The sequence below is a fragment of the Oxalobacteraceae sp. CFBP 8761 genome, from assembly GCA_014841595.1.
Lineage (GTDB): Bacteria > Pseudomonadota > Gammaproteobacteria > Burkholderiales > Burkholderiaceae_D > Telluria.
This window is the reverse complement of the sequence record JACYUE010000002.1, coordinates 344,373-575,058: the sequence shown is the minus strand read 5'-3', so window position 1 is coordinate 575,058 and position 230,686 is coordinate 344,373. Positions and strand designations below refer to the sequence as shown.

Here is a 230,686-nt window from a genome sequence, read left to right as displayed (position 1 = left end):
CCGCTCATTATAACAACAATTCCTGGTAGTACAAGACCGACCTGACAACGGTCGGGCGAGGCCCTTCCCCCCAACCACCCACGAATGGTATCGTTCCCGGCTGGCCTGCCCATCCGGCACGCTACCCGCAACGGATACGTCGTGAAACGCACATCACTATATCTCATCATCTTTGCCGTGGCCGCTGCTGGCGCCGGCGCCGGCTCCTGGCTCGTGAACCGCACTCCCACCGAGGCGCCAGAAACAAAGCCTACCCCCGCAACCGCCACCAGCACGCAAGACGCCAGCGCCATCGCAACCGAGCTGCGCGCCATGCTCGACGCCTACCGCAAGATCATCGTGCTCACCCACGACGAGGCCACCCTGCCCGCCGCCGAGCGTGCCCAGGCGAACCGCATCGGCCAGCAGCTGTTCCACGAAAACCAGGAACGCATCGGTCGCGTCGAGACGGCGCTGGCCACCCTGATCGCGTCGAACAACCCGCGCCGCTTCGACGCCATCAGCACCCTGCTCGACTACATCGAGTCGGGCAACGGCCTGTACGACGCCGACCGCCTGGCGTTTCGCGAAACCCTGCGCAGCCTGCAGGCGCAGATCGCCAGCGATTCGTCGCTCGCCGCGATCAAGCTGCACAAGCGGATCTCGGAAGACCTCGACGCGCTGGCCGAGATCGAGCGTAATTACGAGAAGGAGATCCGCGCGATCTTCGGGCGCTACGATACCCGCGCGATCGAGCTGAAACGCGAGAAGTGGGACAGCTACATCGCCTACCTGAAAAAGCTCTACACGCGCGAACGCATCCTGAAGGAATACGGCGTCGTGCTGCCCTACCCCGCTGCGCCCGAGCCGGAACCGGCTGCCCCCGAGCCGGCCGCGCCAGCGCAGGCCGGGCGCGAAGGCGCTGAAATCTTCGGCAAGTCGCTTCCGAAAAAGACCGTACTGCTGACCTTCGACGATGGCCCGCACCGCCGCTACAGCGAAGAAATCGCCGCGATCCTCAAGCAGTACAACGCGCCGGCGATCTTCTTCAACGTCGGGCGTAACCTGGGCGCGCTCGATGCGCAGGGTGCGGCCAAGCTGAGCGCCAATGCCCAGGTGAGCCGCAAGCTCAAGGACGCCGGTTACGTGCTGGCCAATCACAGCCTCACGCATGCGCAGCTATCGAAGCAGACGGGCGCGAAACTAAAATCCGAAATCCTCGATACCGACACACTGCTCAAGGCGGTCGATCCGCAACGCTCGTCGCTGTTTCGCTTTCCGTACGGCGCGCGCAATCGCGAAGGCATGCAATTGCTAGCCGATGCGCAGCTCACATCGATGATGTGGAATATCGATTCGCTCGACTGGGCTGATCCGGTCCCGTCGTCGATCGCCGACCGCGTGCTGCGCAGCGTCGAGAAGGAAGGCCGCGGCATCATCCTGTTCCACGATATCCACGAGCGCACCGTCAAAGCGCTGCCGATGATTCTCGAACGCCTGGCCGCCGAGGGGTATCAATTTGCCGGCTGGGATGGCGCGACGCTGAAGGTCGACAACAAGGCAGCGCCGGCGCCGGCGCCGCGCGCGGCGGCCACTGGCTACGCCAATTCGTGGGCAATCCTGGTGGGCATCGATAATTATCCGAAGTGGCCGCGCCTGGAATATGCGGTGCGCGATGCCGAGGGCGTCGAGCGGCTGCTGGTGCAAAAAATCGGCTTTGCGCAGGAGCGCGTGATCACGCTAAAGAATGAACAGGCCACGCGCCAGGGCATCCTGGCCGCGTTCCACGATCGCCTGGCCCACGGCGGCTTGCAGCCGAACGACCGCGTGTTCGTGTTCTTTGCCGGGCACGGCGCCACGCGCAAGCTCAGTTCGGGGCGCGATCTCGGCTACATCGTGCCGTTCGACGCCGACCCGAACAACCTGGCCACCGATGCGATCCCGATGACCGAAATCCAGAACATCGCCGAGAGCCTGCCGGCCAAGCACGCGCTGTTCGTGATGGACGCCTGCTACAGCGGCCTTGGCCTGACACGCGGCGCGGCCAATGCGTCGTTCTTGCGCGACAACGCGCGTCGCATGGGCCGGCAGATGCTGACGGCCGGCGGCACCGACCAGCTGGTGGCCGATGGCGGGCCAAATGGCCACTCGGTCTTTACCTGGACCCTGATGCAGGGGCTGGGCGGCAAGGGTGACCTGAATGGCGACGGCCTCATCACGGCCACCGAGCTGGCGGCATATGTGGCGCCAGCGGTGTCGAGCGTGTCGCAGCAGACGCCCGCCTTTGGCAGCTTGCCGGGGTCGGAAGGCGGCGACTTCGTGTTCGAGCTGCCCGAAGAAACGGAGTTCCTCACCGCTGGCACGGCGCAGCTGTCAAATGATGCGATCGCGCTCAACACGCGGCTCGATGCGCAGGCGTCGAAGGCAACGGGCACCGTGGTGGTCAAGGACCTGCAAGGCGGCGAAACGCGGCTCAAGGCGCCGGCGGCGGTGCCGGTGTCAAGCCGTCAGCAGGCGCAGCGGGCCAACGATCTGGGGCTGCAGCTGTATCGGGAGAAGCAGTATGCGCAGGCCGAGGCGCAGTTTACCGAGGCGCTCAAGCTGCGGCCGGATTTTGCGCTGGCGGCGAACAATCTGGGCTTCGTGTTTTACAAGCAGGATCGTTTTGCCGAGGCCGCGCGCTGGTTTGAAAATACCGTCAAGATCGATCCGTCGCGGGCAATTGCGTATCGCAATTTAGGTGATGCGTATGTGAGGTCGAAGCAGCCGCAGAAAGCAAAGGCGGCGTTCACCACGTATCTCGAATTGGCGCCGACCGGTGCGGGTGCGACGTATGCGAAAGAGCAGTTGCAGCGATTGTGATGGGGCGGCGGACCAGTGGCCCGCGCCCTAAAAAAAACGTCATTCCCGCGGAGGCGGGAATCCAAGCATGCTTGCGTGGCCACCTGATTTTGCTGATATAGCTGCGCAGAGAAACTTGGGTTCCCGCCTTCGCGGGAACGACGGGGTGCGGTTTACGCCGATTCTTTCAACTGCTCCAGAATCGCTGGATTCTCGAGCGTCGACACATCCTGCGTGATGTTCTCGCCCTTGGCCAGCACGCGCAGCAGGCGGCGCATGATCTTGCCGGAGCGGGTTTTCGGCAGGTTGTCACCAAAGCGGATTTCCTTTGGCTTGGCGATCGGACCGATCTCCTTGCCCACCCACGCACGCAGTTCATTGGCGATTTTCTTCGCTTCCTCGCCCGTTGGCCGCGCACCCTTGAGCACGACAAAGGCGCAGATCGATTCGCCCGTCGTGTCGTCCGGCCGGCCTACCACCGCCGCTTCGGCCACCAGCGAATTGGCCACCAGCGCCGATTCGATTTCCATCGTGCCCATGCGGTGACCCGACACGTTCAGCACGTCGTCGATGCGGCCCGTGATCGTGAAGTTGCCCGTGTCCTTGTTGCGGATCGCGCCGTCGCCCGCCAGATAGTATTTGCCACCCAGCTCGTCCGGGAAGTAACTGGTGCGGAACCGGTCCGGGTTGTTCCAGATGGTACGGATCATCGACGGCCATGGGCGCTTGACGACCAGGATGCCGCCCTGCCCGTTCGGCACGTCGGCGCCGGCTTCATCGACGATCGCAGCCATGATGCCCGGCAGCGGCAGCGTGCACGAACCCGGCACCATCGGCGTCGCGCCCGGCAGCGGCGTGATCATGTGACCGCCCGTTTCGGTCTGCCAGAAGGTGTCGACAATCGGGCAGCGCTCGCCGCCGACGTTCTTGTAGTACCACATCCAGGCTTCCGGATTGATCGGCTCGCCGACCGAACCCAGCAGGCGCAGGCTCGACAGGTCGGAATTCTTCGGATGGACTTTCTCGTCCACGTCCGACGCCTTGATCAGCGAACGGATCGCCGTTGGCGCCGTGTAGAAGATGCTAACCTTGTGCTTTTCGATCGTCTTCCAGAAGCGGCCGGCGTTCGGGAAGGTAGGCACGCCTTCGAACACGACCTGCGTGCCGCCGACGGCCAGCGGGCCATAAGCGATGTAGGTGTGGCCGGTGATCCAGCCGATGTCGGCCGTGCACCAGAAGACATCGTCGGGCTTCAGGTCGAACGTCCACTTCATGGTCAGCGCGGCCCACAGCAGGTAGCCGCCGGTCGAGTGCTGCACGCCTTTCGGGGTGCCGGTCGAGCCGGACGTGTAGAGGATGAACAGCGGGTGCTCGGCGTCGACCCATTCCGGCTCGCAGTCGGCCGACTGGCCTTCGACCAGCTCGTGCAGCCACAGGTCGCGGCCTTCCTGGAAGGCAACGTCGCCGCCGGTGCGCTTGTAGACGATGACGTCCTTGACCGTGTTGCAGCCGCCCATGCCCAGGGCTTCGTCGACGATGGCTTTGAGTGGCAGCGATTTGCCGCCGCGCTGCTGCTCGTCGGCCGTGATGACCGCGACCGCGCCGGCGTCGATGATGCGCTCCTGCAGCGATTTGGCGGAAAAACCACCAAACACCACCGAGTGGGTCGCGCCGATACGGGCGCAGGCCTGCATCGCGCTGATGCCTTCGACCGACATCGACATGTAGATGATGACGCGGTCGCCCTTCTTGATGCCGCGCGACTTGAGCGCGTTGGCGAATTTGCAGACACGCTCGTGCAGTTCGCGGTAGGTCACGCGGTTGACGGCGCCATCGTCGGCTTCGAAGATGATCGCGGTCTTGTCGGCGTTGCCGTTTTCAAGGTTGCGGTCGAGGCAGTTGTACGACGCATTGAGCTGGCCGTCGCCGAACCATTTGTAGAACGGTGCGTCGGACTCGTCGAGCGTGCTGGTAAATGGCTTGTGCCAGTCGAGGTTCTCGCGCGCCAGACGGGCCCAGAACCCTTCGTAGTCGCTGGCGGCTTCAGCGCACAGCTTGTCGTACGCGGCCATGCCGCTGACCGTTGCGTTGGCGGCAAATTCGTGCGGCGGCTGGAACACGCGGTGCTCTTGCAGGCCCTGGGATTGCTCCTGCGTCGTCTCGTTGTCGGACATATCAGTCTCCATTCTAGTTAGTGGGTTATGCCGATACCATAGGGGCGCTCGCTTACTGAGCCCTTACACATCGCCCCTCGGCGACTGGCTGGCGCCGCCCGATTCATTCTAACGCCGTCCGTTGCAAAGCGGGCAAGTGCTCTGCCGACGCCACCGGAACGCTGGCGCCGGTGTAAAATGCCGTGCTGAATTTTCTCGCACTTCCTGGAGTTCCATCCCGATGTCGTCTCTGCCGCCGAACCAGCCTTTTCGCAAGCTGTCGCCCCTCAATTCGCTGATTTTCTCGAGCCGCTGGCTGCAACTGCCGCTCTACCTGGGCCTGATCCTGGCCCAGTGCGTCTACGTCTTTCACTTCTGGGTCGAACTCGTCGACCTGATCGGCGCCGCCATGGGCAACGCCGATTCGCTCAAACACATCATCGATGCCGTCAGCGTTCCGGGCGCTACTCGCCCTACCCGGCTCAATGAAACCATCATCATGCTGGTCGTGCTCGGCCTGATCGATGTGGTGATGATCTCGAACCTGCTGATCATGGTGATCATCGGGGGTTATGAGACGTTCGTGTCGCGCATGCATCTGGATGGTCACCCGGACCAGCCAGAATGGTTGTCGCACGTGAACGCGTCGGTCCTGAAGACCAAGCTGGCGATGGCGATCATCGGCATTTCGTCGATTCATCTGCTCAAGACCTTCATCAACGCGTCGTCATACGATGTGAAGACGCTGTTCTTCCAGACCCTGATCCACTTCGCGTTCCTGCTCTCGGCCATGGCGATTGCCTACACCGACCGCATCGTGATGAGCACGCACAACGACAAGCACGCTTAAAACAAACATTCCTGGTACTCCTGAAAGAGCGAACATGGCAACCGTGATTACCCAAGACGACCTGATCGAATCGGTCGCGGCAGCACTGCAGTACATCAGCTACTACCACCCTGCGGATTACATCCAGCACCTGGCGCGCGCCTACGAGGCCGAGCAGAGCCCGGCCGCCAAGGATGCGATCGCCCAGATCCTGACCAATTCGCGCATGTGCGCCGAAGGCAAGCGCCCGATCTGCCAGGACACCGGCATCGTCAACGTGTTCCTGAAAATCGGCATGGGCGTGCGCTTCGAGGGATTCACGGGCACCGTCACGGACGCCGTCAACGAAGGCGTGCGCCGCGCCTACAACTTCGCCGACAACAAGCTGCGCGCTTCGATCGTCGCGGACCCGCATTTCGAGCGCAAGAACACCAAGGACAACACCCCGGCCGTGGTCCACATGGAGCTGGTCGAGGGCGAGACCGTCGACGTGAAAGTCGCGGCCAAGGGTGGCGGCTCGGAAAATAAAACCAAGTTCGTCATGCTCAACCCGTCCGACTCGCTGGTCGACTGGGTGCTGAAAACCGTGCCGCTGATGGGCGCGGGCTGGTGCCCGCCGGGCATGCTCGGCATCGGCATCGGCGGCACCGCCGAGAAGGCGATGCTGATGGCCAAAGAGTCGCTGATGGAAGACATCGACATGTACGAGCTGCGTCAGCGCGGCCCGAACAACAAACTCGAAGAGCTGCGCATCGAGCTGTGCGACAAGATCAACGCGCTGGGCATCGGCGCGCAGGGCCTGGGCGGCCTGACGACCGTCCTGGACGTGAAGATCAATATGTACCCGACCCACGCGGCCTCCAAGCCCGTGGCGATGATCCCGAACTGCGCCGCCACGCGCCACGCGCACTTCGTGCTGGACGGCTCGGGGCCGGTCTACATCGAACCGCCTGCGCTGTCGAGCTGGCCTGATGTGAACTGGACGCCGGACACGCAGAAATCCAAGCGCGTCGACCTTAACACGCTGACCAAAGAAGAAGTCGCTTCGTGGCAGCCGGGCCAGACGCTGCTGCTCAACGGCAAAATGCTGACGGGCCGCGACGCCGCGCACAAGCGCATCCAGGACATGCTGGCCAAGGGCGAATCGCTGCCAGTGGACTTCACCAACCGCGTGATCTATTACGTCGGCCCGGTCGACCCGGTCGGCGACGAAGTGGTCGGCCCGGCTGGCCCGACGACCGCCACGCGCATGGACAAGTTCACCGACATGATGCTCGAGCAGACCGGTCTGATCTCGATGATCGGCAAGGCCGAGCGCGGCCCGGCCGCAATCGAGTCGATCAAGAAGCACCAGTCGGCGTACCTGATGGCGGTCGGCGGCTCGGCGTATCTGGTCTCGAAAGCGATCAAGTCGGCCACCGTCGTCGGCTTTGCGGACCTGGGCATGGAAGCGATCTACGAGTTCGACGTGACCGACATGCCAGTGACCGTCGCCGTCGATTCGACCGGCACGTCGGTCCACACGACCGGCCCGAAGGAATGGTCGGCCAAGATCGAATCGCTGCGCGGCGTGCCGATCAACGTCGCATAACACCTCTCCCCTTCAGCATGGTTTCCACCACGCTTTGCCACGACGCCCCGGTCGGTATGTTCGACTCGGGCGTCGGCGGTCTCTCGGTGCTGCGCCACATCCAGGCGCAGCTGCCGCATGAACACCTGCTGTATGTCGCCGATTCCGGCTATGCACCGTATGGCGACAAGCCGGAAGCGCTGGTCATTGCGCGCGTGCTGGCGATTGCTGATTTTCTGATTGCGCAAGGTGCGAAGGCTCTGGTGGTGGCGTGTAATACGGCCACCGTGGCGGCCGTGCGCGTGCTGCGTGAGACGCATCCGGGGATGCCGGTCGTTGGGGTGGAACCGGGGTTGAAGCCGGCTGCTGCCTTGACCCGCAATGGCAAGGTGGGCGTGCTGGCCACCGAGCGCACGCTGCGCGGCGCCAAGTTCCTGCAACTGCGTGAACAGATCCATCGCGATACGGGCGTCGACTTCCTGCTGCAGCCGTGCGTGGGCCTGGCCGACCAGATCGAATTCGGCGAGATTGAATCGAGCGTCACGACGGCCATGCTGGAGCGCTTCATTGCGCCGCTGCTGGCGCAGGATGCCGATACGCTGGTGCTGGGCTGCACGCACTATCCGCTGGTGCGTGGAGCGATTGAGCGGCTGCTGGTGGATGCGGGGCGTGGTGATGTCGCGCTGGTGGATACAGGGGACGCTGTGGCGCGGCAACTGGCGCGTTTGCTGGTGGCTGGTGGGCTGGCGCGGGATGTTGGTTCGGATGCCCTGCCAGCTGGCCTGACGGGCTATACGACGGCCAGTGCGGCGGCGCTGACGGCGGCGTTTCGCAGCCTGCTGGGGATCGATCCGCCTGTGTACGCGGTCGACATTGCCGAGCCGCAAGCACCCTCTGCTTCGACATGCAATTAAATTTGCAAGCACGGGCTAAAGTTTATATAATCTTGTTCTGTCGCGGAAACAACGAGACAGATGTAGTAGTTCAGTGGTGGCTGTAGCTCAGTTGGTAGAGTCCAGGATTGTGATTCCTGTTGTCGTGGGTTCGAGCCCCATCAGCCACCCCACAGAATGCAAGTAAAAAGCCCAGTCTTCGGACTGGGCTTTTTGCGTTCTGAGCCGAACAAAAGCCGGGGTCAGGTCTGACATTCGGACACGACCTCAACATTGAGACTGTAGTCCTTCCTTCAAGACATCGAATTTCTTTGCTCAGCAAATTTCCTGGGCTATTGCTGCTATGTTAAGCGAGATCCCGTGTCCGAATTTGATACCTGACCCCGGCTTCCCTGGCTTCACACGGCAACGCGAGAACGTCGATCGAGTCGGCGCTGCGCTCCTGGATGGCAGTCACGTCGTCTTCGGTGAGTGCGGGTGCTCCCCCGTCCGGACAAGCGCCGCGCCATAAACAAGCAAGTGTTTGCTGAGTTATCTCTGATCCGGGTAAGTTAACCCCACATCTCAAGCCCGCTGACCTACGCCAAAATCTGGTAGCGACTATAAATAGAAAATATCCCTATTTCAATTGGGAGGGGTTATGGCCTATTTCATATATTCTGGGGACGTGGAAAAACTAAACGGTCGCGCACCATTTTCAGACGGCGAGTGTGTAGCACTTGTGCAGGCAACGACAAGTGTTGGGCATACGAGCCGATGGAGGCCAGGACCTCGCGTAGTCGACCTGAGCTATTTGAATCCGGGAACTGTGATCGCAAACTTCGTATTCGACAAGCAGGGTAATGGACGCTTCCCGAATCAGCATGGATACCATGCAGCGCTGTTCGTGGATTTTTGCGGGAGGGGCGTGTCGAGCACCACAGCAAAAAACATACGGGTCATGGACCAGTGGCGCACGCGCATCCCAAATACCGTCAGGCAGCGGGAAATCGTCGCGCGGGGCAAAAGTAAGGCCCAAGGAAATGCCTATTCCGACTCAGATAACGCAGACCAGTTCTACGTGGTGGTTTCCAAATGAAGGCAGCACTGCTCGCAATTATCTTGGCTTCTGGCGCCGTGCAAGCAGAGGTAATCGACTGTCCTGCGAAGAATTCTGGAGCGCGACTCATCGGGGCCGGCATGTTTGAAGGTGATGGAAAACAGTACGAATTGATGGGTGAGCCGAAAATGGTGCGCGGCGGCCACGATGTCAGATTCGGCTTCAGTGGTGGCGAGGTGAGGTGGATAGCCTGCTGGTACGAGCCCACTACCGCTCGCTGGTATCGCGTTAGCGCTTCCGCGAGACATTGCATACTCAAACAGCGAACAGTGGAGTCGCGCCAAGTGACAGCATCCGTCCAGTGCAAATGATTTTGCGCCCCTACTTCGGCCAGGCCCAAAAAAGTAGCGTCAGGTCAGAAAGATGGGGGCGGGTCCGACATTCAGACACGTGCCCTAGATTCATCCTGTTGTTCTTCCAATGCGGCAAACAATGTCTTTGCTAAGCCAAACTTTTCAGTCTTCGACGTTATGGTAAGCCTGAGCTCGTGTCCGAATGTCAGACCTGACCCCGGCTTTGGTTTAAGTCAGCGGCTCGCAATCATCACCTGCTCAACCCCATTCCACACCAGTTGCGTATTCAAATCCCGCGACGCCGACAGCTTGCCGTTGACATACAAATTGGTCCTCAGCGCATAGCGTCCCTGCGACGCATCCTTCGGCAGCGTGATTTCAAACGAGTTCTCGAAGCGACCGCCCGAATTGTTGGTCAACGCCTTCGAGCCGGATTTGAACTGCTTGCCATCCTGATCGAACACCACCAGCTCTTCGCGCACTTGCATGACCGGTGTCGTCGCACCGTTGACCAGTTCGACGGTTGAGTTGACCACCACCGGCTTGCCACGCTGTACCGTGCTGGCGTTCAGGCGCGGTTGATACGACACTACTTGCGGCTCGGCTGGCAGGCGGCCGCGGGTGCGGATGAAGTCGTTGTCGACCTGGGCGGCGGTGCGGGTCTGGCGTGATTGCGAGTTGATCGCCACGCAGCCAAGTGCGGCCACGATGCCGCCGGCAGCGGCGCCGCGCGCTGCGCCGCGTTTGCCGTCCATCAGCGCGCCCAGCAGTGCGCCGGCTGCGGCGCCCATCAGTGCCGATGAGCCGACGGCACACGGGTCCTGCTCGGCGGCGACGCCGCCTTGCGGGTACTGCGTTTGCGACATGCCGCTCTGGCCCGTGGTGGCGCAGCCTGATACCAGGCTCGTCAGCAACGTCAGGACAACGATCTTTTTCATTGGCGTTTTCATGGTTTTCCCTGATGAGACTGCATTATCTGATGGTGGTTTCTTCTTGCAGCATCTGGCGTTCGCGATCGCGGATCTGCTGCATCATGCTGTCGAGCTGCGGATTGTTCGGGTCGGCCCGGCGCGCGCTTTCTACGTAGGTTTTTGCGGCATCAAATTTTCGCTGCAACAGCGCCTGCTCGGCGTCACGCAGGAACATCGTTGCCATCGACGTGCGCTGCGCTGCGCCGGCGTCTTGTGTACCTGAACCACTTGGCGCAGTCGGCGCACGCGGCGCCACCGGCTCCTGCACCTGACTTGGTGCACGCTGGACCGGTGCAGCGCCCGGCATGAAGACCTCGGCAGGCGGCGCCGGTTGGGCTGCAGCGGCAGCGGCGGCATCCAGCGCGTCGACCTCCCATTTGAGCTGGTTCAGGCTGGGTTCATCGCGGTTCAGGCCCGTCAGTTTGGCCAGTGCGGCCCTGGCTTGCGCCTGGTCACGTGCATCGAGCGCACTGCGCACGTCAGCCAGCGCTGCCTTGATGGATTCCTGGGTCGCTTCCAGCCTGGTGCGCAAGGCTTCGGCCTCCGGCTTGTTTGAACACGCCGCTGTCAATTCGTTCAGTCCCGCGCGCGCACGACCAGGCCGGCTGTCCTGCAGCAAGCCGTCGATTGCGCGGAAATTGCGCTGGCAGGCATTGTCGGTCTTTTCCGCTGCCGCAATCGCACGTTGCAAGGTGTTGACCTTGGGGCGCTCCTTGTCGCCGCATTCGGCGCTGGCCCGCAGCGCCTGGGTGCGCGCGGCGGCAAGGTCGCCCGAAGTAACCGCCTGGGTGCCCAGGTCGAAGGCCGATTCGCAGGCGTTTTCCTCGATCACCGGCTTGTCATTGGAGCCCACGTTGTAGAGCACAACCAGCAGCAGTGCGATCCCGCCGGCGATCCACTTGCCCTTCCCGCCTTTGCGCGTTGCGGGCGGTATTGGCGCGCGATCGGCCGCAGGGCGGGAAGGCGTTGCGGGCGCAGATGGCGGTGGCACGGCAGCAGCCGGCGGGACGCTTGCCGTCGGCGCGGCAGCAGATTGCGGCGTTACGACAGGCGCGGCAGGAGTGTGAGGCGCAGGCACGCTCGGCGGCGCTGGTACCGCAGCAACCGGAGCAGCAACCGCAGCAGCAGCCGGCACAACCTTGCGCACCGCCCCATCCACCCCTTCACCACAGAATGGACAGAACGCCACCTCACCCTGCAGTGTCGCACTGCAGCCAGAACACTGTTTCAAAGTCTCGCCCTCACAGCATCGGTGGCAACGGCGGCGGCGATGCCGGCGCTGCGAACAGCATCGTCAATTCCGGCAACTGCCCCAGCTCACCCCAGGCTGCAAGACCGGCGCGCCACACCTTCGTACCGGCAACCACCACCTGCCCAGTCTGCACCATCTGCACGATCTGCTGCGCGGTATAAGGCCCGAACTGCTGCCCACCAATGCCCAGATGATATTGATGCTCGACGAGCGGTGGCGGCATGCCCAGTGGCGGTGGCGTCGCGCCCAGCGGCGGTGGCATGCCAGGCATGCCCGGCGCGCCGGCCGGGAACGTGGCAACAGACGCAGTAGCCTGCGGCGCCAGCAACGCGTCTAACTTGCCGGCATTGAACGCGTCCGGCTTGATGACGTATTTCAGGCGCAGATGACCATCCTCGCCTGGCTCGCGCACTTCCCAGTCGTACGCGTCTTCATCGGAATCCGGCACGACGCTCGCCCACTCCGTCAGCACCTCGAGCAATTGCTCGTCAGCGCGGTCGATGTCGCGCTGGCTCATGCCCTTGCGGCGGGCCTTCTCGGCCAGCTCGCGCTTGGCTTCGCCGGCAATCGCGCTGGCAAAGCCCTTGCGATCGTCCTGCGCGCCGGTGGCGTCTTCCACCAGTTTCGGCGTGTAGACGGCTGTCTCGTAGTAGCTGGCCAGCGCCGCCAGGGCGACGGTCTGGCTCGCGTCGAGTTCAGCCAGGCGCTCCTGCACCCGTTCGACAATGGCGTCGCGGTAGGTGGCCGGCAAGCCGTTCTGGCGAATCGCCCGTTCGTTGCCGATGCGGCGCACGTCGCCGCGCGCGACGGCAAACTGGTACTGCCCGCGCGGGATCACGCGCTGGGTCGAACGGGTCAGAATGCCCAGCATGATCGCCTGCAGGTACTGCTTGAAGTCTTCGGCCAGGCGATTGATCTCGTCGGTCGTCGGCGCCATCGGATGGCTGAACTGGGTCGAGTCGATGTGCGTGTGGGTCGGGTTCTTTTCGGCTTCCTTGCGGTAGCTGGTGCGCCACCCTTCCATGCCGCGCAGCACCGTCATCGGGATGCCGGACAGTTCGCAGTAGCAGACGGCGCGGCCCGGCACGCCGGTCTCGACGATGGACAGTTGCGCGGCCGTGATATTGGCCTGGGTCGGCACGCAGGTATTGAGTTCGGCGCCGAACAGGCGTTTGAAACGGTCGGCATTGGCCACACCCACGAAGCACTTGAACTGGTCAGCCTTGACCGTGAAGTCGCCCGACAGGTTCGCGTCGATCCACGGCATCGCGCAGGCCAGCAGTTTGCGGAAGCGGTCCATCCGTTCGGCCGGATTCATCTGTTCCAGCGCTTCGATCAAGGGATCGTGGTCGACCGTCTCGGCATCGCCCGCACCGGCCAGCGTCAACTGCCGCTCGGCCATGCGTTTGACTTTGTTGATGATCTCGCTGCGCTGGGCAGCGTCGCCCAGCATCGGGAACAGCACCTTCGAGCCGCCCAGGTCCTTGAACGCTTCGTCGGCCCATTCGCGCAGTTGCAGCGCGTTTGGCATCGGCACGTTGCGCTCGGCCACCGGCACCGTGATCAAGGTGGCGTGGTCCTTGTTCAGGTCTTGCTGGATGATGGCATTGGCGTGCTGCAGCTGGCCCAGCATGGCCAGCACGGCTTCGCGGCCGGCTTGCAATTCGCCGACCAGGCCGTTCCAGATGGCGCGGCCCTGGGCGTCGACGCCGTTCTTCTTGCCCAGCCAGGCGGACAGGTCGGCCATCAGGATCGCCGCTTCGTCGGCCGCCTTGGCGCGCAGGTGGAACTTGAGCGCGTTGGCGATTTCGGTGCGCAGGTGGTCCAGCACCGTGACCGCCTGCTTTTCGTTATTGCTGCTGAAGAAGCCGCCCTTGGTCTGCTCGAGGTTGGCCAGCAGGCGTTCGTATTCGCGGGTGCGCACCGCTTCCTTGATTTCGCGGTAACGCTCGCTGTTGAGCTTGAGTGCGCTGATCAGGCCCGTGCCCGGTGCTTCAAGCCGGTCCTTGATCTGCTCGACCAGCGACAGCACGTATTCGAGGCCGCCGAAATCCTTGTTATCGAGGTAGGCATAGAGCTGATCACGGATCGCGTGCTTGATGCGCTCCAGCACTTCGCGCCGGCGTTTCACGACGCGGTCTTCGGTCGTGTCGGCGGTGGAATCCTGGTCGCGCACCGAGTCGCGCTCGAGCTGCTGAACGGTGTCGCGCACCTGCGTCGGCCACTCTGCGCGGTCGAAGCCGGTACGGATGCTGTCGATGCGTGCATTGACGCGCTGCTCGACGCCGGCCAGCAGCAGGCCGTGCTTGTCCTGCAGCAGGTCGTCGACGAGGGCGTAGTCGAAGAACTCGCCGCTCGAGCGTTTCAGCTCGACGTTGCGGTCGGAGAAGGTCGGAAAATCGCTGAACGGCGCGGCCCGCAGCGCCATCTGGGCCGCCATGAATTCGTCGCGCTGCTTGTCGGTGGCGCGATTCACGCCGGTGTCGGCGCCGCCCACGCCAAAGAAGGCCTTGAGCATCGCGCCGGCCCAGCGGTGCGCGCGCTCTTCGCGCCGCGCTTCCTGGCGCGTGTCGAGCACGGCCTGGCCAAACGACGAGAAGCGTTTCGAGTACGACAGGCGCATGTCGGCAAAGCGGTTCTTCGGCACCAGCGCATCGTGCAGGAAGTTCTTGTGCTGCGCCTGGTTCACGGCCACCGAGCGCTTGCGGCGCGCGAAGTCGCCCGAGGCGAAATCTTCGAACAGCGTGTCGGCCACCATGTGGTAGACATCCTTGACGTCGTTCGTGTGCTGCTGCGCCAGGTTGCCCGAGTCGATCAGATAGACTTCGCTGTACGGCTCGCGCGGCAATTCCGGCTGGTCGTAGGCGTCCCAGCGGCCCACGTAGCCTTTGTTGCCGAGCATGGCCGATTCGAGTTCCATCAGCGCGGCGTAGCCGTTCGCTTCGGTGCGCTCCTTGTTGGCGCCCGCGTAGCCGGTCGGCAAAAACAGCATCAGTTCGACATCGGCATTGCCCACTTCGGATTTGGCCAGCCAGCGCGCCAGCAGACCCATGTCGAGGAAGGCGCCGGAACCGGTACCGCCGGCTACCGAGCCCACGATGACGATGCGGAATTTCTCCGTTTCCATGCGCAGGCCGAGGCGCGCCAGTTGCTGCTCGTGCGACAGGCCGGCCTTGAGCGTCTTGAGCTTCAGGCGGATCTTGTCGCGGATCTTGGTGTACTTGTCGAACAGGTACAGGCGCGAGACGGCGCGGATCTGGCCCGCACCCTTCGATGGATCGATGCCCAGTTCGCGGATTTTCTTCGGCGTCAGCGACAGCCATTCCTTGATGTGCGGGTATTTCTCGAGCGCGTCGTCGTCACGACTGTACTTGTCCATGTCGAACGCTTCGACGATTTTCTCTTCGTCGGTGAACTTGACCTGGTCAAATTGCAGGTCTTCGGCCTGGGCGCGGCCGCTGTCGATGACGGCGCCCGTGTCGAGGTCGAACTGGATGAACTGCGCGACCGGAAATTCGGCCAGGCTGTCGACGCGGGTGCGCGCGCCGTTGCCGCCCCACAGCGTATTGAGGATGCGGCGGCGTACGCGCATCAGCACTTCCATGCCGGTGCCGCCAATGCCGATGAACAGCGTCGGGCGCAGGTCGATGCTCTGCTCCTGCTTGCGCTCGCCCGTGCCGGCGCCGATCGTTTGGTTCAGATTATCTGCCATGTCGCGTTGTTCCTGGTCTGGGTACTTATTTGCGGGAAGACAGCAGCATCAGCACCAGCGCAATCAGGCCGATCAGCGTCAGCGGTCCGATGATCAGGGGCGCCATGAACTTCGGTGCATTGATCGCTGCCAGCACGACGCCGGTCGACAGGCTGGCCAAAAAGATGAACAGCCACCAGCCGGCCGCATTCGCCTTGCCCGGTTGAATACGTTTTGCCACCAGCGTGTTGGCGTAGGCATTTTTGGCAAAGAAGAACGCAATGAACAGCACCAGCAGGACGCCGCCGCCGATCAGCGCATCGCGCGATGACGTGTCGACGTCGGTGGTCACCGGCAGCGATTCGACCGTCTCGGGCGTTCCCGTGGCGGGGGTCGCGGGGGTCGCCGCCGCTGCTGGCGCCTGTTGGCCTTCGACCGGTGCCGGCAGGGCAAAGCCTGCGTTATCTTTTGCTTGCTGCGTCATGCCACGTTCTCCTGAATGGGATAAAGACTACTTGAATGGATTACGACGCGATCGTCAACGTCTGGCCCGGCTCGACCTGGACCACGCTCGGGCGACCGAGCCCGCGCCGGATTTCGCCGACCGCGGCGCCGTCGTCGGCCTTGATCGCCAGCGACTTGAACGGCTTGAGCAGCACGTTGCGGCGCACGCCATTGACCATGATCGGATAGCGCGTGGTTTTCATCGCCAGAAACGCGAGCGCAGCCAGCGCCAGCAGCAACGCCAGCACGCCGCCGACGATCACGAGCACGGGCGTCAGCGGATATTGCACGCGCACGATCAATGGCACCTGGGCCGTGGACGATTTCACGCTGTCGGGCGGCACGAACATGTCTGACAGCGGGTCGCCCGGGAACAGTTCCTGCATCTCGGTCTTGAACGATGCCGGCAAGGCCAGCCGCTGATTGCGCAGGCCCAGGCTCACCGACATCGGCATGATCACTTGCTTGCCCATCGCCGCAATGGCCTGGCGCGACCAGGCCGACGGCACTTCTTCGAGCGGCAGCTTGAAGCTCACCTCGATCGACTGGCTGGCGCCCGGCGCAAGATTGTTCACGGCGGTCGGTGTCACCATGAGCGGTGTCGTACCGGCGCGCGTGCGCAACTGGCCATCGACGGTGGCCTGCGCAATCAGGTAGGGATAGAACAGGTTTTGCAACGACGCTTTCAGGCGCACTTGCGGGACCAGCTTGTCGGCGTCCACGTCGAGCACGACGGTGCGCTTGTCGGTGCCCATCGAGGCCGTCATGTTCGGGGTATTCAGTACCGCCTGCGGCACGATGCGCACGCCGTCCTGGTCCACCGGTTTCAGGCGCGCCGGCGGTTTCGTCAGGATGCTGGCGAGCCGGCCTTCTGCCACCATGCGGCCCAGCTCGTCGCCCGCTTCCTTGCCGTAGGCCAGCCCGTAGACCATCAAGCCCTTGGCGGCAAAGAACTTGCCCTGCACCGGCATACGCAGCGGGAACACCACGGTGCGCGTAATCGACGGCTCCAGGTGCAATAGCCGATAGAACTCCAGGTTGCGCGCCGCCGTGGCGGGATCATTGCCGGGGCTGTTCTTGTTGTTGGTGAAAATCCAGATGATGCCGGGGCGCGACTTGAACGTCTCACCGATCGTCTTGGTCACCGCTTCGCGAAAATCGGTGTCGGCCAGTGCGCTGGCGCTCTTGCGCGCAGGCGTGAGCGGCGCCAGCCAGCCGGCGACCTGGGTAGCGCCATCGCTCTGCCCCAGCAATTGCGGCGACACATTGCTGCCGCTGGACTGGCTGAACGCCAGCACCATGACCTTGTCGCCCGGACGCGCGGCGGCATTGGCCACGGCGGCGATCAGCGGCTTGAACTGCGATTGGGGATCGGCATAGAACGGCTCCATCCAGCCGGAGTTCTGCACCAAAAATGCTTGCTGAATGGCCTGCGCCGGCACAGCGCACAGACCCAGGACGACGCTCGCGAGCGCCGCACACCACGCGCGCGGCATCATTGCTGAACGTCCCAGCCGAGGATGCGCTGCATGCCGGGATGGTAGGCCCACAGGTACCCGTCGTGCAGGAAAAGGCGCAGTTCCCATGGTTTGCTGACCGCGATGGTGTGAAACACGATGTCGTTGTTCTCATCATCGTAGACCAGTTGCGCGCGCATCCGTTCAGCCGAATTGAGCAAGGTGCCCAGGCCGGCCGTGCTGTCGATGCGCAGGGCCAGTACGGCGCTGCGCTCGCCCAGCTCCAGCAGCGGCACCACGACCGTGTTGGCCGCGCCATCGTCGCCATGTTCCGGCTCGACCCACGGATCGGTTTTCAGCTTGGTGGCAAAGCGGTAGTTGATGGTACCCGAGCCGATGCGCGGATTGAGCGCGGCGACCTGTTCGTGCTCGTTCACGCCAAGGCGCACGTACACATAACTGTCGAGGCGGCTATCGAAGCACAACTGCCACAGCGAACCCGAGCGCGCCATGTGCGCGCTGCCGAACTCGAAGTGCGGTGTGATGCCGTTAGGCCAGGCCAGGAACGTGGCCGCCACACTGCCGTCGGTCATTTTCTGCAGGCGCAACTGCCCTTCCGCGCAGGGCCAGACCGCAAGCCGGCCATAGGCGCACGGCGCCCCCATCTCGCCCAAAGTCCAGCTGCCATCGACGCGCAGTGGCGGACCGGCCACGCCATGGGCGTCGGCAAACACGAACTGGACCACGCCGTTTTCATGACGAATCGGCGCCCAGACCTGGTGATCGAAGGCTACCGGTGCCCCCACGACCGGGGCGTTGCCGACGTAATCGATCCGGAATTGCAGTGCTGCGAAATCGGGCACCAGCATCGCCAGGCCATGTTCGGTGGGGATATACAGGCGGCTGTTGAACGCGGCGGCCATCTCGGCGCGCCAGGCATGAACCGGTAAATTGGATTCGGACAGCAGGCGCGTGCCGGTGCCGAGCAACGGCTGCCATTTTTTCGACGCCGGCAGCCAGCCGAACAGCGTGCCCTTGCCCGTATCGAGCGCCAACAACACGGCGCCGACGGTGCCGAACGTGCCCGAGAAGAATTCGTACTCGCCGGGCGGTGGCAGCGGCAATTCCATGTCGGCCATGCTGTCGGCGTCATGCCGGCGCAGGCGATCGACCGGGACGCTGTGGCGCGTGCGCTTCAGGCCAACGGCTTCCGGCATCCCGGCGTCGGTGATGGCCGATGCGCCGCTTGGCGCGATCCAGCTGGCACCGCTCGGGGGATTGGACGCCAGTTGCGCGCCGTCGATGGGCGAGAAATTGAAATCGGGGGGATACAGCGTTGACGCACCGTGCGCACGGCGCATGTTCATGATGGCGGCAATATCTGCAGAACCCAATGAGGCGGCGACGGGATTACCCATCACCGTGCGATTCAGGCGAATCTCGCCATCGTTGGCTGCCATCGTCCAGCTGCCGGAAGCGAGATCCCAATCAGCCGTTTTCTTATGATCCATCTTGTATTCCGAATTTCTCAAACACGATTACCCTTCAACTATTTTCAATATGCTTAACCAAGAATAAGGGCTTATCAAAAACATAAAGGGAGCAACACTATCTTACCTTCTTTTTTGTCCAAGTGGAAACGCAGCTGGTGCCTTGCTCATCATGCGAACAACACCCGCGCCGCCTGTCAAAACGCCTTCAATTCCTGGTGGAATCTTGTACGGATTGGGCAGGGGCGAATTCAGGTAGACTGCCGCAGTCATTATGTCGCTGGCGATGTGCTGGCTCCCTGACGTGATATTGCGTGCCATCAGCGCAATCCGGGAACTTGAAGAACGGTTCCCTTCTTTGGCATCCGCTTTTCCAACATAAATCAATGCATACATTTACCCAATTTCCCGGCCGTGACGCGATCGATGCGGCACTTGCCAGCGGCAACGTCACTTTTCTCGATTGCATGCTCGATGCTGCCGATCTGTCGCGGCTCGACCTGCGCGGCAGCAGTTTCATCAATTGCAGCATTGCCGAAACCTCGTTTTACGCCGCCAAACTGGCGCAGACCACCTGGCAGCGCTGCCGCGGCCGACAAGCCGATTTCGAAGCCGCCGACCTGACCGACGCGCAGTTCCAGAGCTGCGACCTGAATAACAGCAGCTGGCGTCGCGCGCGCCTTGCCTCACTCACCTTCAAGGGCTGCAAACTGACCGGTGCAAATTTCGAAGAAGCGGCGCACCTGGGTCTGACCTTCGAAGAATGCCTGCTGATCGGCGCCGACCTGCGCCGCATGTCGTTTCGCAAATCGACGTTGAAGGAACTCGACTTTTCCGATGCCGACCTGGCCGCCTGCGACTTTCGGGACACCGTGTTCGAGGGCGGGAGCCTGCGCAACGCCAGCCTGAAACAGGCGCGCTTCGACAATGCCGACCTGCGCGAAGCGGATCTGTCGGGCTTGACACTGGCCGACGTGAAGCTGTTCCAGGGCGCCTGGATCACACCGCGCCAGGCGGCCGAATTGATCAGCGAGCTGGGCCTGCGTGTGGCCTGAGCTATGCAGCAGTTGTAACAGGGCGGCGACAATCCGGGTGCAGCGGCAGCGCTGTGCGACAATCTGTTGGTTTTCTACAAGTAATCAGAGTCCCTATTGCTGACGACCTCGGGCGTTTGCACCAGTGGCGGCTCGCCATTCCCCCCCGATGCCAGACACCAGTGCCGTTCCCGAAATCTCCCGCCTGACCGCTGAAAAGCGCCCCGCCGTGCGCAATGCCGTGCTGTTCGTCGTGGCACTTTGCCTGCTGCTGCTGGTGATCCAGATTTCCGACAGTTGGCGTGCGCGTCAGGAACGTCTGGCCGAAGTGGCCGTGGCCACGGCCAACATGTCGCACGCGCTGGCGGCGCAGGGAGAAAGCGCCGTGCGCGTTGTCGATACCGTGCTCTCCGGCGTGGTCGAGCGCGTGGAAACCGATGGCACAGAGCGCGGCGCGGCGCGCGCCCGGTTGCAGCTGCATCTGAAGAATATGGCCTCGCAGGTCGATGAGCTGCATGCGCTGTTTGTGTTCGGCGCCGACGGGCGCTGGCTGATGACGTCGCAAGACCGCACGCCGCAGTACAACAATGCCGACCGTGAATACTTTCAATATCACGCTCAACACCGGGATCGCGGCGTGCATGTGGGCAAGCCAGTGCGCAGCCGGTCGAGCGGCGAATGGGTGTTGCCGGTATCGCGCCGGCTCGATCATCCCGACGGCACGTTCGCCGGCGTGGCACTGGGCACCATCCGCATCGCGTATTTTTCGACCCTGTACGAAAGCTTCGACGTCGGCCGCGCCGGCGTGGTCATGCTCACGCTCGACGATGGCACGATGGTCTACCGCCTGCCGCACAGCGAATCGCTGATCGGTACCAATGTCAGCAACGGCCCGATCCAGCAGATGTACCTGAGCCAGGGGCCGGTGGGCTCCGGCATGCGGCGCTCGAAGATCGACGGCATCGAGCGGCTCTACAGTTACCGCCACCTCGACACCTATCCATTGATTGTCGCGACCGCGCAATCGAGGGAGGAAATCCTTGAAAAATGGCTGCAGTCGGTGCTGACACAAGCCACGATCACGTTTGTCGCCATCGTGCTGCTGCTGGCTTTTGGCTGGCGGCTGGTGCGCCAGATCATGATTCGCGACCATCTGCAAAACGAACTGGTGGGGGCGCGCGAGCAACTGCAGGAACATAACCGCGCATTGACCGTGCTGGCCGACCACGATGGCTTGACCGGCATCGCCAACCGGCGCCGTTTCGAAGCGGCGATGACGCTGGAAAATGCGCGCGCGGCGCGTAGCGGGCTGCCGCTGTCGATCGTGCTGATCGACGTCGACTACTTCAAGCGCTTCAACGATACCTATGGCCACGTGGCGGGCGATGCCTGCCTGCGCCAGGTAGCGGCGGCGCTGCGGAACAGCCTGGTGCGCCCGGCCGATCTGGCGGCGCGTTATGGGGGTGAGGAATTCGTGGCGCTGCTGCCGGATACCGACCCGGCCGGGGCCAGGATGGTCGCCGAGCGCATCCGCTGCGCCGTGATGGCACTGCAGATCGCGCATGCAGGCAATGACGCCGGGGTCGTGACGATCAGCGCCGGCGTGTACACGTCGACGGTGGCCAGCACGACCGGGGAAGGCGTGGCGATTGCCGCCAGTACCCTGGTAGAACGTGCTGACGCCCTGCTCTACCAGGCCAAACTGTCAGGCCGTAACCAGGTCTGCGGCGGCGACGGCACGGTCGCTTGAATCGTGCCCTGCGGCGCCGCTGCCTGACCCATTAATAGCGGTTTGGATTGCTCGGACGGTCGTCGTGGCGGTTCGGGACGCCGTCGCGATCGCGGTCGCCGCGTGGACCGTTGTCACGGCCGCGCACTTCCTGGCGCCAGCCACCGCGGTCAAGGTGCCAGCCATTACGGTCCTGGCGCCACTGTGCACGCTGATAGGCATAGCCCGGACGCACTTTTTCCCAATGGCCGCCCACCCAATCGTGGCGGCGACCGTTCCAGTTCCAGTAACCCGGCACCCAGTCGAAACCACGGCGTGCATTCGGCACGGCTTCGCGGCGCAGCGCTGGCGGCGCCTTCTTGATGATGATGACATCGGCGCGCTGGTGATGCGGCTGGGCTTGCACCGGTGCGAAAGCCGAGGTGCCGATCAGGAGCGCGGCAGCAGCAGTGGTAGCGGTCGAGAGGAAGGTTTTCATGGTGTGCTCCGTTTCGGTTTCTGTTTGTATGAACCTACTATAGCGGGCACATGCGGTAAAAAACGGGATTGAACCAAGTCATTACAGTAGTAACATATGGCAACAATCTTGTAACAACCAAGATTGTTTGGTGCGGAGAGGATAAGGCGCGCAAGACAGTGCTGCAGGGGCTGAAACGACGCAGCCGGCACATGGGCCGGCTGCGTGAAAGGAAACGTAAAGGGAGCGTGGATCAGTCCAGCTTGAAAGCGTAGTCGATCTTGGTCCAGGTCTGTGCTGGTGCGCCGTCCTTGGTGCCCGGCTTGAACTTGCACGAGGTCAGGCCCTTGACCAGCGCGCGGTCCAGGTTCTTGAAGCCGCTCGACTTGTCGATCTTCGATTCCGTCACGGTGCCGTCCGCGGTGACCAGGAACGACGCGGTGGTCGTGCCCTGCTCTTCATTCATCAGCGACGCCTTCGGGTACTCGATGCTGCATTTCTTTGGATCGAACTGGGCCGAGGTCTCAGCGGCGAAGCTCGCGCCGGCAGCGGCGGTCAGGGTCAGTGCAACGAACAGTTTGGCGGACAGGTTTTTCATGGTTTCCCCACTTAAGGTTTTTGAATTGAACGGCAATGGTCTGGGTGTGCGCCGCACGGCTGGCCGGCGCTGGTCGACTACATAAAAATCAGAACTCTTCCCACTCGTCGGCGCTGGCGGTGGCGCTGACGGCGGCTTTCTTCGGCTTCGGCGCTGCAACTGCTTCACCCGCTTTTTTCGGTGCAGCCGATGCTGCAGCCGGCTTCTTCAGTGCCGGTGGCGCCGGGCGCTTGACGACCGGACGCGCCACCACCGCCGTCGAGGTCACGACTGGCGCCGCTGCCGGGGCCTTGGCGTGGGCTGGAACGTGGTGCTCTTCGCCCTCTTCCAGCTTGAAGATGCTGACCACACGGGCCAGCTCGCCTGCCTGATCCTGCAGACTCTGTGCGGCTGCGGCGGCTTGTTCGACCAGCGCAGCGTTTTGTTGCGTCATGCTGTCCATCTCGATGATCGACGTGTTGACCTGGGCGATGCCGGCACTTTGTTCGGCGCTGGCGTTGGCGATTTCGCTCATGATGTCGGTCACGCGCTTGACGCTCGAGACCACTTCGTCCATCGTCACGCCGGCCTGGCCAACCAGCTTGCTGCCGCGCTCGACCTTCTCGACCGAGTCGCCGATCAGCGTCTTGATTTCTTTGGCTGCCGCTGCCGAACGCTGCGCCAGGTTGCGCACTTCGGATGCCACGACCGCAAAGCCACGGCCCTGTTCACCGGCACGGGCCGCTTCGACTGCTGCGTTGAGCGCCAGGATGTTGGTCTGGAAGGCGATGCCATCGATGACGCCGATGATGTCCGAGATCTTGTTGGCCGACGTATTGATCTCGCCCATCGTGCCGACCACTTGCGACACCACATCGCCGCCCTTGCGGGCCACGTCCGACGCGGTTGCCGCCAGCGCATTGGCTTCGCGGGCACTGTCGGCATTCTGTTTCACGGTCGCGGTCAGCTGCTCCATCGCCGAGGCGGTCTTTTCCAGCGAGCTCGCCTGCAGTTCGGTCCGCGACGAGAGGTCGATATTGCCGGCGGCGATTTCACGCGAGGCGGTACCGATGGTTTCCGTACCACGACGCACTTGCTCGACGATACCAACCAGGCTGTTGCGCATTTCCTTCATTTCGACCAGCAGGCTGCCGCGGTCCGATTCTTTCGTGTCGATGGCGATCGACAGGTCGCCATGGGCGATGCTGCCGGCGATCTTGGCCGTGTAGGCTGGCTCGCCACCAAGCTGCTTGAGCAGGCTGCGGGTGATGGCCACGGCAGCGACGATCCCCATGACGACAGCCAGGACAAGCAGGATCAGCATGAAGTTACGGGCATTGGCGAACGCTGTTTCGGCATCGGCCTTGCTTTGGGCATTCTGTTTGTCTTCGAGGGCCGACAACGCGTTCAGGGCGTCGGTCCATTTACGCTGCACGGGACGCACTTCGCGAATCATCACGCGGGTAGCGTCCATCGCATTTGCAGCCAGGTACAGTTCGGTCGCGCGGGCGATGGCGGGCATCGCGGTGGCCTCGTGTTCCTTGATCTGCGTCAGCAGCGTCTTTTCCTGGGCATTGGCGTACTGTGCGAACAGCGCCGCCAGCTTGGCCTGGGCCGCATCGTACTTGGCGGTTTGTTCCTTGAATTTGACGATTTCCGGTTCCATGTCGGCCGGGTCAGTCATCAGGGTCAGCACGCGCAGCGAAGCGAGGCGATCGCTGACATTGTTGCGCATCTCGACCACGAGACCGGTCGATACGTTGCTGACGCTTACCACGTGATCGAGGCGATCCTGGATCTGCGCCATGCGCAGGATACCGACCACCGCGACTGCGACCAGCAGTACCAGAACCAGTGCAAAACCGAGGGCCAGACGGGTGCCGACCTTCATGTTATTCAAATTCATTCGTGTTTTCCCTGTAACTTATTGATCGAAACTCGCCCGGTTGAGATCGCGTCACGCGATACACCGTACGATGCGCAAGTGAAATCTATGTTTCTTATAGTTTTCAGCTATTTCCTAAAGGATAAATCAAGATTTCCTCAACCAGCGAGAAAATCTCTTTCTCGAATGAATTGTTTCACCGCAACAACAGCGCTGATAGAGTTCAAGAATTGGAACAGGGAAACATTATGGAACTGAGGTTGCTCTTCGGCAAGCAAATTTGAAACTTCAAGATAGTTTCGACAAGGAAATGTCTCGCTTTGTCGACAGGCGAAAAAAAAGCGTGCCAAGGCACGCTTTTTGTCGGTGAGGTGTGCTTATGCGGTCGCTGGCATCCGGGCGGCAGCGGCAAGCAGCAGGCGTGCATCGCCCAGCGCCAGCTGCTTCGAGTCCGACAGCGTCTGGCGGAAAGCGCGTGCGCCCGGCAAGCCCTGCATCAGGCCCAGCATATGACGCGTGATGCTGTTCAGTTTCAAGCCCAGCGGGCCGTACTGGCGCAGTTGCGCTTCGATGTACGGGATCATCGCTTCGAGCACGTCAATCCGCGTGCGTGCCGCGCCAGGGGCATCGTAGAAACGGGCGTCCCAGTCGGCCATCGTCCATGGGTTGTGATAGGCCTCGCGCCCGAGCATGACGCCGTCGACGTGCTGCAGGTGCAGCGCGATCTCGTCATCACTCTTGATGCCGCCGTTGATGATGATTTCGAGGTCAGGAAACTCGCGCTTTAGCTCATATGCCACGGCGTAGCGCAGCGGCGGGATCTCGCGGTTTTCCTTCGGCGACAGGCCCTTCAGGATCGCATTGCGGGCGTGCACGATGAACGTCTTGCAGCCGGCATCGGCGACCGTACCGATGAAGTCGCGCACGAAGCCGTATTCTTCATTGTGATCGATGCCGATGCGGTGCTTGACGGTGACGTCGATCGAGACGGCGTCGCGCATCGCCTTGACGCAGTCGGCCACCAGTTGCGGCTCGTTCATCAGGCAGGCGCCAAACGAACCCTTCTGGACGCGCTCGGAGGGGCAGCCGCAGTTCAGGTTGATCTCATCGTAGCCCCACTGCTCGCCGAGCTTCGCGCTCTTGGCTAAGTCACCCGGGTCGCTGCCGCCCAGTTGAAGGGCGACGGGATGCTCGATGTCGTCGAAGCGCAGGTGACGCTCGGCGTCGCCATAGACCAGGGCGCCCGTGTTGACCATCTCCGTGTAAAGCCAGGTGTAGCGGGTGATCTGCCGATGGAAGACGCGGCAGTGGCGGTCGGTCCAGTCCATCATGGGGGCAACCGACAGGCGGCGGGATGGCGGCACAATGGCAGTAGTAGCGGGGATGGTGGAAGTAGTGCTCATGCTGGAGGGTCTGGTCGCCTGGGCGCAGGCGATGAATACTGTCGAAAACGCGCCATCATAAGCCAAAGCTGTTCACGGTGCATGCATGCAGCCGGATCGGTTGTGGCAAGCGCCACGGTGCACGACCGCTAGACTTGAGAAAATATACCGTCGAGTTGGTTTCCGATTTCAGGTCGCATGCCAAGGCTTGAACAGTGCCGTGCAAGTGCTGGTGTCTGACAATGTTAGGTTGAGGTCGTGTCCAAATGTCAGACCTGACACCGGAGTAAATATCAGACGTGACACCAGAGTATGACTAGCGCCGTGCTAGGCCATGGCTGAACTGGAATTTGTACAGCCTAATATCTTCGGGCGCTCGACAGAACAGGTAATTGTCTAACGCTACGCAGGTCACTTTAGACAGCATAGCTTCGGTCTTAAGTTTTGCAGATGCAAATTCCCTTTGGTAGGCCGGCTCATTGACCCATTCTAGGACAGCAGTGACTCCGTACATCGCGCTCCACATGTCACTCAAGCTCGGCAGTTTTTCATGGAGGTCGCGTGCAACCTGCTGCAACTGCGATCCTTCAAGCTGCTCAACTGTCGCGCGCTGAAAAGAGTAATGAAGGACATCTCGTATCGTCTGATTTCCTTGAATCGGCTGTTTTAAAACCTCAGCGAGTCGCACTAGGTAAAACTCAACATCGGCCTTTGTGTCCCGCAAATACGACTCATCGAACGTGTGTTTGTGCGTCTTCTGCTGAATGCGAAGCTGGTAGAAAAGCAACAGCACCGTGAGGATTGTTAGGAGGGGACCGTAGATACCAGACATGGCGGACCCCATCTCGGCCCACAGACTATGGTCTTTACTGATCTCTTTTCCGAAGATGTTCACATAGACAACAACAGGCATGATTAGCATTATTACGGCGACGCTCCACAGACCTAGCTGAACTATTTTCCAAACTCGTTTCATTTTATTCCTGCACGTTGGCAATGATGTTAGTTCGGCAACGATACAGCATCATGAGTACTCTGCACAGCAATGTAGGTCAAATAAGGTGGTAGTCGTCTGGACAGTCAGAAGGTCCTCATTTTGCCTTATCCATAACTCCGTGCACCTCTTGTGAAAAGGTGAGGTTGAGGTCGTGTCCAAATGTCAGACCTGACACCGGAGTTACAGGAACGTCGGACTTGAGAAAAGATACCTTCAGGGTTGGTTTCCGATTTCAGGTCGCATGCCAAGGCTTGGACAGTGCCGTGCAAGTGCTGGTGTCTGACAATGTTAGGTGAGGTCGTGTCCAAATGTCAGACCTGACACCGGAGTTGCTAGAGCGCCAATGCCACCATCAACCAGACCACTTGCTCGGTCGACAAACGTCGATGACAAATGCTCGTCGCCTCAGTCTTCTGCACAGCTTGCTGGACCCGCTCAAGCGGCAAATGCTCGCCCAGTCGATGCCAGTCAGGCGCTTCAAGGTGATTGGCCAGGAAGTGGAGCGTGTCGTCGAGCATCGCAACGCAAGGCAACACAAGCCAATAGCAGACATTCGCGTTTGCAAGTTCCAAATGAAAATGCCGTCCAGTCTTAACTGAACGGCATTAACCCAATAGGTGGCCTTTTATCGTCGGCGTGTTACGCAGCTACCTGCTCGCGCTCCTCGGTGATATCGTTCAGCTTAGTCCTGAACACAAGTGGCGCGGAGATATTTGGAATCGGTGCTTGTGGACCGCCAGCACCAGACACCACTACACTCCCAAAGTTCAGTATTCGCCCCATAACCGATTGGTTGACCTGCACACTCTCGACCTTGGTGTTCTTGAGTTCAACTGTCTTCCGACTAATCAGACCAAACTTCGCGATCACACGCTTGTTGGTAATGACAAGCTCGGTCGTCAAAACATTGATGACAGCAATTGCAACGAACAGCAATCCTAGCCCCATAAAACTGACCGTGAGTATTCCAAGCAAGAAGAGAAACCACTGCGAAGCCCAAGAAACTCGAGCTTCGTACATGACCTGCTCATCTCCCGCCAAGTTGCGATTGACATACGATCCCATTCAAATCCCCTGATAATTTCAATTGGGAAATCATACTTGATTATGTACAAGCAACATAAGGAATCTATATAGTCATGCGATTCGCATAGCACCGAAACAACGTTGTGCAAAACTGCAAGTTGCCTTGATCGGGATTTGGAAGAAGCAAGAAGTTCATATGCCTAAAAAGTACGGCAACAATTGAACCGTGCGTTCCAGCCCAAATGGACATCAGAGTGACTGATGACCTGCAGCCCCGAAACTGGACGGCATGTCGTAATGCCGCCGCTCGTCAGCGAGTTTGCCGAGGACCCTACATCATCAACTGCAGAAACGCTCCACTGAAATCCACCGCCTTCTCCAGCACCAGATCGGCACAATACGCGCCGTCAAACTTGACCTGTTTCTGGACGATGGCTGACATCGCGCCGTCACCGGCATGGCTGGAAGCCGATAATACGCAGTCCCACTGCTCTCCAGCTTTTTTCACTGTGGTGATCGCAAGGGAACGATCGCTGATTTCAAAGGTTATAAGTTTCATCACATGTTCGCAAAATATGTGAAGAACTATACCCTAGAGCAACAGAATACACGCCATTCAGTTACCGTAAAACAACACCTGAAACGAATTTTTGTTCCGAATCTCGTACTTCATACCGGCGCTGCAAAAAAACGCAAGACCTGCCTGCAGTCCCCATGCAGGCAGGTCCCAGCTGACATCGCAGTATGACTTAGAAATCAACCTGCGCCGACACCAGCACCGTGCGTGGCGCTGCCGCCGTGCCGACGGTCGCCAGCGTGCTGCTCGACAGCCAGTAGCGCTTGTTGGCAGCGTTCTCGACACTGGCGCGCAGCACCACTGGCTTGCCCATCAGCTCGGTGCGATAGCGCGCGCCGAGATCAAAACGCGTCCACGACGAGATGTACACAGTATTGGTGACATTCTGCGCCAGCTCGGCCGTGTGAATCGCACGGGCATTGAGGCTCAGGCCGCTAATCCATGGCAAGTCCCAGTCGACGCCAGCGTTGAATGCATTTTTCGGCACCCCCGTGGCTTTCTTGCCTTCGTTGATGCCGCCGGCGGTGCGTTGCTGCTTTGCGTTGTAGAACGTGGCGCTCGTCATCAGGCGCAGGCCCGGTGCGGCTTCGCCGACTGCCGACAGTTCCAGGCCGCGATTGCGCTGCGTGCCGTCCAGGCTGTAGACCGTCGTCAGCGGATCGGTGATCGCGTTCGGGCGGTCGATCTGGAACACGGCGGCGCCGAGCAGGACGCGGCCGGTATCGACTTTCGTGCCCACTTCGTATTGCTTGGACTTGAATGGCGCGAAGACTTCACCGGCGTTCGCGGCCGTGGCCGGGGCGGTGCTGCCGCGGGTCAGGCCCGACGTGAAGTTGGCATACAGCGACACGTTCTCCATCGGCATGACAACCAGTCCAGCCAGCGGCGACACGGCGCTTTCGCTGTATGAGCTTGTCACCGCGCCGCTTGGCGCCACGTTATCGGCCGATACCTTCTGCTTGCGCAAGCCGCCGGTGAACAGCACGCGGCCATCGAGGAACGTCAGCGTATCGGTCAGCGAGACGCTTGCCAGCTCGGTTTCCGACGTCTTGGTGGGCGCCAGACGGTTGCCCGTCATCGGCGTGATCGCGACCGGGTTGTAGATGTTCGACAGCTGCGACGAGCTGGCCGGGGCTGTCAGATAGAAGCTGCCCGCTTCACTGTCCAGGCGCGAGACCGAGGCGGTGATGAAGTGCTTGATGCCGCCCGTGTCCAGGCTCAGGCGCGCGCCGACTTCGCCGGTCTTGCTGCGTCCATAGGCGTCGTACCAAGCGTTGGTCAGGCGGAAGTTGCCGGCAGCGTCGACCGCATTCAGTGCGCGCGCCGTCGGGAAATCCTGCTCGCTGGCGCCGTAGTGGTAGCCGGCCGTCGCGTAGACCATCAACTGCTTCGACACGTCGTATTCGAGGCGCGAGGCGATTGTCGCGTCGCGGAACTCAAGGTCGGCGCCGCGGTACACGGCGCGGTGGCCCGACGGTGGCGCCGGGATCGACGCGATGTCGGGCCGGAAGCTGTTCTGCGCGCGGAAGTTGTCGGTCTTTTCTTGCTGGCCGTAGCTGTCCAGGGTCCAGCGCAGTTTCGGCGAGCGGTAGTCGAGCGCAATTGCGGCCAGCCCGAAGTCCTGCTTGCCGTCGTCGATATTGGTGTCGCCGCCGCGGATCACGCCATTGACGCGCACGCCCCAGGCGCCGTTGTCGCCAAAGCGGCGGCCGACGTCGACGTGGGTGCCAAACAGCGCCTGGCTTTCATAGGTGGCGGTCACGCGCGTCAGTGGCTGGTCGCCGGCGCGCTTGGTCACGATATTGATATTGCCGCCAACGCTGCCGTTCGGGCTGATGCCATACATCAGCGTGCCAGGGCCCTTGAGCACTTCAACGCGCTCCATGATGGCGGCCGGCATGCGGTTCGACGACGACAGGCCGTACAGGCCGTTCAGGCCGACGTCGCCGCTGGTGACATTGAAGCCCCGGATCTGGAAGTCTTCGCTGAAACCGCCGGTCGACGTCATCACGCGCACCGACGCTTCGTTGACGACGACGTCGGCCAGCGTGCGCACCTGCTGGTCTTCGAGGATCTGCGACGTATAGTTGGTAGTGGAGAACGGCGTCTTCATGATGTCCGCCTCGCCCAGAATGCCCAGGCCGCCGCTGCGCCCGATCTGGCCGCCAGCGTAGGCCGGATCGGCCTGAACTTTCGCACCGGTGATGATCACCTTCTCTACCGCAGGCCCTGCCTCCTGCGCATTGGCGGCAAACGGCAGCACCAGCATCGGCGCCGAGGCGACAGCGCCAACAAGCGCGCTCCTGATCAGGCGCGACAGGATCGATTCGACGGGTGGGCGCAGAGGAGCATTGGCGTGTTGGGTCATGGTTTGGCGATCGTAAGGTGCGAAAAACCGGAATTCTAACAGAGATGAGAATCATTATCATCCTCATTCGCATTCTCGAACGCTTGCTATTGCTGCGACGTCCGACAAGGTGAGGCGGTCAGCGCAGGCCTGATTACCCGCTGAAAAATTTATTTCAACAAATTGGATAAAGAATTTAATGCCGTACGGAAATGTGTCGCCTTGTACTCATGAGAGCGAGTGACGCACTCGACATACAGAATTCTTCCCCTACATTTTCGGAGTCCATCATGCTGAGCCTGCACACCAACAACGCTGCCCTGTCCGCACAAAACGCCATCTCGAAGACCCAGAGCAATCTGTCGACCTCGATGACCCGTCTGTCGACCGGCTACCGCATCAACTCGGCAATGGATGACGCTGCCGGCCTGCAAATCGCTTCGCGCCTGAAAGCCCAGACCTCGGGTATGGCCGTTGCCATGCGTAACACCCAGAACTCGACCGCCATGCTGCAAACTGCGGAAGGCGCGCTGGATGAAGTGTCGAACATGCTGATCCGCATGAAGGATCTGGCAACCCAGGCTGCCGATACGTCGTCGAGCATCGCTGACAAGGAGTCGATGCAATCGGAATACGACGCACTGGGTACCGAACTCGGCAACGTGCTGAAGAACACCAAGTTCGGTGGCGAAACGCTGATCGTCGGCGGTACCATCGGCGCTGCCATGAAATTCCAGATCGGCGCTGATGCAAACGAAGTGATGAACATCACGATGGCCACGGACGTGACTGCCATTGCTACCGACGTGGGCGCTGCCACCGCGTCGTACGCTGCCGGCGCCGCAGGCACGGAAATCAGCACCGCCGCTGATGCCACCACTGCGATCACCGACCTGACCACCGCACTGGCATCGGTCAACAAAGTCCGTTCGAGCCTGGGCGCCGCCGCCAACCGCCTGGAACACGTCAACAACAACCTGTCGAACATCAGCACCAACACCAAGCAAGCTACCGGCCTGATCATGGACGTCGACTTCGCCACCGAAAGCGCCAACATGACGTCGAGCCAGATGCTGCTGCAAGCCGGCACCGCCATGCTCAAGCAGTCGAACAGCATGTCGTCGATGGTCATGTCGCTGCTGCAATAATGGCCGCATACCCGGGCCTCACCCCGGGTAGAGTTCAAAGGCCAGCCACGCGGTTGGCCTTTTTTCGTTTTTGACAGGCATTCCAATGGCCCAGATGTTCCCCGTTGCCGCGCTGCCCCCGCCAACCCTCGCGCCGTTGCAGGTCGGCGCTGTGGTGGCCCCGTCCGCCGTCCTGGCCGGTGGCGCAGATGCGCTGCCGCTGCCGTTCCCGGCCCCACTGGCGCCGGAAACCCAGGCCACGGGTCAGCCGGGCCCGGCCTCCGACGGCGATGGCGCCGCCATGCGGCCGGACCAGGTGCTGATGGCGCGCCAGCTGGCCTATCAGCAGCAGGACGGCGCCGGCCTGGCGCGCGCCTGGCGCAGCCAGGTGCGTAACCATGGCAGCCAGTTGACCAGCCGCGCGCTGGCCGACATGGGCGGGCATTTGTCGCCGGCCATGCTCGCTGCCGGACAACAGGGCCAGGTCGTACACCAGCCCCAGCTGCTCGCCACGCACCAGGATGCCTGGCGCTTCACGGTCCATGGCGCCGGCGACAAGCCGCAGCACCTGGCCGTGCTGGCCGACGAGGCCGACAAGCCTCCCGGCCGCCGGCGCCGTGCGCGCGCTGCGCTACGGCTCGAACTCGAACTGGCCGACGGCAGCGCCGTCGTGATTCAGGTCGAACCGACGCCGCAGGGCCTGGTCATCGAGGTCTGCGCGCCCGACGCGAGCGCGCTCACGCGCCTGCGCTGGCTGCAGCCCGAACTCGAAACCCTGTTAAAGCGCGCTGGCCTGACAGTGCTGCGCTGGGGCTTTCGCGACGCCCTGCCCCCCGGGCGCAGCCACGCGATGATCGCCAACGCCGAAGAGGCGGCGCAGGCGCTGACGCCGGCCGTGTTTCGCGCCGTGGCCGAACTGGCGCTGCTGCTGCCCGCGCAGCGCGGGCGCGGCTGACTGATCGAGCCGGCTGAGCAGCGCGCCGCCCCCGGGGCTGCGCCGACTACAATGGCGCTTGTCTTCACGCATTCGCCCTATCAATGACACGCTGCAGATGCACGCGGCCAGCTGCGCCGCTGCCGGTGAGCTCACCGGCATGACCAAATCCCAGACCCCTGCCCCGGCGCCTTCGGCCAACGACGCCGCGCCGCCGCCGTCGGCGTTCGGGCCGATGCGCGCGCCCGTGTTCCGCATGCTGTGGCTGACCTGGCTGATCGCCAACACCTGCATGTGGATGAACGATGTGGCCGCCGCCTGGATGATGACGTCGCTGACGACCGCGCCGATCTGGGTCGCTCTGGTGCAGACCGCATCGATGCTGCCCGTGTTTTTGCTCGGGCTGCCCAGCGGCGCACTGGCCGACATCCTCGACCGGCGGCGCTATTTCATCATCACGCAATTCTGGGTCGCCGTCGTGGCCACGATCCTGTGCGCGGTGATCCTGGCCGACGCCATCACGCCACCCGTGCTGCTGGCGCTCACGTTCGCCAACGGCATTGGCCTGGCCATGCGCTGGCCCGTGTTCTCGGCGATCGTGCCCGAACTGGTGCCGCGCGCGCAGTTGCCGGCGGCGCTGGCATTGAATGGCGTGGCGATGAACGCGTCGCGCATTGCCGGACCGCTGGCTGCCGGCGCCATCATCGCGAGCCTGGGCAGCGCCTACGTGTTCGTGCTCAATGCGGTGCTGTCGGTGATTTCGGGCTTCGTGATCATGCGCTGGCGCCGCACGCACGTGCCAAGTCCGCTGGGGCGCGAGCGGATCGGCGGCGCAATGCGCGTCGGCCTGCAGTTTGCGCGCCATTCCAACCGCGTGAAAGCGGTGCTGGCGCGGGTGGCGGCGTCGTTCTTCCACTCCACCGCTCTGATGGCGCTGCTGCCGCTGGTCGCGCGCGCGCAGGGCGGCGGCGGCGCCGGCGTGTTTACGCTGCTGCTGGCCTGCATGGGCGGCGGCGCGATCAGCGCCGTGTTCTTCCTGCCGCGCATGCGCCAGGCGTTCAGCCGCGATACGCTCGTCATGGCCAGCACCGTGCTGTCGGCGGCGATGATCGCGGTGGCGGCGGTCAGCACGAACGTGGTGCTGACCTCTAGCGCGATGTGGCTGTCGGGGATGGCCTTCATCGTATCCGCCAATTCGCTGAGCGTGTCGATGCAGATGGCCCTGCCCGACTGGGTGCGGGCGCGCGGGATGTCGATCTACCAGATGGCCCTGATGGGCGCGAGCGCGACGGGCGCCGCAGCCTGGGGCCAGGTCGCGACGCTCGACAGCGTGCAGCACAGCCTGTTGTATGCGGCTGGCAGCAGCGTGGTCGTCATGGCGCTCGTGCTGCGTTTGATTCAGGACCGCGAGCTGCTCGAAGACATGACGCCATCGTCGGCGCTCAAGGCGCTGGCGCCGTCTCTCTCGCCGCTGCAGGATGGCGGGCGCCTCGTGCTGACAGTGGAATACCGGATCGACCCGGAGCGCACCGAAGCCTTCATGGCGCTGATGGAACTGAGCCGGCGCGCGCGGCTGCGCCAGGGCGCGCTCAGCTGGACGTTGCTGCGCGACGTCAGCGATCCGGGCCTGTTCACCGAGCAGATCATCGATCCATCCTGGACCGAGCACCTGCGCCGCTTCGACCGCGCCACGGCGGGTGACGCCGCGCTGCGCGAGCGCAAGCTGGCGTTTCACCTGGGGCCAGATGGCCCGGTGATCACACGGCGCCTCGTGGCCAAGGGCTGATCAGCCCACCGTCCCGACGATCGACACGTCGCGGTTTTCGGGGATCTCGTTGTACGACAGCACGTGCAGGCCCGGCGCGAACAGCCGCGCATAGCGCGCCAGCAGCGGCCGTACCTGCGGCAGCACGAGCAAGAGCGGCGGTGTGTGCTGCCCCTTCATCTGCTCGCGCGCGACCGGCATATTGATCTGCAGTTGCGCCAGCAGTTGCGGATCGATCGGATAATTGTCCAGCGCGACCTTGCCGCCGCCATTCTGGCGCGCCTGGTTCAGCGAGCCAAGCAGCATGTTTTCCAGTTCGGCCGACAGGTTAAAGGCCGGCATGTCTTTCTTTTTGCCGAACAGCGTCGAGACAATCTGGCGCCGCAGCGCGCAGCGTACTTCGGCCGCCAGCAGGATCGGGTCCTTGGTCGTCTCCGAGCTGTCGAGCAGCGTGGTGGCGATCACCACGATGTCCTTCAGTGACACACCTTCGGTGAGCAGCACGCGGAACACGCGCAGCAGCTGGGTGTGCGTGAGCGCCTTGTCGAGCGCCGCGGCCAGCTTGGGCGACAGCGCCGTCAGGCGTTCCAGGATCGCCGGCACGTCTTCGTGGCGGAACAATTCGTGCAGGTATTCGCGCACCACTTTCGACACGTGGGTGGCGATCGCGCTCGGCACTTCGACCACCTGGTAGCCCAGGCCCAGCGCATGCGCCTTCTGCTCGGGCAGGATCCACGTGATCGCCATCCCGTACGCCGGCTCGATGCCGGGGATGCCATCGAGTTCGCCGTACACGTTCGGCGACGGGATCGCCAGCAGATGGTCGGGCATGACTTCGGCCTCGGCCACGACGGTGCCCGACAGGCTGATCGCGTATTGCGTCGGGCGTAGCGCCAGGTCGTCGCGCACCGAAATCGCCGGCAGCAGCATGCCCATCTGCTCCGACAGGCTCTGGCGCACGCCTTTGATGCGTTTGGCCAGCGGCTCGGCCTGGGCGCGGTCGATCATGCCCACCAGCTTGTAGCCCACCGCCACCGTGACCGCCTGCACGACCGGCAGCGCCTGCCAATCGAGTTCGGGTACGCGGTCGTCGCGCAAGGCCGCCTCGATCTTTGCCACGCCCGCCACGTCCGGCGCGCCGATACGTTTGGCCATCGTCCAGCCGACCCACGCCAGAACGCCGGCGGCCACCGTGAAGAACCACCACGGCATGCCCGGCACGATCGCCAGGATCATCATCACGCCGGCCGCCGAGTACAGCACGCCCGGCTGCGCCAGCAGCTGATGGCCGACCTGCTGTTCGAGGTCACCCGACTCGCCGATGCGCGTGACCAGGATCGCGGCGGCCGCCGACAGCAGCAGCGCCGGGATCTGGCCAACCAGGCCATCGCCGATCGTGAGCAGCGCGTACACGCGGAATGCGTCGCCCAGCGGCAGGTCGTGCATCAGCGCACCGATGGCGACGCCGCCGATCAGGTTGATGATCAGGATCAGGATCGAGGCGATGGCGTCGCCGCGCACGAATTTGGAGGCGCCGTCCATCGCGCCATAGAAGTCGGCTTCGGCCGCGACGTCCTTGCGCCGCGTGGTCGCCTGCTCCTGGTTGACGAGGCCGGCATTCAGGTCGGCGTCGATCGCCATCTGCTTGCCCGGCAGCGCATCGAGCGTGAAGCGGGCCGAGACTTCCGAGATGCGCTCGGCACCCTTGGTCACGACGATGAAGTTGATGATCATCAGGATCACGAACACCACCAGGCCAACGACGAAATTGCCGCCAATGACCACGTTGCCGAACGATTCGATGACCTGGCCGGCCGCGTGCGTGCCTTCATGACCATGCAGCAGGACGACGCGGGTCGACGCCACGTTCAGCGCCAGGCGCATCAGGGTGGTGCCCAGGATCACGGTCGGGAATACCGAGAAGTCGAGCGGGCGCCGCGCCGTCACGGCCACCAGGATCACGATCAGCGCCAGCACGATGTTGAACGTGAACAGCACGTCGAGCAGGATCGGCGGCAGCGGCAGGATGATCATGCCCAGCAGCGCGATCAGGAACACGGGCGCGGCGAACTTGTGGCGACGCAGCTCTCCCACGAATGCGTTGAAGGTATTCGTCACGGTCATGCTTGAGCCTCACTCAGGTGCGGTGGTACGACCACCTCGTTGGGGAACCGGGGCGGCGCCTGGCGCCTGCCTGCACGGAACGCATTCAGTTGTAAAACATAATTCAGCACTTGCGACACGGCCTGGTACAGCGGCGCGGGAATCTGCTGCTGCACCTGGCTCGTGTGATAGATCGCGCGCGCCAGCGGCGGCAGCTCCACCACCTCGAGCCCGTGCTCGGCAGCCACGCGGCGGATGAACAGTGCCATCTCGTCGACGCCCTTGGCCACCACGAACGGGGCCTCGGCGCGGTTGACGTCGTACTTGAGCGCCACCGCGTAATGTTCGGGATTGACGATCACAACGTCAGCCGTCGGCACCGACTTGCGCACGCTGCGCTGGGCCAGCTGGTTTTGCAGCTGGCGGATGCGCTGTTTGATTTCCGGGCGGCCTTCGCTGCTCTTGTGCTCTTCCTTAAGGTCCTGCTTGCTCATGCGCTGGTTGCGCATGAAGAGAAAACTCTGTACCGGCACGTCGATCAGCGCGAACAGGATGAACACCGCCACCAGCGCCATCAGCGCGTCGAACACCAGCGTGCCGCCGGCGCCGATGGCGTCGTCCAGCGGCATGCGCTGCAACTCGATATAGCCCTTGATGCTGCCGTTCGAGACGTGCCACAGCACGATGCCGAGCACGATCGCCTTGGCCGCCGATGTCAGGAAGCCCACCCAGTGCTTCTGCTTGAACAGGTTGCCCAGATTGGTCAGCGGATTGAGGCGGCTGAACTTCGGCGCCAGATTCTTGCCGCTGGCGACGATGCCACCCGGGATCGCGCCGGCAATGACGATGGCCAGCGGCACGGCCAGCAACGGCAGCACCATGTGCACGAGCAGCAGCAGCGCGGACGAAAACACGGTCGACATCGCGTTCTCCAGGTCGCCCGCCTCGCCCAGCGGCACGAACACGAGACGAAACAGGTGGCGCATGTCGTCCAGGTAACCGGGCAGCATCAGCATGAAGACCTTCAGGCTGATCAGGATGCCAACAGCCGTCGCCAGGTCGCGCGAGCGCGCTACCTGCCCTTCGTCGCGCGCTTTCTTGAGTTTTTGCGCCGAGGGTTTTTCGGTCTTGTCGCCGCTGCTGCTATCGGCCATGGGCCAGCCTCATTTGTTCGGTCAGCATTTCCAGCAACTGGTTGGTCATCGCGATGTAGTGCTCCGGGATGAAGCGCACCAGCTGGATCAGCATCAGCAAGCCAAAAATCGTCACCAGCGAAAAACCCAGTGAAAACAGGTTCAGGCTGGGCGCGACGCGGTTCAGAAAACCAAAGCCGATCTGCACCACCACGGTGGAAAACACGAGCGGCAGCGCCAGCAGGATCGCGGCGGCGAACACCCAGCTCAGGTTCAGCGCCACGGCTTCGAGCAGCATCGGCTGCAAGCCGCCGCCCACCGGCCAGGCCAGAAAACTCTGGCCCAGTACTGCCACCAGCACCAGATGCGCGTCGATGGCAAAGAACACCAGCATCGCCACCAGCGCCATCAGGCTCGAAATCACATCCGACGCCTGGCCATTGACCGGGTCGTTCATGGTCGCCATCGAAAAGCCGATCTGGCTCGAGGCCAGGAAACCCAGCATGCTGATGGCCGCCATCGCGAACTGCAGCGCCAGGCCGATGACGGCGCCGATCACGGCCTGCTCGAACATCGCCAGCACGCCGGCCAGCGAAAACGCATCGGGCATCGCACCCTTGCTCGTGAGTGGCAGCATCAAAAACGACAGCACCACCGCCAGCAGCGCGCGCACGGGGATGGGGATCGTCCCGTCGCCCAGTACGGGCGCGGTGATCATCATCGCCATGATGCGGCAGAACGGCCACCACAAGGCGCCGATCAGCGGCATCAGGAAGCCGTACAGTTCCATCGGCGCGCGCCCTGCCCTAGCCGACGAGCGTTGCCGCGCGCTGAAACACCGAGACGCAGTAATCCATCAGCGTCGACGTCATCCAGTGGCCGGCCAGGATCACGGCCAGCAGCGTCACCAGCAGGCGCGGCAAAAAACTCAGCGTCTGTTCGTTGATCTGGGTGGCCGCCTGCACCAGCGCCACCAGCAAGCCAACCAGCAGGCCCGGGATCACCAGTACCATCACCATCAGCATGACGATCTGCAGGGCCTCGACCACGAGGTCGACGGCGATATCGGGACTCATCGCGATTCTCCCGTGGCCAGGCCAGGTTTGATACTAGTAAGCATGGATGCTGCCAACCAGTGTGCTCACCGTGAGCGTCCAGCCATCGACCAGCACGAACAGCAGCAGCTTGAACGGCAGGGAAATGACAAGGGGCGAGAGCATCATCATGCCCATCGCCATCAGCACCGACGAGACCACCAGGTCAATGATCAAAAACGGGATGAACAGCATCGCGCCGATCTGGAACGCGGTCTTCAGTTCGGACAGCACGAACGCGGCCAGCTTGACGGGGAAGCTGTGCTGCTGCGGCGGCTGGGCCGTCGATTCACCGGCCAGGCGGGCGACCTGCGCCAGCGACGCCTTGCTGGTCTGGGCCAGCATGAAGCGCGAGACAGGTTGCTCGGCGATGCGCAGCGCAGTCTCGAGGCCGATCTTGTCCTGGTCGTACGGCAGGAAGGCCTGGGTCCAGACCTGCTCGCCCACGGGGCGCATCACGAGGATGGTCAGGATCAGGGCGATGCCGGTGATGATCCGGGTGGGCAGGCCCTGCTGCAGGCCGAGCGCCTGGCGCAGCAGCGACAGCACGATCACGAAGCGCGTGAAGCAGGTCATCATCATGACCATCACGGGCAGCAGCCCGAGCAGCGTCATGAGCACCAGGATCTGCGACTTGACGCTCATGCCGGCACTGGTGGACGTGGCGCCGGGCAGCACGCCGGCCAGCAGGTCCTGGTTCTGGGCTGCGGCCGGGACCGCGATCAGCAGACCCACCAGCAGCGCCGACAGAAGCGCAGGGGCACGGGCCCTTACGCCCCCGGTAAAGCACATCATGGCGCGAGAATGTCCAGGTTCAGGCCTTCGAGATCGATCACCTTCAGGCCGTACTGCTCGCCCGCGACCACGACTTCGGCGCGGCCGATCGGGGTGCCGTTGACCTTGATGACCAGCGGCTCGCCGGCGAGCGAATCGAGGGGCAGTACCGACGATGGCCCGATGTCCATCAGTTCCTGCAGCGAGATCCGCACCGAACCGACTTCGAGGGTCAGCGTGACGGGGATGCGCCGCATCATCTGCGGCAGCTGGCGCGCACCGGTGCGCCCGGCGGCGGCTTGCAACGCATCTTCGCCGTCCAGGTCGTCAATGATGACGTCGCCACCCAGTTGCTCGTTGAGATTCATGTCCATTATTCGGCATCTTCAAATGAGGTTAAACACAGCTTGCCCTTGTGCTCTGCTACTGCGGCGGTGAACAGGCGCGAGTTATCCAGCACGACATCGGCGCGACCGAGCGCCACGGGAATCACATCGCCGACCTGCAGGCCGAACAGTGTGGCGAGCGTGATCTCCTTGCTCACCAGGCAGCCGTCGAGCTTGACTTCAAGGCGCGTGGCCAGCGGCTCGCCCGGCATGCGCGCGCCGCCCGCCGCGCGCACGGCGCCGCGATCGGCCTTGATGCCCTGCAGTACGCAGGCCATCAGGGCGTGGTCGAGCCCGATCCAGATCTGCCCTTCCGGCGCAGCCTGGGTCGGCTCATCGGTATCGCGCCGGCCGTACTGCGCGCGCAGCACGGCGCGCAGCACCCATCCGGTCTTGCCGGGTGCGCCCGCCGGCACGATCGCGGCGCCGGCGCCGGTCTTGACGGGTGCGGGCGCGCTGTCCAGCCGGGCCAGGCCATCGGCCACACGTGCATCGAGCTGGCCGGCCAGTTGCTGGGCAAGTGTGACAGCGAGACGCTCTTCGGTCGCCGTGACCCGCTCCAGCTCCGGGCTCTGCTGCACCGCAGCAGAATTCGCTGGTTGACGGCGTGCGTAACGCCCTTCCAGCAGCCCCAGAAGCAGGGTTCGTTCAAAGGCGACAGCCGCCACGCCATAGGGTCCGCTGACCCCGAGCCAGCGCAGTCCGGGCTGCTCGGGCGCCCGTTCGAACGCGAGGTGTTCGAGACGGTAAGCACCCCAGTGCCGGCGCCCGCCGGGCGATGCCATCTCGGCGCCGATCGCCTCGGCCAGCCCGGCAGCAAAGGCCGGAAGCAGATGCACCGGCCGTCCCAGCAGGCACGGATCGAGCACCTGGTGGTCGCGTCGTCGGTCAAGTTGATTGATTGGCATCTGTCTTAATCGGAAGTAAATGTCACATTGATTTGATTCCCAACAGCAATAATTATACAGCGACTTTTACCGTCGGAACTTTGACATATCGCTTTGATTTATCATTTGCCCTACGGTAATATTGAGTCATTGCACCGCATCATTCTCCACTTCTCATAGGAGATTTTGAACACGGACGCTACTGGTACCGCATTGTGTCTTGATGATATTTGGCGCGCCACACTCCGCAGTATTTAACAATTTCCGACCGGAAATCACTGAAAAACGCCATGCTTTTTGTGGTCGATTAGCAACATTAAATTTTCAAGGAAACGATGATGGCAACCGAACTTGCTGGCCTGATCCAGGCTGATCTGTCGCAATTGACCAACGACGCAAATCGTCTGGCAATTGCACCGGCTGCTGCCTCGTTTGCCGAACTCGGCGCACCGACGGGTAGCGCCGGGGCGTTTTCATTTACCCAGGCGATGCAGAGCGCCATCGCCGGCGTCGATGCCCAGGATCAGGCCGCGAGCGCCCGCGTGACAGCGGTTGAAACCGGCAAGAGCGATGACCTGGTCGGTGCCATGCTGGCCAGCCAGGAAGCCAGTCTCTCGTTCTCGATGCTGATGCAAGTACGCAACAAGGTCATGGGCGCAGTCGACGAACTGCTCAAGCTCCCGATCTGATCTACCTGACAAGCGACGCTCACGTGCTCTCCTCCCTCAAGTCCCCCTTCAGCGGCAAGCTCGCGCTGCCCGCGCTGCCACCACTGCTGCGCAACAATCTGCCGCTGATGCTGGGCCTGGCAGTGGCCGTCACCGCTGCCGTCATGATGTTCATGTGGCAGGATCAATCGAGCTACAAGCCGGTCTTCGGCGCGCGCGAGAAAGTCGTTGCCGCCGACATGATGACGGTGCTCGAAGCGGAACAGATTCCCTACCGCGTCCATCCGGACAGCGGCCAGGTGCTGGTGCCGTCGTCGCAGCTGGGCAAGGTGCGCATGCTGCTCGCGGCCAAGGGCGTCACCGCCCAGCTGCCGGCCGGCCTCGAACTGATGGACCGCAACGACCCGCTGGGCGTGTCGCAGTTCGTACAGGACGTGCGTTTCCGGCGCGGCCTCGAAGGCGAGCTGGCGCAAAGCATCCTGACGATGGATTCGATCGCCAGTGCCCGCGTGCACCTGGCCATCGCGAAGACCAGCTCGTTCGTGACCGGCAATACCGACGGCAACTCGGCGTCGGTCGTGGTCGCCGTCAAGCCGGGCCGCAGCCTGGGCAACGAACAGATCGCCGCGATCGTCAACATGGTCTCGGGCAGCGTGGCGGGCCTGTCGCCGCAGCGCGTCTCGCTGGTCGACCAGGCCGGCAACTACCTGTCTTCGCGCATCGACCTGGCCGACGGCTTCGATGGCGCCGCGCAGGGCGACACGGCCGCAAAACGCCACGCCGACGAGGTGCGCGCCAACGTCAACGACCTGCTCGCGCCGATCCTTGGCGTGGCCAACTACAAGGTCAGCGTGACGGCCGCCGTGGACAACGACCGCATCGAAGAAACCCAGGAAAAATACGGCGAAGCCCCGAAAGTCACGAGCGAAGCCATGCGCGAAGAAATGGAAAAAAGCCGCATGGCGATGGGCGTGCCGGGCACGCTGTCGAACCGGCCGCCGGCGCCGGCCGTCACGGACGCGGCGGGCGCCCCGCCTGCCGAAAAAACCGACGATGGCAGCGCGCGCAAGAACGCCACCACCCGCCAGTACGCCTACGACCGCGCGATCACGCAGATCAAGCGCGAGCGGGGCCGCCTGAAAAAACTGTCGGTGGCCGTGGTGCTCAACGCGAGCAGCGCCGCCGACGGCAAGGCCTGGACGCCGGCTGAACTGACGAATATCGAGAAAATCCTGGCCGGTGGCCTGGGCATCGACGCTGCACGGGGCGATGTGCTGGCCGTGTCGGCCATGAAGTTCCCGGCCGCCCCGGTGGAACAGGCCTGGTGGCAGCAACGCGACAACATCGTCGACATGGCGAGCTGGGCCTTGTGGGCCGTCGGCGCGCTGCTGGCCTACTTCCTGCTAGCCCGGCCGCTGCTGCGCGCCGCCACCACGCGCCTGGCGCCATCGCCAGCCACGCCGGCCATCCCGGCCACACCGGCATTGCCGAGCGCCACTGCCGCGGCGCCGCTCACCGCGCTGCCTGGCAGCGTGGCGGCGCTCGAAGCGCCCGCGCAGGGCAGCCCGGGCGCCGTCATTCCCCTGCTCGAGAACTACGACTTGCCGCCATCCGGCTCGCCGGTCGACGTCATGGTCGATCACCTGAGAGTGCTGGCGGCCAAGGAGCCGGAGCGCGTTGCTGAAGTCGTCAAACAATGGGTACAGAAAAAACATGGCCGAACTGAATAACATCGAAGACAGCGACCTCGAGGCCGGCTTGACCCCGGTCGAGCAGGCGGCCATCGTGCTGCTGTCGATCGGCGAAGAACAGGCTGCGGCCGTGCTGCGTTGTCTCGAGCGCGACGAACTGATGGAACTGACCCAGGTCATGTCGCGCATGAGCGGCATCAAGGTCGACACCGTCAAATCGGCGCTGCAGACGTTCTTCGACGATTACCGCCAGCAAAGCGGCCTGCATGGCGCCTCGCGCAGCTACCTGAAGCGCTCGCTGGACCTGGCGCTGGGCAGCGACATCGCCAACAGCGTGCTCAATTCGATCTATGGCGATGCGATCCGCCCGAAAATGGCGCGCCTGCAGTACGCGTCGCCGAAGTGGCTGGCCGAATTCGTCTCGAGCGAGCATGTGCAGATGCAGGCCGTGTTCCTGGCCTTTTTGCCGCCTGCGCTGGCCTCGCAGATCCTCGAAGCGCTGCCGGTGGAAGGCCGTGAACTGGTACTGCTGAACATGGCGCGCCTGGACGAGATCAACCGCGACGTGCTGCACGAGCTCGAAGAGCTGGTGGGTCGCTGCCTGGCCGCGCTCGATACGCAAAGCGCCAGCGTCGAAGGCGTGCGTCAGGTCGCCGACATCCTCAACCGCCTGCAGGACAACCGCGCCGGCATGGTCGAACTGCTGCGCGCCCACGATCCCGAAGTCGTCTCGCAGATCGAGATGTCGATGTACGACTTCTTCATCCTGTCGCGCCAGACCGAACCGGTCATCTCGCGCCTGCTCGACGACGTGCCGCTGGAGCAGTGGGCGATCGCGCTGAAAGGCGCCGAAGCGCCGCTGCGCGACACCATCCTGGCCGCGATGCCGCGCCGCCAGGCACAAAGCTTCGAAGACCTGATGCGCCGCTCGGGCCCGGTGCCGATGTCGCGCATCGAGCAGACCCGCCGCGAAATCATGACCACGGTCAAGGAGCTGGCCGACGCTGGCGAGATCGACATCCAGCTGTTTGCCGAAGCGACCGCCGAATGAAACCGTTTCGCACTTACCACTTTCCGCCGCTGCACCAGTTCAGCGCGGCGCGCCCTGCCGGCGCGTCCGCCGGGGCGGCCGGTGGCAATGCCGCCGACGAGTGGCAAAGCGCGCTGGCCGACGGTTATCGCCAGGGCCAGCGTGACGGCTACGAGGCGGGGCTGGACCAGGGTCGCGCCGACGGCATTGCCGCAGGCAAGATCGAAGGCCTCGAACGGGGCATCGACGAAGGCCGCGCGATGGCGCTCGAGAGCTTCGAACAGCTGGCCAAACCGGTCGATGCGATGCTCAAGAGCCTCAAGAAACTCAAGACCGACCTGCGCACCGCGCAGCGCACCGAAGTGGTCGAGCTGGTAGGCAAGATCGCGCGCCAGGTGATCCGCGCCGAGCTGGCGCTGCAACCGGTGCAGCTGCTCTCGCTGGTCGAGGAAGCGCTGACCGTGATGCCGCCGTCGCGCGACCAGGTCGAAGTGTTCATGAATCCGGAAGAACTGCGCCGCGTGCTGGAGCTCGATCCGAAGCGCGCCAAGAAATGGACGATCCTGCCCGACCCGGCGCTCGAAGCCGGCGAATGCCGCGTGCGTTCGGGCGACCATGAAGTCGATGCCGGTTGCCAGGGGCGCCTCGCGGCCGTGATGGAACAGGTCCAGAACCAGTTGCTCGGTGAAGGGGAACGGGCATGACGGGGTTGGCGCACTCACTGGCCCATTCGCTGGCCGACTCGCTGCGCGCCGTCGAACTCGGCGCGGTGCCGGTGGCCACGCCCACCGGGCGCCTGGTCGGCGCCCAGGGACTGCTGCTGGAAGCGAGCGGCTGCCGCCTGCACACGGGCCAGCGCTGCCGCATCGAAACGGTCGATGGCGAGTGGCTCGATGCGCAGGTGGTCGGCTTTCGCGACAAGGTCTCGTACCTGATGCCGTTCAAGAAGGCGACCGGCCTGGCCACCGGCGCGCGCGTGCTGCCGGCGGCGGACAAGGCCGAGCTGATGATCGGCCCGAGCTGGATGGGCCGCATGGTCAACGGCCTGGGCGAGCCGATCGATGGCCTGGGCCGCCTGGGTGGCGACCAGCCGCTCGCCCCTGCCCCGCCGCGCGTGAATCCGCTGAAGAAAACCCCGGTGGACGAGCCGCTCGACGTCGGCGTGCGCGCCATCAACGCCATGCTCACCATCGGCAAGGGCCAGCGCGTTGGCCTGATGGCCGGTTCCGGCGTCGGCAAATCGGTGCTGCTGGGATTGATTACGCGCCAGACCGTGGCCGATGTGATCGTGGTCGGCCTGATCGGCGAGCGCAATCGCGAGGTGCGCGAATTCGTCGAGCGCTCGCTCGGGCCAGAAGGCCTGAAACGCGCCGTTCTCGTGGTCGCGCCGGCCGACGACAGCCCGTTGATGCGGGTCATGGCGACCGAGCTGTGCCATGCGGTGGCGGCGCATTTTCGCGACCGCGGCCAGAACGTGCTGCTGCTGTGCGATTCGCTGACGCGCTACGCGATGGCGCTGCGCGAAGTGGCGCTGTCGCTGGGCGAGCCGCCGGCCACGCGCGGCTATCCGCCATCGGTGTTTTCGAACATGCCGCAACTGGTCGAATCGGCCGGCAATGGCGAAAACCCGCAAGGCAGCATGAGCGCCATCTACACCGTGCTGGCCGAGGGCGACGACCAGCAGGATCCGGTGGTCGACTCGGCGCGCGCGATCCTCGATGGTCACATCGTGCTCACGCGCGAACTGGCCGAGCGCGGCCACTACCCGGCGATCGACATTGCGCAATCGATCTCGCGCTGCATGGCGCAGGTGGTCACGCCGGAGCACACGCTGGCCGCCCGCAAGCTCAAGGCGGCCCTGGCGCGCCATGCGCGCGTGCGCGACCTGATTCCGCTGGGCGCGTACGTGCCGGGCGCCGACCCGGAGACCGACCGCGCCGTAGCGCTGCAACCGCATATCGAGACGTTCCTGTGCCAGGGCACGCGCGAAGGCGCGCCCATCGACCATTGCATCGACGCCCTGAAAGCGATCATGGCATGACACGTTCGACGACCATCCGCAGCCTGGGCACCCTGGTGCAACTGCGTTCGACCCAGGTCGAACGGCTGGAAGCCGATCTGGCGAGCCAGGAAGCCACCCGGGTGCGCTACCAGAACAATCTGCAACGCCTGACGGCGCTGACACACGGCAGCGGCGCATCGGGCGCGGCGCTGCAGATCAATCCTGCGATGGCGCTGAACTGCGGCGCCTACAAGCAGGGCGTGATGGCGCTGGCCGACAGCCACCGGGTCGACCTGTCGCTGCACCAGGCGAACATGGCGGTGTCGCAGGACCGGCTCAGGGATGCCTGGGTCGGACGCGAACTGCTGGGCAAGGTACTGGCGCGCGAACAGAGTGCGCAGGCCGCCGGGCAGGAGCGCGCCACCCGCAAGCGCGAAGACGATATCGCCACCCAATCCTGGCTGGCCGGGCGGGCCTGAGCCCAACCCGAACGCACACGCAACCACAAGGAACCCATCCCATGGCAACGGCAATCACCTCACCGGTCTACGATCCCGTCCCGACCGCGACGAATCTGGCGGACAAGTACGTCGCGCCGCGCCAGCAGATCCTGACGACGCAGCTGGCCGCCGCCACGGCCGCCGAGCGCGGTCTGACCGAGATGAATTCGGCGTTGCTGGCGTTTCAGACCAGCCTGGCGGCGCTCACGGGCGCAAACAAGAAGGTGTTCGCCCAGTCCGCCGTGTTTGGCGACACCACGATCGGCAGCGCCACGGCCAGCAGCAAGGCCGCCGCCGGCACGTATGCGTTCTTCGTCAAGCAGATCGCCACGGCCAGCCAGGTCTCGCTCACGGGCCTGACCGACAGCACCGGCGTGGCGGGCACGCTCAAACTGAACATGGGCGGGGCCCTCGCCTTCGACGTCGACATGGCCGCGGCCAACACCGACGGCGGCGCGCTGAGCACGCGCGAACTGGCCGCCGCCATCAATGGCGCAGCCGGCAACGGGGGCAAGGTCACGGCCTCGATCGTCACCACCGGCGGTACGGCGGAGCTGGTGCTCACCGCCCGGGATACCGGCCTGAACTCGGCCATCACGCTCGATACGAGCGGCATCACCGGTACGTCCAGCCTGGTTGACGCCAATGCCGATCCGGCGCGGCGCCGGGTGCTGGTCGAGGCCCAGGATGCCGAAATCCGCGTCGGCGCCGAGAACGGCACCGCGATCACGCAGGCCAGCAACACGTTCACCGCCGTCGATGGCGTCAGCATGACGTTCACCCGAGCCCAGACGACCGGCGCGGCGCCCGTCACGCTGACCGTGTCGGCCGACACCAAGACCACCACGGCCAACGTGCAGGCGTTCGTCGACGCCTACAACAAGCTCAAGACCACGCTGAGCAAGCTGACCGCCAGCGGCGATGCTGCCAAGGGCGTGGCCGGGGGCGCGTTCGCGCATGACAGTGGCGTGCGCGCGCTGGGCGACCGGCTCGGGTCGCTGCTGCGGCCCGCCAGTGGCGATTCGCTCGCGGCCTACGGCATCATTTCCACCCGCAGCGGCACGCTCGAACTGGATGCGGCGCGCCTGACCAGCCAGCTGGCCGTCAATCCGACCGGCCTGGACGCGCTGATCGGCGCGCCAAGTTCATCGGCCCCGACCGGCATCGCCGGTGCGCTCGACACCTACCTGAAAACCTGGAGCAGCAGCGTCGACGGCCAGATCAGGCAGCGCCGTGAACAGACCACCACCCAGCAATCGCGCCTGAGCGACCGCCAGGCTTCGCTCGACGGGCAGCATGAAGCCGCCTACCAGCGCTACCTGCGCCAATTCACGCAGCTGCAGACGATGCAGTCCGTGATGAACAACAACGTATCCCTGTTCGATGCCCTGTTCAGCAACGACAAATAACCACAGCTGGATTCCCACCATGTCCTATCAAGAAGCCTACGGCAGTTACCACGCAGTGAACCTCGACGCGCAGACCACGCGCGCCTCGCCGGTCGACCTGGTGCTGCTGCTCACCGACGGCCTGCTCGACGAACTGGCGCGCGCCCGCGCGCACATCGTCGCCCGCCGCTACGAACAGAAGGCAAACAGCATCAACAAGTGCGTCGAGATCATCAATGGCCTGGCCAGCTCGCTCGACTTCGACGGCGGCGGCGACACGGTCGCCAACCTGGCACGCATCTACGATTTCTGCGCGGGCCGCCTGCACACGGCCGGCATCAAGCTCGACCCGGACATGGTCGATGAAGTCACCCGCATCCTGTCGACCATTCGCCAGGGCTGGAAAGGCGTCCAGGAACGCAATGGATAGGTCACTCGTCATCGGCCGCCTGGGCGCAGAGCTCGACGCCGCCGTCAGCGGCGCCGACTGGGATGGCCTCGAGCGGGCCGTGGGCGACCTGGCGCGCCAGTTGCAGGCACTGGCCGTCAAGGGCCCGTGGAGCGCCGCCGAGCGTGCGGCCCTGCGGCAACTGCAGGCAGCGCACGAGCGCGCCGCCCATGCGGGCGCCGCTGCTGCTGCCGGCCTGCAGGCGCGCATGGACGAGATGCGCGACAACAAGGAAGGCTGGATGGCCTATGCCCTCGCGGGCGCAACCGAACCTGGTGAGATTGTGCAATGAACCTTGCGATGAACAGCGCCATGAATACTGCGACGCGCGCGGCCGGCAGCGTGGCCGGCAATCCCGCGCCGGCAACGGCGCCCGATACGCTGGCGCCGCCTGCCGGCGCAGCCGGGGCTGACACGCCGGCCCAGGCGCCTGCGACGCCGCCAGCGGCGGCCATGCCCTTCGGTCACTGGATCGCACGGGAGCAAGCGTTGCCCGAGACCGCCGCTGCGCCGCAGGGCGATACCGTGACAGCGCCGGACGCCGACGCCGGCGACGCCAAGGCAGCGCCCGAAGAAGAGCACGCGCCTGACGTCCTGCTGGCCGCGATGGCGCCGCTGGTGGCGCCGGCCGCACTGCCAGCGATGATGCTGGCGATGCAGGGTGCGAAGCCCGGCGTTGCCGGTGATGGCGCTGCTGCGCCCTCCGATGATGGCGTGGGCCAGGCGGGCGGTGCACGCGCCACACTGGCAGCGGCCAATGTGCTGACCGCCGCAGCGCCGCCGATCCTGCCATCTGCCGTGCAGGCCGCGGGCATGCCGGCAGCAGCAACCGGGCCTGGCCCGGGCGACGCCCAGCCGGTGACGGCGCAGTCGAACGCCATGCCTGCCGCCGCGCCGGTGTCGGGTGAGGCCGCGGCCGAGGCCAGCGCCGAGGTCGCCAGCGTCACGACGGCGCCGGGCGTGAGCGCCGCCACGCCGCCGGCGGGCGCGCGCGGCGCCGACAGCATCGTGCTGGCCGGCCCGCCGACCGCATGGCGCCAGAACCTGCACGAAGCGCTGGGCGAGCGCCTGCAGCTCCAGCTTGGCCGCAACATCGACCAGGCCACGATCCGCCTCGAGCCGCCGATGCTCGGCCGCATCAACATCGCCATTCGCCACAGCGGTGGCAACCTGGAGATCCATATCGCCGCCTCCAACAGCGACGTCTTGCGCCAGCTGAACGCCGTCAGCGACAGCCTGCGCAGCGACCTCGCGGGGCGCCAGTACAACAGTGTCTCGGTCAACGTCAGCGACGTGCCGCGCATGCAGGCCAGCGCCCAGACCGGCGGCCAGACGCCGGGCCAGGGCCAGGCCGATGCCCAGGGTCGTTCGCGCCAGGAACAGGAACAGGCGCGCACCCCTGGCCGCGCGCTGCACGACGAAACCGCTGCCGGCGCCACGCTTTTCTCGATGAACTGACACGACCCCCATGAAATCAAAACTGATCATCGCCATTGCCGCAGTCGCCGTCCTGGCGGCCGCCGCCGCCGGTGGCGCCATGTGGTACACGAGCACGACCGCAGGCGCCGCCGTGGCCGCCAAGCCGGCGCCCGAGACCAAGCTGACCAAGTACGTCACGCTGGACAAGGTCATCGTCATGCTGCGCCGCGCGCCGGCCGAGCAGGCCACCCATTACCTGTCGGTCGACCTGGTGCTGGCCACCACGGCAGCGGACGAAAAGGCCACCAAGGAACAGTTGCCGCTGCTGCGCAGCATCGTGGTGTCCGCCCTGTCGGCCCGCACGATGACCGAAGCGTCCGCCATGACGGTGGACCAGTACGCGGCCGAGCTGAACAAGGTCTTCAACGCCAACTATGCGAAGGAAAACCACATCAAGCCGTTTTCCGAAGTCATGGTCGGCAAGCTGATCATCGAGTGATACGCAGCCTGATCCCGGAGACGCCGTGGCCTACATGACCGATTACGTCGATGCCGCCGCCAGCGAATATGGCGACGTGGTGGCCAGCGCGGGCTTGTCGCCGCAGGACGAGTCGCGTCACCTGGTGGCGTATGCGCCGCTGGTCAAGCGCATCGTGCGCCAGCTCGGCAGCCAGGTCTCGGGCGCGCTGGGGCGCGAGGACATGGAACAGATCGGCCTGATGGGCCTGCTGGAAGCGCTGCGTCGCTATGGCACGCCGGACACCGGGTTTTCAAGCTACGCCGCGCTGCGCGTGCGCGGTGCAATCCTGGACGAATTGCGGCGCCAGGACTGGCGCCCGCGCGCCGTGCGCCAGGACAGCCACCGTCAGCGCGACGCCCTGCGCGCACTCACCCGCAGCCTGGGCCGCGAGCCGACCGAACAGGAAGCGGCAGGCGCACTGGGCCTGAGTCCGGATGAATATCAACAGTATCTGCTGGCCGAAAGCGCCGAAGAAATGCTCAGCTTCGACGAGATCCTGCAGGAAGCGGTCGGCGCCGCGCAGCACACGCCCGGCCCGGAAGACGCCTACATGGTGCGGCGCGGCCTGGAACAGGCGCTGGCCAGGCTGAACGACAAGGAACAGCACGTGATCCAGATGATCTACGAGTTCGAACTGAGTTACAAGGAAATCGCCGCCGTGCTCGACCTGTCCGACGCGCGCGTCTGCCAGCTCAACAAGAGCGCGCTGGCAAAAATGAAGACCGCGCTCCGGCGCGACTGAACCGACACCACAGAAACCGCCAGAAAGGCACCACGTCATGCAGCAATTACTCGGTATCGCCATCGTGCTTGGCGCCGTCTTCGGGGGCTTTACCCTGATGGGCGGCACCTTTACCTCGATCTTCCACCCGATCGAGCTGTTGATCATCGGCGGCGCCGCGCTGGGCGCGCTGGTGCTCGGCAACCCGAGGCACGTCCTGGCCGAACTGGGCCACCAGCTCAAGAAGGTGGCGGCGCGCAAGAAGCACGACTCGGAATTCCAGCGCCAGCTGCTGCTCCTGATGTACGAGCTGCTGCAGACTGCCGCCGGTGGCCTGAAGGCACTCGACGCGCACGTCGAGGCGCCCGCCGAAAGTCCGCTGTTCCAGCGCTATCCGGCGATCCTGGACGAAACCAAGCTGCTGGCATTCATCGTCGATAACTTCCGCCTGATGGCAATGGGCAAGATCAACGCGCACGAGCTCGAAGGCGTGCTCGAACAGGAACTCGAAGCCATCCACGAAGAGCTGACGCAACCGGCCAAGTCGCTGCAGAAGATCGCCGAGGCGATGCCGGGCTTCGGCATCCTGGCGGCCGTGCTGGGCATCGTGATGGCGATGTACTCGGTCTCGGGCGGCGCCGATTCGGGCGAGATCGCCGAAAAGATCGGCGCGGCCATGGTCGGTACGTTCATCGGCATCTTCGCCTGCTACGGCGTGCTCGAGCCGCTGGCCAACCTGATGAAACAGCGGGTCAACTCGGACGCCTCGACGATGGAAACCGTCAAGGTCGTGCTGTGCACCCACGTGGCCGGCAAGCCTGCCCTGCTGGCGATCGACGCCGGGCGTCGCCTGATCCAGCTGAATACCAAGCCCAGCTTTGCCCAGCTCGAACAGTGGATCAATGCGATGGGCGGCGAAGACGAATCGCAGAACAAGCGCCGGCGCGCCGCCGACCGCATGACGGGGTAACACGTGTCGAAAACGAACGACAAGCACGAATCGACCATCGTCAAGCGCGGTGGCGGCAAGCACCAGCATGACGAGCATGGCGGCGCCTGGAAAGTCGCGTTCGCCGACTTCTGCCTGGCGCTGATGGCCCTGTTCCTGGTGCTGTGGCTGATCGCGTCGCGCGAGCAGCAGAATCTGAAAGCCATCATCAGCGAAGCAACCGAGAGCGGCATGCTCGAAGGCCAGGGCCAGAAGCCGGCCATCGCCAGCGAACCCAGCGGCAGCCTGATCGAACGCTTCCCGGTACCGCACACCGGCAATGGCGGCCCCGGCAATCCTGGCAGCGGGGGCGATGCGAACGCACCGAAGGTCGGCTATGAAACGCAGGCCGACCTGTCCGCGCTGTCCAAAGCACTCACCGAGCTGTCGGCCGAAGCAGGCCTGGCGCCGAACCTGGCCACCGTGGTCACGCCCTACGGCTTGCGCGTGATGCTGCACGATACCGACAAGCAGGGCATGTTCATGCGCGGCAGCGCGCTGCCGACCGGGCGCTTTGCGCGCCTGTTGCAAAAAATGGGGCCGCTGTTCGCGCAGATGCGCAACCAGATGCTGATCGTCGGCCATACCGACGCCAGCCGCTACGCCGGCATGGACCGCGGCGCCTATTCGAACTGGGCGCTGTCGACCGACCGCGCGCTGTCGGCGCGGGCCCAGCTGCTCACCGGCGGCATGCGCACCGACACCGTGCTGCAGGTGGTGGGCATGGCCGACCGCGGCCCGCTGCATCCCGAACAGCCGCTCGACGGCAAGAACCGCCGCATCGAACTCTTGATTTTGACGGGCGCGCAGTCGCGCGCGGTGGCCGGCATGTTCGGCGCACCGGCCACCGGCGCACCCGCAGCCAGGACACTGGTCGGCAACGCCGGTACGGGCGCGACCGTCAGCCTGCCCGACGCGGTGGCACTGGACACACTGCGCGGCCAGCTGCCGACATCGCCATGACCATCAACACCAAATCACGAGGTAATCGCATGAAAATCTCCGGCACATCGTCGTCCGCCATCACCACCGTGACGCCTGGCGCCGGTGCGGTCTCGGTACCGGTCCAGACCGAAGCACCGGCAGCACCGGCCGCCGCCTTGCAGTCGGCAGTGCTGCAGCCGGCCGCCGATGCGCTCAGCGCCATGCCGGACTTCGACGCCGTGCGCGTGGCCGAGCTGCGCGAAGCGCTCGCACGCGGCGAGCTGCCGTTCGATGCGGGGCGCCTGGCCGGCCTGATTCAAAAATTTCACACGGGACGCTGAGCATGGCCACCCTCACCCGCACCCAGGCCAACACGCTGCTTGCCGATGGCGTCACGCAGGATGTCAAGGAAGCAGCCAACATCCTGATGCTGCTCGAACGCCAGTTCGACGCCGCCGTGCGCCACCGCAGCGCCGAACTGAGCGCGCTGGCCGATGAACTCACCCCGCTGCTCGACGCCATGGAAGCGCGCCGCCAGCAGCGCGTGAATCTCGTGCGCGCACTGCTGGGTCCGCAGGGAACGATGGCGCAGTACAGCGCGACGCTGGCGCCCGCGCCGCGCGCCGCCTTCGAGGCGGCCTGGCAGGCGCTGGAGCAGACGGTGCGCGCCTGCAAGGAGGCGACGCTGCGCAACGGCCAGTTGCTGGCCGAACAGCACGGCATCATGCAGCGCGTGCTGCACGGCGAGGAGCAGTTGTATGCGCCACGTTGACATGTCGACCCGCGCGACCGCGCCAACCGCCGCAACGAGCGCAGCGAACGCAACGCGCCCGACCGCCGCACCCGGCGGCAGCGCGAGGTTTGGCAGCCTGCTGAACGATGTCGCCAGTGAAGTGGCCGCCTACATCCAGCATGGCGACCCGGCTGGCGGCGCTGCCAGCGCACTGAGCGCCGAAGGTGCGCTGCTGCGCGCGCGCGCCACCGGCCTGATCATGGATGGCACCGAGGGCGCTGACGGCGCTGATGGCGTCCCCGCGCCAAACGCCGTCGCCAGGCCGCCCCAGCAGCAGGCATTCCTGGACAGCATCGCGCCTTGGGCACGCCAGGCGGCACAGCAGCTCGGCGTGGCGCCGGAACTGGTGCAGGCCCACGCAGCCCTTGAATCGGGCTGGGGCCAGCGGCCGCTGCGCGCCCCCGGCGGCGCGAGCAGCCACAACCTATTCGGCATCAAGGCCGGGCCGCGCTGGAATGGCGCAACGGGCGACTCGACCACCACCGAATACGTGAACGGCGCGGCGCTGACGACCCGTGAGCGCTTTCGCGCCTATCCGGATGCGGCCAGTGCATTCCAGGATTACGCACGCGTGTTGCTGGACAACCCGCGCTACCGCGGCGCGCTCAATACGGGCAACGATGCGCAGGCGTTTGCGCAGGGACTGGCGCGTGGCGGTTACGCTACCGACCCCGACTACGCGTCGAAGCTGGCGCGCATCGCCGGCAAGCTGCAGGGGACGGCTGAATGATGCCCGGCTTGACCCGTCATTCGCCCCACGGCAAGTCAGGCGGCTGGACCGCGCCGGCGCCGACCACGCGCATGCGCACGACCTGGCCGCTGGCGCTGTTCTTGACCCGGACCACGGCGCCGCGCGCGCCGGCGTCGAGCGCCTCGCCGGCCATGCTCACTTCGATGCCATCCTGGCGCGCCACCATCACGACACCGTCGCCGCGCTTGACCACGACCGGTGCGGCCAGGCTGCCCGCGCGCAGCACATCGCCTGCGCGCAGGCTGCGCCGGCTCGACTGGCCGACGACATTGGCCAGCACGCCGACCGGATCGGCAATATTGGTGATGTCGCGCCGCTCGAGTGCGACATCGGACCCGCCCAGCACCGTATTGGCTGACAACGGCGCGCTGGCCACGGCCACCATGGCCGACACCCGCGCCCGCACGATGAATTCATGGCGCCAGCCGCTGCCATCCGGGCAACGCGCGACAAAGCGCATGCGCGCCGGCTGGCGCGTGTCGACGGCCTCGATGGCGGGCGCCACGCTGCACGCTGGTGCCGGCCGGCTGCTAACCACGGTCAGGTCGAACTCGGGTTCGGACAAGCCGCTGGCGGCCGCCACTTTTTCGAGCTCATCACGTGCAATTTTTTGTATCTGCACAGAAATAGTTTGCGCTGACCATGCTGTGGTGCACAACACACACGCTACAATTATCAGTATTGCCTTAGGGAAACTCATAGGTGGACAATATTGGTCAGGCGGAAACAGTCATTTTAACCAATCCCACTGCACTTCACGGAGAATCGCCATGTCGATCAATTTCAAGCAGGCGCTGGGCGTGCACGCCGACGCGCTGCAGCTGCGCGCTGAACGCACCCGCGTTCTGGCCGCCAACATCGCCAACGAAAGCACGCCGGGCTACACCGCCCGCGACATCGATTTCGCCAGTGCATTGCAGGACCAGCGCGATGCCGACGACGGCATGCCGACCCTGTCGGCCGACGGCCCGCTGTACCGCGTCCCGTACCAGGCCAGCGCCGACGGCAACACCGTCGAAATCGGCGTCGAGCAGGCAGCGTTTTCACAGAACGCGTCCGACTTCCAGACCAGCCTTACCTTCATCAACATGAAGCTGCGCGGTCTGAACAAAGTCATTTCCGGTCAATAAGACCAACCAGGAGCATCCCATGGGATTCAAGGATATTTCACAGATTGCCGGCTCGGCCATGGCGGCACAGACCGTGCGCATGAACACGATCGCCAGCAACCTGGCCAACGCAAACGCAGTCGCGGGCACCGAAGCCGATGCCTACCGCGCGCGCAAGCCCGTGTTCGCCGCGATGGTGGGCGACGCCGGTACTGCCAGCGTGCAAGTGCTCGACGTGGTCGAGTCGAGCGCGCCGCTGCGCCGCATGCACGAACCGGACAATCCGCTGGCCGACGCCGACGGCATGGTGTTCTACGCGAACGTCAACGAAGTGGCCGAAATGGCCGACATGATGGCCGCCTCGCGCGCCTTCGAGACCAATGTCGAGGTCATGGGCCGCATCAAGTCGATGCAGCAGTCGCTGATCCGCATGGGAGAGAGCTGATCATGGTCACCACCACGTCGAATGCCTTCGGCCTGAATGGCAACACGAACGGCAACGCGAACAGCAACGCCGTCGCCCCGGCGGCCAGCCCCGTCAGCGCCAACAAGGACATGTTCACCAAGCTGCTGGTCGCGCAGATCCGCAACCAGGATCCGCTGGCGCCATCGGATCCGGCCGCGTTCGTCAACCAGCTGTCGCAGCTGTCGCAGACCGAAGCGCTGGAAAACATGACCCAGACCACCGCTGCCAGCGCCACCATGCTGCAAAGCCTGCAGGTGCTGGCGATGGGCGGCCAGGTCGGCAACCAGGTCTCGGTCGAGACGGGCCGCGTGCAGCTGGGCGAAACCCCGCTGCAGGGCAGCGTCCAGCTGGGCGGGGCCAGCAGCCTGACCCACCTGGTGCTCACCGGCGCCACCGGGACACAGACACGGATCGAGTTGCCGCCGCATGCCGCGGGCGCGCAGCATTTCACGATCGACCCGGCCAAACTCGGCCTGCCAGCCGGCAAATACAGCATCGCCGCCGAAGCGGCCGACGGCACCCAGCCAGCAGTGGAAATCGACGGCCGCCTGAACAGCGTGCGGCTGTCGTCGACCGGCGGCATCGTCATGCAGGTGGCCGGCATTGGCGACGTCGAGCCGGGCTGGATCACGGGTTTCAACGGCAAGACCACCGGCGCCGATGCGCCCGTCACGTTCAATTAAAAGGATCAGCCATGAGCTTCAATATCGCCCTGTCGGGCATCCAGGCCATCAACGAACAGCTCACGACGCTGTCGAACAATATCGCCAACGCCGGTACCTACGGCTTCAAGAGCAGCCGCGCCAACTTCGCCTCGGTGTATGCCGGCGACCAGGCCAATGGCGTGCAGGTGCAGTCGCTGACCCAGAACATCAGCCAGAACGGCAGCCTGTCGAGCACCGGGCGCGGCATGGACGCCGCGATCCAGGGCCGCGGCTTCTTCACCAGCCGCGATGCTCAGGGCGTCGTGTCGTATTCGCGTGTGGGCATCTTCTCGACCAACGCCGATGGCTTGCTGGTCGATTCGACTGGCAAGAAGGTCCAGGGCTACGGCCCGAGCGTGGGCGGCGTGCTTGGCACGATGGGCGACATCGCCATCCCGACCGGCCAGATCCCGGCCGTGGCCACCACCAAGGTCAGCTACGCCGGCAATATGTCGGGCGACTGGAAAGTCCCGGCCACCGCCTTCAGCCCAACCGACGCCAATACCTACAATATGGTCAAGCAGTCGGTGGTCTACGACTCGCTCGGCACCCAGCACACCGTATCGCAGTACTTCGTCAAGACCGATGCCGACACCGTGACCGTGCACTACAGCCTCGATGGCGCGGCACCGGCCGGCGCCGGCTTTGCCATGAACTTCGGCACCAATGGCCAGATCCTGCCGGCGACGACGAGCGGCACGGCCCTGACCATCCCCGGCGCCGCAACGGGCGCGGCCGACATGACGTTCAGCTTCGACTATACGGGCACGTCCAGGTTTGCCGGCGAAGCAACCAACACCACCAACCGCGCCGACGGCTATGCCTCGGGCACCTTTGTCGGCGTCGAGCTGGCCGAGAACGGTTCGATCGTGGCCAAGTACAGCAACGAGCAGCAGCAGGTGGTCGGCACGATCGCCATTGCCACCTTCCCCGACGAAGGCAGCCTGGTGTCGGTCAGCGATACCGCCTGGATCGCGAATGCCAATTCAGGCGCGCCGCTGTACACGACGCCGGGCGTGGGCCTGGGCGGCAAGCTGTCCAAGGGCGTGCTGGAAGGCTCGAACGTCGACATCACGTCGGAACTGGTCGGCCTGATGACGTCGCAGCGCAATTATCAGGCGAACTCGAAGGTCATCACCGCCGAGAACCAGATGATGCAGTCGCTGATGCAGGCCCTGTAAGTGCCACGCCATGGATAAGCTCATCTTTACCGCCGTCAGCGGCGCCGAACGCACGCTGCGCGCGCAGCAGGTACGGGCCAACAACCTGGCCAATGCCGACACGCCGGGCTTTCGCGCCAATATCGAACTGGCGTCGGTGCAGTCGCTGGGGGGCTACGGCTACGACAGCGTGCACCAGTCGCGCTCGGAAGCCGACACGATTTCCACCCGCACCGGCACCGTGCGCGAGACCGGCCGTCCACTGGACGTGGCCGTCGCCGGCAACGGCTACCTGGCGGTCGAATGGGCTGGCGGCGAAGCCTATACCCGCAGCGGCGCCATTGCCATCGACGCCAATGGCGCGCTGTCGGTCGCCGGCCGCCCGTTGCTGGGCGAAGGCGGCGCGATCGTGCTGCCGCCGCACACGGCGGTCGACATCGCCAACGACGGCACGATCTCGGTGATGCCCGAAGGCGGCACCGTCACCCAGGTCGTCGACCGGCTGCGGCTGGTGAGCGCCGAAGGCGCCGAACTGACCAAGAACGAAGCCGGCCTGATCGTGCCGCGTGGCGGCGAGCCGCTCGCGGCCGACCAGAACGTCAGCGTGCGCAGCCGCGTGCTCGAAGGCAGCAACGTCTCGGCGGTGGAAGAAATGGTCGCCGTGATGGCCCTGAACCGCAGCTTCGAGATGCAGATGAAGATGTTCAAGGCCAGCGACAGCATGAACGAATCGGGCAACCGACTGCTCGGCGCCTGACGCCGGCACAACCTAACAGGGAGCAACCATGAATCCAGCAATGTGGATCAGCAAGACCGGTGTACAGGCGCAAGACGCCAAGCTGCAGGCCATCGCCAACAACCTGGCCAACGTCAACACCGTCGGCTTCAAGCGCGATCGCGTCGTGTTCGAAGACCTGTTCTACCAGGTCGATGCGCAACCGGGCGCCCAGAATGCCGACAACACCGTCAGCAATGGCGTGCAGCTCGGTAACGGCGTGCGCGTGGTCGGCACCCAGAAAGCCTTCACCAACGGCAGTCTGCAGCAGACCAGCCAGCCGCTTGACGTCGCGATCTCCGGCGCCGGCTTCCTGCAGGTGCGCCGCCCGAACGGCGAACCGGCCTACACCCGCGCCGGCCAGTTGCAGGTCGACGCCAACGGCACGCTGACCAATGCCCAGGGCTTGCCGATCGTGCCGCAGATCACGATTCCACAGAACGCCGCCGGCGTGACCATCGGCGAGAACGGCGTCGTCTCGGTGACGATCGCCGGCCAGCCGGCGCCGCAGGAAATCGGCCAGCTGAACCTGACCGCCTTCATCAATCCGACGGGCCTCCTGGCACTGGGCGACAACCTGTTCCAGGAAACCGCCGCCAGCGGCGCGGCCAATGAAGGCCGCCCGGGCGACGCCGCATTCGGCAAGCTCAAGCAAGGCTCGCTGGAAGGCTCGAACGTGCAGGTCGTCGAAGAGATGGTCGACATGATCGCGGCCCAGCGCACCTATGAGATGAACACCAAGGTGCTGTCGGCAGCCGACAATATGCTGCAGACCCTGGCAGCGGCGGCACGCTGATGCGCGCAATTGTCACCGCCCTTGCCGGCGCCCTGTGCGGGCTGGTGCTGGCCGGCTGCTCGTCGCCGATGCCGGCCCTGGCCGACGACGACGCCATGCCGCTGCAGCGTCCGGTGCGCGCCGGCCTCTCGGGCGGCGTGTTCACCGCCGATACGGTCTCGCTCACATCCGACAGCCGCGCCTACCGCGTGGGCGACGCCGTCACCGTGATCCTCCAAGAGACCACGCAGGCCAGCAAGCGCGCCGGCACCAGCATCTCGAAGGGGTCGTCGGTCGGCATCGCGCCGCTGGCTGCGCTCGGCAAGGTCTACGGCAAGACCGGGATCGACATCTCGGCCGACCGCGATTTCGAGGGTGACGCCACCAGCACCCAGCAAAATGCGCTGTCCGGCGCGCTGACCGTGATCGTGCAGGAAGTGCTGCCCAATGGCCTGCTGCGCGTGGCCGGCGAAAAAAACCTGATGCTGAACCAGGGCGAAGAATTCGTGCGCCTGAAAGGCTTTGTGCGCGCCGCCGACATCGATACCGACAACCGCGTCTCGTCGCTGCGCGTGGCCAATGCCCGCATCGCCTATTCCGCCCGCGGCGCGCTGGCCGAGGCCAACACGCCGGGCTGGCTGACGCGCTTTTTCAACAGCCCCCTGATGCCGTTCTGAGGATCTCCATGATTTCGCGCCGTTTTGCGCCATTGCTGTTTGCCGCGTTCTGCGCGAGCGCCCTGCTGCCCATCCACCCCGCCCACGCCGCCCAGGCCCTGCGCAATCTCGTCAGTGTCGAAGGCGTGCGCGACAATCCGCTGGTCGGCTATGGCCTCGTCGTGGGCCTGAACGGCAGCGGCGACTCGACCCAGGTGAAATACGCGAGCCAGTCGGTCGTCAACATGCTCAAGCAGTTCGGCGTGCGCCTGCCCGAGGGCGAAGACGCCAAGAACAAGAACGTCGCGGCCGTGATGGTCTCGGCCACCTTCCCGCCCGGCTACCGCCGTGGCCAGACGATCGACGTAACCGTTTCGTCGCTGGGCGACTCAAAAAGCCTGCGCGGCGGCACGCTGCTGCTGACGCAACTGCGCGCGGCCGACAACGAAGTCTATGCACTGGCCCAGGGCAATGTCGTGGTCGGCGGCCTGAACGCCACCGGCCGCAGCGGTTCGTCGGTCACCGTGAATACCCCGACCGCCGGCCGCGTGCCCAACGGCGCCCAGATCGAGCGTGAGATCGCCAGCGACTTCGCCACCCGGCCGCAAATCACGCTGCGCCTGCGCCAGCCGCATTTCGAGACGGCGACCAATGTCGTCGATGCGATCAACAAGCGCTACGGTCCGGTGGCCACCACGCAGGACGGCACCAGCGTGGACGTCATCGCGCCAAGCAACCCGACCGAGCGCGTGGCGTTCATGGCGCGCCTGACGGCATTGACCGTCGAATCGGGCGTCGAGGTGCCACGCGTCGTGTTCAATTCGCGCACCGGCACCGTCGTCATCGCCGACGGCCTGCGCGTGAAAGCCGCCGCCGTCACGCACGGCTCGCTCAAGGTGATCATTTCGGAGAGTTCGCGTGTCAGCCAGCCGGGCCCGCTCAGCAACGGCCAGACCGCCGTGACGCCCGAATCGAAGCTGTCGGTCGATCAGGGTTCGGGCCAGATGTTCCGCTGGCCGCCAGGCGCGCGCCTGCAGACGATCATCGACACCGTCAACAGCCTGGGCGCCTCGCCCGACGACATCATGGCGATCCTGCAGGCCCTCGACCAGGCCGGCGCGATCGAAGGCGAACTGGTGGTGATCTGATGCGCATCGACGAACTTCGCAATACGAGCCTGGCGACCAACACCGAGAATGCGGTCGCTCCCGCTGCCGAGCCGCAGGCCGATCCGGCCTACGTCGCCAAGGCCACCAAGGCTGCGGTGGAATTCGAGCGCTTCTTCATCGGCCACATGCTGCGCACGATGCGCGCCTCGACCCGCGAGATGGCCAGCGAGGACAGCGTGTTCAACAACCGCGTCAACCAAGACATGCAGGACATGGCCGACGATCTGCTGGCAGGCAATATGGCCGGCCAGCGCGCGTTCGGCATTGCCGATGCGATCCTGCGCCAGCTGGTGCCGGGCGCTGGCGGCGGCAAGACCTGACCGTCTGCACCGGCAACGCCAATCTGCAGTAAAGCTTAACAAGCGGCAAGGATTGGTCGCCTTATCAGGTTAACCCCTGTCCCGAAACGAGTTCCACCATGACGATCATCAACAATGCCCTGTCCGGCGCCCTCGCCGCCCAGATCGCGCTGTCGGCCAGCAGCCAGAACATCGCGAATCTGCAAACCAAGGGATACACCCGGCAATCGGCGCTGTTCACGTCGGTCGGCCCGGATGCCAGCGGGCGGTCGGCCGGCAATGGCGTCGAGGTCAGTTCGCTGATGCGCTTCTCGGACAACTACAAGAGCCAGGCGATGTGGCGCGCCGCGTCGGAACAAGGCGCCTACGCCCAGTCACAGCCCTACCTGACCCAGCTCGAAAGCGTGATGGGTGACGCCTCGGCCAGCCTGTCGGCCGGCATCGACGATTTCTTCAAGGCGATCAACGCCGTGGCTGGCGACCCCGGTTCGACCCCGCTGCGCCAGCAGGTGCTGACGTCCGCCAGCCTGATGGGCGAGCGCATCAACGGCATGAACAATGTCTTTAACGCGCAGATCACGTCGGTGCGCCAGCAGCGCAGCGCGCTGGTCGATGCGGCCAACAGCGACATCGGCACGATCGCGAGCCTGAACCGGCAGATCATGCAAACCCAGGCGGGCGGCGTCTCGGCCTCTGGCCTGATCGATGCGCGCGACAACGCCATCGACGCACTGGCGTCGAAGATGGCGCTGGAAGTATCGACCAACGCCGATGGCAGCCGCGATGTCGCGCTCAAGAGTGGCCAGGCACTGGTGATCGGCAGCATGCACGGCACGCTGCAGGCCGCCGCGACGACGAGTGCGCCGCAGGCGTTTTCGATCACGTTTGCGAATGCCACCTTCACGCTGGACGCCACGAAAATGGGGGGTCAGATCGGTGGCCTGAGCCTGTACGAAATCACGACCCTCAAGCCGCTGCAGGACGATATCGACACGCTGGGCCGCACCATTGCCGAGCGCGTCAATGCCCAGCTGGCGCTCGGGTTCAGCACGCCTGCCAGCGGCCCCGCCGTGGCCGGCACACCGCTGTTCGTCTACACCCCGGGCGGCGGCGCGAATGCACTGAAGGTCGTTGCCGGCTTCAAGGCCGAAGACCTGGCCTTCTCGGGCGACGGCTTGCCAGGCGATACCGCCAATCTGCAACAACTTGCCGCGCTGAAGGGCCAGCCGGTCACGCTGCCCGGGATCGGGACTGTCCTGCTGAGCGACGCCGATACCCAGCTGCTGGGCAAACTGGCCATCGACAGCAAACTCAACAGAGCATCCCTGAAGACCACCGACACCGTGCGCACGCAAGCGGTCGACGACTGGCAATCGACCAGCGGCGTCAACGAAGACGAAGAAGCGGTCAAGCTGGTGGAACTGCAGCGGATGTACGAAGCGAACATGCGCGTGATCTCGATTGCCAACTCGATGTTCGACGCCACGCTCGCGATGATGGGCTAAAGGAATAATCATGCGTATCGCCACTTCCCAGTACCAATCGACGATGAACGCCTCGCTCCAGGTCAACCAGGAACGGGTCAGCCAGATCATGCAGCAGATCGCCAGCAACAAGCGCATCCTGCTGCCGTCGGACGACCCGGTCGACAGCGTGCGCCTGTCGCGCCTGGAGCGCGAGGAATCGTCGGTCCAGCAATACCGCGACAATATCGGCGCGCTGCAGCTGCGCCTGTCCAAATCGGAAGGCTACCTGAGCAATATGGTGGGCGAGATGAACGAGGGCCGCGACCTGCTGGTATGGGCCTCCGACGGCAGCAATGCCCCGGCCGACCTGAAAGCGATGCTGGCGCCGCTGCAGGCGCTGAAGGACAGCCTGTTCTTTAGCGCCAATACGGTCGACCACGAAGGCAACCATCTGTTCTCCGGCACGCTGACGCGGACGGCGCCGGTGGCCTACGATCCGGCCGCCGTACCGGGTGCGCGTTACACGTATGCGGGCAACACCAACAGCCAGAACGTCACGGTCGGCAGTGGCCTGACCCAGCCCGCCAACGAAGACCTGGCGGGCCTCGAATCGCTGCTGAATCAGCTCGACGAGACCATCCGCGTGCTGTCGGCCCCTGGCGCGAGCGCCAATGACCCTGCCGTACGTGCGGTGCTGACAGCCAACCTGAAGGGCTTCGACACGACCCAGGGGCTGGTCTCAAGCAAGATCGCCACGATGGGCGGGCGCCAGAACGTCATCCGGACCCTTGAGGCCAACCACGCCAACATCAGCCTGTCGAACCAGATGGCCATCCTCGACATCGGCCAGCTCGACGTCGGCGTCGCTGCGACTGAGCTCAGCGGCTACTCATCGGCCCTGCAGGCGACCTACAAGGCCTACGCCAAGATCGGCAACCTGTCGCTGTTCGATGCGCTGTGATGCCCATGGACGCCCTGACCCGCACCATTACCCCGCCGGCCGTTCCGGGTAGCAACACGCCGGGCGGCCTTGTCCGCGCTGGCGCCATGGCAGCCCGGGCTGTTGCCGCGCAGCCGTCCGCGGCCGAACCGGCGACGCAGTCCCCTGCGGCGGCGCGCGCGCGCGCGTCGCGCCGCGGCGCTGCGCACGGCCACGATCTGCAAACGGGCGTGGCGCAGGCCCAGCAGGCACTCGACTATCTGGCGCGCATCGCCGCCCAGCTCGAAGCGCTCAAGGCCGATCTGAGCACGCGCCTGGCCGGGCGCGGCGCCGCCTCGCGCCAGCTCGAAGCGCGGGCGCGCCAACTGGGCGACACGCTCGACACCCGCCGCAGCGAAGGCGGCGCCGGGCTCGATGCCGAGCTGGGCTTCGACGGCGACCGGGTCGCACAACAGCGTTTTCGTATCGACGGCCTGGACATCGCCAGCCTGCAGGCGGCCGGCAACCAGACCCTGGGCTTTTCGGTCGGCAGCATCGGCGGCCCGCAACTGGCGGCCACGTTCGAACCGGGCATGACGGAGGAAGAGATCGCCCGGCGCCTGGACCGCACACTGGCGCCAGTCGGCATTCGCGCCGGGCTCGACACGGAGCGCGCGCTCGTCTTCACGACGCCCGAGGCCACATTCGACGGCGTCAAGGACGCCATTGCCGTGACGGGCCGTGGCCGCGTCGACACGACCGCGCTGCCAGCCTCGCTGGCGCCACGGGAATGGCAACTGGGGAATCCGGACGCCCTGCGCCAGGGGTTGCGCGAGGTGGTGCAGGCGCTGGCGCGCGTGCGCCGCTCGCAGGATGCCGCCGCCCTTGCCCTGAGTCAGGCCACGGCGCGCACGGCGCAATCCGAGCTGCCGCAAGCCGAACTGGCGCTGCTGGCCGCGGATTTTTCCGGCACCGCCACCAGCCACGATTACCAGTCGCTGCTGGCCATCACGTCGGCGCTGGTCGGTGTCAGCCGCGAGCGGGTGCAGGCGCTGCTCGGATTGCGCTGACACTTGCCACCCATTGGACGTCTGACATCGCGCTGCTTCAACGCATCGCGTTGATGAATAAAAAAAAAACCCCGCTGCATGCAGCGGGGTTTTTTCATTCACCGGCAATCTCGATTGCCGGTGAGGGGAAGGCATTAACCTTCGCGGTTGGCCTTCTTGCGCTCGTGCTCTTTCAGGTAGCGCTTGCGCAGACGAATGCTCTTCGGGGTGATCTCGACCAGTTCGTCGTCCTCGATGAATTCGACCGCGTATTCCAGCGACATCTGAATTGGCGGCACCAGGCGCACCGCTTCGTCAGTACCCGACGAACGCACGTTGGTCAGCTGCTTGCCCTTGATCGGGTTCACGACCAGGTCGTTGTCACGCGAGTGGATGCCGATGACCATGCCTTCGTACACCGGATCGTTGTGCGACACGAACATGCGGCCGCGATCCTGCAGTTTCCAGATCGCGTAGGCAACGGCAGCGCCGTCATCCTGCGAGATCAGCACGCCGTTACGACGGCCGGCCATTTCGCCCTTGCTGTTGTCGACTGGTGCGTACTCGTGGAACACGTGGCTCATCAGGCCGGTACCGCGGGTCAGGGTCATGAATTCACCCTGGAAGCCGATCAGGCCACGCGCCGGGATCAGGTACTCGAGACGCACGCGGCCCTTGCCATCCGATTCCATGTTCTGCAGATCGCCACGACGACGACCCAGTTCTTCCATCACGCCGCCCTGGTTGGCTTCTTCGACGTCGACCGACAGGCTCTCGAACGGCTCATGGCGCACGCCATCGACCATCTTGAACACAACGCGTGGACGCGACACTGCCAGCTCGAAGCCTTCGCGACGCATGTTTTCCAGCAGAATCGTCAGGTGCAGCTCGCCGCGGCCCGAGACTTCGAAGATCGTGTCGTCGTCGGTTGGCGAAACGCGCAGTGCGACGTTGGCTTTCAGTTCGCGGTCGAGGCGTTCGCGCAGCTGACGGCTGGTGACGAACTTGCCTTCGCGGCCGGCCAGTGGCGAGTTGTTGACCATGAAGTTCATGGTCAGCGTTGGCTCGTCGACGGTCAGCATTTCGAGTGCGTCCGGGGTGTCCGGTGCGCAGATGGTCGAACCGATGCCGATTTCTTCGATACCGTTGATCAGGACGATGTCGCCAGCGACGGCTTCATCGACCAGCACGCGCTCCAGACCCTTGAAGTTCAGGACCTGGTTGATGCGGCCCTTGATTGGGGTTGCGCCTGGGCCGTTCACGACGACGACGTCCTGGCCAGCCTTGATGCGGCCGCGCGAGATACGGCCAATGCCGATCTTGCCGACGTACGACGAGTAGTCGAGCGACGTGACTTGCATCTGCAGCGGACCGTCCGGATTGTCGTCACGGACTGGCACGTGTTGCAGGATCGCTTCGAACAGCGGCTTCATGTCGCCTTCGCGGACATCTTCGGTCAGGCCGGCATAGCCGTTCAGACCCGATGCGTAGACGATCGGGAAGTCCAGCTGTTCATCGGTCGCGCCGAGCTTGTCGAACAGTTCGAACGTCTGGTTGATGGCCCATTCGGCGCGCGCGCCTGGACGGTCGACCTTGTTGACGACGACGATTGGCTTCAGGCCCAGGGCCAGTGCCTTGCGGGTCACGAAGCGGGTCTGTGGCATCGGGCCTTCTTGCGCATCGACCAGCAGCAGCACGGAGTCAACCATCGACAGCACGCGCTCGACTTCACCGCCGAAGTCGGCGTGGCCTGGGGTGTCGACGATATTGATGTGGGTACCTTCGTACTCGACAGCGCAGTTCTTCGACAGAATGGTGATGCCGCGTTCTTTTTCGAGGTCGTTCGAGTCCATCACGCGGGTTTCCACCTGCTGATTTTCACGGAACGTACCGGATTGACGCAGCAGCATGTCCACCAGGGTGGTTTTGCCGTGGTCAACGTGGGCGATGATTGCGATATTACGAATCGCGCGTTTGGTGTTTGACATGGTCTCTGAGAAGTTGCGTTGTACGGAAGTGTACGATCTGCCGAGTATCTGCTGCGCTGTACCGCGATGCTGCCGAGGTACTGCGACGATGTTGCCGCGATGGTGCCGCGAAGTTGCCGCGCACTTGCTGATTTCGGAAACCGACTAGTATAGCAGGTAAAGTACCGCTCTAACCGGGGTGGTTGGAAATAGCGAGGTATTTCAAGAGCTTGCCCGGTCACTGGACAGACGGGGCGCTGCCTGCAAGGGTAGCGCCCGTTTATGACTGCCGCGTGACATCAACCCTGGGGTGCGGTCGAGATCAGGCGTTCGGGGGCCAGGATCGCATACTCCCCGAGAATACCGGTGCCCAGCAGGCTGCCAGCATGATAGATGCGCACCCTGCCCTGCTGTTCGGGAACGACGATGTCTTCCTTGCCAAGCGCCAGGCGCTGCCCTTGCAGGAAACGGCGCGCCAGCTCGGGCGTCAGTTCAAGGGCCGGAAAACTCGACAGCAAGGCGTCGACCGGCTGCAGCAGCGACAACGGGTCGGGGTGCGCCAGCAGATCGTCCAGCGTGATCATGCCCTCGATCGTCAACGGCCCGACTTCAGTGCGGCGCAGTGCGTTCAGGTGCGCGCCGCAACCGAGCGCAGCACCGATGTCCTCCCCCAGCACGCGCACATACGTGCCCTTGCTGCAGGTCACGGCGATCTTCAGGAACGGCGCGTCGTACGCAACCAGCGTCAGCGAGTGGATCGTCACCGGGCGCGCTTCGCGCTCGAGCACGATGCCTTCACGTGCGTATTCGTACAGTGCCTTGCCGTCGCGCTTGAGCGCCGAGTACATGGGCGGCGTTTGCAGGATCGGGCCGCGGTAGCGGGCCAGCGCGGCTTCGATCTGGTCCAGCGTCACATCGACCGGTTTGGTCTCGACGGCCTCGCCTTCGGTGTCGCCGGTGGTCGTCGTGATGCCCAGGTGGACCGTGGCCAGATAGGTCTTGTCCGACTCCAGCAAGTCCTGCGAGAACTTGGTCGCTTCGCCAAAGCACAGTGGCAAGAGGCCAGTGGCAAACGGGTCGAGCGTGCCGGTGTGGCCGGCCTTCTTCGCGTTGAGCACGCGCTTGGCCTTGATCAGCGCGTCATTGGACGAGAAGCCCACCGGCTTGTCGAGCAACAGCACGCCATTGACCAGGTCGCGCGGTTTTTTGGCGGGCCGACCGTTCACGCTTTGTTCGCCTTATCGGCCTCGTCACCAGCATCGCTGTCCTGATCCTGATCCTGATCCTGGTCCTGCTCCTGCGACTGGTCCAGGTCGACATCCACCTCAGGCGCCGGATTCGATTCCGGGTCATCCTTCGAGCGCGTCGCGTTAGCCTGGTCGATCAGGGCCGACATCTGCAGGCCGCGCACGGTCGACGTGTCATGCACGAAGTGCAGCGCCGGCAGCGTGTGGATGTGCAGGCGCTTGCCCAGCATATTGCGCAGGTAGCCGGACGCCTTGTTCAGGCCTTCCTGCGTCTGCTTGACTTCTTCCACGCCATCCTTGAGCAGGGTGAAATACACCTTGGCGTGGGCGTAGTCAGGGGTCAGTTGCACTTCGCTGATCGTGACCATGCCGACGCGAGGGTCCTTCAGTTCGAAGGCGATGAGTTCCGACAGATCCTTCTGGATCTGGTCGGCCACGCGCAGGCCGCGCTTGGGAATGCTTTTGCTGTGTTTAGCCATGATGTTGCTGCATCTTTTTCTGGAAAATCAGAGAGCCAAAATAAAAGGGCCAGGCCCTTCGCGACGTTGCCGCGAAGCGTCCTGGCCCCCATGTTACGCCAACGTGTCGCTTACAGCGTACGTGCCACTTCGGTGACTTCGAACACTTCCAGGACGTCGCCGACCTGGATTTCGTTCTGGCCCTTGAGCGACAGGCCGCACTCGAGACCAGCGCGCACTTCTTTTGCGTCGTCCTTGAAGCGCTTGAGCGAATCGATCTCGCCAGTCCACAGCACGATGTTGTTGCGCAGCAGACGGACCGACGACGAACGCTTGACGACACCGTCGGTGACCAGGCAACCGGCAATCGCGCCGACTTTCGAGACCAGGATGACCTGGCGAATCTCGACCTGACCGGTGATGGTCTCGCGCTTTTCTGGCGCCAGCATGCCCGACAGCGCGGTACGGACTTCGTCGATTGCATCGTAAATGATGCTGTAGTAACGAATGTCCACGCCGTTCGACTCGGCCAGCTTGCGCGCCTGGGCGTCGGCACGGGCGTTGAAGCCGATGATGACTGCCTTCGACGCGGTTGCCAGGTTGACGTCCGACTCGGTGATGCCGCCGACCGCTGCGTGCACGATCTGGACCCGCACTTCCGAGGTCGACAGCTTCTGCAGCGAACCGACCAGTGCCTCTTGCGAACCCTGCACATCGGTCTTGACGATGAGCGGCAGGTTCTTGATTTCGCCTTCGGCCATCTGCTCGAACATGTTCTCGAGCTTCGCGGCTTGCTGCTTGGCCAGCTTCACGTCACGGAACTTACCTTGACGGAACAGGGCGATTTCACGCGCCTTGCGCTCGTCGGCCATGACCATGACTTCTTCGCCGGCGGTCGGCACTTCGGTCAGGCCCTGGATTTCGACCGGAATCGACGGGCCAGCCGAGGTGACTGCCTTGCCGTTTTCGTCCAGCATCGCACGAACACGACCGAACGACGAACCCGCCAGCACGACGTCGCCGCGCTTCAGGGTACCCGACTGCACCAGGATCGTTGCCACCGGGCCGCGGCCCTTGTCCAGACGGGCTTCGACCACCAGGCCACGGGCCGGCGCTTCGGTCGGCGCTTTCAGTTCCAGCACTTCGGCCTGCAGCAGCACTTGCTCCAGCAGATCGTCGATACCGGTACCGATTTTTGCCGACACCGGCACGAATGGCGATTCGCCACCGTATTCTTCAGGCACGACGCCTTCAGCGACCAGCTCTTGCGTGACGCGGTCGGTGTTGGCACCCGGCTTGTCGATCTTGTTGATCGCCACGACCAGCGGGACACCAGCGGCTTTTGCGTGAGCAATTGCCTCTTTGGTTTGCGGCATCACGCCGTCGTCCGCCGCCACCACCAGGATGACGATGTCGGTCGCCTTGGCACCACGGGCACGCATGGCGGTGAACGCCTCGTGACCCGGGGTGTCAAGGAAGGTGATCATGCCGCGTGGGGTATCCACGTGGTATGCACCGATGTGCTGGGTAATACCACCGGCTTCGCCCGAGGCCACTTTGGCGCGACGGATGTAATCCAGCAGCGACGTCTTACCATGGTCGACGTGACCCATGACGGTGACGACCGGTGCGCGCGAGGTCGATTCGAATTCGGCGTGCTCGCCGTTGTCGGCCAGCAGTGCTTCTGGATCATCCTCGGCGGCAGCGAAGGCCTTGTGGCCCATCTCTTCCACCAGGATCATCGCGGTCTCCTGATCGAGCACCTGGTTCATCGTGCACATCTGGCCCAGCTTCATCAGTTGCTTGATGACTTCCGATGCCTTGATCGCCATCTTGTGGGCCAGTTCGGCCACGGTGATGGTTTCCGGCACGTGCACATCGCGTACGATCGCTTCGGTTGGCGCCTGGAAGTTGGTCTCGCGGTCATCATGACCACGACGACCGCCACGGCCGCCACCAGCACGCCAGCCATCACGGCCACCGGTGCTGCTGCCTGCGCCGCCGCGCGTTTTCACGCTAGGGCCGCCACGCTTTTTGGCGTCGTCCGACCAGGTCGACGACACATTGGCCGACTTGATCGACTTCTTGTCGCCAGGCTTCTTGGCGTCGTCTTTCTTGACTTCGCCAGGCTTCTTGTCGGCAGGCTTGTGCAGCGTACCGGCCGGGGCCGCTGGTGCGACGACCGGCTTCGGTGCTGGCTCAGGTGCCTTGATGACACGGCGCGGCTGACTCATCATCAGCTTGATCTGCGCGACTTCGTCAGCCACGGCCTTGCGGGCGCGCTCGGTAGCGGCAACGCGTTCGGCCGCTTCCTTGCTTGCCGCTTCATTGCGGGCCTTGACTTCTTCAGCGGCGCGCTTGGCCGACTCGTCAGCAGCAGCACCGGCAGCGGCTTCTTTCGCGCCGGCAGCAGCTTCCTTGGCAGCACCGGCAGCCACGGCAGCAGCAGCCGATTTCTCGGCGGCGTCGCGCTTGGCTTGTTCAGCCGCATCGCGCTTGGCCTGCTCTTGCGCTGCCTGGGCTTGCGCCTTTTCTTCGGCTTCGAGTTTGATCAGGCGCTCTTGCTTCTCGCGCAGATCAGCCTCTTGGCGGGCGATCGCTTCGTTCTGGCGCGCTGCTTCCTCTTCGCGACGTGCTTGTTCAGCAACGTCGACGACCGGCTCTTCAGGTGCTTTGGTCGTGACCAGGTCGTCGCGCTGCACGAAGGTGCGCTTCTTGCGGACTTCGACCTGGATGGTGCGCGATTTGCCCGACGAATCAGCTTGCTTGATTTCGCTGGTTTCCTTGCGCGTTACCGTGATCTTTTTCTTTTCACCGGTGTCGCTTGCGCCGTGGGTACGACGCAGATGGTTCAGCAGCTTGTCCTTATCATCTTTCGACAACGGATCTGACGTCGAACTTTTTTCGACGCCGGCCGAGCGCAGCTGCGTCAGCAGCAGGTCTGCAGGCATCTTCAGCTCGGTGGCAAATTGGGCTACGTTGTTACTCGCCATTCAGTCCTCTTTTCTATGTGTCGCGACAGATGATAAAGATTTGCTCAAGCTTTGGCCGTTTCAGCCAGGCTCCAGGCTTTCGCCTGCAGTGCTTTCGCCCGGTCGTCGTACTTGCCATCGACCAGCTTCATCTCGTCGTCGGTCACATCATTAAATTCACTCTTGATCAGGTCGCGGGCACGTTCCGACGGCAGCGCCAGGATGGCGCCAAACTCGTCATAGGCCAGTGCCGCGAATGCGTCGACCGTCTTGATACCAGCCAGGCCAAGCTTGCCGGCAACGGTACGGTCCATGCCTTCCAGATTGACCAGAGCTTCTTCCATGCCTTCGAGGCCTTCTTCGGAAGCAATCGCCTCGGTGACCAGCGCATCGCGTGCACGGGTACGGAGTTCGTTGACAGTGTCTTCGTCGAACGATTCAATTTCCAGCATTTCGGAAATTGGCACATACGCGATTTCTTCCAGGCTCGAGAAGCCTTCTTCCACCAGGATGTCGGCCACTTCCTGGTCGACGTCCAGTTTTTGCATGAACAGCGCGCGGATGGCCGCTGACTCTTGCTCCACCTTGTTGGCCGATTCCTCGGCCGTCATGATGTTGATCTTCCAGCCGGTCAGCTCGGACGCCAGGCGCACGTTCTGGCCCGAACGGCCGATCGCGATGGCCAGGTTTTCTTCGTCCACGACGACATCCATCGCGTGCTTTTCTTCGTCGACCACGATCGACGAGACATTCGCCGGCGCCAGGGCGCCAATGACGAACTGCGCCGGGTCATCGGACCACAGCACGATGTCGACACGCTCGCCACCCAGTTCACCGGTCACGGCCTGGACGCGCGAACCGCGCATCCCGACGCAGGTACCGATCGGGTCGATGCGCTTGTCAGCCGTGAACACGGCGATCTTGGCGCGCACGCCGGCATCGCGGGCTGCGGACTTAATCTGCAGCAGGCCCTGCTCGATCTCCGGGACTTCGAGTTCGAACAGCTTCATGATGAAATCAGGCGCAGTACGCGACAGGATCACCTGCGGGCCACGCATATTGCGGTCCACACGCAGGATGAAAGCGCGCACACGGTCGCCGATACGCAGATTCTCTTTCGGGATCATCTGGTCACGCGGCAGGCGTGCTTCGATCTTGCCCGATTCGACAATCGCGTCGCCGCGTTCCATGCGCTTGATGGTGCCGGTGACGAGCGAGTCGCCACGTTCCAGGAAGTCTTGCAGGATCTGCTCGCGTTCGGCATCGCGCACGCGCTGCAGCACGACCTGCTTGGTGTCCTGGGCAAAGCGACGACCGAAGTCGACTGATTCAATCGGCTCTTCGATGTATTCGTCGACTTCGATGTCCGAAATCTGCTCTTTGGCTTCAAAGTGCAGGATCTCCTGATCAGGCAGTTGCAGGCCGGCTTCGTCTGGAACGACGTGCCAGCGGCGGAAAGTCTCGAATTCGCCGGTGTCACGGTCGATTGACACGCGAATGTCGACTTCGCCTTCATAACGCTTCTTCGTGGCCTGTGCCAGCGCGAACTCGAGCGCTCCGAAAACGACTTCCTTGTCGACGTTCTTTTCGCGCGCAAGCGCATCCACCAGTAACAAAATTTCGCGACTCATGCTTTGCGACTCCTAAAATCCACCTGCGGCACTAAACGTGCCTTATCCAATTCGGCCAGCGTAAATTCCATCAACGCCGGGCCATCTTTACTGTCAAATTCCAAGCCGACCTTGTCGTTCTCGACGCCGCGCAGGATACCGGTGAACGTCTTGCGGTTATCACTGCCCGGCACCGCGACGCGCAGCTTGACCGTGCACTCAAGGCCGGCAAAGCGCGCGAAATCGGCGAGGGTTCGTACCGGGCGATCGAGGCCCGGCGACGAAATTTCGAGTCGTTCGTAATCGACGTTTTCCACGGTGAAGACATGCGACAGCTGGTGACTCACCTTGGCGCAATCCTCGACCGTGATCGGGCCCTTTTCGTCCGCGTCGGCAGCCGGAAAATCGATATACACACGCAGGATCCCGCGGTCGCCTCGTTCCACGTCGACGAGTTCATAACCGAGACCACTGACTGTCGTGGCGATTAAATCAAACTGCTGCACGGCACTTCTCCAGGGCTTCTAAAACGATTTACCAAAAAAAAAATGGGCATCTGCCCATCTTTTTGTCATTACACCCCAATCAAAATATGACGCTTACACCGGATGCACGCTGAACAACACGTCGGGAAGGTCTTCGATTAGGCTGCAAATTATACTGCTTTTCGGCGTGCCTCGCAATCCGCACGCCAAAATGAGCAGCTATACAACAGTTAGCAGACTGCCATCGGCAGCCTGCACTGAATGAGGCTTAGCCGCGACGGCCGCGGCGCGGTGCCGCATGCTCGGCGCCGCCACGCGGACCCTGGCCGCCACCCGCACCGCCGCGGCGTGCGCCGCCACCGGTGTTGGCAAAACCGAACGTGGTCTGCAACGGATCGGGCTGGCGTGGACGGCTGCTGGCGCCAGCGCCACCCGTCTTGCCGCCCTGCCCGCCGCCGAAACCGGCACCGCGGCCCTTGCCACCACCCTGACCACCGGGACGGCCACCGACTGGCTTGTTGCCAGGCACCGGACCATTCAGGATACCCTGGCCGCGGGTGCTGCCCACGCGCGTTGCTTGCGGACCGAACGGATCGACATTGCGGTTGGCGTCGGCGCGGTCGATGCGGTTGCCATCGCTGCGGTCGTTGCCACGCTCATCGTCGCCGCCAGCGCTGCGCACGTTGCCGCGCTCAGGACCGCGGCTGTTGCCACGCTCGTTACCACGTTCGTTGCCGCGCTCGCTGTCGCGCGCACCATTCGGACGCGGACCCTTGCCCGGCTTGCCGCCCGACTTGGCGTTTTTCTCCGGCGCCGCTTTTTTCTCGACACCGAAGGCCGTCATCAGCGAACGGACATCGTTTTCTTCGAATTCTTCCCAACGACCGCGCTTCAGGCCACTTGGCAGCGTCATCGCGCCGTAACGGGTACGGATCAGGCGCGAGACGGTCAGGCCGACCGCCTCGAACATGCGGCGCACTTCGCGGTTACGGCCTTCGCCGATGACCACGCGGTACCAGCGGTTGATGCCTTCGCCGCCGCCGTTCTGGATTTTGGAGAACGCCGCCTTGCCGTCGTCGAGGTCGACGCCGGCCAGCAGTTTCTGGCGCATGCCTTCTTCGAGCTCGCCCAGCGTGCGCACCGCGTATTCACGGTCGATATTATAACGCGGGTGCATCAGGCGGTTGGCCAGGTCACCCGACGTGGTAAACAGCAGCAAGCCTTCGGTGTTGAAGTCGAGGCGGCCAACGGCCAGCCACTTGCCTGCTTTCATCGACGGCAGGCGATCGAACACCGATGGACGGCCTTCCGGATCGTCATGGCTGACGATTTCGCCGGCCGGTTTGTGGTACACCAGCACGCGCGGTGGCTTGCTGCTCACGCGGCGCTGGATCAGCTTGCCATTGATGCGCACCGCATCGGTCGGCAGGATGCGCTGGCCGATGTGGGCCGGCTCGCCATTGACCGACACGCGGCCGGCAACGATCAGGTCTTCCATGTCGCGGCGCGAACCCAGGCCCGCTTCGGCCAGCACCTTGTGCAGCTTCGGCGCGTCGTCGTCAGCGGTCAGGTCGCGGCGCACGGCCTTGACCGGCGCATTGCGGCGGGCACCGTCGTTGGCGTCGAAATCATCCGACGTGACGAACGAGAACACGTTGTCGGCCTCGTCCATTGGCTGCGGCTTGCCGCCGGGCTTGCCTGGCTTGCCATTGCGGCCGATCTGCTTGACCGGCTGGCCCTGGCGACCGGCGCCCTGCACCGGACGGTTGCTCTGCTGGTTGCGCATGCCCGGCTTTTGCTGGCCACGGCCGCGGCCTTGTGGCGCGCCGTCGACGGCAGCAGCGGCCTCGGCGCCAGCACCTTCAGCCGGCGCATCGCCTTCTGGCGCAGCATCGGCAGCAGCAACGGCAGGCGCCGCCAGCTGCTCGAGTGCCTCGCGTTCGGCGCGCTTTTCGCGCATCTGACGGGGACCGCGCGGCTTCGGTGCAGGGGCAGGTGCAGCCTCGGCGCCGTCGGCGGCCGGCGCTGCGGCCAGCTCTTCCTTGGCGGCCTGGACTTCTTTGGCGGCCTTCATGGCACGTGGCTTGCGCACTTTCGCGGCTGGTGCGTCGGCAGCTGGTGCATCACCAGCCAACTCGGCAGCGACTGGCGCGGCGGCGCCGGATTCACTGGCGACGGCGACCTTGCGCGTGCGCTTCGGCTTGGCCGGCGCTTCGGCGGCGGCGTCGACGGGCGCGGATGCAGCAGCCTCGGCGGCGATCATGGCCTTGGTGCGGCGCTTTGGCTTGGCGACGGCGGTCTCGGCTGCGTCGACAGGCTTGTTTTCGGTTGGTTCAGTTGGGTTCATCATTCGTATCTTTATTGTGCTGACCCGCCTCGGCAATTCCGTCGTCTGTCAGGTCTGGTATCGACACTTCAATCGGTGAAGTGTCCGGATGTAAGACGGGCGCGCCGGCGTCCGCCTTCTCAAAATTGTCGTTCAGTGCTGCTTCCAGTGCTTCCAGGCTGCGTGCATCCGGCCCCTCGGCCAGCGCCTGCAGCGGCGGCAATTGGGACAGCGACGCCAGGCCCAGGTCGTCCAGGAACTGGCGTGTCGTGCCCAGCAGCGCCGGGCGCCCTACCACTTCACGGTGGCCGAGCACGTCGATCCAGCCGCGGTCTTCGAGCATCTTGATCGTCTGCGAATTGACCGCCACGCCGCGAATTTCTTCGATATCGCCGCGCGTGACCGGCTGGCGATAGGCAATGATGGCCAGCGTTTCCAGCGTCGCCCGCGAATACTTCGGCGGCTTCTCGGGTGACAGCCGGTCGAGGTACGGCTTCATTTCGGGACGGCTCTGGAAACGCCAGCCCGAGGCCAGGCTGACGATCTCGATGCCGCGGCCGTCCCAGTCCTGGCGGAGTTCTTCCAGCAATATCTTGATCGTATCGGCACCAACGCCGGCGCCCTGGCTGCGACCGCTCCCGTCGACGTCGGCGAACAGCTTTTTCATGCCGTGGATCGACATCGGCTCGCGGGCGCACAGCAAGGCGGTTTCGAGGACGCGCTTGGCCTCGTCAGTATTCATAGTGCGATGTCGTCAATCCACAAACAGTAGCGGTAGCAGAAACAGAATCCGCGCAACAGAATCAGGGCACACACAGTTAGCGTCCGGCGACCACGCAACGAGCGGCGCCGGCGCATGGGCGGCTAGCCTGCTGTTTGCGATCTGCTGCCTGATACTGGAATCCGTGGGTCCGGGGCTGATGCGCCGGACAGTCTATTACACGAAGGGCAAGGAACCCGTCGCGGGCAACCTGCCTCTGAGTGTTGATGCTCGTTGGGAAACGCGGCGCATCGGCGCACTCGCCATGTTCGGGAGGCGCCGGGGAGCGGCCTGTGCGGCACGCGGAGGGACGACGACGTTTCTTGCAACTGGCGGCCATTGTACCCGATAAAACCGCGTAGTGGACAAGCGACCATCCACGCGGCGGGTAGCTAGTAGCGTCAGTCTGACAGTTTTTCCGACAAAATCGCAGACACACCAACAAAAGCCGGGTATTCGGCGGTGATGACGTAGGTCGGCACGGCCGTCAGGTAATGGACGAAGCGCCCTTTTTGCTCGAAGCGGCGGCGGAACGACGAGCGGTCGAAGCGCGCGCCCAGGCGTGGAACGATGCCGCCACCAATATAGATACCACCCTGCGCGCCGAGCGTCACGGCCAGGTTGCCGGCCACGGTGCCGAGCATGCCGCAGAATGCTTCGAGCACGTCGTCGCACAATGGGCATTCGCCCGACAGCGCGCGGCGCGAGATCTCGGCGGCGCTGAGGCGCTCGTCGGGACTGCCGGCGCGATCGGCCAGCGCGCGGTAGATCAGTTCGACGCCGGCGCCGGACAGGAAGCGCTCGAACGAAACGTGGTCATATTCGCGCCAGGCAAATTGCAGGATCGCGATTTCGTCATCGTTGATGGGCGCGAAGCTCACGTGCCCGCCTTCGCTGCGCAATGCGGTCCATGAGCTGGCGCATGGGATCAGGCCTGACACGCCCAGGCCAGTGCCAGCGCCGATCAGGCCCAGCGCCGTATCCGGCTGCGGCACGCCGCCACCGACCTGGCGCTTGTGCTCGCCCAGATGCGGCAGCGAACGGGCCAGCGCCGAAAAGTCATTGACCACCATCAGGATCTCGAAGCCGCATTCGACCCGCAATGCCTCGGTCGAAAATTCCCAGTGGTGGTTGGTCATGCGCACATAGTCACCCGTAACCGGGTTGGCGATCGCCAGCGCCGCATGCCGGATCGGGCTGGAAGTCAGCGCCCGGACAGTCGGACCGGCCAGATAGGTGCGCATTGCGTCGCCCAGCGTTGCATAGGCAGCGCATGGCAGGATCTCGATGCCCTCGAGCTGCCCGGGACCACGCTCGATCGCGAAACGACAATTGGTGCCGCCGATATCGGCCAGCAGGCGGGGACCGCCAGCATGCAGGTGGGAAATCTCGTTCATGGACATGGATGCAGTCATTGCGGGCACAGTGGAGACGAAGCCGCAAGCTTACTAAATATTTTGCCTCCAAGACAAGAACTATCTGTAGTTTTGCTACAGACAATGGCATGTGTCAGGGCTTACTTACGTAAAAATCGGCTTGATCACCGTAATTGCACTACGCCACCGACCATGCTGCCTGCAGGGCCGATCAGCAGGGCGCCGGGTCCAGCGAGGACGGGGTGTCACCGCGCCCATTCCAGGCATCGAGTCCGCCCTTGAGCGCGCGCACGCGGCGAAAGCCATTGGCAGCGAACTGGTGTGCGACCTGGGCGGCCGTCACATCGTCGGGACAACTGCAGTAGACCACAATCTCGCGCTTGCGGTCGAGCGATGCCATTAATGCACCCGGCTCGCATGCGCGGAAAATGAGCGCGCCGGGAATGGCCGCTTCGAGGTCCTGCGCGGTCAGGCTGCGCGCATCGATGAGCACCGGCTGTGCGCCGCTGTCGATCAGCGCCAGCAATTCGGCCATCTCGATGCGCTCGGCGCCGCTGCGCGAACGGTGCCGGCGCCGCTCGGCATACTTGAACGCGATGAACAGACCCAGCACGCTGGCGACAACGACCAGCGCCGTGCTGCCCATCGTCGACAGGATGGCGAGCACGTCGTCGACGCTGTCGTGGAACCAGGCGCCCAGCAGGATGCCGACGCCGCTCCACAGCGCCGCGCCCGTGACGGCGTACAGCAGGAAGGGCTTCGGGGCCACACCCATCGCGCCCGACAATGGCGCAGCGATGGTGTTAAAGCCCGGGACGAACTTGGACACCAGCAGCGACTTGACGCCGAACCGGCTGAAGCGGTCTTCGGTCTGGTTGACGCACGAATCGGGGGACAGGGAAATCTTGCACAGCAGCCGCAGGATGCGCTTGCCATAGAAGCGCCCGGCGCGGAACCAGAACACATCACAGATCAGGCAGGCGGTGATGGCGGCCAGCCACACGAGCTGCCAGCTGACGTCGGCCTCGACCGACAGCGCGCCGGCCACGATCAGGATCGGGTAGGCGGGAATAGGCAAGCCGAACTGCTCGACGAGAACGATGCCGAACACGATCAGCACGCCATAGACTTGAATGAGTTCGACTAACTGGGGCATCCTCACAGTGTACGTGAATTGCAGTCGCGGCACAGGAATGCGACCTGTTTCGGCAGCCGGTTTAGCATATTCGCAACGGTCTTTTGCGGCATCGGCAACGACCTGTAGTTACACCCCGCGCGGAATCGCCGCCAGCAGCGACTTCGTGTACGGATGCTGTGGGTTGCGGTACAGCACATCGGCATCGGCGACTTCGACCACGCCGCCGTTCTGCATCACCATCACCTGGTCGGAGATGTACTTCACCACCGACAGGTCATGCGAGATGAAGATATAGCTCAGGCCAAATTCGTCCTGCAAATCCTGCAGCAGGTTCAGCACCTGGGCCTGGACCGACACGTCCAGCGCCGAGACGGATTCGTCGCAGACAAGAATCTCGGGCTGCATCGTCAGGCAGCGCGCAATCGCAATCCGCTGACGTTGCCCGCCCGAGAATTCATGGGGATAGCGCCCGTAGGCCGCGTCCGGCAAGCCGACGCGCCCCAGCAAGGTGCGCGCCAGCGCAGCGCGCTCGGCCTCGTGCGCGCCGATCCCGTGGATGCGCATCGGTTCGAGCAGGATCTGGCCGACCGTGAAACGCGGATTGAGCGAGGCATACGGATTCTGGAAAATAATCTGAATGCGCCGCTTGTAGGGCTGAAATTCACGGTCGGACATGGCCACCAGATCGCGCCCTTCGAACAGCGCCGAACCGCCCGTCGCGCGGTGCAGCCGCAACAGCGTCAGGCCAACCGTCGTCTTGCCCGAGCCCGATTCACCGACCACGCCCAGCGTCTTGCCGCGTGCCAGCGTGAACGACACATCCTTCACCCCCTTGAATTCGCGTTTGCCGAACAGGCCCTCGCGCGTCCAGAAGCTTTTGGCCAGATTCCTGACCACCAGCAGCGGCGCATCGTCGGGGTTCGTGCCGCGCACACGCTGCGGCAGTTGCGCACCAGCGAGCACGTGCCCCGCCAGGTAATCGTCGATCACCGGCAGGCGCAGCGGACGCGCATCGAGGGATGGCCGGCAATGCAGCAGGGCCCGGGTATAAGCGTCCCGGGGCGCACCGAACACCTGCGCGGCGGCGCCCTCCTCGCGCACCTCGCCGTGGCGCATCACGATCACGCGATCGGCGATCTCGCCCACCAGGCCCAGGTCGTGCGTGATGAACAGCACGGCCATGCGCCGCTCGCGCTGCAGACGCGCGATCAGGTCCATGATCTGTTTCTGGATCGTCACGTCGAGCGCCGTGGTCGGCTCGTCGGCGATCAGCAATCGGGGCTCGCAGGCAATGGCCATCGCGATCATCACGCGCTGCTGCTGGCCGCCCGACAGGTGGCCCGGGTAAGCATCGATCTTGCGCGCCGGATCGGGAATGCCCACTTCAGCCAGCAACTCGAGCGTGCGGGCACGCGCCGCGCGCTTGTCCATGCCCATGTGCTGGCGCAGCACTTCACCGATCTGGAACCCCACCGTGAACACCGGATTGAGCGAGGACATCGGCTCCTGGAAAATCATCGCGATGTCCTTGCCGCACAAGGCGCGCCGCGCGGCCAGCGGCAGGCCGAGCAGCTCGCGCCCGGCAAACGCGATGCGCGAGGCCGGATCGACGATCGTCGTCTCGTGCGGCAGCAGCCCCATCACGGCCAGCGAACTGACCGACTTGCCGCTGCCCGATTCGCCCACCAGCGCCACCGTGCTGTTGTCCGGCACGTCGAACGAGACGCCTTTCAGCGCGGCGCTGGTGCGGTGCCTGTCGACCCGGAACGCAATGCGCAGGTCGCGCACGCTCAGCAAAGGCATGGTTTCGTCGGTCATTTGATCCTGGGGTCGAGCGCGTCGCGCAAGGCGTCGGCAAACAGCGAAAAACTGGTGACCAGCACCGCCATGGCGCCGGCAGCGGCCGCCAGTTGCCACCACTTGCCGAGGATGAGTTCATTCTGCGCTTCGTTGAGCATGCTGCCCCACGATACCGTGCCTACCGGCACGCCGAAGCCCAGGAACGACAGGATTACTTCGGCCTTGATGAAGCCGACCACGAGGATCGACATCTGCACCAGCGCCACGTGCGACACGTTCGGCAGGATATGCCCGAACATGCGCTGCCAGTTCGACGCGCCGATGGCATTGGCCGCCATCACGTATTCGCGCGCACTGTGCTTGATGTACTCGGCGCGCATCAGGCGAAACGGTCCCGTCCAGCCGGTCAGGCCCAGGATCAGCACGATGGTCGTCACGCCCTTTTGCTGCAGCACGGCGGCCACGGTCAGGATCATCAGGATCGATGGAATCGACGTGAAGATGCTGTAGAACCAGTTGAACAGGTCGTCGACCCAGCCACCGAAGAACCCGGCGACAGCGCCGAACAGCGTGCCCAGCGTGACGGCCAGCAGCGCCGCAACCAGGCCCACGACGATCGACGTTTCGCCGCCCTTGATCGTTTTCCTGACGATGTCGTGGCCCCATTTGTCGGCGCCAAACAGCAGCGTCGTGCGCTTGGCCACCGGCGGATGCGTTGCCGCCACCTGGGCCTGCAACGCTGCCAGTTCGGCCGCGAGCGGATCGAACGCATTCGGCGGCGTGGCGCGTGGCAGTTGCGCCTGCGCCAGTGCGCGCGCCGTCGCATCGGCGCCGACAAAGCTCGGCGGCGCGTAATTGACGGCCACTTCCTCTTCCCAGTCGGCGGCCACCAGGCCGGTGCTCGACAGCAGCACCAGGAGCAGGAAGCCGGTCACGACGGCGAGCGCTGCCATCGCCACGCGGTCCGCCCGCAGGCGGCGCCAGGCCAGCGTCCACAGGCCGGCTGAATCGTCGGACGTCTGCATCGTCATCATCGGAATTGCACGCGCGGATCGACGGCGCGGTACAGCAGGTCGGCCAGCAGGTTGAACACCATCGTCGCCGCGGCCACGTAGACCGTGATCGCCTTGATCACCGGGAAGTCGCTGCGTTCAACGGCAAGAATGACTTCGCGCCCGATGCCGGGGATGCCGAAGAAACGTTCGAGAAGAAACGCCCCGATCAGCAGCGCCGGCAGGTTCGCCATCACGTGCGTGATGATGGGAATGGCTGCATTGCGCAGCACGTGGACCCAGACGATGCGGCGCTCGCTCAAGCCCTTGGCGCGCGCCGTGCGCACGTAGTCCTGCCCCACTTCGTCGAGCACGAAGCTGCGGTACAGCCGCAGCGTTGGCGCGATCGAAACCGCCAGGCCGATGATGATCGGCAGCAGCGCGTAGTGCAGCAGGTTCTCGCCAAGGCTGCTGCCCCAGCCCTGTACCGGAAACAGGCCCAGCTGGTAAGCAAACACGTACTGGAACACCGAGATATACACGAGGATCGAGATCGACATGCCCACCGTGCAAGCAATCATCACGGCGCGGTCGGTCAGCGAGCCGCGCACGAAGGCGATGCCCAGCGCCAGCGCAATGCCGAAGAACACTTCGAGGACGGTGAGCGGAATCAGGACAGTGAGCGATGGCCCCAGGCGGCTGGTGATGATCTGCGCCACCGGTTCGCCCGTGCTCCAGGCGTTACCGAAGTCAAACGTCACGATTTGCTGCACGAAGATCCACAGCTGCACCGGGTACGGCTGGTCAGTGCCCAGCTGACGCCGGATGTTCTCGATGGCGTTCGCATCGGCCATCTTGCCGGCCAGCAGATAGGCCGGATCGCCGCCGACCCAGTTGAACAGCACAAACACCAGCAGCACGACGCCCGCCATGGTCGGCAACATTTGCCACAGGCGCCGGACGATATAAGCAAGCATGACACTCCCGAACCGGGACCAGGCAAAGGTGCCATTTCCCGCGAAATTCACCAACCCGATACAGGCGTTGCGAACCCGACACGATAGCGCATATCGGCGTGGGCTGACAGAGGCAGGATGTCATGAGGGGATAGACTTTGGTTATCCTGTGTATGTACATTTGTGACATTGATAAGGTAGCGATAACATGTCATCAATGATTCGCATACATACATCCTTACAGCACTATCTGCCAATTACATTACCAATTACCGCATTAAATACCGGTCAAACTATATTTTCCTAAGGATATTCCACATATTATTTTTCATTGCAGAATCATGACTAGCACCAAAATGCATGGTTGTACAGACTAGTTGGTGCACAGTTGTATTTTTGATTCGTAAAGACTTTATACGTTGACACTGCGTTACTGGAAATGTTTTTATTGCCAGGTAGTAAAAATTCGACGCTGCTATTCGCGGTGGCAATCCAATGACATTACTGCAGGCGACATCCGCTCTGCAGGTCTTACCTGGGAAAATCGACATGATGGTTGAAACAGTGTTATCTCGATCGGTTCGACTGATCTGTGCAGGCGGCATGGTCGTCGCGTTCTCGGCGGCCCACGCCCAGGACACGGCGCCTGCCACAGGCGAACCTCAGCGCGTGGAAGTGACCGGTTCACGCATCGCCACGGCCAACCTGGAAAGCATCAGTCCAGTTACCGTCGTTAACGCCAAGGACATCAAGCTCGAAGGTGTGCGTTCGGTCGAGAGCCTGCTGAACAACCTGCCTCAGGTCTTCGCCGACCAGGGTGGCTCGGTCTCGAACGGCTCGACCGGCACCGCGACTGTCAACCTGCGTAACTTCGGCGCCGATCGCACCCTGGTGCTGGTCAATGGCCGCCGCCTGCCAGCAGGCAGCCCGCGCAATCCGGCCGCCGACTTGAACCAGATCCCGGTGGGCCTGGTCAAGCGCGTCGAAGTGCTGACCGGCGGCGCCGGCGCCATCTACGGCTCCGACGCCGTGGCCGGCGTGGTCAACTTCATCATGGACGACAACTTCCAGGGCGTCCAGATCGACAGCAACTACCAGTTCTACAACCACCAGCAAAACGGCGGGCCGGCAGCCGATGCCGCCACGCGCCGCAACTTCCAGCTGCCGGGCGACAAGAGCGCCGACGCCAAGGTCAAGGACATCAGCCTGACGATGGGCGGCAACTTCGCCGACGGCCGCGGCAATGCCGTGGTGTTCCTGGGCTACAAGAAGGAAGACCCGCTGCTGCAATCGGAGCGTGACTTCACGGCGTGCTCGCTGGGCGGCTCCACCACGGGCGACACGTTCAACTGCGGCGGCTCCGGCACCAGCTTCCCGGGTCGCTTCCTGGTCGGCACGCGCAGCTTCACCGTGGCCGATGCGAATGGCGGCGTGCGTCCGTATATCGGCGCAAACGATGCCTACAACTTCGGCCCGCTGAACTATTTCCGCCGTCCGTCCGAGCGCTATACGTTCAGCTCGTTCACGCACTACGACATCAACGACAAGACCCGCGTCTACGGCGAAGCCAGCTTCCACGATGACAGCACTGTCGCCCAGATCGCGCCGTCCGGCCTGTTCGGCCTCGACGCTTCCGGCGCCAATGCAATCACCTTCGAGAACCCGCTGCTGTCGAATGCCTGGCGCCAGACGCTGGGCCTGAACGCGCCGGGCGATACGGCCGACCTGGTCATCTTCCGCCGCAACGTCGAAGGCGGTGGCCGCCGCGACGACCTGAACCACACGTCCTACCGCGGCGTGGTCGGCGTCAAGGGCGATGTCGGCAACTGGAAGTACGACGTCTTCGCGCAGGTCGGCAAGGTCCGCTACGCCGAAACCTACTTCAACGACTTCTCGGTGGCGCGCAGCGCGCGGGCACTGGATGTCGTCCCTGGCGCCAACGGCGCACCGGTCTGCCGCAGCACCCTGAACGGCATCGATCCGAACTGCGTGCCCTACAATATCTGGAGCCTCGGCGGCATCACCAAGGAAGCACTGACCTACCTGCAAACCCCGGGCTTCCAGCGCGGCAGCACGTCGCAAACCGTGCAAGGCGTCAACCTGTCGACCGACCTGGGTGAATACGGCCTGAAGCTCCCGACCAGCACCGAAGGCATCGGCCTGGCGCTCGGCTGGGAACACCGCACCGAAAAACTGTCGCTGGACAACGATGCAGCCTTCGAATCGGGCGATCTGGCTGGCCAGGGCGGCCCGACCAAGAACGTGAGCGGCCAGTTCAGCGTGCGTGACTATTACGCCGAAACCCGTATCCCGATCCTGCAGAAGCAACCATTCGCCGACCAGCTTAACGTCACCGCCAGCTATCGCAAATCGGATTATTCGACCGGCCAGAAAACCAGCTCGTATGGTGCAGGCATCGAATGGGCACCGATCAAGGAAGCGAAGTTCCGCTTCAGCTATCAGCGCGCCGCACGCGCCGCCAACGTGGTCGAACTGTACACGCCGGCCGGCCTGGGCCTGTACGACATGTCGTCCGACCCATGCGCGGGCGAGACCCCGACCGCGACCCTGGCCCAGTGCGCACGCACCGGCGTCACGGCGGCCCAGTACGGCAACATCGTCGATTCGCCAGCCCAGCAGTACAACCAGATCACGGGCGGCAATACGAACCTGGCGCCGGAGGAATCCGACTCGTACACGCTGGGCCTGGTGCTGACCCCGACGCGCAACACGTCGGTCACCATCGACGCTTTCGACATGAAGGTCAATGGCATCATCGGCGGCTTGCCGGCAACGACCAGCCTCGAGAGCTGCCTGGCAACGGGCGACCCGACATTCTGCTCGCTGATCACGCGTGACCGTCTGGGCACCCTGTGGGCACTGGAAACCGCGCAGATCGTCGCCACCAACCAGAACCTGGGCATGGCCTCGACCAAGGGTGTTGACCTGGGCGCGAACTGGAACACCAAGCTGGGCGCCTGGGGCAGCCTGAACCTGTCGCTGATGGGCACCTACCTGAAAGAGTTCAAGCAGCAGGACTTGCCAGGCGGCGATACGCGTGACTGCGCCGGCCTGCACGGTCCTACCTGCGGCGTGCCGCTGCCAAAATGGCGTCACAAGGTGCGCGCGGTCTGGGGCACCCCGTGGAATGGCGTGGAACTGGGCGCGACCTGGCGCTATGTGCGCGGTGTGGACCTCGACACCGAATCGGAACCAGCTGATGCAAGCCTTGGCGCACGCAACTACCTGGATCTGGTCGGCAGCTGGCAGATCAACCGTAACTTCACCCTGCGCGCCGGCATGAACAACGCGCTGGACAAGGATCCACCGCTGTCGGGCGTGGTCGCTGCCGTCTACGGCAACGGCAATACCTACCCACAGGTGTATGACGCGATGGGCCGTCATATCTTCCTGAACCTGACCGCCAAGTTCTGATCCCGGCGAGCAGTTAGAACAACGGCGCACCTCGGTGCGCCGTTTTTTTATGCCTGCTTGATTATTCCTGGCGCAAACGGCGCTGGCGCACCGCCGCTGCCAGACCGTCCAGTACCTGCAGGCTGCTGTCCCAGTCGATGCAACCATCGGTTACCGACTGGCCATAGGTCAGCTCCTTGCCCGGCACCAGATCCTGACGCCCACCCACCAGGTTCGATTCGATCATCACGCCCACGATGCGATCGTCGCCGGCCGCGATCTGCGTGGCGATGTCGGCGCACACGGGCACCTGGTTCTCGGGCTTTTTCGAACTGTTGGCATGCGACGCGTCGATCATCAGGCGGCTGGCCAGGCCCAGTGCGGCGATCTGGCGGCAGGCTTCCTCGACGCTGGCGGCGTCGTAGTTCGGCGCCTTGCCGCCACGCAGGATGATGTGGCAATCCTCGTTGCCCGAGGTCGACACGATGGCCGAGTGGCCGCCCTTGGTCACCGACAGGAAATGGTGCGGCTGCGACGCGGCCTTGATCGCCTCGGTCGCGATCTTGATATTGCCGTCGGTGCCGTTCTTGAAACCGACCGGGCACGACAGGCCGGACGCCAGCTCGCGGTGCACCTGCGACTCGGTCGTGCGCGCGCCGATGGCGCCCCAGCTGATCAGGTCAGCGATGTACTGCGGGCTGATCACGTCGAGGAATTCGGTGCCGGCCGGCAGGCCCATCTCGTTGATGTCGCGCAGCAGCTCGCGCGCCATGCGCAGGCCATCATTGATGCGGAAGCTGTTGTCCATATACGGGTCGTTGATCAGGCCTTTCCAGCCCACCGTCGTGCGGGGCTTTTCAAAGTAGACCCGCATCACGATCTCGAGTTCACCGGCAAAGCGGCGGCGCTGTTCGACCAGCCGGCGCGCGTACTCGATCGCGGCCTTCGGGTCGTGGATCGAGCATGGCCCGATCACCACCATCAGGCGGTCGTCCTGGCCATGCAGGATGCGGTGCAGGTCGACACGCGCGCCGGCCGCGGTCTGCTCGGCCGCCGGGGTGACGGGGTACTCGCGGATCAGGTGCGAGGGTGGCGTCAGTTCCTTCATTTCACGGATGCGTAGGTCGTCGGTGCGGGGCATGCTGGACTCTCTTTCGTGCTCGGTTGAGTTTGGTTTTATACCGTCTGAAAATAAAAAAACCGCCATTGCTGGCGGTTTGTCTGGATGCTGCCGGGACTTTTACTGCGCGTACCCGCTGCTGTTCCACCGCCTGAGGCTGGAATGGCTAAAGTAAAAAAAGCGGGTAAAGAAAGCGTGGCGCATGATGTCGTCCGTGTTTGGTCAACTGACTATAACAACAACCCGCAAAACTTGGCAAGCCCTTTATCCGTCGATGACGGCTTGTACAGACAGCTTGTTACCGCATACCACAGCACTACAGGCTCAAGCCGTGCCGCCGACCGTCACGCCATCGATGCGCAGGGTCGGCTGGCCCACGCCCACCGGCACGCTCTGGCCTTCCTTGCCGCACACGCCCACGCCCGAATCCAGACGCATGTCGTTGCCGATCATCGAGATGCGGTTCATCACTTCGGGGCCATTGCCGATCAGCGTTGCACCCTTGACCGGATACGTGACCTTGCCGTCTTCGATCATGTAGGCCTCGCTGGCCGAAAACACGAACTTGCCGTTCGTGATGTCGACCTGGCCGCCGCCAAAGTTCACCGCATACAGGCCGTTCTTGACCGAGGCCAGGATTTCCTGCGGGTCCTTGTCGCCGGCGAGCATATAAGTATTGGTCATGCGCGGCATCGGCAGGTGCGCGAACGATTCGCGGCGCGCGTTGCCGGTGACGGGCATCTTCATCAGGCGCGCGTTCATCGTGTCCTGGATGTAGCCTTTCAGGATGCCGTCCTCGATCAGCGTCGTGCACTGGGTCGGATTGCCTTCGTCATCGACATTGAGCGAGCCGCGGCGGTCCTGCAGCGTGCCGTCGTCGACGATGGTGACGCCCTTGGCGGCGACGCGCTCGCCGATCATGCCGGCATATGACGACGAGCCTTTGCGGTTGAAGTCGCCCTCGAGGCCGTGGCCGACGGCTTCGTGCAGCAGCACGCCGGGCCAGCCCGGGCCCAGCACGATCGTCATCGGGCCGGCCGGCGCCGGCCGCGCTTCCAGGTTCACGCAAGCTGCCTTGACGGCATCGGTCGCATAGCGGTCGAGCACCTCGTCGGTAAAGTAACCATAGTCGAAGCGCCCGCCGCCGCCGGACGAACCCACTTCACGTCGCCCGTTCTGCTCGGCGATGACGGTCACCGACACGCGCACCAGCGGCCGGATATCGGCCGCCAATACGCCGTCGCTGCGCAGCACCAGCACGACATCGTATTCACCGGCCAGGCCCGCCATCACCTGCACCACACGCGGGTCTTTCGCGCGCGCCATCTTTTCGACGCGCTCGAGCAGCGTCACCTTGGCCGTCGCATCAAGCGAGGCCAGCGGATCGTTGGGCAGGTACAGCGAACGCCCGCCGCTGTGCTGGGTGCTGCGCGCGATCTTGATGCGCCCGGCGCCCTGGCGCCCGATCGTGCGCGTGGCGGCGGCAGCGTCCAGCAGCGCCTGTTCGGAAATCTCATCGGAATACGCGAACGCCGTCTTTTCACCCGACACGGCGCGTACGCCAACGCCCTGGTCGATCGAAAAGCTGCCGCTCTTGACGATGCCTTCTTCGAGACTCCAGCCTTCGCTCTTGGTGAACTGGAAGTACAGGTCGGCATAGTCGACCTTGTGCGTGAACATCGTCCCCAGCGCGCGCAGCAGCTTGTCTTCGTCCAGGCCGAATGGCGTCAGGAGGACGTCGCGGGCAACAGCGATGGAGGACAGGTTCGGTTCGAATGGCGTCATTGTGGGTCGATTCATGCGTTCGGTTGGAACGGGCATTGTGCCATATCCCGTTTATTCGCATCGCTGCGCCCGGTACAGGCGACGCCGGTTTTACATCTTCCGGTGCCGCAACGCCGGCAGGCTGTCGCGTACACCGCGCAGGAACGCCGGATCGAGTTCGCCCGCAATCACGCCCTCGCCTTCCGGCAGCACCGCCTTGACCTCGCCCCACGGGTCGACCAGCATGCTGTGGCCCCAAGTGCGGCGGCCATTCACGTGCATGCCGCCCTGGGCCGCAGCCAGCACATAGCACTGGTTCTCGATGGCGCGCGCCCGCAGCAGCACTTCCCAGTGCGCGCGGCCGGTGGTGTAGGTAAAGGCGGCGGGCACGATGATCAGTGCGCATTCGCCCATCGCGCGGTACAGCTCGGGAAAGCGCAGGTCGTAGCACACCGACAATCCGACGCGGCCGAACGGCGCATCGAACACGCCCACCGTATCGCCCGGCACGATGGTACGGGCCTCGTCGTACGATTCCGCACCCTTGTTGAAGCCGAACAGGTGGATCTTGTCGTAGCGGCTCATCGACACGCCCTGCGGGTCATACACGAGCGTGGTGTTGAGCACCTTGCCCGCGCTCGGCGAGACGATCGGCAGCGTGCCGCCGACCAGCCAGATGCCGTGCTCGCGCGCCAGTTCGGCCATGCATGCCTGGATCGGGCCGGCGCCCGGGTCTTCGGCCAGCGCCACCTTGTCGACATCGGTCATGCCCATGATCGGCCAGTACTCGGGCAAGGCCACGAGCGTGGCGCCCTTCCCGGCGGCCTCGGCCACGAGGCGGCGTACGGTGACCAGGTTGTCTTCAAGATCAGGAGTGGAAACCATCTGGATCGCGGCTACGGTCGTCATGTCATTCCTTGCTGGCGGTGGGGGCGGCTGGCGTGCTGACAGGGATATTGTCAGGTCCGTTGGGGATTTTGGTAATGGTCGGCGATTTCCACGGTCCTGTCACCTGCATCTGGTAGGTCAGCGCCTTCATCACCGGTGCGCGCAGGAACAGCTGGGCCAGATAGCCGCCCAGGCCCAGCACCGGATTGACGGCCAGGCCGTACACGAGCGGGCCGGTGCCCAGATTGAATTCCGGGATCACGACCACGCGCAGATTGGTCGACTCGTTGGCGATATCGGCCGTACCGTTCATCAGGACGGTCGCTGCCACGCCATGCATCCTGAGGTTATCGGTGCGCGCCACGCCGCGCGTGATCAGCGCGTTGGCCGTGATGCCGTCGAATGCCAGGCCATCGGAAAACACGTCATGAAAGTCGAGCTTGAGCAGGCGCGGCAGCGCTTGCAGACTGAGCACGCCCAGCAGCTTGGCCGCGCCCGGGTCCTGCTTGAGGAACTGGCCCGACTCCACGTTCATCTCGATCTGGCCCGACAGGCTCGGGATGTCCATCGCATACGGCAGGCCGGCCCATGAGATGTCACCGCGCAGGTAGCCGTTGCCGCGCCCGATCGTGTCCGGGAAGCCCACGCGGTCGAGCAGGCGCCCCGCATTGTCCATGTCGAGCGCGAAGTTCAGGCTGGTATTGCTCTTGCCATCCTTGGTCAGCCAGCGGCCCGACGCATTCAGCTTGCCATCGGGATTGCTCAGCGCCAGCCGGTCGATGCGCCACTCGCGCCCGGCCAGCGCCCGCACATTGCTGGCGTTCAGTTCCAGGCGCCCCAGGTTCTTGTTGAACAGCTCGAAGCGCTCGGCCACGATGTCGAGCGACGGAATGCTGGCCGTGGCGCCCTTGTTCGACTCGAGCAGGTCCTTGACCTCGGCTTCGGCCGATTCGGGGATCACGAGCGACGCCAGGCGCGCCGTGACCTTGCCCAGGCCGCTGGGCGTCTCGGCCCAGGTCAGATAGCCACTGGCCTGGCGCGAATGCAGGTTGGCGCGCCACGTGTCGCCCACATGGGTGGCGCCAATGACCACGTCGGCCATGCGCCGCTCGCCGACCGTCAGTTCGCTGACCCGGCCGGCTACCACCGCCGGCAGCACGTACTGGGTGACATCGGCGCCGCTGGCGGGGGTCGCATCCGCTGCCGGGGCAGCCGACTTGACGTCCATGCCGGCAATGGCGCGGCCCGCCGCCAGCCAGTGGTCGACGTTCAGTGCCTTCATGTCCAGGTGCACCATCAGGCCCTGATCCGGGCGCGGCGCCGGCACGTTGACGCCAATGCCGCCATGGGTCACGCGCCAGGCGCCCTTGCCCTGCTTTTCGCGTTCGTACCGCGCGGCCAGGCCCTGCCCCACGCCGACGCGGATGACATCGCGCGCCAGGCCCTCGACGGTCGGCTCGCCCTCGAGCACGAAGTGCAGGGGCAAGTTCGCGTCCTGCACCTTGTTCAGGGGCGCCGGCAGTTCGATGCCCAGTCCGGCCAGCGCCGAATCGATCGTGATCGTGCGATGCCCGGCCTTGACGACAATCTCGCCCCGATACGGCGTGCTGCCCGACAGGCGTTCGGCCAGGCGGCCCAGTGCCGGCACCGGTGCGGTGCGGCGCATGCCCTCGGCCGACAGCGTGCCGGCCAGCGTCACGCGCGTGCTGCCCTCGGGCGTCGTGCCACCGCCCACTGCCAGCGGCGCGCCCAGGAAATCGGCGCCGACGCCTTCCAGGCCAAAGCCGTGGTCGTGGAACGCGATCTTGCCATGGGCATTCTGCAGCGCCGGCAACTCGGGGAACAGCACCACGTCGTTGCCCTGCAACTGCAGACTGCCCTGCACTTTTGCTTCGTTCATGTGCGACAGCGGCAGGCGCAGCTTCAGGTCGAGCTTTGCGTTGCCGGTGCCCTGCGTGTCCTCGGTGAAGTGGCCGATCCAGCCCAGCACCGGCGTGGCGGCCACGTAGCGCAGGAATTCCTGCAGCGGCCCGGCGCCGGCGCCATCGATTTCCAGCATCATCTTGTCATGCGCGCCCAGGTCGGGGATCACGGCCTTGACGTTCGACAGCGCCACGCCCAGCGTGCGCAGGGTCTTGCCGTTGATTTCCATGCGCGCGCGGTCGAACACGATGCGCCCGTCGATCGCTTCGGCCAGCGGCCACAGCGGCGTGCCGTCCGGATGGCGGTGGCCAGGGGCATATTCGAGCCGCGCGCCGGCCAGGCGGCCGGCGACGCGGAATTCGCCGGTGTCGGCAGCCTTGAATGGAAACTGCGCGAGGTCGCCGCGCAGGCGCAGCGTGGTGTCGTGCAGCTGGCCGCCCTGCAGCGCGCCCACCAGCCAGTCGTGCAGGCCGTGTGGCGTGGCCAGCGGCAGGAAGGCGCCGATCCTGTTGATCGGGAACCCGTCGAGGCTGCCGGTGAAGTCGGCCGTCCCTGGCCCGTGGCCGGGCGTGAGCGGCATGGTGTGGCGGCCCGAGACCGAGCCCTTGAACGCGCCTTGCGCGAAGTCCAGGTCGTCGATATCGACCTGCAACTGCCGGCCCGCGTCAAACTGCCAGCGCGCATCCAGCACCAGGCGGTCGAACGGCATGCGCGGTTCGGCGAACCAGGCCGGCATATTCAAGGCAAATTGCTGCGAATCGAGCTTGACGCTGCCGGCGCGCTCGTTGGCGTCGATGCGGCCGCTCAGGTTTTCGAAGCCGGGCGTGGCGGGGCGCCCCGGGCGCGCAGCCTGGGCTTTGAGCGCCAGCCCGGCCACATCGCCGCGAATGCGCCAGCCCGTCACGCCGGGATAGCGCCCATCCCATTCGACGCGGACATCCTGCAACTGGCCGCGCGGCGCGTAATCGGCCAGCAGGCCGCGCTGCACGGGCGAGATCGGCAGGTACTGGGCCAGCGCCGCCAGCGCGCCGATATCGAGGCCCTGCGCGCGCAGCGTGCCTTGCTCGGGCTTGCCATCGGCGGCGGGCCGCCAGGTTTGTTCGAGCGTGGCCGGCGGCAAGGCGCGGCCATCGCGCGCCACCACCGTGAAATTGTCGAGCCGCAGCGCGTGGCCGTTCGCGCCGAAGGTGGGCTTGCCATCGCCTTTGCCGGTCAACAGTGTTTCACGCGCGCTCAGGCGGCCCGACACGCGCGCCAGTTGCAGCGGCGCGATGTCCGGGCCCAGGCGCGCATTCACGCCGGCCAGCGCCAGGTCGGCGGTGAAACCCGCCAGGCGGGCCTGGTCGACGTTGATCCAGGTGCGCAGCGAGCCACGGCCCCGTTCGAGCTGGATCGGATAATCGACGAAGCGCTTCCAGGCGCCCAGATCGACGTCGCGCAGGTCGGCGTACAGCTCGCCCTTCCAGCGCGTGACATCGGACGGCTGCTGGCCGAAGCGGTGCCGGAAGCGCGCGCGGATGTCGACCGGGCCGCCCAGCCGCGCCGGCGGCGTGGCCGTCAGCGCCAGGTGGTGCGCACCCCAGCGGTTGAGCAGCGCCAGCGTGACGCCCTGCAGCGCCAGCGGCGGCGTGCCGCGCAATTCGTCGAGCCAGTCGACGCGGCCATTGCGGATGACGATGTCGCGCTGGCGCAGCAGCCAGTCGGCGCCGGTGCCATTGCCCTGCTGCTGCTCGAGCCGCACGCCGGCCACGACCAGCACGCCGTCGCGGCCGCGCCGCACGGCCAGGCGCGGGCCGATGATTTCGAGCGACGCAAACCGGGGTTCGAGCGCGGCGATGCTCCACCAGCCGACCGTGGCGTTGACTTGCGGCAAGGCCAGTACTTGGCGGCCCCGGCGGTCGTGCAGGCGCACGTCGCGCAGCGACAACGCCGGGCGCATGCCATGCCAGGACGCCGCCAGCTGCGAGATCGTGACGCGGCTGCCGAGCGCATTGCCGGCCACGCGCTCGATGTCGCTCTTGTACAGGTCGATGTTGGGAAGGATGGCGTAGCGCAGCACCAGGAACAGCACGGCCAGCGCGAAATACACGATCAGCAGCAGCTTGACCGCAAAGCCCAGCACATGGTGCGAGGTCAGGTTCGCGAAGCGATAGCACGCGCGCAGCCGGCGCCAGCGTACGGCCAGCGGCCGGGACGCGGACGTCGCCTGCGGATCCGGGTTGTGCATCAAGGTGCTAATAACAAAGGCTCGCCGAAAAATGTACAGCTCAAAAAAACAGGTCGCTTGCGTGCGTTGCGGCGTCTACCTTACCATCGGTGCTGACCCGGGCAGCAGCGACGGCCTGTTAGCGGGCCATTTTAACGCATCGACTGCCTGCCGGCCCCGACTAATGGCCTATTGAAACGGCCATCCATCGCGTTTCCCAGGATCAACGATGACCGAAGTTTCCGCTGCACCACAGCCTGTCCCATCCACCGTTCCTGTCACCGCGTCGCGTTTCGTCGCGCGCTGGCTGGGCGCCGCGCCCGAGCGCGCAGAACAGCTCGCCAGCCTGTCCGCCGCATCGCTGGCCGACGCCGATTTCCGCGCGTTGCTGGAGGGCGAACTGGCCAAAGGATTGCCACTCGAGCGCGCGATGCGCCGGGTGCGCAACCTGTTGATCTCGACCATCGTTGCGCGCGATCTCGGCGGCCAGGCCGACCTCGATGAAGTCGTCACCGCGATGACGGACTTTGCTGACTTCGCGATCCAGACCCATGTGGCCAGCCTGATGGCCGAACTGGTCGCGGCGCACGGAATGCCGGTGGGCGAGGATTCGGGCCGCCCGCAGCACCTGATCGTGCTGGCCATGGGCAAGCAGGGTGGCGGCGAACTCAATGTATCGTCGGATATCGACCTGATCTTCGTGTACCCGGAAGACGGCGACACGGCCGCCGAGGCCGGCCAGCGCCAGCTGTCGAACCACGAATTCTTCATCCGTCTCGGGCGCCGCCTGAGCGCGGCCTTGTCCGAAGTGATCGAGGACGGCTTCGTGTTTCGGGTCGACATGGCGCTGCGCCCCAACGGCAAGTCGGGCCCGCTGGCAGCCAGCTTCGGCATGGTCGAGGAATACCTGATCGTCCAGGGCCGCGAATGGGAGCGCTATGCGTGGGTCAAGGCACGCGCCGTCACGGGCGAGCCGGACGACATCGCGGCGCTGGACGCGATCGTGCAGCCGTTCATCTTCCGGCGCTACCTGGACTTCGGCGTGATCGACGCGATCCGCACGATGCACGCGCAGATCCGCGCCGAGGTGAAACGCCAGGAGCGCCTGCATCCCGAGCGCAGCCACAACGTCAAGCTGGGCCGTGGCGGCATCCGCGAGATCGAGTTTCTGGCGCAAGTCTTCCAGCTGATCCGCGGCGGGCGCGATCCGGCGCTGCGCGAGCGCTCCACGCGCAAGACGCTGCTGCTGCTGGCCGAGCGTGAGCTATTGACGGTCGACACCGTCGAACGCCTGCTGGCGGCCTACACCTTCCTGCGCAACCTCGAACACCGCCTGCAATACCTCGAAGACGCCCAGACCCACACGCTGCCGGCGAGCGAAGACGACCGCCTGACCGTGGCGCAGATGATGGGTTGCCCCGATGAAGCCACGCTTCTGGCGCTGCTGGAAGAGCAGCGCACCTATGTCGCGCAGCAGTTCGACGCCATCTTTGCCGACAAGGAAGCGCCCGACCAGGATCCCGACGCGCCGGCGCTGGTCGACGACCTGGACAACCTCGACGCGCTGACTGAGCGCCTGGCCGGGCTGGGCTTCAACGACACGCGCGCCGCCGCCGGCCGCCTGACCACCACGCTGCAGGGCGCGCGCCTGACCAGCCTGCCCGACTTCAGCCGCGTGCGCCTGCTGGCGCTGGTCGAGGCCGCCCTGCCCCTGATCGCCACCGTCGTGAAGGATGCCGGCATGGGCAGCCACGCCGCCACGCTGGGGCGCCTGCTCGACCTGTTCGAGGCCATCGCGCGCCGCTCGGCCTATCTGGCGCTGCTGACCGAATATCCGCACACGCTCGAGCGCGTGATCCGCATGATCAATGCCAGCGGCTGGGCTGCCACGTTCCTGACCCAGCACCCGATCCTGCTCGACGAGTTGCTGGACGACCGCAACGCCGGCGCCGAAGCGCTGCCGCAACTGGCGGCCACCCTGGATACGCAGCTGACCGACGCTGCCGGCGACACCGAGCGCCAGCTCGACATCCTGCGCGAGACGCACCATGCGCAACTGTTTCGCCTGCTGGCGCTGGACCTGGCCGGCGAACTGTCGGTCGAGCACCTGGCCGACCACCTGTCGGCGCTGGCCGACACCATCGTCGGCGCGGTGGTCACGCACGCCTGGCGCGCGGTCAATGGCCGCCACCGCGAGGTGCCGCGCTTTGCCGTTATCGCCTACGGCAAGCTGGGCGGCAAGGAGCTGGGCTATGTGTCCGACCTGGATGTGATCTTCCTGTACGAGGACGACGACGGCGACGCGCCGCCCCTGTACGCCCGGCTGGCCCAGCGCTTCATCACCTGGATGACGGCGCCCACGCCGGCCGGCATCCTGTTCGACATCGACATCGCCCTGCGTCCGGACGGCGCCAGCGGCATGCTGGTGTCGTCCATCGCTGCCTTCGAGCGCTACCAGAGCGAGGCGGCCTGGGTCTGGGAGCACCAGGCGCTGACGCGGGCGCGCTTTTGCGCCGGCGACGCCGCCATCGGCGCGCGCTTTGAAGCGATCCGCGAACAGGTGCTGCGCAAGGACCGCTCTGACCAGGCAGCGGTGCTGAAGAACGAGGTCGTGCAGATGCGCGCACGCATGCATGACGCGAACCTGAACCGCAGCACCCAGTTCGACCTCAAGCAGGATGCGGGCGGCATGATCGACATCGAGTTCATCGTGCAATACCTGGTGCTGCGCCACGCACACACCTACCCGCAGCTGACCGCCAACGTCGGCAACATCGCCCTGCTGCACCTGTGCGGCGAACTGGGCCTGATCGACGCGGCCCTGGCCAGCCAGGTTGCTGCTGCGTATCGCGCGATGCGCAAGCTGCAGCACAGCGTGCGGCTGCAGGGGCACGACAAGACCCGGGTCGATCCGGCCCAGGTGGGCGCCCATCCCGACAGCGTACTGCGCCTGTGGCACGCCTGTTTTACCGATTGATTCCATGCGCACCACCCTGGTGCGCATGGTTTTTCTCTGCACTACCTCCATCCAGAAGCAGTATTGATTGCACCCCAAAAGCACATGAAAACTGCTGACTTTTTAGTCAATTAATTTCTTTTTGTTAACTGTTGTATTTGCAACAGAAATGCCCTCCTGACATATTGACACCCGTTAATACCGAATGGTTTGATACCTGAGGGGTATGCACGTCCAACAAAAAGTATTGGCATTTGTTGAACACGCCTCAGTTTGCCGATCAATCATAAGACTGCCCCGCAGCACGGGGCTCAGGATGGAGAGCACATGCAACAACGTACCAAGATCGCACTCGCCGTGACGCTGGCGCTGACGTCGATGACCGCCATCGCACAAGAGACCTTGCAACGCGTCGAGGTGACCGGTTCCCGCATTCGCCAGGTCGACCTGGAAACGGCGCAGCCGGTCCAGGTGATGAGCCAGGAACAGATCCAGAAGAGTGGCCTGGTGACCGTGGGTGACATCATCAACAGCATGTCGTCGGCCGGTGTACCGGCCTTCTCGCGCGGTTCGTCGCTGGGCGCGAGCCGCGAACAGGGCGGCCAGTTCCTCGACATGCGCAACCTGGGCGCGCAGCGCCTCCTGGTGCTGGTCGATGGCAAGCGCTGGACCCAGTCGGTCAGCGGCTACACCGACATGTCGACGATCCCGTCGGCACTGATCGAGCGCGTCGAAATCCTGAAGGATGGCGCCTCGTCGATCTACGGTTCGGATGCGATCTCGGGTGTGGTCAACATCATCCTGAAGAAAACCATGCAGGGCGGCCAGGTCAGCGTCTACCACGGCCAGAACGAAGAAAACGACGGCAAGACCAAGGATTACTCGGTTACCTACGGCGCCGGCGACGACAAGGCGTCGCTGCTGTTCGGCCTGACCCATACCGACCAGGGAGGCGTCTGGGCGCGCACGCGCGACATCACCGCCTCGACGAATGGCCCGACGCGGCCGAATTCGGCGCTGGGCAGCGGCCCGTGGGGCCGTATCCGCCAGGTCAGCCCGACCGGCGCCGTGACCGGCTTTGACCGCGTGCTGAACCATACCGGCGGTCCGCTGGGTGATGGCGTGGGCCAGGACGCGCGCAATCCGGCCAACTACCATCCCTTCACCAATGCGCCGGCCGACCTGTTCAACTCGACCAGCCAGATGCACTTCCTGACGCCCACCAAGCTGACCTCGATCTTCGTCAAGGGCGAAGTCGAACTGCCGGCCAATATGCGCTTCAAGACCACCGCGATGTACGCCGATCGCACATCGTCACGTCAGGTTGCCGGCTATCCGCTGAGCTCGACCTCGCAGTCCCGCTTCCCGGTGTATGTCGACAAGGACAGCTACTACAACCCATACGGCAACTCGGTGGCCGGCGCAGGCAACGGTCAGGACCTGTTCTTCTACCGCCGCACGATCGAAGTGCCGCGCGTGACCGACAACAGCAACCGCAGCCTGCACATCGATGCCGCGCTCGAAGGCGAATTTACGCTGCGCACGCTGCCGTGGAACTGGAGCATCGGCTACAACCACAACACGGTCGATGGCCTGGTCAGCGGCTACGGCGACCTGAACCTCATCAACCTCAAGCGCGCCCTCGGCCCGTCGTTCCGCAATGCGGCCGGCGTGGTCCAGTGCGGCACCGCCGCCGCGCCGATCGGCCTGGGCGAATGCACCCCGTGGAACATCCTGGGCGGCCCGTCGGCCTCGACCCCGGAAGCGCTCGACTACGTGATGTCGACCGCCCAGGCGACCTACAGCTCGGTCGTCAACAGCGCCACGGCCGACATCAGCGGCGAACTGTTCACGCTGCCAGCCGGCGCGGTCGGCATCGCCGGCGGCATCGAGCACCGCGAAGTGCGTGGCGACGACGTACCGGGCCAGTTCGAACGCTCGGGCTACTCGTCGAGCCTGGCCGGCAATCCGACCTATGGCCGCTACACGGTGCGCGAAGCCTACCTGGAAGCAAACATCCCGCTGCTCAAGGACGTGCCGTTTGCCCAGCTGCTGAGCGTCAACCTGGCGTCGCGCTACTCGGACTACTCGAACTTCGGCTCGACCACCAACAGCAAGGCCAGCTTCATGTGGAAGCCGGTGCGTGACCTGCTCACGCGCGGCACCTACGCCGAAGGCTTCCGCGCCCCGACGCTGGGCGACACGTTCGGCGGCGGCTCGCAGACCTTCGCCAGCTACCTCGACGCCTGCGACAGCGTCGTCGGCGAAGCGGCCGTCAACCCGGCCGTGGCCCAGCGCTGCGCGGCGCGCGGCGTGCCTGCCGGCTTCCGCCAGAAGAACCAGACGGGCGCGAACGTGCCTGCCACAGGCGGCCAGACCCCGTTCCCGTTTACGACCGGCGCCGGCAACAGCTTCCTGCTGCCGGAAACGGCCAAGACCCGCACGCTGGGCCTGGTCCTGAGTCCGTCGAGCGTGCCGGGCCTGTCGGTCTCGGTCGACTGGTTCAACATCAAGATCGACAACCTGATCACGGGCGTGTCGGCCACCGACACGATTGAGGAATGCTTCCTGTACAACGTGGAAAACTTCTGCTCGCTGATCACGCGTGACGCCAGCGGCCAGGTCGTCGATCTGCAGATCGGCAACACCAACCGCGGCAAGGTCGAGACCGAAGGCGTCGACGTGGCGATCAGCTACCGCCTGCCGCGCACGGCCTGGGGCCAGTTCGGCATCCGCAGCGAAACGACCTACACGGACACGTACAAGCAGCAATCGACCCCGGATTCGGAATGGGTCGAATACGCCGGCGAATACGACACGTTCCGCGTCAAGTCGAACACGTCGCTCGACTGGAGCATGGGCAACTGGAGCGCGACCTTCACGGCCCGCTTCTTCAGCAGCCAGAAGAACCGTTGCTTCTCGCTGACCCTGCCGGGCGAATGCTCGGACCCGACCGCCAAGACCAGCTGGGGCACGGGCTATACCCGCGCCAAGGAGATGTGGTACGGCGACCTGTCGATCGGCTATGCACTGCCATGGAACGCCAAGCTGCTGCTCGGCGCGAACAATATCTTCGACAAGAAACCGGTCATCAACTACAGCGCAGGCTCGGCGACCGGCGGCAACTCGTCGTCGTCGTCGGTCAGCCCGGAATTGCCGATCGATCGCTTCGTCTACGTGCGCTACAACCAGGCGTTCTAAGTACTAACCACACAAACCGCAATTTAATTGCGCGAAAAGCCCGACCGGCGCAAGCCGGGCGGGCTTTTTTGCATTCAGCCAAACTTAGATCAGCAAGTAACCACGCAGTCAATTACATGTGGCATTGAAAATCCGTAAATACACATTTCTGCAACAAAACTGTCACATTCTTCCCCTTCTGGTGCGTATGCATTGACAGTGAAGCGCCCCGAATGGTTTTATTGCTGACTTGAAAAGTCGTTTAACCAAATTAGTTGGCGTTTTTCAGCGAGTCGCCCCGCGACATTTTTCGGTGGCAGGTCCTTACCCAGGTCCCGCCGCGCATACACCCCTAGGAGTTCTGCAACATGATGGAAACACTCTTGTCCCGTTCGGTCCGCGCTATCTGCCTCGGCGGTATGACCCTTGGCATGACCGCTGCGATCGCGCAGGAAGTCGCTGCGCCACAGCGCGTTGAAGTGACCGGTTCGCGTATTCGCCAGGTTGACCTGGAAACGGCTCAGCCGATCCAGATCCTGAACCAGGAACAGATCCAGAAGACCGGTCTGGTGACCGTCGGTGACGTCCTGAACAACCTGTCGTCGGCAGGCGCACCGGACTTCTCGCGTTCGGGCTCGCTGACGTCGAACACCGAAGCTGGCGGCCAGTACGTCAGCCTGCGTAACCTGGGCGCGAACCGCCTGCTGGTGCTGGTTGACGGCAAGCGCTGGACCCAGACCGTTGCCGGCTACACCGACTTGTCGACCATCCCGTCGGCAATGATCGAGCGCATGGAAATCCTGAAGGATGGCGCATCGTCGATCTACGGTTCGGACGCAATCGCAGGCGTGATCAACATCATCCTGAAAAAGAACATGCAGGGCGGCCAGCTGTCGATCTACAACGGTCAGAACGAAAAGAATGACGGCAAGAACAAAGACTACTCGCTGACCTACGGCGCAGGCGACGACAAGGCATCGCTGATGTTTGGCCTGTCGCACACCGAACAAGGTCGTGTCGGCACCCAGACCCGTGACATCACCCGTTTCCAGAACGGTCCGGCACACCCGTTTGACGGCCTGGGCGCAGGTCCATGGGGTCGTATCGCTCCGGTCAATCCAGCCAACGGCGGCGCACTCACCAGCGCTGCTGCTGGCGGCTTCAACCGCTACCTGAACCACACCGGTTCGTTCGACGGTTCCGGCGTGGGCGCAGATTCGCGCAACCCGGCCAACTATCACACGAACTCGTCGGCAATCCAGGAAGACAAGTACAACAGCACCCAGGACATGGACCTGCTGTCGCCGAACAAGCTCGATACGCTGTTCGTCAAAGGCGAGATCGCTCTGCCAAAAGACATGCGCCTGAAGACCACTGCGATGTACTCGCAGCGTCAGTCGCTGCGTCAGATCGCCGGCTATCCGCTGCAGTCGACGTCGCAGAACAACTACAAGGTCTATGTCGACAAGGACAGCTACTACAACCCGTACGGCAACCAGGTTGCCGGCGCCGGTCTTGGCCAGGATCTGTTCTTCCAGCGTCGTACCATCGAGCTGCCACGCGTCACCGACAATGAAAACCGCACCCTGCACATCGATGCCGCCCTCGAAGGCGACTTCACGGTCCGGGATCTGGCGTGGAACTGGAGCGTTGGTTACAACCACAACAAGGTTTCGGGTACCGCAACCGACACCGGCAACATCAACCTGCTGAACCTGAAGCAAGCCCTCGGCCCATCCTTCATGAACGCTTCGGGCGTCGTCCAGTGCGGCACCGCGGCAAACCCGATCGGCCTGGCATCGTGCACCCCGTTCAACATCCTGGGTGGCCCATCGGCATCGACCCCGGAAGCGCTGGCATTCGTCAACACGACCGGCACCAAGACCTACGGCTCGACCATCAACAGCGCAGTTGCTGACCTGGCCGGCGAACTGTTCCAGCTGCCAGCAGGCGCAGTCGGCCTGGCAGTCGGCCTGGAACACCGCGAAGTCAAGGGTTCGGACGTTCCTGACCAGTTCTCGCAGTCGGGCTACTCGACCAACCTGTCGGGTCAGGCAACCTACGGCCGCTACACCGTGCGTGAAGCGTATGCCGAGCTGAACATCCCAGTCCTGAAGGCACAGCCATTCGCAGAACTGCTGAGCTTCAACCTGGCGACCCGTCACTCGGACTACAGCAACTTCGGCGTGACCAACAACAGCAAGGCCAGCTTCATGTACAAGCCGGTCAAGGACGTGCTGTTCCGCGGTACCTGGGCTGAAGGCTTCCGCGCCCCAACCCTGGACGATATCGCCGGCGGCGGTTCGCAGTCGTTCGACACCTTCACCGACCCATGCGACACCCGCTTCGGTGAAGCTGCTCGCAACCCTGCAGTGCAGGCACGTTGCGCCACCGGCTTCGGCGGCGTCACCGGCACCCCGGTCAACTACCGTCAGCTGCAGCAGGCTGGTGGCGCGATCACCAGCGCCAGCGGCACCCAATCGCTGGTCGCTTTCAACAGCGGCGCTGGTAACGAGTTCCTGACCCCGGAAACCGCAGTCACCAAGACCATCGGCTTCGTCTACAGCCCATCGTTCGTGCCTGGCCTGTCGGTTGGTCTGGACTGGTACAACATCAAGATCGACAACCGCATCACCGCAATCGGTGCTGAATACGTCGTCGACGAGTGCTACATCCAGGGCAATGCGAACTTCTGTAACTCGCTGCGTCGCGATCCTGCCAACGGTAACCTGACGGCCCTGTCGCGCGGCAACGCCAACCTGGGCGAGATGGAAACCGAAGGTCTGGACCTGGCAATTTCGTACCGCCTGCCACGTACTGCCTACGGCCAGTTCGGCTTCCGCAACGAAACGTCGTACACCGACAAGTTCCGTACCCGCAGCGGTGCTGATCAGGACTGGGCAGAGTACGTCGGTGACTACTTCTACAACCGCGTCAAGTCGAACACGTCGATCGACTGGTCGCTGGGTAACTGGAACGCAACCTGGGGCTTCCGTTACTACAGCCCGGTCAAGGACCAGTGCTGGGATGTTGAAGCGCTCATCGAGTGCAACATGCCAAACGTTGAGACCGCTTCGTTCGGTACCGGCGCCAACAAGCTGGGTTCGGTCACGATTCACGACCTGAGCGTTGGTTACAAGACCTCGTGGGATGGCCGCTTCCTGTTCGGTATCAACAACGTCTTCGACAAGTCGCCACGTATCGTCTACAGCAGCCAGGCATCGGCTTCGAAGATCGACGCAGACCAGCTGCTCGACCGCTTCTTCTACGTCCGCTACACCCAGAACTTCTAATGGACCGGGGTCGCAAGACCCTGTCCTGAAGTCCTGACCAATGCCCGCCCGGCCCAGCCTGGCGGGCATTTTTACATCCCTGCCCTGCCCGTCCGGCGCCGACGCGGTATCATGGCGGTTTGCCTGCGGCGCTGCCGCTTGACTCCCTCCCCGTATGACCATCAAACTCAAGAACGACAAAGACATCGCCAAGATGCGTGTGGCCGGCCGCATGGCTGCCGAAGTGCTGGACATGATCAAGGAATTCGTCGTGCCCGGCGTCTCCACCGAAGAACTCGACCGCCGCTGCCACGACTATATCCGCAAGGTGCAGAAGGCCACGCCGGCCAATATCGGTTACCACGGCTTCCCGAAAACCCTGTGCACGTCGATCAATGGCGTGGTCTGCCACGGCATCCCGAGCGAGAAGGACATCCTCAAGGACGGCGACATCGTCAATATCGACGTGACCGTGATCAAGGATGGCTGGCACGGTGACACGAGCCGGATGTACTTTGCCGGCACGCCGTCACCCGAAGCGAAGAAGCTGGTGGAGGTCACCTATGACGCCATGATGGCGGGCATTCGCGCCGTCGGCCCGGGCGCGCGCCTGGGCGACGTCGGCCATGCGATCCAGACGCTGGCCGAAGGCGCCGGCTTCTCGGTCGTGCGTGACTACTGCGGCCACGGCATCGGCCGCGTCTACCACGAAGAACCGCAGGTGCTGCACTACGGCCGCAAGAACACGGGCCTGTTGCTGAAGGAAGGCATGACCTTCACGGTCGAGCCGATGATCAATATGGGTGAAGATGACGTGATCCAGCTCGACGACGGCTGGACCGTGATGACGCGCGACGGTTCGCTGTCGGCGCAGTGGGAACACATGCTGGTGGTGACCAAGAATGGCGCCGAGATCCTGACGCCCTGGCCGGACAAACGCTGACCGGCAGCCGCTGAGGCCACAACGGACAAGGGCCGGAACCGCATGCGGTTCCGGCCCTTTTTCTTACCCGCCAGGCCAGGCCGGGTAAGGATCGTCGTGGATGCCTAGAAGCTGTAACGGGCCGACGCGGTAAAGTAGCGGCCGTACGGATTGTGCAATCCTTCGTTGTAGCCGGCCAGTGGCGCACCGGCCGTGGCGCCATAGCGCGGATCGAACGGCGCCGCCTTGTCGAACAGGTTCTGGACGTTGAACGTCAGCGACAGGTTCTGGATGCCAGTGTAGGTGTAGCCTACGCCGAACCGCACCCATTCCTTGACCTTGCAGTCCGGGAACTCAGCAAGATAACCCGGTACGGTGATGCTGGCACTGGGCGCACCTGGGCTGGTGGCTGGCTGGTAGTGGCAGAACGCCGTCTCGTAAGTGGTCTGGTTGTCGTACTTGCGCAGCAGCGAAACCGGACCGGTGTAATTGACGTTGGCACTGAAGGCATGCGCACCCCGGGTCAGCGAGGCAGACAGACTCGTTTTCCAGCGCGGCAAGTCAATGCCACTACTCAGGTTCCAGTCAACCAGACCGGCATTGTAGCCAACCAGATTGTGTTCCGGGTCGCCCGGCTCTTGCTGCAGCGTGTACGAGTGCAGGTAAGCCGACGTGAGCTTGGCGCTGAAATTGCCCCAGTCGCCCAGATTCTTGCGGAAGGCAACGTCAATATCAATGCCCTGCACTTCCACCGAACCCTTGTTCAGCCACGGCTGGCGCACCGTCAGCAGCGGGCCGGTGCCCGGAATCGGGTTGCCGGCAGCATCGGTGATGAAGTTGGCCGGCGTCTGATCGCGCACGATCAGGTCGGGATTGGTGTCTTCGTCGCGCAGCGCATCGAACGCCGTACCGAGCGCCACTTCGCCTTCCTTGCGGATCTTGAAGAAGTCCAGGCCGATATCGAAGTTCGGGGTCGGCGAGAACAGGATGCCGAAGGTATAGCTCTTCGATTCTTCCGGCTTGAGGTTCGGGTTGGCGCCACCGGTGCCGGAGGCCGATTTGCGGCAATCGACTTCGGTGGCGTTCGGCTTCGGCGTCACTTCGTCGCTTTCGCAGCGGCGTGGGTCATACAGGTTGCTGAGGAAGAATTGCGCGCCACCTGGCGTCACCTGCGACAAGGCCGGGGCCCGGAAGCCTTCGGAGTAGCTGCCGCGGAAGGCAAGGCTGTTGGTCGCGGTCCATTTGGCGCCCACCTTCGGCACAAAGTTGGTCTTGATGCCCGGGTACTTGTCCCAGCGACCGGCAAAGTCCATCTCGAAATTCTTGAAGAACGGGGTGCGCACTTCGACGAAGGCCGACTTGACGTCACGCTCGCCATCGATGATGGTGTTGGCCAGGCCATAGATTTGACCGGTTGCCAGCAACTCGCCAGGATCCATCTGCAATTTTTCACGGCGCGCTTCGGCGCCCACCGCGACGCCGATCGCGCCGCCGCCCAGCTGGCCGAACTGGGTATTGGCCTTGACATCGAAATGCGTGATCGACGATTTGTCGTCGCTCTGGGTCCTGCGGAACAGATCCGGGTTGGCCGAGAGCTGCGCCAGCGTGGCGCCGGCGTTCAACTGGCGCAGCACCGGCAGGTACAGGCGGCCCTCGTAGCTGTCCTTGCGGCGTGCTTCGTTGTAGAGCAGGCCCACTTCCCAGTCCCAGTTGAAATGCGAACCTTGCAGGCCCGTGAGCAGGCGTCCCTGTTCATTGATCGTCTCGGTGCCGCGCGGGGCGTTCTCGAAGCGGTAAGCCACCGAGGCGCGCGCATTCGGGAACGGGTTGTCGGGGTGGCCGGCCGGCAGGATCGTCTGGTAGCTCGGTGCCACGCCGGTCGCCGTGAAGTTGGTCACCGGCGTGGTATTGATCGTGATCGGATTGGCCGTGTACAGGCGCTCGGTGCGGGCGTAGGCGCCCTCGACGAAGGCGCGCACGTTCGGGCCCAGCTTGATCGTGCCGCGGCTCAAGAGACTGGCATCCTTGCCCTCGCCCGTGCCCTCCAGGTTCTGGTTGGTGTTGTAGTTACAGAACGTGCGGTCCACGAAGACGCTGGTCGCGGCCAGGCCCATGGCCGTCGAGCCGGTCAACTGGCGCGCCGGATCGCAGTTCGTGCTCAGGCGCAGACGGTCGGCGGCGTTGGCGCGGGTCGCAGTGAACTGGCCAGAGCCTGGCGCGGTTTCGCGGTAGAACGCGGGCGCGCCTGAAATCGTGCTGCCATAGGGCGTGGCGTAGCGCTTCGACAGGCGGCGGTACTGATCGAATTCGATGTCCTTGACGTTTTCGCGCAGCACGCGGTCACGGTCGGACAGGTCGGCCGTGAAGAACACGTTGTAGCCTTCGGTGTCCAGGTCGCCCGTGCCGGCAACCACGTTGACGCCCTTGCGCTTGAATTCGTTGTCATCGTTGGCGCTGACGCGCGCCGAGAGTTCGGCGCCCTTGTAGTTCGAGCGGGTAATGAAGTTGATCACGCCGCCAATCGCATCCGACCCGTACACGGCCGAGGCGCCATCGCGCAGGATCTCGACGCGTTCGAGCGCGGCCAGCGGAATCGCATTGAGATCGTACAGGGTCGAGTTGCCATCGTTCGGATCGGCATAGGCGACCGGCGTCATGCGACGGCCGTTCAGCAGGATCAGCGTGGAACTGGACGACAGCCCGCGCAGGGAAGCGGTCGACACGCCACGGGAAAACCCGCCGTCATTGGTGTCGAGATTCACGTCCGAACCCATCGACGGCACCAGACGGATCAGCTCGGTGACCGTGGCGGCGCCGGTTTCGCGAATATCCTTCGCCGTGATGACCTGGATAGGCTGGGTGCCCTCCTTCTCGGTGCGCTTCAGGTTCGACCCCGTGACGTACACGGTCTGGGCACCCTCGCTGCCGGCGTTTTGCGCCGACGCGTAAGGGGACGTCGCAATGGCCATGGCGACCAAAATGACGCTGTGTTTCAGGACAGGCGGCTTCATCGATTCCCTCTCTCTGCGTTTATATTTATTAGAGATACTCGTGCATGACACGTACATACACGCAATAAGTTTCGCAGATGGAATCAAGAAAGAAAATGATTAATATAAATAAAATTCATTTTGCTAACGATGTGTTGCTTTTTTCAAACACCGATTTTTATTCGAATAAATCGATGAAATAGGTAATATCTATATTACCTATTTCATTTTTAGCCAAATTATCAGGATCGGTCGTCACGCTGGACACGATTCCCCGGTCACACCAAAAAGGCGCAATTTCGACCATTAATTGTGCAGACAGGTGCGGTCCATGCAGCATGGTTCATGACACGCCGCTTCTGTTATCCGTAGTGGCCAAACGGCACCAAACGAGTGCATTGCCGAACGGGGGCAGCATGCGCACAACCGTACGGCGCATCGCGCACAAATTCGGCACCCTTGGGCTGTGACAGGCGTAAAAAAACCCGGTTGCTGGCAGCAACCGGGTTTTCAGTGAAGCGCCAGCAGATTACTTGGCGTTCATCAGCGCGACGGTGGTGTCGAGCATGCGGTTCGAGAAGCCCCACTCGTTGTCGTACCACGACGTCACTTTCACCAGGCGGCCCGACACTTTGGTCAGGGTCGCGTCGAAGTTCGACGACGCCGGGTTGTGGTTGAAGTCGACCGACACCAGTGGCTCGGTCTGGTACGTCAGGATGCCGTTCAGCGCGCCATCGGCCGCCGTCTTCATGATCTCGTTGATTTCATCGACGGTGGTGTCACGCTTGGCGATGAAGGTCAGGTCGACGATCGACACGTTGATGGTCGGCACGCGGATCGCGAAGCCGTCCAGCTTGCCGTTCAGCTCTGGCAGCACCAGGCCGACTGCAGCGGCAGCGCCGGTCTTGGTCGGGATCATCGACTGCGTGGCCGAGCGGGCGCGGCGCAGGTCTTCGTGCATCACGTCGGTCAGCACCTGGTCGTTGGTGTACGAGTGCACGGTGGTCATCAGGCCGGTTTCCAGGCCGATGGCGTCATGCAGTGGCTTGACCAGCGGGGCCAGGCAGTTGGTGGTGCACGATGCGTTCGAAATCACGGTGTCCGAGCTTTTCAGCACGTCCTGGTTCACGCCGAACACGATCGTCGCGTCGACATCCTTGCCACCAGGTGCCGAGATGATGACTTTCTTGGCGCCACCCTTGATGTGGGCCGAAGCCTTTTCTTTGGTGGTGAAGAAGCCGGTGCACTCGAGCACGACATCAACGCCCAGCTCGCCCCATGGGATTTCCGCAGGATTGCGCTGCGCGAACACGCGGATTGGATCGCCGTTCACGATCATGTTGTCGCCTTCCACCGTGACGGTGCCAGGGAACTTGCCGTGGGCCGTGTCGTAGCGGGTCAGGTGGGCGTTCGACTCGGCATTGCCGAGGTCATTGATCGCCACGATCTGGATGTCCTGTTTCTTGCCGCCTTCGTAGAATGCGCGCAGGATATTGCGGCCGATACGGCCATAACCATTGATTGCAACTTTGATCGTCATGCTTGGCTCCTAGTAGAAAAAAAACTTTTTCGTAACGAACATAGTAAAACGGACCATCCCACTGGGACAGTCCGTTTTCTGGCGAATGCTTACGCTGCGATAACTTGTTTGGCCTTGGCAACCACGTTCTCGACGGTGAAGCCGAAGTGCTTGAACAGCACCGGCGCTGGCGCCGATTCGCCGAAGGTGTCGATACCGACCACGGCGCCTTCCAGGCCCACGTACTTGTACCAGAAGGCGGTGATGCCGGCTTCGATGGCCACGCGCGGCGTGCCGCGGGTCAGCACGCTGGCTTTATAGGCGGCGTCCTGGCGGTCGAACACGTCGGTCGACGGCATCGAGACGACGCGCGCGGCGATGCCTTCAGCAGCCAGTGCGTCGAAGGCTTTCACGGCCAGTTCGACTTCCGAGCCGGTGGCGATGAGGATGACCTTGGCGTCAGGCGTGTCGCGCAGCACGTAGCCACCTTTGGCGACGTCGGCGACCTGCTGGGTATCGCGGGCCATGAACGGCAGGTTCTGGCGCGAGAAGATCAGCGTCGTCGGACCATCCTTGCGCTGGACTGCTGCGCCCCATGCCACGGCCGATTCGACCGTATCGCATGGACGCCAGTTGTCCAGGCCCGGGATCAGGCGCAGCGACGAGACGTGCTCGACCGACTGGTGGGTTGGACCGTCTTCGCCCAGGCCGATCGAATCGTGCGTGAACACCGAGATCGAACGGAGTTTCATCAGCGAGGCCATGCGCAGCGCATTGCGGCTGTAGTCCGAGAACGTCAGGAACGTTGCGCCGAACGGGATGAAGCCGCCATGCAGCGCCACGCCGTTCTGGATCGCGGCCATGCCGAATTCGCGCACGCCGTAATTGATGTGGTTGCCAGGGATGCCCGAACGCACGGCGACCGATTCTTTCCAGTTGGTCAGGTTCGAACCGGTCAGGTCGGCCGAGCCGCCCAAAAATTCTGGCAGGCTCGCGGCCAGCGCCTGGATCGCATTTTGCGAGGCCTTGCGGGTGGCGATGGTTTCCTGCTTCTCGATGCAGCTCGCGATCGCGGCGTCCAGTGCCTTGGTGAATTCACCCGACAGCTCGCCCTTCATGCGGCGCTCGAATTCGCTCGCCAGCTCGGGGTGCGCGCCGCGGTAGGCCGCGAACATCGTGTTCCATTCGCCTTCAGCTTGGGCGCCGCGCTCTTTCGCGTCCCATGCTTCGTACAGTTCGCCAGGAATATCGAACGGGATCGGATCCCAGACCAGGTGCTGGCGCACGGCCGCGATTTCCTTGTCGCCCAGCGGCGCGCCGTGGACCTTGTCGCCACCTTCCAGGTTCGGGGCGCCCTTGCCGATGATCGTCTTGCAGCAGATCAGCGTTGGACGATCCGACGTCTTGGCTTGCTCGATCGCTGCATCGACGGCCGCGACGCTGTGGCCGTCGACTTTCGGGATCACGTTCCAGCCATAGGCTTCAAAGCGCTTTTGCGTGTCATCGGTGAACCAGCCTTCGACCTTGCCGTCGATGGAGATGCCGTTGTCGTCGTACAGCCAGATCAGCTTGTTGAGCTTGAGGGTGCCGGCCAGCGACGCCACTTCGTGCGAGATGCCTTCCATCAGGCAGCCATCGCCCAGGAACGCGTAGGTGTAGTGATCCACCACGTCGTAGCCCGGACGGTTGAATTCGTAGCCCAGCAGCCATTCGGCCAGCGCCATGCCGACCGAGTTGGCGATGCCCTGGCCCAGCGGGCCGGTGGTGGTTTCCACGCCCGGGGTGATGCCCACTTCCGGGTGACCCGGCGTCTTGGAGTGCATCTGGCGGAAAGCGCGCAGGTCGTCCATCGTCAGGTCATACCCTGCCAGATGCAGCAGCGCGTAATGCAGCATCGAGCCATGGCCGTTCGACAGCAGGAAGCGGTCGCGGTTCATCCAGCCCGGATTGGCCGGATTATGACGGTAATGCTTGTCCCACAGCGCAACGGCGATCTCGGCCATGCCCATTGGCATGCCCGGGTGGCCCGAGTTGGCTTGCTGAACAGCGTCCATCGCCAGCGCGCGGATCGCGTTGGCCATCAGGGTGGTGGTTTGCGTAGATTTCATGGAGATCGGGGATCAGGGATTGGAAAGCTGGTGGCCTGCGGCTGGCCGTAGCCCGTTATTTTACCAGACCGATGTGGCCAGGATTTAAAATGCAACCCTGTCCACCGCGATTTCAGGAGTGTCATGCCGCGTTTTTATTGTCCTCAGCCACTTGTTAGCGGCAACACGATCGAGCTGCCGGAAGCGGTCGCGCATCACCTGCATGTCGTGCGCCTGCAGCCCGGAGCCACGCTGACACTATTCAATGGTGAAGGCGGTCAATACCGCGCCACGCTGGTCGAGACCGGCAAGCGGCGCGCCACCGCCGTCATCGACGCGCACGAGGCGATCGAGGCCGAAGCGCCCTACTCCGTGACGCTGGCCCAGGGCTTGCCGGAAGGCTCGAAAATGGACTGGATCATTGAAAAGGCCGTCGAACTGGGCGTGGCCGCGATCCAGCCGCTGGCGGCGGCGCGCAGCGTCGTGCGCCTCTCCGGCGAGCGGCTCGAGAAGCGCCAGGCACACTGGCATGGCGTGATCGTCGCGGCCTCCGAGCAATGCGGGCGCAACCGGCTGGCGCAGCTCCTGCCGATGATGGACGTGCAACCGTGGCTGGCGGCGAGCGTAGGCACGACCCGTATCCTGCTCAGTCCGCGCGCGACCGAATCGCTGGCCGGTTGGGCGCGTGCGAATGGGCCACAAGCGGTCACGCTCCTGATCGGTCCGGAAGGCGGGCTCACGCCGCACGAAGAAGACGCGGCCGTTGCCGCCGGCGCCCTGTCGCTGTCGATGGGGCCGCGCGTGCTGCGTACCGAGACGGCCGGGCTGGCCGCGCTTGCCGTGCTGGCAGGCGCATGGGACGCCATCTGAGTAGATAGAGAGCGCATGAAAAAACCCCGCCGGCATCGCTGCCGGCGGGGTTTTTTTATACAGCGACAGGCTTAGAACGTGTAGTTCGCGCCCAGGCTGAAGAAGCGGCCCACTGCGCCTGGCTGGTGCAGCGAAGCGTTGTACGACGTTTGTGCACCGGCGTTGCCGTAGGTGGCGACGTCGTATGGTGCTTCCTTGTCGAACAGGTTCAGGATCGCGCCGCGGATCGTCAGGTTATCCGTGACCTTGTACGACAGGTTCAGGTTGGTGACGGTGAACGACGACACGTTGCAGTAGCCGATCGGCTGGACCAGACCCTGGAAGTAGGTACGGCCACCAACGTCGGCTGCAGTCGATGCGCAGTCGGTCGCGCCCAGTGCCGGGTCGAAGGTCGAGAAGCCGCTCGTGTAGTTCACGGTGGCGGTCACGTCCAGCGGGCCACGGTTGTAGCCGAGGGTGAACTGCGCACGGTCTTTCGGGTTACCCGTTGCGCCGCCAACCGACGATGGACCTTGCGTGCCGGCCAGCTGGTACGAATCGCTGCCCAGTTCGGTGACATAACCAAAGACGTGGGCTGCGCTCAGGTTCGCGCTGACAGTGCCCAGGTCGTTGGCGAGGCGCCAGCGGTAACGGATGTCCGCTTCGATGCCGTGGGTTTCGGTGCTGCCGGCGTTGATGTAAGGCGACAGGCCGTACAGGATCGGACCGGCGACCGGGATGCCAGGCACCGTGTTGTTGCCCACACCGGTGGCGATGTCGATCGTGTTGGCAGGACCGCGGACCCAGGTTGGCGTGAAGCTTGGATCGTTACCTGCTTGCGTGACGACCAGGTTCTTGATCTGGATCTTGTAGTAGTCCAGGGTCATGTTCAGGCCGCGCATTGGCTCGACGATGATACCGGCCGTGAACGACTTCGACTTCTCTGGCTGCAGATCAGGATTGGTGGTCTGGACGTACGGTGGGCTGAACGAGCAAGCCGATGGCACGTTGCCGGCCGTGGTCTGGCTGCCATTCGCGCACAGGATTGGATCGCGGATCGCGTTGAACGTGAAGAACGAACCGGCATTGCCGACTTCAGCCGGGTTCGGCGCGCGGAAACCGCGTGCGAACGTACCGCGCAGACCGAACTGCTGGATCGGCGCCCACTTGAAGTTGGCCGACGGCGTGAACGAATTGCCGTAGGTGTCGTAGTGGTCATAACGGCCGGACAGGCCGATTTCCAGGTTCTTGATCGGCGTGGCCTGCAGCTCGGCGAACACCGCGCTGTTGGTCTCGTCACCAATCGTGAACGCTGCCGTATTGGCGACCGCGCCGTTGAGCGTCAGGCTCGACGGAGGCGCATTCTGCTTGCGCTCATGCCAGTGAACACCGGCTGCGAAGGCCAGAGGGCCGGCGCCGAAATTCGACAGCAGTTCACGCGAGCCGATCAGGTCGGCGTAGTTCAGCGTCGATTCGATCTCGTTGCTGAAACGCGGCGAGACGGCATCCACGACGCCCGGCACATTGTTGCCCAGCACATTGAACGTGCCATTGCGCAGCAGGGTGTACAGGTTGGTACGGTTGACGTAGCCGCTGTAGTTCAGGTCGCTCTTGACGCGGGTGCCACCGATGGCAGCGTTCACGTCCCAGCCATAGGCGCTACCGACGAGGTCAGCTGCGAAGCGGGTCGCGGTGGTCTTGTTGTTGGTGGTCAGGGCAGCGCCGACATCCGGGATGTAGCCGTACAGGCGGGCCGGTGCGCCCAGCTGATTGGTGATATTCGCGCCGACCGGTGCGCCAGCAGCAAAGGTCGTGTTCGGGATGGCGCCCACGCGCGAAGTCAGCACGCCATTGACCAGGGTCGTGGTGCCGTTGAAGCTGGTCGGGCTGAATGCTGCCGGGGCCGCATTGCGGTTGTTGGTGCTTTCGCGCTGGAACATCGAGCCGTTGAAGCGCACTTCCCAGTCTTCGCTCAGCTTTTTCGTCATGCCGATCATCAGGTTGACGTTTTCGGTCTCTGGCTGGATGTTCGACTGTTCATCGCGCACCGAGCAGCCGCCGGCGCGGTATTTGGTGAAGTTGCAGTTCGTCGGGTCGAGGAACTGGTAGTTCGCCGGGTTATTGACGTTGGTGACGCCAGCAGGGTTGTTCGGGTTCGACGCGTTGTACAGGAACGGGCTGCTGGCCGGGGTCAGGAAGTTGTTGATGTTGGTCGGCACGCCCAGGGTCAGGTCGTTACCACCACGTGCGCGCCAGTCGCGGTTCGCGTAGCCATACTGTTCGCGGTCGACGACCTTGATCGCGTTCTGCTTGCGGTATTCGGCCGTGATGAAGGCGTTGTAGCCGTCGTTGTCGAGGTCACCGATGCCGGTGCTGATCGAGGCGCGCTTGGTCTTGCCGCCGCCGTGCTGCGTGTCGCCGACTTCGGCCGACATGCGGGTGCCGTTCAGGTTTTTCTTGAGCTTGATGTTGATGACGCCGGCGATGGCGTCCGAGCCGTACAGCGACGACGCGCCGCTCTTCAGGATCTCGATGCTTTCAATGGCATCGAACGGGATCGACGACACGTCGACGAACGAACGCTGGGAGTCGTCCGACAGCGGATACGGTGCCATGCGGTGGCCGTCGATCAGGACCAGGGTCGCGCCCACGGTCAGGCCGCGCAGCGAGATGCCCGATGCGCCATTGGCGAATGCGCCGGCAAAGCCGGTGCCCAGGGTACCGGCGCCGTTGGCGGCCAGGTCGGTCAGCAGCTCGGCAACCGAGGTCTTGCCGCTCTTCTGGATGTCGGCTGCGGTCAGCACCTGGACCGGGGTCGGCGTTTCGGTGTTGGTGCGGCTGATCAGCGAACCCGTCACGACCACGCGCTGCGCGGCTGGTTCGGTGCTGCCCTGCTGGGCCTGGGCAAACGCCGGCGCTGCGCAGGTCAAGGCGCCACTGGCAATTGCGCAGGCAATCGCGAAGGGCATCGACTTCAGTTTCAACATCATGGGTGATTCTCCTCGTACTTTCTTATCGGTGATTGCTCACCAGAATGCTCAGTGCCTATTCTGCAGGCTTGTGCCTGCCGGTCGCCTGGGCCGGCAAGCATCGGAATCGTGTTATCGAGCCGGAATAGGTAGACCGTTTATCGCATTCTGGACGGCAGTATTTTTCATGCATACGTCTGACTGGGGACGATCAGCCTAAATAAGTGCTTGGATGAAACCAAACGTTATTCAAGTGGAGCTATAAAAACATGGCGTCAAGAATAGTGTCAACCGAGCACCAATAATGCGGAGTGTGAAATACAACACTTTATTTTTTTGAAAGTCGGGGAAGTGCAATGGTGGTGCGGCGCAATATCAAACTGGTGCATCCCGCGGAACTGTGATTCGAATGCTAAAGGTGTGCAACATCTTGTATTTACGATCTTTTTATCATCAAAATTTTTTGACGATGATGCGCATTGCGGTGAATTTGACCTGTGGCAATCGCCGTTTTTATTTCGATGCACCATTATTGGGCGTGAACGCAAAAGTTGGATAAATACAACACAATGTATTTAAGCAACCCAATAAAAAACCGCCCCGGGGGGCGGTTTGGCGTTTGTCCTGACAACGACTGGATCAGAACTTGCGATCGTACATCACCGAGAAACGGGCATAACGCGGTGCAGTCAGCGACAGCGGCGTCTGGTACAGGCTGCTGACATTGACGCCGTTGTTGTACGCCTCGGTGACGCTGGCCACCGACTGGCTGTTGAACACATTGAACACATCGACGCGCAGTTGCAGTCCCTTGATGAAGTTAGGCTTGTAGGCCACGTTCATGTCCCAACGGTGGGTCCAGGGCAGGCTGCCAACCGAGCCGCGTGGGGTCAGGACGTTTTGCGAACGCTGCAGGCCACCGCAATAGAACGTCTGGTTCGGATAGTTCGGCGAATTGCCCGGGCTGGCGGCGCTGCCGATGCAGCTGCGCGGACGGCCCGACGCGATCAGCGCATTGCCACCGACGGTGATCTCATCGTTGAACTGATAAAAGCCGAACGCCTTGACCTGGTGCTTGCGGTGATTCGGCAGGTAGCCGTAGGCGCCTTCCATCAGCTCGGGGTAATCCCACGACGACGTCACGGCAACGTCCGCCTGGCCATTATCCGAACGCACCTGGCCTTCGGTATTGCCCTTGTTGCGCGACCATACATAGCTCACCTTGCCGTACCAGCCGCTGCGGAACGGGTGTTCCAAGAAGGCTTCGACCGACGAGTAGGTCCGCTTCGGCTTGTCGAAGCCCATGTCCGCCGCAGTCAGACTGACGGGCGTGAGGTTCGATGTGTCGCCGGAGAAGTCGACCAGGAAGTCGTTGTCTTCACCTGGATTGAAGGTCTGGCAGCTGTTGCCGAACAGCGGGTTGGTGATCGCGATGCCGTTGGCTGCGGCGAAACGCTGGAACGGACGCACGTCGCAGAAGTCATCGATGGTCGACTGCAGCTTGCGGTGGATTGCCTTGGCGCCGAAGTTCAGCGATGGCGACCAGGCTTTTTCGAAGCCGAACGTAATTTCGTCCTGGTAGGTCGGCTCCATATTGCGCGCTGCCAGGGTCTCGACAACTTTGTCCTGACCATATTCGTTGTTGTTCGACAGCGGCTCGCTCAGCTGCGTCAGGCCGGTCGGCGCACCGTTGGCGTCGACGCCGGTGTAGCCGTAGTATTGCGCGGTATAGGTCGAGCGGCCAGCGCCACGCACCGAGATGTGGGTCGGGATCGGCACCGAGTAGCGGCCCATGGTCGCGTACACCTTGAAGCTGGCGTCGCCATTGACGTCCCAGACTGCAGCCAGGCGCGGCTGGTACTGGTTCTTCATTTCCAGGAAGGTGGTCTTCGAATCGTTCTGGTTCTTGAACGACTCATTACGCACGCCAAAGGTCAGCAGCAGGTTATCGGTCGCCTGATAGCGGTCTTCCAGGTACCACGCGCTTTGTTCGCCGAACGAATTCGTGACTGTCGAGAACAGATCGCGGGTCACGTAGTAGCCCTGGTTGCCCAGCGCGGTACCGGTGCTCGCTGGTGACGGGATCAGCACACCGTTCGGTCCTTCGATCTGCGCCGACGGCGTGCCGGCGCGGAAGTAGGTCCACAGGCCGCCACCGGCGCGGAATTCGCCGGCAGCAACCGACTCGACCTTGGTCTGGTCGAAGCCGCCGCGCAGGGTGTGCGCGCCGAGGCGCCATTCAACGTCAAAACGACCCGAGTCGACGATGTCTTCCGAGCCAGGTGCCAGAATGTTGCCGCTGATGTTTTGCGGGTTGGGGTAGCTGAGGCCAGGGGCACGTGCGTCGAGCGACGCCGAAGTCTGGTACAGGTCCGGGTTGTAGCCGGTGAAGTAGTTTTCGTGCGGCGACTTCGAACGGCCATACAGGGCGGTCACGGTCAGGTCGTCGGTCAGGTTGCCGACATAGCGCAGGGTGTTGATCTTGGCACCGTTGCTGTCGACGTTAATGCGGCGCGAGCTCGAGTTGACAACGCCGCTGCGGGTGCGGGTTGCGTAATTGAAGCCGCTGTCCGAACTGTTCACTTCCGGCGTGTCGCCCAGCGTGGTGAATTCAAGGCGGTGGTTGTCGGTGATGTTCCAGTCGAGCTTGGCCATATAGCGTTCGATCTTGGTGTCACGCTCGCGCCAGCCCACGTTGCCGCTGTTGGTGGCGATGCGGAAGGTGTTGACCACACCTTCCTCGACATCGGTTTGTTCGGCCGAAGCAAAGAAGAACAGCTTGTCCTTGATGATCGGGCCGCCGACGTAGGCGCCATACACCTTGCGATCCAGCGTGTTTTCGGCGCGCGCCAGGCGCAGCGTGCCGTCGGTGCCCGTGTTGTTCGGGGTGCCCGTGTTGGCGTAGTAGATATCGTGCGGTTTGGCGCGCAGCGATTTCGGTTCCCAGGTCGCGATGCCGCCGGCTTCCCAGGTATTGGTGCCGCTCTTGGTGACGATATTGACCACGCCGCCGATCGAACGGCCGAACTCGGAGCCAAAGCCGCCGGTCAGCACTTGCGCTTCACCGATCGCGCCGAATGGCAGCTGGGCAGCGCCCAGGCCGGTCAGCGGGTTGGTCACAGGGAAACCGTTGATGTAGTACGAGTTCTCGGAGGCTGCGCCGCCACCGAACGACGCGCCACCTGCGAAGCGCGAGTCGGCGGTGGTGGTGTTGGGCGCAAGCTGGATGATGGCTTCGACGCTGCGGGCGATCGGCAGCGCGGCGAGCTGGCGCGCGCTGAAGGTCGCGCTGCTGCCGGAGCTGCTGGTGTCGATGGTGGCGCGGGTACCGGTCACCTGGACGACCTGGGCGCCGCCGACCGGTGCGGCGGCGGCGAAGATGGCTTCGCCGTTGCGGCCAATGCCGGTCTCGACGTTGACCGAGCCGATGACGGCGCCGTCACGCAACTGGGACACGCGGTACGTGCCGCTCGGCAGCGAGCTGGCGACGAAACGGCCCTGTGCATCCGGGGTCAGGGTGCGGCGGATACCGATGTCGGTATTCTCGATGAGAACCTGCACGTTGCTGCCTGGAACGACGGTACCGAAGACACTACCCGATGCATTCGACTGTGCCATTGCCGGCGACATGGCAGCCATGCCAATCACTGCGCCACCAAAGGCCAGGCTCAATGCGTGAACTAATACAGTTTTCTTCAACATGTGATTTGCTTTCTCTTTTTTGCCGGACCGCTCATGGCAGTCCTGTTGTTGGTCGCACCAGCACCGATCGCGGTAGCGCCCCTCCCTGTACACCCACATTACCCTGTAAGTACGTTCATGCCATTTTTCCTTCATAAAGAAAATGAACGTTCATCTACGTTCATGCATAGGACGTTGTGGCGTCAACAACTTTTTATGCATATACGTGTGCATTTCGTTATTTTCGTTCGCACAATGTTGTGGGTACGAGACAGCGTGCGCGCGTGGTGCGTTCATTCACCAAAACAGCTCAGAAAACTCCCTGGTGCAGTGCACTTCTCGACGTGCGCGCGGCAGGATTTTTTTATGGATTTCTGCGGCTCGACGTTGCGATAGTTCCACAAAAGTCGTTGTAAAACGGCACGAATGGAGACCACCACCACGCTTTGGCTGTGACAATCTTCAAAGATCACACATACTTTGTATTTACGATTTAAAGACTATTCGTTTTTTTAGGTGACATACCGTCAGGCACCGATGGGGCGGGGTAAAATAACGGCCTTTGCCGTCCTACTTTTGTTGCCTCACTAGCAACCACTCCCATGCTGCGTATTAACGAACTCAAACTCCCCCTGAACCATCCGGACGCCGCCCTGCGCGACGCCATCCTGGCCCGCCTTGGCATCGCTGACGCCGAACTGCTCGACTTTGCCGTCTACAAGCGCAGCTATGACGCGCGCAAGAAATCCGCCATCGTTCTGATCTACTCGATCGACGCGACCGTTGCCGACGACAAGGCCGTGCTGGCAAAGCTGCGCGACCCGCACGTGATGCCCGCCCCCGACGTCGAGTACAAGTTCGTCAATGCCGCCAAACCAGCCCCCGGCACCCCGCGCCCGGTCGTCGTCGGCACCGGTCCGTGCGGGCTGTTCGTTGCGCTGATCCTGGCGCAGATGGGACTGAACCCGATCGTGCTCGAGCGCGGCAAGGTCGTGCGCGAGCGCACTGTCGACACCTTCGGTTTCTGGCGCAAGCGCAAGCTCGATACCGAGTCGAACGTGCAGTTCGGTGAAGGCGGCGCCGGCACCTTCTCGGACGGCAAGCTCTACAGCCAGATCAAGGACAGCAACCACCACGGCCGCAAGGTGCTCACCGAGTTCGTCAAGTTCGGCGCGCCCGAAGAGATCATGTACGTCAGCAAGCCGCACATCGGCACCTTCCGCCTGGTCAAGATGGTCGAGCAGATGCGCGCCGAGATCATCAACCTGGGCGGCGAAATGCGCTTCGACACGCGCATGCAGGATGTCCTGATCGAAGAAACCGGCGGCGTGCGCCAGGTGGTCGGCGTGCGCCTGGCCAGCGGCGAAGAAATCCCCACCCGCCACCTGACGATCGCCATCGGCCACAGCGCGCGCGACACCTTCGAGATGCTGTACGAACGCGGCGTGTACATCGAAGCCAAGCCATTCTCGATCGGCTTCCGGGTCGAGCACCCGCAGTCGCTGATCGACGTCTGCCGCTTCGGTCCGAACGCCGGCAACAAGCTGCTGGGCGCAGCCGACTACAAGATCGTGCACCACGCATCCAACGGCCGTTCGGTCTACAGCTTCTGCATGTGCCCGGGCGGCACCGTGGTGGCCGCGTCGAGCGAAGAAGGCCGCGTCGTCACCAACGGCATGAGCCAGTATTCGCGCAACGAGCGCAATGCCAACAGCGCCATCGTGGTCGGCATCACGCCCGAGGATTTCCCGGGCCACCCGCTGGCCGGCATCGCCTTCCAGCGCGAGCTCGAATCGCGCGCATTCGTGCTGGGCGGCTCGACATACGACGCACCGGGCCAGCTGATGGGCGACTTCGTGGCAGGCCGGCCATCCACGTCGCTCGGTTCGGTCACGCCATCGTTCCTGCCGGCCGTGCACCTGACCGACCTGGCCACGTCGCTGCCCGACTACGCCATCGTCGCGATGCGCGAAGCCTTTGTCGCCTTCGACAAGCAGATCAAGGGCTACTACAAGGAAGACGCGGTGCTGACGGGTGTGGAGACGCGCACCTCGTCGCCGATCCGCATCCGCCGCAACAACGACGACCTGCAAAGCCTGAACACGCGCGGCCTGTTCCCGGCCGGTGAAGGCGCCGGCTATGCAGGCGGCATCATGTCGGCGGCCGTCGACGGCATCCGCGTGGCCGAGGCGGTGGCATTGGCCATGGCGCCACGTTGAACGCGGCGGGCCGGCATGCGGCATGGGGCCCGGGTCTGGCGATCCTGGCCTCGATGGTGTCGGTCAATGCGGGCGCGGCCTGGGCCAAGGGGCTGTTTCCGGCCGTCGGCAGCGAAGGCGTCACTGCCCTGCGCGTGGGCCTGGCGGCGCTGATCCTGCTGGCCATCGTGCGGCCATGGCGCTTTGGACGCCCGGCGCGCGCCGATGTGGGTAATCTGCTCGTGTACGGCCTGATGCTGGGCGCGATGAACCTGTGCATCTACCGCGCGTTCGAGCGCATCCCGCTCGGGATTGCAGTGGCGATCGAGGTCACGGGGCCGCTGGCGGTCGTCGTGCTGTCGTCGCGCCATGCGCGCGATTTTATCTGGGTGGTGTGCGCTGGCGTCGGCCTGTGGCTGCTGCTGCCGGTGGCTGGTGCAACGCAGCTCGACCCGGCCGGCATCGCGTATGCGCTGGCGGCCGCATTTTGCTGGGCGATGTACATCGTGTTCGGCAAGCGCGTCTCGACCCTGAACGGTGGCCAGGCCGTGGCCTGGGGCTTGCTGGCGGCGAGCGTGTTCGCAGTGCCGTTCGGCGTGGCGCATGCGGGCATGGCGCTGTTCACGCCGGCCATGCTGGCGGGCGGCGTGGCGGTGGCGCTGCTGTCGTCCGCCCTGCCCTATTCGCTCGAGATGATGGCGCTGCGGCGCCTGCCGCAGCGGGTGTTCGGCATCCTGGTCAGCAGCGGACCGGCCATCGCGGCACTGGCCGGCTTCATCTGGCTCGGAGAGCGCCTGACCAGCCTGCAGTGGCTGGCGATCGTACTGGTGATCGTGGCGTCTGGCGGCGCGGCCGCCACGGCTGGCAAGCGCCAGCCCCTATAACCACCCCACCCGCTTGAACTTGCGATACAGGTAGCCGCACACGCACACCATCGTAAAGATCGCGAACGGGTAACCATACTTCCATTTCAGCTCCGGCATGAATTCGAAGTTCATGCCCCACACGCCGGCGAACGCGGTAAACACCGCGAAGATCGCCGCATATGACGCCAGCTTCTTGCTCACTTCGTTTTCTTCGATCGCCACCATCGACAGCGTTACCTGGATCGCGGTGTTGATCGTGTCGCGCACGGCGTCCAGGCGGCCGGCGATGCGGTGCAGGTGGTCGTGCACGTCGCGGAAGTATTCCTGGGTCTCGTCCACCACGCCCGGCACGCGCCCGCCGTACAGGCGCCCGAGCGCATCCATCAGCGGCATCACGGCGTGGCGCAGCGTCTGGGCCTTGCGTTTCAGGTCATACAGGCGCTCGACATTGTCGCGCTGCTTGCCCTGCATGGAAAAGATGTGGTCTTCGATCGATTCGAGCTCGGATTCGAGCGTGTCGACCACGGGGAAGTAGCGGTCGACCACGGCGTCGACCAGCGCGTACAGCACGAAGCCCGCGCCTTTCCTGAGCTGGTGCGGTTCGCGCTCGGCGCGCGCCCGCACGCCGAGAAAACCCTGGTTGGCGTCACGCCGCACCGACAGCACGTAATTGGGGCCGGCGAAGACGGACAACTGGCCGACGGACATCTCGTCACCCACCAGTTCGACGATCTGCACGACGACGAACAGCGAGTCGCCGTACTCTTCGAGCTTGGGCCGCTGGTGACCGCGCAGCGCGTCTTCCACCGCCAGTTCGTGCAGGCCGAATTCTTCCTGCATCAGCGCGATGTCGGCAGGGTCCGGGTCGCGCAATGCGACCCAGACAAAGGTGTCATCCAGCTTGATGTATTCGCTGATATCCTCGACCGGGATATCGGACAGCTTCTTGCCTTCCTGGTAGGCGACGCAATTGATCAGCATTGAGTAGAAAATGAAACGGGCGCAGCGCGCCGATGCAGGACTTTACACCAACACCCTGCCATCTGACAGCCTACTCTTCGCGCGCGCCGTCGATCCCCAGTTCCACGATCTTGCGCGTGATGGTATTGCGCCCGATACCGAGACGCATGGCCGCGTCGTTCTTGCGCCCGTGCGTGTGCTTGAGCGCCGTACGGATCAGGGCCGATTCGAACTGGCGGCCCAGGATATCCATCACGTCCATCTGCCCTGCGCTCAGCATGCCGGCCGCCTGCAGTTCAAGCAGCCCCAGCCAGCCTTCGGGCGACTGCGCACCGGCTGTCTGCAGCACGACGCCACCGCCGGATGCCACCGGCAGCGCGCCGGCGCCGACGATGCCGTCGGACAGCGGCACCACGTTCGGCACGCTGCTCCCTGTCAGCGGCGCCGAACCCTGGGTCAGGTCGCGCGGCAGGTCCTTGACCTCCACGGTCTGCCCCGGGGCCATCACGGTGATCCAGTTGCACAGGTTTTCCAGCTGGCGCACATTGCCCGGCAGCTCCAGGCCCGACAGGAAGCGCATCGCCTGCTCGCTCATGCGCTTGGGTTCCACCCCCAATTGGTGCGCACTTTGCACCAAGAAGTGGCGCGTAAGAACAGGAATGTCTTCGTTGCGTTCGCGCAGCGACGGCAGGCGCAGGCGGATCACGTTCAGGCGGTGGTACAAGTCTTCGCGAAACAAGCCATCGCGCACGCGCTGCTCGAGGTTCTGGTGGGTGGCGGCAATCACGCGCACATTGGCCTTGACCGGCTGGTGGCCGCCCACGCGGTAGAAGTGACCATCGGACAGCACGCGCAGCAGGCGCGTCTGTAGGTCGAACGGCATGTCGCCGATTTCGTCGAGGAACAGCGTGCCATCTTCGGCCTGCTCGAAGCGGCCGCGCCGCATCGCCTGCGCGCCGGTGAACGCGCCGCGCTCGTGGCCGAACAGCTCGGATTCGAGCAGGTCTTTCGGAATGGCCGCCGTGTTCAGTGCGATGAACGGTTGCTGCGCGCGCGGGCTGTGCTTGTGCAGCGCGCGCGCCACGAGCTCCTTGCCGGTGCCCGATTCGCCCGTGATCAGCACCGTGACATTCGACTGCGACAGGCGACCGATGGCGCGAAACACTTCCTGCATCGCCGGTGCGTGGCCGAGGATCTCGGGGGTTTCAGCGGGCGGCGCTTCGACGCTCGCTTCGCGCAAACTCTCCTCTAACGCACGCCGGATCAGCGAGACGGCCTTGTCGATGTCGAATGGCTTGGCCAGATAGTCAAAGGCGCCGCCCTGGAACGAGGACACCGCCGAATCGAGGTCCGAGAACGCCGTGATGATGATGACTGGCAGGCCCGGATGGCGTTCCTTGACGGCTTGCAGCAGGTCGATGCCGGATTCGCCCGGCATGCGGATATCCGACACCAGCACTTGCGGCGTGTCGGTTTCAAAGGCAGTCATGGCTTCGCGCGCATTGGCGAAACTGCGGGTCTCCAGACTTTCGCGCGCCAGGGCCTTTTCAAGGACCCAGCGAATCGATGCATCGTCGTCGACAATCCAGATTGGTTTCATGGTTTCGTGCTTCCCGCAACATGGATTCAATAAAGGACTGGCCGGTGCGGTCCGCTCTCTCCTGCTTATGGCAGGGGCAGCAGGATCCGGAAATCCGTCAGTCCAGGCCGGCTTTCGCACTCGATCACACCCAGGTGTTGCTGCACAAACGTTTGCGCCAGCGTCAGCCCGAGGCCACTCCCGCCGTCACGCCCGGATACGAGCGGATAGAAAATGCGGTCGCGGATATCGGGCGCGATGCCCGGTCCATTGTCGATGATATGCAAGTCTAATGCCAGCCCGTAGCGGACCTTGGCCAGCGTGACCTGGCGCGCCACGCGGGTGCGCAAAACGATCTCGGCGTCGCCCTGCGCAATGCGCCCGGCGACGGCCTGCGCGGCGTTGTGGGCGATGTTCAGCACCACTTGGATCAGCTGCTCCATATCGCCGCGAAACTCGGGAATCGACGCATCGTAATCGCGCCGGATCGACAGCCCCTGCGGGAATTCGGCCAGGATCAGGCTGCGCACGCGCTCGCACACTTCGTGGATATTGACGTCGCCGACGATGTGCGGCTTGCGGTGCGGCGCCAGCAGGCGGTCGACCAGCGTCTGCAGGCGGTCGGCTTCCTTGATGATCACCTGCGTGTATTCCTGCAGCTCCAGCAGGTGGTGCGGCGGCAGCTCGAGTTCGAGCAGTTGCGCGGCGCCGCGGATGCCGCCCAGCGGATTCTTGATCTCGTGCGCCAGGTTGCGGATCAGCTCCTTGTTGGCCTGGCTCTGGTCCATCAGGCGCTCTTCGCGGTCGAGTTTTAGCTGCTGGACGTTCTCGCGCAGCTCGATCAGCGCCGTGCCGTCGCCCAGGGCGCTGACGATGCTGTTCACGTGCAGCGGTTCGCGCCCGCTCCTCTGCAGCGTCAGGTCCTGGCGCAGGTCGGCGTACTGGTGCACCAGCGCCTGCGTGATCAGCACGCCAATCTCGGCGCCATTGGTAAACAGTTCGGGCAGGCGATGGCGCTGCAGCGACTTGAACGACAGCTCCATCAGGTTTTCGGCGGCGGCGTTGGCATACACCACTTCGCCATCGGGCCCGGTCATCATCACGGCCGAGGCCAGCAAGTCGAGGCCGGCATAACGGGCCGGGTTGCCCGGGTCGTACACGGGTGGCGCCATCGGAGGCAGGGTCATCTGATATTACCGATCTCGCGCCTGAGCGCTTCGATATTGCGTTCGCTGCGATTGATTTCGTCGCGCATGGAGGCCACGCGCTCCTGGTATTTGGCGTAGTTGCGCTCGTTGCCCTGACGCTCCGGCTCACCGTTGTTGAAGACGCGCTTGAGGTCGGTGAGCTTGCGTTCTTCCAGGCGCAGCTCATCGCCCAGGATCTCGCGCCGCTCGTCGTCGCGGGCGCGCTGCAGCACATTGTCCACGCGCGGGAAGTTCGACTGGGCCGCGCTTGGCGCCGCCGCCGGGGCGGAATTCGACGCGGATGAACCGCCCCCACCGCCCGCCGAGCGCGGTGCAGGAATCGGGGCCGAGGCTGCCGGCGGCGCGCTGTAGCCGGTGTCGATCAGCTGGCACTTGCCGACCTTGGTGTCGGTGTACAGCGGCCGGCCATTGGCATCGGTACAACGGTAGATTTGCGCCTGCGCACTGGCGCACAGCAGCACTGAGGCAAACACGGCGGTAAAAACGGCCACACTGGCCTGAAACACACTATTTGTCATTCCCATCCCGGTTGGTCGCAAGGGCACGCTATTGTAGATGCGCCCGACTATACCCCAAGGAATATAAACCCCAAGCAACAAAAAACGCGGGGAAAGCATGGCTTTCCCCGCGTTTGTTCTACCCGCCAGGCCGGCGCGATGCACATCCGTGCCAGCCTGGATGGACCGATTACGACGAGTAGTACATGTCGAATTCGGCTGGGTGCGGGGTCATGCGCATGCGCTGGACTTCCTGCATCTTCAGGTCGATGTAGGCATCGATCATGCTGTCGCTGAACACGCCGCCACGGGTCAGGAACTCGCGGTCTTCGTTCAGTGCGTCCAGTGCTTCTTCCAGCGATGCGCACACCGTCGGGATCAGCTTGTCTTCTTCAGGCGGCAGATGGTACAGGTCTTTCGTTGCCGCTTCGCCCGGGTGGATCTTGTTCTGGATACCATCCAGGCCGGCCATCATCAGGGCTGCGAAGCACAGGTAGACGTTCGCCAGTGGATCCGGGAAACGCGTCTCGATGCGGCGGCCTTTCGGGTTCGCCACGTGCGGGATGCGGATCGAGGCCGAACGGTTACGAGCCGAATAAGCCAGCTTGACCGGGGCTTCGAAGCCTGGCACCAGGCGCTTGTACGAGTTGGTGCCTGGATTGGTGATCGCGTTCAGGGCGCGGGCGTGCTTGATGATGCCGCCGATGTAGAACAGGGCCGTGTCCGACAGACCTGCATAGCCGTCGCCTGCGAACAGGTTCTTGCCGTCTTTCCAGATCGACTGGTGCACGTGCATGCCCGAACCGTTGTCGCCAGCCATTGGCTTTGGCATGAAGGTCGCGGTCTTGCCGTAGCTGTGGGCCACGTTCCAGATCACGTATTTCATGTTCTGGGTCCAGTCGGCGCGCTCGATCAGCGTCGAGAACTTGGTGCCGATTTCATTCTGGCCGGCGCCGGCGACTTCGTGGTGGTGCACTTCGACCGGGATGCCCATCGACTCGAGGATCAGGCACATTTCGGAGCGCATGTCCTGGAACGAATCGACTGGTGGCACTGGGAAATAGCCGCCCTTCACGCCTGGACGGTGACCGCTGTTGCCGCCTTCGAATTCCTTGTCGGTCGACCACGATGCCTCTTCGGAATCGATCTTGACGAAGCAACCCGACATGTCCAGCTTCCAGCGCACGGCGTCGAAGATGAAGAATTCCGGCTCTGGGCCGAAGTAGGCGGTATCGCCGATGCCCGACGATTTCAGGTAGGCTTCAGCGCGCTTGGCGATCGAGCGCGGATCGCGGTCGTAGCCCTTGCCGTCCGATGGCTCGACGACGTCGCACTGCATGAACAGTGTGGTCTCTTCCATGAACGGGTCGATATTGGCGGTGTTTGCATCCGGGATCAGGAGCATGTCCGACGCTTCAATACCTTTCCAGCCGGCGATCGACGAACCGTCGAAGGCGTGGCCGGATTCGAATTTGTCCAGGTCGAAGTGCGACACCGGGACCGTGACGTGTTGTTCCTTGCCGCGGGTATCGGCGAAGCGTAAATCAACGAATTTGACTTCGTTGTCTTTGACCATTTGCATTACATCTGCGGCGGACTTTGCCATTCGGAATCTCCTAATTGAAAAAGGGATGTCAGTCTATGCGAACCGACAACTTGCATCATGATGAAGCACGAAATGTGCCAACTGGGTGTCAACGACGATGCCAACTTCAGTGCATGAGGCTATGCGCAAATCGTTCTTGGGCAATGGGTTAGTTTACCCATAAAATCGCCTCGACCGGGGGCGTATGGCAAGATTTACCTGTACGCCGATTTGCACCACTAACGAGCAATTCTACGTGCTTGCACCAATTGAGCGCACCCGACTGCGCTCCAGGATGGTGCATTGACGATGACAAACGACGAATGGACCAACCCGACATGATCAAAGAACAGATTCTCACGGCGGCGCGCCAGCGTGGCGCTGACCAGCCCTACGCTGGTGCAGTCACGCCTCAGGAAGCGTTCGACCTGCTCCAGAGCAGCCCGAACGTCAAGCTGGTCGACGTGCGCACCAACGCCGAACGCGACTGGGTGGGCCGTGTCGCGATCGGCCAGGCGCAGCACCTGGCAGTGCAGTGGGCCACCTATCCGGGCGGCGCCCCCAATCCGGACTTTGGCGCACAGCTCGAACAGGTAGCCGGCAAGGACGACGTGCTGCTGTTCCTGTGCCGCTCGGGCGTGCGCTCGCGCCACGGCGCGCGCGTGGCGACCGAGCTGGGCTATGCAAACGCCTTCGACATTCTGGAAGGGTTCGAAGGCGATCGCGACGGCGACGGGCACCGCAAGACGATCGGCGGCTGGTGCACGGCCGGCCTGCCGTGGATCGGCGCCTGACCTAGTTGGCGCTACCCGGGTTCGGCAGCACCATCAGTTCCAGCCCGGACGCCGTTCCTGGCGCGTGATACACGCGCTGGGTCGCTTTCCTGAAGTCGCCGGGCTTCGCATCAAGAATGCGCATGAACGTTTGCGGATTCAGGTCGATCAGCGGGAACCACGAGCTCTGCACCTGCACCATGATCCGGTGACCGCGCCGGAAGGTGTGGTTCACCTGGCCCAGTTCATACTTGATGGGTTCGACCTTGCCCGGCACGAACGGTTCGGGCTTTTCATAGCTGTTGCGGAACTTGCCGCGCAGCGGATTGCCACGCACCAGTTGCTGGAAGCCACCCAGACTCACCGCGGGCGGACCGACATCGCCGCCCCGCTCGGCTGCCGGGGTCGGGAAACTGGCCGGGTAGACATCGATCAGCTTGACGACCCAGTCGGCGTCGGTGCCACTCGTGGACACGAACAGCTTGGGCGTGACCGGCCCGGCGACCGTCACATCTTCTTCCAGCACGGCGCTCTGGTACACCAGCACATCAGGCCGCGTGGCGGCGAAGCGCTGGTCCGACACCATGTATTCGCGCGGCACGCCCAGCGCCGGGTAGCCGATGTACGGCACCGGGCGCGCCGGGTCGGCCACGTATTCATCGAAACCTGCGCCCGTGGTCGTGCTCATCGTCGCGGTCGGCTGCTGCCAGCGCAGTGCGCCATTCGCGCCAAAGTACAGCGTGCGCGCCTTCGCCGGTTTCGGCGGCCAGGCGTCGTACTGGCGCCAGACATTCGTGCCCGTCTCGAACACGGTCACCGGCGCCAGCGTGGTGTTCGGCTTGACGCCCTTCAGGTGCTGCTCGAAGAACGGGAACTGGACCTTGCGCCGGAACCATTCGCTTGTTTTTGCGTCGAACTTGACGTGGCCAAGCCGGGCGCCGTCTCCGCGCGCCCAGCCGCCGTGCACCCATGGGCCCACCACGAGGGCATGGTTGCCGCCCTTGTTCTGCGCTTCCAGCGCGCGGTGCACGATGAACGGGCCGGCGGCGTCTTCCGCATCGAACCAGCCGCCCACCGTCAGCACGGCGGCCTTGACGTTGTTTAGGTGCGGGCCAATGGCGCGCTCTTTCCAGAAGCTGTCATAGGTGTCGTGCTCGATGTTCGGCATGAACAGCTCGCGCTGCGTGTCGGTCATGGTCGCGGCGATATTCGCCAGCGTGCGGTGCTTCAGAAAATAATCGTAGCCGTCGGCCACGCCGTAATCGAATTCGCTGCCGGTCTTTGGCAGCGGCGTCGGGTTCGGCGCGGCCGTGAAAGCGGCATAAAAGTCGAAGTTGGCGGCCAGCTTGAAGGCGCCGCCGTGGTACGAATCGTCGCCCATGTACAGGTCGGCAATCGGCGCCTGGGGCGAGGCGGCCTTGATCGCCGGGTGCGAATCGATGACGCTGGCGGCGGCGTAGAAGCCCGGGTAGCTGATGCCCCAGATGCCGACCTTGCCGTTGTTGTTCGGGATGTTCTTCAGCAGCCAGGCGACCGTATCGTACATGTCGTCGCTCTCGCGGCCCTCGCCTTTTGCCAGCTTGCCCTTGCCGTGCGGCGTCATTTCCTGCCACGTCCCTTCGGACATGTAACGGCCGCGCACGTCCTGACTCACGAAGATGTAGCCGGCTTCCTCGAATTCGCGGGATGGCCCCAGCGACTCGGGCAGCCAGTCCACGCCATAGCGCAGTTCGCCTTCGGCACGTACGCCAGCGCTGTACGGGGTGCGCTGCATCAGGAACGGGTAGCTGCGCGAGCTGTCCTTCGGCACGTAGACGACCGTGAACAACTGCACACCGTCACGCATCGGGATCCGGTACTCGTACTTAGTATAGGCTTCGCGCGTCGGGCGCTTGCTGTCCTTGACACTGTCCGCGGCAATCGCGGCAGACGGGCTGGCCAGGCCAGCGGCAAGGCACAAGCCGAAAACAAGGGCGGGAAGCGTACGGCGGATCATGACGGCCTTCGAAGAGATGACTGGGGACGCCAGTGTAATGGGATTCCCGGTCAATTCCAAAAAGACATGCTCAAGCCACCGGCTGCGCTGACTGGTCCTCGTGCACGCCGCGCACCCGCTCGCGCACCAGGTGGATGTGACTGCGCAGGCGGTACAGCTCGTCCGCGTAGGCCAGCGGCACCGAGATATGGTTGACGCGGTCTTCCAGCCCATCGAGCCGGCCCAGCAACTCCTTGCGCACCGCCTCGGTGGCGTCGGCCCCGCTCTCCTCCAGCGACTGTTCGATGGCGCGCAGCTCACCGTACCAGCGATACACGCGCGAACGCACGCGCCAGACGTAAATCGGCGGCACGATCTTGGACAGCGGAATCAACAGCGCCGTCAGCGCCACCACCACGACCCACAGCCGCTCGGCCAGGTTGGCCAGCCAGAACCGCATGTAGCGCTGCATGAACGGCGGGCCATCGCGGTAGTAGCGCGCCGCTTCGGGCGCGACCGGGATTTCCGTGTACTTCGGCGACGGGAACTGGCCCTGCTGCTGGAACCAGCCGGCGCCGCCGTGGATCTCGGTCGCCGCCTTGACCAGCAGGCCCACCAGCGCCGGATGGATTTCCTCGCGCGCGACGAGCGTGGCGGTTGGCGCGATCAGGTGGTAATCCTGGTTCGGGATATTGCGGCCCAGGTCGACGATCCCGCGCGGCAGCACCACGTGCGTCAGGAATGGCAGGCGCCGCGTATAGGCTTCGGCCTGCGAAAAATCGAACAGACGGATGCCCGGCGTTTGCAGCAGCATCTGGATCAGCGGCGCTTCCGGCGCCGAGCTGAACACCAGGCCATCGATGCGCCCGGCCAGTAATTCGACCGTCGCCGGCGTGTTGGCCAGGTCGCTGATCGTCAATGCGCCCGGCACGATATTGTTGGCGTCGAGCAGCTGGCGCACCAGGCGCGGCACGCCGGTGCCTTCCGGCCCCAGGTTGATGCGCTTGCCGCGCAGATCGGGCAGCCGCGTGACATTCGCTTCGTCGCGCACAAACAGCCACACGGGTTCGGTAAACAAGCTGCCCAGCGAGACCAGGCCGCGCCGCTCGACGCTGTCGGCGTTGCCAACCTTGTCGTCGGTCGAGCCGCTTTGCACGAACGCGACATCGGCCTGCCCGGCCAGCAACTGCTGCAGATTGTCCTGCGAGCCGAGCGTGCCCTGCAGCGTGACCTTGATATCGTCGCGCGCCAGCACGCTGGCATATTGCTTGCCGAATTGCTCGTAGGCGGAGTTTTCCTGGCCCGTGGCCAGCCGCAGCGTGCGCGGCGGCGCCGGGTCGACCCACCAGTAGGCGAGCACCACGGCCGCCGCGACCAGCAGGATCGTCGGGCCGGTGGCCACGACCAGATCGCGCAGCGAAACGATGCTGAAGTTCTGCAGGCGGGCGCGCAGCCCCTTGACTGGCGCGCCCGGAAGATCCTGCCCTGGCCTCAACGCACGCACTGCCGCGGCGCGGCGGCGACGGCCTGGCCGGGCACGGGTGCTGGCGCGGCCGGCGGTTCGATCATCGGCATCAGGCTCGGCGCCAGCGTGACGAGCAGTTGCACCGGCAACGCACTGGTGAAGTCATAGTTTTCGGACTGCGGCCCGTGCACGTACGCGGTCATGCTGCCGTAGAAGCGTTCGCCGATGTTGAACACGAACGTCGCCGAGCGATTCACGTAGCGCGACTCGACCAGGCGGCCGCCACGGGCATACACGTCGAAACGCTGGTCACCGGTACCGGTCTTGCCGGCCACGGCGATGATGCTGCCGTCCGATTGCACGAAGGCGGTCTTGACACGCTTGGCGGTGCCGTCCGAGACGACGCCCTGGATGGCGTCGGCCACGGCGCGCGCGACTTCGGGCGCCAGCACTTGTTCCTTGCCGCCGCCCTTGTTGCGGCGCACGAGCGTTTCATACGGCGTGGACTTGGCAAAGTGCAGCGAATCGATGCGCTCGATCGGTTTGCGCACGCCGCCATTGACGATGATGCCCATCATCTCGGCCAGCGCGGCCGGCCGGTCGGCCGAGGCGCCCAGCGTGGTCGCGTACGACGGCACGAGCGAATCAAACGGGTAGCCCATTTTCTTCCACTGCGCGTGGATCTTCAGGAACGCCTCGACTTCGAGCAGGCCGGCGATGCGGTTGTCCTGCGCGTGCTTGCGGTGCGTCTTGAACAGCCATTGGTAGACTTCCTGGCGCTCCTTGACGCTGGCGGCCGTCACTTCGGACCAGGTCGCTTTTGGATGCGTGCGCAGATAGCTCACCAGCCACAGTTCGAGCGGATGCACCGATGACACGTAGCCGCGGTCGGCCAGCGACATATTCCGTGGGTCATAGGTCTCGTACAGTTTCGGAATACGGTCGGGATCGATCTCGTTGCTGGCCGGGACCGATGCATCGATGAACGCGCCAAACTGCGCCAGCGTGGCGTTCGGTACCACGGTGCGGTGGGCCGCCGCGAGCTTCGAGGCCAGCGGACGCACGCCGGAGAACAGCAGCGTTTCTACTTCCTGCGGCGTCTTGCCCTTGTACTTGTTCCAGAACTTGGCCATGAAGACCTTGCCTTCGTTGTCGGCAAAGCGCGCCAGATAGGCAGCGCGGCGCGGATCGTCGGCGTCGGCCAGCAGTTGCGCGGACGAGCCCGGCAACTGGAACATGTAGTAACGCACGACGTCGCGCATCATGCGCACGAACACGAGGTTGGTCGAGCTGCGCAGCGCCTGGTTCACATCCATGATGCGGCTGTCGTCGAGCTTGCTGAAGTTGCCGAACGTGTGCAGGCCGCCACCGGTAAAGAAGCGCTCGCCTGGATTGGCCGAGTACTTGCGCGCCATGGCGGCGTCGAGCATGGGCTTGAGGCTGCGGTCGGCGCCGTCGGGCAATGTGCGGAAGTAGTCGAGGCCCCACTGCGACATGCGGTCTTTCGCATCGACTTCGACGCCCATCAGGCCAATCTTGTCCATCGCGCCAAAGCGCTTGTGCAGCTGGTCGACGATGTCGAGGTAGGTCACCAGCGTGCGCAGCTTGGCCGTCGAACCCAGATCGAGCTTGGCGCCTTCGTTGATGTCCAGTGGCTGGTCGTAGTTGTCGGTCTGCACGCGCAGGTAGTTGACGTGCTCGCCCCGCTCCATCAGCGTGAAGCTGTAGACCACTTGCGCCGGGTCGCCATTACCCAGCATGCCCTTGCCCGTCAGGCCGGCTTCTTTCGCGTGTTCGGCGTCGGACAGCTTGCGCAGCGCAGTCGTGACGGCTTGCTGGGCATTGCCGTCGAGGGTCGAGACCACCGACAGATCGAGGCGGTCGACGTTGTACAGGCGCGAGTCGCCGATCAGGTAACCCACATGGTTGCGCACTGCATTGGCCGCCTTGCGCGAGACGAACGCATCCGCCGGTGGCGGCGCCACGCCCGTGTGCAGCGCCGGTTTCAGATTGGCGCTCAGGGCAGCGTCGCGCAGTTGCGGCGAAATCACGCCCTGCTGCGTCAGCACGCGCAGGTGGCTGTTGGTCAGGGTTTCCAGGTCGCTTTCGCCGGCGCCCAGGTAATACGCCGGGCGGCGCTGGGCGATCATCAGCGACAGCGCCTCTTTGTAGGCCATGACGGCGTCCGGGCTCGTCATCGGGCCCTTGAGCATCGCATTGACCTTGGCGAAATCGCGGCCGTACCAGACCCACATGCCGTCGCCGATACCGTTGACTTCGCCGTAACCCGGCTTGGCCGACAGCGGCACCGTGTTCAGGTAGTCGAGCACGACCTGGCGGCGCGACCCCGTGGTGTCTTCGCCGTCCTGGTAAGCGCGCAGCGTGGCCGAGGCCATCTGGATGATCTTGTCGGTCAGCGAGCCGGTGCGGCCCTCGGCCGAGTGCCGGTATTTTTCGATCTGCGTGGCCAGCGTGCTGCCGCCGGCCACGCGGCCGTCGCCGCCCAGGCCGACACTGGCCAGCGTCTTGTCGAACACGGCTTTCGAGAAGCGGTCCCATTCGACGGCCGGATTGCGGCGCGGGTGGCTCGCGTCGAGCAGTTCGCGGTTTTCGATGAACAGCAGGCTTTGTACCAGCAGCGACGGTGCGGCGTCGAATTTGTCGTAGAAGCGCTCGGGGAAGCGCGACGTGAACAGGGGCTGGGCGCGGCAATCGAGGATCTCGAGGCCGACCTTGGTTTTCTCGTGGTAGGTGGCGTACAGGCCGAGATCGGCCATCTTGACCATCTGCGGCGAGATGCGCGCCTGCGACGCGATCGCGTAATCGCGCGTCTGCAGGCGTTCGAGGTATTTCGGCAGGCCGGCATAGCCGAGTCGGGTGTCGTACGGGCTGGCGGCCGGGAAGCGGATCGAATCGCTTGGGCCATTGGCCATGCGGAACGTGAGTTCGCTGGCCATGTCGGCGAAGATTTTCGCCTGCAGGCGCGAGGTGCGGGTTTCCGTCACGGCCCAAGCCGCCGCGGCAGCGATCAGCAGCAAGCCGATCAGCGCCAGCCAGAGCTTCCAGCGGCGCTTGCGCGGCGCTGGCGGCGACCCATCCGGCCCACCGGACGGGTCGCCCGGCCCGCCGCCGCTGCCATGGCCGTTGTCAGCCAGGTGCGGGAAGGCATCGTGCAGGGGAACGTCACCCGCCGAATCCGGGGCGGACGGGGACGCAGACGCCCCCGACGCTGCAGCGCCCGCTGCGGCGACGACTGGCGCGGCAACTGCGCCGTCCATGGTCGGCTCGCTCCGCGAGGTGGCGGCGCGCTTGCCGAATACATTGTTTGGTCGCACGAGGCGACGAATACTTTCCATGATGGCTTAACCGGTCCGAATCAAAACGCTTGCAACCCCCGCCAACCTGCTCGCCATCTATTGCTGCTGGTCCGTTCGAGTGATTGTGGTGTCTGTTAGTTCACAAATTTCAGCAGTGCAATCCCACTCCAGATTGCCCCGTCCATAGGTAATATTCCACCACATCAATAAGATACACGCGAGATACCGTTTAACAAATCGGCCTATACCGGAATATTTTCGCAAAAAAACAACGGGTTGGTTAAATGGCATGACCGCAAGCGATGCCCGTGCGTCACGACTGTTGGCAGCAACGCATCAAGCGTCGTATGCACGGTTGACGCTGGCAGTTAACGCGCCCGACATCGTGCCGGTGCACAGCGCACCACTGATTTAAATGGAAGCGCCGGCGCCGGGATGTGCTGGAAGGTGCTGCGCGCGCAGCTCCACCAGTGCCTGCAGGCAGTAATACTGGAACCAGAGCCCGGCAAACAAAAAGAGCATGATGTACAGCCACAGCGACACCAGCGCCAGCACCGGGAACAGCACGACCGAGATCACCGCCCCACCCATCCACGCGATGCCGGGCAGCGCGCCGGCCAGGCCCGAGACCAGGCCGATCGTCAGCAGCGCCGGACGGCAGGTGCGCATCAGCACCTGGCGCTCGGCCCCGCTGGCGTGCGCGGCCAGTGCGTCGTAGCTCATCACGCGCGACGTGACCCAGGCCCACAGGCCGGCCTGCACCAGCCAGGCCAGCGGCGGTATGGCATACAGCGGCAGCGTGAACAGCCACAACAGCGCGAACACGGCCGTACTACCGACGTTGATGGCCAGGCTGCCGACGAACGAGCCGCCCTCTTTCCTGTCGAGCGCGGGGAAGTGACGGCCACTCACGTGACGCTCGATGGCCGGCATCGCGACGATGCCCATGAACAGCAGGCTCGATGCAATCATCAGGGGCAGCAGCAAGGCAATCGCCAGCAGCGGCACGACCATCACCTTGAGCATGCCCAGCCCGAGCATGCCCAGCATGCTGTTGCTCGCATCGAAGCCGCCGTAGTCGGTAAACAGCCCGTGCAGCCAGTCGAGCAGCGGCTGCAGGCCCAGCCACATCGCGACGCCCCACAGCGTGAGCGACAGCAGCAGCGGGACCAGCGAGAGCAGCAGCATGCGGCCGCTGAACTGCGAGCGCAGCGCGCGCCGCCAGGCAAGCAGGACGCCCTTCATCGGGGCGGTCCTCGGAATCACGGTCGCGCTGTCGGCATGCGGCATGGCTACTCCAGTTGGGAAGGTCGAGAGCGCATTCTACGGGAGCGCGCCGGGCTGCAACGGGGCGCACGGCTGGCCCGGACAATGGCGGTTTCCCGACCCATGCACTACAATCGTCGTTCAATCTGAACAACAAGGAAGACCATGTCCACCATCACTACCGATTCTGGCCTGCAATACGAAGAACTCGTCACCGGCACCGGCGACGAAGCCAAGGCTGGCCAGCACGTCACCGTGCACTACACCGGCTGGCTGCGCAACGACGACGGCAGCCTCGGCGCCAAGTTCGATTCGAGCAAAGACCGTGGCGATCCGTTCGAGTTCGCACTCGGCGCCGGCCAGGTCATCCGCGGCTGGGACGAAGGCGTGCAAGGCATGAAAATCGGCGGCTCGCGTCGCCTGACCATTCCTGCAGCCCTGGGCTATGGCGCACGCGGCGCCGGCGGTGTCATTCCGCCAAACGCCACCCTGATCTTCGACGTCGACCTGCTGGCTGTCTAAGCCGCAGCATCGCTTTACTGCCATGCCCCGCCTCTCTTGCGGCGCATGGCAGGTACTGCACGCATTTGAAGTTCCCCTCTAAAGTACGCCCAATTCCCCGGGTCGCCGCCGCCTCCTGCGCTAAGATGCCTGCCGCCTTGTCCAAGCGACAAGACTGCAACCCACCATCACAGGAGTTTCCATGAGCGTCCAAGAACAATTCACCCAGGCCCAGCTCGATTCGAAGAATCTGTCGGAGCGTCCGGACAATATGACCTTGCTGAAGATCTATGCGCTGTACAAGCAGGGTTCGAGCGGCGACGCGACCGGCGAGCGTCCGGGCATGACCGATTTCGTAGCACGCGCCAAGTTCGACGCCTGGGCCGGTCTGGCCGGCACGTCGCAAGAAGAAGCCCAGCAGCAATACATCGATCTGATCGAAGAGCTGAAAGGCTGATTCAGGGAATCGCTGTCGTAGTGGACTAGGCGGCGAAGGTCTTGCGCATCTTCTCCGCCACCTTGGCCTCGATGGCCGGCGCGAAGGCGCCCATCAGGAATCCCAGGTTGATCCGCATCGCCGCCTGCTGGTCTTCCAGCGTCAATGCCCCCTCCACGCCACTGCGCTCGAAGCGCAGCACGTCGCCATCCCACTGGCATGCCAGTCCATATTCGGTCGCAATACGCTGCGCCACTTGCTCGGCCGCCGTGCGCGCCGCAGCCGGGCTCAGGGTGTGTTGCTGGACGATGCTGATTTCCGCCATCGGGACATTCCTTCCTAAATATTGCGAACAATCCGCCATGATGCCAGTTGACGCGGTCGTATGCCAGAGTTCGCTAGAACTGATGCATTCGTCACGCCGCAATTGACGCGTCTCAAAGCGTGCCCGTCATGGCGGGCTACCATGAAAGCGAACGCCGTCATTACGCGAGGAGCCGTCATGGAAATGCACCCCCAGCAACCGCACGAGGCGCCGCACGGTGCACGGTCCCGTCAACCTGTCCGCATGGCGCGCCTGGTCGACGGCGCTGCCGCCACCGCCGGGCCCGACCCCGACCCGCCTGTCGATGCCGAGCCGCTGCCGCAAGCCTTCGGTGCCCGCGTGCTGATGTGGAAGCAAGACCCGTCGGTCGGCGCCATCGGCACCCGCACGGCGTATCTGCCCGGCGCCGTGCTGGCCGGCCCGCGCGACGCCCGCATCGCGCCCGGCGTGCCCGGCATCGACCAGGTCGAACCGAACCCCTCTGGCGACTTCGTCACCCAGGCCGACACGCCCCAGTTCGACGCCGTGCACACCTATGCCGTCGTGCGCCAGACCCTGACCATGTACCAGCGCGTGCTGGCAGCGGCCAGCGTCGCCATGCCGCTGCCATGGCAATGGAACAGCAGCATCGACACCAGTCCGCTGCGCGTCTTCCCGCACGGCTTGCCCGACATCATGAACGCGTTCTACAGCCGCACCCAGGGCTGCCTGAAGTTCGGCGACTTCGTCCCCGCTGGCGGCGCCGGGCGCGTATTTACCTGCCGCTCGTTCGATATCGTCTCGCACGAGACCGCCCACGCGATCCTCGACGGCATCAAGCCACGCTGGCTGCAGGCCGACGCCCCGCCCCAGACGGGCGGCCTGCACGAATCGTTCGGCGACCTCACTGCCGTTTTTCTGGCCTTGTCGCAGTTCGACCAGTGCGAAGCCATCGTCGCCCAGACCAAGGCCAATCTGCACGACAAATCCTTCCTGGCCGACGTCGCCGAGCAGTTCGGGCTGGCGCTGGGCAACCGCAACGGCTTGCGCAATGCCGACAACGACCTGCGCCTGAGCCAGGTGGGCACCCAGGTGCATGCCATTTCCCAGGTGTTTACGGGCGCCGTGTACGACGTGCTGGCCGATCTGTTCGCCCATGAACGCAACCCCGAGCGCGAAGACGACGCTGCCGTGCTGCACCGGGTGGCGGCCTACCTGGGCGGCGTGCTGCTGCGCGCCCTGATCGGCGCGCCCGATACCGCCGCCACGTTCGCCGACGTGGTCAACGGCATGCTGCTGGTGGTCGCGGCCGACGGCAAGCCCGCAGCGTATGGCGGCTTCATCCGCAACCAGTTCAGCCGGCGCGAAGTGGTCGAGACCGGCAAATCGCCAGCTGGCGCAACCGAAGACGTGTACCTGCCCGGCGCGCCGCTGGCGGCCTGCGTGTGCGATGCCCCTGGCGCCAGGCAAGACCGGTACGCCTGCTGCGGCACCATGCAATTGCCCGAATACAAAGATGCTACCTGCGTCGTCGCCCGTTGGCATACCCAACCCGGCAACGCCGGTCCGCTCGGCCTCAACCTGCCCACACTGCCCATACTGCCCACATCCCCAGCCGACCTGGAAGCCGACGCGTCACTGCGCGCGTGAGCATGAGCGTGAGCATCAGCACACGCACCGCCATCGGCGGCAGCGAATGGCACAATCTGCTGGTACAGTTGCGCCAGGCTGCCTGACGCCCGCACCCGTGCGCGAACCGCACGCCCGTGCGGTACCGCTCGTCATTTGCTTATGTCCATTGTGTATATAAGCGAGTTTGTGAGAAAACCCGAATTGCCCTAAAATACAGTGCTTTGTCTTGTCCGGCCGGCCCTCGTGCGCCCGGCAATGCGACACCCCACCAACTGATAGGACTGTTATGACCCACGTTGTCACCGAATCGTGCATCAGCTGTCGTTACACCGACTGCGTCGATGTATGCCCGGTAGATTGTTTCCGGGAAGGCCCGAATTTCCTCGCCATCGATCCCGACGAGTGCATCGACTGCGCCGTGTGCGTCGCCGAGTGCCCCGTGAATGCAATCTTTGCCGAAGAAGACGTGCCCGGCGATCAACAGCAGTTCATCAAGATCAATGCCGATCTGTCGCGCTTCTGGCCGTCGATTACCAAGACGAAAGCCGCCCTGCCAGAGGCCGACAAGTGGAAAGACGTCACGGACAAGCTCGACCAACTGGTTCGCTGATCGGGCGGTCAGGTCGCCGTTGCGCCGGCCCTTGTGCGCCGGCGCCGGTCCCGGGGGCGTTACGCGTGGCGGCTGCGGCCGCTCTCGCCTCACCATTCAAACATCACAGGATTTAAGCGCATGACTATCAGTGCCACCCACGAAGCGGGCAGCATCGCTCCCAACAGTTCGTTCGCCGGCGCCATCGAGACCGATGCCGTCATCATCGGCGCCGGTCCGGTCGGCCTGTTCCAGGTCTTCGAACTGGGCCTGCTTGAAATCAAGGCCCACGTCATCGATTCGCTGCCAGCTGTCGGCGGCCAGTGCGTGGAACTGTACCCGGACAAGCCGATCTATGACATTCCGGCCGTGCCGGTCTGCACCGGCCAGGAACTGACCGACAACCTGCTCAAGCAGATCGAGCCGTTCGAGCCAACGTTCCACCTGGGCCAGGAAGTCACCGGCGTGCAGCGCCGTGAAGACAACCGGTTCAATGTCGAGACGTCGACCGGTACCCAGTTCATTACCAAGACCATCTTCATCGCTGCCGGCGTCGGTTCGTTCCAGGCGCGCACGATCAAGGTCGACGCGATCGACAAGTTCGAAAACGAACAGCTGTTCTACCGAGTCAAGGATCCGGCACGTTTCGACGGCAAGAACATCGTCATCTGCGGCGGCGGCGACTCGGCGCTCGACTGGGCACTGAACTTCGTCGGCAAAGCAGAGTCCGTGGTGCTGGTGCACCGCCGTGACGACTTCCGCGCGGCGCCAAGCTCGGTCGCCAAGATGAAGGCGCTGTGCGACGAATACGAGATGCAGCTGATCACCGGCCAGGTCACCGGCTTCGATGAAAAAGACGGCAAGCTGACCGAAGTGAAGGTCACTGGCGCCGACGGCGTCACCCGCCGCGTTCCGCTGGACATGCTGCTGGTGTTCTTCGGCCTGTCGCCAAAGCTGGGTCCGATCGCCGAATGGGGCCTGGACATCGAACGCAAGCAGCTGAAAGTGGTCGACACCGAAAAGTTCGAGACGAATGTCCCGGGCATCTTCGCGGTCGGCGACATCAACACCTATCCGGGCAAGAAAAAGCTGATCCTGTCGGGCTTCCACGAAGCGGCACTGGCTGCGTTCGGTGCTGCACCCTACATCTTCCCGGACAAGAAGATCCACATGCAGTACACGACCACGTCACCAAAGCTGCACAAGATCCTGGGCGTCGAGACGCCAGTCTTCGACTAAACAGCCGGTCACAGTCGTTCAGTAACATCGCAACGACAACGTCCCGTTAAAACGCCCCGCATCGCGGGGCGTTTTGTTTTATGTGGGATGCCCAACGAAGCGCGCACGGGTAAATATGCTACAAGTGCAGCATGCTTCAGCGTCAGGTCCGCTCAGGTTTCCACAAGCCAAAAGCAAATCCCCTATAATCGTTGAAGCTTCAACGCAAATCTTTTGCGGCGCGCGCAGTTAATAGAAGGATTTATTTATGCTTTACCAATTGCACGAAATGCAACGCTCCTTCCTGATCCCACTCATGCAGTGGGCTGAGGCGTCGTCGAAGATGTTTTCCAATCCCGTCTCGCCATTTGCACACACCCCGTTTTCGCAGCGGATCGCTGCCGGATACGAGCTGATGTATCGCTTGGGCAAGGAATACCAGAAGCCGGCCTTCGGCTTGAAGACCACCACGATCAAGGGCGAAGAAGTCGGCATCGTCGAAGAGATCGTGCTCGAAAAGCCGTTCTGCAGCCTGCTGCACTTCAAGAAGGACCTGCCCGACGCCGGGATCGCTGCTCTCGCCCAGCCGACCGTGCTGCTCGTCGCGCCGCTGTCCGGCCACCATGCCACGCTGCTGCGCGACACGGTCAAGGCGCTGCTGGTCGACCATGACGTGTTCATCACCGACTGGACCGACGCGCGCATGGTGCCGCTGTCCGATGGCCCGTTCCACCTCGACAATTACATCTTCTACGTCCAGGACTTCATCCGTCATCTGGGCCCGGACGTCCACGTGATCTCCGTGTGCCAGCCGACCGTGCCGGTGCTGGCCGCGATTGCGCTGATGGCAAGCGAGAAGGATGCCAAGCTGCCGAAGACGATGACGATGATGGGCGGTCCGATCGATCCGCGCAAATCGCCCACCGCCGTCAATGACCTGGCGGTCGAAAAGCCGTTCTCGTGGTTCGAGAACACCGTGATCTATTCCGTGCCGGGCAACTACCCGGGTTTTGGCCGCAAGGTCTACCCGGGCTTCCTGCAGCACGCCGGCTTCATCGCGATGAACCCGGGCCGCCACGCCCAGAGCCACCGCGAGTTCTACCAGCACCTGGTGCAGGGCGACGACGATTCGGCCGAATCGCACCGCCAGTTCTACGACGAATACAACGCCGTGCTCGACATGCCGGCCGAGTACTACCTCGACACGATCAAGACCGTGTTCCAGGACTTCAGTCTGCCAAAAGGTACGTGGAACGTCGGCGGCAATCTGGTGCGCCCGCAGGACATCAAAACGGTGGCATTGCTCACCGTCGAAGGCGAGCTGGACGACATTTCGGGCATCGGCCAGACCAGCGCTGCGCATGATCTGTGCAGTGGTGTGCCGGCAGAGATGAAACACGCGTTTGTGGTCGAGAAAGCCGGCCACTATGGCATCTTCTCGGGCCGTCGCTGGCGCGAGATTGTATGTCCGAAGATCACGGAATTCATCCGCGACAACAAATAAACGACCGCTGAATAAACAATGCCATGGCAAGCGCCATGGCATTTTTTTTGTGCTCTAGATGCGCTCAGCGCCCCAGCACCACCTGCTCGACCCGGCCGGTCGCGATGGCCACGAGCGCGAAGCTGCGATCGGCCTGCACCCACTGATGCCCGCGCGGTGGCTTGGTCAGGCGCAGCTTGCGCCAGTCCTCGACCACGTACTGGGCGGCCTGATAGCGTGCAGGCAAGCGCTCGCCACGGCGCAATTCGCCGCTGGATTCGACGCTGCGGTACAGAGATGGCAGCGCCAGCACCTCGGTCTGCTCGGGCGGCGCCGTGGCATGGCTGTCCTTGGTGTTGCGCGTGTGCAGGTTGTCGCCTGCAGAAAAAATGGCAGCAAACAGCAACGGGGCGATCAATTCGTTCATGTCAGTCCTCGTCGGTGGATCGGTTTATAGTACAGCAGGTTACGGCCCACGCCTCTGTTCGATTGACCACGCACGTGAGGCTCCCGTTTCCACGCCATGCCGGCGCGCCGGGTTTCACCGCAGCGCCCGGCATTTTGGCGGATAATGTCGGCTTTACCAGATCCGCCACACCGTGACCAAACCCCTCGCCGACCAGCTCGAAGACCTGCTGCCGCAGACCCAGTGCACCAAGTGCGGCTATCCCGCATGCCGTCCGTATGCGGAAGCGATCGCCAGCGGCGAAGCCGACATCAACCAGTGCCCGCCCGGCGGCATGGAAGGCGTGCGCCGCCTGGCCGCCGCCACGGGCCGCGCTGTCATCCCGATCAACCCGGCCAATGGCATTGAGCGTCCGCGCCCTGTGGCCTTCATCGACGAAGCGCTGTGCATTGGCTGCACGCTGTGCATCCAGGCGTGTCCGGTCGATGCGATCCTGGGCGCGGCCAAACAGATGCACACGATCCTGCCGAGCCTGTGCACCGGCTGCGACCTGTGCGTGGCGCCCTGCCCGGTCGACTGCATCGCAATGGTGCCGGTCACGGGTGAGCGCACCGGCTGGGATGCCTGGAGCCAGCCGGCCGCCGATGCGGCGCGCAGCCGCCACGACTTCCGCGAAGCGCGCCTGCGCCGCGAACGCGACGAGAATGACGCGCGACTGGCCGCCAAGGCCGTCCAGAAAATGCGTGAAGTCACGGCCGAAGCGACCAATACTCCCGAAGAGCTGGCAGAAAAAGAGCGCAAGCGCGCGATCATCGCCGCCGCCATGGAACGCGCGCGCCTGAAGGCCGCCGGCAATACCGACCCGACCTGACCTGCATGAATTCCGCCAAACGTTACGAGATTTTCACGCGCTTTCGCGCCGCCAACCCGACGCCCACCACCGAGCTCGAATTTTCGACGCCGTTCGAATTACTGATCGCGGTCCTGCTGTCGGCCCAGTCGACCGATGTCGGCGTGAACAAGGCCATGCGCCGCTTGTTCCCGGTAGCGAACACACCGCAGGCGATCCTCGACCTGGGCATCGATGAGCTCAAGACCTATATCGCGACCATTGGCCTGTACAACACGAAGGCCAAGAACGTGATCGCCACCTGCCAGATCTTGGTCGAACAGCATGGCGGCGAGGTGCCGCCCGTGCGCGAAGCGCTCGAGGCGCTGCCGGGCGTGGGCCGCAAGACGGCAAACGTCGTGCTCAATACGGCCTTTGGCGAACCGACGATGGCGGTCGACACGCACATCTTCCGCGTCTCGAACCGCACCAAGATCGCTCCGGGCAAGAACGTCGACATCGTCGAGCAAAAGCTGCTGAAGTTCGTGCCAAAGGAATTCCTGCACGACGCCCACCACTGGCTGATCCTGCACGGGCGCTACACCTGCGTGGCGCGCAAGCCCAAATGCTGGAATTGCCTGATTGCCGACCTGTGCGAGTTCAAGGACAAGACGCCGGCACCGGCGGGTCTTCTCGAGCCGGCTGCTGTTGCTGCGGCCACGGCAGCTGAGGCCGCGATACCTGCGGCAAGTTAGATCCGGGTCTCGCCGGTCGCGAACGAGGCGCGCACGATGCGCCCGTCCACCGCCTCGTAGACGCACAACATCTCGACCGTGCCCTGACCTTCTGGAAAGTTGCGGGTCACGATCTCGAGGTCGGTGACGAAGTTGCCCAATACCGTGCGCGACAGCAGCCGCGCGTGCAGGTCAGGCTCGAGAAAACGCTGTTCGTAACGCGGCCGGATCTGGTCGTGGCCGCGCGCCAGCAGGTCGCCATGCAGCGCGAATTGCGCTGCCTCCGGCGCATAGGTGGCCATCAGTGCATCGAGGTCTTTGGCGTTGTAGGCGTCGAGCTGCGCCTGGACCACGGCGGAAGGTGAAAGTGGCGTCATCGGATGGTGGCTCACAAGGTGCGCCACCGGTTGCCGGGCCCATCCCGGCACTACGGGCGCGCGGGCATCTTACCGCGCACCCGGTCCGTGTCAAGCAGCCAGTGCCAGTTTGGTACGGGGCGGTGCTACGACACCGGTCGGCTCTTCGACCTTGAACACGCTGACCACTTCCGTCAGCGCCACCGTCTGCTCGCGCAGCGATTGCGCTGCGGCAGCGGCCTGCTCGACCAGCGCCGCATTCTGCTGGGTCGTGACATCCATCTCGGTAACGGCCTGGTTGACCTGCGAAATACCCTGGCTCTGCTCGCTGCTGGCGGCGCTGATCTCGGTGATGATGTGCATCACGCCGCGCACGCTGGCCAGGATCTCACCCATCGTCACGCCCGCTTCGCCGGCGAGCCGGTCGCCCGTTTCCACGCAGGCCACCGATTCGCCGATCAGGTCCTTGATTTCTTTCGCCGCTGTTGCCGAACGCTGCGCGAGGGTGCGCACTTCGCCGGCCACGACGGCAAAGCCACGGCCCTGCTCGCCGGCGCGCGCCGCTTCGACCGCCGCGTTGAGCGCCAGGATATTGGTCTGGAACGCGATGCTGTCGATGACGCCGATGATGTCGGTGATCTTGCGCGACGACGCGCTGATCGACGCCATCGTGCCCACCACCTGCTCGACCACCTTGCCGCCCTTGACCGCCACATCACAGGCCGACACGGCCAGCACGCTGGCCTGGCGCGCATTGTCGGCATTCTGGATGACGGTCGAGGTCAGTTCTTCCATCGATGACGCCGTCTCTTCCAGCGCGCCGGCCTGGCGCTCGGTGCGGGCCGACAGGTCGAGGTTGCCCTGCGCGATTTCGCCGGATGCCACCGCGATGGTCTCGGCCCCGCCCCGCACTTCGAGCACGATGCGCTGCAGGCTGGCCGACATCTCCTTCAGCGCCATCAGCAGCTGGCCCGTTTCATCGTTGCTGCGCACCGTGATCGCAGTGCGCAGATCGCCCGCCGCGACGCTGCGCGCGGCCTCGACCGCTTCGTCGAGCGGCCGCGTGATCGAACGCGACACCAGGATACCGGCGATGACGGCCACGACGGCGCCCACCAGCATCAGGCTATAGCTGAGCAGCGTGGCCTGTTTGCCGACCGCATCGGCCTGGGCCGCGCTGGACAGGCTGAGGGCCGACATCTTTTCCTGGGCCTGCACCAGCAACTCGGCTGGAGCACGGTCCTTGCCCTTGACGGCGATATCGCCGGCGCCGGCATCGAAACCGGCCGCTTCGAAATCCTGGTAGCCGCGCCGGAAATCCGCACCCATGGTCGCGTGCGCCGCGCCGAACTGCGTCACCAGCGTTCGCACTTCGCCTTCGGGCATGGCGTCCAGCAAGGCCTTGACCTGTTGCGCGACTTCCGTCTCGTTCTTCTGGAACGCGTTCCAGTACTTGACCCGTTCGCTTTCCTGTTTGCCACGCAACAGCGTGTTCTTCCATTCCTGGACCTGCTTGCGGAAATGGGACAGCAACGCTTGCACTTGCTGTGCCTGGCCTTCGGTGACCACCGCCTGGCGATAGGTGTCGACCGAGCTGTTCAGCTGCGCCATGCCGAAGAAGCCTGCGCAGGCGACGAGCAAGGTGACGGCGGCAAAACCCAGTGGTAATTTGCGACTTAGTTTCATGGCAGGTCCTGAATATATACGCGCGAAGCGCTTAAGCGCAGTGTATCCCCAAGCGTAACGCTTGAATCTATACGGCAATATTTTTGGACGATTTTGGATACAAACCTGCCGTTGCGTCAGATTGGCGCAACAGCCGGTTGGTTAGTGCTCGCTGTCTACAGCAAGACCATATTGTCGCGATGGATGAGCTCAGGCCCTTCGACGAAGCCCAGGATGCGTTCGATTTCGGTCGAGGAATGACGCATGATGCGCCGCACTTCGCTGCTCGCATAATTGGTCAATCCGCGCGCCAGCGGCTTGCCCGCTTCGTCCACGCAGGTAACCACTTGGCCGCGGCCGAACTCGCCCTTGACGGCGATGACGCCGATCGGCAGGAGCGACTTGCCTTCGCGCGTGAGCTTGGCTGCGGCGCCGGCGTCGATGACGACTTCGCCGCTCGTGTGCAGATGGTCGACCATCCACTGGCGGCGCGCCGTCAGGCGGCCGGTCGGGGCCAGCAACTGCGTGCCGATCGCTTCGCCACCCGCCAGACGCGTGAGGACATCCGGCTCGCGCCCCCAGGCGATCACGGTATGCGCGCCGGAGCGCGCAGCGCGCTTGGCCGCCAGCACCTTGGTCAGCATGCCGCCACTGCCGATGCTGCTGCCGGCCCCGCCCGCCATGCTTTCCAGTGCCACGTCGCCGGCCTGGGCGTGCGCGATCAACCGCGCATCCGGGTTCTTGCGCGGGTCGGCCGAGTACAAGCCGGGCTGGTCCGTCAGGATGACAAGTGCATCGGCTTCGATCAGGTTGGCCACCAGCGCACCCAGGGTGTCGTTGTCGCCAAACTTGATCTCGTCGGTGACGACGGTATCGTTCTCGTTGATGATCGGCACCACCTTCAGGCGCAGCAAGGTGGTCAGCGTCGAGCGCGCGTTCAGGTAGCGTTCGCGGTCGGCCAGGTCGGCATGCGTGAGCAGCACCTGGGCCGTTTGCACGCCGTGCGCGCGAAAGCTGGTTTCATAGATTTGCGCCAGGCCCATCTGGCCACAGGCGGCACACGCCTGCAGTTCGTGGATATCGGTGGGGCGCTTCGTGAAGCCCAGGCGCAGCATGCCTTCGGCAATGGCGCCCGAGCTGACCAGGACCACGTCCTTGCCAAGAGCGCGCAACGCGGCAATCTGGGATGCCCAGCGGGCAATGGCATGATGGTCCAGCCCCCTGCCCTCGTCGGTGACGAGGGAGGAGCCGACCTTGACAATGATGCGGGAAGCTTGTTGGAGAGCGGAGTTCATGGCGACAGGAATTTTCCCCGCGGTCGCAATGCGAGCAGGGAAAGTCCTGCCAGCAGTTCAACCGCGCAGACAGCGAATAAGACCCCCGTGGGCAAGCCGATTGCGAAGGCCGCCGCAAGGCGGCCGGCCGGCTGGGCCAGGAGGAACAAGGCAGTCAAGTCGCCCAGGATCGGCAGATCGCCGTGCCTGGCCGCCAACAGCGCCAACCCCGCGGTAGCGAGGCGCACGCCCACATAGATGGCGTAGAACTGGCTGTAGCCATTCACGCCAACCAAAAACAGGCCCATTGCCGACGCAATACGGTCGGGATCGAGCAATGCCGCCAGCGAGGCCAGCGAGCTGACGGTTGCGACCAGCTGAAGCAACTGGCCACGCAGCCAGGCGCGCGACCAGATCAGGGTCTGAGGAGCGCCGCCGGCCAAGGGTCAGTCTTCGAGGATCTTGAAGCGTGGATCGTCCGGATCGATCGACGAAATCCCGCGCGCTTCTTCGGTCATCGCGGTTTCTTCGGCGCGGTGCTCGGCATGACGCTTTTCTTCCAGGTGCAGGTAGATCGCGTTGATCAGTTCCTGGCAACCTTCGCGGTTCAGCGCCGAAATCTCGAACACCGGGCCCTTCCAGGCCAGGCGCTTGATCATGTCCTTGACGCGCTTCTTGCGCTCGGCCTCGTCCAGCACGTCGAGCTTGTTGAGCACGAGCCAGCGTGGCTTGTTCAGCAGCTCTTCGTCGTACTTTTCGAGTTCCTTGATCAGGGCCTTGGCTTCCTTGACCGGATCGATGTTCGCTTCGAACGACGACAGGTCGACAATGTGCAGCAGCAAGCCGGTACGCGCCAGGTGACGCAGGAACTGGTGACCCAGGCCCGCGCCTTCGGCGGCGCCTTCGATCAGGCCCGGAATGTCGGCCACGACGAAGCTCTTTTCGTGCGACACGCGCACCACGCCCAGATTCGGGTGCAAGGTGGTGAACGGGTAATCGGCGATCTTCGGGCGCGCGTTCGAGACGGCGGTAATGAAGGTCGATTTACCGGCGTTCGGCATGCCCAGCAGGCCCACGTCCGCCAGAACTTTCAGTTCCAGGCGCAACGTGCGACGCTCGCCTTCCTTGCCTTCGGTCTTTTGACGCGGGGCGCGGTTGGTCGAACTTTTAAAGTGGATATTGCCCCAGCCGCCCTCGCCGCCTTTGGCGAGCAGTTCGGTCTGGCCGTGTTCGGTCAGGTCGGCAATGATTTCGCCATTGACATCATCGATGATGAGCGTGCCGACCGGCATGCGCATATAGATGTCTTCGGCGCCCTTGCCATAGCAATCCGAGCCGCGGCCCGGTTCGCCATGCTTGCCGGTGTGGACTTTCGAATAGCGAAAGTCGACCAGCGTGTTGACGTTGCGGTCGGCAACCACAAAGATCGAGCTGCCCGTGCCGCCATCGCCGCCGTCGGGACCGCCAAATGGGCGGAACTTTTCGCGCCGGAACGAGGCGCATCCGTTGCCGCCGTCGCCTCCGATGACTTCAATTTTTGCTTCGTCGATAAACTTCATGATTGTGACCGCTTAAAAACTAAAAAAGGCCCTACCGTGGGCAGAGCCTTTCGATGGAAGGCTTGCGCCTTGCAAAGAAGCGCCGCTCGGAAGCGGCGCGAGTGCGTTATTACGCTGCGACTGCTTCCGCTGCTTCGTTAGCAACGACGGTCACGAACTGCTTCGAGCCGACGCCTTGCTTGACGAACTTGACGGTGCCAGTGACCAGCGCGAACAGGGTGTGATCCTTGCCCGTACCGACATTGGTGCCGGCGCGCACTGGGGTGCCGCGCTGACGAATGATGATGCCGCCGGCATTGACTGCCTGGCCGCCGTAGATCTTCACGCCGAGGCGCTTGCTTTCTGAGTCACGGCCGTTGCGGGTAGTACCGCCGCCTTTTTTGTGTGCCATTTATTTACTCCTGGATGACGTTGCTGGGGACCGGAAACGGGGATTAGCCGTTGATCGAAACGATCTGGATTTCGGTGAAGTTTTGGCGATGGCCCATACGCTTCTGGTAGTGCTTACGACGACGCATCTTGAAGATACGCACTTTGTCGTGGCGACCCTGCGAAACCACTTTCACCAGCACCGTTGCACCTTCGACCAGCGGAGCACCAAACTTGATGCTTTCGCCTTCGCCAAGGGCGAGGACCTGATCGATCGTGAGTTCGGAACCAATGTCTGCCGGTATCTGTTCTACTTTAAGTTTTTCACCAGCGACAACTTTGTATTGCTTGCCACCGGTTTTTATGACCGCGTACATGATTTGAAACCTCATCAAATGTTAAAAGAACCCCTCGGCGCGTCGACCTGCGCTTGACACGCAGGACTAATCTTAAGCCGGGGAACAGAGGATTATACATAAGTCGGTGCAGTGCGTCAAAACCATTCGGCGATCGCTTCACGGCATCGGGCAGCATCCATGGCTGCATCGCCCGCTCTCTCGCAAGCGCACCCCTCTCAGCCCGACGGTTCGCCCTCCCATGACGTATAATCGCCTCACTCTTATAGTTAACCCAACGCTCACGCAGGTCAGCCTTGTCAGCCGCTACCCAACACGCCCAACAGAACACCATCGTCCAGTCGATCGCGCCCGATATGGAGGCCGTCAACACGGTGATCCGCCAGCGGCTGCATTCCGAAGTCACGCTGGTCAACCAGATCGCCGAGTACATCATCAGTGCCGGCGGCAAGCGCATCCGTCCAGTACTGGTGCTGCTGCTGGCCAATGCCTATGGCTACCGGGGCACCGCGCACCACGAGCTGGCCGCCGTCGTCGAATTCATCCACACCGCCACGCTGCTGCATGACGACGTCGTCGACGAATCGTCAATGCGCCGCGGCCGCCAGACCGCCAACGCGCTGTTCGGCAACGCCGCCTCGGTGCTGGTCGGCGACTTCCTCTACTCGCGCGCGTTCCAGATGATGGTTGGCCTGGATAGCATGCGCATCATGCAGATCCTGTCCGACGCCACCAACGTGATCGCCGAAGGCGAAGTGCTGCAACTGCTGAACATGCACGACCCGGACGTGACCGAAGCGAGCTACCTGCTCGTGATCCGCTCCAAGACCGCCAAGCTGTTCGAAGCCGCTGCCGAACTGGGCGCGCTGATCGCCGGCGCGAATGACGCCCAGATCGCCGCCGCCGGCGAATACGGCCGCTCGCTGGGCACCGCATTCCAGCTGATCGACGACGTGCTCGACTACGCTGGCGACGCCGCCGAGATCGGCAAGAACCTGGGGGACGATCTGCGCGAAGGCAAACCGACCCTGCCCCTGATCTGGCTGATGGAACACGGCACGCCAGAGCAGCGCGAACTGGTGCGCAGCTGCATCGAGCAAGGCGACGAAGCACAATTCGACGCCGTGCTGGCCGCCGTGACGTCGAGCGGTGCGCTTGATTACACGCGGGCACAGGCCGAACAAGCGGCGCGCCGGGCATCGGAAGCGATTGCCGGCTTGCCCGACAGCCTGTTCAAGAACAGCCTGCTGCAACTGAGCAGCTTTGCCGTTGACAGGAACCACTAAGCGATTTTATATTACGACCATCCCGGGGTGGTTGTACGTACATCCCGAATCGTCGGGGTGTAGCTTAGCCCGGTAGAGCGCTACGTTCGGGACGTAGAGGCCGGAGGTTCGAATCCTCTCACCCCGACCAGACAACAAAAAGCCAGACGACGCGTCAGCCGGTCTGGCTTTTCATTTGTCCATGCCTGGATCAGTGGTCGTCTTGCGCGATACCGCGCCGCGTCACGTTGCGATTGTCGTCATGCTGCGATTGCAGCGTTCACAGCATCAGAACCCGTTTCCTTCCGCAGCAATACACGCCATGGTAGTACTGCGAATTTTTACCGCAAATGACACACCCGAATTCCGGCACGCCCGGCGGCTTGGCTTTATACGCCTTGACCTCGACGCCATTGGCGTCCCAGCTCGTTCCCATCAATTCAAAGCCTGCGGCACTGGCCTCAGATGCCGACGCCGCTTCATATGCCAGAAACAACACGGTGTCACGCTTGTTGGTGGCGCTGTATTCCGCAGCCCGTGCCTGCCATGAGGCAAAACTGTTCATCGTGTGCTGTCCTGGTCTGAAAGATGGTCTGATGCGGTCGATCAACCACAAGTTGCCAGTCTACATCAGTGCCGTGCCGCCGACGTTCAGGCGCCAGCTTACAGCCCAGCACGCCCTGAAGAGAACGCCGAAACGTTTTTGAGTTTTCAACAATACTTTGATTTATAAAAATTTAGCCCGGCCCAGGACACGAATACAAAATCAGAGGTTCCGTTCGGGACGTAGAGGCCGGAGGTTCGAATCCTCTCACCCCGACCAGACAATCAAAAGCCAGACCGGCAAACCGGCCTGGCTTTTTTATTACCCGCCTTTCGGCATCAGGCCGCGATGCTGCATATGCGGCTTACGGCGCAACGCCAACCGTATGCTGCAGATTGTTGAACCCGGTCGACGCTTCCCACGTATTGCTGTTGGCCAGCTGGATCGCATACTCGGGACGATCGCGCAGCGACGTCTGTGGATCCGGCAAGTTCAGCAGCACCGAGTACGAACCCGCCGCCATATTGGCCGGCAGCGCCACGGTCTGGTTGATCGTCACGGTCTGGTTCGACAGCCAATGGCGCGGGTCGGTTGCCAGCTTGACGCGATGGGTTGCCCCGCTCGCCGTGTTACGGAACACCAGTTCCACGTCGCGGCTGTTGAATGGCGCCGACCAGCCCTCGTTCTGCAGCTGCAGGTTGACGACGAAGCCGCCACCCGGTTTCGCCGTGCGCGAGAACGCACCGCTCTTGAGCACGAAGCGGTAGCCCAGCTTTTGCTTGACCTGGGTGAAGCAACCCTGCGTTTTCCAGTTGTTCAGCACCGTCGTGTTGTAGTCCAGGTTCAGGTACGACCAGTGGAAGCGACCCATTTCGGCAAGGGCAGTCGGGCAATCGCTGCGTGGCGGCGCATAGTTGCAGGTCTCGCCGCCCGATGCGACGTAGTTCGTTTCCGCCGCCAGGTACGGGAACTCCACCGATGGATTGATGTAGGTGCCGTAGTCCGACGCGTTGGACAGGAAGCAATCGTTGTGGTGGCCCAGGCGCGCCTTGGCCGAACCGTTGTAGGCCTCGCTCGCGCTCAAGGCGGTCGGGGTGTACAGCTTGGTCTTGAACAGCGGCATGCGCAACTGCACCATGCGTTCAGCAGGCACCACTTGCAGCAGCTTGTCGACCACAGATTTGCGGTCAGCAATGTTTTTGGCGGTCATGTTGTAGCTGTCGCCATAGTTGTTGGTGTTGCCCCACTCGCCCCACGCACCGATCAGGCCGGCCTGCACGACGGCGATGATGTCCTTGTTGGCCGTCAGGTACGGTGCCAGCTGCGTCAGGTGGGTGTTGACCATCGCCGGGGTCGCATCCACCGGTGAGTTGTTGTCGTTGTAGGCGAAGCGGACGATGGCTTTCAGGCCAGCCTTGCGCACCGTGTCCATCTGTTGCTGGAACAGATTGAGCGTGGACTGGCTGATCGGTGCGTTGACGAAGCTGCGCAGATAGAACACGCACAGCATCAACGATTCACCACCCGACGTGCGGAAGCTCGTCAGTTGCGATTGGCTCAGCGGCGTCTCGCAGCCAACGTGGCGATAAAAGCCGCGCTCCGGGTTGGTGATGACGGCCGTGCTGGCGGTGTAGTTCACTGGCACCGTGGTGCCCGGGGTTGGCGTTGGGGTCGGCGTTGGCGTTGGCGTCGGCGTCGGCGTCGGCGTGGGCGTCGGCGTTGGTGTTGGCGTCGGCGTTGGCGTCGGTGTTGGCGTTGGCGTCGGTGTCGGTGTCGGCGTCGTCTTGGTGATCGACAGGCGCAGGATCGGCGAGAGTTGCGCTGGTGGATCGGTCTGGGTGATGAGGCTGATGTTGTCCGCGCCGCCGAGCTCGGCACGAGTCACCGTCATCGTTGCCAGGTTATTGGCCGATGCGTACGGCACGGTTTTGACGAAGGTCCAGGCCCAGGAGCCGTTGCTGCCGCTGTAGCGGTACAGGCGGCCATTCTCGATCATGTAACCGGCGCCGACGCCGTTGAATGCATAGCCGGTCGTGGTCACGGCATCGTTATCGATGTACACGCGCACCCAGGCCGGCGTGCCGGCGTAACGAATGCGGATGCTAAGATTGGTGCCGTCGCTGCTGGCTGTCGTCGGGCCCGCCGTGACCGAGGCCAGCGCCACAGGCGCAGCGACGGCAGCCGACATCAGCGCCGGGCTGGAAAGAAGCCCGGCGCACAGCAGTGCGAGCCCGATTGGGCGACGTACGGAAGGAATGGAATTGATGTGAATAGGTGACATTTGATAATCGCTTTATATAAAAATCCAACAACCGGCGCGTGACGATCCAGTCGCCGCTTGCAGCGCAAGTGGCGGGAAGCATCCGCAGACGAAGAGCGTGACGATCCCGCTGCCGCTCGCATCGGAGTGGCAGGGATATCCGCAGGACCTGCTGAAATGGACTAGCTGTATCGACTGGCGATCAGCTAGCGGCGGGGAGCGCGGCAAAACGCTATGGTGGATAACTGGCGACGAGAAGACGGATTGGTCTTCCCATGACATGACGCGAGAAAGCGCACACAGACATCCCCTGCTGGGCGTGCTGTGGCTACAACGATGTGCTATCGATCATGGCATCTCCTCATTCCTAAAATCATGAAACCGTTTGAGTTTCCTCAAAGCGATTGGTTCCAAGAAATAAAAAATAATTTCTTTGAGAAAAAGTCACCGCTTTCGGTTCCTGCCAGCCCAAATGGATGTAGTGGGCTAGCAGAAATTCAGCGCCAACGTCTGATGTGTGTCAGAAAAATGCTTCTTAAAAATTCAAACACTGGCGTTGGAGATGCTTCGGCTCAATTAGTTCCCAAAATATTTTTCTTTGGGAAAACTGAAACGTTGCAACATTGTTCTAATCAATTGCAAATTGGGAATTTTTTAAATGCGTGACGCAGCCGGAGCGTGCTTGAGGCTGGTAGAGAAACGATGAGGTTGGTAAAACAACAGGCGGGGGGATTACTGCTTGTGGGTTGTGATGACACTACGTGGTTCACTCAGCAACAACGTCAGCCTTGACGTCATGCGTGCAGGTTGACGGCATGAAGACGGTTTCCCACATGCGCGATATTTTCTCCATCGAGAACCGCTCTCGCGCATCGACGGCGCGCTGCGCGAATCTGGCCCGCGCACGGCTGTCACGCATCAGGGTATCGAGCGCCGACGCCATGCCGTCGACGTCACCGGGCGCCACCAGCACGCCATCGATCCCGTGGCGGATGATGTCCCGCGGACCGGTATCGCAATCGAAGCTCACCGCCGGCAAGCCGTACGCCATGGCTTCGACCAGCGTGTTGGGGAAGCCCTCGAAATGCGAACTCATGGCGTAGAGACTGGCCTGCGCGTACCAGTCGCCCACATTGCCGACACTGCCGGGCAAGAACACGCGCTGCCCCAGTCCGCCGGCCTGCACCTGCGCAGCCAGTGCAGGACGCTGCGCACCCTCGCCCAGGATGACGAGGTCCCAGTCCAGGTGCGCGGTTGCCAGCCGGGCAAAGATGGCAATCAGGGTCGTGAAGTTTTTCTCGTCGCTGAGCCGGCCAACCCCCAGCAGGATCTGGCGGCCGGGCGCGCACGAGGTCGCGGGACTCACATGCGGCGCATGCTGCGCCAACGGCCACACGACAGGGTTCGGGATCACGGGAATGCGCCGGGCACGGGAATGGCGCTCCAGCCAGTGCGCGCATTCGTGCGTCAGCGCGACGACAGCGTGCAAGTGGCCGTAGGCATGACGCCGCAACGTTTCCCAAATCACGCCCATCGGCGCCTTGGGCGGGAAGTTATGTTCGGAGCCGACCGTGCGCATGCCAGGCAGCCCGCGCGCCGCCAGTGCCAGCACGACATTGGCCGTGTGCATGGCGGACAAGGCCACAGCGGGCTGCACCTCGCGCAATACCCGGCGCAGCGCACGCGCGCGCCGGGCCGTGCGCACGAACCCGGCCAGCAAGCCACCGCCCTGTCCAGCCAGATCAAGGCAGCGGCGACCGACGCCGGCATCGAGCACGTAAAAATCACGCGCCTGCGGGGCCACGGTCACCACCGTGACGGCCCAGCCGAGCGACGCCCAGTGGTTGGCCAGATTGGCGACCACCCGCTCGGCGCCGCCATTTTCCAGCGAGTGAATGTAGATCAGTAATCGCATCGTCGACCGTTGCCTCCAGGTTTCATTGCACCACCAACGGCATATGCCCGGAATGCGCGTACTGCGCCAGGTGACGGTCCAGGCAGACCGTGCCGGGCGTGATGCTGGCCGATGGATTGGCGACGACGCGGCCGTCGAAGTCACCGGCAATCGTGCCGTGCAGCACGATACGGTCCCATACCCGGGACGTGGTCGCCTTGACGAAACGGGCTTCGTGGTCGAACAGAAACAGTGTCGTGGCGGGAGCAGCATTGGCGACATGGACCGTGACGTCGATGTTGCGGATCGCGCCGTCCGGTTCAGCGCCCTGGTGATAAAGGTGAACATGGCTGCCGTAGTTGCCCTCGCCCGAGGCCTCGAGCGCGATCCGTACGTTTTTTACATTGCCCACGCTCGCGCCGCCGCAAATCAGTGCGATGAGCCCATTGCTACCAGGCCACTGGGCGGTACTGGACACCATTACCCGGATGTCGGCATTGCGCAGCGCCGACGCGATGACGGCCCGCCGCACGTCGTGACATACCAGATCGATATCGGCGTTCTCCCTGATGAAACTGGCGTTGACGCCGTAATACGCGTAGCGCACTTCGCCGTGTACACGAATGTTGGAAAGCAAGCGCCGCGTGGCAGCGTTGTTATGCGACGAGAGCAGACTCACGACCCGTTCGGCGTAGCAGTCGACCAGCGTGAAGCCGTGGCTCGGCCGGTCCGCCTGGATGCCCACACACACCATGCCGCGCCAGTCGGGCCGCGGGTCGAATCCTGTATCGGCGAAGCTGGCGCCGGCAATCGTGATGTTCTGAAAATTGAAAAAGTAAAACAGGTTGGGCATGACGTTGGCGTCTGTCGTGACCGTAAACAGGGCGCCGTACGCCGAGATGGCAATGTCGCGCGCATTGCGGCACAGGACGAACGTGGCGGCGTCGGTGCAGCGTCCAAAATCATAAACGCCGCGCGGCACCAGCAGCGTACCGCCGCCCTGCACTGCCAGATCATCGAGTGCCTGGCGAAATGCCCCGACCAGCGCTGCCGTGCGCGCCCCGGGCAAACCGCCGTAGTCGGCCAGGCTGACGATGGCTGGCGGTACCATGGCGGCCTTGATGCCGCTCACCTGAGTACGCCTGGGCTGGCCTCCCGTTGCATCGCCAACCGGTGCTGGCAACAATGCCGCCGCCGCGCCCAGGGCGGCGCCACGCAGCAGCAAGTTGCGCCGCCTTGTTGACAGGCTCTTCATCTGGTCACCATGCTGGCAAAGCATCACTTGCGGCGCTGTAACAGGTAAAACGCCTTGAACACGAGTCGCGCCCAGGTCGCCCGCTTGTGCTGGTGCAGCCGTTGCTTGGTCGACCGCATGGCCGCAGCGATTGTGGCGCCGATCGCATGATCGATGTTGCGCAGCAGTTTTATGGGCGAACGATAGAGATGCACTTCATCCATGTAAAACGGCACGCCCAGCAAGCGTTCCTTGAAAGCGAACACGCCGCCGCCCAGATAGAACCGGGTTCCGCCGCGCACGATGCTTTCGCAGATCGTCAGGAAGACGCACAACTTGCCAAGCCCGAATTTTTCATACTGGGGGTCGTACCCCATCGCGTCGCCAAAGAAGCTGGCGCCAACCCGGTAATTGACGGAGCCGGCGCAGATGCGGCCGTCGATCAGGATCACGTGCACGAATCCGCACAGCCTGGCCAACCGGGCAAGACGCGCCACGTCGTAAAAAAACACGGCGTCGCCGGCATTGATCTTTTGTTCGCTCAACGCAACGATCGCCCGGATATGGTCTTCGTCGATATCATCGTTGACGAAAAAGCGCGACTCGAACGACGGAAAGTGGCGCCGGATGCCATTCAGGCCCTGGTTGATGCTGGCGCGCGTGGACTTGCCGATGCCCGCCTTGTAGGCATCGGGCGTGGCGGGCAGCGTGACGACATAGCTGCCCTTGGCCGGGTACTGTTGCACCGGAAATCCGAGCTCGCCGGCCGCAGTCTTGATGGCCTTGAAACTGATGACGTCAATCTGCGGGAAATGCGCGAAAACATACGCCACGAAGCGCGCCATCTCGGCCTGGGGGACCTCGATCATTTCGTTGATGACGTCGATCCGGCGACCGTTGAACGTAAACAGCAAGACCGTGCTGGGCCCGCCGGCGCTGTGGGCCAGATAGCAACTGGCATTCTCGATCGACCGGAACACCTTGAAAAACGCCAGTGACGAATGCAGCGACGCATAGGTCGTCACCAGGGCTTCTTCGACGTCGGCGGGCAGTTGCCCGACGTGACACGTGACGCTGTCGGGCGGGGGAGTCAATGCGCTTGCATGCATGCCGGTTGCTCCTGTTGCAGGTTGGCCGGGCTGAAACCACAGCGCGCCAGATTGTTGTCCAGTTCAGCGCTCAGGCTGCCCTGGTAGTGAATCGCCGATTGGGGATCGCGGCGGCGGATGTCCTGCACGACGCCTGCGATGAATGCCTCGACCAGATCGGGCTGCATGCATTGCCGATGCACGTACAAGCCGGACAGGACCATGCCTTCGCCCCCCGCCCTCCCTTTCGCCCAGCAAAACAGGCCCAGCCGGTTGCTCTGGACGAGGCTATAGAAATGGTCGGTTCGTTCCATCCGCTTCATGACGGTGTTCAAGAATGCGCAGTAACCCGATGCCGCATCGTTGGCGTCAAATTGCAGCACATCGGGCAAGCTGTCGCGGGATGGCAGCAGCGCCCCTGCGGCCCCGCGGAGAGACGCGGATCGAAGGGTGCGAGAGACGACTGCAGGGCGTGCGCGACGCCGCAGCCACCCGGCGGCGAGACTTGCCCAGCGCTGCGGCCGGATGCCATGCACGATGGCGAGTACGTCATGGTGACGCCAGCCGGCCCGGCTCGCCAGTGCCCTGGCGGCATCGATCAGACGCTGGCGCGCCGCCGTCAGCAAGAAGCTGCGCAGATCGCGGTGGATCGTCAGTGTCGAGACGTGATCGTGCGCCGTCGCAAAATGCTCCTTGTACCCATCGCCGCCCGGCGTCAGGTCGAGCAGCGGCATCTGCTGCGCCGCGAGATGCACGCCCAGCATGGCCAGGAGCAAATTGCCTGGGGAGTGGGCAGATGTGGCCGGGTGATAGGTATTGATCCCGAGATGCACGGCCCGGCCCGCGCTCAAGAGGCCGATGTGGGATGCAGCAATGGCGCCGTCCACCGTCAGGATCGTGACGTGCAGCAGTCCTTGCCGGTGCAGCGCGATGTAAAAACGCTTTTTTGCTGCGTCGAGCATGAACGGCCTTGCGCGATACAGCGCCGCCTGCCTGAAATCATACTGGTCGCAAATGGCGTCGATGACGCGCAAGAAATGGGCATGCTCGACGACCTGCTCGAACCGCACTGCGCCCAGCCGGCCCAGGCGATTGCTATTTTGCCGGTGATTTTTCTTGTTGCGCTGCCGGTGCATCGCGACCGGGTCGATCTGCATCAGTGGCCGGCGCACGGACCGCAGCGTCACCCACCGTCGTGCATCGGATGCATCGTTGCGCCACGCATCGAGCCAGGACAGCGGCGTGCCGGCCGGCAGGTAACGCAACGCGAGATCGGCGCGCGGAAGGTGTTCGCGAATGGCCTGCAGCGCCCCGGTAATGAACGATGTGCCGGCATCCGGAGGCTGCAGCCAGCCCTGGTATTCGGCATGGCATTCACCGGCACCGGTGAGGCGCTGGCCCTTGTCGTCCAGAGCCAGCGGCAACAGGCCGACCAGCGCGCCGTCGTCGGTTTCCTGCAGGACGACAACGGGCACGAACAGCCCCGCGTACAAGCCGTACCACGGCAACACGAAATCGGGATGCTGGCAGGCAGTGGCCCAAGGGCAGGCAGCATGCAGTGCCCGCCACGCCGTGACGAATGTCTGCGCGCCGATATGGGCCAGTGCGGCGTCGCCGGTCAGTAAGCGCAGCGCCATATCAGACTTGCGCCGTTGTTTCGAGGCCCTGCACGGCATGTGCGTGCCCATTGGCTTCGATCTGCCGCAGCGCGCTCAGGTAGCGCGCAATCACGACGTTTTCATCGAATTGCGCGACGACCTTGGTCCTGCCCGCCTGGCCCATGGCCAGGCGCTGCGCCTGCGTCAGGCCGACCATCCGGATCATCTTGTCGGCCAGGTCGGCCGCATCTTTTACATTGCATAGCAAGCCATTGGCCTGATGCTCCACGATATCCTTGCAGCCGGCCACATTCGTGGCAATGATCGGACGTGCCATCGCCGCCGCCTCGAGCAACGTATGCGGCACGCCCTCGCGGTACGACGGCAACACGACGCAATCGGCACGCGCCAGGTAGGGCCTGACGTCGTCGGTCTCTTTCATGTACTCGATCAGACCGCTGGTTTTCCAGCCCGCGATCCGCTCAACCGGGATCGAGTTCGGATTGTGCGCATCGATCGGCCCCAGCAGCTGGAACCGCACCCCTGGCAACTGCTGACGCACGATGCGCGCTGCGGCGGCGTATTCCTCAATACCTTTGTCGCGAAGCATCCTGGCCACCAGCAAGAAACAAAACGCCTCCGCTGCGGGTAGCTGCACCGGATCCGGCTGGAATTGCTGCAAGTCGATCCCGGAGCCGGGCAGGACTTCGACCACGTCGGGCCGCGCCAGGCCCGCGTCGACGAACAGCTTGCAATCATCGGCATTCTGGAAGAACACCCGGTTCGAATGCCTGAGCGAGCAGCGGTACAGCTGCTTGACGAGGTACGTTAATGGAGAGTTGTTGATGAAGGTCGCGCCGAGACCCGCGATATTGTTGATGACCGGAATACCGAGCCGGTGCGCGGCAATCGATCCATAGATGTTCGGCTTGATCGTGTAGCCCAGATAGGCCAGCGGACGCACCGATTGCAAGACACGCCAATACTTGACCAGCAGCGACAAGTCGCGACTGGGGCTGGTGCCGTTATTGTCCATTGAAACGGTCTTGAAACGACAGCCGAGCGATGCCAGCCGGTGCGCATAGGCATCGGCGGGCGCCATGACCATGACGTCATAGCCTTGCGCAATCAGGGCCTTGACCAGGCCGGAGCGAAAATTGTGGATATTCCAGGCGGTATTAACCGAAATAACGATTTTCTTGTTCATGGTGTTCATCCTCAGGAAGATCGGACGCGATGCACGAGGGTCATGTCGCCAGTGGGCATGGGGCCGCGACAGCCGGCGGCGCCGGGCAGTGCAGCGCGGCGTCATCCGCTTCACGGTGCGGCCCGGCCTGCTGTTCGAGCCACGACTGGAACATCAGGACATCCCACAAGTGGTATTGCCAGTTGCGGCGGCCATCCAGGTGCTCGCGCCAGCGGGTGCGCAACAGCGCAGGCTCGAAGAAGCCTTCGCTGCGCAGCCGCGACTCGGCCAGCAGGGTTTCGGCCCAGTCGCGCAGCGGGCCCCGCAGCCAGTCGCCAATGGGCACGCCAAAGCCCATTTTGGGCCGCTCGATGAGTGCTTGCGGCACGTAGCGATACAACACCTGCCGCAGCGCCCACTTGCCCACGCCATCGCGCAGTTTCAGCGCCAGCGGCAACCGTGCGGCGAATTCAATCACGCGGTGATCCAGAAACGGCACCCGCGTTTCCAGCGACACGCTCATGGCTGCCCGGTCAACCTTGACCAGGATGTCGTCAGGCAGGTAGGTCAGCGTGTCGAGCGCCATCATGCGTTCGACACCACCGAGCCCGGCCAGCACCGGCGCGGCGCCGCGCAGCAAGGTGGGCGGCTCATGGCCACCGATCACGAGTGCGGCCGGATCGTCCCAGTGCGACACGAGGCCGAGGTACACCGCGTCGAGCGACGCGCTGGCCATGATGTGCGCGCCTTTGTGCAGCTTGTCGCCCGTGTTGGCAAAGCGCATGGCGCGCGGCAGACACGGCCTCAGCGTGCGCGCCAGCCGGTTCCACGAAGCCACCGGCATCCGCGTGATGCCCCGTGCAGCGAGCCGGCGTACGGGCAACGGCGCCGCGCTGATCGACTTCCACAGGTGCGCGGCGAAACCATAGCGGGTGTAGCCGCAAAACAGTTCGTCACCGGCGTCGCCCGACAGCGACACCGTGACGTGCCGACGCGCCAGCTGGGATACCAGGAACGTGGGAATCTGGGACGAGTCGGAGAACGGCTCGTCGTACATCGACGGCAGCCGTGGAATCACGGACTGGGCCTGCGCGGCTGTCACGTACAGCTCGGTGTGATCGGTGCCGAGATGACGGGCCACGGCTTTTGCATGGGGCGCCTCGTCGAAGCCCTGCTCGTGAAACCCGATCGAAAATGTCTGCACCGGCCGTGTTGAACAAGCCTGCATCAGCGCGACGATCGTCGACGAGTCGACGCCGCCGGACAGAAACGCACCCAGCGGGACGTCAGCCATCATCTGCGCGCCGACGGCGGCCCTGAGCAAGGTGTCGAGCGCCTCGACGGCTTGCGCTGGCGTGCCCGCAAACGGCGTGGCCGCGCCCGCCGTGCACTGCTGTGCTGCCGACCAATACGTGTGCAGCACCGGTTCCGGGCGCCCCGCCGAGACGGTGAGCAGGCAGCCCGGCGGCAGCTTGGCGATGCCGCGATAGATCGAATGCGGCGCCGGCACATAACTGTGCCGCAGTTGCAGGCACAGCGCCGCGCGATCGATATCGGCAGCACAGGCCGGATGTGCGCGCAGTGCCTTGAGTTCGGAACCGAACAGGAACACCGCATCGTCTCCCCTGCCCTGCCAGCCGTAATACAGGGGCTTTTCGCCGACGCGGTCGCGCCCCAGCGTCAGCACGCCCGTCTGCCGGTCCCAGACGGCAAAGGCGAACATGCCGATGGCGCGTTCGACCGTGGCCGCAATGCCCCACGCATCGAAACCGGCAAGCAACGTTTCGGTATCGGAACGACCGCGCCACCCGCACACACCGGCACTCGCCTCGAGCTCGTTGCGCATGGCCAGGTGGTTATAGATTTCGCCGTTGAAGACAAGCACGAAGCGGTTCGAGCACGAGCGCATCGGTTGCTGACCGGCCGGGGACAGGTCGATGATCGCCAGGCGCCGGTGGCCCAGGGCGATGCCATGCTCGCCGTCGGACCAGTAGCCGGCGTCGTCGGGGCCACGATGGTAGATCGCATCGGTCATGCGCCTGAGCCAGCCGACCTGATCAGTTGCCGGTAAAGGCGCCGCAGCCAGAAATCCAGTGAATCCGCACATCAGAGTTCCCCTCTCGCAATGACGCCTTCATAAATGCGCTCGAAGCGCGCCCGCACGCACCCCATCGTGAACCGGGCGCCGATCCGCGCCCTGGCCTGCTGCCCCATTTGCCTGCGATGCGCGGGGTCCAGCGCTACCAGTCCCGCCACGCCCTGCGCGAGCGCGTCGGCGTTGGCCCGGGGCACCAGCACGCCCGTGTCCGCCATCAGGACGGCGACGTCGCCAACATCGGTTGCCACGCACGGCAACCCCATCGCCATCGCCTCGCCCACCACATTGGGAAAAGCCTCGGTGCGCGAGGAGAGGCAGAAAATGTCCATGGCGGACAGGCAGATGGCAATGTCGGTGCGTTCGCCCAGCAAGACGAAGCGCTCCGTGTAACCCGTGGCAGCGATCCAGCGCAACAGTTCGGCGTTGTCTGCATCCAGGTTCTTGCCAATCATCAGGAAGCGCAGCTGCGGGTAACGGCTGGCAAGCTGGCCGGCGGCGTTGACGAAGTTGGCATAGTCCTTGTCGAGGTTGAAACGCCCCAGCGTACCGAGCACGATGTCGTCAGCCGCAAAGCCGCAGCGTGCCCGCAGCGCTGCGCGCTCGTCATGGCCGGGCGTGAATGCCGACAGATCGAAGCCATTGCCCACGACCACCATCCGGTTGGCATCGTAGCCAAGCAGGGAATGGGAGCGGCGCGCCGCCTCGGCCACGCACACAATGGTGTGCGGCACCCAGCGCGACAACGAGGCGCACAGATAGCGCACAAACGCGGTGCTGCGCGCACAGCCGCCGTCGACATCGGTCGTGCGAACGCCCCAGATGACATTGCGGTTGCCGGCGAGCCGGGCTGCCAGGCCGCCGAGAAAATCGGCGTGATAGAGCCAGGTCTGGACGATATCGGGACGCATCGTGCGCATCAGGCGGATCAGGCGCACGAGGTCGCTGACGGGCGCGCGCCGCACATCGAGCACGATCAGCGTGATGCCGGACGCGACAAACCGCGAATACATGCCGCCGCCTGGGCTGAGGGCAATGACCGTGTGGCGGTACTGGCTATCGCGAAACGCGAGGATGAGCCGGTACAGCGCCATCTCGGCGCCCCCCACTGCCAGGCCGGTGATGACATGCAGTACGTGGCGCATCATGACGGATCCCGTGCGCCCGGCACGGCGGGCGAAGTAAAGGCAGTTGCGGAGGCAGAAGCGGAGGGGGAAGCCGATGCTGAGGCAAAGTCGGCCATGCATTGGCTTTGCATGCCATGGGTGTCGGCCAGGCGCTGGTAGTGGCGCAGCAACACTTCGAGCTGTGCCAGATTCTCATCCAGGTTCACGCCAAAATTGTGCGGATGCCACCACAGATGAAATGTACTACCCTCACGCGCTGCCAGCGCCATCCCCTGCTTCAGGCGACGCAGGCGCAGGGGCAACAACGCACGGTGCCGCCGCGACCACGGGTAGAGAAACTGGCTCCCCGGCACATTCACCAGTGCGCCATGCGACTGCGGGCGTACGGTGCGCTTGCCGCTCAGCGGCAGGCAGGCATCGGCAAAGCGTGCTGCGCGACCGGCAATGCCGCCGACCACGGCGTCGCCATGGCGGTACAACGGGTGCCGCGCATTGCCGCGATAAACCTGAATCGCCGCCTGGGACAGAATGGGGAGGAAAGCCGCGACAATCTGATTGCGTGGCAGTACCGCGCTACGCAAGCTGGCACCCATGCCGGCAGCCACCGATTGCGCGCATGCGAGGTCCGCCGCAAATTGCGCCGGTGATGCGCCCGCTTCATTGCAATAGAAATGACCATAGGTGTGCGTCCCCAGTTCTTGCCCCTGCGCTGCCAGGATTTGCTCGACCAGTGGCCGAGCGAAGAACAGCCGCGGATAGCTGCGTACGAACTGGTCCATGCCATACGGTGACAGCGAACGGCGTGCATAGCCTGGCAAGAGCGCCGGCCGGGTGGCGCGCCAGTCATCGTAGTTGCGGCACATGATCATCCCGACCGTTGCCCAGGTCACGCGCACACCGTAGCGCGCGAACAAGGCCAGCATACGGGGCACGGCCTGCCATTCGCCCAGCACATTGCGCCCGTAGCCAGCAATCGTCTGCGTATCGGCGACGCCCCAGAACAGCTCGAAGTCGAGCGAAATGACAAATTTTGCGAAAGCCATGGTTGAGTACGAAGAGCGCGTCGTCGATACCGTTTGTGCGTGCAAGCACGCGTGATGTGATGCAGGCCGGGCCGGTCGGGTCATGACATGCTGGACGGCGTTTTTTCGGCGCTAGCGCGCCATGCGTTGCCTGGGCCAGGGCCAAGGCGTCAGTGAGCCGGCCGGTGCACTGCCCGGCATGGCGCATAACAGCGCGAACGTGGCCAGCCAGTACGAGGCGGCATCGAGCATCTGATGGGTGAACATCGACATGAACGCGAACAGGAATGCCATCGCATACCGCAACCCCGGATCGCTGAAAAACCTGCTTTTACAGAGCATGATGAGCATCCATCCCCATAATAAAATCCCCATGACGCCATATTCGGCCGCTAAAAGAAGAAGCTGGTTATGCGTGCTTCCCCGGTGTCGCCAAAAATGCGTGGCGCCAGCACCTGAACCAAATAAAGGGTTTTGAAGAAATAAATCCCAACCAGCCCGAATCACACCTGCCCGCTCTTCCGAGCTATCATCATCGAAGGTAAAGCTGGAGAAGAAGTTGAGCCTCGACAGAATATTGGTGGCTGCGTCTTCAAATTCTTCTCTGGAAGATATATAACTTTCGAAGCTGCCGATAAAGACGAGAAGAATACCGATCGCAATTGTCAGTGATATCACAGCGGATTTCGGTAATGTTCGTTTGTAAATAAAGAGCCCCAGCAATACCATCCACGCAATGATTGCGGCACGGGAAAATGTGGTCAGGATGGCGATCCCGGCCAATAAAAACAGGGGCATCCGATAGCGGCGATCAAGCACGGCAAAGCCGAGTACCACGATGTGCAGGATGGCTTCTCCAGCCAGGTTCGGATTGATGAACATGGCTGCCGCCCGCCCAAGCACTGCACCGGTCAGATCAACCGGATACAACAATCCTGGATTGGCAAAATCGACGATGACGGCGCATGGCACGACGGCCATAAGGACGAACATGATCCGCAAATACATTCTCGCGGGGGAGATATAGGCAACGAATCCCAGGAACAGGGCGAACAGAATATATTGTTCGCGTGTCGTGATCATGGAGCGCCTGGCTTCGGCATGCATATCCATGAACGCAGCCCCTCCAACGTCCGCGCTGGCAGGAAAACCAGCCAAGTGGATCATATTCAAAGAAAATAATAATAATGCCCACAACGCGAATGGCGACACCAGGTAATCGCCAAGTGCCTGCCACCGTATGGCCATCAGCGGCGCAATGAATGCAAAGATGCCGAAATAAATAAACTTCGGTAATAATCGCGTATCGAGGACATATAAATAAACCGGCAGATTGGCGTACATGGCGCCAAGCGCAACCGCCATCAACAGCGTGTGGTATCTGACGAAAAACCGGTGGTCAGTGCGTGGCGGTGTTCGTGACCCATGCCAGTTGGGCAGCCTCGCTTCGTTGCCGGCGGCGAGGTCATGGTTCATGGGCAGGGTCTTCCGTTGCAACCAACCGGCTGTCTGCATGGCTGACTTCGTGGTTGCCTGCATGGCTGACTTTTTGCGTGCCTGCATGGCTGAGTTTGTGGCCACCTGCATGAGCCAGTGCCTGACTGCCGCACAGCGACAAAAACAATGTTTCCCACATCTGCCCGATCTTCTCGACCGAGAAGCGCTCCCTCGCCTGCGTCGCATTGATCGCCAACTGCCCGCGCAATGCCGCGTCTCCCATCAGGCGTGACAATGCCTCGCTCAGGGCGGCGATATCATCTGGCGGGACCAGCAGACCGTCGATACCGTGCCGGATGATGTCCCGCGGCCCTGTATTGCAATCGACGCTGACCGCAGGCACGCCATGAGCCATCGCTTCGGACAGGACGTTGGGAAAGCCTTCGGAAAACGAGGTCAGCGCAAAGAGATCGGCCTGGCCATACCAGTACGCGACATTGCCGGCCATCCCTGGCATGGCCACGCGCTGCACCAGTCCCATGCCCCCGATCGTCGCTGCCAGCCGGGCACGCTCGGGCCCCTCCCCAAGAATGACCAGATCCCACTCCGGAAAGGCACCCGCCAGGCGCGCGAACGCGACGATCAGTGCATCGAAGTTTTTCACGGGGTCGAGGCGCCCGACGGCGAGCAGGCGCTTGCGCTGCGGCTGGCACAGTCTGGGAAGACTGCGCCGCGGCGGATTGTCCGGCAGTGGCCAGGCGATGGCATTGGGAATGACGACCACCCGTGACGCCGATGTTCGCGTTTCGATCCAGTGCGCGCACTCGCCCGTCAACGCCACCATGGCCGACAGCCTGCCGTACAGCGTGCGGCGCAGAACGTGCCACAGGCGGCCGAGCGGTGCGTGCGGCGGATAGCAACGCTCGGAACCGATCGTCTGCAACGCTGGCAACCACAGGCTGGCAAGGGCCAGCAGCACATTTGGCGTGCTCATCATTGCGAGCGCGATGTCTGGCCGAAGACTGCGCAACAGGCGCCGCAACGCCATCACCCGCCTTGTGTTCTGCCACAGGCCATGGAGCGCATGGCGACTGGCCCCGGCCAGATCGAGCGAAATGCGCCCTACCCTGCGATCGAGCGGATAAAAATCGGCGCTGACCGGCGCCAGCGTGACGATGGTCACCTCGCTCCCCTTGCGCGCCCAGAAGTTGGCCAGTGTGCACGCGGCGCGCTCTGCGCCGCCGGCGGACAAGCTATGCATCAGCAACAGGATCTTCACTGGATGCGCTCCATCGTTCAGAGACACGGCGCAGGGCGCCGTGGTGGCGACCGGCGCCGCAGCGCCAGCCAGAAGAACAGCGCGTTGAGACCGTACACCGCCATCGTCGCCAGCGCGATGCCATTGACGCCAAGACGTGGCACCAACAAGATGTTGCCAAGTACCTTACCGCCACAGCCGATGACGCCGGACCAGGCAATCAAGCCGTAGCGGCGCTGGCTGAGGGCGTAGCTCACCAGCACCATCGACGCAAAATAGAAGGGCAACTGCGGCAAGCCGTAGCGCAATACCGTGGCGACCTGCGCCGTATCGGTGGCACCGAACTGCCCCCGCTCGAACAGGAGCCGTATCACCCACGGCGCGGCGAGATAGCTCAACAGCATGACGGCGACCCCACCGGCGAACATCAGGCGCGCCCACGACACGGCGACACGGTAGACCTGCCCTTCAGCATCGGCGCTGACCTGCGAGAACACCGGCAGCGTGGCGCGCGAAACGGCGATGGCTGCCAGGCCGAGAATCAGCGACAACACCCGATTCGCGTAGCCCAGCGTGGCGAGCGCCCCGGTCCCGAGGCCAACCGCGTAAAACTGATCGATAATCACGGTAAAGCTCAACAAGGCCTGACCAGCGAGCATGATGCCGAAGCCTTGCCAGAACCATTGCCACTGGGCAGAGTCTCTGGTGAAGACAGGCGCTTCGAGTTCGCGGCGCCTCGACATCGGCGCCAGGAGCGCCAGCAGGTGGCAGGCGCAGCCGGCAATCGTGCCCCAGACAAGGGGGTTGATACCGCCGCCAGCAAATAGCAGGACTGCGGCTGTAATGAACAGCGTTGGCACGCATTCGAGCAAGGTGTTGACGTGGCGCTGCGCCGCAAGCAACCACGTCGATAGCAGCGCGACCAGCAGGCCCAGGGGCAGCATGAGGATCAGGCCGGGAAGCGCCATCGCGGCGAGCTGCGCCGAGTGCGCCGGCAAGCCGCTGCGGTCGAACCGCAACAAGGCGCCGATGCCCAGCCACCCGAGCAGCGCCAGCGTCATGCCCAGCACTAGCGTAAAACCGGCCAGTTCGGCGCGAAAACGCGGGATCGCCTGCGGAATGGACTCGCGCATGCGCGCCACCAGCGGCACGAGCACTGCAGTCAGCACGCTGGCCCAGATGCCGAGTGGCCAGGACACCAGGTTGTACACGAACTGGTAAGCATCCACCTCGGCGGCAAGGCCGTAGCGGTAGGCGACGGCCATTTCTTTCATCGCGCTCATCAGCTTGCCGAGCAGAGTGAACAGCGCCACAGTCAGCAGCCCGCGGAAAATCGCGAGATGCTGCGGATCGGCGATGCGGCACCGTGCGCCGAGCGTATCGAGCAGACTCACTTGCCCTCCGCGTCACAGCTGGGCGACATCGTCAGCGCCTGCGGCAGATGCTTGGCCGGCGTGGGCATGGTTTACACCACGCCTGCCGTGGCTTTATCACTGGCGCCGATGCTGGCGCCAGTGCTGGCAACAGTGCTGGTAACGTGGTCCGCAACAGCGCCGGCGACTTCGTCCGCAACCGTGCTGACAAACTCGTCCCCAACCGTGCCGGCAAATTCGCTGGCAACAGCGCCCGCACCCGGCGTGGGATTGCCAAGGTGCTTGCGATACCAAGGCACAGCCGCCTTGAGGCCGGCATCGATGCGGTAAGCCGGCGCATACCCGAGTTCACGCATGGCCTTGCTCACATCCGCCCGCGAATGGCGCACATCGCCGGCGCGAAACGCGGTGTGACACGGTTCCATGATTGCCGTTACACCCTGCGTGGTGAGAATAGTTTTTAGGGAGGCGAACAACTGGTTCAGCGACGTTGCTTCGTTCACGGCCACGTTATAGACCGCACTGCCTGCCTCGACCGGCGTCATCGCCGCCAGCAGATTCGCCTGCACGGCATTCTCGACATAGCAAAAGTCGCGACTCGTGTTGCCGTCGCCATGAATCTGCACCTGGCGACCTGCCATCATCGCTGCGATCCATGTCGGGATCACGGCAGCATAGGCGCCGTTTGGATCTTGGCGCTTGCCGAACACGTTGAAGTAACGCAGCCCCACGGTGCGCAGTCCGTAGCAACGGAAAAATACGTCGGCATACAGCTCATTGACGTACTTCGTCAGCGCATAGGGTGACAGCGGCTTGCCGATGCGCTCTTCTACCTTGGGCAGATCGGGGTGGTCGCCATAGGTCGAACTGGACGCCGCATACACGAACGACGTCACCTGCGCATCGCGCGCCGCCACCAGCATGTGAAGAAAGCCGTTGATATTGGCGTCGTTGGTAGCGAGCGGGTCCGCAATCGAGCGTGGCACCGAACCCAGCGCGGCCTGGTGCAGCACCTTGTCGACGTTGGCGACGGCCAGCCGGCACATGTGCGGATCGCGGATATCTCCATGCAGGAAAGTGAAGCGCTGCCATTGGCTGGCGGTGACAAGACTGCGCACTTCATCCAGGTTGCGCTGAAAGCCGGTCGACAGATTGTCCAGGCCAACGACGGTCTGGTCGAGCTTTAACAGCGTTTCAAGCAGATTGGAACCGATGAAGCCCGCGCAGCCGGTGATCAGCCACCGCTGGGGATGCGCGCGCAGCGCCTTCTGGATATTGTCGAAGTTGGACATGGACCGGTTCCTGTCAGGGGTGGCAAATGGGATGGATGTGCTGGGTGTGGGCGAGGCCGCATCGGTCAGACCGCCCTGCTTCTGGGCTGGGGCCGCAGACCGAGAATGACGGCGGGGCGGCGGCAGCGCCCCCAATGGCCTCGCACGAGGCGCATGTAGACCGCCACGTAGATCACCATCTGCGCCAGGACCAGCGCCACCGCAGCGGGCACGGTATCGCCGAGCAGCACGGCGGCAATCGTCGCGGCGCTGAGCCAGGCGGTGACGAAGCAGGCCACGCCCGCATTGCGGCGCCATGTGTAGCGGACGACGCGGATCTTGTTGCAGGCAACGCGGCGGTAAAACAGCGAGTGCAGATGCAGGCGGTCAGGCGCACCGACCAGGGCGCTGTGCAGGAACTTTCGGCGATACATGCTGAACAGGACCTCGATCACCGGGTACGCGTAGATGGCGAGAATCTGCCAAGCGTTGATGCCGGGATTGCGCACAATCGTCAGAACTGCCACTTCTGCCGCCCAGAAGCCGATGAAATACGCGCCACCGTCGCCCATGAACAGGCGGCCGGTCGGGTAATTGAGCAGCAGGAAGCCGATGGTGGCACCTATCCCGGCAAGGGCCAGCAGGGTGACGATGGGATCCCCGGCCTGCCATGCCAGAAACCCAGCGCCGGCAAGAATGACGACGATCGTGCCAACGGCGACGCCGTTGAAACCGTCGACGATATTGATGGCATTGGAGACACCGGCCACTGCAAACGCGGTCACGGCAAACGATACGGGAAGCCAGTGCAGGACGCCGTCGAGCGCCCAGATATCCAGGCGCGGCAGATGCGCTTCCACCAGCCAGGCGGCGAGCACGGCGCTGGTCAGAATGGCGCACAGCCGGAGACGGACCGATACTCGCTTGGTCAGGTCTTCGACGATGCCGGCCAAAAAAGCTGGCAGTGCTGCCAGCAACAGCAGCAAAATGAGCGCGTTTGTTTCGGTTTGCAGCGCTAGCGGATAGCCCACCAGAGCACCATACGCCGGGACGGCCAGTACGCCCGCCACCATGGCCACGCCACCAGTGCGTGAAACCATGTTCTTGTGAACTTTCTGGATACCATTGACATCGATATCAAATGAAAACCTGCCATGCCAACGCTCGGTGAGGATATTGAGCATGCAAATGAACAAGCTGACCAGCAATGCCAATAAAAACGTTTCGAGAAGCGGGAGCATTACTTCAGGCGGCAACACGGATTCAACATCATTAAAATTTTTTATCGCCATTACGCCCTCCGTTTTGATCTGAAAAACGTTCGACAGGCACATGCACGGCTCAGAATGACGATGTTATCGATACGCACGATATTCGTTTAGGCCGTCTTTAAACTGGTGTTTACTTTAGCAAATTGGCGAGTAAAAAAACGTTGAAAATATCGATGCATTGACCGTCTCACCTCCGTCATCAGATGCATTTTTATGATTGGTTTCTTTAGCGATCAATCCATTAGAAAATATCGAACGACATACGTCCACGATGGCGGGCTGGGGTAGGACGCAGGAGTAGAAACGTGCACGCCGGGATGCCGTGGGCGCGGCGACAGCGCGGTTCAGAGGGCGCAAGCATTTGCAGGCAAGCTCACTACCGCACGGTCGTCGTCGGTGCCCCGCCCCTTGCGGCGTCGACTGACCCTTCACCGTGTCCTGGAGCCGCTGGCGCCTCACGTCTGGCGGCGTTGACGGCGCCCTCGCCTTGCTCAGCAATGGGCGGCGCAGCGTCTTGCGGGCCAATATTGCCGTCGTCCAGCGGCGCCTGCGTACCGATCGCGAGCCGCCGCACGGCCCAGGTCGCCCCGCCCCGGTGCTTGCGCCGCACGAGTGCATTTTTCAATACCGAGGCGCCGACACCGCCTGCCAGGCCCAGCAGACAAGCCAGTACGAGCATGACCGGCAAGCCGAGCGTGACCGACTGCAACGGTATCTGGGCCCGGTCGACAACGCGCACGTTGACGTGATTGGACAGCATCAATGCATCGAGCTTGTGGCGTGTATTGAGCAGCTCAAAACTCATCTGGCTGTGCGCCAGCTTGTCACGATTAACCGCCAGTATTTCTTGCTGGGCTGCGCCAAAGCCCTTGCGCCTGGCCTCGATATCGGCCAGGTCACCGCGGATCGAGGCAATGTGCCGCGTCACGACCAGCATATCGGGATGCCGATCCCCAACGCGGCCCGACAATGCGATTTTCTGCTGCTCCTTCGCCGTGAGTTCGGCCTGCAGCACCAGCGATTGCTGGGCCAGGATACGTGCGTCCTCGCTCAGGTCGGACGCACCGTGCTGTTGCAGGAGTTCGTCAAGCCTGGCATCGAGTTCATGAATGCGGCGTTGCGCTTGCGCGACTTGCTGGTCGTAGAACACCAGCTGGTTCTTCACCTCGTCGTTTTTTTGGGTAGTCTGCTGCTGGATATACTGGTCGCCGATTTCATTGAGGATCCGGCTGACCAGCTCGGGCCTGGCGCCCTGCAGCGACACGCCGATCACATTCGACAGCCGGCCCTTCTCGGCGATCGCCAATGACCGTTGCAGCCTGTCCACCGCCTGCCCCTGGCGACTTCGATACAGTGTGAACGCCGCGCCCGGTCTGGCGTGAATTTGGGCGACCAGGATGTCCAGCGGCCCCGCAAGCAACCTGGCGTGCAGCCGCTGGCCAACCTTGCCGTGCAGCCGGATGCCCGCCTCTTGCTGGCTGAGCGTATAGCTATCCGGGCCGCTGACGACCAGATGGAAGGGCTGGTCCAGCAGCGCATCAGGCACATTGAAGGTGTCCACCCGCACCTGCTCGTTTCCCCATACATAGCCGCCGACGCCGAACAGGCCGGGCTCCGACAACCCTGGATTCCTGCGCGCGATGAAGGCGCCCACGACGGGAAACAGGGTCGGCTCGACGGCGATATCGAGGTGCAGGGCATTCACGACCCGCGCCAGGATCGAGCGCGAACGCAGGATCTCGATTTCGGTAATGGCCGGGGTTTCTGTCTGCACGTCGGCCGACGGCGGCGCGTTGCGCGTGATCTGGATCAGGATGTTCGATTCATAGACCGGCTTCACACTGAGTGCAACGGCAATGGCGAAGATCGCGATCGCGCACCCCACGGCTGCGATCAGCCAGCCGTTGCGCAGCACGTGCCGGACCCTGAGCAGCGCCGAGGACTCCGTGCCCTCTCTGCTGCGCCGCGACAGCGGCGTGGCCATTGGCTGCAGAGCGCGTTTCATGCCTGGCCCGTATCTGCCTGGCGGCAGCGCGCGCTGCAAGCATGCAGCGCATCGGCAAATTGCCTGGCCACCGACCCCGCCGCCACCGACTGTGCGCACATCAGGTACAAGCGTGAGCCGTGATGGCGCGCGCCCGCCAGCGGCAAGGCGCGCAGGTGCCGGGCGTCGAGCGCCTGTTGTACCTGGAACCTGGGCAACCACGCATAGCCCACGCCCTGCCGCAGGATACCGATGGCCCGCTCAGGATTGCACACACGCCAGGAACCGGGATGAGGCAGCACCGCCTCGCCCATGCCGGCGCCGCCACCCTGTTGCGCCGGGGCGATGACGATTTGAGAATGCGTGTTGAGCTCATCATGCGTGATGTCGCGCTTGCCCAAAAACAGCGGATGGGCGGGATGCGCCACGGCGATATGCTCGACCTCGAACAGAAAACTGGCGGCAAAGCCCGGCACCGGCTGCGCGCCGATGACGATGTCGGCCTCGCCCGCATGCAGCACGCGCCGCGCGCCGTCGGGCGTGACTTCGCTGACGCTCAGGCGCAGATCGTGCAGCGACGGCGAGCACTGCCGCACGGCCTGGATCAGCAGGTCGGATGGAAAGCCGGGGTCCATCGCCACGCGGATGTCCGGACCGCAGCCATGGCGCAGCGTGTCGGCCAGCACCTCGAGCGCGTTGGCCTGCCTGACCAATTCGCGCGACCTTTCCAGTAAACATTGGCCAGCGGCGGTGATCTGCGCTTTGCGCCCTTTCAGTTCCAGTAGCGCGACGCCCAGTTGCTCTTGCAGCTTGGCAACGGCATGGCTGACGGTCGACTGGGTCACGTGCAATTGATCGGCGGCGCCATCGAAACCATCGAACTCAATTACCGCGTGAAACATGTTCCATTGCTTGAGACTGATACGCGGTGTCCTGGTTTTACAAGACTGAACAGCGCCAGATGGCGATCTGGCGTCATGATCGATTACATGCGCGATATCCGGCAGAATATCCAATGGTTCAAACAGTTTCATGGCGTATCCCACTTACATTATCCGTGCAGATATTTAATTGAGAAAAGCTTCAAAACATCCCGCGCGTATGCGCAATACCATTGGATGATATGCAGGACCTCCCGATTGGATTCTGCGTGCCGTCAATGCATCGGAATAGCGAAAAAAAATCAGGATAACTGAATCCGACAGCAGGCATTGCACCTGCCGAATATACAAAAAGAAATTCCCTATTAAATATAGTATTTAAACTATTTTAATAGGGAATCAGTATTACCAGCAGCGACCGACGACAGCCCCCTGCCATCGGCGAACCGCCATCAAGCGCCAGCCAGCACCGACAGATCCACCACGGCCAGGCCGCCCAGATCCTGCTCGGTATTGCCGGCGAACGCCGCGCGGCTCGCCGTGCCGTTCTTCAGATACTTCTGCACCACCGCCTTGACCTGCGCCTGCGTACAGCCGAGCACACCCTGACGGAAACGCTCGCGCGTGGCCATGTCGGTGCCACGCCGGTACATGCGCCAGCCCAGGCGCACCGCATCCCATGGGGCTTCCGGCTTGTCGAGCTTCTTGATGACGCCGATGATGGCTTCTTCAACCTGCTCGTCGCTGTAGTCGGACGCCAGGATGGTGTCGACTGCCGCGTCGAAATCGCGGTAGGTGGCCGCCAGGCGCGGGTCGCGGAACGAGGCCATCGAGAACACACCCGAATCACCTGCATACGAGGCGCTGCCGCCATACGCGCCACCCGCTTCGCGCAGCGCCGTGTGCAGCACCTGGTTGGTGAACAGCTCGGCAGCCACGCTCAGGGCGCCGGCGTCATCGTCGTGCGACATCGGCACTGCCCATGCGATATTGCAGTGATTGACCTGGCCTGCCGCGTGCAGCGCGACATTCGCCGGGGCTTGTGGCGCGGCTTCTGCAGCCTCGCCAGGTGCCACAGCTGCACCCGTGGTGGCGCCGGACGTGGGCCAGGCCGCCGCCAGCAGGCGCGCCAGGTCATGGCCATCGTCGCCACTACCGGCGCACAAGATGCTCGGGCGCTGCGCCACGATGGCAGCGTGGATGCGCGCCAGTTCAGCCGCGACCTGCGCCACGCCTTCCGGCGTTGCGGCCAGGGTTTTCAGGCGCGCGTTGAATGCCAGCGCCGTCGGTCCGGCAATGGCGTCCTGGAAGCGCCGCACCTGCGCCAGCGGCGCGCTCACGGCCATGGACGCATAGTGGCTGCCGGCCTGCGCCAGATCGTCCAGCGTGTTTTCTACCTTGCGCTCGAGCAGATAACGCAGGCGCACGGCCTCGTCGAAACGTGGTCGGGCCATGTAGGCGTCGAGCACCGCGACGATGTTGGCATGCTCCTCGCGCAGGGCGTTGGCCGATACCGTCAGGTCAATGCGCAGCGCGCCGTCCGGCATCTGGAACGGCTGCAGGTCGAAGCCAAATGACGGCACCATGCGCTGGCGCCAGGCGCCGGCATCGGCGTAGTCCTGTCCCTCCAGGCCGAGATCGTCGCGCAGCTGCGTGTACAGCGCCAGCCATGGCCAGTCGGCGGCCGGGATGGCCGACACGTCATACACGATGCTGGCCGACGAAATGCCGTTCGAACCGATGCTGAACGCGTGGATGTCGTCGGCGGTCGGTGCAAACGCGGGCAAGGCGCGCGGCTGCGTGCTCACGTCGCCGGGCCGGATGCGCGGCAGCACCTGCGAATCGAACGCTGTTTTCTGGTGCGCTTCGAGGGCCACGGTATCGGCCGCGATGCGCGCGCGGTCGGCGTCGGTCAGCTGGGCCGAGGCCTGCGCCAGGCGCGCGCTTTCCACGGCGTCACGGTCAGAAAAATAGGCGGCGTCCGGCACGATGGTCGAGACCAGGCGGCCAGGCGACGTCAACAGGTTACGCACGAGCGATTTGAAGTAGGCGGGATCGGCGATATCGCTTTCCATCGCCTGCAGGATCGCATCGCTGTCGAAGGCAGTCACGACGTCGCCGTCGCGCATCGCGACCGGCAGCGCGATCAAGAGGCGCTCGAGCACATTCGGCATGCTGCCACTGCGGGTGTTGCGCTGCTGGTATTTCAGGTCGCGCAGCGCAGCCTGCAGCGTGGCGTGCTCCACGCCCTGCTCGGCCACCTGCTCCAGCGTGGCCCAGATCAGCGCTTCGGCCATGGGTGCCTGGGCTTCGGTGAGGCCTTCCATGCCGACATGGAACAGCATCTGGCGGGCGCTATCGTCATGGCCATTGAAGCCCGACGGCCGGCCGTAACCCGCCGTCTCCATCGCCTTCATCAACGGTGCGGCGGCGTCGCCCAGCAGGCCGGCCGACAGCAGGCTCGCTTCAAACGCCACTTTCGGGATCGCCGACTCGCCCATCAGCCACGTCATTTGCAGCCCGAATTCGTTGTCGCGGCCCTGCTGCGACGGAATGCGCACGGTATTGCGCTGCGGCGCCGCGAAGGCGCTGGCCAGTTGCGGGACGCGCCGCGCCGAGACATCGATCTGACGCGCCAGCACGCGCTCGGCGATGCGGGCCTGGACCGCAGCAGCAGGCAATGGCCCGGCCGTCATGAAGACCGCCTGCGACGGATGGTAATGGCTGGCGTGGAAGTCCTTGAGCATCTGGTGCGTGAGCTCGGGAATGGCCAGCGGATCGCCGCCCGAATCGACCTCGTAGGTGGTGCCGGTCAGGATCGTCGAGGTCAGGCCCTTGTACAGCGCGTGGCCCGGGTCGGCGAACGCACCCTTCATTTCATTGAAGACCACGCCCTGGTAACCCAGCACGCCATCGGTGAGCGTGTAGCGCCAGCCCTCTTGCAGGAAGTTCAGGTAGTCGAGCTTCGGGAAGAAGGCGGCGTCGAGGTACACGTCGAGCAGGTTGTAGAAATCGTTTTCGTCGGTGCTGACGAACGGATACACGGTGCGGTCGGCATAGGTGAACGCATTCATGAAGGTCGCGGTGGAGCGGCGCAGCATGGCAAAGAACGGATCGCGCACCGGATAGCGCTGCGAGCCGCACAGCGCCAGGTGTTCGAGGATGTGCGCGCGGCCATCGCTGGCGTCGGGCACGGTGGGGAAGCCCACCAGGAACGCCATGTCGGCGCCGCTGGTGGTCAGGTGGATGTGGCGCGCGCCGGACGCCGGCGCGACATACTCTTCCATCGTGGCCTGGAGTGCAGGAATGGCGTGACTGCGGAGGTGCTCGAAATGACTCATGTACGGTTCTTTCAGAATATGGCAATGGTCGTGGTGGGCCATGAAGACGTTCGACGACGGCATGACGACCACAATGCCCTGAAATTCTACCCCGTGCCGGGCACACGCGTCGGCGCCGCCCAAACCAGGGTGACAGACTCATCAATATACAAAAATATATTTTGTTTTTCGATATAGTGTGATTCAATGGAGTCTGACGAAAGCGATACCATGAACCATTCAGAACCACTGAACCTGCTTGAGATGCAAGCCGCCGCCGTGCGCGCCTGCGCGTTGCTGAAGACGCTGGCCAACCCGGACCGGCTACTGCTGCTGTGCCAACTGACCCAGGCCGAATACTGCGTCAGCGAGCTGGCAGCGGCGTCGGGCATTGCCCAGCCCACCCTCTCGCAACAACTGGGCGTGCTGCGCGAAGAGCGCCTGGTCACGACCCGGCGCGACGGCAAGCAGATCTATTACAGCCTGGCCAGCGACGCGGCCAGCGCCGTGCTGCAGGTCCTGTACCAGCAGTTCTGTGCACAACCGGGAGGCAGCGATGACCGTAAACTGGACTGACTTCACACCCTGGACCGCGCTGGGCGGCGGCCTGCTGATCGGCCTGGCGGCCGCCATGTTCGTGCTGTTCAATGGCCGCATTGCCGGGATCAGCGGCATCCTCGGCGGACTGCTGCGGCCAACCCCGGGCGAGCTTGGCTGGCGCATCGCGTTTCTGCTCGGCCTGATCGCCGCGCCGCTCGTGTACATGCTGGCCGCCCCGTTGCCCGCCATGCGCATCGATGCCGGCATGGGCACCCTGATCGCCGCCGGCCTGCTGGTCGGCATCGGCACCCGCTACGGCGCCGGCTGCACCAGCGGCCATGGCGTATGCGGCCTGGCACGCGGTTCGGCCCGTTCGCTGGCGGCGACGCTGGCGTTCATGGGCGCGGGCTTCGCGACCGTGTTCATCGTGCGCCATCTACTGACTTGAGGAGAACAGCATGCGCATCCTGATGGCATTGATTACCGGTCTCGTGTTTGGCATCGGCCTGATCGTGGCTGGCATGACCAACCCGGCCAAGGTACTGGGTTTTCTCGACCTGGCCGGCCGCTGGGACCCGTCACTGGCGCTGGTCATGGCCGGTGCGATCCTGGTGGCATTGCCCGCGTTCCGGGTCGATGCCAGGCGCCGGCAATCGCTGCTGGGCGAGCCCATGCAGCTGCCGACCGCCACCCGGATCGACCGCCGGCTGGTGCTGGGCAGCCTCGCCTTCGGCGCCGGCTGGGGGCTGGCCGGTTTCTGTCCTGGTCCGGCGCTGGCTTCGCTCGCGACGGGCGCAGTACAGCCGCTCATTTTCTGCGCCGCCATGCTGGCTGGCATGGGCATCTTTGAACTCATCGAACGGCGCAGGTCCTGATCCACCGTTCACCGGAGGTACCATGATTTTCAAGCAACTTTTCGAGCCGCTGTCGAGCACCTATACCTATCTGCTGGGTGATCCGCAGACCGGCCAGGCCATCCTGATCGACCCGGTGATCGTCAGCATGGAGCGCGACCTTGGCGTCCTGCACGATCTGGGGCTGACACTGGCCTTCACGCTCGACACCCATATTCATGCCGACCACATCACCGCAGCGCTGGCATTGCGCAACGCCACCGGCAGCAAGATCGCCGCGCCCGCGTTCGACAACCTGCCCTGCGCCGATGTCGCAATCGAGGAAGGCCGTCCGTTCGAGGTCGGCGGCATATCCCTGCAGCCGCTGCATACGCCCGGCCATACCGATGGCCATTTTTCCTATCTGCTGGGCGAGCGGGTATTTACCGGCGATGCCCTGCTGATCGATGGCTGCGGTCGCACCGATTTCCAGAACGGGGATGCCGATGCGCTGTATCGCAGCGTGACCGAAAAACTGTTTGCGCTGCCGGATGAGACGCTGGTCTATCCCGCCCACGATTACCAGCAGCGCCATGTTTCCTCAATTGCCCAGGAAAAACAGCGCAACCTGCGACTCGGCGCCGGCAAGACGCTGCAGGAGTTTCGCTCGATCATGGCCGAGCTCGCCCTGCCCTACCCGACCTTCATCGACTATGCCGTGCCGGGCAACCGGGCATGCGGCGTGTGTCCGGCGGATCTGCCCGAACGCCTCGCTCACTATTGCCGGCAAATGGGCGTCAGTCTCCAGGGCTGAAGTCTGCACTGCAATCGTGCTGGTGGCAGCATCGGTCCCATTCGTCTTATCATATGTCTCGCTACGGCCGCCCACGCAAGCCGGCCGGCACACTCCCCGTCAACCTAAAGGAATTCCATGTCCGAAACACTCACCGTCACCACCGCTGAACGCGGCTTCGATTGCTACGTGGCCCGTCCCGACGTCGTCGGCACCTACCCGGTCATCATCGTGCTGCAGGAAATCTTTGGCGTGAACGCCGGCATCCGCAGCATCGCCGACAACTACGCTGCCAAGGGCTATATCGCCGTTGCTCCCGACCTGTTCTGGCGCGAAGAGCCGGGCGTGGATTTGTCGGAAGCAAATGAAGCCGACGTTGCACGCGCGTTCGCACTGTACAAGAGCTACGATTTCGACCATGGCGTGCAGGACATTGCCGCCACCATCAGCGCAGCGCGCACGATGGAAGGCAGCACCGGCAAGGTCGGCGTCACCGGCTACTGCCTGGGCGGCCTGATGACCTACCTGAGCGCGGCGCGCACCGATGGCGACGCGTTCGCGGCCTACTACGGCGGCGGCACCGACAACTACCTGTCCGAAGCAAAGAACATCGGCGCGCCGTTCCTGTACCACCTGGCCGGCGCCGATGAATACATTGGCCCTGAGGCGCAGGAGAAGATCAAGGAAGCGTTCGCCGACAGCACCGACGCCGAGATCCATGTCTACCCGGGTTGCGACCACGCGTTTGCCCGGCCGGGCGGCGGTCACTACGACCATGACGCGGCCACGCTGGCCAACAGCCGCACCGACGAGTTCTTCGCACGCACGCTGCGCTGATCCGGCGCCTGGCGCCATGATCGTCTGCCGGATCAGGCGCTAAATGAAAAACCGGGAGCTGCTGACAACAGCTTTTCTCACAATCTTCTTTACACGTGGCACGACCAACTGAGGAAGAAAAGCTGGGGTCAGGTCTGACATTTGGACACGGCCTCAGCCTTGCACGAGTCGCGTCCACAGTCTGGGCTTAGATTAGACACTTTGCCCTATCTCCATTTCTCAGGCGACCGCGTTTGAACGAGCCGAGCCTCTTAACTTGATGCAGAGTTGTTTGTTCAAGGACATGATTTCTCACCACCTGAGACCATGCAGTTCGAATATTTGACGGAATGCGCCATTCGCACAAAAGACATCTCGGCCGACGAGGTCATTAAGCACGCGCGGGGCATCTGGAGAAATCAGGACTCTCACCTGTGCAGCCGTCGGTTTGGTATAGATATTTGTGGACGCCGCCAGCCATTTTTGCAGCTCGCGGATCAGATGCGCCTTGTGCAGTGAATCGATCTGGCTATTTGCCATGTTGAGGATGGTTGTAAGCCACGTCCAGGGCTCCCGTCGTGCCAGTGAAAGAGCAAGTGTGTGGTCAGATTTTTCTTCTGCCAGGGCCACCGCTTCGTCCAGAGGGATGTACGCGCCGAAGTCTTCGATTAACACAAGAGCCAGTTGCCGAACCCTGGCAAATTGGCTGGCCAGCACAAATCGCAAGATGTCGTCACGTGCATCGGGCGCCAGACGGGCCCATGACATGACAGCAGCAACCTGCGTCCGGGCGTGCGGCATGACGGTGAACCGTTTGATGATCGCCACATGGTCGCGCGTGCCGCAGGCAGCCAGTGAGGCCAGGCAAATACGCGTTTTGCGCATCGTCAGAACGTCATGCGCAAGGCGGTCGGCATAAAACTGCGCAACCGGATAGCCTCTTTCTTTCAAGTGCCACATCGCTACTTCGCGCACCGAACTTTGCGGATCCAATAGGGCCTGCTCGGCTAAAGCGTCGGCCTGTTCGCCACCAGAATTCAAGGTCTCGCGCAGGGCGGCCGTGCGAACCGCGCCGAAGGGACTTGCCAACCCGATGTTTGCCAGGGTTCTCAGCTCGTTTACTTTCAGTCCCGCTACCAAACGCCAAGCCGCAAGCGACGTGACGAAGTCGGCCCCATTCTCGAGCACGCGCTGCGCCAGCTGGCTCGCATCAAGCAGGGAATGTGTGCTGACAATATTGAAGCACGAGCGCGCCACTTCGCCAGTCCCCGTTACGGCCTCGGCAACCAGGGCATCGGCTCCCACGACATCGACAACGATGGCGTAGTACTGTTCAATCCAGGCGACATGATTCTCGCGCTTTGCGAGTCGCAACCGATCAATGACAGGCAGCGTTTTCAGGATTGCGGCTGGCGGGAGAACCGGCACCAGCGCCAGGAGCGCCGTACGCGCCGCTTGACGCACTTGTGGAACCCAGTCGTTCAATCGCTCCAGGATCGCCTCAAGCAGCGCCGGCGAGCGAAGCTCGGCCGCACGAACCAGCACGTCCTCCCGCATGAATCCGTGATAGTCACGCGACAAATCAACCAATTGAGGAATGGATGCTGTTTTCAACTCATTGCGCATCCCTGCTACCGTTGGCGGACGCGAACCGAAAAGGAAGCGTAATAGTTTGCTCATATTGCTCGCGTAGAATTTGGGACGTTGAATTTTTACGAGGTCAGGCCGGTAGATTTTACGTCGTCCGCGCGTTACGTTGCTCTCCCCAACCAATCGTGACGCAGCGGTAGAGTACCTTACAGGTAACACAAACGAGCTTATTTTACGATCAAGTCCTCCTTCCGCCACCGTCACCACAAGCGCGCGTCAAGAGCCCCCATGCGTGCGGCATGCCCATGAAATTCATGCTGTAATGACAGCGCGTGCCAGTCAGCACGCGCGCCCAGCGTCCATTGCCACTCCACGGAGTCAACATGCTCGAATCGGTCGGCACACCTACTCTTTATCTCTTCTTCACCGCGTTCGTCGTCGTCATGCTGGCCATCGATTTCTTTGGCCTGAAAACGTCGGGCGATCACAAGGTCAGCACGAAAGAAGCGGCCATCTGGTCGCTGATCTGGATCTCGGTGGCACTGGCCTTTGGCGCCTGGTTCTACTGGTATCTCGAAGGCATTGCCGGCCCGGCCGTGGCCAAGGCCAAATCCCTTGAATACCTCACCGGCTACCTGATCGAAAAATCGCTGGCGGTCGACAACGTGTTCGTCTGGATCACCCTCTTCAGCTTCTTCGGCGTGCCGCCCCAATACCAGAAGCGCGTGCTGCTGTATGGGGTGCTGGGCGCCATCGTGCTGCGCGCGATCCTGATTTATCTGGGCGCGCTCCTGCTGGCCCAGTTCCACTGGATCCTCTACATCTTCGGACTGTTCCTGCTTTACACCGGTATCCAGATGCTGATCTCGGCCGACAGCGAACCCGACCTGGCCGACAACAAGGTGCTGAAATGGCTGCGTGGCCACATGCGGATCACCGACGAATACCATGGCGAAAAGTTCTTCATCATGCGCGACGGCCTGCGCTTTGCCACGCCGATGTTCGTGGTGCTGATCATGGTCGAGATCACGGACGTGATCTTCGCGGTCGATTCGATTCCGGCGATCTTCGCCGTCACGAGCGACCCGTTCATCGTGTTCACGTCGAACGTCTTCGCCATTCTCGGCCTGCGCGCGATGTACTTCCTGCTGGCCGACATGGCGGACCGCTTCCACCTGCTCAAATATGGCCTGGCGGGGATCCTGATCTTCATCGGCATCAAGATGCTGCTGCTCGATATCTACAAGATCCCGACCGGCATCGCGCTGGGCGTGGTCGGGGTGATTCTGGCAGGGTCGGCGGTGGCCAGCCTGCTCACCTCCAAACCCGTCCCGAAAACGCCGCCGGGCTGATCACGCGGCGGCGGCAGCGGCGAAGCGCACCTCGTGCAGCAGCGACTTGATCTCGGGGATGCACGAGCCGCAGTTGCCGCCCGCCTTCAGGCAGGCCGTTACCTGCCCGGGCGTCTGCAAGTCCCCGGCCCGGATTGCGGCGCAGATCGTGTTGCGGCCAACGCCGAAACACGAGCAGACCGTCGGCCCGGGATCGGGCCCGGCTTGCACGGCGCGGCCGGCCAGCAGCGTGGCCCGCTCGCGCGGCCCCAGTTCGGGTGCGGCGAACAGCCCACCCAGCCACGCGCGCGCCGGCAGATCGGGCACGCGCGCCACGAACAGGCAGGCTTCCAGGCGCCCGTCGACCAGCAGCGCCGCGCGCAGCATGCCTGCCGACTGGTCCTGGTACTCGATCCAGTCAGCGTCGGCGTCAGCACCCAGCAACGCGCGCGCCATGTCGGGCGTGACCGGTGCGCGCCCGGCCAGCTCATAGCGAATGAAACCGCTGCCGCGCACCCGCGTCCAGTGCGCGACCACCTCAAGGCTCAGATCGTGCCGGCTCATGATGAAGCCATACCAGGCCACGCCGAACGGCTCGATCCGCACCGGCGTGTGCTTGAATTCGGGCTCGCCCGAGACCGGGTCGACGGCCGCATTGACCAGCGCCCCCACCCGCGCATCGGACGCGGTCTGCCCATTCCAGTGAATTGGCACGAAAGCGGCGCCGCGCGCGATACCGCCGCCGTGCGCCACGCGCGCGACCATCGCGCCCCAGCGTGAGCTGATGCGGGCCAGCTCGCCCTCGCGCACACCGGCCAGCAACGCATCGTGCGGGTGCAGGTCGACGAAGGGCTCGGCCGCGTGGCCGGCCAGGCGCGGCGACTTGCCGGTGCGCGTCATCGTGTGCCATTGGTCGCGCAGGCGGCCCGTGTTGAGCACCAGCGGAAATTCACTGCAAGGCACATTGGCCGGTGCGCGCACGCCTGTCGCGATGAAGCGCGCCTTGCCGTCCGGGTAAGAAAAGCCGCCGCTGCCAAACAGACGCGCGGTGCCCTCTCCCGCTGGGTTCAGCGGCCACTGCACCGGTTGCAGTTCGTCATACGCGGCGCGGCGCATGCCCACCAGCGGATCGAGCCTGAAGGCACGGCGGTGGCCATCGTCGTCATTCTTCCAGGCCGACAGGCGCGCGTGTTCGTCGAAGATCGCATGCGCGCTGTCGAAGTCGAACCCGGCGTAGCCCATGCGCTGCGCGACCTCGCATAGCGCGCGCCAGTCGGCACGCGCCTCACCCGGCGCCGGCAAAAAGGCGCGCTGGCGCGAGATGCACCGTTCGGAATTGGTGACCGTACCATCCTTCTCGCCCCAGGCCAGCGCCGGCAGCGCCACATGCGCGTACGGCGCCAGGTCGGTGCTGGCCATGACGTCCGACACCACCACCAGCTCGCAGGCCGCCAGGGCGCGCCGTACCTGGTCGGCGTCCGGCATGCTCACGACCGGATTGGTCGCCATGATCCACACTGCTTTCACGCTGCCCGCTTCGATCGCGCGGAACAGGTCCACGGCCTTGAGGCCCGGCTTGTCGGCGATGCGCGGCGCATCCCAGAACGTGCGCACCGCATCGCGGTGCCCGGCGTTGTCCAGGTCCAGGTGCGCCGCCAGCATATTGGCCAGGCCACCCACTTCGCGCCCGCCCATCGCATTGGGCTGGCCGGTCAGCGAGAACGGCCCCATGCCGGGGCGGCCGATGCGGCCGGTGGCCAGGTGGCAGTTGATGATCGCGTTGACCTTGTCGGTGCCGCTGCTGGACTGGTTCACGCCCATCGAGAATGCGGTGACGACTTTATCGGTGCGGGCAAACAGGTCGTAGAACGCGTGCAGATCGTTCGGATCGAGGCCGCAGACACGCGCCACGTCGTCGCCTGCGTTGGCGACATCGAGCGCCGCCTCCAGGCCGGTCGTGTGCGCTGCGACGTAATCAGCATCGAACGCATCGCTGCGTGCCAGGTGCGCGAGTAAGCCGTTGAACAGCGCCACATCGCTGCCGGGTTTTAAGGCCAGGTGCAGGTCCGCCAGTTCGCAGGTGGCCGTGCGGCGCGGGTCGAGCACGACGATCTGCATGGCGGGCCGCGCTTCCTTGGCGCGCACGATGCGCTGGAACAGCGTCGGATGGCACCAGGCCGCGTTCGAGCCGACCAGCACGATCAGGTCGGCCAATTCAAAATCCTCGTAGCAGCCCGGCACCACGTCTTCGCCGAAGGCGCGCTTGTGGCCGGCCACGGCGGACGACATGCACAGGCGCGAGTTGGTGTCGATGTTGGCGCTGCCGACGTAGCCCTTCATGAACTTGTTGGCGACATAGTAATCCTCGGTCAGGATCTGGCCCGACACGTACAGCGCCACCGCGTCCGGCCCGTGCTCGGCGATGATGCGCGCGAAACCGTCTGCCACGGTATCCAGCGCCTCGTCCCAGCTGGCGCGCGCCAGCACCCCGTTCTGCCGCACGGCCGGATGCAGCAGGCGGCCGTCCAGATCGAGCGTTTCGCCCAGCGCCGACCCTTTCACGCACAGGCGGCCGCGGTTGGCGGCGTGCTCAGGGTCACCTTCGATCGTCGCGCCGCCACCGGGCAGCGCGGTCGCCTTCACGCCGCAGCCGACGCCGCAATAAGGACAGGTAGTACGCACAGCGTGAATCGGAATGGTCATGGGTGCTCTTTCTAGGCGGCCTGCGCGTCGCACAACGCAGGGCCGAACAACAGGCGGTCGCGCAGCGCCGAGATGTCGACGCCGCGCCCGATCAGGTCGAAATACCAGGGGCCGTCGGCCACGTCGCCATACAGCACGGCGCCCGTGAGGCGATTACCATCGAGGACCAGGCGCTTGTACATGCCGGAGCGGCGGTCGCGCAGCACCAGGTCCTGCGTGCCCGGCCCGCCGACGATGTCGCCGGCCGAGTACAGATCGATCCCGGTGACCTTGAGTTTGGTGGCCACGGCCTGCTGCACGTAGCGGCGGTGCCCGAAGCCGGCCAGGTGCGCCGCGCAGACGCGCGCCTGTTCCCAGATCGGCGCGACCAGGCCGAAGGTCGCGCGGCGGTGCTGGACGCACTCGCCCACCGCATACACGCGCGGGTCGTAGCTTTGCAGCGTGTCGTCGACAACGATCGCGCGCTCGACATGCAGGCCGGCCGCGCGCGCCAGCGCCACGTTGGGGCGCACACCGGCCGCCATCACCACCAGATCGGCCGGCAGCGTGACGCCATCGGACAGGCGCACCGATGCCACCTTGCCATCACCCAGAATGGCCTCGGTCTGCACGCCCAGCAGGATGCGCAAGCCGCGCCGCTCGAGTGCGCCCTTGAGCAGCAGCGACGCGTCGCCATCGAGCTGCTGGTTCAGCAGGCTGCCGGTCAGGTGCACGACCGTCACGTCCATCCCACGCCGCAACAGGCCGTTGGCCGCTTCCAGCCCGAGCAGGCCACCGCCGATCACCACCGCGTGCCGGCCGTCGCGCGCCGCCTGCAGCATCGTGTCGACATCATCCAGGTCGCGAAAGCCCACCACGCCCGGCAGATCCGCGCCCGGTACCGGAACGATGAATGGCTGCGAACCGGTGGCCAGCAGCAGGCGGTCATATGCCACTTCCACACCCGATTGCGAGCGCACGATGCGGCGGCGGCGATCGATGGCCACGACCGGGTCGCCCGTGTGCAGCGTGATGCCATGCTCGGCGTACCACGCGCGCGGATGCAGCACGATGTCGTCCTGCGTCTTGTCGCCCGCCAGCACGGGCGAGAGCATGATGCGGTTGTAGTTCACGTGCGGCTCGGCGCCGAACACGGTGATGTCGTACATGCCAGGGGCCAGCGCGAGCAGTTCCTCGACCGTGCGCATCCCGGCCATGCCGTTGCCGACCACCACCAGCGCGGGCCTGTGCGTGGTATTCATGCGGCGACCCAGACGACGGCGCCATCGATCCGGGCCGGGTAGCTCGCCACCGACTGCGCCGGCGCTTCCAGGCACTCGCCGCTGGCCAGGTCGAAGTGCTGCTTGTAGATGGGCGAGGCCACGACGATGCGCTCGCCGATGCTGCCCACCAGCCCGCGCGAGAGCACGGCGGCCTGCGAATTCGGATCGTAGTTATCGATGGCGAACACGCGTGGCTCAAGGTCGCCGATGCGGAACACGGCCACCTGGCGGCCATTCAGCAGCGCGCACACGCCGGTGTCGGGGACGATCTCGTCGAGCCGGCACACAGCCGTCCAGTTGGCAAGTTGGGTGTCACGATGCATGGTCATTCTCCTCAAGCCACGGCGATGGGAATCGTGCGGCGGCGTTCATCGAACGTGGCCGGGCGCACCTGGCCGCGCTCGGGCACGAACACCACGTTGCTGTCCGGTTCCGCGCTGTTGACGAAGTGGCGGAAGCGGCTGCGCACGGCCGGATTGGTGATCGCTTCCTTCCATTCGCACGCGTAGGTGTCGACCACGTGCTGCATCTGCGCTTCGAGTTCGTCGCCGATGCCCAGGCTGTCCTCGACCACCACCTGGCGCAGATACTCCAGGCCCCCTTCGAGGTTTTCGCGCCAGGTCGACGTGCGCTGCAAGCGTTCGGCCGTGCGTACGTAGAACATCAGGAAGCGGTCGGTCAGGCGCACGACCTCGGCCTCGGTCAGGTTCGATGCGATCAGCTCCGCGTGACGCGGCTTCATGCCGCCGTTGCCGCACACGTACAGGTTCCAGCCCTTGTCGGTGGCGATCAGGCCCACGTCCTTGCCCTGCGCCTCGGCGCATTCGCGGGTGCAGCCCGACACGCCAAACTTGATCTTGTGCGGTGCGCGCAAACCCTTGTAGCGGTTTTCCAGTTCGATGGCAAAGCCCACGCTGTCGCCCACGCCATAGCGGCACCAGGTCGAGCCGACGCACGATTTCACCGTGCGCAGCGACTTGCCGTAGGCGTGGCCCGACTCGAAGCCGGCGTCGATCAGCTCTTCCCAGATCGCCGGCAGCTGGTCCACGCGCGCGCCGAACAGGTCGACCCGCTGTCCGCCCGTGATCTTGGTGTACAGGCCGTACTTCTTGGCGACCATGCCCACCGCGATCAAGCCGTCGGCGGTCACTTCGCCGCCCGCCATGCGCGGTATGACCGAGTAGGTGCCGTCCTTCTGGATGTTGCCGAGGAAGTAGTCGTTCGAATCCTGCAGGCTGGCGTGCTTCGGTTTGAGCACGAAATCGTTCCACACCGAGGCCAGGATATTCGCGGCGGTCGGCTTGCAGACGTCGCAGCCAAGGCCCTTGCCGTGGCGCGCCAGCAGTTCGCCGAACTCCTTGATGCCTTCCACGCGCACCAGGTGGTACAGCTCCTGGCGCGAGTAAGCAAAGTGTTCGCACAGGTGGTTGTTGACGGCCACGCCCAGTTTTTTCAGTTCGGCGTTCAGCACCTGCGTCACCAGCGGCACGCAGCCACCGCAGGCCGTACCGGCCGTCGTGCAGCTTTTCAGCGCGCCGATCGTGGTGGCGCCGCCGGCCACCGCCTCGCACAGCGCGCCCTTCGAGATGTCGTTGCACGAGCAGACCTGCGCCGTGGCTGGCAGCTTGTCCACGCCCAGCGCAGGCCGCACCGTGTTGCCGCTCTCCGGCAGGATCAGGTATTCGGGCGCTTCGGGCAGCTCGATCTTGTTGAGCATTGTCTGCAGCAGCGCGCCGTACGATGCGGCGTCGCCCACCAGCACGCCGCCGAGCAGGTACTTGCCACAGCTCGAGACAACGATCTTGCGGTAGGTCTGGCGCCGCTCATCCAGGAACTGGTAGCTGCGGCTGCCCGGCGTGACACCATGCGCGTCGCCCAGGCTGGCCACGTCCACGCCCATCAGCTTGAGCTTCGTGCTCATGTCGGCGCCTGCAAAACCGCATTCGGCGCCCAGCACATGGCGCGCGGCGGTGCGCGCCATGTCGTAGCCCGGCGCCACCAGGCCAAACAGCTGGCCGCTCCACAGCGCGCATTCGCCGATCGCGTAGACGTGCGGGTCGGACGTCAGGCACTGGCCGTCGATGACGATGCCGCCGCGCGCGCCCAGCTCAAGGCCGGCCTGGCGCGCCAGTTCATCGCGCGGGCGGATGCCGGCCGAGAACACGATCATGTCGGTGTCCAGACTCGTGCCGTCGGCGAACTGCATGCGGTGGGTGGTCTCGTCGCCATCGACGATGGCCAGCGTGTTCTTGCCGGTGTGGACGCCGACACCCAGTTCTTCGATGCGGGTGCGCAGCACGCGCGCGCCCGCATCGTCGACCTGCACCGCCATCAGGCGCGGCGCAAATTCGACGACGTGCGCCTGCAGGCCCAGGTCGCGCAGCGCCTTGGCGCACTCCAGGCCCAGCAGCCCGCCGCCGATGACGACGCCGATGCGCTGGCGCGTGCCGTCGCCGCGGGCGGCGCATTCCTTCATCTTCTCGAGGTCTTCGATCGTGCGGTACACGAAGCAGTCCTCGCGCTCGGCCCCCGGCACCGGCGGCACGAACGGGTACGAGCCGGTGGCCAGCACCAGGCGATCGTAGGAGACAGTGCTGCCGTCGCCCAGCAGCACCGATTGCGCAGCGCGGTCGATGGCGACCACCTTCGCGTTCAGGCGCAGCACGACGCGCTCGGCCAGCTCGGCGCGTTCGAAGTAGCCCGGCGCGACCAGCGACAGGTCATCCGCGCTCTTCCCGGCAAAGAATTCCGACAGGTGCACGCGGTCGTAGGCCGGGCGCGGCTCTTCGCCCAGCACCGTGACCCGCAGCGGTGTCGCCGGGTCCTGCATGCTGCTGGCAGCGAGCGTTTCGAGGAATTTGTGGCCCACCATTCCGTGGCCGATGACGACGATATGCATGACGTTCTCCTTTATGCTGCAACGGTTGCGGACGGGACGCGGGACGTACTGCCGAAGCGCGCGCCAAGCGCGCACAGGCTGGCCACCAGCACCAGGCCGCTCAGGATCGTGAGCGTGCTCTGGATGTCACCCGTGCCTTTCATCAGGAAGCCCGCGGCGACGGCGCCGACATTGCCACCGGCGCCAACGATGCCGGCCACACCGCCCAGCGCCCTGGGCGCCACGAAGGGCACCAGCGCGTAGGTCGCGCCGCAGGCCATGTGCGTGAACAGGCCAAATACCAGCATCGCGACCACGGCGAACACGACGCCGTCGGCCTGCGCGAACCACAACAGGCCGAGCGCTTCGCCGATCATCAGCACGAACAACATGGTCACGCGGCGATTGACGTCACCGCCCCTGGCAGCGCGGTCCGACAGCCAGCCGCCCAGCGCGCGGGCGAACAGCGCCAGGAGGCCGAAACTGCCAGCGGCCATGCCGGCCTGGCCCAGGGTCAGGTCGAAGTGATCGACGTAGTAGACGGCGGCGATGTTGTGGATGAAGATCTCGATGCCGAAGCAGGCGCCGTAGGTGACGAACAGCAGCCAGGCGCGGTGGTTGCGGCAGCCTTCGGTGAAACTGGCCCAGCCGCCCTTGCCGGCGCTGGCCGGCAGGTCGCCGGTCTTGCGCAGGTCGTCGTAATTACCGGCCGGGCAATCCTGCGTGTAGCGCCAGTAAACAAAGGCCATGATGATCATCATGACGCCCGGGACCACCAGCGCCACGCGCCAGCTCATCGACTGGCTCACGCCCAGCATCACGACGGCCGTGAGCAGCAGCGGCATCAGCGCCTGCGCTGCGCCGCCGCCGGCATTGCCCCAACCGGCCGCAGCCGCGTTGGCGGTGCCGACCACCTTCGGCGAGAACATCACCGACGTGTGGTACTGGGTGATGACGAAGCTGGCGCCGACCGCGCCGATACCCAGGCGCGCCAGCAGGAAGGTTTCGTAGCTCTGCGCCATGGCCACGCCCAGCACGGGAATCGCGCCAATCAGCAGCAGGCCCGTATAGGTCTTGCGCGGGCCGTAGCGGTCGCACAGAGGCCCGACCAGCAGGCGGACAAAAATTGTGATCGCCACCGCCGCGATATTGATGTTGGCGATCTGCTCCATCGAGAGGCCGAACTCGCCTTTGATGACGGGCATCAGCGGCGCGCAGGCGAACCACGCGAAGAAGCAAATGAAGAAGGCCACCCAGGTCAGGTGGAAGGCGCGCATTGGCGCGCCCTGGAACGAGAAAAGATTGATGTTGTCTGCTTTGCCGGTCATGATTTTCGTCCTTGGAAAACAAAAAGGCGTCCGCGCTGCTGCCTGGGGCAGAAGCGGCGCACGCCGTTGTCCTGGTGCCGGCCCGTCGTTGGGCTGGCGTTATATGAAGGAGATCGTCATTGATCCTATGCTCTGTATCAGCAAGAGGCGTGCCAAGCGCGGTTCAGGGCATGGCCGGCAACCGGCGCCTGCTCGACGCTGCATTGCGGTGCACCATTCCCCAAGATGATGCACCCGAATGCACCGCGATTGGCGTCAAGCCGGTGCGAGGTCTTGAGCGAAAGCGTGCGGATCGCTGCCATCCCAGACCCGCCCATCCATCAGCGTGGACGTGCGCAGCGTGGCGGCAGGCAGTGGCGTGCCGGTGCGCTCGGCCGCTTCGCGATACAGGTCGATGCGGTTGACCTGCTGCGCCAGCGCCAGGTAATCGGGACCGGTATCGGGATCGGTACGGAGCAAGCCCCAGCGGCGGTGCTGTGTCATGAACCACATGCCGTCGGACAGCCACGGAAAGTTCGCTTCGCCGTCCCCGTAGAAGCGCAGGCCGTTATGGCCACGCCAGGCCGCGCCTTCGTCCGCGCCGGCCAGGCAATACTGCAGCGTCTCGCGGCTGGCATTCACATACGCAGGACTGGCCAGCACCTCGGCCGCCGCTTCGCGGTTGGCGCGCGAGGCGTCGAGCCAGCGCGCGGCCTGCAGCAGCGCGGCGATCATCGCGCGGCAGGCATTCGGGTGGGTGGCGGCAAAGGCAGCGCGCGTGCCCAGCGCCTTGCCGGGATGGTTCGGCCATACCTGCTCGCTCGACGCGGCCTGCACGCCCACGCCGTCGCGCAGCGCGCGCTGGCCCCACGGCTCGCCCGCACAAAAGCCATCCATATGGCCGGCCGCCAGGCTGGCCGCCATCTGCCCCGGCGGCACCGTCACCACCCGGCAGTCTTTCATCGGATCGACGCCCTGCGCCGCCAGCCAGTAATACAGGAACATCGCGTGATTCCCGGTCGGGAACGTGTGCGCGAGCGTCAGGTGCTGCCCGGCCTGCACCAGGCGCGCCAGCCCGCCCGGTTCTGCTGCCGCGTCGGCCCAGGTGCGCGAAAGCGTGATGTTCTGGCCATTCTGGTTCAGGTTCATCAAGACCGCCATGTCGCACTGGCCGGTGCCGATGCCGTTCTGGATCCCGTACACCATGCCGTACAGCGCCTGCGCCGCATCGAGCTGCCCGCCCACCAGGTGCTCGCGCATGCCGGTCCAGGATTGTTCGCGGCTCAGTGCAAAGCGCACGCCGTACAGTTCATCGAAGCCCAGCACCGACGCCATCACCAGCGGCGCGCAGTCGGCCAGCGGCATGAAGCCGATGCGGATGGTCTCGATCTCGGGACGGTCGGTACCGGCGATCCATGCGCCCTTGCCTGCCAATGTCATAGGTCTCCTGATGTTCTTCTTCGATGCCGGGCGCTCAGCCCAGCAGGTCTTCCACGTCGATCAAGCGCTGCGCGACGTCGACCAGCTTCATGTTCTTGTTCATGGCCAGGCTGCGCAGGCGCTGGTAGGCCTGGTCTTCGGTCAGCTGGTAGCGCGTCATCAACATGCCCTTGGCGCGGTCGAGCACCTTGCGCTCGGCCAGCTTTTGCCGGGTGTCGCTCAATTCGTCGAGCAATCGCTGCTCGCGCCGGAAGCGCGCCAGCGCGACGTCGAGCACCGGCTTGACGCGCTCGGCCTGCAGGCCGGCCACGATGTACGCCGACACGCCCGCTTCCAGTGCGGCATCCATGCTGGCCGGCGCGTCGTCTTCGGTAAACAGCACGATGGGCCGGCGCGCGTCGCGGGTGGCGATCACGATGTGTTCGAGCACGTCGCGCGCGTCCGACTCGCTGTCGAGGATGATCAGGTCGGGCTGCAACTGCGCGATGCGCTCGGGCAGGAACACGTCGGCCGGCAGCGATGCAACCAGATCGTAGCCCGATTCGAGCAGGCCAATGCGCAGCGCGGTGCTGCGCCGGGTCTGCGCTGCCTGGGCCGCGTCGGGGTCGGTGCCGGGTGCCGTTGCGGACAGCACGACAACAATGCGCAAATGTGGGGTTGTTGTGTCTCGCGGTTTCATGCCGTTTTTGCATGCAAGAATCGTACCTTGTTGCCACATTGCATCGAATCCTTGCCCTTCTTATGCGTGTATCCACTGTCGAGATATGCGTCAAGCGCATATCTTTCCAGTGAGCAACGAAACAATTATTCGTTTTGTGAATCGCTGGAATCACGAATGAAAAGTTTTCTTATGACTCGATGACTCTTATACTGCAACGCAACATGACAGTATTTAACCAGGAGCGCAACATGACTGCAGCTATCCAGCAAACCAATTTCTTCGCAGCGGCCATCGCCGCCATCCGTAGTTTCTCGCAAGATCTGTACATCGCCCACGGCGGTTACGCTCCATCGGTGCGGGGTTAATCATGCATCCACTCGAATACCTGACCATCGCCCTAGCCGTGCTGACCGTTGCCGCCCGCGTCTCGATGTACCTGCCACGCCCGCCAAAAGGCCCGTTCAAGGCAATGTAAGCAACAGGGCACACGCCCAGTCAAGGCAGAATAAACCGCCTGTTTTACCGAGCGCCGGCCGTATTGACATACTGCCGGCGTTTGTATTTATAGTAAAAAAACCTTATCCGATCTGCGCGCCGTGGCAAGTGGCTGCGCTAGAATGCATTCGCATTTCTGGCCAGAAAGCCCTTCTTTCACTTACCACATACCCATGCGCACACCTGCACTCACCCTCTTTGCGGCCTCGTTCGCGGCCTCGCTGGCATCGTTCGCACTGCCGGCAGCAGCAGCACCGACACCCATCACCCTCGACCAGGCCATGAGCCATCCCGACTGGATCGGCACGCCGGTGGAAGACGCCTGGTTCAGCTGGGACAGCAAGCAGGTGTACTACAAGCAGAAGCGCACCGGCTCGCCCGTGCGTGACACGTTCCAGGCTGGCGCGAACGCCGGCAAGGCGCAGATGGTGAGCGACGCCGAGCTGACGAAGATCGACAGCGCCGACGTGGTCTACAACCGCAACAACACGCGCATGCTGGTCATCCGCAACAACGACCTGTTCGAGCGCGACCTGAAATCGGGCCAACTGGTGCAGGTCACGCGCGGCGCGAGCCGCATCGGCAACGCGCAGTACGCGGCCGACGAGCGCTCGGTGCAGTACCGCATCGGCACCGACTGGTATGTGTGGGACCGCGTGACCCGGGTTACCGGCCCGGCCGCGCTGCCGCGCGCGGCGAAGGACCCGAACGCCCCCGAAGACGACGCCTACCGCGCGACCGAGCTGCGCCTGATCGAGCACCTCAAGCGCCAGAAGGATGACCGCGACGCGCTGCGCGCCCGCAACGACGAACTGCGCCGCGTCGATGCCTCGATGGCGCCAACGCCCGTCTACCTGGGCGACAAGGTCACGCTGGAGGCAAGTTCGCTGTCGCCGGACGGCCGCTGGCTGCTGGTCGTCACCGCCGCCAAGGGCGCCGACAAGGGCCGCGTGGGCAAGATGCCGCGCTACGTGAACGAATCGGGTTACGAAGAAACGGAAGACGTGCGCACGCGCGTGGGCCGCAATATGCCGCCAGCGCACTCGCTGAAACTGGTCGACCTGCGCACCAATACCGTCAAGGACATCGGCTTCGACACCCTTCCGGGCATCACCGTCGATCCGCTGGCCGCGCTGCGCGCTGCTGCCAAGAAGGATCCCCTCAAGGGCAACCGGCCGGTGGTCGTCTCGGGTGGCCGCAACGCGATCGACTGGAGCAGCAACGGCGCCAACGTCGCCGTGATGCTGCGCTCGGTCGACAACAAGGACCGCTGGATCGCCAGCGTCGACCTGCGTGACGCCAAGCTGAAACCCCTGAACCGCGTGACCGATGGCGCCTGGGTCAATTACGACAACGCCGAATTCGGCTGGCTGCCGGATAACCGCACGCTGTGGTACCTGTCGGAAGAATCGGGCTACTCGCACCTGTACACGCAGGACAGCATGGGATCGGGTGCGCCACGCGCGCTGACCTCGGGCAAATGGGAAGCCAGCGACGTGCGCTGGAACGCGGACGGCAGCACCGCCTACATGCTGTGCAACCACGAAGCACCGGGCGACTACGAAGTCTGCGCCGTGAGCGCCAGGGGCGGTGCGGTGCGCGAAGTGACGAAGCTCGACGGCGTCGAACGCTTCAACCTGTCGCCGGACCAGAACAAGCTGCTGGTGCACTGGTCGTCGAGCTATACGCCGATCCAGATCGCGACCGTGCCCGTCTCGGGCGGCGCCGCCACCAAACTGACCGATACCCGCACGCCGGACTTCAAGGCGCGTGAATGGATCGAGCCGCAGTACGTGGCCGTGCCATCGAGCGCCGGCGGCGATCCGGTGCATGCCAAGCTGTATCGGCCTGCGCAGCTCGAAGCCGGCAAGACCTACCCGGTCGTGATGTTCGTGCACGGCGCCGGCTACCTGCAGAACGTCAGCAAGCGTTATCCGGTCTACTTCCGCGAGCAGATGTTCCACAACCTGCTGGTACAGCAGGGGTACATCGTGCTGGACATGGATTACCGCGCCTCGAAAGGCTATGGCGCCAAATGGCGTACCGCGATCTACCGCCAGATGGGCCACCCGGAACTGGACGACTACCTCGACGGCGTGAAATACCTGGTCGGCCAGCAGCAGGGCGACGCCAACAATATCGGCGTCTATGGCGGCAGCTACGGCGGCTTCATGACCTTCATGGCCCTGATGCGCGCACCGGACGTGTTCAAGGCCGGCGCCGCGCTGCGCCCCGTGACCGACTGGACCAGCTACAACCACGAGTACACGGCCAACATCCTCAACACGCCGGACATCGACCCGGAAGCATATAAAAAATCGTCGCCGATCGAGTACGCGCAGAACCTCAAGGGCCACCTGCTGATCTCGCACGGCATGATCGACGATAACGTGCTGTACCAGGACTCGGTGCGCATGGCGCAGCGCCTGATCGAGATGAAGAAGGACCACTGGGAAATGGCGAGCTACCCGCTCGAGCGCCATGGCTATGTGCAGCCGGAAGCGTGGTACGACCAGTACCGCCGGATCTATCAGCTGTTCGAGCGCTCGCTCAAGCAGAAGTAATCCACACGCCGGCAACCGCTGCGCATACCCTGTTTGCATAGGCATTACAGGATGTAAGCACGATTGCCGGCGGCGCGCGGCTGGTGCACCTTATGACAACCATCACGTCATGAGGTCCTGCCATGCCACGCTCGCGCGCCACCCTCCCCGCCGCCTTGCCCCTGCTTGCGGCGACCCTGCTGCTGGCCGCCTGCAGCGCGCCCCAGCAACTGCAAGTGGATGGCACCGCAGCGCCCCCGCCGCCGCCGGCGCCCGGGACGCGGGTCGAGATGACCGGCAGCGCGCTCTCCTCGTATTCAGGCTACGCCGGCGTGCAGCCGACGACCTTCCAGCGTCGCGTCGCCACGATGCCCTATCCGATGCCACAGTACGCACCGGGTGCCGACCGCTTCCCCGACGTCCAGGCCAACCGTGCGGTGCTGGTCGAAGAACAACCCGTATCCACCTTCAGCAGCGACGTCGATACCGCGTCGTATGCGTATGTGCGGCGCCAGCTGAACGCCGGCCGCATGCCGCCACCGGCCGCCGTGCGGGTCGAGGAAATGGTGAACTACTTCCCCTACGCTTATGCCGCACCGAACAAGGCCAGTCAGCCATTCGCGCTGACCACGGCCATCATGCCCAGCCCGTGGAATGCGGACAACCAGCTGCTGCACGTGGCCGTGCGCGGTTATGACCTGCAGCGCGCCGAACGGCCGCCGATGAATGTCGTGCTGCTGGTGGACGTGTCCGGCTCGATGGCCCCGCAGGACCGCCTGCCGCTGCTCAAGCAGGGCTTTCGCCTGTTTGCAAAGGGCTTGCGCGCACAGGACCGGGTGGCGATCGTTACCTACGCCAATGGCACGGCAGTGGCGCTCGAACCCACGACGGGCAGCGACAGGCAGAAGATCATCGACGCCATCGATGCGTTGCAGGCAGCCGGCGGCACGGCCGGCCGCGATGGCCTGGAGCGCGCCTATGCCATGGCCCAACGCCACTTCGATGCGAAAGCCGTCAACCGCGTCATTCTGGCCACCGATGGCGACTTCAATATCGGCGTGAGGGACCCGCGCCAGCTCGAAACCCTCATCGCCGACAAGCGCAAGAGCGGCGTCTACCTGTCGATTTTCGGCGTCGGCGACGGTAACCTGAACGATGCGCTGATCCAGCGCCTGACGCAGTCGGGCAATGGCAATGCCGCCTACATCGACTCGCTGCTGGAAGCGCGCAAGGCGCTGCAAGCTGAACTTGGCTCCACCATGTTCCCGATCGCAAACGATGTCAAGATGCAGGTCGAGTTCAACCCCGCCCGCGTGGCGGCCTATCGCCTGATCGGCTACGAGACGCGCATGCTGGCGCGCCAGGACTTCAAGGACGACAAGGTTGATGCAGGCGACATGGGCGCCGGCCACACGGTGACGGCGATCTACGAGATCACGCCGGCGGCGGGTGCTGCGAAACTGGTCGACCCGCTGCGCTACGGCGCCGCCAAGAAAGCCGTCCCGGCGGGTAGAAGTGACGAGCTGGCGTTCGTGCGGGTGCGCTACAAGCTGCCGGGCGAGAGCAAGAGCCGCCTGGCCGAGCAGCCCGTGCGCCCGGCAACGGCGGGCGCCACGCTGGCCGCCGCGCCGGCCGACCAGCGCTTCGCCGTGGCGGTCACCGCGTTCGGCCAGCGCCTGCGCGGCGAGCCGCAGGTCAGTGACTACAGCTATGCGGACATCGCGACGCTGGCGAACGACGCACGGGGCGCGGATCCGGACGGTTATCGTGCCGAGTTCGTGAAGCTCGTGCGGATGGCGGAATCGCTGGGCCAGGCCGGGGCAACCGGGCGGCCTTGACCGTTCACGGCGCGCCCAGCATGTCCAGCAGCGTCAGCGCCACCACCTTGGTGGCGCGGCGCAAGTCTTCCAGCGCCAGCCGCTCGTCGGCCTTCTTCGCATTCGCCTCCATGACCGTGCGCGGCCCGGCGCCATACAGGACGGCCGGAATGCCACGCTCCCCATATAGCCGCGCATCGGCATACAGCGGCGTGCCGACGGCGGGAATCGCTTTGCCCAGCACGGCGTGTGCGTTGCGGCGCAGGCTCTCCACCAGCAGCTGCGCGCCGGGCAGCGGGCGCAATGCCTGCGACAGCAGCAGGCGCCGGATCTCGAGCCGGATGCCCGGCATGCCGGCCACCGCGTCCGTGATCAGCGCGCGCACCTGCGCTTCGACGGCGACCGGGTCTTCTTCGGGAATCATGCGCCGGTCGAGCTTGAGCACCACCTTGCCCGGCACCACATTGGTATTCGTGCCGCCATCGATGCGCCCGACCAGCATCGTCGGCGAATCGATGCCGGGCACGCCCGACTTGATGGTCTTGAGCCGTGGCAGGTCGCCGTAGATGGCATTGAGCACCCGCGTGGCTGCCTGCAGCGCATCGACCGCGGTTTCAGGCATCGCGCCATGGCCGGCCTTGCCGTGCACCGTCACTTCCAGCTGCAGGCAGGCGTTGTGCGCGGTGATGATGCTGTAGCCAAAACCGGCGGCGATCACGTAGTCGGGCTGCGTCAGGCCCTGCTCCAGCAGCCAGCCCGGCCCCAGCAGCCCGCCAAATTCTTCATCATAGGTAAAGTGCAGCTCGACGCCGCCACGCAGCGGCGCGCCCAGTGCTTCGAGCGCGCGCACCGCGAACACATAGGTGGCAAAGTCGCTTTTCGATACGGCCGCCGCGCGCCCGTACAGGTAGCCGTCTTCGATCACGGCGCCATACGGCGGATGGGTCCAGCCCTCGCCCGGCGGCACGACGTCGCCATGCGCATTGAGCGCCAGCGTCGGCCGGGCTCCGCCGTACGGCCGGCGCACGATCAGGTTCGTGATGCTTTCCAGGCCGTAGTCGATCACCTGCTGCGACGGCACCGCATGCCGCTCGACTGGCCAGCCGGCGCGCTCCAGCATGTCGGCCACGGCCTCGGCGTGCGGCGCGTTGTTGCCCGGTGGCGTATCGGTGGGAATCCGCACGACGGCCTGCAGAAAGCCTACTTCGTCATCGAAGTGGGCGTCGATCCAGTCGGTCAGGCGTGTCTGCAATGCGTTCATGGCGTGTTTCCTGTTTTGGCGCCGGACTCGAACCAGGCTTGAACCACGGCGCGTTCGGCATCGGTCATGTGGGTCAGATTCGCCAGTGGCATGGCCCTGGTTTGCACCGTCTGCTGGTAGATGCGCGCAGCGTGTTGGCCGATCTGTTCCGGCGTTTCGAGCATGACGCCCAGCGGCGCGGCCGCAAAACCGGGCTGCGTCGGTTGCGCTGCATGGCACGAGACGCAGCGCGCGCCCATGATCGTGCGGACCTCGGCAAAGCGGGCGGCGTCGGTGGTCGCAGTGGTAACGACCGGATCGACGCGTACCGGCCGGGCTGGTGCCAGCAGCACGCCAAGACCCAGCAGCAGCGCGGCCCCCGCCACCGGGTACCGCCATTCGATGCGGCCCTTGTGGCGCAGGTTGAAGAAGTGGCGGATCAACACGCCGGCCAGCATGATCACGCCCAGCACCGCCCATGCGTGCGGGTGGTTGTAGGTCATCGCGTAGTGGTTGCTGATCATGATGAACAGCACCGGCAATGTGAAGTAATTGTTGTGGACGCTGCGCTGCTTGGCCTTGATGCCGTGGACCGGATCGGGCTTCTGCCCCGCCAGCATGGCATTCACCATCTTGCGCTGGCCGGGAATGATCAGCATCGCCACGTTTGCCACCATCATCGTGCCGATCATCGCGCCCACGTGCAGGTAGGCCGCGCGACCGCTGAGCAGGTGCGTAAGCACCCAGCTGCTGCCGACCAATAACAAGAAGACCGTCGCGCCAAACGCCAGCTGGCGCTGCACCAGCGGAGAGCGGCACAGCAGATCGTAGACGATCCAGCCCACGACCAGGCTGCCGATGCCGATGCCGATCGCCTGCCCACTCGACAAATCGGCCACGCTGCGGTCGATCATCATCGCTTTCGCATTTATGTAATACACGATGGTCAGGAGCGCAAAGCCCGACAGCCACGTGGAATAGGCTTCCCACTTGAACCAGTGCAGCTCCTTTGGCAATTCGGCAGGCGCCACCAGGTATTTTTGCGGGTTGTAGAAGCCGCCGCCGTGCACGGCCCACAGCTCGCCGGCCACGCCCTTGCGCTCGAGGTCCGAACCGGGCGCCGGCGGCTTGATCGTGTTGTCGAGCCAGACGAAGTAGAACGATGCGCCGATCCAGGCAATGCCGGTGATGATGTGCAGCCAGCGCACCAGCAGATTGAGCCATTCGAGAACGTAGGGGGCCAGGTATCCGGGGTCGAACATGGGCGTCCTTCAGGGTCGCAGATTCAAGGGGAACTACGCGAGCGCGCCAGTGCAACCACGGCGACCGACGGCTTGACGATACGCTGATTTCCATTTCTGCAACAACAAAATCGGCGTATATTCGACATATCCAACTCGATATACAACGAAGACTTCACGGCCATGTCCAGCCTTCCCCGCAACCTCGACCTGCACCTGATCCGCATCCTCTACCTGCTGCTGGTGGAGAAAAACGTCTCGCGCGTGGCGCTCAAACTGAATCAGCCGCAGCCGTCGATCTCGGCGTCGCTGCGCAAGCTGCGCGAGCTGACGGGCGATCCAATCCTCGTGCGCGGCGCGCGCGGCATGGTGCCGACACAGCACGGCGAGGGTCTGCTCAAGCCCGCCAAGCGCATTCTGGATGAAGCCGAGAGCCTGTTCGTGCGCAAGGCGCCGTTCCTGCCTGAAGACGCTACGCGCACCTTCCACATCGCCGCGCCGGATTACCTCGATGCGCGCTTCCTGCCCAATGTGGTGGCGCTGCTGCGCCGCGGTTCGCCCGGCAGCAAGGTCGTGATCCATGCGCTGGGGCCGGGCCAGGATTACCTGCGCATGCTCTCGGACGGCGACATGGACCTGGTGATCGCCAACTGGGACGAGCCGCCGGCGCACCTGCACATCTCGAAGCTGTTTGAAGACCCGATCATCTGCACGATGCGCGCCGACAGTCCGTATGCGCGGCGCACGGCGCCGGACGCGATGACGCTCGAGGATTATCTAGACCTGCCCCACGTTGCTCCGACCCAGATGCTGCCCGGGTACCACGGCGTGATCGACGCGCATCTCGAACGCCTCGGCTTGCAGCGCCGCGTGGCGGTGGAGTCGCCCTACTTCGGCGTGATCCCGTACATGCTCACGCAAAGTGACCTGGTCCTGACCACCGGCCGCCAGTTCATCCGCGCCTACGAGAAGACGCTGCCTTTGAAAAGCTTCACGGTGCCGGTGAAGTTTCCGCCGATGCGCTTTTATCAGTTGTGGCACCAGCGCGTGCACCAGTCGACCGAGCACAAATGGCTGCGCGACCAGGTCAGCAGCGCGGCGCGCGCCCTGGTGCAGGGCTAGTTCTATATGCGCAGGCTGCTGGCAGCCATCCGCCGGGCGATATGGGCGCAGCCACCGCGAGACCGTATGATCGACCGCTTGACCACCATGGAGCGCACATGACCACGATCGCGACGCTGAACGCATGCGAGGCCACCGGCTTTGTCGAGGCCCTGCGCGGCATCTACGAACATTCGCCCTGGATCGCCGCGCGCGCAGCGCAGGCCCGCCCGTTCGCCAGCCTGGCTGCGCTCAAGCGCGCCTTGCAGTCGGTGGTGGATGCGGCCAGCATCGACGAACAACTGGCGCTGCTGCGCGCCCACCCGGAGCTGGCCGGCAAGGCGGCGATCGCCGGCGCCCTGACCGCCGAATCCACGAGCGAGCAAGCCAGTTCGGGACTGGACCGCTGCACGCCGCACGAGTACGCGCAGCTGCACGCGCTCAATGCCGACTACAACGGCCGCTTCGGCTTTCCGTTCATCCTTGCGGTCAAGGGCCCGACCGGCCAGGGGCTGTCACGCCAGGCCATCATCGCCACCTTCGAGCGGCGCATCGGCAATGCACGCGGCGACGAGCTGCGCGAGGCGCTGCGCCAGGTGCACCGCATCGCCGAGATCCGGCTGAACGCGCTGCTGGGTGTGACACCGTCACTTGGCGCGCGCGTGATGGACTGGTGCGAAACGCTGGGCGCCATCAGTGACGTTGAAACGAACCTGACCTGCGCCTACATGACGCCGGCCCACCGGCGCACCGCCGCGTGCATCGCCGGCTGGATGCGCGAAGCCGGCATGACGGCCCACATCGACGCGGTGGGCAATGTCGTCGGCCGCTACGCCGCCGCGCAGCCGGCGGCAAAAACGCTGGCAACCGGTTCGCACTACGACACCGTGCGCGATGGCGGCAAGTACGACGGGCGCCTGGGCATCCTGCTGCCGATCGCCGTCGTCGCCGACCTGCACGCGCGCGGCCAGCGCCTGCCCTACGACCTGGAGGTGATCGCGTTTGCCGAAGAAGAAGGCGTGCGGTATCAAAGCACCTTCCTGGGCAGCAGCGCCATTGCGGGCAGCTTCGACATGGGTTTATTGCACGCCGTCGACAGCGAAGGCGTCACGCTGGGCGACGCGCTGGCGCAGGCTGGCCACGACCACTCGGATATCGCCAGCATCGCACGCGATCCGGCGTCGCTCCTCGGCTTCGTCGAAGTCCACATCGAACAAGGCCCGGTGCTGCTCGAACGTGGCCTGGCATTGGGCGTAGTGAGCGCGATTGCCGGCAGCTCGCGCTATATCGTCGAACTGCGCGGTGTGGCGAGCCATGCCGGCACCACGCCGATGGGCATGCGGCGCGATGCGGCCGCCGCCGCCGCCGAGATCGTGCTGCTGGTGGAAGCGCGCTGCCGCCAGGGCGCGGCCCTGGTCGGCACGGTCGGCCAGCTCGAGGTGCCGGGCGGCTCGGTCAACGTGATCCCCGGCGCGTGTCGCCTGTCCCTTGATATCCGCGCCGCCGACGATGCGGTGCGCCTGGCCGCAGTGGCCGATATCCTGGCCGGCATCAGCGCCATCTGCGCCGCGCGCGGTATCGGCGAGCGGCGGGTCAAGCTGCTGGAGATCGACGCCGTGCCGTGCGCGCCGCGCCTGATGGCGCAGCTGGGCGCAGCGGTGGAACGGGCCGGCCTGCCCCGCTTCGACCTGCCATCCGGCGCCGGCCACGACGCCATGCGCATGGCGCAGGTGACCGACGTGGCGATGCTGTTCGTCCGCTGCGGCAACGGCGGGATCAGTCATAATCCGCTCGAGACGATGACGGCGGATGACGCCGATATCGCAGGGCGGGTACTGCTGGACTTCCTGGAACAGGTCAGCGACGCGCACAGGTGAGAGCGCGCCGAAGGTGATGCACTTCCCTTCGACGCGCGCACGGGCATTTGCTACTATTTTTGAATCGTCACATCAGTCAGGATTCCATGCGCGCATCTGCTTTGTACGGCGCTCTCCTTGCGAGCTTGTCATTTTCTACGCTTGCTGCCGAGGTAGAAACGACGCAGGTCTTTTACAGTAACGGGCAGCTCGAGTACATCGGCTCCGTCGACAGCGCCGCAAATCAGCGGCTCTTTGCGCTGTACGAACAACTGGCGAAAAAGCCCACGACCCTGTCGATCCGCAGCCCTGGCGGCGACATCAATCCCGGCATGGAACTTGGCGCCTGGGTGCATGCGCACAAGCTGAATGTCAGGGTCATGGAATTCTGCTTTTCTTCCTGCGCCAATTACGTGTTCCCCGCCGCAGTGAAAAAGATCGTCAGCAACTTCGCCATGGTTGGCTATCACGGTGGGCCCGGCGGTCCATTGAAGATCGAACTGGACGACGCGCTGACTGCTACCCAGCGAAAGGCTTTCCTGGAAGACATCGAGAAACTCCGCGTCCAGAATGGTCGCCGTGAAGCCGAGTTTTATACAACGATTGGCGTACGCACCGATCTCAGCACACTCGGTCAAGGTGATCAGTACAAACCGTATTACGACAAAAATCCGGACGCACTTGGCTGGACCTATTCGCTCGACGACTTTACCCGGCTGGGCGTACGCGATATCAAGGTCATCAATCCGCCCTGGAAGCCGGGCACCGCGTCCGCACAAACGCCCGTGGTGACCATACCGATCGACGTCAAGCCTGCGCCAGCACCGTGATTGCTGCACGGTGTCGTCGCGCGTTGGTTGCACCTGACCCGCAAGGAGCAAGAATGCCGCAACTTGAACTGACCGATCACGAACTCATCGTTCGAATGGGAAAATGGGAACAGATGATGGCCTTGAGCGCGGATGTGCATGTTCCGCTCACGCAGGTTCGCAGCGTCATCCGGGACGATGGTTACGGCGGCCCAAGCGGATTCAGGCTGGGCCTGCGCCTCCCCGGAACACATATCCCATTCGTCGTCGCGGCCGGCACCTTTCTCAAGGCAGGCGACAGGCAGTTCGTTTTCACGCGGCGCAAGCTGCACACCATCGTCATCGAACTGGCAGACCATGAATGGACACGCCTCGTGATCGGCGTGCCCGATGCCCACGCGGCGGCCGCCCGCATCAACGCTGCGGTCGCGCGCCTTCGCACCAACGCAGACTGACCCGCACTGCCTGCTTCGATCGCACCGGTAAACAGCATGGCGCTTGTCTGCACGCCCCGAGTCGATGGTATGCTAACGCTTACAACTATGACAATGCAAACCCATGTCGACTTATAGCACCCCTGTACTGACCACCCAACGCCTGATGCTGCGCCCGCTGGCCGCCACCGATGCACGGGCCTTGTATGCCATTTTTTCCGACCCTGCCGTCGTGCGCTACTGGAGCGCCGAGCCGTGGACCGACATCTCGATGGCCGAGACTGCCATCGCGCGCGCCCTCGAAGCCTACCGCGACGAGACCGAGCTGCGCTTTGCCATCGAGCTGGCGGGCAGCCGTGAAGTGATCGGTACCGTCGCCCTGCACCACTTCTACAACCAGTACAACCGCTGCGAACTGGGCTACGCCATCGCCAGCGGCCACTGGGGCAATGGCTACGCCAGCGAAGCGATCGAAGCTGTGCTCGATCACGGCTTCAACGAGGTCGGCATCAACCGGGTCGAGGCCGACATCGACCCGCGCAACGACGCGTCCGCCCACGTGCTGGAAAAACTCGGCTTTCGCAAGGAAGGCTTCATGCCGCAGCGCTGGCGCGTGCACGGCGAATACGCCGACACCGTGTTCTACGGCCTGCTGCGCGATTACTGGAACGAGCGCAAGGCGTCCTGACGACGATGCAAAGGCCTCCCATGAAAACCATCGCAGCGTGTTCGGCCCTGGCGCTTGGGGTTCTTGGGCTGGCCCCGCAACCGGTCGCGGCCCAGGCCACGGTGCCGGCCTGGCGCGAGATCACGATCTACGCCAGCGACGCCAGCTATCCGCAGGCACTCGTGCGGCGCGGCGTCCAGGGCATGGTCATGATCGAACTCACGCCCGGCACGCGGGGCCGCAAGGCCGCAGCGACGGTACGCGCTTCGTCGCGCTCGGCCGATCTCGATGCGCTGGCCCTCGGCATGGCAAGGCAACTCGACATCACGGACGTGGATGGCGCCCCCAGCGGCATGGTCACGTACCGCTTCCGCAAGGATCACACCGGGACCATCGCCACCAAGACCTGCGCCGACCTGAATGTCGATGTGGCCTACCACAGCGCAACGTTCCCGGAACGCAGCCTGCGCGAACTGCCCGTGTTCTACGAGAGCGTTGGCAAACTGATTTACAGCTTTCAACGTGAAGGCGAACGCCGCACCTTTCCGCCGGCCGACACGCTGTTCGACGCGACGCTGGCCGGCTGCGCGCGCACGCCGCAGGCAGGCATGCTCGACGTGATGCGCCAGGAAGCGCTCAAGCTCATCGCGCCGTAACACCCAGCGTGCAGCGCCGCCGTATTGACACCCAAAACCGTGCCCCGCTCATCCACGCTGACGACCGCTCGCCCCGGAAATCGCACCGTTCGTCGGATCGCCCTTGGCCTGGGCCGGCTGCATCCCTACAGTAGGGTCATCACTCTTTGAAAGGACTACACGTGAAAACCATTCATACGCCCGCCAGCCGTTTCCAGTCGATCCTGCGCAATGCCGAAGTGGCTGGCCGCACCACCTGGCGCCTGGCCAAATCCGGCGCGCGCTACCTGACCCGCATGCCGTGGCCGGTGCTGCTGGTACTCGCGATCGCCCTCGCCGCGCTGGTCACCATCGTGCCGATCGTGCTGGCCCTGTTCGTTGGCCTCTTGGTGCTCAAGTTCGTCGCCGTGGCCGTGTTTGGCCGCCCACAGCGCCGCCTGCGCCACACGAGCGGGGAATAAATCATGGCAGCGGTCCAGATCAACCGCGCGCTCGACTTCGTGCGCGACGCCATGCGCGAAGCGGGCGCCCTGTGGTGGCGCTTCTTCGACTGGCTCGCGCTGATCGAATGGCGCCAGCTGTACCTGGTCTGGTTCCTGGGTTTCGTCGCCGGCCTGTTCGTCAACCTGGTCGAACCGGCGATCTGGTTCATCCTGGTGTCGTTTGGCGTCAAGGTACTTGCCGGCGGCAAGCGCCGCGCCGAACTGCTGGCGCGCGATGCGTCGAGCAAGGCCGACGTGGCCAATCTCGAACGGCGCCTGACCGAGGCGCAGATGGCCACGCTCCAGGCCCAGGTCGAACCGCACTTCCTGTTCAACACACTGGCGCTGATTGGTCAGCTGATCGAAACCGATCCGAAGGAAGCCGCGCGCGTGCACGGTCACCTGATCGAATACCTGCGCGCATCACTGCCGCAGATGCGCGGGTCGATGGGCAAAGGCGGCACCGGCGGCACGCTGGGCAAGCAGGTCGAACTCTCGCGCGCCTATCTCGCCATCATGCAGGCGCGCATGAAAGAACGGCTCCAGGTCCGCTTCGAGGTGCCCGATTTTCTGGGCAGCGCGCCGTTCCCGCCGATGATGCTGCAGACGCTGATCGAGAACGCGATCAAGCACGGACTCGAGCCCAAGGTTGCGGGCGGCACGATCGTCGTGCGCTCGCGGGTCGAAGGCGCCACGCTGCATGTCGATGTTCTGGACGACGGCGTCGGCTTCAACCTGCATGCCGGCAGCGGCGTGGGCCTGGCGAATATCCGCGAACGCCTGGCGCTGTTGTACGGCAAAGAGGCCGAGCTTGTGATCGAAGCACCGGTAACAGGCGGCGCCTGCGTGTCGATTCGCCTGCCTTACCGGATGACCGAAGACGGCTGATATTACGATGCACTCCGCGATGCACTCCGCCATGCCCACTGCCCTGATTGCCGATGACGAAGCCCTGATGCGCGACCAGTTACGGGCGCGCCTGCACGAGGCGTGGCCCGAGCTGCGCATCGTCGCCGAAGCCGCCAACGGGGTCGAGGCGGTGGCGCTGGCGGCGCAGCACAAGCCGGACATCGCGTTCCTCGACATCCGCATGCCGGGCATGGGCGGCATCGACGCGGCAAGGCAGTTGTACGCCGACTGCCACATCGTATTTGCGACCGCCTACGACCAGTACGCGGTCGAGGCATTCGAGCACGGTGCGATCGATTACCTGCTCAAGCCCGTGACACTGGCGCGGCTCGATACCACGGTGGCGCGCCTGCGCCGTCAGCTCGAGCACAAGCCGCAGGACATCGGCGCCCAGCTGGCGCGGCTGGCGCAACTGGGCGACCAGCTGCTGGGTCGCGCGGCGCCCTCGTCGAAACCATCGTACCTGCGCTGGATCCAGGCCCAGTCGGGCACCAGCCTGCGCATGGTCGCGACGTCCGAGGTACTGTTCTTCCAGTCCGACGACAAGTACACGCGGGTGCAGACGGCCACCGCCCAGCACCTGATCCGCAAGACGCTCAAGGAACTCGAAGAAGCGCTCGACCCGGACGAATTCTGGCGCATCCACCGCTCGACGCTGGTGCGCGTCGATGCGATTGCCGAAGTGCGACGCGACCTGCGTGGCCGGCAGATGCTCACGCTGCACGGCTACCCCGAGGCGCTGGAAGTGAGCCGCAATCACAGCACGCTGTTCCAGCAGATGTAGTCGTGCACGACCACACCGCCCCAACGACCGACGCTGCTGCCGATGGCGCAGGTGCCAGTTCGCTGTTCGCCATCTTCCGGATCTTCCTGATGCTGGGCCTGCGCTCATTCGGCGGCCCGATTGCCCACCTGGGCTACTTTCGCAACGAATTCGTCCTGCGCCGCCGCTGGCTGGACGACGCGCGCTATGGCGAACTGGTCGCACTGTGCCAGTTCCTGCCCGGGCCGGCGTCGAGCCAGGTTGGTTTCGCGCTGGGCGTGCTGCGCGGCGGCGGTGTGCTGGGCGGCTGCGCCGCGTGGCTCGGCTTTACCCTGCCGTCGGCGCTGCTGATGCTCGCCTGGGCGCTCGGTGCCGCCGTCACGACCGGCCCACTGGCCACTGGCGCGGTGCACGGGCTGAAACTGGTGGCGGTCGCTGTCGTTGCGCAAGCCGTGTGGGGGATGGCGGGCACGCTGACGCCCGACTGGCAACGCAAGGTGATTGCCCTGGCCGCCATCGCAATTGTGGTCGTTGCTGCCGGTCCCGGTGGCCAGTTTATTGCCATCGCGGCCGGTGCGCTGGCCGGCTGGGCCTGGTGCCGCGGCGAGGCACCGCACGGCGCTGCCCCGCTCGCGTTTCCGGTGCGCGTGGCGGGCGGCGTGGCCGCGCTGGTCCTGTGTGGTTTGCTGTTCGTGCTGTTGCCCGTCTCCGCCGCTGCCACGCAGTACCGGCCACTCGCCTTGTTTGACGCCTTCTACCGGTCGGGCGCGCTCGTGTTCGGCGGCGGGCACGTGGTGTTGCCGTTGCTGCAGGCCGAAACCGTTGCCAGCGGCTGGATCGCCAGCGAAACGTTCCTGTCGGGGTATGGGATGGCCCAGGCGCTGCCCGGGCCGCTGTTTGCATTTGCCGCATTCCTTGGCGCGCAGGCCGGGATGAGCGCCACCGCCGTCGGCGGCGCCTGCGTGGCGCTGGTAGCATTGTTCCTGCCGGGCCTGTTGCTCGTCTACGGCGCGCTGCCATTCTGGGCCCGACTGCAGCGCCAGCGCGCGCTGCGCCACGTGGTCATGGGCGCGAATGCCGCCGTCGTGGGCATCCTCGGCGCGGCGCTGTACAACCCCGTGTGGACGAGCGCCGTGCTCGACCTGCGTGACGCCGCCGTGGCGCTGGGCTGCTTCCTGCTGCTGGTGACGTGGCGCGCCCCGGCCTGGCTGGTCGTGGCCCTGGCCGCCGCAACCGGCGTACTGATGACGATGGTCTGACAAGCGTCTCCCATCAAGCAGGGAAATAACGCGTGCTGTCGACATCCTCCATCAGCGTGCCCTGGCGTGGATGCCAATCGAGCACCTCGCGCGTCCAGCTACACGATGCCGGCACGTCCATGCCGGCGAAATGCGCCAGCGCGCCAAAGTGCTGCGCTGCTGCAGCACGCGCGATACCCGTCACCGGCACGCCCAGGCGCCGACCGATCGCCGCTGCAATCTCGTGAAACGGCACGCCCTCCTCGGCCACGGCGTGATAGCGCGCACCCGGGACGGCGCGCTCGAGCGCCAGGCGAAACACGCGCGCGGCATCCAGACGATGCACCGACGACCAGCGGTTGGCGCCATCGTCGACAAATGCCGCCACCCTTTTCGTGCGGGCGAAACCGATCATCATCGGCACCAGGCCGTGATCGCCCTCACCGTGCACGGATGGCGGCAGGCGCACGACCGACGCATTCACACCGCGCGCGACCAGCGCGCTGGCAGCATGTTCCGATGCACGCGGATACGCCGGGCTGAGCGGGAACGTCACATCCTCTTCGGTTGCCGGTCTGCCCTGCACATCGAGCACCATGCCTGACGTCACAATCAACGGACGATTCGAGCCCTTGAGCGCCGCGCCCAGTGCCTCGATCGCGCGCCGGTCCTGCGCGCAGTTGGCGGCGTACCGTGAAAAGTCGTGATCGAACGCGGTATGGATTACGCCATCGACCGCCGCGACTGCGTCGCGCAGTCCCTCGACATCGTCGAGCGTGCCGCGCCACGCCCGCACGCCTAGCGCGGACAGCGCCGCCGCGCCGCCTTCCGACCGCGTCAGGCCGGTGACGGTATGGCCGGCGGCGAGTACATCCTGTACCACGGCAGTGCCGACGAATCCGGTCGCACCGGTAATGAATACATGCATGACATCCTCCTGTTGGGTAGATGTCCACTATCGACGGGCTGCGTATCCGGGTAAAGTAGTGACTTTATACGGGTATAAGAGGTAACAGGATGGATGGGGCAACGAGCCGCGACAATCCGCTGGGCAGCTACCTGAAAGACCGCCGCGCCCGCCTCGATCCGGCAGCGCTCGGGCTGGGCAGCATGCGCCGACGCACGCCAGGCCTGCGGCGCGAAGAAGTCGCGCAGCGCGCCAGCATCAGCACCACCTGGTACACCTGGCTGGAACAGGGCCGGGGCGGTGCCCCGTCGGCCGAGGTCGCCGGGCGCATCGCGCGGGCGCTGATGCTCACCGGCGCTGAGCGCGAACACCTGTTCCTGCTGGCCCTGGGCCGGCCACCGGCGCCGCACCATGCACCGCACGCGGCAATCTCGCCGCGCATCCAGCGCGTACTCGATGCATTGCCCGCGAGTCCGGCCTTCGTCAAGACCGCCAGTTGGGATGTGGTCGCCTGGAACCGCGCCGCTGCGGCGGTGTTCGGCTACGACAGCGCCACACCCGAGCAACGCAACATCCTGCGCCGCATCTTTTGTGACCCCGCCACGCGCGCCGCCCAGCGCGACTGGGACAGCGTGGCGCGGTTCGTCGTCGCAGCCTTCCGGGCCGACATGACGCGCGCTGGTGTCGACGTCCATTCGGACCCGCTGGTCCGTGAGCTGCGCCAGCGCAGCCCGGATTTCGACGCGCTGTGGCAAAGCCGGGATGTCGGCACCTACGGCGAAGGCACGAAGCAGTTGCGCCATCCGGTGGCCGGCTGGCTCGCACTGGAATATTCATCGTTTGCCGTCGATAGCCGCCCGGACCTGTCGATGGTCGTCTACAACCCGGCAACGCCGGAGGATGCGGCGCGGATCGTGGCGTTATCGACTGGCTGAGGTTGCACGCATGCCAGGTCCCACAGGCGCAGGACCTGCGTGATCGCGGCATCCATCGCCGCAGCTGAAACGCCGTCGCGTGCCAGCGTCGTCAATCCAAGAAGAAAACTCTCGAACACCGTCGCCAGTGCGCGAGGCTCGGTATCCGGGCGCAGTTCACCTTGCGCAATGCCGCGCTCGACGCAGGCCAGCATGCCGGCGCCGGTACGGGCGCGCGACGCGTCCAGCGCAGCAGTCAGCGTAGCATCGGCATCGCAGCCGGTGCCCACGACGCCCAGCACCACCATGCATCCGGTGGGATGGCCGCTTCCCGCCTGCATGGCGGCCGAGCGACGCAACGCCGTCTCGATGGCCAGACGCGGCGCCATTCCGGTATCCCACAGACAGTCGGTGACGGTGCCGTGCGTGCTCAGATAGCAGCGCACGGTTTCCTGGAACAGGGCTTCTTTCGAACCGAACGCCGCATAGAAACTTGGCGCGGAAATACCTAGTGCGGTCTTCAGCCGGGCGAGCGACGTCGCCTCGTAACCATGTTCCCAGAATAGATGCATGGCCGTGGTCAGCGCGGCATTGCGATCGAATTGTCGGGGTCGGCCCATCTGCGCCATCGTAGTCTCCTCGTCGAATACTTCCATACTAGTCGGTACAAAAGTCATTGACAAGCAGCGCGTGCATCGCCTACATTCGTACCAATCGGTACATAAGTGCCGTGAGCGGTGCTTCGGCGGCGCTTCCCACCCTACAAAGGAGCGCATCATGCACGCCAAGACTGCCCATCCACCGAACGTCGTGGCCGGTGACGACCGACTACCCATTGCCGCTCTGCTTGCCCTGGCAATGACCGGATTCATCTGTATTGCAACCGAAACGCTGCCAGCTGGCCTGTTGCCGAATATTTCGGATGAGCTCGGCGTGACGACGGCGATGGCAGGCCAGACCGTGACCGCCTATGCGCTCGGCTCGGTACTGGCCGCCATCCCGCTCACCATTGCCACGGGCGGCTGGCGGCGGCGCAACGTCCTGCTGCTGACGATCATCGGTTTTCTCATCTTCAATTCGGTGACTGCCTTGTCATCCAGCTTCTGGCTGACGATGACGGCGCGCTTTTTCGCTGGCGCCGCGGCAGGTCTGGCGTGGAGTCTGCTCGCTGGCTATGCGCGCAAGATGGTGGCCGTGCACCAGCAGGGGCGTGCGATGGCGATCGCCATGGTCGGCACGCCGATTGCGCTCGCGCTCGGTGTGCCGATGGGCACCTGGCTAGGGAATATGCTGGGCTGGCGCAGCGCGTTCGGCATCATGTCGGCGCTGTCGGTGCTACTCATCGGCTGGGTGCTTGCCGTGGTGCCCGATTACGCGGGACAGCCGGCGAGCGAACGCGTCGGCATGCGCAGCGTGCTGGCCACCCCGGGCGTCAAGCCCGTGCTGGCAACGGTCATTGCGTGGATGCTGGCGCACAATATTCTCTATACCTACATCGCGCCGTTCGTCGCGCACGCCGGCTTGCAGGGCCGGGTCGACCTGATCCTGCTGGTGTTCGGCCTGGCGGCATTGATCGGCATCTGGATTGCAGGCCGCACAGTTGATCGCCATCTGCGTACTGCAGTACTGGCCAGCCTGACGACCTTCGCGCTTGTCGCCCTGTCGTTCATTGCCTGGTCAGATCATCCGCTGGCGATCTATGTCGGCACTGCAGTCTGGGGCGTGACCTTTGGTGGCGCCGCAACCCTGCTGCAAACCGCGCTGGCCGACAGTGCGGGCGCCGGCGCCGATGTCGCCCTGTCGATGAACGTCGTGGCCTGGAACAGTGCGATTGCCGGCGCCGGCGTACTGGGTGGCGTGATGCTGCAAACCTGGGGCGCGCACGCCTTCCCATGGGCCCTGCTCTGCCTGCTTGGCGTTGCACTGGGCATCGTCTGGTCAGCCCGGTCACATGGCTTCAGGAACGGGCCTCGGGCTGGCGGCGCGGTCGTCGTCGGCCATTGATGTGTCAGGCAGTACGGTGCCGATCAGCCGAAGACGCCTTCGTCCGACCCGTCGCCGTCGAAGAACCCGCTCGGCTCGTCGCCATGGTTGCTGTCGGCCAGCGGATCGTCGGCCGCGCCCGGTTCGTCGATGGCGCCGATACCCGCCTGGTCGGCCAGTGCGCCACCGCTGTTTGCGTCGCCCGTCCCGGCGTCGGCCAGCAGATGATTGGTGCCACCTTCCGCGCCGGCTCCCCCATCATTGTGATCGAGCAGATTGCCGATGCCATGGAACAGGAAGCTGCCGGCGGCCACGCCAGCCGCCGTGGCCGCGATCGTACCCAGCATGCCGCCACCGGCGCCGCTCAGGAAGCCGCCGCTGCGCGTCGATGGCGCCATGCCTTGCGCTGCGCCCTGCACCGGCGCTGGTGTGGATGAATTGCTTTGCGCCGAATTGCCCCACGTATTCGCGTCGAGGAACCCGCCGCTCCCCTTCGTGGTCTGACGTTCCAGCTCGGCGATGCGCGCCTTGGCATTGCCCAGCGCCTGCTCCACCAGCAGCGCGCGCTGCACCAGCAGGTAGGCAGCATCCGGCTGCTCGGCCACGGCGCGCTGAATCAGCGCATCGGCTTGCGGATCTTTCGTCACGCCACGGGCCTGGACCAGCTGGCCCAGGAAGTCCTGCAAGGTTTTTTCGTCTGACGGGTTCATGATGGTCTCCGGTTGGAAGGTACGATATGCTTACATTGTGGGCCCGTTGTCGAAATTTCAAGCATCTTTGGATTGTCTTCGCTGTTCTGACCAAACGAACCAGGAGCGTGCCATGCCTTCCACCGTCGTCCCCTGCCTGCGTTACCACGACACCCCTGCCATGCTCGCCTGGCTGTGCACGAATTTCGGCTTCACGATACGGCGCTGCATCCCGGGCAGTCAGGGCGAAGTCGCGCATGCCGAGCTGACGCTGGGTGATGGCATGGTGATGATCGGCACCCATGCCGAAGACGACTATGGCCGCCTGCTGGCGACACCGGCACAGGCAGGCGGCCTGCTGACGCAAACGATCTGGCTCCATGTGGACGATGCCGACGCCGTGCATGCCAGTGTTATTCACAGCGGCGCGCTGATCACCCAGCCGATCGGCGACGCGCCGCAGGGCGGGCGCGCATTCGCCTGCCGCGATCCGGAAGGCCATTTGTGGCAGGTCGGCACCTACGATCCCTGGGGCGTTGCCTGATGCTGGCTGGGCGCGGCGCTTGTTTGCTATGCTAGCGCCCTTGCGCCGCCTTCGTGATCGGGCGGCCCGTCATATTTAGGGAAAGCACATTATGGTTTCGCTGCAAGAGCAGTTACTCAAGGCCGGCCTGGTCGACAAGAAAAAGGTCAAACAGGTCACCCAGGCAAAAAGCAAACAGCACAAGCACGAGCTGCGCACGGGCGTGGAGTCGGTCAACGAGGCGCGCGAAGCGGCTCTCGAACTGCAGCGCAAGAACGCCGAGCGTGCACGCGAGCTGAACACGCAGCGTGATGCCGCCGCTGCGCAAAAAGCCATCCTGGCGCAGATCGCGCAGATGGTGCAGAAAAACAAGCAGCCCAAGGGCAAGGGCGACGTGCCCTACAACTTCACGTTCGGCACCAAGATCGAACGCATTCACGTGACGTCGCAGATCGTCGAGCACCTGGTCGCAGGCCGTCTGGTGATCGTGCACATGAACGGCAGCTTCGAACTGGTGCCACGCATCATCGGCGAAAAAATCGCCCAGCGCGATGCGTCGATCGTCGTGCAGATCAAGAAGAAAGTACAGGAAGTGGAAGAAGACGATCCGTACGCGGACTTCAAGATTCCGGACGATCTGATGTGGTGATGGTAGGTTGTAATGCGGTTGGAACGGCGTTGCAACGCCGTTCCGGCACTAGCTTACTTCTTGGTCTTGTCTTCAACGTCCTGAGTGGCAGTCCCGGTGCGGGTTGCGCTCGAGGTACGCTCGGTCTGCTTCTTCGGCTGACCCATGCCTGCCGCCGTGGTTTCCTGCTTGCTGCTGCCCTGGAAATCGGTCGAGACCGAATTCGCGCTGTCTTCCGGCTCAGCTGCAGGGTTGGCGCGCTTGTCTGCGCTACCCATTACCGGCGCTTTTTGCTGGGCAGACCCTGCTTTGGCTGGCTGCGGCGTGGTCGGGGTGGTCTGGGCTGCGGCACTTGCCGCGATCACGACGCCACTGAGTAGAACGATCAATTTTTTCATAACAAGCTCCGAGTCGATGTGTATATGTAATCACTTTGTGATCAACTTGGCGATTACAAGAGCTGATTGACCGAAGCTGCGACCATGGCGCGCAGACGTTTCTGCGTGCCATGAACACTTTCCTTCAGGACTGCAGGTCCTGGCCCCCGAACGCATTCGGCAACTGCGCCGCTGCCGTCGTTTCGAAGATGGCCCCGGTCAGGTTGGTCAGGATCACCGGCAATTCATTACCGCCCAATTCCAGGATCACTTGCCGGCAGGCGCCGCAGGGCGCGATCGGGCCTTCGGTCTGGCCGATCACGGCCAGCGCCGCGAAGTCGCCTGGCTTGTAGCCATTGGCAATGGCGCTGAAGAACGCCGTGCGCTCGGCGCAATTGCACAGGCCGTAGGCGGCGTTTTCCACATTGCAGCCGCGGAAGATGCGGCCATCCTTGCATTCGAGCGCTGCCCCCACCTGGAAGTTGGAATACGGCGCATACGCCAGCTCGCGCGCGGCGCGCGCTTCATCGATCAGTTTTGTATAGGTCATGACGTTTCTTTCAAGGACGGACGAAGCGGTGAATCATTGGCTCGGTAGCCGGCTGCGTGTCGCCGATCCGGTAAGCCGCCTGCACCTGGCGCACAGCCTGCCCGGCCGCCTCGGGCGTACGCGCATGCACCATTGCCAGCGGCTGGCCAACGGCGATCTGGTCGCCCAGTTCAACCAGGCCAGTCAGGCCCACGGCGAAGTCGATGCTGTCCTGTGGCCGCACACGGCCACCACCAAGCGAAACGACCGCCAGGCCCAGGCCACGGGTGTCGACCGAGACGGCGTAGCCGGCCTGCAGGGCTGGCGCGGGCACGATGACGGGCGCCGTTTCCAGGTGCGCGTCCGGCTTGTCCATCAGGTCGGCCGGGCCGCCCAGCGCTGCAACCATGCGCGCGAAGCGCTCAGCCGCTTCGCCCGAATCGAGTGCGGTCTGGAGTTTGGCGCGTGCTTCGGCGTCCGTGCCTGCCAGGCCCGAGATCACCAGCATTTCGGCGCACAGCGCCATCGTCACTTCGTGCAGGCGCGCCGGGCGCGCCTTGCCGGTCAGGTAATCGATGGCGACGCGCACTTCGACCGCATTGCCGGCCGCGTGGCACAGCGACTCGTTCATGCCGGTCAGGATGGCCGAGGTGCGGGTGCGGGTGCCGGCGCCATTGCCGACGCTGACGATCGATTCAGCCAGTTCCAGCGATTTCTCCGCTGTCGGCATGAAAGCGCCGCTGCCTACTTTCACGTCCATCACCAGCGCATCGAGCCCTGCCGACAGCTTTTTTGAGAGGATCGAGCCGGTGATCATGGCCACCGATTCGACGGTCGCCGTGGTGTCGCGGATGCTGTAGAAGCGCTTGTCGGCTGGCGCCAGCTGGGCGGTCTGGCCGATGATGGCCACGCCCACGTCTTTCACCACCTTGCGGAAGGTGTCCGGGTCGGGCACGGTGCTGTAGCCCGGGATCGCATCGAACTTGTCGAGCGTGCCGCCCGTGTGGCCCAGGCCCCGGCCCGAGATCATCGGCACGAAGCCGCCGCAGGCCGCGATCATCGGGCCGAGCATCAGCGAGACGACGTCGCCGACGCCGCCGGTCGAGTGCTTGTCGACGACCGGGCCTGGCAGGTCGAGCGATTTCCACTCCATGACCTGGCCCGAGTCGCGCATCGCCAGCGTGAAGGCGACGCGTTCATCCATCGTCATGTCGTTGAAGTAGACCGCCATCGCCAGCGCAGCGATCTGGCCTTCGGTGACGCTGCCGTCAGGGATGCCGCGGACAAAAAACTGGATCTCTTCGGCCGACAGGATGCCGCCATCGCGTTTTTTGCGGATGATTTCTTGGGGGAGGAACATGGGGACGTCTCTATCAATTATTGGCTTCAAAACGTCATTCCCGGCCTTGGCCGGGAATGACGTTGTTGTGGATTGGTGGTGTGTTACACGCCGTACGGGATCCAGACGTTCTTCACCTGGCTCGCATGCTGCAGCACGACGCGGCCACCGGCCTGCTTCGGATCGAACCAGTCGCGCCCTTTCGCGCCGCCCGTCCAGGTGCGCTTGAGCGTTTCGCTCGACAGGCGCTCGACTTCGGCACACCCCTCGGCAGAACCGTCATGGCGCCACACGGCATCGATCTCGCCATGCGAGGCCAGCGTGCGCGCCAGCTCGTCGCTTGATCCGGTGACGATATTGAGCGCGCCACCCGGCAGGTCCGACGTATCGAGCACCTGGTACAGGTCGATCGCCGACAGCGGATGCTGTTCCGACGGCACCGCCACCACGCGGTTGCCCAGCGCCAGCGCCGGTGCCACCAGCGAGATGAAGCCCAGCAGCGGGTTTTCGTTCGGGCACACGATGCCGATCACGCCCACTGGCTCGTTCAGCGCCACGGTGATGCCGTGCATCGGCGGCTGGTGCACCTGGCCGTCGTATTTGTCGGCCCAGGCGGCCCAGTAGAACAGGCGCTCGACCGAGGCTGCCACTTCGCGCGCGGCGTCGTTCGAGCCGGTCTGCTGCGCGATGCGCGCCGCGAATTCGTCGGCGCGGATCGCCAGGTTCTCGGCGATGTAGTACAGCACCTGCGCGCGGTTGTGCGCCGTGGCCTTGGCCCAGCCTGCGGCCTTGTGCGCTGCTTCGACGGCGTTGCGGATGTCCTTGCGGCTGCCTTCGCCGATATCGGCCAGGAACGCGCCGTTGGCACCATTGATCGCGCGGCTGTAGGCACCGTCAGGGCGCGCCTGCTTGCCGCCGATGTACAGCTTGGCGGTGCGGTCGATCGCGAACGGGCTGTCGGCGTCCGCTGCTTTCACTGCGCTTTTCGCGGCAAACACCGGCGCAGCAGGCCGTGCATCTTCCGACAGCGGCGTCAGGTACTCGTACATGCCTTCCTTGCCGCCTTCGCGGCCATAACCCGATTCCTTGTAGCCGCCAAAACCGCAGCCTGCATCGAACTGGTTCGCCGTGTTGATCCAGACCACGCCGGCCTTGATCTGCGGGACGACGTCCAGCGCCAGGCTGATCGACTCGCTCCAGACGCAGGCCGCCAGGCCGTAGACGGTGTTGTTCGCCAGTTGCACGGCTTCAGCCGGGGTGCGGAAGCTCATCGCCACCAGAACCGGCCCGAAGATTTCGGCCTGCGCCACAGCGGCCGATGTCGACGCGCCCGTGATCAGGGTTGGCAGGTACCACGAACCCGACGTCGACAGCTCACCGGCCGGTTGCCAGACTTCACAGCCTTCGGCGCGGGCCGATTCGACCAGACCGTGGATGCGCTGCTGCTGCACCGGATCGACCAGCGCGCCGATGTCGTTCGACTTGTCGAGGGGCGAACCGACACGCAGGGTTTCCATGCGCGCCTTGACCTTCTTGATGAAGCGGTCGTACACCGACTCTTGCACCAGCAGGCGCGAACCGGCGCAGCAGACCTGGCCCTGGTTGAACCAGATCGAGTCGACCAGGCCTTCGACGGCGGCGTCCAGGTCGGCATCGTCGAACACGATGAACGGCGACTTGCCGCCCAATTCGAGCGACAGCTTCTTGCCACTGCCAGCGGTCGATTTGCGGATCAGGCGACCGACTTCGGTCGAGCCGGTGAACGCAATCTTGTCGATGCCCGGATGATTCACGATCGCCTCGCCCACGCGGCCATCGCCGGTGACGATGTTGACCACGCCGGCCGGCACACCGGCGCGCTGGCAGAGTTCGGCAAACAGCAAGGCGGTCAATGGCGTGTACTCGGCCGGCTTGAACACCACCGTGTTACCGGCAGCCAGCGCCGGCGCGATCTTCCACGCCAACATCAGGAACGGGAAGTTCCACGGCACGATCTGACCAACGACACCGACGGCGCGGTAGTCCGCGAACTCTTCGGCCTGCAGCTGCGCCCAGCCGGCGTGATGGTAGAAGTGACGGGCCACGAGCGGCAGGTCGGCATCGCGCGTTTCGCGGATCGTCTTGCCGTTGTCGAGCGTTTCGAGCACCGCGAACAGGCGCGCATGCTTTTGCAGCAGGCGCGAAAGCGCGTACATGATTTTAGCGCGGCCATGGCCACCCAGCGCGACCCAGCCCGGCTGCGCGCGGCGCGCGGCTGCCACGGCGCGCTCGACATCGTCGTTTGTCGCCTGCGTGACCTGCGCCAGTTCGACGCCATCGGCCGGATTGGTCGTGGCGAACGTTTCACCGGCGTCGCTCCAGGCGTTGTCGATGAAGAGGCCAAAGCGGCGCTCGTGACCGTCCAGCCATGCTTGCGCTTCCTTGGTGGTCTCGAGAGCGGGGCCGTAGTCCATGGTCTGAAGAATCTCTTTAATTGTTGGCATGACGTATCCGGATTTAAGGTTGCGCGTGACGATGGGCGGCCGAGTAGTTCCCGGTCACGTAGTGCTCGAGCTGACGTTCGATGTCGGTCAGCAGGCTCGATGCACCGATGCGGAACAGGTGCGGCTGCAGCCAGTCGTTGCCCAGTTCTTCCTTCATCACGGTCAGGTATTGCAGCGCCGACTTCGCCGTCGAGACGCCGCCCGCTGGCTTATAGCCGACCTGGAAACCGGTCAGTTCGTGGTAGTCGCGAATCGCGCGCACCATCACCAGCGACACCGGGATGGTGGCGTTCACGCCTTCCTTGCCGGTCGAGGTCTTGATGAAGTCCGCACCGGCCATCATGCAGACCCACGAGGCTTTTGCGACATTCTCCAGCGTGACCAGGTCGCCCGTGGCCAGGATGGCTTTCACGTGCGCGTCGCCGCAAGCCTGGCGGTACGCCACCATCTCGTCGTACAGCGCCTGCCAGTTGCCCAGCAAGACGTGCTGGCGTGTGATGACGATGTCGATTTCGGTGGCGCCGGCAGCGACCGACAGTTCGATCTCGCGCAGCTTGGTTTCCATGCTCGACAGGCCGGCCGGGAATGCGGTGGACACCGCGGCGATCGGCAAGCGGCCCTGCAACACCTTGACGGCTGGCGTGATCATCTCGTGGTACACGCAGACGGCGCCGGTGCTCAGGCTCTCGAGACCCAGCGCGGCCATCAGGTCGGCGCGCAGCGGGCGCATCGCCTTCATGCACAGGCGCTCGACGCGGCCCGGCGTGTCGTCGCCCGACAGCGTGGTCAGGTCCATGCACTCGATCGCGCGCACCAGCCATGCGGCCTGGTATTCCTTTTTCACCGTGCGGCGGTTCGCCAGGCTCGCGGCGCGGCGGTCGGCCGCATTGCGGTTGACCTTGAGACTGTTGATCAGGCCAAGGTCCAGGTCCATGGCGACGTTGCGTTTGAAGTCCAGCGGCTGGCTCATAGCTGTGCGATTCCGTTCGAAAGTGGTTTGACGCCGAGGTGCTTGGCCAGCGTGGCGCCGATGTCCGAGAAAGTGTCTGCGACCGGCAGCTCCTGCGGCGCGACGTTCGGGCCGAAGAAGATCATCGGGATGTGTTCGCGGGTATGGTCCGAACCCGGCGCGGTCGGGTCGCACCCGTGGTCGGCGGTGAGCACGACCAGGTCGCCGTCCTTCAGCTTGGCCATGAATTCCGGCAGGCGCGCATCCAGTTCGTGCAGGGCGTTGGCGTAGCCGGCAACGTCGCGGCGGTGGCCGAAGTGCATGTCGAAGTCGACGAAGTTGACGAACGTGAGCGACTTGTCGCCCGCTTCGTCGGCTACTTCGAGCAGGCGGTCGAACAGCGCCATATTGTCCGGGCCCTTGATCAGGCGCGTGACGCCCTGCCCTGCATAGATGTCGCTGATCTTGCCAAGCGCGAAGACATCGCCGCCCGCATCCTTGACGTGATCCAGCAGCGTCGGCGCGACCGGCGGCACGGCGTAGTCGTGGCGGTTCGACGTGCGCTTGTAGTCGCCGTTGGCACCCGTGAACGGACGCGCGATCACGCGCCCGATGTTGTACGGCTTGACCAGTTCATAGGCCGCTTCGCAGACGGCGTACAGGCGCTCCAGGCCAAAGTGCTCTTCGTGCGCAGCGATCTGCAGCACCGAGTCGGCCGACGTGTACAGGATCGGCTTGCCGCTGGCGACGTGCTCATCGCCGAAGTCGTTGATGACGGTGGTGCCCGAGGCGTGGCAGTTGGCCAGCCAGCCCGGCACGCCGGTCAGTTCCTGCAGCTTGTCAGTGAGCTCCTTCGGGAACGATGGCACGGTCTTCGGGAAGTAACCCCAGTCGAACAGCACCGGCACGCCCGCGATTTCCCAGTGCCCGCTCTGCGTGTCCTTGCCGGTCGACTGTTCGCGCGCGATGCCCCAGGCGCCGGTGAAGCCGTCGCGCTGGCTGAAACCCGGCGCCCATTCGCCACTGGCCTTGTGGCCCGCCGCGCCCAGGCCGAGGCGCTCGAGGTTCGGCAGCGCCATCGGCTTGCCTTCCTTCGCAGCCCATTCGGCGATGTGGCCGAAGGTGTTGGCGTCAAGGTCGCCATATTTGTCGGCGTCGGGCAGCGCGCCCAGGCCGAAGGAGTCCAGCAGGAGGATGAATGCACGGGACATTGGATCGCTCGCTTTCGGTAAGTGTGATTAAGCGTCTGCGCGTGGGGTCGAACCAAGGCGCTCGATATACGCGTGGATCAGCGTGACCATGTCCTTGGCCGCGATCGCCGCGTACTTCAGGGTCTGCTCGTGCGACAGCGCAAACGGCGACAGGCCTTCGGCCAGATTCGTGATGGCCGACACCGCCGTCACTTTCAGGCCGCAGTGGCGCGCCGCGATGACTTCGGGGATCAGCGACATGCCGACGACATCGGCGCCCAGCGTCTTGAAGGCGCGGATTTCGGCAACGGTCTCGAAGTGCGGGCCGGCCGCGGCCAGGTACACGCCTTCGTTCAGCACGATGCCCTTCTCTTTCGCGACGGCCTTGACCTGCTCGCGCGTCTCGGCGTCATACGCATTGGACATGCTGAAGAAACGCGGACCGAAGCGCTCGTCGTTCGGGCCCGACATCGGGCTGCCCGGCAAGAAGTTGATGTGGTCGGTGATCGCGACCAGCGAGCCGGCATCGGCTTCGATGTTCAGCGAGCCGGCGGCATTGGTCACGAACAGCAGCTCGCAGCCGATCTGCTTGAGGGTACGCACGGCGTTGGTCATCACGCCGGGGCCGTAGCCTTCGTAGAAGTGGCCGCGGCCCTTCATGCAGGCGACCGGCACGCCAGCCAGTTCGCCCAGCACCAGTTCACCGGCGTGGCCGTGCACGGTGCTGATCGGGAAGCCAGGCAGGTCGGCGTAGCTGATCGAGACGGCGTCCGTCATCTGTTCGGCCAGCACACCCAGTCCGGAGCCGAGGATCAGCGCGACGCGCGGTGCGAAGCCCGGCTTGCGGGCGCGGATGATGTCGGCGGCGTCGAACGGGAAATTGCTGGACATGTTATTCCTTGTGAGGTCTGGTGATTTGGGGAGGTGGGATGGAGGCTGGCGCGGCCTTATCAGGCGCGGCGGCATCTGGTCAGCTGAATATTATAACTATGCATGAATGCCGATATGTATGGCAAATACACTTTTTCTTCCCGATTTATATGTTTTCGCGATAAATTAGCAGGACCACGCCGACGTTGACGGCGCCATGACAAATGTCTAGCATTGCAGGACATAAGTTTAAATCATTTGCCGAGCGATGCCGAAAAAAGACCAGTTGTACGAGCTGATCCGCGCCAACCCATTCATCTCCCAGCAAGACCTGGCGGCGCGCCTCGGCCTCTCGCGTTCAGCCGTGGCGAACTACATCGCCACGCTCGTGCGCGAGCGGCGCATCCTCGGCCGCGCCTATGTGCTGCCGGATCACCGCCCCGTTGTCTGCATCGGTGCGTCGAACCTCGACCGCAAGCTGCGCTCGCTCGGCCCGCTGGCCCTGGGCACGTCGAATCCTGCGCGCCAGACCGAGTCGTTCGGCGGCGTGGCGCGCAATATCGCCGAGAACCTCGCGCGCCTGGGCGCCCCGACGAGCCTCATCACCGCAGTCGGCCCGGACGCCTCGGGCCGCGCGCTGCTCGCGCATGCCGACGAAGCGGGCATCGACACGCGCAGCGTGCTGCTGGTCGATGGCGCGGCCAGCGGCACCTACACGGCGGTGCTCGATGAGGATGGCGAGATGCGCGTCGCGCTGGCCGACATGGCGATCAACGACGCGCTCACGCCCGCGTTCTTTGCCAGCCGCGCGCCGCAGCGCGCCGGCGCCGCACTGATCGTGGCCGACCTGAACCTGCCGCACGATGCCGTGGCCGCGCTGCTGGGCGACGCGCTGGCGGGCGGTGTGCCAATGGTCGTCGTCGCCGTATCCGAACCGAAGATCAACCGCCTGCCACGCGACCTGCGCGGCCTGCGCCTGCTGATCCTGAACCTGGGTGAACTGGCCGAGCGCGCCGACCGCGCGATGGACAGCGAGGCCGCGATCGCGCGCGCCTGCGCCGACCTGCAGGCCGACGGCGCGCAGGACGTGATCGTCACGCGCGGCGCGCAGGGCGTCATGTTTACAACGCCCGATGGCCTGCGCAGCCTGGCCGCACCGGCCGTCGACGTGGTCGACGTGACCGGCGCCGGCGACGCGTTTGCCGCCGCCGTCTGCTGGAGCCTGTACAGCGGCGCCACCTCGCTCGACCTGGCCTGCCGCCGCGGCCTGGCCCTGTCCGCCATGATCATTGGCTGCGCGCAGACCGTCTGCCCCCAACTTGCGCCCGGCTTGCTCGATCAACCTGCCGACGGCCAACTCCTTATTACTGATTAACCAGAGACCTCCCATGCACAACTTCCTCCTGCTCTCGCCCGAAGTGGCCGCCGCCCGCACCGCCGGCAAACCGATCGTCGCCCTCGAATCGACCATCATTTCGCACGGCATGCCATACCCGCAGAACGTGCGCACCGCGCGCGAAGTCGAGCAGATCATCCGCGACGCCGGCGCCGTGCCGGCCACGATCGCGGTCATCGCCGGCAAGATCTGCATCGGCCTGTCGGACGAACAGCTCGAACTGCTGGGCTCTTCGCCGGACGCGATGAAAGTGAGCCGGCGCGACCTGGCCTACGTGCTGGCGCAAGCGCGCCTGGGCGCGACCACCGTCGCCGCGACGATGATCTGTGCGCAGCTGGCCGGCATTGAGGTCTTCGTCACCGGCGGCATCGGCGGCGTGCACCGCGGCGCCGAAACGAGCTTCGACATCTCGGCCGACCTGCAGGAACTGGCGCAGACCAGCGTGGCGGTCGTCTGCGCTGGCGTCAAATCGATCCTCGACATTGGCCTGACGCTCGAGTACCTGGAAACGCACGGCGTGCCGGTGCTGAGCGTCGGCCAGCCGGGCTTTCCGGCCTTCTTCACGCGCGACAGTGGCTTCCAGGCCGATTTCCAGATCGATTCGCCCGAAGACCAGGCGGCGTTCATCCGCACCAAGTGGCAGCTTGGCCTGGCCGGCGGCGTCGTGGTGAGCAATCCGGTGCCGGCCGACGCCGCAATGGCGGCTGCCGAGATCGACGCCATCATCACGCAGGCGCTGGGCGAAGCGGCCAGCCAGAACGTCACCGGCAAGAAGGTCACGCCGTTCCTGCTGGGCCGCATCAAGGAGCTGACGGAGGGCCGCAGCCTGGCCACCAATATCGCGCTGGTCAAACACAACGCGCTGATCGGCGCGCGCCTGGCCGTGGCACTGAACCACCGCGCAGCCTGAGTCGTCAGCGTAGCCGCCCATGTCGATCGACCTGAAACAACTGAAGTACTTCCTGGCCGTGGCTGAAGAGAAAAGCTTCAGCCGCGCCGCCGAGCGCCTGCACATTTCGCAGCCGCCGCTGTCGCAGCAGATCATGAAGCTCGAAAGCGAACTGGGCGTGCGCCTGTTTACCCGCACCACGCGCAGCTTCGAGCTGACCGTGGCCGGGCGCGCGCTGATGGTCGAGGCGGCCGACCTGCTGGGCCGGATGCGCATGACGATCGATACCATCCGCCAGATCGACCGCGGCCAGGTGGGCCGGCTGCGCGTGGGCATCGTCGGCTCGGCGATGTGGGGCCCGATCCCTGGCCTGCTCGAACGCTTCCAGACCGATTTTCCGCGCGTGACGTGGACGATCCATGAGCTGGGGCCGAACGACCAGTGGGAGGCGCTGCGCAACAAGCAGATCGACGTGGGCTTCTGGCGCGAGCCGCGCATCGAGGCGGACGTGCTGAAGGCCGCCAACCTGCGCCAGGAGCTGTGCTTCAAGGAGCAGTTCTGCGTGGCCGTCAATGCGCGCCATCCGCTGGCGGGCCGCGATGCGATTTCGCTGCTCGACATCGCCGGCGAGCCGATGCTGACGCTGCACCTGGACCAGTCGGCCGAGCCGCGCTACTTGATGCAATGCTGCGTGAACGCGGGCTTCGAGCCGACCATCTTCCAGGAAGCGGCCGAGCCGCAGACGCTGCTGGCGATGGTCGGCGCCGGCCTGGGCGTGGCCCTGATGCCGGAAACGACGAGCCGCATCGGTTGGCCGGGGGTGCGCTTCCTGCCAATTAACGAGCATGCGCCGTCAGCCAACCTATATATCAGTTATCCGGTGCAGGACGATGCGCCGGTCGTCCGGGCGTTTCTGAAAATCCTTTTTCCCGATCCACCAGCCGCGTGAACAATCGAACCGTGATTGTCCCGCCATGTATTGCCTTTTTGCATGCATGTGTATAATTTCTAGGCAGGAAACTACGCACGATTGAGGCCAATTAATTATTTTTTAACTTTGGGTCCGGTATGATAGTTATCAAGACCATCAATTTTCCAGAGGAGCTCGTATGACTACAGCAACGCCGCGCTACGACGGGCTCCGCCTGAAAAAATTCGACGACGCCGTGTTCGATGACATCGACACGCTGCGCTCGGCGATCGACGACCGCATTGAACAATTATTGAGCGCGAACGGCCAGTCAGACAGCCTGGCCAAGGCCATGCGCACGTCGGCCCTGTCCGCTGGCAAGCGCATGCGTCCGCTGCTGGTCATGCTGGTGGCGCGCGACCTCGGCTGCGCCTCGCCGGCCCTGATCGATGTGGCCTGCTCGGTCGAACTGGTGCATGCGGCATCGCTGATCCTCGACGACCTGCCGTGCATGGACGACGCCAGCCTGCGCCGCGGGAAACCGGCAATCCACATCCAGTTCGGCGAAGACGTCGCGATCCTGGCCTCAGTGGCCCTCCTCAGCCGCGCCTTTGGCGTGCTGTCGCAATCCCAGGATATTCAGCCAGCCACCCGCGCGCGCCTGGTCGCGACGCTGGCGCAGACGGTGGGCGACCAGGGCCTCGTGCGCGGCCAGTTCGAAGACCTGCACGGCGGCGCCCGCTCGCCCGAAGCGATTGCCACCACCAATGAACTCAAGACCGGCCTGCTGCTGGGCGTTGCCGTCGATATGGCCGCGATCATGTGCCACGCCGACGACAGCGTGTCGCAGCAGCTGCGCGCCTTTGCGCTGGCGGCCGGCCAGGCGTTCCAGATCAAGGATGACTTCCTGGATGGCGTTGGCAACGACAGCGCGATCACGGGCAAGGACACGGGCAAGGACATTGGCAAGGCCACCCTGATCAACACGCTCGGCTTCGACGAAGCGCAGCGCCGCCTGTCGGCCTGCCTGATCGAGGCCGACCGCTGCCTGGGCGCCGCCATCGGCGGCAAGGGCCGCACGCGGCACTTCATGGGCGCGCTGTTTGCCAAGGAAGCCAAGGGCGCGCGCTTCATCGCCGAACCTGCCAAGCCGCGCGAACTGCGCCCAAGTCCCCAGCTGGCCGAGTTGCGCCTGAACTGAATTCCCGAATTGAATCTTTGATCTGATCACCCCTCGCATGACGCACTTCGCGGTCGTGGCTCCGGCCCTGTATAGCCACTTCAACACGCTGATGGTGCTCGCGCGCGAACTCGTCACGCGCGGCCACCGCGTCACCTTCCTCCATCGCCCGGACGCTGCCGCCTATGTCAAGGATGCGCGCGTCGGCTTTCACGCGATTGGCGCAGCCACCCATCCGGCCGGCTCGCTGCCTGCGATGCTCGCGCGCGTGGCCAATCCTGGCAGCCCGCTGGGCCTGCGCCGCGTGATCCTCGACATGGCGGCCAGCACCGAGATGCTGTGTCGTGAACTGCCGGCCGCGCTGAAGGCGCTGCAGGTCGACTGCGTGCTGGCCGACCAGATGGAAGCGGCCGGCGGCATGGTCGCAGAAAGTATCGGCATGCCGTTCATCTCGATCGCGTGCGCCCTGCCTGTCAACCGCGAGCCGGGCATCCCATTGCCCGTGATGCCGTTCGTCTACGAAGACAGCGAGCGCGCCTTCAAGATTGTCGAAGGCAGCACGCGCGTGTATGACTGGATGATGGGCCCGCACCACCGCGCGATCGCGGCACAGGCCGAACGCCTTGGTCTGCCGCCACGCAGCATGCTGCACGAATGCCTGTCGCCGCTGGCGCAGATCGCGCAGATCGTGCCGGGCTTCGATTTCCCGCGCCGCGAACTGCCTGCGCACTTTCACCATGTCGGGCCGCTGCATGCGGCCAACGTGGCGCCGGCTTTAAGCCCGGAAGAACTGGCGCCGTTCCTGCCGCCGGCCTCCGGCACGCGCCCGTTCATCTACGCGTCGCTCGGCACGCTGGTCAGCGACCGCTACCCGCTTTTCAAGCGTATTGCCAAGGCCTGCAAGCAGCTCGATGCCGACCTGTTGATCGCCCACTGCGGCGGACTGAATGACGCGCAGGTGCGCGCGCTCGAAGCCATCGGCAGCACGCGCGTGCACGCCTACGTGCCGCAACTGGCCGTCTTGGCGCGCGCCGACGCGATCGTCTCGCATGCGGGCGCGAACACGATCATGGAAGCAGTGGCGGCGCGCACGCCGATCCTGGCGCTGCCCATTGCCTTCGACCACCCGGGCGGCGCCGCGCGCGTCGAGTACAGCGGCGTGGGCCTGCGCGCTTCGCCGCGCATGAGCAGCGTGGCCGACCTGACGCGCAAGCTGCGCCGGCTGCTGGCCGAGCCGGATTTCGCCGCGCGCATGGCGCCGCTGTCCGACGCGATCCGCGTTGCCGGTGGCGCGCCGCGCGCAGCCGCCATCATCGAGACCGCACTGCACCTGCCGACGGCGGTGGCCAGCCATGGATGAGCGCAGCAACAGTAGCCGCGCCAGCATCGACCACGACCTGATCCTGGTCGGCGGCGGCCTGGCCAACAGCCTGATCGCCTGGCGCCTGCACACCGAGCGCCCGGAACTGCGCATCCTGCTGCTCGAGCAGGGCCGGCACCTGGGCGGCAACCATACCTGGTCATTCCACGACAGCGACCTGACTGCGGCCCAGCTGCGCTGGATCGCGCCGCTCATCTCGCACCG

General features: G+C 64.0%; 187 protein-coding genes, 2 tRNA genes and 2 pseudogenes (1 of these 191 running past the window's edge). 88 read left to right on the top strand and 103 right to left on the bottom strand.

What is annotated here, in order from left to right; all coding sequences use genetic code 11:
• Positions 1-84 precede the first annotated feature (84 nt).
• Positions 85-2,841 (top strand): polysaccharide deacetylase family protein, encoded by a 2,757-nt coding sequence (locus IFU00_14910; GenBank protein ID MBD8543572.1) that lies wholly within the window; start codon positions 85-87, stop codon positions 2,839-2,841.
• A gap of 152 nt (positions 2,842-2,993) precedes the next feature.
• Here the strand turns inward: IFU00_14910 and acs are convergent, their stop codons facing one another.
• Entirely contained in the window at positions 2,994-4,994 is a 2,001-nt protein-coding gene (acs, locus tag IFU00_14905) for an acetate--CoA ligase (protein MBD8543571.1), read from the bottom strand.
• A gap of 220 nt (positions 4,995-5,214) precedes the next feature.
• On the opposite strand from acs, the gene IFU00_14900 reads away from it, so the two are divergent.
• The 5 genes from IFU00_14900 to IFU00_14880 all read left to right on the top strand — a co-directional run bounded on the left by IFU00_14900 (position 5,215) and on the right by IFU00_14880 (position 9,343).
• On the top strand, positions 5,215-5,823 hold the full coding sequence (locus IFU00_14900) for a TIGR00645 family protein (protein MBD8543570.1): 609 nt from the start codon (positions 5,215-5,217) through the stop codon (positions 5,821-5,823).
• Positions 5,824-5,857: 34 nt separating this feature from the next.
• Positions 5,858-7,393 (top strand): fumarate hydratase, encoded by a 1,536-nt coding sequence (locus IFU00_14895; protein MBD8543569.1) that lies wholly within the window; start codon positions 5,858-5,860, stop codon positions 7,391-7,393.
• Positions 7,394-7,449: 56 nt separating this feature from the next.
• Positions 7,450-8,286, top strand: coding sequence for a glutamate racemase (murI, locus tag IFU00_14890; protein MBD8543568.1), 837 nt, complete (start codon positions 7,450-7,452; stop codon positions 8,284-8,286).
• Between the two features lie 76 nt (positions 8,287-8,362).
• Positions 8,363-8,438, top strand: a tRNA-His gene (locus IFU00_14885).
• 467 nt (positions 8,439-8,905) lie between these two features.
• A complete protein-coding gene (locus IFU00_14880) occupies positions 8,906-9,343 on the top strand; it encodes a BPSL0067 family protein (GenBank protein ID MBD8543567.1) in 438 nt (145 codons plus the stop codon).
• A gap of 547 nt (positions 9,344-9,890) precedes the next feature.
• On the opposite strand, the gene IFU00_14875 is transcribed toward IFU00_14880, so the two are convergent.
• From IFU00_14875 to IFU00_14845, 7 genes are all read right to left on the bottom strand, one after another.
• Positions 9,891-10,595 (bottom strand): hypothetical protein, encoded by a 705-nt coding sequence (locus tag IFU00_14875; GenBank protein ID MBD8543566.1) that lies wholly within the window; start codon positions 10,593-10,595, stop codon positions 9,891-9,893.
• Between the two features lie 34 nt (positions 10,596-10,629).
• Complete coding sequence (locus IFU00_14870; protein MBD8543565.1) at positions 10,630-11,619, bottom strand: hypothetical protein; 990 nt, start codon at positions 11,617-11,619, stop codon at positions 10,630-10,632.
• 250 nt (positions 11,620-11,869) lie between these two features.
• Positions 11,870-15,592, bottom strand: coding sequence for a DUF4339 domain-containing protein (locus IFU00_14865; GenBank protein MBD8543564.1), 3,723 nt, complete (start codon positions 15,590-15,592; stop codon positions 11,870-11,872).
• 25 nt (positions 15,593-15,617) lie between these two features.
• Entirely contained in the window at positions 15,618-16,055 is a 438-nt protein-coding gene (locus IFU00_14860) for a hypothetical protein (protein MBD8543563.1), read from the bottom strand.
• A gap of 40 nt (positions 16,056-16,095) precedes the next feature.
• Positions 16,096-17,571, bottom strand: coding sequence for a hypothetical protein (locus tag IFU00_14855; GenBank protein ID MBD8543562.1), 1,476 nt, complete (start codon positions 17,569-17,571; stop codon positions 16,096-16,098).
• Complete coding sequence (locus IFU00_14850; protein MBD8543561.1) at positions 17,571-19,043, bottom strand: hypothetical protein; 1,473 nt, start codon at positions 19,041-19,043, stop codon at positions 17,571-17,573. Before IFU00_14850 ends, IFU00_14855 begins: the two co-directional genes overlap by 1 nt.
• 102 nt (positions 19,044-19,145) lie before the next feature.
• Positions 19,146-19,418 carry a hypothetical protein gene (locus tag IFU00_14845; protein MBD8543560.1) on the bottom strand — a complete coding sequence of 91 codons (273 nt, stop codon included), beginning with the start codon at positions 19,416-19,418 and terminating at the stop codon, positions 19,146-19,148.
• Here IFU00_14845 and IFU00_14840 point away from each other — a divergent pair.
• Positions 19,409-20,077, top strand: a complete 669-nt coding sequence (locus IFU00_14840; GenBank protein MBD8543559.1) for a pentapeptide repeat-containing protein — start codon at positions 19,409-19,411, stop codon at positions 20,075-20,077. The two genes, IFU00_14845 and IFU00_14840, sit on opposite strands and share 10 nt — an antisense overlap.
• Before the next feature lie 148 nt (positions 20,078-20,225).
• Positions 20,226-21,806, top strand: a complete 1,581-nt coding sequence (locus tag IFU00_14835) for a GGDEF domain-containing protein (GenBank protein MBD8543558.1) — start codon at positions 20,226-20,228, stop codon at positions 21,804-21,806.
• A 31-nt stretch (positions 21,807-21,837) separates the two neighbouring features.
• Here IFU00_14835 and IFU00_14830 read toward each other — a convergent pair whose 3' ends face one another.
• From IFU00_14830 to IFU00_14790, 9 genes are all read right to left on the bottom strand, one after another.
• Entirely contained in the window at positions 21,838-22,263 is a 426-nt protein-coding gene (locus IFU00_14830) for a YXWGXW repeat-containing protein (protein MBD8543557.1), read from the bottom strand.
• A 232-nt stretch (positions 22,264-22,495) separates the two neighbouring features.
• Positions 22,496-22,840 (bottom strand): energy transducer TonB, encoded by a 345-nt coding sequence (locus IFU00_14825; GenBank protein MBD8543556.1) that lies wholly within the window; start codon positions 22,838-22,840, stop codon positions 22,496-22,498.
• 88 nt (positions 22,841-22,928) lie between these two features.
• Entirely contained in the window at positions 22,929-24,710 is a 1,782-nt protein-coding gene (locus IFU00_14820) for an MCP four helix bundle domain-containing protein (protein ID MBD8543555.1), read from the bottom strand.
• Between the two features lie 371 nt (positions 24,711-25,081).
• Entirely contained in the window at positions 25,082-26,107 is a 1,026-nt protein-coding gene (gene dusA / locus IFU00_14815) for a tRNA dihydrouridine(20/20a) synthase DusA (protein MBD8543554.1), read from the bottom strand.
• Positions 26,108-26,402: 295 nt separating this feature from the next.
• Entirely contained in the window at positions 26,403-27,062 is a 660-nt protein-coding gene (locus IFU00_14810) for a hypothetical protein (GenBank protein MBD8543553.1), read from the bottom strand.
• Between the two features lie 353 nt (positions 27,063-27,415).
• Positions 27,416-27,601: a transposase domain-containing protein gene (locus tag IFU00_14805; GenBank protein ID MBD8543552.1), complete on the bottom strand. Its 186-nt coding sequence runs from the start codon at positions 27,599-27,601 to the stop codon at positions 27,416-27,418.
• A 121-nt stretch (positions 27,602-27,722) separates the two neighbouring features.
• Complete coding sequence (locus tag IFU00_14800; GenBank protein MBD8543551.1) at positions 27,723-28,148, bottom strand: PH domain-containing protein; 426 nt, start codon at positions 28,146-28,148, stop codon at positions 27,723-27,725.
• A gap of 292 nt (positions 28,149-28,440) precedes the next feature.
• On the bottom strand, positions 28,441-28,668 hold the full coding sequence (locus IFU00_14795; protein MBD8543550.1) for a hypothetical protein: 228 nt from the start codon (positions 28,666-28,668) through the stop codon (positions 28,441-28,443).
• A gap of 190 nt (positions 28,669-28,858) precedes the next feature.
• Positions 28,859-31,054 carry a TonB-dependent receptor gene (locus IFU00_14790; protein ID MBD8543549.1) on the bottom strand — a complete coding sequence of 732 codons (2,196 nt, stop codon included), beginning with the start codon at positions 31,052-31,054 and terminating at the stop codon, positions 28,859-28,861.
• Between the two features lie 269 nt (positions 31,055-31,323).
• Between IFU00_14790 and IFU00_14785 the strand changes: the two genes are divergently transcribed.
• From IFU00_14785 to IFU00_14775, 3 genes are all read left to right on the top strand, one after another.
• Positions 31,324-32,181, top strand: a complete 858-nt coding sequence (locus IFU00_14785; GenBank protein ID MBD8543548.1) for a Lateral flagellin — start codon at positions 31,324-31,326, stop codon at positions 32,179-32,181.
• An 85-nt stretch (positions 32,182-32,266) separates the two neighbouring features.
• The gene (locus IFU00_14780) at positions 32,267-33,115 is read left to right on the top strand and encodes a hypothetical protein (protein ID MBD8543547.1); all 849 of its coding nucleotides are present in this window, start codon (positions 32,267-32,269) and stop codon (positions 33,113-33,115) included.
• A gap of 214 nt (positions 33,116-33,329) precedes the next feature.
• Positions 33,330-34,880, top strand: coding sequence for an MFS transporter (locus IFU00_14775; protein ID MBD8543546.1), 1,551 nt, complete (start codon positions 33,330-33,332; stop codon positions 34,878-34,880).
• On the opposite strand, the gene IFU00_14770 is transcribed toward IFU00_14775, so the two are convergent.
• From IFU00_14770 to IFU00_14740, 7 genes are read right to left on the bottom strand one after another with little or no spacing between them, the layout of a single operon-like run.
• Positions 34,881-36,953, bottom strand: a complete 2,073-nt coding sequence (locus IFU00_14770; protein MBD8543545.1) for a flagellar biosynthesis protein FlhA — start codon at positions 36,951-36,953, stop codon at positions 34,881-34,883.
• A gap of 26 nt (positions 36,954-36,979) precedes the next feature.
• Positions 36,980-38,116: a flagellar type III secretion system protein FlhB gene (gene flhB / locus IFU00_14765; GenBank protein MBD8543544.1), complete on the bottom strand. Its 1,137-nt coding sequence runs from the start codon at positions 38,114-38,116 to the stop codon at positions 36,980-36,982.
• The gene (gene fliR, locus IFU00_14760; GenBank protein MBD8543543.1) at positions 38,106-38,885 is read right to left on the bottom strand and encodes a flagellar biosynthetic protein FliR; all 780 of its coding nucleotides are present in this window, start codon (positions 38,883-38,885) and stop codon (positions 38,106-38,108) included. Before fliR ends, flhB begins: the two co-directional genes overlap by 11 nt.
• A gap of 16 nt (positions 38,886-38,901) precedes the next feature.
• On the bottom strand, positions 38,902-39,171 hold the full coding sequence (fliQ, locus tag IFU00_14755) for a flagellar biosynthesis protein FliQ (protein ID MBD8543542.1): 270 nt from the start codon (positions 39,169-39,171) through the stop codon (positions 38,902-38,904).
• Between the two features lie 33 nt (positions 39,172-39,204).
• A complete protein-coding gene (gene fliP, locus IFU00_14750) occupies positions 39,205-39,981 on the bottom strand; it encodes a flagellar type III secretion system pore protein FliP (GenBank protein MBD8543541.1) in 777 nt (258 codons plus the stop codon).
• Entirely contained in the window at positions 39,981-40,337 is a 357-nt protein-coding gene (locus IFU00_14745; protein ID MBD8543540.1) for a FliM/FliN family flagellar motor switch protein, read from the bottom strand. Before IFU00_14745 ends, fliP begins: the two co-directional genes overlap by 1 nt.
• Positions 40,337-41,257, bottom strand: a complete 921-nt coding sequence (locus IFU00_14740) for a hypothetical protein (protein MBD8543539.1) — start codon at positions 41,255-41,257, stop codon at positions 40,337-40,339. The genes IFU00_14745 and IFU00_14740 overlap by 1 nt, the downstream gene beginning before the upstream one ends.
• A gap of 317 nt (positions 41,258-41,574) precedes the next feature.
• On the opposite strand from IFU00_14740, the gene IFU00_14735 reads away from it, so the two are divergent.
• From IFU00_14735 to IFU00_14655, 17 genes are all read left to right on the top strand, one after another.
• Positions 41,575-41,925 carry a flagellar hook-basal body complex protein FliE gene (locus tag IFU00_14735; GenBank protein MBD8543538.1) on the top strand — a complete coding sequence of 117 codons (351 nt, stop codon included), beginning with the start codon at positions 41,575-41,577 and terminating at the stop codon, positions 41,923-41,925.
• 107 nt (positions 41,926-42,032) lie between these two features.
• Positions 42,033-43,634 (top strand): flagellar M-ring protein FliF, encoded by a 1,602-nt coding sequence (gene fliF, locus IFU00_14730; protein ID MBD8543537.1) that lies wholly within the window; start codon positions 42,033-42,035, stop codon positions 43,632-43,634.
• Positions 43,618-44,646, top strand: a complete 1,029-nt coding sequence (fliG, locus tag IFU00_14725; protein MBD8543536.1) for a flagellar motor switch protein FliG — start codon at positions 43,618-43,620, stop codon at positions 44,644-44,646. Before fliF ends, fliG begins: the two co-directional genes overlap by 17 nt.
• Entirely contained in the window at positions 44,643-45,329 is a 687-nt protein-coding gene (locus IFU00_14720; protein MBD8543535.1) for a flagellar assembly protein H, read from the top strand. The genes fliG and IFU00_14720 overlap by 4 nt, the downstream gene beginning before the upstream one ends.
• Positions 45,326-46,666 carry a flagellar protein export ATPase FliI gene (fliI, locus tag IFU00_14715; protein MBD8543534.1) on the top strand — a complete coding sequence of 447 codons (1,341 nt, stop codon included), beginning with the start codon at positions 45,326-45,328 and terminating at the stop codon, positions 46,664-46,666. The genes IFU00_14720 and fliI overlap by 4 nt, the downstream gene beginning before the upstream one ends.
• Positions 46,663-47,106, top strand: coding sequence for a flagellar export protein FliJ (locus IFU00_14710; GenBank protein MBD8543533.1), 444 nt, complete (start codon positions 46,663-46,665; stop codon positions 47,104-47,106). The genes fliI and IFU00_14710 overlap by 4 nt, the downstream gene beginning before the upstream one ends.
• A gap of 41 nt (positions 47,107-47,147) precedes the next feature.
• The gene (fliD, locus tag IFU00_14705; protein ID MBD8543532.1) at positions 47,148-48,536 is read left to right on the top strand and encodes a flagellar filament capping protein FliD; all 1,389 of its coding nucleotides are present in this window, start codon (positions 47,148-47,150) and stop codon (positions 48,534-48,536) included.
• Between the two features lie 19 nt (positions 48,537-48,555).
• Complete coding sequence (gene fliS, locus IFU00_14700; GenBank protein ID MBD8543531.1) at positions 48,556-48,945, top strand: flagellar export chaperone FliS; 390 nt, start codon at positions 48,556-48,558, stop codon at positions 48,943-48,945.
• On the top strand, positions 48,938-49,255 hold the full coding sequence (locus IFU00_14695) for a hypothetical protein (GenBank protein ID MBD8543530.1): 318 nt from the start codon (positions 48,938-48,940) through the stop codon (positions 49,253-49,255). Before fliS ends, IFU00_14695 begins: the two co-directional genes overlap by 8 nt.
• Before the next feature lie 20 nt (positions 49,256-49,275).
• Positions 49,276-50,421 (top strand): flagellar hook-length control protein FliK, encoded by a 1,146-nt coding sequence (locus IFU00_14690; protein MBD8543529.1) that lies wholly within the window; start codon positions 49,276-49,278, stop codon positions 50,419-50,421.
• 10 nt (positions 50,422-50,431) lie between these two features.
• Positions 50,432-50,881, top strand: coding sequence for a flagellar basal body-associated FliL family protein (locus IFU00_14685; protein ID MBD8543528.1), 450 nt, complete (start codon positions 50,432-50,434; stop codon positions 50,879-50,881).
• A gap of 34 nt (positions 50,882-50,915) precedes the next feature.
• Positions 50,916-51,644, top strand: a complete 729-nt coding sequence (locus IFU00_14680; protein ID MBD8543527.1) for a FliA/WhiG family RNA polymerase sigma factor — start codon at positions 50,916-50,918, stop codon at positions 51,642-51,644.
• A gap of 37 nt (positions 51,645-51,681) precedes the next feature.
• On the top strand, positions 51,682-52,593 hold the full coding sequence (motA, locus tag IFU00_14675; protein MBD8543526.1) for a flagellar motor stator protein MotA: 912 nt from the start codon (positions 51,682-51,684) through the stop codon (positions 52,591-52,593).
• A gap of 3 nt (positions 52,594-52,596) precedes the next feature.
• A complete protein-coding gene (locus IFU00_14670) occupies positions 52,597-53,574 on the top strand; it encodes an OmpA family protein (GenBank protein MBD8543525.1) in 978 nt (325 codons plus the stop codon).
• A 29-nt stretch (positions 53,575-53,603) separates the two neighbouring features.
• Positions 53,604-53,876, top strand: coding sequence for a flagellar biosynthesis anti-sigma factor FlgM (flgM, locus tag IFU00_14665; GenBank protein MBD8543524.1), 273 nt, complete (start codon positions 53,604-53,606; stop codon positions 53,874-53,876).
• A gap of 2 nt (positions 53,877-53,878) precedes the next feature.
• The gene (flgN, locus tag IFU00_14660) at positions 53,879-54,307 is read left to right on the top strand and encodes a flagellar export chaperone FlgN (GenBank protein ID MBD8543523.1); all 429 of its coding nucleotides are present in this window, start codon (positions 53,879-53,881) and stop codon (positions 54,305-54,307) included.
• Positions 54,294-55,058 carry a glucosaminidase domain-containing protein gene (locus tag IFU00_14655; GenBank protein ID MBD8543522.1) on the top strand — a complete coding sequence of 255 codons (765 nt, stop codon included), beginning with the start codon at positions 54,294-54,296 and terminating at the stop codon, positions 55,056-55,058. The genes flgN and IFU00_14655 overlap by 14 nt, the downstream gene beginning before the upstream one ends.
• A gap of 16 nt (positions 55,059-55,074) precedes the next feature.
• Here the strand turns inward: IFU00_14655 and flgA are convergent, their stop codons facing one another.
• Positions 55,075-55,779, bottom strand: coding sequence for a flagellar basal body P-ring formation protein FlgA (flgA, locus tag IFU00_14650; GenBank protein ID MBD8543521.1), 705 nt, complete (start codon positions 55,777-55,779; stop codon positions 55,075-55,077).
• 70 nt (positions 55,780-55,849) lie between these two features.
• On the opposite strand from flgA, the gene flgB reads away from it, so the two are divergent.
• From flgB to IFU00_14590, 12 genes are all read left to right on the top strand, one after another.
• Positions 55,850-56,209, top strand: coding sequence for a flagellar basal body rod protein FlgB (gene flgB / locus IFU00_14645; protein ID MBD8543520.1), 360 nt, complete (start codon positions 55,850-55,852; stop codon positions 56,207-56,209).
• A gap of 19 nt (positions 56,210-56,228) precedes the next feature.
• Positions 56,229-56,633 carry a flagellar basal body rod protein FlgC gene (flgC, locus tag IFU00_14640; GenBank protein MBD8543519.1) on the top strand — a complete coding sequence of 135 codons (405 nt, stop codon included), beginning with the start codon at positions 56,229-56,231 and terminating at the stop codon, positions 56,631-56,633.
• A 2-nt stretch (positions 56,634-56,635) separates the two neighbouring features.
• Positions 56,636-57,337 carry a flagellar basal body rod modification protein gene (locus tag IFU00_14635; GenBank protein MBD8543518.1) on the top strand — a complete coding sequence of 234 codons (702 nt, stop codon included), beginning with the start codon at positions 56,636-56,638 and terminating at the stop codon, positions 57,335-57,337.
• An 11-nt stretch (positions 57,338-57,348) separates the two neighbouring features.
• Positions 57,349-58,539: a flagellar hook-basal body complex protein gene (locus IFU00_14630; GenBank protein ID MBD8543517.1), complete on the top strand. Its 1,191-nt coding sequence runs from the start codon at positions 57,349-57,351 to the stop codon at positions 58,537-58,539.
• Positions 58,540-58,549: 10 nt separating this feature from the next.
• The gene (gene flgF, locus IFU00_14625; GenBank protein MBD8543516.1) at positions 58,550-59,275 is read left to right on the top strand and encodes a flagellar basal body rod protein FlgF; all 726 of its coding nucleotides are present in this window, start codon (positions 58,550-58,552) and stop codon (positions 59,273-59,275) included.
• Positions 59,276-59,303: 28 nt separating this feature from the next.
• A complete protein-coding gene (gene flgG / locus IFU00_14620; protein MBD8543515.1) occupies positions 59,304-60,089 on the top strand; it encodes a flagellar basal-body rod protein FlgG in 786 nt (261 codons plus the stop codon).
• Positions 60,089-60,745 (top strand): flagellar basal body L-ring protein FlgH, encoded by a 657-nt coding sequence (gene flgH / locus IFU00_14615; GenBank protein ID MBD8543514.1) that lies wholly within the window; start codon positions 60,089-60,091, stop codon positions 60,743-60,745. Before flgG ends, flgH begins: the two co-directional genes overlap by 1 nt.
• 32 nt (positions 60,746-60,777) lie before the next feature.
• The gene (locus IFU00_14610) at positions 60,778-61,872 is read left to right on the top strand and encodes a flagellar basal body P-ring protein FlgI (protein MBD8543513.1); all 1,095 of its coding nucleotides are present in this window, start codon (positions 60,778-60,780) and stop codon (positions 61,870-61,872) included.
• Positions 61,872-62,213 (top strand): rod-binding protein, encoded by a 342-nt coding sequence (locus IFU00_14605; protein ID MBD8543512.1) that lies wholly within the window; start codon positions 61,872-61,874, stop codon positions 62,211-62,213. Before IFU00_14610 ends, IFU00_14605 begins: the two co-directional genes overlap by 1 nt.
• 98 nt (positions 62,214-62,311) lie before the next feature.
• Positions 62,312-63,697, top strand: coding sequence for a flagellar hook-associated protein FlgK (gene flgK, locus IFU00_14600; GenBank protein MBD8543511.1), 1,386 nt, complete (start codon positions 62,312-62,314; stop codon positions 63,695-63,697).
• Between the two features lie 10 nt (positions 63,698-63,707).
• Positions 63,708-64,619 (top strand): flagellar hook-associated protein FlgL, encoded by a 912-nt coding sequence (gene flgL / locus IFU00_14595; protein MBD8543510.1) that lies wholly within the window; start codon positions 63,708-63,710, stop codon positions 64,617-64,619.
• 26 nt (positions 64,620-64,645) lie between these two features.
• Positions 64,646-65,647: a hypothetical protein gene (locus IFU00_14590; protein MBD8543509.1), complete on the top strand. Its 1,002-nt coding sequence runs from the start codon at positions 64,646-64,648 to the stop codon at positions 65,645-65,647.
• A 134-nt stretch (positions 65,648-65,781) separates the two neighbouring features.
• Here IFU00_14590 and typA read toward each other — a convergent pair whose 3' ends face one another.
• The 13 genes and pseudogenes from typA to IFU00_14525 form a co-directional block, all read right to left on the bottom strand.
• On the bottom strand, positions 65,782-67,614 hold the full coding sequence (typA, locus tag IFU00_14585) for a translational GTPase TypA (protein ID MBD8543508.1): 1,833 nt from the start codon (positions 67,612-67,614) through the stop codon (positions 65,782-65,784).
• A gap of 278 nt (positions 67,615-67,892) precedes the next feature.
• Positions 67,893-68,819 (bottom strand): tRNA pseudouridine(55) synthase TruB, encoded by a 927-nt coding sequence (gene truB / locus IFU00_14580; GenBank protein MBD8543507.1) that lies wholly within the window; start codon positions 68,817-68,819, stop codon positions 67,893-67,895.
• Positions 68,820-68,935: 116 nt separating this feature from the next.
• Positions 68,936-69,319 (bottom strand): annotated as a pseudogene (gene rbfA / locus IFU00_14575) (30S ribosome-binding factor RbfA).
• Positions 69,320-69,429: 110 nt separating this feature from the next.
• A complete protein-coding gene (gene infB, locus IFU00_14570) occupies positions 69,430-72,291 on the bottom strand; it encodes a translation initiation factor IF-2 (protein MBD8543506.1) in 2,862 nt (953 codons plus the stop codon).
• A gap of 44 nt (positions 72,292-72,335) precedes the next feature.
• Positions 72,336-73,901: a transcription termination/antitermination protein NusA gene (gene nusA, locus IFU00_14565; protein MBD8543505.1), complete on the bottom strand. Its 1,566-nt coding sequence runs from the start codon at positions 73,899-73,901 to the stop codon at positions 72,336-72,338.
• The gene (gene rimP, locus IFU00_14560) at positions 73,898-74,386 is read right to left on the bottom strand and encodes a ribosome maturation factor RimP (protein MBD8543504.1); all 489 of its coding nucleotides are present in this window, start codon (positions 74,384-74,386) and stop codon (positions 73,898-73,900) included. The genes nusA and rimP overlap by 4 nt, the downstream gene beginning before the upstream one ends.
• Positions 74,387-74,633: 247 nt before the next feature.
• A complete protein-coding gene (locus IFU00_14555) occupies positions 74,634-76,712 on the bottom strand; it encodes an rRNA pseudouridine synthase (protein MBD8543503.1) in 2,079 nt (692 codons plus the stop codon).
• Positions 76,699-77,433 carry an SMC-Scp complex subunit ScpB gene (gene scpB / locus IFU00_14550; protein MBD8543502.1) on the bottom strand — a complete coding sequence of 245 codons (735 nt, stop codon included), beginning with the start codon at positions 77,431-77,433 and terminating at the stop codon, positions 76,699-76,701. The genes IFU00_14555 and scpB overlap by 14 nt, the downstream gene beginning before the upstream one ends.
• 419 nt (positions 77,434-77,852) lie before the next feature.
• Positions 77,853-78,866: a glucokinase gene (locus tag IFU00_14545; protein MBD8543501.1), complete on the bottom strand. Its 1,014-nt coding sequence runs from the start codon at positions 78,864-78,866 to the stop codon at positions 77,853-77,855.
• A gap of 172 nt (positions 78,867-79,038) precedes the next feature.
• On the bottom strand, positions 79,039-79,983 hold the full coding sequence (locus IFU00_14540) for a VTT domain-containing protein (protein MBD8543500.1): 945 nt from the start codon (positions 79,981-79,983) through the stop codon (positions 79,039-79,041).
• A 108-nt stretch (positions 79,984-80,091) separates the two neighbouring features.
• Complete coding sequence (locus tag IFU00_14535; GenBank protein MBD8543499.1) at positions 80,092-81,783, bottom strand: ABC transporter ATP-binding protein; 1,692 nt, start codon at positions 81,781-81,783, stop codon at positions 80,092-80,094.
• The gene (locus IFU00_14530) at positions 81,780-82,796 is read right to left on the bottom strand and encodes an ABC transporter permease (GenBank protein ID MBD8543498.1); all 1,017 of its coding nucleotides are present in this window, start codon (positions 82,794-82,796) and stop codon (positions 81,780-81,782) included. The genes IFU00_14535 and IFU00_14530 overlap by 4 nt, the downstream gene beginning before the upstream one ends.
• Complete coding sequence (locus tag IFU00_14525; protein ID MBD8543497.1) at positions 82,796-83,734, bottom strand: ABC transporter permease; 939 nt, start codon at positions 83,732-83,734, stop codon at positions 82,796-82,798. The genes IFU00_14530 and IFU00_14525 overlap by 1 nt, the downstream gene beginning before the upstream one ends.
• A gap of 567 nt (positions 83,735-84,301) precedes the next feature.
• Between IFU00_14525 and IFU00_14520 the strand changes: the two genes are divergently transcribed.
• A complete protein-coding gene (locus IFU00_14520; protein MBD8543496.1) occupies positions 84,302-87,148 on the top strand; it encodes a TonB-dependent receptor in 2,847 nt (948 codons plus the stop codon).
• A 61-nt stretch (positions 87,149-87,209) separates the two neighbouring features.
• Here IFU00_14520 and aroG read toward each other — a convergent pair whose 3' ends face one another.
• From aroG to IFU00_14500, 4 genes are all read right to left on the bottom strand, one after another.
• Complete coding sequence (aroG, locus tag IFU00_14515; protein MBD8543495.1) at positions 87,210-88,268, bottom strand: 3-deoxy-7-phosphoheptulonate synthase AroG; 1,059 nt, start codon at positions 88,266-88,268, stop codon at positions 87,210-87,212.
• Between the two features lie 303 nt (positions 88,269-88,571).
• Complete coding sequence (gene tldD / locus IFU00_14510) at positions 88,572-90,032, bottom strand: metalloprotease TldD (protein ID MBD8543494.1); 1,461 nt, start codon at positions 90,030-90,032, stop codon at positions 88,572-88,574.
• A gap of 90 nt (positions 90,033-90,122) precedes the next feature.
• Entirely contained in the window at positions 90,123-90,920 is a 798-nt protein-coding gene (locus tag IFU00_14505) for a carbon-nitrogen hydrolase family protein (protein ID MBD8543493.1), read from the bottom strand.
• 1 nt (position 90,921) lies between these two features.
• Positions 90,922-95,049, bottom strand: coding sequence for a TIGR02099 family protein (locus IFU00_14500; GenBank protein ID MBD8543492.1), 4,128 nt, complete (start codon positions 95,047-95,049; stop codon positions 90,922-90,924).
• Between the two features lie 208 nt (positions 95,050-95,257).
• Between IFU00_14500 and glnE the strand changes: the two genes are divergently transcribed.
• The 4 genes from glnE to map all read left to right on the top strand — a co-directional run bounded on the left by glnE (position 95,258) and on the right by map (position 105,379).
• A complete protein-coding gene (glnE, locus tag IFU00_14495) occupies positions 95,258-98,005 on the top strand; it encodes a bifunctional [glutamate--ammonia ligase]-adenylyl-L-tyrosine phosphorylase/[glutamate--ammonia-ligase] adenylyltransferase (protein MBD8543491.1) in 2,748 nt (915 codons plus the stop codon).
• Positions 98,006-98,311: 306 nt separating this feature from the next.
• Entirely contained in the window at positions 98,312-101,185 is a 2,874-nt protein-coding gene (locus IFU00_14490; protein ID MBD8543490.1) for a TonB-dependent receptor, read from the top strand.
• A gap of 347 nt (positions 101,186-101,532) precedes the next feature.
• Entirely contained in the window at positions 101,533-104,457 is a 2,925-nt protein-coding gene (locus IFU00_14485) for a TonB-dependent receptor (GenBank protein ID MBD8543489.1), read from the top strand.
• Between the two features lie 154 nt (positions 104,458-104,611).
• A complete protein-coding gene (gene map, locus IFU00_14480) occupies positions 104,612-105,379 on the top strand; it encodes a type I methionyl aminopeptidase (GenBank protein ID MBD8543488.1) in 768 nt (255 codons plus the stop codon).
• A 104-nt stretch (positions 105,380-105,483) separates the two neighbouring features.
• Here map and IFU00_14475 read toward each other — a convergent pair whose 3' ends face one another.
• The 3 genes from IFU00_14475 to tkt form a co-directional block, all read right to left on the bottom strand.
• The gene (locus IFU00_14475; protein MBD8543487.1) at positions 105,484-108,369 is read right to left on the bottom strand and encodes a TonB-dependent receptor; all 2,886 of its coding nucleotides are present in this window, start codon (positions 108,367-108,369) and stop codon (positions 105,484-105,486) included.
• 508 nt (positions 108,370-108,877) lie between these two features.
• Positions 108,878-109,888, bottom strand: a complete 1,011-nt coding sequence (gene gap, locus IFU00_14470; GenBank protein ID MBD8543486.1) for a type I glyceraldehyde-3-phosphate dehydrogenase — start codon at positions 109,886-109,888, stop codon at positions 108,878-108,880.
• An 89-nt stretch (positions 109,889-109,977) separates the two neighbouring features.
• Complete coding sequence (gene tkt / locus IFU00_14465) at positions 109,978-111,975, bottom strand: transketolase (protein ID MBD8543485.1); 1,998 nt, start codon at positions 111,973-111,975, stop codon at positions 109,978-109,980.
• A gap of 123 nt (positions 111,976-112,098) precedes the next feature.
• Between tkt and IFU00_14460 the strand changes: the two genes are divergently transcribed.
• Entirely contained in the window at positions 112,099-112,824 is a 726-nt protein-coding gene (locus IFU00_14460) for a 16S rRNA (uracil(1498)-N(3))-methyltransferase (GenBank protein ID MBD8543484.1), read from the top strand.
• A gap of 71 nt (positions 112,825-112,895) precedes the next feature.
• Here the strand turns inward: IFU00_14460 and IFU00_14455 are convergent, their stop codons facing one another.
• Positions 112,896-115,790, bottom strand: coding sequence for a TonB-dependent receptor (locus IFU00_14455; protein MBD8543483.1), 2,895 nt, complete (start codon positions 115,788-115,790; stop codon positions 112,896-112,898).
• Between the two features lie 621 nt (positions 115,791-116,411).
• Positions 116,412-119,474, bottom strand: coding sequence for a TonB-dependent receptor (locus IFU00_14450; protein MBD8543482.1), 3,063 nt, complete (start codon positions 119,472-119,474; stop codon positions 116,412-116,414).
• Between the two features lie 581 nt (positions 119,475-120,055).
• Here IFU00_14450 and IFU00_14445 point away from each other — a divergent pair.
• Both IFU00_14445 and IFU00_14440 read left to right on the top strand, forming a co-directional pair.
• Positions 120,056-121,672, top strand: a complete 1,617-nt coding sequence (locus IFU00_14445; GenBank protein MBD8543481.1) for an NAD(P)/FAD-dependent oxidoreductase — start codon at positions 120,056-120,058, stop codon at positions 121,670-121,672.
• Between the two features lie 53 nt (positions 121,673-121,725).
• Positions 121,726-122,535, top strand: a complete 810-nt coding sequence (locus IFU00_14440; GenBank protein MBD8543480.1) for an EamA family transporter — start codon at positions 121,726-121,728, stop codon at positions 122,533-122,535.
• On the opposite strand, the gene corA is transcribed toward IFU00_14440, so the two are convergent.
• From corA to glnA, 5 genes are all read right to left on the bottom strand, one after another.
• On the bottom strand, positions 122,530-123,498 hold the full coding sequence (corA, locus tag IFU00_14435; GenBank protein MBD8543479.1) for a magnesium/cobalt transporter CorA: 969 nt from the start codon (positions 123,496-123,498) through the stop codon (positions 122,530-122,532). The two genes, IFU00_14440 and corA, sit on opposite strands and share 6 nt — an antisense overlap.
• Positions 123,499-123,568: 70 nt before the next feature.
• Positions 123,569-125,077, bottom strand: a complete 1,509-nt coding sequence (ntrC, locus tag IFU00_14430) for a nitrogen regulation protein NR(I) (protein MBD8543478.1) — start codon at positions 125,075-125,077, stop codon at positions 123,569-123,571.
• 65 nt (positions 125,078-125,142) lie between these two features.
• The gene (locus tag IFU00_14425) at positions 125,143-126,228 is read right to left on the bottom strand and encodes a PAS domain-containing sensor histidine kinase (GenBank protein MBD8543477.1); all 1,086 of its coding nucleotides are present in this window, start codon (positions 126,226-126,228) and stop codon (positions 125,143-125,145) included.
• Positions 126,229-126,239: 11 nt separating this feature from the next.
• Positions 126,240-126,782, bottom strand: coding sequence for a DUF4124 domain-containing protein (locus tag IFU00_14420; GenBank protein MBD8543476.1), 543 nt, complete (start codon positions 126,780-126,782; stop codon positions 126,240-126,242).
• Between the two features lie 169 nt (positions 126,783-126,951).
• Entirely contained in the window at positions 126,952-128,367 is a 1,416-nt protein-coding gene (gene glnA / locus IFU00_14415; protein MBD8543475.1) for a type I glutamate--ammonia ligase, read from the bottom strand.
• Between the two features lie 317 nt (positions 128,368-128,684).
• On the opposite strand from glnA, the gene IFU00_14410 reads away from it, so the two are divergent.
• The gene (locus IFU00_14410; protein MBD8543474.1) at positions 128,685-129,140 is read left to right on the top strand and encodes a rhodanese-like domain-containing protein; all 456 of its coding nucleotides are present in this window, start codon (positions 128,685-128,687) and stop codon (positions 129,138-129,140) included.
• A gap of 1 nt (position 129,141) precedes the next feature.
• Here the strand turns inward: IFU00_14410 and IFU00_14405 are convergent, their stop codons facing one another.
• The 4 genes from IFU00_14405 to IFU00_14390 all read right to left on the bottom strand — a co-directional run bounded on the left by IFU00_14405 (position 129,142) and on the right by IFU00_14390 (position 137,121).
• Positions 129,142-131,115 carry a CocE/NonD family hydrolase gene (locus IFU00_14405; GenBank protein ID MBD8543473.1) on the bottom strand — a complete coding sequence of 658 codons (1,974 nt, stop codon included), beginning with the start codon at positions 131,113-131,115 and terminating at the stop codon, positions 129,142-129,144.
• 70 nt (positions 131,116-131,185) lie between these two features.
• On the bottom strand, positions 131,186-132,589 hold the full coding sequence (locus tag IFU00_14400; GenBank protein MBD8543472.1) for a TAXI family TRAP transporter solute-binding subunit: 1,404 nt from the start codon (positions 132,587-132,589) through the stop codon (positions 131,186-131,188).
• Positions 132,586-135,915 (bottom strand): penicillin-binding protein, encoded by a 3,330-nt coding sequence (locus IFU00_14395; protein ID MBD8543471.1) that lies wholly within the window; start codon positions 135,913-135,915, stop codon positions 132,586-132,588. Before IFU00_14395 ends, IFU00_14400 begins: the two co-directional genes overlap by 4 nt.
• Positions 135,916-136,287: 372 nt before the next feature.
• Positions 136,288-137,121 (bottom strand): EI24 domain-containing protein, encoded by an 834-nt coding sequence (locus IFU00_14390; GenBank protein MBD8543470.1) that lies wholly within the window; start codon positions 137,119-137,121, stop codon positions 136,288-136,290.
• Positions 137,122-137,307: 186 nt separating this feature from the next.
• On the opposite strand from IFU00_14390, the gene IFU00_14385 reads away from it, so the two are divergent.
• Positions 137,308-137,664 carry an FKBP-type peptidyl-prolyl cis-trans isomerase gene (locus IFU00_14385; GenBank protein MBD8543469.1) on the top strand — a complete coding sequence of 119 codons (357 nt, stop codon included), beginning with the start codon at positions 137,308-137,310 and terminating at the stop codon, positions 137,662-137,664.
• A gap of 181 nt (positions 137,665-137,845) precedes the next feature.
• A complete protein-coding gene (locus IFU00_14380) occupies positions 137,846-138,100 on the top strand; it encodes an acyl-CoA-binding protein (GenBank protein ID MBD8543468.1) in 255 nt (84 codons plus the stop codon).
• 25 nt (positions 138,101-138,125) lie between these two features.
• On the opposite strand, the gene IFU00_14375 is transcribed toward IFU00_14380, so the two are convergent.
• Entirely contained in the window at positions 138,126-138,404 is a 279-nt protein-coding gene (locus tag IFU00_14375) for a polyhydroxyalkanoic acid system family protein (GenBank protein MBD8543467.1), read from the bottom strand.
• Between the two features lie 309 nt (positions 138,405-138,713).
• Between IFU00_14375 and IFU00_14370 the strand changes: the two are divergent.
• The 4 genes and pseudogenes from IFU00_14370 (at position 138,714) to IFU00_14355 (ending at position 143,326) form a co-directional block, all read left to right on the top strand.
• A pseudogene (locus tag IFU00_14370) lies at positions 138,714-139,895 on the top strand (hypothetical protein).
• Between the two features lie 406 nt (positions 139,896-140,301).
• Positions 140,302-140,625 carry a ferredoxin family protein gene (locus tag IFU00_14365; protein ID MBD8543466.1) on the top strand — a complete coding sequence of 108 codons (324 nt, stop codon included), beginning with the start codon at positions 140,302-140,304 and terminating at the stop codon, positions 140,623-140,625.
• Between the two features lie 120 nt (positions 140,626-140,745).
• Positions 140,746-141,843 (top strand): NAD(P)/FAD-dependent oxidoreductase, encoded by a 1,098-nt coding sequence (locus tag IFU00_14360; protein ID MBD8543465.1) that lies wholly within the window; start codon positions 140,746-140,748, stop codon positions 141,841-141,843.
• Positions 141,844-142,090: 247 nt separating this feature from the next.
• Positions 142,091-143,326: a polyhydroxyalkanoate depolymerase gene (locus IFU00_14355; GenBank protein ID MBD8543464.1), complete on the top strand. Its 1,236-nt coding sequence runs from the start codon at positions 142,091-142,093 to the stop codon at positions 143,324-143,326.
• 64 nt (positions 143,327-143,390) lie between these two features.
• Here the strand turns inward: IFU00_14355 and IFU00_14350 are convergent, their stop codons facing one another.
• Entirely contained in the window at positions 143,391-143,732 is a 342-nt protein-coding gene (locus IFU00_14350) for an RcnB family protein (protein MBD8543463.1), read from the bottom strand.
• A 172-nt stretch (positions 143,733-143,904) separates the two neighbouring features.
• Here IFU00_14350 and rsxB point away from each other — a divergent pair, with 172 nt between their 5' ends.
• Both rsxB and nth read left to right on the top strand, forming a co-directional pair.
• Complete coding sequence (gene rsxB / locus IFU00_14345; GenBank protein ID MBD8543462.1) at positions 143,905-144,582, top strand: electron transport complex subunit RsxB; 678 nt, start codon at positions 143,905-143,907, stop codon at positions 144,580-144,582.
• Between the two features lie 5 nt (positions 144,583-144,587).
• The gene (gene nth / locus IFU00_14340; protein ID MBD8543461.1) at positions 144,588-145,295 is read left to right on the top strand and encodes an endonuclease III; all 708 of its coding nucleotides are present in this window, start codon (positions 144,588-144,590) and stop codon (positions 145,293-145,295) included.
• On the opposite strand, the gene IFU00_14335 is transcribed toward nth, so the two are convergent.
• The 7 genes from IFU00_14335 to rplU all read right to left on the bottom strand — a co-directional run bounded on the left by IFU00_14335 (position 145,292) and on the right by rplU (position 150,874).
• Complete coding sequence (locus tag IFU00_14335; protein ID MBD8543460.1) at positions 145,292-145,651, bottom strand: nuclear transport factor 2 family protein; 360 nt, start codon at positions 145,649-145,651, stop codon at positions 145,292-145,294. The two genes, nth and IFU00_14335, sit on opposite strands and share 4 nt — an antisense overlap.
• A gap of 90 nt (positions 145,652-145,741) precedes the next feature.
• Positions 145,742-147,316 (bottom strand): HAMP domain-containing protein, encoded by a 1,575-nt coding sequence (locus tag IFU00_14330; protein MBD8543459.1) that lies wholly within the window; start codon positions 147,314-147,316, stop codon positions 145,742-145,744.
• A 155-nt stretch (positions 147,317-147,471) separates the two neighbouring features.
• Positions 147,472-148,590 (bottom strand): glutamate 5-kinase, encoded by a 1,119-nt coding sequence (locus IFU00_14325; protein ID MBD8543458.1) that lies wholly within the window; start codon positions 148,588-148,590, stop codon positions 147,472-147,474.
• Positions 148,587-148,988: a hypothetical protein gene (locus tag IFU00_14320; protein ID MBD8543457.1), complete on the bottom strand. Its 402-nt coding sequence runs from the start codon at positions 148,986-148,988 to the stop codon at positions 148,587-148,589. The genes IFU00_14325 and IFU00_14320 overlap by 4 nt, the downstream gene beginning before the upstream one ends.
• A gap of 27 nt (positions 148,989-149,015) precedes the next feature.
• Positions 149,016-150,128, bottom strand: a complete 1,113-nt coding sequence (gene obgE / locus IFU00_14315; protein MBD8543456.1) for a GTPase ObgE — start codon at positions 150,126-150,128, stop codon at positions 149,016-149,018.
• Between the two features lie 109 nt (positions 150,129-150,237).
• The gene (rpmA, locus tag IFU00_14310; GenBank protein ID MBD8543455.1) at positions 150,238-150,519 is read right to left on the bottom strand and encodes a 50S ribosomal protein L27; all 282 of its coding nucleotides are present in this window, start codon (positions 150,517-150,519) and stop codon (positions 150,238-150,240) included.
• Between the two features lie 43 nt (positions 150,520-150,562).
• On the bottom strand, positions 150,563-150,874 hold the full coding sequence (gene rplU / locus IFU00_14305) for a 50S ribosomal protein L21 (protein MBD8543454.1): 312 nt from the start codon (positions 150,872-150,874) through the stop codon (positions 150,563-150,565).
• 275 nt (positions 150,875-151,149) lie between these two features.
• Between rplU and ispB the strand changes: the two genes are divergently transcribed.
• Entirely contained in the window at positions 151,150-152,139 is a 990-nt protein-coding gene (gene ispB / locus IFU00_14300) for an octaprenyl diphosphate synthase (protein ID MBD8543453.1), read from the top strand.
• A 53-nt stretch (positions 152,140-152,192) separates the two neighbouring features.
• Positions 152,193-152,269: transfer RNA gene (locus IFU00_14295), tRNA-Pro, on the top strand.
• A 129-nt stretch (positions 152,270-152,398) separates the two neighbouring features.
• Here the strand turns inward: IFU00_14295 and IFU00_14290 are convergent.
• Together IFU00_14290 and IFU00_14285 are read right to left on the bottom strand one after the other, a co-directional pair.
• Positions 152,399-152,683 carry a hypothetical protein gene (locus IFU00_14290; GenBank protein MBD8543452.1) on the bottom strand — a complete coding sequence of 95 codons (285 nt, stop codon included), beginning with the start codon at positions 152,681-152,683 and terminating at the stop codon, positions 152,399-152,401.
• Between the two features lie 343 nt (positions 152,684-153,026).
• Positions 153,027-154,850: a DUF4832 domain-containing protein gene (locus IFU00_14285; protein MBD8543451.1), complete on the bottom strand. Its 1,824-nt coding sequence runs from the start codon at positions 154,848-154,850 to the stop codon at positions 153,027-153,029.
• Between the two features lie 447 nt (positions 154,851-155,297).
• Here IFU00_14285 and IFU00_14280 point away from each other — a divergent pair, with 447 nt between their 5' ends.
• Positions 155,298-155,588 carry a hypothetical protein gene (locus IFU00_14280; protein MBD8543450.1) on the top strand — a complete coding sequence of 97 codons (291 nt, stop codon included), beginning with the start codon at positions 155,298-155,300 and terminating at the stop codon, positions 155,586-155,588.
• 100 nt (positions 155,589-155,688) lie between these two features.
• On the opposite strand, the gene IFU00_14275 is transcribed toward IFU00_14280, so the two are convergent.
• The 16 genes from IFU00_14275 to IFU00_14200 all read right to left on the bottom strand — a co-directional run bounded on the left by IFU00_14275 (position 155,689) and on the right by IFU00_14200 (position 178,982).
• Positions 155,689-156,837, bottom strand: a complete 1,149-nt coding sequence (locus IFU00_14275; protein MBD8543449.1) for a glycosyltransferase family 4 protein — start codon at positions 156,835-156,837, stop codon at positions 155,689-155,691.
• Positions 156,838-156,859: 22 nt separating this feature from the next.
• Entirely contained in the window at positions 156,860-158,071 is a 1,212-nt protein-coding gene (locus tag IFU00_14270) for a hypothetical protein (GenBank protein ID MBD8543448.1), read from the bottom strand.
• Positions 158,072-158,094: 23 nt separating this feature from the next.
• Positions 158,095-159,159, bottom strand: coding sequence for a GNAT family N-acetyltransferase (locus tag IFU00_14265; GenBank protein ID MBD8543447.1), 1,065 nt, complete (start codon positions 159,157-159,159; stop codon positions 158,095-158,097).
• Positions 159,141-160,775: a GNAT family N-acetyltransferase gene (locus tag IFU00_14260; protein ID MBD8543446.1), complete on the bottom strand. Its 1,635-nt coding sequence runs from the start codon at positions 160,773-160,775 to the stop codon at positions 159,141-159,143. The genes IFU00_14265 and IFU00_14260 overlap by 19 nt, the downstream gene beginning before the upstream one ends.
• Position 160,776: 1 nt before the next feature.
• A complete protein-coding gene (locus tag IFU00_14255) occupies positions 160,777-161,943 on the bottom strand; it encodes a glycosyltransferase family 4 protein (GenBank protein ID MBD8543445.1) in 1,167 nt (388 codons plus the stop codon).
• Between the two features lie 40 nt (positions 161,944-161,983).
• Entirely contained in the window at positions 161,984-164,029 is a 2,046-nt protein-coding gene (gene asnB / locus IFU00_14250) for an asparagine synthase (glutamine-hydrolyzing) (GenBank protein ID MBD8543444.1), read from the bottom strand.
• A complete protein-coding gene (locus IFU00_14245) occupies positions 164,029-165,162 on the bottom strand; it encodes a glycosyltransferase (protein ID MBD8543443.1) in 1,134 nt (377 codons plus the stop codon). The genes asnB and IFU00_14245 overlap by 1 nt, the downstream gene beginning before the upstream one ends.
• Positions 165,162-166,271, bottom strand: coding sequence for a hypothetical protein (locus IFU00_14240; GenBank protein MBD8543442.1), 1,110 nt, complete (start codon positions 166,269-166,271; stop codon positions 165,162-165,164). Before IFU00_14240 ends, IFU00_14245 begins: the two co-directional genes overlap by 1 nt.
• A gap of 27 nt (positions 166,272-166,298) precedes the next feature.
• Positions 166,299-167,642 (bottom strand): O-antigen ligase family protein, encoded by a 1,344-nt coding sequence (locus tag IFU00_14235; GenBank protein ID MBD8543441.1) that lies wholly within the window; start codon positions 167,640-167,642, stop codon positions 166,299-166,301.
• A complete protein-coding gene (locus tag IFU00_14230) occupies positions 167,632-168,864 on the bottom strand; it encodes a glycosyltransferase family 4 protein (protein ID MBD8543440.1) in 1,233 nt (410 codons plus the stop codon). Before IFU00_14230 ends, IFU00_14235 begins: the two co-directional genes overlap by 11 nt.
• A 35-nt stretch (positions 168,865-168,899) precedes the next feature.
• Positions 168,900-170,255: a polysaccharide biosynthesis C-terminal domain-containing protein gene (locus IFU00_14225; GenBank protein MBD8543439.1), complete on the bottom strand. Its 1,356-nt coding sequence runs from the start codon at positions 170,253-170,255 to the stop codon at positions 168,900-168,902.
• 71 nt (positions 170,256-170,326) lie between these two features.
• The gene (locus tag IFU00_14220; protein MBD8543438.1) at positions 170,327-171,526 is read right to left on the bottom strand and encodes an SDR family oxidoreductase; all 1,200 of its coding nucleotides are present in this window, start codon (positions 171,524-171,526) and stop codon (positions 170,327-170,329) included.
• A gap of 65 nt (positions 171,527-171,591) precedes the next feature.
• Positions 171,592-172,839, bottom strand: a complete 1,248-nt coding sequence (locus tag IFU00_14215) for a glycosyltransferase family 4 protein (protein ID MBD8543437.1) — start codon at positions 172,837-172,839, stop codon at positions 171,592-171,594.
• Positions 172,840-173,152: 313 nt separating this feature from the next.
• Positions 173,153-174,781, bottom strand: coding sequence for a hypothetical protein (locus IFU00_14210; protein ID MBD8543436.1), 1,629 nt, complete (start codon positions 174,779-174,781; stop codon positions 173,153-173,155).
• A complete protein-coding gene (locus tag IFU00_14205; protein MBD8543435.1) occupies positions 174,778-175,662 on the bottom strand; it encodes a LysR family transcriptional regulator in 885 nt (294 codons plus the stop codon). The genes IFU00_14210 and IFU00_14205 overlap by 4 nt, the downstream gene beginning before the upstream one ends.
• A 431-nt stretch (positions 175,663-176,093) precedes the next feature.
• Positions 176,094-178,982: an insulinase family protein gene (locus IFU00_14200; GenBank protein ID MBD8543434.1), complete on the bottom strand. Its 2,889-nt coding sequence runs from the start codon at positions 178,980-178,982 to the stop codon at positions 176,094-176,096.
• A 243-nt stretch (positions 178,983-179,225) separates the two neighbouring features.
• On the opposite strand from IFU00_14200, the gene IFU00_14195 reads away from it, so the two are divergent.
• From IFU00_14195 to IFU00_14175, 5 genes are all read left to right on the top strand, one after another.
• A complete protein-coding gene (locus IFU00_14195) occupies positions 179,226-179,537 on the top strand; it encodes a helix-turn-helix transcriptional regulator (GenBank protein MBD8543433.1) in 312 nt (103 codons plus the stop codon).
• Entirely contained in the window at positions 179,518-179,949 is a 432-nt protein-coding gene (locus IFU00_14190; GenBank protein ID MBD8543432.1) for a YeeE/YedE family protein, read from the top strand. The genes IFU00_14195 and IFU00_14190 overlap by 20 nt, the downstream gene beginning before the upstream one ends.
• A 10-nt stretch (positions 179,950-179,959) precedes the next feature.
• On the top strand, positions 179,960-180,376 hold the full coding sequence (locus IFU00_14185; GenBank protein MBD8543431.1) for a YeeE/YedE family protein: 417 nt from the start codon (positions 179,960-179,962) through the stop codon (positions 180,374-180,376).
• Between the two features lie 22 nt (positions 180,377-180,398).
• Positions 180,399-181,148 carry an MBL fold metallo-hydrolase gene (locus IFU00_14180; GenBank protein ID MBD8543430.1) on the top strand — a complete coding sequence of 250 codons (750 nt, stop codon included), beginning with the start codon at positions 180,399-180,401 and terminating at the stop codon, positions 181,146-181,148.
• Positions 181,149-181,265: 117 nt separating this feature from the next.
• Positions 181,266-181,964, top strand: coding sequence for a dienelactone hydrolase family protein (locus IFU00_14175; protein MBD8543429.1), 699 nt, complete (start codon positions 181,266-181,268; stop codon positions 181,962-181,964).
• 291 nt (positions 181,965-182,255) lie between these two features.
• Here the strand turns inward: IFU00_14175 and IFU00_14170 are convergent, their stop codons facing one another.
• A complete protein-coding gene (locus IFU00_14170) occupies positions 182,256-183,623 on the bottom strand; it encodes a hypothetical protein (GenBank protein MBD8543428.1) in 1,368 nt (455 codons plus the stop codon).
• Positions 183,624-183,916: 293 nt separating this feature from the next.
• On the opposite strand from IFU00_14170, the gene IFU00_14165 reads away from it, so the two are divergent.
• A complete protein-coding gene (locus IFU00_14165) occupies positions 183,917-184,885 on the top strand; it encodes a TerC family protein (GenBank protein ID MBD8543427.1) in 969 nt (322 codons plus the stop codon).
• Here the strand turns inward: IFU00_14165 and IFU00_14160 are convergent, their stop codons facing one another.
• From IFU00_14160 to IFU00_14130, 7 genes are all read right to left on the bottom strand, one after another.
• Complete coding sequence (locus tag IFU00_14160; protein ID MBD8543426.1) at positions 184,886-187,567, bottom strand: molybdopterin-dependent oxidoreductase; 2,682 nt, start codon at positions 187,565-187,567, stop codon at positions 184,886-184,888. It abuts the gene before it with no gap.
• Positions 187,568-187,578: 11 nt separating this feature from the next.
• Positions 187,579-188,808 carry an NAD(P)/FAD-dependent oxidoreductase gene (locus tag IFU00_14155; GenBank protein ID MBD8543425.1) on the bottom strand — a complete coding sequence of 410 codons (1,230 nt, stop codon included), beginning with the start codon at positions 188,806-188,808 and terminating at the stop codon, positions 187,579-187,581.
• Complete coding sequence (gene nirD / locus IFU00_14150; protein MBD8543424.1) at positions 188,805-189,152, bottom strand: nitrite reductase small subunit NirD; 348 nt, start codon at positions 189,150-189,152, stop codon at positions 188,805-188,807. The genes IFU00_14155 and nirD overlap by 4 nt, the downstream gene beginning before the upstream one ends.
• An 11-nt stretch (positions 189,153-189,163) precedes the next feature.
• Positions 189,164-191,728, bottom strand: coding sequence for a nitrite reductase large subunit (gene nirB / locus IFU00_14145; GenBank protein MBD8543423.1), 2,565 nt, complete (start codon positions 191,726-191,728; stop codon positions 189,164-189,166).
• Positions 191,729-191,739: 11 nt separating this feature from the next.
• Positions 191,740-193,035, bottom strand: coding sequence for an MFS transporter (locus IFU00_14140; GenBank protein MBD8543422.1), 1,296 nt, complete (start codon positions 193,033-193,035; stop codon positions 191,740-191,742).
• A 255-nt stretch (positions 193,036-193,290) separates the two neighbouring features.
• The gene (locus IFU00_14135; GenBank protein MBD8543421.1) at positions 193,291-194,454 is read right to left on the bottom strand and encodes an ABC transporter substrate-binding protein; all 1,164 of its coding nucleotides are present in this window, start codon (positions 194,452-194,454) and stop codon (positions 193,291-193,293) included.
• 34 nt (positions 194,455-194,488) lie between these two features.
• The gene (locus IFU00_14130) at positions 194,489-195,133 is read right to left on the bottom strand and encodes an ANTAR domain-containing protein (protein MBD8543420.1); all 645 of its coding nucleotides are present in this window, start codon (positions 195,131-195,133) and stop codon (positions 194,489-194,491) included.
• A 650-nt stretch (positions 195,134-195,783) separates the two neighbouring features.
• On the opposite strand from IFU00_14130, the gene IFU00_14125 reads away from it, so the two are divergent.
• Together IFU00_14125 and IFU00_14120 are read left to right on the top strand one after the other, a co-directional pair.
• Complete coding sequence (locus tag IFU00_14125; GenBank protein ID MBD8543419.1) at positions 195,784-198,174, top strand: S9 family peptidase; 2,391 nt, start codon at positions 195,784-195,786, stop codon at positions 198,172-198,174.
• Between the two features lie 122 nt (positions 198,175-198,296).
• Positions 198,297-199,991 carry a VWA domain-containing protein gene (locus tag IFU00_14120; protein ID MBD8543418.1) on the top strand — a complete coding sequence of 565 codons (1,695 nt, stop codon included), beginning with the start codon at positions 198,297-198,299 and terminating at the stop codon, positions 199,989-199,991.
• Positions 199,992-199,995: 4 nt separating this feature from the next.
• Here the strand turns inward: IFU00_14120 and IFU00_14115 are convergent, their stop codons facing one another.
• Together IFU00_14115 and IFU00_14110 are read right to left on the bottom strand one after the other, a co-directional pair.
• Entirely contained in the window at positions 199,996-201,231 is a 1,236-nt protein-coding gene (locus IFU00_14115; protein MBD8543417.1) for a M20/M25/M40 family metallo-hydrolase, read from the bottom strand.
• Entirely contained in the window at positions 201,228-202,472 is a 1,245-nt protein-coding gene (locus IFU00_14110) for a urate hydroxylase PuuD (GenBank protein MBD8543416.1), read from the bottom strand. Before IFU00_14110 ends, IFU00_14115 begins: the two co-directional genes overlap by 4 nt.
• 162 nt (positions 202,473-202,634) lie before the next feature.
• Between IFU00_14110 and IFU00_14105 the strand changes: the two genes are divergently transcribed.
• The 10 genes from IFU00_14105 to chrA all read left to right on the top strand — a co-directional run bounded on the left by IFU00_14105 (position 202,635) and on the right by chrA (position 211,366).
• Positions 202,635-203,573: a LysR family transcriptional regulator gene (locus IFU00_14105; GenBank protein MBD8543415.1), complete on the top strand. Its 939-nt coding sequence runs from the start codon at positions 202,635-202,637 to the stop codon at positions 203,571-203,573.
• 98 nt (positions 203,574-203,671) lie between these two features.
• The gene (locus tag IFU00_14100; GenBank protein ID MBD8543414.1) at positions 203,672-205,429 is read left to right on the top strand and encodes an allantoate amidohydrolase; all 1,758 of its coding nucleotides are present in this window, start codon (positions 203,672-203,674) and stop codon (positions 205,427-205,429) included.
• Between the two features lie 86 nt (positions 205,430-205,515).
• On the top strand, positions 205,516-206,238 hold the full coding sequence (locus tag IFU00_14095) for a hypothetical protein (GenBank protein ID MBD8543413.1): 723 nt from the start codon (positions 205,516-205,518) through the stop codon (positions 206,236-206,238).
• Between the two features lie 53 nt (positions 206,239-206,291).
• Positions 206,292-206,672, top strand: coding sequence for a hypothetical protein (locus IFU00_14090; protein ID MBD8543412.1), 381 nt, complete (start codon positions 206,292-206,294; stop codon positions 206,670-206,672).
• A 103-nt stretch (positions 206,673-206,775) separates the two neighbouring features.
• Positions 206,776-207,339 (top strand): GNAT family N-acetyltransferase, encoded by a 564-nt coding sequence (locus IFU00_14085; GenBank protein ID MBD8543411.1) that lies wholly within the window; start codon positions 206,776-206,778, stop codon positions 207,337-207,339.
• A 20-nt stretch (positions 207,340-207,359) separates the two neighbouring features.
• Positions 207,360-207,974, top strand: a complete 615-nt coding sequence (locus tag IFU00_14080; GenBank protein MBD8543410.1) for an energy transducer TonB — start codon at positions 207,360-207,362, stop codon at positions 207,972-207,974.
• 161 nt (positions 207,975-208,135) lie between these two features.
• Entirely contained in the window at positions 208,136-208,414 is a 279-nt protein-coding gene (locus IFU00_14075) for a hypothetical protein (GenBank protein ID MBD8543409.1), read from the top strand.
• A gap of 3 nt (positions 208,415-208,417) precedes the next feature.
• Complete coding sequence (locus IFU00_14070) at positions 208,418-209,323, top strand: histidine kinase (protein ID MBD8543408.1); 906 nt, start codon at positions 208,418-208,420, stop codon at positions 209,321-209,323.
• A gap of 31 nt (positions 209,324-209,354) precedes the next feature.
• Positions 209,355-210,128, top strand: a complete 774-nt coding sequence (locus IFU00_14065; GenBank protein ID MBD8543407.1) for a response regulator transcription factor — start codon at positions 209,355-209,357, stop codon at positions 210,126-210,128.
• Between the two features lie 62 nt (positions 210,129-210,190).
• Positions 210,191-211,366 (top strand): chromate efflux transporter, encoded by a 1,176-nt coding sequence (gene chrA, locus IFU00_14060; protein ID MBD8543406.1) that lies wholly within the window; start codon positions 210,191-210,193, stop codon positions 211,364-211,366.
• A 13-nt stretch (positions 211,367-211,379) separates the two neighbouring features.
• Here chrA and IFU00_14055 read toward each other — a convergent pair whose 3' ends face one another.
• The gene (locus tag IFU00_14055; protein MBD8543405.1) at positions 211,380-212,273 is read right to left on the bottom strand and encodes an SDR family oxidoreductase; all 894 of its coding nucleotides are present in this window, start codon (positions 212,271-212,273) and stop codon (positions 211,380-211,382) included.
• 89 nt (positions 212,274-212,362) lie between these two features.
• Here IFU00_14055 and IFU00_14050 point away from each other — a divergent pair, with 89 nt between their 5' ends.
• Positions 212,363-213,187, top strand: coding sequence for a helix-turn-helix domain-containing protein (locus IFU00_14050; protein MBD8543404.1), 825 nt, complete (start codon positions 212,363-212,365; stop codon positions 213,185-213,187).
• On the opposite strand, the gene IFU00_14045 is transcribed toward IFU00_14050, so the two are convergent.
• Complete coding sequence (locus tag IFU00_14045; protein ID MBD8543403.1) at positions 213,130-213,795, bottom strand: TetR/AcrR family transcriptional regulator; 666 nt, start codon at positions 213,793-213,795, stop codon at positions 213,130-213,132. The two genes, IFU00_14050 and IFU00_14045, sit on opposite strands and share 58 nt — an antisense overlap.
• Before the next feature lie 148 nt (positions 213,796-213,943).
• Between IFU00_14045 and IFU00_14040 the strand changes: the two genes are divergently transcribed.
• On the top strand, positions 213,944-215,170 hold the full coding sequence (locus IFU00_14040; protein MBD8543402.1) for an MFS transporter: 1,227 nt from the start codon (positions 213,944-213,946) through the stop codon (positions 215,168-215,170).
• A gap of 23 nt (positions 215,171-215,193) precedes the next feature.
• Here IFU00_14040 and IFU00_14035 read toward each other — a convergent pair whose 3' ends face one another.
• Entirely contained in the window at positions 215,194-215,859 is a 666-nt protein-coding gene (locus IFU00_14035; GenBank protein ID MBD8543401.1) for a DUF2076 family protein, read from the bottom strand.
• A 112-nt stretch (positions 215,860-215,971) separates the two neighbouring features.
• On the opposite strand from IFU00_14035, the gene IFU00_14030 reads away from it, so the two are divergent.
• Together IFU00_14030 and IFU00_14025 are read left to right on the top strand one after the other, a co-directional pair.
• The gene (locus IFU00_14030) at positions 215,972-216,382 is read left to right on the top strand and encodes a VOC family protein (GenBank protein ID MBD8543400.1); all 411 of its coding nucleotides are present in this window, start codon (positions 215,972-215,974) and stop codon (positions 216,380-216,382) included.
• 91 nt (positions 216,383-216,473) lie between these two features.
• Positions 216,474-217,010, top strand: coding sequence for a DUF2058 domain-containing protein (locus tag IFU00_14025; protein MBD8543399.1), 537 nt, complete (start codon positions 216,474-216,476; stop codon positions 217,008-217,010).
• Positions 217,011-217,063: 53 nt separating this feature from the next.
• Here the strand turns inward: IFU00_14025 and IFU00_14020 are convergent, their stop codons facing one another.
• The 7 genes from IFU00_14020 to xapA form a co-directional block, all read right to left on the bottom strand.
• Positions 217,064-217,387 carry a hypothetical protein gene (locus tag IFU00_14020; GenBank protein MBD8543398.1) on the bottom strand — a complete coding sequence of 108 codons (324 nt, stop codon included), beginning with the start codon at positions 217,385-217,387 and terminating at the stop codon, positions 217,064-217,066.
• Between the two features lie 124 nt (positions 217,388-217,511).
• Positions 217,512-217,916 (bottom strand): cytidine deaminase, encoded by a 405-nt coding sequence (locus tag IFU00_14015; GenBank protein ID MBD8543397.1) that lies wholly within the window; start codon positions 217,914-217,916, stop codon positions 217,512-217,514.
• Between the two features lie 10 nt (positions 217,917-217,926).
• Entirely contained in the window at positions 217,927-219,255 is a 1,329-nt protein-coding gene (deoA, locus tag IFU00_14010) for a thymidine phosphorylase (protein MBD8543396.1), read from the bottom strand.
• Positions 219,256-219,338: 83 nt separating this feature from the next.
• Positions 219,339-221,687: an aldehyde dehydrogenase family protein gene (locus IFU00_14005; GenBank protein ID MBD8543395.1), complete on the bottom strand. Its 2,349-nt coding sequence runs from the start codon at positions 221,685-221,687 to the stop codon at positions 219,339-219,341.
• Between the two features lie 43 nt (positions 221,688-221,730).
• Positions 221,731-222,687 carry a deoxyribose-phosphate aldolase gene (gene deoC / locus IFU00_14000; GenBank protein MBD8543394.1) on the bottom strand — a complete coding sequence of 319 codons (957 nt, stop codon included), beginning with the start codon at positions 222,685-222,687 and terminating at the stop codon, positions 221,731-221,733.
• Positions 222,684-223,877, bottom strand: a complete 1,194-nt coding sequence (locus tag IFU00_13995; protein MBD8543393.1) for a phosphopentomutase — start codon at positions 223,875-223,877, stop codon at positions 222,684-222,686. Before IFU00_13995 ends, deoC begins: the two co-directional genes overlap by 4 nt.
• 27 nt (positions 223,878-223,904) lie before the next feature.
• Complete coding sequence (gene xapA / locus IFU00_13990) at positions 223,905-224,747, bottom strand: xanthosine phosphorylase (protein ID MBD8543392.1); 843 nt, start codon at positions 224,745-224,747, stop codon at positions 223,905-223,907.
• Between the two features lie 247 nt (positions 224,748-224,994).
• Here xapA and IFU00_13985 point away from each other — a divergent pair, with 247 nt between their 5' ends.
• The 6 genes from IFU00_13985 to crtY all read left to right on the top strand — a co-directional run.
• A complete protein-coding gene (locus IFU00_13985; GenBank protein MBD8543391.1) occupies positions 224,995-226,101 on the top strand; it encodes an HTH domain-containing protein in 1,107 nt (368 codons plus the stop codon).
• 13 nt (positions 226,102-226,114) lie between these two features.
• Positions 226,115-227,032 carry a pseudouridine-5'-phosphate glycosidase gene (locus tag IFU00_13980; GenBank protein MBD8543390.1) on the top strand — a complete coding sequence of 306 codons (918 nt, stop codon included), beginning with the start codon at positions 226,115-226,117 and terminating at the stop codon, positions 227,030-227,032.
• Between the two features lie 19 nt (positions 227,033-227,051).
• Complete coding sequence (locus IFU00_13975; protein ID MBD8543389.1) at positions 227,052-227,960, top strand: LysR family transcriptional regulator; 909 nt, start codon at positions 227,052-227,054, stop codon at positions 227,958-227,960.
• A gap of 160 nt (positions 227,961-228,120) precedes the next feature.
• Entirely contained in the window at positions 228,121-229,122 is a 1,002-nt protein-coding gene (locus IFU00_13970; GenBank protein MBD8543388.1) for a polyprenyl synthetase family protein, read from the top strand.
• A gap of 37 nt (positions 229,123-229,159) precedes the next feature.
• Positions 229,160-230,461 (top strand): glycosyltransferase family 1 protein, encoded by a 1,302-nt coding sequence (locus IFU00_13965; GenBank protein ID MBD8543387.1) that lies wholly within the window; start codon positions 229,160-229,162, stop codon positions 230,459-230,461.
• Positions 230,454-230,686, top strand: partial view of a lycopene beta-cyclase CrtY gene (gene crtY / locus IFU00_13960; GenBank protein MBD8543386.1) — the start only. 979 nt of this gene lie beyond the right edge of the window; 233 of the gene's 1,212 nt are visible here — the first part of the coding sequence; the start codon lies at positions 230,454-230,456; its stop codon lies off the right edge, out of view. The genes IFU00_13965 and crtY overlap by 8 nt, the downstream gene beginning before the upstream one ends.

Excerpts from the sequence above, each read along its gene's own strand:
- IFU00_14910 (MBD8543572.1), top strand. The coding sequence starts at position 85 with ATGGTATCGTTCCCGGCTGGCCTGCCCATCCGGCACGCTACCCGCAAC.
- acs (MBD8543571.1), bottom strand. The coding sequence starts at position 4,994 with ATGTCCGACAACGAGACGACGCAGGAGCAATCCCAGGGCCTGCAAGAG.
- IFU00_14900 (MBD8543570.1), top strand. The coding sequence starts at position 5,215 with ATGTCGTCTCTGCCGCCGAACCAGCCTTTTCGCAAGCTGTCGCCCCTC.
- IFU00_14895 (MBD8543569.1), top strand. The coding sequence starts at position 5,858 with ATGGCAACCGTGATTACCCAAGACGACCTGATCGAATCGGTCGCGGCA.
- murI (MBD8543568.1), top strand. The coding sequence starts at position 7,450 with ATGTTCGACTCGGGCGTCGGCGGTCTCTCGGTGCTGCGCCACATCCAG.
- IFU00_14880 (MBD8543567.1), top strand. The coding sequence starts at position 8,906 with ATGGCCTATTTCATATATTCTGGGGACGTGGAAAAACTAAACGGTCGC.
- IFU00_14875 (MBD8543566.1), bottom strand. The coding sequence starts at position 10,595 with ATGAAAAAGATCGTTGTCCTGACGTTGCTGACGAGCCTGGTATCAGGC.
- IFU00_14865 (MBD8543564.1), bottom strand. The coding sequence starts at position 15,592 with ATGGCAGATAATCTGAACCAAACGATCGGCGCCGGCACGGGCGAGCGC.
- IFU00_14860 (MBD8543563.1), bottom strand. The coding sequence starts at position 16,055 with ATGACGCAGCAAGCAAAAGATAACGCAGGCTTTGCCCTGCCGGCACCG.
- IFU00_14855 (MBD8543562.1), bottom strand. The coding sequence starts at position 17,571 with ATGCCGCGCGCGTGGTGTGCGGCGCTCGCGAGCGTCGTCCTGGGTCTG.
- IFU00_14850 (MBD8543561.1), bottom strand. The coding sequence starts at position 19,043 with ATGGATCATAAGAAAACGGCTGATTGGGATCTCGCTTCCGGCAGCTGG.
- IFU00_14840 (MBD8543559.1), top strand. The coding sequence starts at position 19,409 with ATGCATACATTTACCCAATTTCCCGGCCGTGACGCGATCGATGCGGCA.
- IFU00_14845 (MBD8543560.1), bottom strand. The coding sequence starts at position 19,418 with ATGTATGCATTGATTTATGTTGGAAAAGCGGATGCCAAAGAAGGGAAC.
- IFU00_14835 (MBD8543558.1), top strand. The coding sequence starts at position 20,226 with ATGCCAGACACCAGTGCCGTTCCCGAAATCTCCCGCCTGACCGCTGAA.
- IFU00_14830 (MBD8543557.1), bottom strand. The coding sequence starts at position 22,263 with ATGAAAACCTTCCTCTCGACCGCTACCACTGCTGCTGCCGCGCTCCTG.
- IFU00_14825 (MBD8543556.1), bottom strand. The coding sequence starts at position 22,840 with ATGAAAAACCTGTCCGCCAAACTGTTCGTTGCACTGACCCTGACCGCC.
- IFU00_14820 (MBD8543555.1), bottom strand. The coding sequence starts at position 24,710 with ATGAAGGTCGGCACCCGTCTGGCCCTCGGTTTTGCACTGGTTCTGGTA.
- dusA (MBD8543554.1), bottom strand. The coding sequence starts at position 26,107 with ATGAGCACTACTTCCACCATCCCCGCTACTACTGCCATTGTGCCGCCA.
- IFU00_14810 (MBD8543553.1), bottom strand. The coding sequence starts at position 27,062 with ATGAAACGAGTTTGGAAAATAGTTCAGCTAGGTCTGTGGAGCGTCGCC.
- IFU00_14805 (MBD8543552.1), bottom strand. The coding sequence starts at position 27,601 with ATGCTCGACGACACGCTCCACTTCCTGGCCAATCACCTTGAAGCGCCT.
- IFU00_14800 (MBD8543551.1), bottom strand. The coding sequence starts at position 28,148 with ATGGGATCGTATGTCAATCGCAACTTGGCGGGAGATGAGCAGGTCATG.
- IFU00_14795 (MBD8543550.1), bottom strand. The coding sequence starts at position 28,668 with ATGAAACTTATAACCTTTGAAATCAGCGATCGTTCCCTTGCGATCACC.
- IFU00_14790 (MBD8543549.1), bottom strand. The coding sequence starts at position 31,054 with ATGACCCAACACGCCAATGCTCCTCTGCGCCCACCCGTCGAATCGATC.
- IFU00_14785 (MBD8543548.1), top strand. The coding sequence starts at position 31,324 with ATGCTGAGCCTGCACACCAACAACGCTGCCCTGTCCGCACAAAACGCC.
- IFU00_14780 (MBD8543547.1), top strand. The coding sequence starts at position 32,267 with ATGGCCCAGATGTTCCCCGTTGCCGCGCTGCCCCCGCCAACCCTCGCG.
- IFU00_14775 (MBD8543546.1), top strand. The coding sequence starts at position 33,330 with ATGCGCGCGCCCGTGTTCCGCATGCTGTGGCTGACCTGGCTGATCGCC.
- flhB (MBD8543544.1), bottom strand. The coding sequence starts at position 38,116 with ATGGCCGATAGCAGCAGCGGCGACAAGACCGAAAAACCCTCGGCGCAA.
- fliR (MBD8543543.1), bottom strand. The coding sequence starts at position 38,885 with ATGGAACTGTACGGCTTCCTGATGCCGCTGATCGGCGCCTTGTGGTGG.
- fliQ (MBD8543542.1), bottom strand. The coding sequence starts at position 39,171 with ATGAGTCCCGATATCGCCGTCGACCTCGTGGTCGAGGCCCTGCAGATC.
- fliP (MBD8543541.1), bottom strand. The coding sequence starts at position 39,981 with ATGTGCTTTACCGGGGGCGTAAGGGCCCGTGCCCCTGCGCTTCTGTCG.
- IFU00_14745 (MBD8543540.1), bottom strand. The coding sequence starts at position 40,337 with ATGGACATGAATCTCAACGAGCAACTGGGTGGCGACGTCATCATTGAC.
- IFU00_14740 (MBD8543539.1), bottom strand. The coding sequence starts at position 41,257 with ATGCCAATCAATCAACTTGACCGACGACGCGACCACCAGGTGCTCGAT.
- IFU00_14735 (MBD8543538.1), top strand. The coding sequence starts at position 41,575 with ATGGCAACCGAACTTGCTGGCCTGATCCAGGCTGATCTGTCGCAATTG.
- fliF (MBD8543537.1), top strand. The coding sequence starts at position 42,033 with ATGCTGGGCCTGGCAGTGGCCGTCACCGCTGCCGTCATGATGTTCATG.
- fliG (MBD8543536.1), top strand. The coding sequence starts at position 43,618 with ATGGCCGAACTGAATAACATCGAAGACAGCGACCTCGAGGCCGGCTTG.
- IFU00_14720 (MBD8543535.1), top strand. The coding sequence starts at position 44,643 with ATGAAACCGTTTCGCACTTACCACTTTCCGCCGCTGCACCAGTTCAGC.
- fliI (MBD8543534.1), top strand. The coding sequence starts at position 45,326 with ATGACGGGGTTGGCGCACTCACTGGCCCATTCGCTGGCCGACTCGCTG.
- IFU00_14710 (MBD8543533.1), top strand. The coding sequence starts at position 46,663 with ATGACACGTTCGACGACCATCCGCAGCCTGGGCACCCTGGTGCAACTG.
- fliD (MBD8543532.1), top strand. The coding sequence starts at position 47,148 with ATGGCAACGGCAATCACCTCACCGGTCTACGATCCCGTCCCGACCGCG.
- fliS (MBD8543531.1), top strand. The coding sequence starts at position 48,556 with ATGTCCTATCAAGAAGCCTACGGCAGTTACCACGCAGTGAACCTCGAC.
- IFU00_14695 (MBD8543530.1), top strand. The coding sequence starts at position 48,938 with ATGGATAGGTCACTCGTCATCGGCCGCCTGGGCGCAGAGCTCGACGCC.
- IFU00_14690 (MBD8543529.1), top strand. The coding sequence starts at position 49,276 with ATGAATACTGCGACGCGCGCGGCCGGCAGCGTGGCCGGCAATCCCGCG.
- IFU00_14685 (MBD8543528.1), top strand. The coding sequence starts at position 50,432 with ATGAAATCAAAACTGATCATCGCCATTGCCGCAGTCGCCGTCCTGGCG.
- IFU00_14680 (MBD8543527.1), top strand. The coding sequence starts at position 50,916 with ATGACCGATTACGTCGATGCCGCCGCCAGCGAATATGGCGACGTGGTG.
- motA (MBD8543526.1), top strand. The coding sequence starts at position 51,682 with ATGCAGCAATTACTCGGTATCGCCATCGTGCTTGGCGCCGTCTTCGGG.
- flgM (MBD8543524.1), top strand. The coding sequence starts at position 53,604 with ATGAAAATCTCCGGCACATCGTCGTCCGCCATCACCACCGTGACGCCT.
- flgN (MBD8543523.1), top strand. The coding sequence starts at position 53,879 with ATGGCCACCCTCACCCGCACCCAGGCCAACACGCTGCTTGCCGATGGC.
- IFU00_14655 (MBD8543522.1), top strand. The coding sequence starts at position 54,294 with ATGCGCCACGTTGACATGTCGACCCGCGCGACCGCGCCAACCGCCGCA.
- flgA (MBD8543521.1), bottom strand. The coding sequence starts at position 55,779 with ATGAGTTTCCCTAAGGCAATACTGATAATTGTAGCGTGTGTGTTGTGC.
- flgB (MBD8543520.1), top strand. The coding sequence starts at position 55,850 with ATGTCGATCAATTTCAAGCAGGCGCTGGGCGTGCACGCCGACGCGCTG.
- flgC (MBD8543519.1), top strand. The coding sequence starts at position 56,229 with ATGGGATTCAAGGATATTTCACAGATTGCCGGCTCGGCCATGGCGGCA.
- IFU00_14635 (MBD8543518.1), top strand. The coding sequence starts at position 56,636 with ATGGTCACCACCACGTCGAATGCCTTCGGCCTGAATGGCAACACGAAC.
- IFU00_14630 (MBD8543517.1), top strand. The coding sequence starts at position 57,349 with ATGAGCTTCAATATCGCCCTGTCGGGCATCCAGGCCATCAACGAACAG.
- flgF (MBD8543516.1), top strand. The coding sequence starts at position 58,550 with ATGGATAAGCTCATCTTTACCGCCGTCAGCGGCGCCGAACGCACGCTG.
- flgG (MBD8543515.1), top strand. The coding sequence starts at position 59,304 with ATGAATCCAGCAATGTGGATCAGCAAGACCGGTGTACAGGCGCAAGAC.
- flgH (MBD8543514.1), top strand. The coding sequence starts at position 60,089 with ATGCGCGCAATTGTCACCGCCCTTGCCGGCGCCCTGTGCGGGCTGGTG.
- IFU00_14605 (MBD8543512.1), top strand. The coding sequence starts at position 61,872 with ATGCGCATCGACGAACTTCGCAATACGAGCCTGGCGACCAACACCGAG.
- flgK (MBD8543511.1), top strand. The coding sequence starts at position 62,312 with ATGACGATCATCAACAATGCCCTGTCCGGCGCCCTCGCCGCCCAGATC.
- flgL (MBD8543510.1), top strand. The coding sequence starts at position 63,708 with ATGCGTATCGCCACTTCCCAGTACCAATCGACGATGAACGCCTCGCTC.
- typA (MBD8543508.1), bottom strand. The coding sequence starts at position 67,614 with ATGTCAAACACCAAACGCGCGATTCGTAATATCGCAATCATCGCCCAC.
- infB (MBD8543506.1), bottom strand. The coding sequence starts at position 72,291 with ATGGCGAGTAACAACGTAGCCCAATTTGCCACCGAGCTGAAGATGCCT.
- nusA (MBD8543505.1), bottom strand. The coding sequence starts at position 73,901 with ATGAGTCGCGAAATTTTGTTACTGGTGGATGCGCTTGCGCGCGAAAAG.
- IFU00_14555 (MBD8543503.1), bottom strand. The coding sequence starts at position 76,712 with ATGAACCCAACTGAACCAACCGAAAACAAGCCTGTCGACGCAGCCGAG.
- scpB (MBD8543502.1), bottom strand. The coding sequence starts at position 77,433 with ATGAATACTGACGAGGCCAAGCGCGTCCTCGAAACCGCCTTGCTGTGC.
- IFU00_14545 (MBD8543501.1), bottom strand. The coding sequence starts at position 78,866 with ATGACTGCATCCATGTCCATGAACGAGATTTCCCACCTGCATGCTGGC.
- IFU00_14540 (MBD8543500.1), bottom strand. The coding sequence starts at position 79,983 with ATGCCCCAGTTAGTCGAACTCATTCAAGTCTATGGCGTGCTGATCGTG.
- IFU00_14535 (MBD8543499.1), bottom strand. The coding sequence starts at position 81,783 with ATGACCGACGAAACCATGCCTTTGCTGAGCGTGCGCGACCTGCGCATT.
- IFU00_14530 (MBD8543498.1), bottom strand. The coding sequence starts at position 82,796 with ATGACGATGCAGACGTCCGACGATTCAGCCGGCCTGTGGACGCTGGCC.
- IFU00_14525 (MBD8543497.1), bottom strand. The coding sequence starts at position 83,734 with ATGCTTGCTTATATCGTCCGGCGCCTGTGGCAAATGTTGCCGACCATG.
- aroG (MBD8543495.1), bottom strand. The coding sequence starts at position 88,268 with ATGCCCCGCACCGACGACCTACGCATCCGTGAAATGAAGGAACTGACG.
- tldD (MBD8543494.1), bottom strand. The coding sequence starts at position 90,032 with ATGACGCCATTCGAACCGAACCTGTCCTCCATCGCTGTTGCCCGCGAC.
- IFU00_14505 (MBD8543493.1), bottom strand. The coding sequence starts at position 90,920 with ATGACGACCGTAGCCGCGATCCAGATGGTTTCCACTCCTGATCTTGAA.
- IFU00_14500 (MBD8543492.1), bottom strand. The coding sequence starts at position 95,049 with ATGCACAACCCGGATCCGCAGGCGACGTCCGCGTCCCGGCCGCTGGCC.
- glnE (MBD8543491.1), top strand. The coding sequence starts at position 95,258 with ATGACCGAAGTTTCCGCTGCACCACAGCCTGTCCCATCCACCGTTCCT.
- IFU00_14490 (MBD8543490.1), top strand. The coding sequence starts at position 98,312 with ATGCAACAACGTACCAAGATCGCACTCGCCGTGACGCTGGCGCTGACG.
- IFU00_14485 (MBD8543489.1), top strand. The coding sequence starts at position 101,533 with ATGATGGAAACACTCTTGTCCCGTTCGGTCCGCGCTATCTGCCTCGGC.
- map (MBD8543488.1), top strand. The coding sequence starts at position 104,612 with ATGACCATCAAACTCAAGAACGACAAAGACATCGCCAAGATGCGTGTG.
- IFU00_14475 (MBD8543487.1), bottom strand. The coding sequence starts at position 108,369 with ATGAAGCCGCCTGTCCTGAAACACAGCGTCATTTTGGTCGCCATGGCC.
- gap (MBD8543486.1), bottom strand. The coding sequence starts at position 109,888 with ATGACGATCAAAGTTGCAATCAATGGTTATGGCCGTATCGGCCGCAAT.
- tkt (MBD8543485.1), bottom strand. The coding sequence starts at position 111,975 with ATGAAATCTACGCAAACCACCACCCTGATGGCCAACGCGATCCGCGCG.
- IFU00_14460 (MBD8543484.1), top strand. The coding sequence starts at position 112,099 with ATGCCGCGTTTTTATTGTCCTCAGCCACTTGTTAGCGGCAACACGATC.
- IFU00_14455 (MBD8543483.1), bottom strand. The coding sequence starts at position 115,790 with ATGTTGAAACTGAAGTCGATGCCCTTCGCGATTGCCTGCGCAATTGCC.
- IFU00_14450 (MBD8543482.1), bottom strand. The coding sequence starts at position 119,474 with ATGTTGAAGAAAACTGTATTAGTTCACGCATTGAGCCTGGCCTTTGGT.
- IFU00_14445 (MBD8543481.1), top strand. The coding sequence starts at position 120,056 with ATGCTGCGTATTAACGAACTCAAACTCCCCCTGAACCATCCGGACGCC.
- IFU00_14440 (MBD8543480.1), top strand. The coding sequence starts at position 121,726 with ATGGTGTCGGTCAATGCGGGCGCGGCCTGGGCCAAGGGGCTGTTTCCG.
- corA (MBD8543479.1), bottom strand. The coding sequence starts at position 123,498 with ATGCTGATCAATTGCGTCGCCTACCAGGAAGGCAAGAAGCTGTCCGAT.
- ntrC (MBD8543478.1), bottom strand. The coding sequence starts at position 125,077 with ATGAAACCAATCTGGATTGTCGACGACGATGCATCGATTCGCTGGGTC.
- IFU00_14425 (MBD8543477.1), bottom strand. The coding sequence starts at position 126,228 with ATGGCGCCACCCGTGTACGACCCGGGCAACCCGGCCCGTTATGCCGGC.
- IFU00_14420 (MBD8543476.1), bottom strand. The coding sequence starts at position 126,782 with ATGACAAATAGTGTGTTTCAGGCCAGTGTGGCCGTTTTTACCGCCGTG.
- glnA (MBD8543475.1), bottom strand. The coding sequence starts at position 128,367 with ATGGCAAAGTCCGCCGCAGATGTAATGCAAATGGTCAAAGACAACGAA.
- IFU00_14410 (MBD8543474.1), top strand. The coding sequence starts at position 128,685 with ATGATCAAAGAACAGATTCTCACGGCGGCGCGCCAGCGTGGCGCTGAC.
- IFU00_14405 (MBD8543473.1), bottom strand. The coding sequence starts at position 131,115 with ATGATCCGCCGTACGCTTCCCGCCCTTGTTTTCGGCTTGTGCCTTGCC.
- IFU00_14395 (MBD8543471.1), bottom strand. The coding sequence starts at position 135,915 with ATGGAAAGTATTCGTCGCCTCGTGCGACCAAACAATGTATTCGGCAAG.
- IFU00_14390 (MBD8543470.1), bottom strand. The coding sequence starts at position 137,121 with ATGAAGGGCGTCCTGCTTGCCTGGCGGCGCGCGCTGCGCTCGCAGTTC.
- IFU00_14385 (MBD8543469.1), top strand. The coding sequence starts at position 137,308 with ATGTCCACCATCACTACCGATTCTGGCCTGCAATACGAAGAACTCGTC.
- IFU00_14380 (MBD8543468.1), top strand. The coding sequence starts at position 137,846 with ATGAGCGTCCAAGAACAATTCACCCAGGCCCAGCTCGATTCGAAGAAT.
- IFU00_14375 (MBD8543467.1), bottom strand. The coding sequence starts at position 138,404 with ATGGCGGAAATCAGCATCGTCCAGCAACACACCCTGAGCCCGGCTGCG.
- IFU00_14365 (MBD8543466.1), top strand. The coding sequence starts at position 140,302 with ATGACCCACGTTGTCACCGAATCGTGCATCAGCTGTCGTTACACCGAC.
- IFU00_14360 (MBD8543465.1), top strand. The coding sequence starts at position 140,746 with ATGACTATCAGTGCCACCCACGAAGCGGGCAGCATCGCTCCCAACAGT.
- IFU00_14355 (MBD8543464.1), top strand. The coding sequence starts at position 142,091 with ATGCTTTACCAATTGCACGAAATGCAACGCTCCTTCCTGATCCCACTC.
- IFU00_14350 (MBD8543463.1), bottom strand. The coding sequence starts at position 143,732 with ATGAACGAATTGATCGCCCCGTTGCTGTTTGCTGCCATTTTTTCTGCA.
- nth (MBD8543461.1), top strand. The coding sequence starts at position 144,588 with ATGAATTCCGCCAAACGTTACGAGATTTTCACGCGCTTTCGCGCCGCC.
- IFU00_14335 (MBD8543460.1), bottom strand. The coding sequence starts at position 145,651 with ATGACGCCACTTTCACCTTCCGCCGTGGTCCAGGCGCAGCTCGACGCC.
- IFU00_14330 (MBD8543459.1), bottom strand. The coding sequence starts at position 147,316 with ATGAAACTAAGTCGCAAATTACCACTGGGTTTTGCCGCCGTCACCTTG.
- IFU00_14325 (MBD8543458.1), bottom strand. The coding sequence starts at position 148,590 with ATGAACTCCGCTCTCCAACAAGCTTCCCGCATCATTGTCAAGGTCGGC.
- obgE (MBD8543456.1), bottom strand. The coding sequence starts at position 150,128 with ATGAAGTTTATCGACGAAGCAAAAATTGAAGTCATCGGAGGCGACGGC.
- rpmA (MBD8543455.1), bottom strand. The coding sequence starts at position 150,519 with ATGGCACACAAAAAAGGCGGCGGTACTACCCGCAACGGCCGTGACTCA.
- rplU (MBD8543454.1), bottom strand. The coding sequence starts at position 150,874 with ATGTACGCGGTCATAAAAACCGGTGGCAAGCAATACAAAGTTGTCGCT.
- IFU00_14290 (MBD8543452.1), bottom strand. The coding sequence starts at position 152,683 with ATGAACAGTTTTGCCTCATGGCAGGCACGGGCTGCGGAATACAGCGCC.
- IFU00_14285 (MBD8543451.1), bottom strand. The coding sequence starts at position 154,850 with ATGTCGGCTGCCGTCGCTGCGCCTGTGGCGCTGGCCTCGGTCACGGCG.
- IFU00_14280 (MBD8543450.1), top strand. The coding sequence starts at position 155,298 with ATGAAACCGTTTGAGTTTCCTCAAAGCGATTGGTTCCAAGAAATAAAA.
- IFU00_14275 (MBD8543449.1), bottom strand. The coding sequence starts at position 156,837 with ATGCGATTACTGATCTACATTCACTCGCTGGAAAATGGCGGCGCCGAG.
- IFU00_14270 (MBD8543448.1), bottom strand. The coding sequence starts at position 158,071 with ATGAAGAGCCTGTCAACAAGGCGGCGCAACTTGCTGCTGCGTGGCGCC.
- IFU00_14265 (MBD8543447.1), bottom strand. The coding sequence starts at position 159,159 with ATGCATGCAAGCGCATTGACTCCCCCGCCCGACAGCGTCACGTGTCAC.
- IFU00_14260 (MBD8543446.1), bottom strand. The coding sequence starts at position 160,775 with ATGGCGCTGCGCTTACTGACCGGCGACGCCGCACTGGCCCATATCGGC.
- IFU00_14255 (MBD8543445.1), bottom strand. The coding sequence starts at position 161,943 with ATGAACAAGAAAATCGTTATTTCGGTTAATACCGCCTGGAATATCCAC.
- asnB (MBD8543444.1), bottom strand. The coding sequence starts at position 164,029 with ATGTGCGGATTCACTGGATTTCTGGCTGCGGCGCCTTTACCGGCAACT.
- IFU00_14245 (MBD8543443.1), bottom strand. The coding sequence starts at position 165,162 with ATGCGCCACGTACTGCATGTCATCACCGGCCTGGCAGTGGGGGGCGCC.
- IFU00_14240 (MBD8543442.1), bottom strand. The coding sequence starts at position 166,271 with ATGACCCGACCGGCCCGGCCTGCATCACATCACGCGTGCTTGCACGCA.
- IFU00_14235 (MBD8543441.1), bottom strand. The coding sequence starts at position 167,642 with ATGAACCATGACCTCGCCGCCGGCAACGAAGCGAGGCTGCCCAACTGG.
- IFU00_14230 (MBD8543440.1), bottom strand. The coding sequence starts at position 168,864 with ATGCATAGCTTGTCCGCCGGCGGCGCAGAGCGCGCCGCGTGCACACTG.
- IFU00_14220 (MBD8543438.1), bottom strand. The coding sequence starts at position 171,526 with ATGTCCAACTTCGACAATATCCAGAAGGCGCTGCGCGCGCATCCCCAG.
- IFU00_14215 (MBD8543437.1), bottom strand. The coding sequence starts at position 172,839 with ATGTGCCTGTCGAACGTTTTTCAGATCAAAACGGAGGGCGTAATGGCG.
- IFU00_14210 (MBD8543436.1), bottom strand. The coding sequence starts at position 174,781 with ATGAAACGCGCTCTGCAGCCAATGGCCACGCCGCTGTCGCGGCGCAGC.
- IFU00_14205 (MBD8543435.1), bottom strand. The coding sequence starts at position 175,662 with ATGTTTCACGCGGTAATTGAGTTCGATGGTTTCGATGGCGCCGCCGAT.
- IFU00_14200 (MBD8543434.1), bottom strand. The coding sequence starts at position 178,982 with ATGAGTCATTTCGAGCACCTCCGCAGTCACGCCATTCCTGCACTCCAG.
- IFU00_14195 (MBD8543433.1), top strand. The coding sequence starts at position 179,226 with ATGCAAGCCGCCGCCGTGCGCGCCTGCGCGTTGCTGAAGACGCTGGCC.
- IFU00_14190 (MBD8543432.1), top strand. The coding sequence starts at position 179,518 with ATGACCGTAAACTGGACTGACTTCACACCCTGGACCGCGCTGGGCGGC.
- IFU00_14185 (MBD8543431.1), top strand. The coding sequence starts at position 179,960 with ATGCGCATCCTGATGGCATTGATTACCGGTCTCGTGTTTGGCATCGGC.
- IFU00_14180 (MBD8543430.1), top strand. The coding sequence starts at position 180,399 with ATGATTTTCAAGCAACTTTTCGAGCCGCTGTCGAGCACCTATACCTAT.
- IFU00_14175 (MBD8543429.1), top strand. The coding sequence starts at position 181,266 with ATGTCCGAAACACTCACCGTCACCACCGCTGAACGCGGCTTCGATTGC.
- IFU00_14170 (MBD8543428.1), bottom strand. The coding sequence starts at position 183,623 with ATGAGCAAACTATTACGCTTCCTTTTCGGTTCGCGTCCGCCAACGGTA.
- IFU00_14165 (MBD8543427.1), top strand. The coding sequence starts at position 183,917 with ATGCTCGAATCGGTCGGCACACCTACTCTTTATCTCTTCTTCACCGCG.
- IFU00_14160 (MBD8543426.1), bottom strand. The coding sequence starts at position 187,567 with ATGACCATTCCGATTCACGCTGTGCGTACTACCTGTCCTTATTGCGGC.
- IFU00_14155 (MBD8543425.1), bottom strand. The coding sequence starts at position 188,808 with ATGAATACCACGCACAGGCCCGCGCTGGTGGTGGTCGGCAACGGCATG.
- nirD (MBD8543424.1), bottom strand. The coding sequence starts at position 189,152 with ATGCATCGTGACACCCAACTTGCCAACTGGACGGCTGTGTGCCGGCTC.
- nirB (MBD8543423.1), bottom strand. The coding sequence starts at position 191,728 with ATGCATATCGTCGTCATCGGCCACGGAATGGTGGGCCACAAATTCCTC.
- IFU00_14140 (MBD8543422.1), bottom strand. The coding sequence starts at position 193,035 with ATGACCGGCAAAGCAGACAACATCAATCTTTTCTCGTTCCAGGGCGCG.
- IFU00_14135 (MBD8543421.1), bottom strand. The coding sequence starts at position 194,454 with ATGACATTGGCAGGCAAGGGCGCATGGATCGCCGGTACCGACCGTCCC.
- IFU00_14130 (MBD8543420.1), bottom strand. The coding sequence starts at position 195,133 with ATGAAACCGCGAGACACAACAACCCCACATTTGCGCATTGTTGTCGTG.
- IFU00_14125 (MBD8543419.1), top strand. The coding sequence starts at position 195,784 with ATGCGCACACCTGCACTCACCCTCTTTGCGGCCTCGTTCGCGGCCTCG.
- IFU00_14120 (MBD8543418.1), top strand. The coding sequence starts at position 198,297 with ATGCCACGCTCGCGCGCCACCCTCCCCGCCGCCTTGCCCCTGCTTGCG.
- IFU00_14115 (MBD8543417.1), bottom strand. The coding sequence starts at position 201,231 with ATGAACGCATTGCAGACACGCCTGACCGACTGGATCGACGCCCACTTC.
- IFU00_14110 (MBD8543416.1), bottom strand. The coding sequence starts at position 202,472 with ATGTTCGACCCCGGATACCTGGCCCCCTACGTTCTCGAATGGCTCAAT.
- IFU00_14105 (MBD8543415.1), top strand. The coding sequence starts at position 202,635 with ATGTCCAGCCTTCCCCGCAACCTCGACCTGCACCTGATCCGCATCCTC.
- IFU00_14100 (MBD8543414.1), top strand. The coding sequence starts at position 203,672 with ATGACCACGATCGCGACGCTGAACGCATGCGAGGCCACCGGCTTTGTC.
- IFU00_14095 (MBD8543413.1), top strand. The coding sequence starts at position 205,516 with ATGCGCGCATCTGCTTTGTACGGCGCTCTCCTTGCGAGCTTGTCATTT.
- IFU00_14090 (MBD8543412.1), top strand. The coding sequence starts at position 206,292 with ATGCCGCAACTTGAACTGACCGATCACGAACTCATCGTTCGAATGGGA.
- IFU00_14085 (MBD8543411.1), top strand. The coding sequence starts at position 206,776 with ATGTCGACTTATAGCACCCCTGTACTGACCACCCAACGCCTGATGCTG.
- IFU00_14080 (MBD8543410.1), top strand. The coding sequence starts at position 207,360 with ATGAAAACCATCGCAGCGTGTTCGGCCCTGGCGCTTGGGGTTCTTGGG.
- IFU00_14070 (MBD8543408.1), top strand. The coding sequence starts at position 208,418 with ATGGCAGCGGTCCAGATCAACCGCGCGCTCGACTTCGTGCGCGACGCC.
- IFU00_14065 (MBD8543407.1), top strand. The coding sequence starts at position 209,355 with ATGCCCACTGCCCTGATTGCCGATGACGAAGCCCTGATGCGCGACCAG.
- IFU00_14055 (MBD8543405.1), bottom strand. The coding sequence starts at position 212,273 with ATGCATGTATTCATTACCGGTGCGACCGGATTCGTCGGCACTGCCGTG.
- IFU00_14050 (MBD8543404.1), top strand. The coding sequence starts at position 212,363 with ATGGATGGGGCAACGAGCCGCGACAATCCGCTGGGCAGCTACCTGAAA.
- IFU00_14045 (MBD8543403.1), bottom strand. The coding sequence starts at position 213,795 with ATGGCGCAGATGGGCCGACCCCGACAATTCGATCGCAATGCCGCGCTG.
- IFU00_14040 (MBD8543402.1), top strand. The coding sequence starts at position 213,944 with ATGCACGCCAAGACTGCCCATCCACCGAACGTCGTGGCCGGTGACGAC.
- IFU00_14035 (MBD8543401.1), bottom strand. The coding sequence starts at position 215,859 with ATGAACCCGTCAGACGAAAAAACCTTGCAGGACTTCCTGGGCCAGCTG.
- IFU00_14030 (MBD8543400.1), top strand. The coding sequence starts at position 215,972 with ATGCCTTCCACCGTCGTCCCCTGCCTGCGTTACCACGACACCCCTGCC.
- IFU00_14025 (MBD8543399.1), top strand. The coding sequence starts at position 216,474 with ATGGTTTCGCTGCAAGAGCAGTTACTCAAGGCCGGCCTGGTCGACAAG.
- IFU00_14020 (MBD8543398.1), bottom strand. The coding sequence starts at position 217,387 with ATGAAAAAATTGATCGTTCTACTCAGTGGCGTCGTGATCGCGGCAAGT.
- IFU00_14015 (MBD8543397.1), bottom strand. The coding sequence starts at position 217,916 with ATGACCTATACAAAACTGATCGATGAAGCGCGCGCCGCGCGCGAGCTG.
- deoA (MBD8543396.1), bottom strand. The coding sequence starts at position 219,255 with ATGTTCCTCCCCCAAGAAATCATCCGCAAAAAACGCGATGGCGGCATC.
- IFU00_14005 (MBD8543395.1), bottom strand. The coding sequence starts at position 221,687 with ATGGACTACGGCCCCGCTCTCGAGACCACCAAGGAAGCGCAAGCATGG.
- deoC (MBD8543394.1), bottom strand. The coding sequence starts at position 222,687 with ATGAGCCAGCCGCTGGACTTCAAACGCAACGTCGCCATGGACCTGGAC.
- IFU00_13995 (MBD8543393.1), bottom strand. The coding sequence starts at position 223,877 with ATGTCCCGTGCATTCATCCTCCTGCTGGACTCCTTCGGCCTGGGCGCG.
- xapA (MBD8543392.1), bottom strand. The coding sequence starts at position 224,747 with ATGTCCAGCAATTTCCCGTTCGACGCCGCCGACATCATCCGCGCCCGC.
- IFU00_13985 (MBD8543391.1), top strand. The coding sequence starts at position 224,995 with ATGCCGAAAAAAGACCAGTTGTACGAGCTGATCCGCGCCAACCCATTC.
- IFU00_13980 (MBD8543390.1), top strand. The coding sequence starts at position 226,115 with ATGCACAACTTCCTCCTGCTCTCGCCCGAAGTGGCCGCCGCCCGCACC.
- IFU00_13975 (MBD8543389.1), top strand. The coding sequence starts at position 227,052 with ATGTCGATCGACCTGAAACAACTGAAGTACTTCCTGGCCGTGGCTGAA.
- IFU00_13970 (MBD8543388.1), top strand. The coding sequence starts at position 228,121 with ATGACTACAGCAACGCCGCGCTACGACGGGCTCCGCCTGAAAAAATTC.
- IFU00_13965 (MBD8543387.1), top strand. The coding sequence starts at position 229,160 with ATGACGCACTTCGCGGTCGTGGCTCCGGCCCTGTATAGCCACTTCAAC.